At 37.2% G+C, this 230,686-nt stretch carries 214 protein-coding genes and 2 riboswitches (2 of these 216 cut by a window edge); of the genes, 51 read left to right on the top strand and 163 right to left on the bottom strand.

What is annotated here, in order from left to right:
• Window positions 1-930 carry the 3' portion of a CDP-glycerol glycerophosphotransferase family protein gene (locus tag BN990_RS03010; protein WP_038242243.1) on the top strand. The gene continues 216 nt to the left of window position 1, outside the view, so only the last 930 of its 1,146 coding nucleotides appear in the window; the start codon falls outside the window, past its left edge; its stop codon occupies window positions 928-930.
• Between the two features lie 389 nt (window positions 931-1,319).
• On the opposite strand, the gene BN990_RS03005 is transcribed toward BN990_RS03010, so the two are convergent.
• From BN990_RS03005 to BN990_RS02945, 13 genes are all read right to left on the bottom strand, one after another.
• A complete protein-coding gene (locus tag BN990_RS03005) occupies window positions 1,320-2,783 on the bottom strand; it encodes an APC family permease (protein WP_021289772.1) in 1,464 nt (487 codons plus the stop codon).
• A 163-nt stretch (window positions 2,784-2,946) separates the two neighbouring features.
• Window positions 2,947-4,095 carry an acyltransferase gene (locus tag BN990_RS03000; protein WP_021289773.1) on the bottom strand — a complete coding sequence of 383 codons (1,149 nt, stop codon included), beginning with the start codon at window positions 4,093-4,095 and terminating at the stop codon, window positions 2,947-2,949.
• A gap of 230 nt (window positions 4,096-4,325) precedes the next feature.
• Window positions 4,326-4,856, bottom strand: a complete 531-nt coding sequence (locus BN990_RS02995; RefSeq protein ID WP_021289774.1) for a DUF1572 family protein — start codon at window positions 4,854-4,856, stop codon at window positions 4,326-4,328.
• Between the two features lie 89 nt (window positions 4,857-4,945).
• On the bottom strand, window positions 4,946-8,716 hold the full coding sequence (locus BN990_RS02990) for a S8 family serine peptidase (RefSeq protein ID WP_074436613.1): 3,771 nt from the start codon (window positions 8,714-8,716) through the stop codon (window positions 4,946-4,948).
• Between the two features lie 363 nt (window positions 8,717-9,079).
• A complete protein-coding gene (gene gndA / locus BN990_RS02985) occupies window positions 9,080-10,486 on the bottom strand; it encodes an NADP-dependent phosphogluconate dehydrogenase (RefSeq protein WP_031335187.1) in 1,407 nt (468 codons plus the stop codon).
• Between the two features lie 114 nt (window positions 10,487-10,600).
• Window positions 10,601-11,677, bottom strand: a complete 1,077-nt coding sequence (locus BN990_RS02980) for a glycosyltransferase family 4 protein (protein ID WP_038242238.1) — start codon at window positions 11,675-11,677, stop codon at window positions 10,601-10,603.
• 236 nt (window positions 11,678-11,913) lie between these two features.
• Entirely contained in the window at window positions 11,914-12,840 is a 927-nt protein-coding gene (gene hprK, locus BN990_RS02975; RefSeq protein WP_021289778.1) for an HPr(Ser) kinase/phosphatase, read from the bottom strand.
• 98 nt (window positions 12,841-12,938) lie between these two features.
• Window positions 12,939-13,883, bottom strand: a complete 945-nt coding sequence (gene lipA, locus BN990_RS02970) for a lipoyl synthase (RefSeq protein WP_021289779.1) — start codon at window positions 13,881-13,883, stop codon at window positions 12,939-12,941.
• Window positions 13,876-14,694 (bottom strand): lipoate--protein ligase family protein, encoded by an 819-nt coding sequence (locus BN990_RS02965; RefSeq protein ID WP_021289780.1) that lies wholly within the window; start codon window positions 14,692-14,694, stop codon window positions 13,876-13,878. The genes lipA and BN990_RS02965 overlap by 8 nt, the downstream gene beginning before the upstream one ends.
• 128 nt (window positions 14,695-14,822) lie before the next feature.
• Window positions 14,823-14,933: riboswitch (TPP riboswitch) on the bottom strand.
• A 103-nt stretch (window positions 14,934-15,036) separates the two neighbouring features.
• The gene (locus tag BN990_RS02960; RefSeq protein ID WP_021289781.1) at window positions 15,037-15,339 is read right to left on the bottom strand and encodes a PTS sugar transporter subunit IIB; all 303 of its coding nucleotides are present in this window, start codon (window positions 15,337-15,339) and stop codon (window positions 15,037-15,039) included.
• Window positions 15,336-15,674: a PTS lactose/cellobiose transporter subunit IIA gene (locus BN990_RS02955; protein ID WP_021289782.1), complete on the bottom strand. Its 339-nt coding sequence runs from the start codon at window positions 15,672-15,674 to the stop codon at window positions 15,336-15,338. Before BN990_RS02955 ends, BN990_RS02960 begins: the two co-directional genes overlap by 4 nt.
• 2 nt (window positions 15,675-15,676) lie before the next feature.
• Entirely contained in the window at window positions 15,677-16,966 is a 1,290-nt protein-coding gene (locus tag BN990_RS02950; RefSeq protein WP_021289783.1) for a PTS sugar transporter subunit IIC, read from the bottom strand.
• 1 nt (window position 16,967) lies between these two features.
• Window positions 16,968-18,284 (bottom strand): 6-phospho-beta-glucosidase, encoded by a 1,317-nt coding sequence (locus BN990_RS02945; RefSeq protein WP_021289784.1) that lies wholly within the window; start codon window positions 18,282-18,284, stop codon window positions 16,968-16,970.
• Window positions 18,285-18,549: 265 nt separating this feature from the next.
• Between BN990_RS02945 and BN990_RS02940 the strand changes: the two genes are divergently transcribed.
• From BN990_RS02940 to zwf, 5 genes are all read left to right on the top strand, one after another.
• Window positions 18,550-19,284 carry a GntR family transcriptional regulator gene (locus BN990_RS02940; protein ID WP_021289785.1) on the top strand — a complete coding sequence of 245 codons (735 nt, stop codon included), beginning with the start codon at window positions 18,550-18,552 and terminating at the stop codon, window positions 19,282-19,284.
• Window positions 19,285-19,307: 23 nt separating this feature from the next.
• Window positions 19,308-20,006 (top strand): chitin disaccharide deacetylase, encoded by a 699-nt coding sequence (chbG, locus tag BN990_RS02935; RefSeq protein WP_306465011.1) that lies wholly within the window; start codon window positions 19,308-19,310, stop codon window positions 20,004-20,006.
• Between the two features lie 27 nt (window positions 20,007-20,033).
• Complete coding sequence (locus BN990_RS02930; RefSeq protein ID WP_038242234.1) at window positions 20,034-20,777, top strand: threonine/serine exporter family protein; 744 nt, start codon at window positions 20,034-20,036, stop codon at window positions 20,775-20,777.
• An 18-nt stretch (window positions 20,778-20,795) separates the two neighbouring features.
• Complete coding sequence (locus BN990_RS02925) at window positions 20,796-21,239, top strand: threonine/serine exporter family protein (RefSeq protein WP_038242231.1); 444 nt, start codon at window positions 20,796-20,798, stop codon at window positions 21,237-21,239.
• A 98-nt stretch (window positions 21,240-21,337) separates the two neighbouring features.
• Window positions 21,338-22,804 (top strand): glucose-6-phosphate dehydrogenase, encoded by a 1,467-nt coding sequence (gene zwf, locus BN990_RS02920; protein WP_021289789.1) that lies wholly within the window; start codon window positions 21,338-21,340, stop codon window positions 22,802-22,804.
• Between the two features lie 53 nt (window positions 22,805-22,857).
• Here zwf and BN990_RS02915 read toward each other — a convergent pair whose 3' ends face one another.
• The 5 genes from BN990_RS02915 to BN990_RS02895 form a co-directional block, all read right to left on the bottom strand.
• Complete coding sequence (locus BN990_RS02915; protein WP_021289790.1) at window positions 22,858-23,160, bottom strand: hypothetical protein; 303 nt, start codon at window positions 23,158-23,160, stop codon at window positions 22,858-22,860.
• A gap of 378 nt (window positions 23,161-23,538) precedes the next feature.
• Window positions 23,539-26,631 (bottom strand): efflux RND transporter permease subunit, encoded by a 3,093-nt coding sequence (locus BN990_RS02910; RefSeq protein WP_038242229.1) that lies wholly within the window; start codon window positions 26,629-26,631, stop codon window positions 23,539-23,541.
• A gap of 3 nt (window positions 26,632-26,634) precedes the next feature.
• Window positions 26,635-27,495, bottom strand: coding sequence for an efflux RND transporter periplasmic adaptor subunit (locus tag BN990_RS02905; RefSeq protein WP_038242226.1), 861 nt, complete (start codon window positions 27,493-27,495; stop codon window positions 26,635-26,637).
• A 31-nt stretch (window positions 27,496-27,526) separates the two neighbouring features.
• Entirely contained in the window at window positions 27,527-28,417 is an 891-nt protein-coding gene (locus BN990_RS02900; protein WP_021289793.1) for a TetR/AcrR family transcriptional regulator, read from the bottom strand.
• A gap of 210 nt (window positions 28,418-28,627) precedes the next feature.
• On the bottom strand, window positions 28,628-29,128 hold the full coding sequence (locus BN990_RS02895; RefSeq protein ID WP_021289794.1) for a competence protein ComK: 501 nt from the start codon (window positions 29,126-29,128) through the stop codon (window positions 28,628-28,630).
• A 198-nt stretch (window positions 29,129-29,326) separates the two neighbouring features.
• On the opposite strand from BN990_RS02895, the gene BN990_RS02890 reads away from it, so the two are divergent.
• Window positions 29,327-29,704 (top strand): YtxH domain-containing protein, encoded by a 378-nt coding sequence (locus BN990_RS02890; protein WP_038242223.1) that lies wholly within the window; start codon window positions 29,327-29,329, stop codon window positions 29,702-29,704.
• A gap of 148 nt (window positions 29,705-29,852) precedes the next feature.
• Here BN990_RS02890 and BN990_RS02885 read toward each other — a convergent pair whose 3' ends face one another.
• The 65 genes from BN990_RS02885 to BN990_RS02575 form a co-directional block, all read right to left on the bottom strand.
• Window positions 29,853-30,128 carry a hypothetical protein gene (locus BN990_RS02885; RefSeq protein ID WP_021289796.1) on the bottom strand — a complete coding sequence of 92 codons (276 nt, stop codon included), beginning with the start codon at window positions 30,126-30,128 and terminating at the stop codon, window positions 29,853-29,855.
• Window positions 30,129-30,237: 109 nt separating this feature from the next.
• Entirely contained in the window at window positions 30,238-30,657 is a 420-nt protein-coding gene (fabZ, locus tag BN990_RS02880; RefSeq protein ID WP_021289797.1) for a 3-hydroxyacyl-ACP dehydratase FabZ, read from the bottom strand.
• Window positions 30,658-30,802: 145 nt separating this feature from the next.
• Complete coding sequence (locus BN990_RS02875; protein ID WP_021289798.1) at window positions 30,803-31,129, bottom strand: DNA-directed RNA polymerase subunit beta; 327 nt, start codon at window positions 31,127-31,129, stop codon at window positions 30,803-30,805.
• Window positions 31,130-31,194: 65 nt separating this feature from the next.
• Complete coding sequence (locus tag BN990_RS02870; RefSeq protein ID WP_021289799.1) at window positions 31,195-32,028, bottom strand: flagellar hook-basal body protein; 834 nt, start codon at window positions 32,026-32,028, stop codon at window positions 31,195-31,197.
• 12 nt (window positions 32,029-32,040) lie between these two features.
• A complete protein-coding gene (locus BN990_RS02865) occupies window positions 32,041-32,850 on the bottom strand; it encodes a flagellar hook-basal body protein (RefSeq protein WP_021289800.1) in 810 nt (269 codons plus the stop codon).
• A gap of 35 nt (window positions 32,851-32,885) precedes the next feature.
• Window positions 32,886-33,887 carry a rod shape-determining protein gene (gene mreB / locus BN990_RS02860; protein ID WP_021289801.1) on the bottom strand — a complete coding sequence of 334 codons (1,002 nt, stop codon included), beginning with the start codon at window positions 33,885-33,887 and terminating at the stop codon, window positions 32,886-32,888.
• Between the two features lie 208 nt (window positions 33,888-34,095).
• Window positions 34,096-34,377: a sporulation transcriptional regulator SpoIIID gene (spoIIID, locus tag BN990_RS02855; protein ID WP_021289802.1), complete on the bottom strand. Its 282-nt coding sequence runs from the start codon at window positions 34,375-34,377 to the stop codon at window positions 34,096-34,098.
• A gap of 527 nt (window positions 34,378-34,904) precedes the next feature.
• A complete protein-coding gene (locus BN990_RS22465) occupies window positions 34,905-35,057 on the bottom strand; it encodes a hypothetical protein (protein ID WP_021289803.1) in 153 nt (50 codons plus the stop codon).
• A 98-nt stretch (window positions 35,058-35,155) separates the two neighbouring features.
• Window positions 35,156-36,181: an AimR family lysis-lysogeny pheromone receptor gene (locus BN990_RS02850; RefSeq protein ID WP_021289804.1), complete on the bottom strand. Its 1,026-nt coding sequence runs from the start codon at window positions 36,179-36,181 to the stop codon at window positions 35,156-35,158.
• Window positions 36,182-36,373: 192 nt separating this feature from the next.
• On the bottom strand, window positions 36,374-37,288 hold the full coding sequence (locus BN990_RS02845) for a M23 family metallopeptidase (RefSeq protein WP_021289805.1): 915 nt from the start codon (window positions 37,286-37,288) through the stop codon (window positions 36,374-36,376).
• A gap of 149 nt (window positions 37,289-37,437) precedes the next feature.
• Complete coding sequence (spoIID, locus tag BN990_RS02840; protein WP_021289806.1) at window positions 37,438-38,652, bottom strand: stage II sporulation protein D; 1,215 nt, start codon at window positions 38,650-38,652, stop codon at window positions 37,438-37,440.
• A gap of 129 nt (window positions 38,653-38,781) precedes the next feature.
• On the bottom strand, window positions 38,782-39,792 hold the full coding sequence (locus BN990_RS02835) for an ABC transporter ATP-binding protein (RefSeq protein ID WP_038242207.1): 1,011 nt from the start codon (window positions 39,790-39,792) through the stop codon (window positions 38,782-38,784).
• Complete coding sequence (locus BN990_RS02830; protein WP_081856098.1) at window positions 39,758-40,744, bottom strand: C40 family peptidase; 987 nt, start codon at window positions 40,742-40,744, stop codon at window positions 39,758-39,760. The genes BN990_RS02835 and BN990_RS02830 overlap by 35 nt, the downstream gene beginning before the upstream one ends.
• Window positions 40,745-40,858: 114 nt before the next feature.
• Complete coding sequence (locus BN990_RS02825; RefSeq protein ID WP_038242205.1) at window positions 40,859-41,776, bottom strand: S66 peptidase family protein; 918 nt, start codon at window positions 41,774-41,776, stop codon at window positions 40,859-40,861.
• 90 nt (window positions 41,777-41,866) lie between these two features.
• The gene (locus tag BN990_RS02820) at window positions 41,867-43,513 is read right to left on the bottom strand and encodes a peptide ABC transporter substrate-binding protein (protein WP_038242202.1); all 1,647 of its coding nucleotides are present in this window, start codon (window positions 43,511-43,513) and stop codon (window positions 41,867-41,869) included.
• A 22-nt stretch (window positions 43,514-43,535) separates the two neighbouring features.
• Window positions 43,536-44,543 (bottom strand): ABC transporter ATP-binding protein, encoded by a 1,008-nt coding sequence (locus BN990_RS02815; RefSeq protein ID WP_021289811.1) that lies wholly within the window; start codon window positions 44,541-44,543, stop codon window positions 43,536-43,538.
• An 8-nt stretch (window positions 44,544-44,551) separates the two neighbouring features.
• Entirely contained in the window at window positions 44,552-45,511 is a 960-nt protein-coding gene (locus BN990_RS02810) for an ABC transporter permease (RefSeq protein WP_021289812.1), read from the bottom strand.
• 1 nt (window position 45,512) lies between these two features.
• Window positions 45,513-46,445, bottom strand: coding sequence for an ABC transporter permease (locus BN990_RS02805; protein WP_021289813.1), 933 nt, complete (start codon window positions 46,443-46,445; stop codon window positions 45,513-45,515).
• A gap of 19 nt (window positions 46,446-46,464) precedes the next feature.
• A complete protein-coding gene (locus BN990_RS02800) occupies window positions 46,465-47,289 on the bottom strand; it encodes a M55 family metallopeptidase (protein ID WP_021289814.1) in 825 nt (274 codons plus the stop codon).
• Between the two features lie 266 nt (window positions 47,290-47,555).
• Complete coding sequence (gene murA / locus BN990_RS02795) at window positions 47,556-48,887, bottom strand: UDP-N-acetylglucosamine 1-carboxyvinyltransferase (protein ID WP_021289815.1); 1,332 nt, start codon at window positions 48,885-48,887, stop codon at window positions 47,556-47,558.
• 34 nt (window positions 48,888-48,921) lie between these two features.
• Window positions 48,922-49,641: a YwmB family TATA-box binding protein gene (locus BN990_RS02790; RefSeq protein ID WP_021289816.1), complete on the bottom strand. Its 720-nt coding sequence runs from the start codon at window positions 49,639-49,641 to the stop codon at window positions 48,922-48,924.
• A 98-nt stretch (window positions 49,642-49,739) separates the two neighbouring features.
• A complete protein-coding gene (locus BN990_RS02785; RefSeq protein ID WP_021289817.1) occupies window positions 49,740-49,970 on the bottom strand; it encodes a DUF1146 family protein in 231 nt (76 codons plus the stop codon).
• A gap of 171 nt (window positions 49,971-50,141) precedes the next feature.
• Window positions 50,142-50,537, bottom strand: a complete 396-nt coding sequence (locus tag BN990_RS02780; protein WP_038242198.1) for a F0F1 ATP synthase subunit epsilon — start codon at window positions 50,535-50,537, stop codon at window positions 50,142-50,144.
• A gap of 94 nt (window positions 50,538-50,631) precedes the next feature.
• A complete protein-coding gene (gene atpD / locus BN990_RS02775) occupies window positions 50,632-52,041 on the bottom strand; it encodes a F0F1 ATP synthase subunit beta (RefSeq protein ID WP_021289819.1) in 1,410 nt (469 codons plus the stop codon).
• Between the two features lie 42 nt (window positions 52,042-52,083).
• Window positions 52,084-52,944 (bottom strand): ATP synthase F1 subunit gamma, encoded by an 861-nt coding sequence (gene atpG, locus BN990_RS02770; protein ID WP_038242197.1) that lies wholly within the window; start codon window positions 52,942-52,944, stop codon window positions 52,084-52,086.
• A 51-nt stretch (window positions 52,945-52,995) separates the two neighbouring features.
• On the bottom strand, window positions 52,996-54,507 hold the full coding sequence (gene atpA / locus BN990_RS02765) for a F0F1 ATP synthase subunit alpha (protein ID WP_021289821.1): 1,512 nt from the start codon (window positions 54,505-54,507) through the stop codon (window positions 52,996-52,998).
• Window positions 54,508-54,525: 18 nt separating this feature from the next.
• Window positions 54,526-55,071: a F0F1 ATP synthase subunit delta gene (locus tag BN990_RS02760; protein ID WP_021289822.1), complete on the bottom strand. Its 546-nt coding sequence runs from the start codon at window positions 55,069-55,071 to the stop codon at window positions 54,526-54,528.
• Complete coding sequence (atpF, locus tag BN990_RS02755; protein WP_021289823.1) at window positions 55,068-55,595, bottom strand: F0F1 ATP synthase subunit B; 528 nt, start codon at window positions 55,593-55,595, stop codon at window positions 55,068-55,070. The genes BN990_RS02760 and atpF overlap by 4 nt, the downstream gene beginning before the upstream one ends.
• Window positions 55,596-55,725: 130 nt before the next feature.
• Window positions 55,726-55,932 carry a F0F1 ATP synthase subunit C gene (atpE, locus tag BN990_RS02750; protein ID WP_021289824.1) on the bottom strand — a complete coding sequence of 69 codons (207 nt, stop codon included), beginning with the start codon at window positions 55,930-55,932 and terminating at the stop codon, window positions 55,726-55,728.
• An 88-nt stretch (window positions 55,933-56,020) separates the two neighbouring features.
• The gene (atpB, locus tag BN990_RS02745) at window positions 56,021-56,743 is read right to left on the bottom strand and encodes a F0F1 ATP synthase subunit A (protein ID WP_021289825.1); all 723 of its coding nucleotides are present in this window, start codon (window positions 56,741-56,743) and stop codon (window positions 56,021-56,023) included.
• A gap of 5 nt (window positions 56,744-56,748) precedes the next feature.
• The gene (locus BN990_RS02740) at window positions 56,749-57,132 is read right to left on the bottom strand and encodes an ATP synthase subunit I (RefSeq protein ID WP_021289826.1); all 384 of its coding nucleotides are present in this window, start codon (window positions 57,130-57,132) and stop codon (window positions 56,749-56,751) included.
• 460 nt (window positions 57,133-57,592) lie between these two features.
• A complete protein-coding gene (locus BN990_RS02735; protein ID WP_038242195.1) occupies window positions 57,593-59,773 on the bottom strand; it encodes a S8 family serine peptidase in 2,181 nt (726 codons plus the stop codon).
• Between the two features lie 370 nt (window positions 59,774-60,143).
• Window positions 60,144-61,259, bottom strand: coding sequence for a non-hydrolyzing UDP-N-acetylglucosamine 2-epimerase (gene wecB, locus BN990_RS02730; RefSeq protein ID WP_038242193.1), 1,116 nt, complete (start codon window positions 61,257-61,259; stop codon window positions 60,144-60,146).
• Between the two features lie 42 nt (window positions 61,260-61,301).
• On the bottom strand, window positions 61,302-61,931 hold the full coding sequence (gene upp / locus BN990_RS02725; protein ID WP_021289829.1) for a uracil phosphoribosyltransferase: 630 nt from the start codon (window positions 61,929-61,931) through the stop codon (window positions 61,302-61,304).
• A gap of 219 nt (window positions 61,932-62,150) precedes the next feature.
• Entirely contained in the window at window positions 62,151-63,395 is a 1,245-nt protein-coding gene (locus BN990_RS02720) for a serine hydroxymethyltransferase (protein ID WP_038242189.1), read from the bottom strand.
• A 45-nt stretch (window positions 63,396-63,440) separates the two neighbouring features.
• Window positions 63,441-63,989, bottom strand: coding sequence for a TIGR01440 family protein (locus tag BN990_RS02715; protein ID WP_231378664.1), 549 nt, complete (start codon window positions 63,987-63,989; stop codon window positions 63,441-63,443).
• An 80-nt stretch (window positions 63,990-64,069) separates the two neighbouring features.
• Window positions 64,070-64,510 (bottom strand): ribose 5-phosphate isomerase B, encoded by a 441-nt coding sequence (gene rpiB, locus BN990_RS02710; RefSeq protein ID WP_021289832.1) that lies wholly within the window; start codon window positions 64,508-64,510, stop codon window positions 64,070-64,072.
• Window positions 64,511-64,535: 25 nt separating this feature from the next.
• The gene (locus BN990_RS02705; RefSeq protein ID WP_021289833.1) at window positions 64,536-65,831 is read right to left on the bottom strand and encodes a methyl-accepting chemotaxis protein; all 1,296 of its coding nucleotides are present in this window, start codon (window positions 65,829-65,831) and stop codon (window positions 64,536-64,538) included.
• Window positions 65,832-65,846: 15 nt separating this feature from the next.
• Entirely contained in the window at window positions 65,847-66,452 is a 606-nt protein-coding gene (locus BN990_RS02700; protein ID WP_021289834.1) for a low molecular weight protein arginine phosphatase, read from the bottom strand.
• Window positions 66,453-66,547: 95 nt separating this feature from the next.
• Entirely contained in the window at window positions 66,548-67,027 is a 480-nt protein-coding gene (locus BN990_RS02695; RefSeq protein WP_021289835.1) for a GNAT family N-acetyltransferase, read from the bottom strand.
• Between the two features lie 106 nt (window positions 67,028-67,133).
• Entirely contained in the window at window positions 67,134-67,685 is a 552-nt protein-coding gene (locus BN990_RS02690; RefSeq protein WP_021289836.1) for a manganese efflux pump MntP, read from the bottom strand.
• 367 nt (window positions 67,686-68,052) lie between these two features.
• Window positions 68,053-69,081 (bottom strand): L-threonylcarbamoyladenylate synthase, encoded by a 1,029-nt coding sequence (locus BN990_RS02685; protein WP_021289837.1) that lies wholly within the window; start codon window positions 69,079-69,081, stop codon window positions 68,053-68,055.
• Between the two features lie 216 nt (window positions 69,082-69,297).
• The gene (locus BN990_RS02680; RefSeq protein WP_021289838.1) at window positions 69,298-69,699 is read right to left on the bottom strand and encodes a GNAT family N-acetyltransferase; all 402 of its coding nucleotides are present in this window, start codon (window positions 69,697-69,699) and stop codon (window positions 69,298-69,300) included.
• A 69-nt stretch (window positions 69,700-69,768) separates the two neighbouring features.
• Complete coding sequence (spoIIR, locus tag BN990_RS02675) at window positions 69,769-70,407, bottom strand: stage II sporulation protein R (RefSeq protein ID WP_038242185.1); 639 nt, start codon at window positions 70,405-70,407, stop codon at window positions 69,769-69,771.
• Between the two features lie 123 nt (window positions 70,408-70,530).
• Window positions 70,531-71,382, bottom strand: a complete 852-nt coding sequence (gene prmC / locus BN990_RS02670; RefSeq protein ID WP_238323665.1) for a peptide chain release factor N(5)-glutamine methyltransferase — start codon at window positions 71,380-71,382, stop codon at window positions 70,531-70,533.
• A 10-nt stretch (window positions 71,383-71,392) separates the two neighbouring features.
• Window positions 71,393-72,463, bottom strand: a complete 1,071-nt coding sequence (gene prfA / locus BN990_RS02665) for a peptide chain release factor 1 (protein WP_038242172.1) — start codon at window positions 72,461-72,463, stop codon at window positions 71,393-71,395.
• A gap of 176 nt (window positions 72,464-72,639) precedes the next feature.
• A complete protein-coding gene (locus BN990_RS02660) occupies window positions 72,640-73,260 on the bottom strand; it encodes a thymidine kinase (protein ID WP_021289842.1) in 621 nt (206 codons plus the stop codon).
• Between the two features lie 246 nt (window positions 73,261-73,506).
• Window positions 73,507-73,752 (bottom strand): type B 50S ribosomal protein L31, encoded by a 246-nt coding sequence (locus BN990_RS02655; RefSeq protein WP_021289843.1) that lies wholly within the window; start codon window positions 73,750-73,752, stop codon window positions 73,507-73,509.
• A 166-nt stretch (window positions 73,753-73,918) separates the two neighbouring features.
• Window positions 73,919-75,199, bottom strand: coding sequence for a transcription termination factor Rho (gene rho / locus BN990_RS02650; protein ID WP_021289844.1), 1,281 nt, complete (start codon window positions 75,197-75,199; stop codon window positions 73,919-73,921).
• Between the two features lie 471 nt (window positions 75,200-75,670).
• Entirely contained in the window at window positions 75,671-76,639 is a 969-nt protein-coding gene (gene glpX, locus BN990_RS02645) for a class II fructose-bisphosphatase (RefSeq protein ID WP_021289845.1), read from the bottom strand.
• Between the two features lie 78 nt (window positions 76,640-76,717).
• Window positions 76,718-78,004, bottom strand: coding sequence for a UDP-N-acetylglucosamine 1-carboxyvinyltransferase (locus tag BN990_RS02640; RefSeq protein WP_021289846.1), 1,287 nt, complete (start codon window positions 78,002-78,004; stop codon window positions 76,718-76,720).
• Window positions 78,005-78,139: 135 nt separating this feature from the next.
• Window positions 78,140-78,781, bottom strand: coding sequence for a fructose-6-phosphate aldolase (gene fsa / locus BN990_RS02635; RefSeq protein ID WP_021289847.1), 642 nt, complete (start codon window positions 78,779-78,781; stop codon window positions 78,140-78,142).
• 32 nt (window positions 78,782-78,813) lie between these two features.
• Window positions 78,814-79,671: a class II fructose-bisphosphate aldolase gene (locus BN990_RS02630; RefSeq protein ID WP_021289848.1), complete on the bottom strand. Its 858-nt coding sequence runs from the start codon at window positions 79,669-79,671 to the stop codon at window positions 78,814-78,816.
• Between the two features lie 102 nt (window positions 79,672-79,773).
• Window positions 79,774-80,133 carry a response regulator gene (locus BN990_RS02625; protein ID WP_031335201.1) on the bottom strand — a complete coding sequence of 120 codons (360 nt, stop codon included), beginning with the start codon at window positions 80,131-80,133 and terminating at the stop codon, window positions 79,774-79,776.
• Between the two features lie 194 nt (window positions 80,134-80,327).
• Window positions 80,328-81,938 carry a CTP synthase gene (locus tag BN990_RS02620; RefSeq protein ID WP_021289850.1) on the bottom strand — a complete coding sequence of 537 codons (1,611 nt, stop codon included), beginning with the start codon at window positions 81,936-81,938 and terminating at the stop codon, window positions 80,328-80,330.
• A 232-nt stretch (window positions 81,939-82,170) separates the two neighbouring features.
• A complete protein-coding gene (rpoE, locus tag BN990_RS02615) occupies window positions 82,171-82,665 on the bottom strand; it encodes a DNA-directed RNA polymerase subunit delta (protein WP_021289851.1) in 495 nt (164 codons plus the stop codon).
• A 246-nt stretch (window positions 82,666-82,911) separates the two neighbouring features.
• Window positions 82,912-83,520, bottom strand: a complete 609-nt coding sequence (locus BN990_RS02610; RefSeq protein ID WP_021289852.1) for a TetR/AcrR family transcriptional regulator — start codon at window positions 83,518-83,520, stop codon at window positions 82,912-82,914.
• 25 nt (window positions 83,521-83,545) lie between these two features.
• On the bottom strand, window positions 83,546-84,685 hold the full coding sequence (locus BN990_RS02605) for an acyl-CoA dehydrogenase (protein ID WP_021289853.1): 1,140 nt from the start codon (window positions 84,683-84,685) through the stop codon (window positions 83,546-83,548).
• A gap of 13 nt (window positions 84,686-84,698) precedes the next feature.
• The gene (locus tag BN990_RS02600) at window positions 84,699-85,832 is read right to left on the bottom strand and encodes an acyl-CoA dehydrogenase (RefSeq protein ID WP_038242169.1); all 1,134 of its coding nucleotides are present in this window, start codon (window positions 85,830-85,832) and stop codon (window positions 84,699-84,701) included.
• A gap of 29 nt (window positions 85,833-85,861) precedes the next feature.
• Window positions 85,862-86,707, bottom strand: coding sequence for a 3-hydroxybutyryl-CoA dehydrogenase (locus BN990_RS02595; protein WP_370459189.1), 846 nt, complete (start codon window positions 86,705-86,707; stop codon window positions 85,862-85,864).
• Between the two features lie 37 nt (window positions 86,708-86,744).
• Window positions 86,745-87,935 (bottom strand): acetyl-CoA C-acetyltransferase, encoded by a 1,191-nt coding sequence (locus BN990_RS02590; RefSeq protein ID WP_038242166.1) that lies wholly within the window; start codon window positions 87,933-87,935, stop codon window positions 86,745-86,747.
• Window positions 87,936-88,057: 122 nt separating this feature from the next.
• The gene (locus tag BN990_RS02585; RefSeq protein WP_038242152.1) at window positions 88,058-90,160 is read right to left on the bottom strand and encodes a (Fe-S)-binding protein; all 2,103 of its coding nucleotides are present in this window, start codon (window positions 90,158-90,160) and stop codon (window positions 88,058-88,060) included.
• Window positions 90,161-90,415: 255 nt separating this feature from the next.
• A complete protein-coding gene (locus BN990_RS22460) occupies window positions 90,416-90,559 on the bottom strand; it encodes a hypothetical protein (RefSeq protein ID WP_158295214.1) in 144 nt (47 codons plus the stop codon).
• Window positions 90,560-90,634: 75 nt separating this feature from the next.
• Window positions 90,635-92,299 carry an arginine--tRNA ligase gene (gene argS / locus BN990_RS02580; protein ID WP_038242149.1) on the bottom strand — a complete coding sequence of 555 codons (1,665 nt, stop codon included), beginning with the start codon at window positions 92,297-92,299 and terminating at the stop codon, window positions 90,635-90,637.
• On the bottom strand, window positions 92,296-92,733 hold the full coding sequence (locus BN990_RS02575) for a YwiB family protein (RefSeq protein ID WP_021289860.1): 438 nt from the start codon (window positions 92,731-92,733) through the stop codon (window positions 92,296-92,298). Before BN990_RS02575 ends, argS begins: the two co-directional genes overlap by 4 nt.
• 344 nt (window positions 92,734-93,077) lie before the next feature.
• Between BN990_RS02575 and BN990_RS02570 the strand changes: the two genes are divergently transcribed.
• The gene (locus BN990_RS02570) at window positions 93,078-95,126 is read left to right on the top strand and encodes a transglycosylase domain-containing protein (RefSeq protein ID WP_038242146.1); all 2,049 of its coding nucleotides are present in this window, start codon (window positions 93,078-93,080) and stop codon (window positions 95,124-95,126) included.
• 255 nt (window positions 95,127-95,381) lie between these two features.
• Here BN990_RS02570 and BN990_RS02565 read toward each other — a convergent pair whose 3' ends face one another.
• From BN990_RS02565 to BN990_RS02555, 3 genes are all read right to left on the bottom strand, one after another.
• Window positions 95,382-95,900 carry a YwhD family protein gene (locus BN990_RS02565; RefSeq protein WP_021289862.1) on the bottom strand — a complete coding sequence of 173 codons (519 nt, stop codon included), beginning with the start codon at window positions 95,898-95,900 and terminating at the stop codon, window positions 95,382-95,384.
• Window positions 95,901-95,973: 73 nt separating this feature from the next.
• Window positions 95,974-96,468 carry a YwgA family protein gene (locus BN990_RS02560; RefSeq protein WP_021289863.1) on the bottom strand — a complete coding sequence of 165 codons (495 nt, stop codon included), beginning with the start codon at window positions 96,466-96,468 and terminating at the stop codon, window positions 95,974-95,976.
• Window positions 96,458-97,777, bottom strand: coding sequence for an HD domain-containing protein (locus tag BN990_RS02555; protein WP_038244769.1), 1,320 nt, complete (start codon window positions 97,775-97,777; stop codon window positions 96,458-96,460). Before BN990_RS02555 ends, BN990_RS02560 begins: the two co-directional genes overlap by 11 nt.
• Window positions 97,778-98,158: 381 nt before the next feature.
• On the opposite strand from BN990_RS02555, the gene BN990_RS02550 reads away from it, so the two are divergent.
• Window positions 98,159-99,010 carry a lipoate--protein ligase family protein gene (locus BN990_RS02550; protein WP_021289865.1) on the top strand — a complete coding sequence of 284 codons (852 nt, stop codon included), beginning with the start codon at window positions 98,159-98,161 and terminating at the stop codon, window positions 99,008-99,010.
• A gap of 36 nt (window positions 99,011-99,046) precedes the next feature.
• Here the strand turns inward: BN990_RS02550 and pta are convergent, their stop codons facing one another.
• Window positions 99,047-100,018: a phosphate acetyltransferase gene (gene pta, locus BN990_RS02545; RefSeq protein ID WP_021289866.1), complete on the bottom strand. Its 972-nt coding sequence runs from the start codon at window positions 100,016-100,018 to the stop codon at window positions 99,047-99,049.
• A gap of 266 nt (window positions 100,019-100,284) precedes the next feature.
• Here pta and hemQ point away from each other — a divergent pair, with 266 nt between their 5' ends.
• Window positions 100,285-101,031 (top strand): hydrogen peroxide-dependent heme synthase, encoded by a 747-nt coding sequence (gene hemQ, locus BN990_RS02540; protein ID WP_021289867.1) that lies wholly within the window; start codon window positions 100,285-100,287, stop codon window positions 101,029-101,031.
• Between the two features lie 46 nt (window positions 101,032-101,077).
• Here hemQ and BN990_RS22865 read toward each other — a convergent pair whose 3' ends face one another.
• A complete protein-coding gene (locus BN990_RS22865; RefSeq protein ID WP_187370445.1) occupies window positions 101,078-101,242 on the bottom strand; it encodes a hypothetical protein in 165 nt (54 codons plus the stop codon).
• 191 nt (window positions 101,243-101,433) lie between these two features.
• Here BN990_RS22865 and BN990_RS02535 point away from each other — a divergent pair, with 191 nt between their 5' ends.
• The 4 genes from BN990_RS02535 (at window position 101,434) to BN990_RS02520 (ending at window position 103,790) form a co-directional block, all read left to right on the top strand.
• Window positions 101,434-102,375, top strand: coding sequence for an SDR family oxidoreductase (locus BN990_RS02535; RefSeq protein ID WP_369759835.1), 942 nt, complete (start codon window positions 101,434-101,436; stop codon window positions 102,373-102,375).
• 114 nt (window positions 102,376-102,489) lie between these two features.
• Complete coding sequence (locus BN990_RS02530; RefSeq protein ID WP_038242142.1) at window positions 102,490-102,915, top strand: cell wall hydrolase; 426 nt, start codon at window positions 102,490-102,492, stop codon at window positions 102,913-102,915.
• A 36-nt stretch (window positions 102,916-102,951) separates the two neighbouring features.
• Window positions 102,952-103,422: a spore coat protein GerQ gene (gene gerQ / locus BN990_RS02525; protein WP_021289871.1), complete on the top strand. Its 471-nt coding sequence runs from the start codon at window positions 102,952-102,954 to the stop codon at window positions 103,420-103,422.
• 116 nt (window positions 103,423-103,538) lie between these two features.
• The gene (locus tag BN990_RS02520) at window positions 103,539-103,790 is read left to right on the top strand and encodes a hypothetical protein (RefSeq protein WP_021289872.1); all 252 of its coding nucleotides are present in this window, start codon (window positions 103,539-103,541) and stop codon (window positions 103,788-103,790) included.
• A gap of 18 nt (window positions 103,791-103,808) precedes the next feature.
• On the opposite strand, the gene BN990_RS02515 is transcribed toward BN990_RS02520, so the two are convergent.
• The 8 genes from BN990_RS02515 to BN990_RS02485 all read right to left on the bottom strand — a co-directional run bounded on the left by BN990_RS02515 (window position 103,809) and on the right by BN990_RS02485 (window position 110,451).
• A complete protein-coding gene (locus BN990_RS02515; RefSeq protein WP_021289873.1) occupies window positions 103,809-104,177 on the bottom strand; it encodes a DUF423 domain-containing protein in 369 nt (122 codons plus the stop codon).
• Window positions 104,178-104,197: 20 nt separating this feature from the next.
• Window positions 104,198-104,503 (bottom strand): YwdI family protein, encoded by a 306-nt coding sequence (locus BN990_RS02510; protein ID WP_038242139.1) that lies wholly within the window; start codon window positions 104,501-104,503, stop codon window positions 104,198-104,200.
• Window positions 104,504-104,730: 227 nt separating this feature from the next.
• Window positions 104,731-104,874 (bottom strand): hypothetical protein, encoded by a 144-nt coding sequence (locus tag BN990_RS22860; protein ID WP_021289875.1) that lies wholly within the window; start codon window positions 104,872-104,874, stop codon window positions 104,731-104,733.
• Window positions 104,875-105,055: 181 nt separating this feature from the next.
• Window positions 105,056-105,628, bottom strand: a complete 573-nt coding sequence (locus tag BN990_RS02505) for a cytochrome c oxidase subunit 3 (RefSeq protein ID WP_021289876.1) — start codon at window positions 105,626-105,628, stop codon at window positions 105,056-105,058.
• A complete protein-coding gene (ctaD, locus tag BN990_RS02500) occupies window positions 105,621-107,417 on the bottom strand; it encodes a cytochrome c oxidase subunit I (RefSeq protein WP_370459191.1) in 1,797 nt (598 codons plus the stop codon). Before ctaD ends, BN990_RS02505 begins: the two co-directional genes overlap by 8 nt.
• A gap of 140 nt (window positions 107,418-107,557) precedes the next feature.
• On the bottom strand, window positions 107,558-108,250 hold the full coding sequence (gene coxB / locus BN990_RS02495) for a cytochrome c oxidase subunit II (RefSeq protein ID WP_158295213.1): 693 nt from the start codon (window positions 108,248-108,250) through the stop codon (window positions 107,558-107,560).
• Window positions 108,251-108,492: 242 nt separating this feature from the next.
• Window positions 108,493-108,792, bottom strand: a complete 300-nt coding sequence (locus BN990_RS02490; protein ID WP_021289879.1) for a phasin family protein — start codon at window positions 108,790-108,792, stop codon at window positions 108,493-108,495.
• Window positions 108,793-108,804: 12 nt separating this feature from the next.
• Entirely contained in the window at window positions 108,805-110,451 is a 1,647-nt protein-coding gene (locus BN990_RS02485; protein ID WP_051738999.1) for an ABC1 kinase family protein, read from the bottom strand.
• A 127-nt stretch (window positions 110,452-110,578) separates the two neighbouring features.
• Here BN990_RS02485 and BN990_RS02480 point away from each other — a divergent pair, with 127 nt between their 5' ends.
• Window positions 110,579-111,928, top strand: a complete 1,350-nt coding sequence (locus BN990_RS02480) for a YjiH family protein (protein ID WP_038242130.1) — start codon at window positions 110,579-110,581, stop codon at window positions 111,926-111,928.
• Window positions 111,929-112,166: 238 nt separating this feature from the next.
• On the opposite strand, the gene BN990_RS23555 is transcribed toward BN990_RS02480, so the two are convergent.
• The 4 genes from BN990_RS23555 to ku form a co-directional block, all read right to left on the bottom strand.
• The gene (locus BN990_RS23555) at window positions 112,167-112,289 is read right to left on the bottom strand and encodes an IS3 family transposase (RefSeq protein ID WP_148530707.1); all 123 of its coding nucleotides are present in this window, start codon (window positions 112,287-112,289) and stop codon (window positions 112,167-112,169) included.
• Window positions 112,290-112,340: 51 nt separating this feature from the next.
• Entirely contained in the window at window positions 112,341-113,168 is an 828-nt protein-coding gene (locus BN990_RS02475; protein ID WP_038242129.1) for a sugar nucleotide-binding protein, read from the bottom strand.
• A 30-nt stretch (window positions 113,169-113,198) separates the two neighbouring features.
• Window positions 113,199-114,215: an acyltransferase family protein gene (locus BN990_RS02470; protein WP_021289883.1), complete on the bottom strand. Its 1,017-nt coding sequence runs from the start codon at window positions 114,213-114,215 to the stop codon at window positions 113,199-113,201.
• Window positions 114,216-114,435: 220 nt separating this feature from the next.
• Window positions 114,436-115,287, bottom strand: coding sequence for a non-homologous end joining protein Ku (ku, locus tag BN990_RS02465; protein WP_021289884.1), 852 nt, complete (start codon window positions 115,285-115,287; stop codon window positions 114,436-114,438).
• A gap of 117 nt (window positions 115,288-115,404) precedes the next feature.
• On the opposite strand from ku, the gene BN990_RS02460 reads away from it, so the two are divergent.
• Entirely contained in the window at window positions 115,405-117,195 is a 1,791-nt protein-coding gene (locus BN990_RS02460) for a DNA ligase D (protein ID WP_306465012.1), read from the top strand.
• A gap of 217 nt (window positions 117,196-117,412) precedes the next feature.
• Here the strand turns inward: BN990_RS02460 and BN990_RS02455 are convergent, their stop codons facing one another.
• The 3 genes from BN990_RS02455 to BN990_RS02445 all read right to left on the bottom strand — a co-directional run bounded on the left by BN990_RS02455 (window position 117,413) and on the right by BN990_RS02445 (window position 120,655).
• Complete coding sequence (locus tag BN990_RS02455) at window positions 117,413-118,435, bottom strand: ion channel (RefSeq protein WP_038242128.1); 1,023 nt, start codon at window positions 118,433-118,435, stop codon at window positions 117,413-117,415.
• Window positions 118,436-118,617: 182 nt separating this feature from the next.
• Window positions 118,618-120,012, bottom strand: coding sequence for an L-cystine transporter (locus tag BN990_RS02450; protein WP_021289887.1), 1,395 nt, complete (start codon window positions 120,010-120,012; stop codon window positions 118,618-118,620).
• Window positions 120,013-120,214: 202 nt separating this feature from the next.
• On the bottom strand, window positions 120,215-120,655 hold the full coding sequence (locus BN990_RS02445) for an OsmC family protein (protein WP_021289888.1): 441 nt from the start codon (window positions 120,653-120,655) through the stop codon (window positions 120,215-120,217).
• A gap of 301 nt (window positions 120,656-120,956) precedes the next feature.
• On the opposite strand from BN990_RS02445, the gene BN990_RS02440 reads away from it, so the two are divergent.
• Together BN990_RS02440 and BN990_RS22450 are read left to right on the top strand one after the other, a co-directional pair.
• The gene (locus tag BN990_RS02440) at window positions 120,957-121,652 is read left to right on the top strand and encodes a Na-translocating system protein MpsC family protein (RefSeq protein ID WP_038242125.1); all 696 of its coding nucleotides are present in this window, start codon (window positions 120,957-120,959) and stop codon (window positions 121,650-121,652) included.
• Window positions 121,653-121,760: 108 nt separating this feature from the next.
• Window positions 121,761-121,928 (top strand): hypothetical protein, encoded by a 168-nt coding sequence (locus BN990_RS22450; protein ID WP_021289890.1) that lies wholly within the window; start codon window positions 121,761-121,763, stop codon window positions 121,926-121,928.
• 62 nt (window positions 121,929-121,990) lie between these two features.
• Here BN990_RS22450 and BN990_RS02435 read toward each other — a convergent pair whose 3' ends face one another.
• Both BN990_RS02435 and BN990_RS02430 read right to left on the bottom strand, forming a co-directional pair.
• Window positions 121,991-122,779, bottom strand: coding sequence for a TerC family protein (locus BN990_RS02435; RefSeq protein WP_021289891.1), 789 nt, complete (start codon window positions 122,777-122,779; stop codon window positions 121,991-121,993).
• Window positions 122,780-123,095: 316 nt separating this feature from the next.
• Window positions 123,096-124,835 (bottom strand): phospho-sugar mutase, encoded by a 1,740-nt coding sequence (locus BN990_RS02430; protein ID WP_021289892.1) that lies wholly within the window; start codon window positions 124,833-124,835, stop codon window positions 123,096-123,098.
• A gap of 232 nt (window positions 124,836-125,067) precedes the next feature.
• On the opposite strand from BN990_RS02430, the gene BN990_RS02425 reads away from it, so the two are divergent.
• Window positions 125,068-126,150, top strand: a complete 1,083-nt coding sequence (locus BN990_RS02425; protein ID WP_038242121.1) for an AI-2E family transporter — start codon at window positions 125,068-125,070, stop codon at window positions 126,148-126,150.
• A gap of 281 nt (window positions 126,151-126,431) precedes the next feature.
• Here BN990_RS02425 and BN990_RS02420 read toward each other — a convergent pair whose 3' ends face one another.
• The gene (locus tag BN990_RS02420) at window positions 126,432-127,274 is read right to left on the bottom strand and encodes a GNAT family N-acetyltransferase (RefSeq protein WP_038242118.1); all 843 of its coding nucleotides are present in this window, start codon (window positions 127,272-127,274) and stop codon (window positions 126,432-126,434) included.
• A gap of 101 nt (window positions 127,275-127,375) precedes the next feature.
• Between BN990_RS02420 and BN990_RS02415 the strand changes: the two genes are divergently transcribed.
• A complete protein-coding gene (locus tag BN990_RS02415) occupies window positions 127,376-127,558 on the top strand; it encodes an SE1832 family protein (RefSeq protein ID WP_021289896.1) in 183 nt (60 codons plus the stop codon).
• 384 nt (window positions 127,559-127,942) lie between these two features.
• Here the strand turns inward: BN990_RS02415 and BN990_RS02410 are convergent, their stop codons facing one another.
• Complete coding sequence (locus BN990_RS02410; RefSeq protein ID WP_038242116.1) at window positions 127,943-129,805, bottom strand: cation:proton antiporter; 1,863 nt, start codon at window positions 129,803-129,805, stop codon at window positions 127,943-127,945.
• 422 nt (window positions 129,806-130,227) lie between these two features.
• Here BN990_RS02410 and brnQ point away from each other — a divergent pair, with 422 nt between their 5' ends.
• A complete protein-coding gene (brnQ, locus tag BN990_RS02405) occupies window positions 130,228-131,526 on the top strand; it encodes a branched-chain amino acid transport system II carrier protein (protein ID WP_021289898.1) in 1,299 nt (432 codons plus the stop codon).
• A 124-nt stretch (window positions 131,527-131,650) separates the two neighbouring features.
• Complete coding sequence (gene recQ, locus BN990_RS02400; protein ID WP_038242113.1) at window positions 131,651-133,786, top strand: DNA helicase RecQ; 2,136 nt, start codon at window positions 131,651-131,653, stop codon at window positions 133,784-133,786.
• Window positions 133,787-133,933: 147 nt separating this feature from the next.
• Here recQ and BN990_RS02395 read toward each other — a convergent pair whose 3' ends face one another.
• Window positions 133,934-135,178 (bottom strand): aminopeptidase, encoded by a 1,245-nt coding sequence (locus BN990_RS02395; RefSeq protein ID WP_021289900.1) that lies wholly within the window; start codon window positions 135,176-135,178, stop codon window positions 133,934-133,936.
• Between the two features lie 289 nt (window positions 135,179-135,467).
• On the opposite strand from BN990_RS02395, the gene BN990_RS02390 reads away from it, so the two are divergent.
• Window positions 135,468-135,797 carry a winged helix-turn-helix transcriptional regulator gene (locus tag BN990_RS02390; RefSeq protein WP_021289901.1) on the top strand — a complete coding sequence of 110 codons (330 nt, stop codon included), beginning with the start codon at window positions 135,468-135,470 and terminating at the stop codon, window positions 135,795-135,797.
• A gap of 61 nt (window positions 135,798-135,858) precedes the next feature.
• Here BN990_RS02390 and BN990_RS02385 read toward each other — a convergent pair whose 3' ends face one another.
• The 6 genes from BN990_RS02385 to BN990_RS02360 all read right to left on the bottom strand — a co-directional run bounded on the left by BN990_RS02385 (window position 135,859) and on the right by BN990_RS02360 (window position 142,570).
• Window positions 135,859-137,280 (bottom strand): alanine/glycine:cation symporter family protein, encoded by a 1,422-nt coding sequence (locus BN990_RS02385; RefSeq protein ID WP_021289902.1) that lies wholly within the window; start codon window positions 137,278-137,280, stop codon window positions 135,859-135,861.
• A gap of 81 nt (window positions 137,281-137,361) precedes the next feature.
• Window positions 137,362-137,880 (bottom strand): acyl-CoA thioesterase, encoded by a 519-nt coding sequence (locus BN990_RS02380; protein ID WP_021289903.1) that lies wholly within the window; start codon window positions 137,878-137,880, stop codon window positions 137,362-137,364.
• A 26-nt stretch (window positions 137,881-137,906) separates the two neighbouring features.
• Window positions 137,907-139,349, bottom strand: a complete 1,443-nt coding sequence (gene cls, locus BN990_RS02375; protein ID WP_021289904.1) for a cardiolipin synthase — start codon at window positions 139,347-139,349, stop codon at window positions 137,907-137,909.
• Window positions 139,350-139,653: 304 nt separating this feature from the next.
• Window positions 139,654-140,838, bottom strand: a complete 1,185-nt coding sequence (megL, locus tag BN990_RS02370; protein ID WP_021289905.1) for a methionine gamma-lyase — start codon at window positions 140,836-140,838, stop codon at window positions 139,654-139,656.
• Window positions 140,839-140,942: 104 nt separating this feature from the next.
• Window positions 140,943-141,437, bottom strand: a complete 495-nt coding sequence (locus tag BN990_RS02365) for an SMI1/KNR4 family protein (protein ID WP_051738998.1) — start codon at window positions 141,435-141,437, stop codon at window positions 140,943-140,945.
• Between the two features lie 86 nt (window positions 141,438-141,523).
• Window positions 141,524-142,570, bottom strand: coding sequence for an HNH endonuclease signature motif containing protein (locus BN990_RS02360; protein ID WP_038242110.1), 1,047 nt, complete (start codon window positions 142,568-142,570; stop codon window positions 141,524-141,526).
• Window positions 142,571-142,826: 256 nt separating this feature from the next.
• Here BN990_RS02360 and rarD point away from each other — a divergent pair, with 256 nt between their 5' ends.
• The 4 genes from rarD to BN990_RS02340 all read left to right on the top strand — a co-directional run bounded on the left by rarD (window position 142,827) and on the right by BN990_RS02340 (window position 147,619).
• Entirely contained in the window at window positions 142,827-143,732 is a 906-nt protein-coding gene (rarD, locus tag BN990_RS02355; protein ID WP_021289908.1) for an EamA family transporter RarD, read from the top strand.
• Between the two features lie 77 nt (window positions 143,733-143,809).
• Window positions 143,810-143,931: riboswitch (SAM riboswitch) on the top strand.
• A 92-nt stretch (window positions 143,932-144,023) separates the two neighbouring features.
• Window positions 144,024-145,772, top strand: a complete 1,749-nt coding sequence (locus tag BN990_RS02350) for a PLP-dependent aspartate aminotransferase family protein (protein ID WP_038242107.1) — start codon at window positions 144,024-144,026, stop codon at window positions 145,770-145,772.
• A gap of 318 nt (window positions 145,773-146,090) precedes the next feature.
• Window positions 146,091-146,999, top strand: coding sequence for an SGNH/GDSL hydrolase family protein (locus tag BN990_RS02345; RefSeq protein ID WP_038242104.1), 909 nt, complete (start codon window positions 146,091-146,093; stop codon window positions 146,997-146,999).
• A gap of 2 nt (window positions 147,000-147,001) precedes the next feature.
• Entirely contained in the window at window positions 147,002-147,619 is a 618-nt protein-coding gene (locus tag BN990_RS02340; RefSeq protein WP_021289911.1) for a YpmS family protein, read from the top strand.
• An 83-nt stretch (window positions 147,620-147,702) separates the two neighbouring features.
• Here BN990_RS02340 and BN990_RS02335 read toward each other — a convergent pair whose 3' ends face one another.
• Window positions 147,703-148,326: a hypothetical protein gene (locus BN990_RS02335; RefSeq protein ID WP_021289912.1), complete on the bottom strand. Its 624-nt coding sequence runs from the start codon at window positions 148,324-148,326 to the stop codon at window positions 147,703-147,705.
• A gap of 259 nt (window positions 148,327-148,585) precedes the next feature.
• On the opposite strand from BN990_RS02335, the gene BN990_RS02330 reads away from it, so the two are divergent.
• Complete coding sequence (locus tag BN990_RS02330) at window positions 148,586-150,208, top strand: ABC-F family ATP-binding cassette domain-containing protein (RefSeq protein WP_038242102.1); 1,623 nt, start codon at window positions 148,586-148,588, stop codon at window positions 150,206-150,208.
• Between the two features lie 93 nt (window positions 150,209-150,301).
• Here BN990_RS02330 and BN990_RS02325 read toward each other — a convergent pair whose 3' ends face one another.
• From BN990_RS02325 to BN990_RS02315, 3 genes are all read right to left on the bottom strand, one after another.
• Window positions 150,302-150,544, bottom strand: coding sequence for a hypothetical protein (locus tag BN990_RS02325; RefSeq protein WP_021289914.1), 243 nt, complete (start codon window positions 150,542-150,544; stop codon window positions 150,302-150,304).
• 293 nt (window positions 150,545-150,837) lie between these two features.
• Window positions 150,838-151,785 (bottom strand): NAD-dependent epimerase/dehydratase family protein, encoded by a 948-nt coding sequence (locus BN990_RS02320; protein ID WP_038242099.1) that lies wholly within the window; start codon window positions 151,783-151,785, stop codon window positions 150,838-150,840.
• A 48-nt stretch (window positions 151,786-151,833) separates the two neighbouring features.
• Window positions 151,834-153,024, bottom strand: a complete 1,191-nt coding sequence (locus tag BN990_RS02315; RefSeq protein WP_021289916.1) for a glycine C-acetyltransferase — start codon at window positions 153,022-153,024, stop codon at window positions 151,834-151,836.
• Between the two features lie 272 nt (window positions 153,025-153,296).
• Between BN990_RS02315 and BN990_RS23330 the strand changes: the two genes are divergently transcribed.
• Window positions 153,297-153,428 carry a hypothetical protein gene (locus BN990_RS23330; protein ID WP_021289917.1) on the top strand — a complete coding sequence of 44 codons (132 nt, stop codon included), beginning with the start codon at window positions 153,297-153,299 and terminating at the stop codon, window positions 153,426-153,428.
• A 204-nt stretch (window positions 153,429-153,632) separates the two neighbouring features.
• On the opposite strand, the gene BN990_RS02310 is transcribed toward BN990_RS23330, so the two are convergent.
• Complete coding sequence (locus tag BN990_RS02310) at window positions 153,633-154,397, bottom strand: 3D domain-containing protein (RefSeq protein ID WP_038242097.1); 765 nt, start codon at window positions 154,395-154,397, stop codon at window positions 153,633-153,635.
• A gap of 271 nt (window positions 154,398-154,668) precedes the next feature.
• Window positions 154,669-155,583 carry a DUF1002 domain-containing protein gene (locus BN990_RS02305; RefSeq protein WP_038242094.1) on the bottom strand — a complete coding sequence of 305 codons (915 nt, stop codon included), beginning with the start codon at window positions 155,581-155,583 and terminating at the stop codon, window positions 154,669-154,671.
• A 252-nt stretch (window positions 155,584-155,835) separates the two neighbouring features.
• On the opposite strand from BN990_RS02305, the gene BN990_RS02300 reads away from it, so the two are divergent.
• Both BN990_RS02300 and BN990_RS02295 read left to right on the top strand, forming a co-directional pair.
• Complete coding sequence (locus BN990_RS02300; protein ID WP_038244755.1) at window positions 155,836-157,041, top strand: MFS transporter; 1,206 nt, start codon at window positions 155,836-155,838, stop codon at window positions 157,039-157,041.
• Window positions 157,042-157,232: 191 nt separating this feature from the next.
• On the top strand, window positions 157,233-157,478 hold the full coding sequence (locus BN990_RS02295; protein WP_021289926.1) for a YuzB family protein: 246 nt from the start codon (window positions 157,233-157,235) through the stop codon (window positions 157,476-157,478).
• 69 nt (window positions 157,479-157,547) lie between these two features.
• Here BN990_RS02295 and BN990_RS02290 read toward each other — a convergent pair whose 3' ends face one another.
• The 5 genes from BN990_RS02290 to BN990_RS02270 form a co-directional block, all read right to left on the bottom strand.
• Window positions 157,548-158,717: an iron-containing alcohol dehydrogenase gene (locus BN990_RS02290; RefSeq protein WP_038242091.1), complete on the bottom strand. Its 1,170-nt coding sequence runs from the start codon at window positions 158,715-158,717 to the stop codon at window positions 157,548-157,550.
• A gap of 12 nt (window positions 158,718-158,729) precedes the next feature.
• Window positions 158,730-159,110, bottom strand: a complete 381-nt coding sequence (locus BN990_RS02285; RefSeq protein WP_038242078.1) for a RidA family protein — start codon at window positions 159,108-159,110, stop codon at window positions 158,730-158,732.
• Between the two features lie 47 nt (window positions 159,111-159,157).
• Window positions 159,158-159,787, bottom strand: a complete 630-nt coding sequence (locus BN990_RS02280; protein WP_232620871.1) for a lysozyme family protein — start codon at window positions 159,785-159,787, stop codon at window positions 159,158-159,160.
• 3 nt (window positions 159,788-159,790) lie between these two features.
• The gene (locus BN990_RS02275; protein WP_038242076.1) at window positions 159,791-160,210 is read right to left on the bottom strand and encodes a hypothetical protein; all 420 of its coding nucleotides are present in this window, start codon (window positions 160,208-160,210) and stop codon (window positions 159,791-159,793) included.
• Between the two features lie 996 nt (window positions 160,211-161,206).
• Window positions 161,207-161,602: a hypothetical protein gene (locus BN990_RS02270; protein ID WP_038242074.1), complete on the bottom strand. Its 396-nt coding sequence runs from the start codon at window positions 161,600-161,602 to the stop codon at window positions 161,207-161,209.
• A gap of 1,078 nt (window positions 161,603-162,680) precedes the next feature.
• Between BN990_RS02270 and BN990_RS23550 the strand changes: the two genes are divergently transcribed.
• A complete protein-coding gene (locus tag BN990_RS23550; protein WP_038242068.1) occupies window positions 162,681-163,016 on the top strand; it encodes a DUF3899 domain-containing protein in 336 nt (111 codons plus the stop codon).
• A gap of 155 nt (window positions 163,017-163,171) precedes the next feature.
• On the opposite strand, the gene BN990_RS02255 is transcribed toward BN990_RS23550, so the two are convergent.
• The 9 genes from BN990_RS02255 to BN990_RS23325 all read right to left on the bottom strand — a co-directional run bounded on the left by BN990_RS02255 (window position 163,172) and on the right by BN990_RS23325 (window position 173,174).
• Entirely contained in the window at window positions 163,172-164,116 is a 945-nt protein-coding gene (locus tag BN990_RS02255) for an ABC transporter ATP-binding protein (RefSeq protein ID WP_232620872.1), read from the bottom strand.
• A 1-nt stretch (window position 164,117) separates the two neighbouring features.
• The gene (locus BN990_RS02250; RefSeq protein WP_038242062.1) at window positions 164,118-165,170 is read right to left on the bottom strand and encodes an ABC transporter ATP-binding protein; all 1,053 of its coding nucleotides are present in this window, start codon (window positions 165,168-165,170) and stop codon (window positions 164,118-164,120) included.
• 18 nt (window positions 165,171-165,188) lie between these two features.
• The gene (opp3C, locus tag BN990_RS02245; RefSeq protein ID WP_038242059.1) at window positions 165,189-166,208 is read right to left on the bottom strand and encodes an oligopeptide ABC transporter permease; all 1,020 of its coding nucleotides are present in this window, start codon (window positions 166,206-166,208) and stop codon (window positions 165,189-165,191) included.
• The gene (gene opp3b / locus BN990_RS02240; protein WP_038242056.1) at window positions 166,205-167,137 is read right to left on the bottom strand and encodes an oligopeptide ABC transporter permease; all 933 of its coding nucleotides are present in this window, start codon (window positions 167,135-167,137) and stop codon (window positions 166,205-166,207) included. The genes opp3C and opp3b overlap by 4 nt, the downstream gene beginning before the upstream one ends.
• Window positions 167,138-167,258: 121 nt before the next feature.
• Window positions 167,259-168,962 carry a peptide ABC transporter substrate-binding protein gene (locus BN990_RS02235; RefSeq protein WP_038242053.1) on the bottom strand — a complete coding sequence of 568 codons (1,704 nt, stop codon included), beginning with the start codon at window positions 168,960-168,962 and terminating at the stop codon, window positions 167,259-167,261.
• A gap of 386 nt (window positions 168,963-169,348) precedes the next feature.
• Entirely contained in the window at window positions 169,349-171,355 is a 2,007-nt protein-coding gene (locus BN990_RS02230; protein WP_021289931.1) for a TRAP transporter permease, read from the bottom strand.
• Window positions 171,348-171,884, bottom strand: coding sequence for a DUF1850 domain-containing protein (locus tag BN990_RS02225; RefSeq protein ID WP_038242050.1), 537 nt, complete (start codon window positions 171,882-171,884; stop codon window positions 171,348-171,350). The genes BN990_RS02230 and BN990_RS02225 overlap by 8 nt, the downstream gene beginning before the upstream one ends.
• A 113-nt stretch (window positions 171,885-171,997) precedes the next feature.
• On the bottom strand, window positions 171,998-172,990 hold the full coding sequence (locus BN990_RS02220; RefSeq protein ID WP_021289933.1) for a TAXI family TRAP transporter solute-binding subunit: 993 nt from the start codon (window positions 172,988-172,990) through the stop codon (window positions 171,998-172,000).
• A gap of 52 nt (window positions 172,991-173,042) precedes the next feature.
• Window positions 173,043-173,174 carry a hypothetical protein gene (locus BN990_RS23325; protein WP_255326112.1) on the bottom strand — a complete coding sequence of 44 codons (132 nt, stop codon included), beginning with the start codon at window positions 173,172-173,174 and terminating at the stop codon, window positions 173,043-173,045.
• 192 nt (window positions 173,175-173,366) lie between these two features.
• On the opposite strand from BN990_RS23325, the gene BN990_RS22195 reads away from it, so the two are divergent.
• Together BN990_RS22195 and BN990_RS02210 are read left to right on the top strand one after the other, a co-directional pair.
• Entirely contained in the window at window positions 173,367-174,161 is a 795-nt protein-coding gene (locus BN990_RS22195) for a serine hydrolase (RefSeq protein ID WP_021289934.1), read from the top strand.
• Window positions 174,162-174,188: 27 nt separating this feature from the next.
• A complete protein-coding gene (locus tag BN990_RS02210; RefSeq protein ID WP_021289935.1) occupies window positions 174,189-175,487 on the top strand; it encodes a hypothetical protein in 1,299 nt (432 codons plus the stop codon).
• A 224-nt stretch (window positions 175,488-175,711) separates the two neighbouring features.
• Here BN990_RS02210 and BN990_RS02205 read toward each other — a convergent pair whose 3' ends face one another.
• A complete protein-coding gene (locus BN990_RS02205) occupies window positions 175,712-178,879 on the bottom strand; it encodes a DEAD/DEAH box helicase (protein WP_038244749.1) in 3,168 nt (1,055 codons plus the stop codon).
• Window positions 178,880-179,086: 207 nt separating this feature from the next.
• Here BN990_RS02205 and BN990_RS02200 point away from each other — a divergent pair, with 207 nt between their 5' ends.
• A complete protein-coding gene (locus tag BN990_RS02200) occupies window positions 179,087-179,854 on the top strand; it encodes an ABC transporter ATP-binding protein (protein ID WP_021289937.1) in 768 nt (255 codons plus the stop codon).
• 15 nt (window positions 179,855-179,869) lie between these two features.
• Complete coding sequence (locus BN990_RS02195; protein ID WP_021289938.1) at window positions 179,870-181,726, top strand: ABC transporter permease; 1,857 nt, start codon at window positions 179,870-179,872, stop codon at window positions 181,724-181,726.
• Between the two features lie 235 nt (window positions 181,727-181,961).
• Here BN990_RS02195 and BN990_RS02190 read toward each other — a convergent pair whose 3' ends face one another.
• From BN990_RS02190 to BN990_RS02180, 3 genes are all read right to left on the bottom strand, one after another.
• On the bottom strand, window positions 181,962-183,164 hold the full coding sequence (locus BN990_RS02190) for an MFS transporter (RefSeq protein ID WP_021289939.1): 1,203 nt from the start codon (window positions 183,162-183,164) through the stop codon (window positions 181,962-181,964).
• Window positions 183,165-183,375: 211 nt separating this feature from the next.
• Entirely contained in the window at window positions 183,376-184,143 is a 768-nt protein-coding gene (locus BN990_RS02185) for an HAD-IIB family hydrolase (RefSeq protein WP_021289940.1), read from the bottom strand.
• An 11-nt stretch (window positions 184,144-184,154) separates the two neighbouring features.
• Window positions 184,155-185,009, bottom strand: a complete 855-nt coding sequence (locus BN990_RS02180; protein WP_021289941.1) for a MurR/RpiR family transcriptional regulator — start codon at window positions 185,007-185,009, stop codon at window positions 184,155-184,157.
• A gap of 138 nt (window positions 185,010-185,147) precedes the next feature.
• Between BN990_RS02180 and gnd the strand changes: the two genes are divergently transcribed.
• Complete coding sequence (gene gnd / locus BN990_RS02175; RefSeq protein ID WP_021289942.1) at window positions 185,148-186,044, top strand: phosphogluconate dehydrogenase (NAD(+)-dependent, decarboxylating); 897 nt, start codon at window positions 185,148-185,150, stop codon at window positions 186,042-186,044.
• A gap of 427 nt (window positions 186,045-186,471) precedes the next feature.
• The gene (gntK, locus tag BN990_RS02170; protein ID WP_021289943.1) at window positions 186,472-188,022 is read left to right on the top strand and encodes a gluconokinase; all 1,551 of its coding nucleotides are present in this window, start codon (window positions 186,472-186,474) and stop codon (window positions 188,020-188,022) included.
• Window positions 188,023-188,163: 141 nt separating this feature from the next.
• Here the strand turns inward: gntK and BN990_RS02165 are convergent, their stop codons facing one another.
• A complete protein-coding gene (locus BN990_RS02165) occupies window positions 188,164-188,910 on the bottom strand; it encodes a sulfite exporter TauE/SafE family protein (RefSeq protein WP_051738997.1) in 747 nt (248 codons plus the stop codon).
• Window positions 188,911-188,999: 89 nt separating this feature from the next.
• Window positions 189,000-189,614, bottom strand: coding sequence for a superoxide dismutase family protein (locus BN990_RS02160; protein ID WP_038242030.1), 615 nt, complete (start codon window positions 189,612-189,614; stop codon window positions 189,000-189,002).
• Window positions 189,615-189,770: 156 nt separating this feature from the next.
• Here BN990_RS02160 and BN990_RS02155 point away from each other — a divergent pair, with 156 nt between their 5' ends.
• Entirely contained in the window at window positions 189,771-190,148 is a 378-nt protein-coding gene (locus tag BN990_RS02155) for a PH domain-containing protein (RefSeq protein ID WP_021289946.1), read from the top strand.
• A 221-nt stretch (window positions 190,149-190,369) separates the two neighbouring features.
• On the opposite strand, the gene BN990_RS02150 is transcribed toward BN990_RS02155, so the two are convergent.
• The gene (locus tag BN990_RS02150) at window positions 190,370-190,693 is read right to left on the bottom strand and encodes a nucleoside triphosphate pyrophosphohydrolase (protein WP_038242027.1); all 324 of its coding nucleotides are present in this window, start codon (window positions 190,691-190,693) and stop codon (window positions 190,370-190,372) included.
• 129 nt (window positions 190,694-190,822) lie between these two features.
• Window positions 190,823-191,326, bottom strand: a complete 504-nt coding sequence (locus BN990_RS02145) for a DoxX family protein (protein WP_021289948.1) — start codon at window positions 191,324-191,326, stop codon at window positions 190,823-190,825.
• A gap of 238 nt (window positions 191,327-191,564) precedes the next feature.
• Between BN990_RS02145 and BN990_RS02140 the strand changes: the two genes are divergently transcribed.
• The 5 genes from BN990_RS02140 to BN990_RS02120 are packed head-to-tail and all read left to right on the top strand — an operon-like array spanning window position 191,565 to window position 195,734.
• Window positions 191,565-192,293 (top strand): hypothetical protein, encoded by a 729-nt coding sequence (locus tag BN990_RS02140; RefSeq protein WP_021289949.1) that lies wholly within the window; start codon window positions 191,565-191,567, stop codon window positions 192,291-192,293.
• Between the two features lie 20 nt (window positions 192,294-192,313).
• Window positions 192,314-192,709, top strand: a complete 396-nt coding sequence (locus BN990_RS02135) for a GntR family transcriptional regulator (protein ID WP_021289950.1) — start codon at window positions 192,314-192,316, stop codon at window positions 192,707-192,709.
• Window positions 192,710-192,714: 5 nt separating this feature from the next.
• Window positions 192,715-193,566, top strand: a complete 852-nt coding sequence (locus BN990_RS02130; RefSeq protein ID WP_038242022.1) for an ATP-binding cassette domain-containing protein — start codon at window positions 192,715-192,717, stop codon at window positions 193,564-193,566.
• Window positions 193,567-193,579: 13 nt separating this feature from the next.
• Window positions 193,580-194,512, top strand: a complete 933-nt coding sequence (locus tag BN990_RS02125) for an ABC transporter ATP-binding protein (protein WP_038242019.1) — start codon at window positions 193,580-193,582, stop codon at window positions 194,510-194,512.
• Window positions 194,505-195,734, top strand: a complete 1,230-nt coding sequence (locus tag BN990_RS02120) for an ABC transporter permease (protein ID WP_038242017.1) — start codon at window positions 194,505-194,507, stop codon at window positions 195,732-195,734. Before BN990_RS02125 ends, BN990_RS02120 begins: the two co-directional genes overlap by 8 nt.
• 45 nt (window positions 195,735-195,779) lie before the next feature.
• Here BN990_RS02120 and BN990_RS22445 read toward each other — a convergent pair whose 3' ends face one another.
• Both BN990_RS22445 and BN990_RS02115 read right to left on the bottom strand, forming a co-directional pair.
• Window positions 195,780-195,917, bottom strand: coding sequence for a hypothetical protein (locus tag BN990_RS22445; RefSeq protein WP_021289954.1), 138 nt, complete (start codon window positions 195,915-195,917; stop codon window positions 195,780-195,782).
• A gap of 18 nt (window positions 195,918-195,935) precedes the next feature.
• Window positions 195,936-196,235 (bottom strand): DUF4306 domain-containing protein, encoded by a 300-nt coding sequence (locus BN990_RS02115; RefSeq protein WP_051738996.1) that lies wholly within the window; start codon window positions 196,233-196,235, stop codon window positions 195,936-195,938.
• Between the two features lie 447 nt (window positions 196,236-196,682).
• Here BN990_RS02115 and BN990_RS02110 point away from each other — a divergent pair, with 447 nt between their 5' ends.
• Both BN990_RS02110 and BN990_RS02105 read left to right on the top strand, forming a co-directional pair.
• The gene (locus BN990_RS02110; RefSeq protein WP_021289956.1) at window positions 196,683-197,225 is read left to right on the top strand and encodes a flavodoxin family protein; all 543 of its coding nucleotides are present in this window, start codon (window positions 196,683-196,685) and stop codon (window positions 197,223-197,225) included.
• 316 nt (window positions 197,226-197,541) lie between these two features.
• Complete coding sequence (locus tag BN990_RS02105) at window positions 197,542-198,663, top strand: N-acetylmuramoyl-L-alanine amidase (protein ID WP_021289957.1); 1,122 nt, start codon at window positions 197,542-197,544, stop codon at window positions 198,661-198,663.
• A gap of 27 nt (window positions 198,664-198,690) precedes the next feature.
• Here the strand turns inward: BN990_RS02105 and BN990_RS02100 are convergent, their stop codons facing one another.
• Both BN990_RS02100 and BN990_RS02095 read right to left on the bottom strand, forming a co-directional pair.
• On the bottom strand, window positions 198,691-199,185 hold the full coding sequence (locus BN990_RS02100; protein WP_021289958.1) for a GNAT family N-acetyltransferase: 495 nt from the start codon (window positions 199,183-199,185) through the stop codon (window positions 198,691-198,693).
• A complete protein-coding gene (locus BN990_RS02095) occupies window positions 199,179-200,234 on the bottom strand; it encodes a MerR family transcriptional regulator (protein ID WP_038242003.1) in 1,056 nt (351 codons plus the stop codon). The genes BN990_RS02100 and BN990_RS02095 overlap by 7 nt, the downstream gene beginning before the upstream one ends.
• 156 nt (window positions 200,235-200,390) lie before the next feature.
• Between BN990_RS02095 and BN990_RS02090 the strand changes: the two genes are divergently transcribed.
• Window positions 200,391-201,662, top strand: coding sequence for a hypothetical protein (locus BN990_RS02090; RefSeq protein WP_021289960.1), 1,272 nt, complete (start codon window positions 200,391-200,393; stop codon window positions 201,660-201,662).
• Window positions 201,663-201,714: 52 nt separating this feature from the next.
• On the opposite strand, the gene BN990_RS02085 is transcribed toward BN990_RS02090, so the two are convergent.
• The 3 genes from BN990_RS02085 to BN990_RS02075 are packed head-to-tail and all read right to left on the bottom strand — an operon-like array spanning window position 201,715 to window position 205,407.
• Window positions 201,715-202,758 (bottom strand): ribonucleotide-diphosphate reductase subunit beta, encoded by a 1,044-nt coding sequence (locus BN990_RS02085; RefSeq protein ID WP_021289961.1) that lies wholly within the window; start codon window positions 202,756-202,758, stop codon window positions 201,715-201,717.
• Window positions 202,739-203,185: a flavodoxin gene (locus BN990_RS02080; RefSeq protein ID WP_021289962.1), complete on the bottom strand. Its 447-nt coding sequence runs from the start codon at window positions 203,183-203,185 to the stop codon at window positions 202,739-202,741. Before BN990_RS02080 ends, BN990_RS02085 begins: the two co-directional genes overlap by 20 nt.
• Window positions 203,170-205,407, bottom strand: a complete 2,238-nt coding sequence (locus BN990_RS02075) for a ribonucleoside-diphosphate reductase subunit alpha (protein ID WP_021289963.1) — start codon at window positions 205,405-205,407, stop codon at window positions 203,170-203,172. The genes BN990_RS02080 and BN990_RS02075 overlap by 16 nt, the downstream gene beginning before the upstream one ends.
• 541 nt (window positions 205,408-205,948) lie before the next feature.
• Here BN990_RS02075 and BN990_RS02070 point away from each other — a divergent pair.
• On the top strand, window positions 205,949-207,529 hold the full coding sequence (locus BN990_RS02070) for a BCCT family transporter (RefSeq protein ID WP_038242000.1): 1,581 nt from the start codon (window positions 205,949-205,951) through the stop codon (window positions 207,527-207,529).
• Between the two features lie 60 nt (window positions 207,530-207,589).
• On the opposite strand, the gene BN990_RS02065 is transcribed toward BN990_RS02070, so the two are convergent.
• The 5 genes from BN990_RS02065 to BN990_RS02045 form a co-directional block, all read right to left on the bottom strand.
• Window positions 207,590-208,216, bottom strand: coding sequence for a DUF421 domain-containing protein (locus tag BN990_RS02065; RefSeq protein ID WP_021289965.1), 627 nt, complete (start codon window positions 208,214-208,216; stop codon window positions 207,590-207,592).
• A gap of 130 nt (window positions 208,217-208,346) precedes the next feature.
• Entirely contained in the window at window positions 208,347-208,892 is a 546-nt protein-coding gene (locus tag BN990_RS02060; protein WP_021289966.1) for a hypothetical protein, read from the bottom strand.
• Between the two features lie 9 nt (window positions 208,893-208,901).
• Window positions 208,902-210,077: a ParM/StbA family protein gene (locus BN990_RS02055; RefSeq protein WP_021289967.1), complete on the bottom strand. Its 1,176-nt coding sequence runs from the start codon at window positions 210,075-210,077 to the stop codon at window positions 208,902-208,904.
• A 426-nt stretch (window positions 210,078-210,503) separates the two neighbouring features.
• Window positions 210,504-212,546: a catalase gene (locus BN990_RS02050; RefSeq protein ID WP_038241997.1), complete on the bottom strand. Its 2,043-nt coding sequence runs from the start codon at window positions 212,544-212,546 to the stop codon at window positions 210,504-210,506.
• A gap of 262 nt (window positions 212,547-212,808) precedes the next feature.
• The gene (locus tag BN990_RS02045; RefSeq protein WP_021289969.1) at window positions 212,809-214,854 is read right to left on the bottom strand and encodes a catalase; all 2,046 of its coding nucleotides are present in this window, start codon (window positions 214,852-214,854) and stop codon (window positions 212,809-212,811) included.
• Window positions 214,855-214,979: 125 nt separating this feature from the next.
• Here BN990_RS02045 and BN990_RS02040 point away from each other — a divergent pair, with 125 nt between their 5' ends.
• On the top strand, window positions 214,980-215,369 hold the full coding sequence (locus BN990_RS02040) for a thiol-disulfide oxidoreductase DCC family protein (RefSeq protein ID WP_021289970.1): 390 nt from the start codon (window positions 214,980-214,982) through the stop codon (window positions 215,367-215,369).
• A gap of 41 nt (window positions 215,370-215,410) precedes the next feature.
• Here BN990_RS02040 and rlmN read toward each other — a convergent pair whose 3' ends face one another.
• The 3 genes from rlmN to gltB all read right to left on the bottom strand — a co-directional run bounded on the left by rlmN (window position 215,411) and on the right by gltB (window position 222,853).
• Complete coding sequence (gene rlmN, locus BN990_RS02035) at window positions 215,411-216,478, bottom strand: 23S rRNA (adenine(2503)-C(2))-methyltransferase RlmN (protein ID WP_021289971.1); 1,068 nt, start codon at window positions 216,476-216,478, stop codon at window positions 215,411-215,413.
• A 210-nt stretch (window positions 216,479-216,688) separates the two neighbouring features.
• Window positions 216,689-218,176 (bottom strand): glutamate synthase subunit beta, encoded by a 1,488-nt coding sequence (locus BN990_RS02030; RefSeq protein WP_038241993.1) that lies wholly within the window; start codon window positions 218,174-218,176, stop codon window positions 216,689-216,691.
• 69 nt (window positions 218,177-218,245) lie between these two features.
• Window positions 218,246-222,853: a glutamate synthase large subunit gene (gltB, locus tag BN990_RS02025; protein WP_038241991.1), complete on the bottom strand. Its 4,608-nt coding sequence runs from the start codon at window positions 222,851-222,853 to the stop codon at window positions 218,246-218,248.
• Window positions 222,854-223,289: 436 nt separating this feature from the next.
• On the opposite strand from gltB, the gene BN990_RS02020 reads away from it, so the two are divergent.
• Window positions 223,290-224,303, top strand: a complete 1,014-nt coding sequence (locus BN990_RS02020) for an LLM class flavin-dependent oxidoreductase (RefSeq protein WP_021289974.1) — start codon at window positions 223,290-223,292, stop codon at window positions 224,301-224,303.
• Window positions 224,304-224,364: 61 nt separating this feature from the next.
• Here BN990_RS02020 and BN990_RS02015 read toward each other — a convergent pair whose 3' ends face one another.
• The 3 genes from BN990_RS02015 to wrbA all read right to left on the bottom strand — a co-directional run bounded on the left by BN990_RS02015 (window position 224,365) and on the right by wrbA (window position 227,400).
• Window positions 224,365-225,150: an ion transporter gene (locus BN990_RS02015; protein WP_038241988.1), complete on the bottom strand. Its 786-nt coding sequence runs from the start codon at window positions 225,148-225,150 to the stop codon at window positions 224,365-224,367.
• A 273-nt stretch (window positions 225,151-225,423) separates the two neighbouring features.
• The gene (locus BN990_RS02010; protein WP_021289976.1) at window positions 225,424-226,680 is read right to left on the bottom strand and encodes a cytochrome P450; all 1,257 of its coding nucleotides are present in this window, start codon (window positions 226,678-226,680) and stop codon (window positions 225,424-225,426) included.
• Between the two features lie 117 nt (window positions 226,681-226,797).
• Window positions 226,798-227,400, bottom strand: coding sequence for an NAD(P)H:quinone oxidoreductase (gene wrbA, locus BN990_RS02005; RefSeq protein ID WP_031335223.1), 603 nt, complete (start codon window positions 227,398-227,400; stop codon window positions 226,798-226,800).
• A 340-nt stretch (window positions 227,401-227,740) separates the two neighbouring features.
• Here wrbA and htpX point away from each other — a divergent pair, with 340 nt between their 5' ends.
• Window positions 227,741-228,616 carry a protease HtpX gene (htpX, locus tag BN990_RS02000; protein ID WP_021289978.1) on the top strand — a complete coding sequence of 292 codons (876 nt, stop codon included), beginning with the start codon at window positions 227,741-227,743 and terminating at the stop codon, window positions 228,614-228,616.
• Window positions 228,617-228,657: 41 nt separating this feature from the next.
• Here htpX and BN990_RS01995 read toward each other — a convergent pair whose 3' ends face one another.
• The 3 genes from BN990_RS01995 to desA form a co-directional block, all read right to left on the bottom strand.
• The gene (locus BN990_RS01995; protein ID WP_021289979.1) at window positions 228,658-229,257 is read right to left on the bottom strand and encodes a response regulator transcription factor; all 600 of its coding nucleotides are present in this window, start codon (window positions 229,255-229,257) and stop codon (window positions 228,658-228,660) included.
• Entirely contained in the window at window positions 229,258-230,388 is a 1,131-nt protein-coding gene (locus BN990_RS01990) for a sensor histidine kinase (protein ID WP_021289980.1), read from the bottom strand. It lies immediately after the preceding gene.
• A gap of 115 nt (window positions 230,389-230,503) precedes the next feature.
• Window positions 230,504-230,686 carry the end of a Delta(5) desaturase DesA gene (gene desA, locus BN990_RS01985; RefSeq protein WP_021289981.1) on the bottom strand. The gene runs 858 nt beyond the window's last position, so only the last 183 of its 1,041 coding nucleotides appear in the window; its start codon lies beyond the right edge, outside the window; its stop codon occupies window positions 230,504-230,506.

The raw sequence follows: 230,686 nt of genomic DNA, 5'->3' as shown, positions 1-230,686 counted from the left end.
CGTACCATTATTCCGTTCAATGCTAATCACCCATTTGATTGGCTGCGCTCTATTTACCATTTAGCAACCTCGCACGTTATCTTTGCTGATAATTATTATGGGATATTGGCTGTTACCAACTTCCGGCATCGTGTACGTGTTGTTCAACTGTGGCATGCCGCTGGGGCAATTAAAAAGTTCGGACTTCAAGATCCATCCAACAAATACCGCTCTAAAAAAGCGATTGCACGATTCCAAAAAGTGTATCAGCGTTTTACAGACGTTGTGATTGGATCTGAAAAAATGGCATCCATATTCAAAAGAAGCTTCCATATTTCGGATAATCGGTTACGACGTACTGGAATTCCAAGAACAGATTTCTTTTATCAAACAGATCATATACGTCAAGTCAAAAATGAGCTTCAGCATTCCATCGGTTACGATCAAACAAAAAAGATTATCCTATATGCTCCGACTTTTCGAAACATGCCGAAAGCAGATGTTCAATTAAATATAAAGCAGCTATATGACCATTTAAAACATGAATATCTTCTTTTCTTAAGCATTCATCCGTCGGAACAGATTACAGCTACCAATCGCTATCCAGATTTTGTGTTTGATGTTTCTCATTTTTCGATGAATCATATATTAACCATCACCGAAATACTAATTACAGATTACTCTTCCATTCCATTTGAATTTGCTTTTTTTCAACGTCCAATGATCTTTTTCGCTTATGATTTAGAGGATTATAAACAAGAAAGAGGAATGTGGCAGGAATATGAGAATCTTGTTCCAGGTCCAATTGTAAAGACAACCGAAGCGATTATACATTTAATAAGGGCAAATCGATTTAACCTGAATCACATGCCAGATTTCCATAAAGAATGGAATACCTATTCTGATGGTCACGCTTCAAACCGATTGATTAAAACAATTTATCACCTTTAGCATACCGGTCAAAAAAATCTGGAGTAATGTCCACCAGGTTTTTTTCAAGCTGTCGAGAAAATGTTCGACAGCTATTTCCGTGCTTGGAAAGCAGACACCTATGCATAAAAAGATAAAATTCATGCAGTTCACCCATCATTGTTGATCTGCATGACTTCTTTAGATGCCCAGTCTATCTTAAGGAACTCCAAGGATAGAAGGTCCTTTCACCTCTACGGAAGAACGATTGAGCCGAGATCACCGAGCGTGAGCTTCAGAAGAAGCTCGGGCGCTCGTTCGTGGAATGGGAGGAACCTTCGTTACTAACAGCAAAAAAGCTTGCGGAAAACCAACGGTTTCTCCGCAAGCTAATGAATTTGGAGTATGGTACTAAAAATTTGTTTCGTTCATTACGAATCTCGATGCTTTGCTTCAATCTGTTTGGAACCTAATATTAAATAATTTAATTCTTCTTTTGGGATCTTATTAAACTCCGTTCGTTTCACAAGGTAGAAAATTCCACCTAACACAATCCAAGCTAATAAAGCGATCCTTGATTCAATTCCTAAAAAGGCTGGTGATCCCGGAATAAGCAGCAATGCTAGGAACACAATACTTGCAATCATCCCTAATGCTGAGAGTGTTTTCTTAAACGGTGAAATCACATGTTTTTTTGGATTAAATTTCTCATCCTTCTTTGTCTTGAATAGTGTAAAGGCTGTGTAACACGTATAAAAATAAGCGATGGTTACACCAATGGAAGACATGTCCACAACCCATAATAAAGCTTCTCTCCCGAACCATGGAGCAAGAGCGGAAACCACAACCGTAAAGATAATCCCCACATACGGCGTTTTGTGTTTAGGGTGAAGTCTAGCAAAAGCTTCTGGTAAGATCTTCGCACGAGCCATTGCAAACAATAAGCGACTGGAAGAAATAATAAAACCATTTAATCCTGTAAATACTCCCATCGTAAGAGCTGTAACTAATAGCACAAGTCCCATCGTACCAAGCAGTTCTTGAATGGCTGCACCTGTACCCCAAACATGGTTTTCATTTACAAGCCCCTGCCAAGGTTCGATCATCGCTGTGGCAAGTATCATAAGACTATATAAAATAGCTGCAAATAAAATAGCAAGAATAATTAATGAAAAAGCTTTTTTTGAAGAAAAATGAAATTCTTCAGCAGCTTGTGGTACATTATCAAAACCTACATAAGCCCAAGGGGCAATCGCTACAATTGATATAATTGCTGCAAAAGCCGTTGTATCCGTAGGGTATAATGGTTGAATATTTGCCAAACCAGAACCTGGATGCCCACCAACCATAAAGGTAATGGCTACAATACTAAGTATCATAATACTACAAAATATAAATTGCATACGACCGGATAAGCCAGTCCCTTTGATATTAAAATATCCAAATGCCCCTAGCAATACAGCAGCAATAATAATTTCCATGCCATAAACATCCCAGCCGGCTATTTGGTAAAGATGTAAATTCTCGATTAAGGCAGGGAATACGAACTTAATCATTAAAGCAAATGCAGACGCGTTCAAAGCTACAATACAAATATAACCTAATGTTAAAAACCAACCGCTTATAAACGCATGCGTACGTCCTAAACTAATAAAAGCATATGCGAATTCCCCCCCTGATACGGGGAAACTTTTTATAAGGAAACCATAGCTGACAGCGATAAGCATCATTAATAAAGCACCAATACCGAAGCCAAGAATTACTCCCATTGGTCCAGCTGTAGACATCCACGTAGTAGGTTGAACAAATGCTCCCCAACCAATTGATGAACCTAAAGCAATAGCCCATACCCAATGGGCTTTCAAAGATTTTTGCAGTGTCGTTCTCTCTTCCATGATTGATCTCCTTTTTTTGGTCAAATGGACCTAGTTGTTCCGTTCACACCTGTAAAATTTTATCACAGTAGTTGAACAGTAAACAAACTCCATTTCTCCTCACATATCAACTAGAAAAGGAACGTCCGGGCAGATGGTGGCATTTTTAATTGAACAGAATACATTATGACCGTATTTCTTGAGTATTCGGAACCTTCCTATCTTTACACGCTGGAACATTCATTGAAATTCTATTTTTCAATACTAATTTTCCCTTTTGCAATCCACTATACATAAGATATGCAAGGATAAATACCAGCGGTGTAAACAACAGATTCCACTCTAATGTTTCAAGCATATCTTGATAGCCATAACTTTTCATGAGCATGCGTACGCTTTCCATTACAAACACATGCGATACATAGATCCCGACTGCGTTTGATCCGATCTTTGATATAAGGGAACCTTTTCCTATCTGATCATATCTAAGAATGAATAAGAAGAGTGTTACTAGAAATGGAATTGTAGATAAATAATAATTCCCTTCTTCCCCGTCCATTAAACGTAAAGTAATAAACCCTTCACCAACTTGCGTAATAGCAAATAACAGGAGAAGACCTACATATATAAATACCGGTATTCTATCCGATAATTTCTTCCACTTCTCAACATATTGAGCAAAGATGCCACCTAGCGAAATGTAGAATAAAGCAAAGAACAAGGTATCTCGTGTATTTATCGGTACCTCAAAAAAGGAAGTATAGGATTGTCCAAACAGCCCAACAAGATTTAATCCTAAACTAATTAAAAATAGGATACGAAGTAACCTACATTTGGTAAACAAAAACAAAAGACTAACCGACCAGATAAGCGCTAATAGAAACCATAAATGATACTGTGTAAAACCAGCCCCATAATAGAACAGATCTAATGTAAAAACATCCTTTGTATAATTCCAAAACATCTCCTGTAAGGCTGGTATTGTTTTAGGCGTATCGATAAATTTAATACCCAAACTAAAGAGGTAATAAAAGAAAAACCAGGCTAGCCAAAGCTTAACTAACTTCCAAGTATATTTCTTGAAGTATGCCCACTGATAAACAAACGGTTTATCATGCTGTTGTTGGATGCTTTTCAATTTACTAATAAACAAATAGCCCGATACAACAAAGAAAAAAGGTACTGCAAACCGAGCTAATGTATCAATAACAAAATCGATATCATCACCTGCTATATTACCAAGCTTCGTATCACTTAACGTACCGGTATGGATACAGACAACAGCAAATATTGCATAGAATTTAAAATAATCAATACTATAATTGCGTCCCATGGTGTTTACCTTCCTTTCATATTGTTACCTATTATGTTTAATAAGTTAGTGTAAACGTAACACCATCTATTCATACTCTTTCGGACGTCGGCAGCAAGGTGTGCGGTATTTAATATATTTGTAAATGCTTATTAACTTTCGTTGCTAAAATTTAATATATTGCATAAAAAAAACCACAACTTTTGTGGTTTTCAACTTACAGAACTTAAATAAAAGATTAGAAGTTCTGTTTAACTATTTAAGCTATCTCCCCTCAAATATGCTTCTGATTTTCCTTTTGGGATACTTAAGGTTTGCCATGTATCACCCTTTAGCTGCTTGCTTATATAGAGAATCTGCCCAACATGAGAAGCATAATGGGCGAGTTGTCGCTCAATTGCATCAATGATGACAAGTGCTTCCCCGCGGATGCTGATATGCTTTTCTAAATCATGCTCATGTAGATGATTAAGAGCAGTAAACAAAACTTCCCACCCTTTCTCCCATAACTCGAACATTTCTTGGTTTGTAGCAATGGTATCGACAAACTCCTGATCGCGATTACGATCTGACTTCTCTCCATCAGTAGTTAGAAAGTCCTTCCATCTTGAATGCATATTTCCGCTCATATGTTTTACTATTACAGCAACACTGTTTGATACTTCGTTGGGTTTCCAGTGAATCTCATTATCATTCAGTTGAGCCATTGCTTTTTCACCTTGATCTTTTACTTGTTTGAACCGTTTTTGAATAACCTGAAGATAGATTATACCAATTGCCATATAAATCTCCTCCTCTATTATGTAGTTTCTACATACACACTATGACAGCTGTAATAAAGAACAGCTCCTTTAGGAAGCTGTTCTTTATTCTAGCCGAAGATCCCCCATAGCTTGCCGAAAATCAACCATAGTTGATTAAAAATAAACCCTAATGGATTGTCATTATCTTCTTCTTTATCATTATTTAATTGAGTTACCGTAACCGTTTCGACTGTCTCATGACCTGCTAGATCCACAACTTTAAATTCAAATTCATTCTCACCTTCTTCAAGATCTAGTTCAACTTCAATTTCATCCTTAAATTTATTCTTACCATAAGGTTTAGAGAGTTCATGTGTAAAGACATGGTCGCCATCAACAAATAAATTAATATCATCAAAGTTGTCCTTCACTTTGGCGGTTAGTGTGATCGAGTCTGATTTGGTTTTCTTTTTCCCTTTTACGTTTAATTTTGCTTTTGAACTATCAACGAAGTACCTGCGCCCAATTTCTGTTTCATTTCCAACATGATCGACTGCCTTAATATGTTTAAAGTAGTAGCCATCTTTTTTATGATCCATCGGTAATGAAAAGTCATAACGCTCTTCTGCTTCATTGTAAATAAGCTCGGCTTTTTCTCCATCAATGGTAACTTCTTTTACACCGGATTCATCTGTAACATATCCCTCAAAAATAACTTCCCTATCTGCATCAACGCCATTCATTTCAGGTGTAAGTAAATGTAAATCTGGAACGGTTGTGTCCGGTTCCACCATTTCCGCATCCACTTCCACTTCATTACCGGCGTAATCCGCTGTTACAACCGTAATGGTATCTTCCGGTTCAATTCCCGTTAATGGATGTTCCGTTTCCCCATCGACATAAGGTTCTTCTAAGACAGGTTCTCCATTAACAAATACATCCCAATAGGCGACGCCACTACCTTCTCCTTTATCTGTGGCATTGACCGTTAAAAGTTCGTTATCAAAGCTATAACTTGCTTCTACTTCTGGAGCCGTATTATCCAATATAACTGGTAATTGCAGGCTTTGCCATTCTGCTCCCTCAAAATCAATTACAGCTTCTACTTGAAGATAATAATTACCTTCAGGTGCCTGTTCCCCTTTTATTTTCCCGTCCCAAGCTCTTGCACCGGAAATAGAGTAATAGGCCGCTGCACCAGAATCATAATGATTTTTTGTTAATTCGGATTCTAAGCGAATCGTCCTTACCTTCTTCCCATCTTTATTAAGAACAGTAAACTTCGCATCCTTTGCATTTCTTAGGAATGACAGCATCATGAGTGCATCGTCCTGTACACCATCGCCATTTGGAGAGAATGCAATCTTTTCTGGATCTACTTCACCAGTAGCTAAATCTTCTCCTAAATAACCATATTGCATTTCTCCAGCATCGTCTTCTCCTAATGATGTGACAACAGATGTCATTCCATAGAATGAATCCTCATCCCAGATAGGTTCATCAAAAATTGGAGCATCGTCCCATTCTCCTTTAAATCCTACATAAGGAACAGCCAATTCGGGGTTAGTATCTGTCGGATCCGTTAATGTTACAAATCCCTCGAGCCAATATCCATTTGTAAAGATCTCTGATAGTGAATCATCTACGGAACTTATATCGATTGTAACGGTAAATGTCGTGGAATCATTTGCTGGAACTTCAATGGTTGTACTCGTTTCTCCATTAATTGTCGCCAACTCTCCAAGATCGTTTGCTGCAAAATCATTTGGGGCTGTCACCGTAACGCCTCCGCCATCTACGGGAGTATCCGTTTGGACATTAGCCTTGACATCATACGTTACCGCTTCATCACTTACATTCTCTGCAGTTAATTCAAACGATACTTGATCGCCTTCTATCTCTTTCAAAGCCACTTTGGCCTCATTTGTTTCTGCTTCTGTCACAACAACTGGCGTGGATAACGCTGCATGTAATTGCATGATTCCCGCCCCTTGTCGACGTGGAGATACTGGCTCACCTTCAAATTCAACTTGATCAGAAGTATTCATCATTAATTTTTTCGCTAGATTAACTCGATCTGCCTGCTCATATCCAAATTCTTCATCTACACGTTGCAATACAAGTGCGCTTCCCCCCGATACATGAGGAGCTGCCATGGATGTCCCGCTCATTAAACCATATTGGTTATCATTCAATGTCGAATAGATTTGCCCGCCTGGAGCCGTAATTTCTGGTTTAAAGTCTAGATTTGGCGTTAATCCCCAAGATGTGAAAGCACTCATCTTTCCAGCATCAGGATTATCAATTGTTGCTGTATCTCCTGAGAATCCAACGGTTACAGCTTGTCCATTGTTAAGTGCCTCAGCCAATTGATCTCCATCACTTTTTAGCATAAATAACTGCGGTATCGTAATTGCTGCGTCTGTTGCCATATTAACAATACCATCTGTATTATTGTAGATAATTACACCAGCAGCACCATTTTCTTGTGCATTCAATGCTTTTTCAGTAAATGCAAGTTCTCCTCTTTGGATTAACGCATACTTTCCTTCTACTTCTTTTCCTTCAAAATCTTCAGGATATCCTAAGCCCGCCTCAATGACCTCAAAGGCTGAACCATCAGTCGGAGGACTTGTCTGACCAGCCGATAAAAATGCTGCCGTTCCTGAATCCCCATCAATCGTGTAATCAAGTTCATCTACTTCCATGAATGTATTTTCATAAGAAGCTACCTGTAAAGAATCATCAGCTACTCCAGGTGAACCTACTAGCCCGTAATCTGGATTGGAAGAGTATGGGTAAAAATAGCCATCAGCAAACAATGCAGAGTTCCCGGCGGATATTGACATTAGTACACCATTGTCTACCGCACGCGTTACCGCTTGTTGTTCAGGTGAATCTGCGTCCACAAAACCTGATGGCGAACCAAGGCTCATATTTAGAGCATCCACACCTAACTTAATCGCATCATCAATTGCTTTTATATAGATATCACCAAACGTATATTGCATCTCTGGATCATTCCCAAATACTTTAAGTGCAAGTAATTGAGCCTCTGGAGCTATCCCTAGCACTCCCCCATTTTCTTCATCACCATTAGCGGCAACCGTACCAGCTACATGCATCCCATGATAGTTTGCCTCTGCATGTATTTCTCTTATTTCGTCATTCTCATCCATATAGTTATATCCATATGGTACTTTATTGGTATAATAACCGCCTGGAAGGTCCTCCTCTTCAATAATCCCATTCACGGTATCTTCTGTGAGAGCTGCTGACTCATTGTCAGAAAGCACCATATCCTGGTGAGTAGGATCAATTCCAGTATCAATAATTCCAACAACCATTCCTTCACCCTTGAAACCATAATCTCTCCATGCTTGTTGTGCCTCTACGAGCTCTTTGCTGTATTTCATATTAGGCTTTGCAATTGGACGTTCATACTTATTCACTACATGAACCTCTTTGACGCTAGGAATCGAACTAACTTTTTCTATGTCACCTTGCTTTATTTCTGCACTAAAACCATTTACGACCGTCGTAAACTCTTGTAAGTATTCTGCTTCTACTTTCTGTTGTGTCATTTCTGATTTAATTGTTTTTTGTTTCTTTTTCGCATCTACTTCTAATTTCTTTTTCTCACTTTCAGCCATACTATTAAAGGTTATCCCTCGTTTTGTGGCTACTTCAATAGCAGGCTGATCATCTACTTCAACAATGACACGTACCTCTTTATCAGGATCTTCTGTTGCATTCAGTTTATCCTTGGATAATTCCGTTTTCTTTAACGCTTGTCCAGATAATTGACTGATAGCATTTACTGTAGAAAAATTACTGAACGTGAGTAAGAATACAAATAAAATAAGAATAGTCCGTCTTATTCTCGGTTTTCCCTTCATTGACTTCTCCCCCTCTTCATAGTTTACTAGACTAAAGTGAGCCTCCTCCCTCTGAATGTACTAAGACTTAATATTCAGATTATAACAATCATATTAAATTTCAGAAAATTACACCAGTATCTAAAGTCCTAGTCGATAAGTTACATAATAAGTTGTGGATCGGCAACTTATTCATTTGTTTTATTTTATTTTTGCCATACTTATCCAATATATGACAATTTAAGTCCTTACGATAATCGTGACTAAAGACCCGGAAGAGGGATTACTTTGGTAAAATAAAACTCTCTCTTTCATTTTCAAAATGAATCAAAGTAAAAAACTACCCCCCTAAGTGAGGTGTAGTTTTTAAAATCTACGATTCATTTATAACCAGTTCGTATGGAATACGCCTTCTTTGTCTTTTCGTTGGTACGTATGTGCACCAAAATAATCCCGTTGTGCTTGGAGTAAGTTAGCAGGTAAGTCTTCTGCACGGTAACTATCGTAATAAGCAATTGCACTTGAAAATGCCGGAACAGCTATTCCTTGTTTTATTGCAATTGCAACGACTTCACGTAATGCATCCTGATACCCTTCAACAATCTCTTTGAAGTAAGGATCTAACATTAGGTTAGCTAATCCTGGTTCACGATCATACGCATCTTTAATCTTTTGTAAGAAATGCGCACGTATAATGCAACCACCACGCCAGATCATTGCAATATCACCATATCGTAGATTCCAGCCATTTTCTTCTGATTGAGCACGCATTTGTGCAAATCCTTGAGCATAAGAACAAATTTTACTCATGTACAATGCTTTACGTACCGCTTCAATTAGTTCTTGTTTGTCCCCGGAATATGAAAGTACAGCTGGACCTTGCAATTGTTTACTTGCCTTCACGCGTTCCTCTTTCATTGCTGAAATAAACCTTGCAAAAACAGATTCCGTAATTAATGGAAGTGGTACCCCTAAGTCAAGGGCATTCTTGCTTGTCCATTTACCTGTTCCTTTTTGTCCTGCAGTATCTAAAATGACTTCGACTAATGGTTTTCCAGTTTCTTGGTCTTTTTTTGTAAAGATATCCGCCGTAATTTCGATTAAATAACTGTCTAATTCACCTTTATTCCATTCGGCAAAAACCTCATGTAATTCATCCGTGTCCAAACCTAACACATGTTTTAAAATATAATAAGCCTCGGAAATAAGCTGCATATCCCCGTATTCAATGCCATTATGAACCATTTTTACATAGTGTCCTGCTCCATCTGGACCTATGTATGTTGTACAAGCCTCTCCATCTACTTTTGCAGAAATCGCCTCAAAAATTGGCGCGACTAAGTCATACGCCTCTTTTTGGCCACCAGGCATAATGGAAGGTCCTTTTAATGCTCCTTCTTCTCCTCCAGATACACCTGTCCCAATAAAGTGAATTCCTTTATCTTCCAATAACTTATTCCTGCGAATCGTCTCTTCATATAATGTATTCCCACCATCAATAAGAATATCACCTTTATCTAAATGCGGAAGCAGCGACTCAATGGTCGCATCTGTTGGCCTCCCTGCTTTTACCATCAACATAATCTTTCTCGGCTTTTCAAGCGATTGAACAAATTCTTCAATCGTTTTCGACCCTTTAAAGTTCTTTCCTTTAGCTTCATTTTCTAAAAAAGCCTCTGTTTTATCGCCAGAACGGTTATAAACAGCAACGGAGTACCCTCGACTTTCAATGTTTAACGCTAGGTTTTTCCCCATTACCGCTAAACCGATAACACCAATTTGTTGTTCCATGAAAATATGCCATTCCTTTCTACTACGATACAAATCGTTTAAATTTGATGTGACGAACTCCTTAACCACCAAATCTACCTTCATTATAGTAAATTTCCGGTATTTATAAAACACTTATGATTTATCCCTGTTCTTTTTCAATATTCGCCTAATAAAGTCAAGCATTGGGCGTTTACCTCCCATGACGATTCCAGCCATTTCTGCAAATAGATGAATCAGGAGCAGCACTAAAATGGTAATAAGAAACGCTGTAGTCATACTTGCAAAGGAAAACAATATAGCCATCGTACCAAATAGGATACTGAATGCATAAATAATCAACACCGTTTTTCGATGGCTATACCCGGCTTGTAAGAGTTGATAGTGAACATGCTTATTATCTGCCATCATGATACTTTCTTTGTTGTAAGCTCTACGAATAACTGCAAATAATGTATCAAAGATTGGTACTGCGAGAACAATGATTGGGATGATAAAACTAAATAACGCAATGTTTTTGAAGAGACCTAACATGGATACAACGGCAATCATATACCCGAGAAAATTAGATCCTGTATCGCCCATATAGATTTTGGCAGGATAAAAGTTATGATATAAAAAGCCTAAATTACTTCCAATTAAAGCGATACAGAAATATGCAGCAACTACTTGCATATCAATAAAAGCCATCATACAAATACTAATTAATGCAATTGTTGAAACTCCTGTCGCTAACCCATCCAAACCATCAATTAGATTAATTGCATTGGTTACACCAACCACCCACAAAACCGTAATGAGTACACTAATAAACCCCAACTCTACGGTACCAAAGAAAGGTAACGTAAGTCTTTCAATAATTAAACCGGAAGATATTAAAAACGATGCAGCAATTAGTTGACCTGTTAACTTTACCACAGGTTGAATTGTAAATCGATCATCGATTGCACCTGTTAACACAATTACTACTGCACCTGCAGCAATTTCTGGTAGATGTGGATGCACTGGCTGCAAATAGAGCAAACCAGCTATTGTCCCCAAAAAGATAGCAATGCCACCTAGTCGAGGTGTTACCTTTGTATGTATTTTCCGGTGATTAGGAAAATCAACTGCACCGACAAGCGTTGCAAATTTCTTTACCGGGTAGGTTGTTAGAAAAGCAGTTAAGATTGCGATGACAAACGCTATTAGTAAATCCAAAACATTCAACATATCATTCTCCTAGCATCTTTGCTGTAATTCTTAGCTGCCTATATTGTCGGTTACATAATTGGTTAAATTATAGCGGATATTCGTTGGTTTTAGCAAATCATTGTCTATGAAGAAACGTTTGAACTTATAAAAAAGAGGCTGACGTACAAATCAGCCTTTCACCTATGCAACTGCAGTATAATGTTCCTATGGGATTCCTTTGTTAAAAATCAAGCTGAGCGAATGACAGCAATGATTTATCCTTGATTGTCTTCCATATCCAAATCTAATCGTTCCATAAATTCTTCAGCAGCACTATATCCTTGCTGTTGCAAATACCAATTATTAGCAGCAGCCTCAATCAACCCAACCACATCTCGACCTGGTTGCAGTTGAATTTCTATTTTAGGAACTGTCACATCCATATATTCACTCGATTCAGTTTCTACCTCTAACTCATTATTCAGTGCGTCCTTTTCCCATTCGGTTAATTTGATATCTAAGGCTATTCTCGTTTCTTCTTGAAATGCCTTCTGCCCATACACCCTTACTACATTTAATAAGCCAACACTTCGGAGAGCGAGAAACTCTTTATTCGTTTGATTATGTGTTCCGAGTAATGTATCTGGACCAAGCTTCTTCAAGACAACAATATCATCTGCTACTAATCGATGACCTCTGCCAATTAAAGCATGTGCAATCTCACTTTTGCCAATTCCTGACTTTCCTCTAATTAGAATACCTAACCCAAAAATATTGACACACACCGCATGGACTGCCGTTTCTGGCGCTAACGCCTTCACCATGTAGGCATCATATTTCTCGATAAATGTTGACGTAGGCTCTTTCGTTCGTAATAAAGGTATTCCCTCTTCTTTACAAAACTGCGTTAAATATGTCAGCCCAGCTTGCTCTGATGTAACGATAAAGCAAGGAGGGTGGTAATTTACAATATTACCAATTCGTAATCGTCGCTCCTCATGTGTCAGCTGATGTAAATACGTAATTTCTTTTCGTCCGAGCACTTGGACATGTTCCATCGGAAAAAAGTCAAAGTAGCCGATAAATTCTAACCCAGGGCGATGCGTTCTCGCCTTGGTAATGGATCGATCAAGTTGATCCTCTCCAGCCAATATTTCCAGATTGAATCTACCAGCTAGTTGTTTAATTGTTATTGACTTCATCTGTATACGCTCCATTTCTATTACAACTATAGCTTTTAACTATATTATGTTTCTATACGAAAAACAAGAAATGGAGGTTTCATAACGGATTGGAAATGTTAGAAAGTAAAATCTACTTCTTTTTTTTCCTGTTTTTCATAGCCTTTCATATAGTTAATTCGACGTTGCGCCGAGGCTTGGGTTACTTGTTCATCTGCATGATAAGAAGATCGAACCAATGGTCCAGCTTCACAATGTGAAAATCCTTTCTCAAGTGCAATTTGTTTTAACTCGGCAAACTCATCTGGATGGTAATAACGCTCAACATTCAAATGTTTTTTTGTTGGTTGTAAATACTGACCAATTGTCATAATATCGACTTTATGCGCTAAAAGATCATCCATTGCTTGAATGATTTCCGCTTTCTCCTCACCCAAACCAACCATAATACTAGATTTGGTCGGTGTTTTAGGAGCGATTTCCTTCACGCGTTCCAATAATTGAAGAGACCGATCATACATCGCTCTAGCTCTTACACGTTTTGTTAGCCTGCGTACCGTTTCAATATTATGATTAAAAATATCTGGTGCACTATCCATCAATGTATATAGACTCTCGTAGTCCCCTTTCATATCTGATGGTAGAATTTCAATCGTACATCCTGGGTTTTTTCTTCGAATTGCTCGTACCGTCTCAGCAAATACAGCCGCTCCCCCATCATTTAAATCATCACGTGCCACTGCTGTAACTACAACATGCCGTAGCCCCATAACGGTAACCGAATTAGCCACCCTTTCTGGCTCTCCCCAATCTAATTCATTTGGTAATCCAGTTTTTACAGCACAAAAGCGGCATCCTCTTGTACATGTATCTCCTAAGATCATAAACGTCGCAGTTTTACGTTCACTCCAACACTCATGTATATTTGGGCAGCGTGCTTCTTCACACACTGTATTCAGGCGATTTTCGCGCATTAATTTCTTTAATCCTCTGTAGGATTTATTCGTGTTTATTTTTGTTTTTAACCACTCCGGCTTTCGTATATATGTTTGATCTTTAGGCATGGGATACAACTCCTTTGATTGTATTATCTGTATATTTTCGTTCTGCTAGATCGTATACTTCATTCCATTGGCTTTTTGTTAATGTAAAAGGTTCAAGTTCAATATTCAATCCCTCTCCGAATCCTTCTAAAAAAGCTGTTTTAACCGTTTCATAGGAATGTTTCCTTTGCGTTACCTGATTAATCGTCGTAGCTTTTTTCCAAAATGCCTGTTTTTTTCTCTCCTTGACACGTTCAGAAGGAAATAAAAAAAGATCGAATAACATATCTACATTCATCGATATCGGAATCGAACCATGTTGGAGCAATACTCCTTTTTTTCTTGTCTGTGCATTACCAGATATCTTTTTGCCATCTGCAACCATTTCATAGAATGCGGGTCTCTCAAAACAAATACTACTCCGTTCTTTTGAAAACGATTCGGCATAATCAACTGGAATGTTTAAATTTTGATAGCCTCGTAGTATGCCTTTTGACAAATCATAGTACGCTTGACGAATCGATGAAGCAATTGCCGGATGTTGTTCAGATATTACAATACTATACGTTAGTTCATCATCATGCAGAACTGCACTGCCCCCAGTCATTCTCCGCACAAATTGACATTGATGGTTTTGAATACCTTCTACATCGATTTTTCCGTCTACTTTTTGAAAATGACCAATTGAAAGCGTGGGGGCTATCCATTGATAAAAACGTAATGTAGGCGGTATTTTTCCTTCATGATGCCAATTAAGTAATGCCTCATCTAATGCCATGTTAATGGCAGCATCATGAGGTACATTTTCTAAAAATCCCCATTTTTCTTGCACGAAAATCGCCTCCCATAAGAAGAATCTTTTCAACAAAGGCCTAACCGGAGGTGCACATGTATGAAAGAAAACCATGATACTTCCTCATAAAAAAGACTGCATTCGTCGTGAATGCAGTCAATAAAGTATCCCTATTGACCACACTTTCCCACGCAGGCATTATCCTGTTCGGGTACGAAGGGTCAAAACGATTCCTACGCTCTTCTCAGCTACTTTACATAGCTCCCCTAGTGTTGAAAAGATTCCATTTAGTTTTAATTTACCAACAAAATCAGCTTAACAAGCTTGCCATAAATTGTAAAGGCGCAATTTTTTTCGTACAACTTCATTTCTATTATTCTTCTATTTCTTTAAAGCGATGGCTTGATCTAAAACCTTATCTCCTTGGATCATGCCATAAGCTATTTGATCAATTACATCAACAGCGATTCCTTTTGGTTCCAACTGCTCTCTAATCTTCTTTTCTAAATAACGGACTTGTGGACCAATTAATACAACATCAAGATCATCCAGCTCGTTCTTTAATTGTGATTCTGCTACCGCATTAATCTCGGCCATTATATTTCTATCGTCAGCTGATTGTTTCATTTTTTTTACAAGCATGGAAGTCGACATCCCCGCAGAACAAACTAAAATAATCTTCATTTGTTTCCCTCCTCTAGGATTTGCATCTTTTCATACATATCAATCATTTCACTAGCTAAATCTTTTACTGTCATGGCGGTCATTAGATGGTCCTGTGCATGTATTAGAATGACGGAAACCTCTGTTTGGTTCCCTTCTGCTTCTTCCTGTAAAAATTTCGTTTGAATATGATGAGCTTCTGTAAATTCTTCATCCGCCTCTGCTATTTTTTGTCGTGCTTCAGCAAATTGATAAGATTTTGCTAAAGAAATAGCTTCCATTGCAGATGACCTTGCATTTCCAGCATGAAGTATAATCGAAAAGGATAGCATCTGTACATCTTCTTTTGTAGTCATGGTTATTCCCCCTTATTTCTCTTTAAGGTTCTTGCACCTGCTAAAATGAATGGAATATACATGATAACAGCCAGCACTAAATTAAATACTTGAAGCCCAATTCCACGCCAGCTACCGCCTGTTACTAGATAACCACTTAAAATTGGCGGTGTTGTCCATGGAAGAATTGCCACTGTTCTTGGCACTATACCAGTAGCTAATGCAATATAGGATGTAATCGTCAATGTTACAGGAATCAATATAAATGGAATTAACATCACAGGGTTTAATACAATTGGTAGTCCAAAAATAACCGGTTCATTAATGTTAAATAGCCCTGCTGGCGCTGATAACTTTGCAACTTGTCGATATGGATGGTTTCTCTCTCTACGTATTACAATAAAGACTGCAATTAACAATGCAATGGTCGTTCCTGATCCACCCATAAAAACAAATGAATCTAAGAATGGTTTTGTTACAATATTAGGTACGTCAAATGCTGACATACCGCTCTTAAATAAATCGAGATTTTGTTCAATCAGTGGCAAGTAGACCGGTTCAATTACTGATCCAATAATATTCGTCCCATGTAAACCAAAGAACCATAATAAGTGATTAAGAAAGGATACAACCATTGCTGCGGGCAAAGTATTCCCCAAACCTTGTAACGGTTCTTGAATTGCATTAAAGATAACTTCAAAAATACTTTGCTCTGCGAACACATTCATTAATGCCTGGAAAAAACCTAGAATAATTAAAATGATCACCGCAGGTACTAATGCTTTGAAGGAGCGTGTAACCCCGTCTGGAACACCTTCTGGCATTTTAATAGTCAAATTCGAATTTATCAATATTCTGAAAAGTTCTGTGACAAGAAGCGCTATAATAATTCCAACAAATAGTCCTTGCGTACCTAACCATGCTGCGGTTAAACCAGCGCCATCCTCTGTCCAAGGGACTAGCATAATAAAACCGGCAGCTGATATGAGACCAGCAGATAGCCCATCTACGTCATAAGACTTAGCTAAATTATAAGCTATAGAAAAGGATACTAAAAGACCTAATATAGCAAAAGTACCGTTCCAAATACTCCCCCCGACTGTTTGCCAATTGCCATCACCAAAGATTCCATTCATCCATTCAACAAAATTAAAGTTGCCAAATGGCGGAAAATTATTAATTAAAATAGCAAGTGACCCAACGATAATTAATGGCATGATCGCAACGAACCCGTCTCGGACAGCTACTAGATGTCGCTGTGATCCAATACGTCCAGCAATTTCAATGAACTTTTGCATAAATTTACTGTTCATCTTAAATCCCCCTTGAATTAAATTGTGGCAAATATGCTTGATGTGCTTCCAATAACTCATCCAGCACATCCTTGCTTCTCTTTTCATCAGCAAGTAATGGATTCATCACCATTGCTGTGTATGCATCGTTGTAGTTCCCAGTGATACTTGCTTGAATAACTAGTTCCTCAAAGGCCTTCATTTGATAAATATGACCTTTAACCGAAAGTGGTAAATGCCCAACAGCAATTGGTTTTGGTCCATTTTTAGTAATAATGCAATTAACTTCAATAACAGCATCTTCTGGCAAATCGGGTATTGCTCCATGGTTCCATGTGTTTACCGTCTGAATATCCTGTTTATTATTATAAATGGAGTCCATTAAACTACATGCTACATCGCTATAAAAAGCTCCACCACGTTCTTCAAGTTCCTTTGGCTTCTCATATAACGACGGGTTTTTATAAATCTCAAAAAGAGATCCTTCCAAATCCTGAACTACCTCGGCTCGTGTGCCATTTTCTTTAAACGCTTTCAAGTCTTTTTTTAGAACATCCGCCGTTTGAAAATAATATTGATGATATGGATTCGGAAGTAGACCCGTAGCTTCTATAAACGTCTTGGTCCAGCCTAAATTAACAATATTTGCTGGTGAATAGTCAAGGTCGTGGGTCACTTTTTCTAATACTTCATTCGTTCGATCTTCTCCATTAACAAGGACCTTACTACCAAATACAAAATGATTCATGCCAATAAATTCAATACTCACTTCATCTGGCTTTACATTTAAAATTTCTGCAGTCGAATGTCGCATATTAAATGGGATATTGCATACACCGATAACCTTCTTATGCGGAGAGTGTTTTAATAAAGCTTCTGTAACAATTCCAGCAGGGTTTGTGAAATTAATTATCCATGCATTCGGACAAATGTCATGCACGTCTTTCGCTAATTCTAAAAGGACTGGGATAGTACGAAATGCTTTGAAGATACCTCCAGCTCCGTTTGTTTCTTGCCCAATAAACCCATGGCTTAATGGAATACGTTCGTCTTTTGATCTGGCTTCTAACCCACCCACTCGTATTTGAGTAGAAACAAAGTCCGCATTTTCAAGTGCTTGCCGGCGATTTAAGGTCCATGTTAGATGAATTGCTTTATTTGATTTCTCTATCATTCGTAATGCTAATCGTCCAATTATTTCTAGTTTCTCTTTCCCCGCTTCAACATCTACAAGTACAATGTCTGTAACGGGAAATGAGTCATAGCGCCGAATAATTCCTTCAATTATTTCAGGTGTGTAACTAGACCCTCCACCTACTACTACAAGTTTTAATGTCATTTCCTTTAACTCCTTTGATGTTTTTTGAAACCGCTTTTATAATAGTGTATCGTTGTATTTTGTTGTTCATCTAAAATGTATCATACAAATTATTTAAAGTCCATACATTTCAAGAAATATGTTTCTTATTGTAATAACATTTATAAAATATTGTCATTATATGTGTAATCTTGTACACTTTAATTAAGTGAATTATTGCTTTTTTATGTCTTTAATTTTACCGTTAATATATATCCAAACTAGGATCGAGTAAGGAAGTGTGCAAATGGAAAAGAATCAATCATTACATGCTTATATTAAGGAAGAATTGTTGAATCGTATTAAAACAAACAAATATAAGAAAGGAGAGAAAATACCTACCGAATTAGAGTTATGTGAAGATTTTGGAGTGAGCAGAACAACCATCCGAACTGCTCTAAATCAACTAACACTAGAAGGGTATTTAAATCGCCACCAAGGACGAGGTACATTTGTAGCAGATCAAAAAGTGAAACAAACGCTTTCGCAAACGGTAAAACGCTACAGTGATCAAGTTGCTATTCAAGGCAAAGAAGCTGAGATAACTGTATTAGATATACAAGTTATTCCTGCAAATGAATATATCGAGCATTCCTTAGACGTTTCTTTAAACGATCCTATTCAGCGCGTGGAACGTGTGAGAAAGGCAAATATGGAACCAACGCAATATGAGATTTCCTATATTCCGTGGAATGTTGCTCCAGGCATCACAAAAACGCAAGCAGAATCATCGCTATATGCTGCTTTAAAAGAAGAGTTTCAAGTACATATAGCCAAAACGATTGAACATGTAGAAATTACGTTAGCAGATGAAAGAGCTTCCAGCCATCTAAATTGTGAACAAGGTGCGCCTTGCTTTTATATTGAAACCGTTGCAGAAAACGAAAAAGGAGAGAAAGTAGAGTATTCACGTGCTTTCTTTAGAGGGGATAAAACAAATTTTGTAATTGAACGTAATTATCCATTTGAAAATAATCTATAATTTTAGAATGTAGGGGGATATTTATGATGCATGTCTTATTCAATGCCGATGATTTCGGATTAACCAAGGGCGTAACAGACGGAATTATAATGGCCCATCAAAATGGAGTTGTCACTTCAACAACCTTAATGATGAATGGGAAAGCAGTGAATTATGCTGTCGCACGTGCTAAAGAGAATGATACATTACATGTCGGCATTCATCTTGTCTTAACATGGGGGAAACCTTTAAGTTCCGTACCGGAATTGGTTTGTGAAAATAACCGGTTTAAATATTCAAGCAGGTATCGACACATGGAAGCGCCAAACTTGCAGGCAGTTGAGAAAGAATGGCGTGCACAAATTGAAGCTTTTTTAGCTACTGGTCTCTCTCTACACCATATCGATAGTCACCATCATGTACATGGATGGGAACCGCTACAACAGTTAATCATTTCACTGGCAAAAGAATACCAAGTGCCCGTACGTATAACAGATAACTTAGCTGCAGAACAAGATATTTTATTAACGGAACAAATTTGGTTAGACTTTTATGGGGATGAAGTTTCTGCTGACATTTTTACACGGCTGAAGCAGACAAATGCCAAAAGTATCGAAGTAATGACACACCCTGCCATTGTCGATAAGGAATTACGTCAGATTAGCAGCTATACAGATAAACGGAAGCAAGAGTTAGATATTCTTTGCTCCTTACACGTCCCCGATTGGGCTATCATTGAGTAAAGACATCTTCCATATAGGGGGGATTTCATGCAACAAGATGATGTATCTGTAGCGAAAGTATGTTTATTAGCTGGGAAAATCATGTTACAAAGCGGTGCTGAAACGTATCGCGTAGAAGATACCATGAACAGGATCGCCGCTTCTTATGGATTAAAAAAGGCTGAAAGTTATGCTACTCCAACTGGAATTCAATTTTCTACGGAAGGAGAAGCAACCTATTTCCGGAGGATTTCTAATCGTTCAACAGACTTACATAAGATCGCCGAAGTAAATCATATCTCTCGGCAAATTTCTGCACAAACGATTGAACCAAAGGAAGCTCTCCTGCACCTGAAAGGTATTCAGCATGCAAGTGAATCTTTTCCTTATTGGATACAAATGATTGCTGCTGCCTTCGTTAGTGGAAGCTTTACGATTATGTTTGGTGGAGCATGGCCAGATTTTTTACCCTCCTTCTTTGCAGGCGGTATTGGTTTTTTTGCAATGATTTGGTTTGAAAAAGTAGTTGAAATTCGGTTTATTGCTGAATTCTTTGCTTCCTTTATGATTGCAATAGCTTCAGGAATCGCCATTCACATTGGATTTGGTATACAGATGGATAAAATAATTATTGGTGCGGTCATGCCTCTTGTTCCTGGTCTGCATATTACCAATGCAGTTCGTGATTTGATGGCTGGACATTTGGTAGCTGGTGTTTCCAAAGGTGTAGAGGCAATTCTCACAGCATTTGCAATTGGTGCAGGTGTTGCTGTTGTATTTGCAATCATATAGATGTAGGAGCTGATATGTATGATTATCGCCCAACTAGTTACTAGTTTTATTGCGGCTAGCGGTTTTGGTGTCCTATTTAATGCACCACGTCAAGCCTTAACCCAATGCGGGATGGTTGGTATGTTTGGCTGGATTCTTTATTATATTTTAGTTGATCAAGGTATAGATGCTGTTCCAGCTACGATCTTTGGATCGATGCTTGTAGCAATACTTAGTCACCTATGCGCAAGACTATATAAGACACCAATTATTATTTTTAACGTATCTGGCATTATTCCTCTTGTACCCGGAGGGATTGCGTATGATGCTATGAGACATTTTGTTGAGAATGATTATTTTACAGCCGTACAACTTTCAACTAAGGTAATGCTGCTTGCCGGTGCGATTGCTATCGGACTCATGTTTTCAGAGGTTGCTAACCAGATCATTAAAAAAACTTGGGGTTGGCTCCGTCCGGAATAGTTGATTTTAGGATTTTTTCCTTATAAGATAGGTTGTATTATAATAACTTACATTTAGCTCATAAGCTAATTCGTAAATAGAAAATGGAGAGGGTATTCATGAGTACAGATAAACCAAATGCAATTATTGTTATCTTTGGAGCAACAGGAGACTTATCTAAGCGAAAATTATTCCCTTCCATTTACCGGCTATATAAAAATGGTAAGATTGGTGAGGAATTTGCAGTGGTGGGTCTTGCACGACGTCCATGGACAAATGATGTGTTTAGAGAAAATGTCCGTAATTCTATCGAGCAGTCATCCTCAAAAGAAGAGGATTTAGAAGATTTTTCTTCCCACTTTTATTATCATTCCTTTGACGTGACAGACACATCTTCGTATGATGATTTAAATAATCTGTTAGAGGACTTGGAAGGGCATTACCAAACAGATGGAAATAGAATCTTTTATCTTGCAATGGCGCCTGAATATTTTGGTTCAATTGCCAATCAATTAGAGGAAAATGGTCTGAAGAATGGAAAAGGTTGGACAAGACTTGTTATTGAAAAGCCATTCGGACATGATTTAGATTCCGCCAAGGAATTAAACAATCAAATTCGACATGCATTTGATGAAGATCAAATTTACCGAATTGATCATTACCTAGGCAAAGAAATGGTACAAAATATTGAAGTAATCCGTTTTGCTAATGGCATATTTGAACATCTTTGGAATAATCGATTCATCTCGAATATTCAAATCACATCTAGTGAGAAATTAGGAGTTGAAGAGCGAGCGCGTTACTATGATCATTCAGGGGCGACTAGAGATATGGTACAAAATCATATGTTGCAAATGGTTGCTTTATTAGCCATGGAGCCACCAATTAAATTGACGCCAGAAGAGATTCGATCAGAAAAAGTAAAAGTACTTCGTGCGCTTCGTCTTGTAGATCCAGAGAAAGTAAATGAATTTTTCGTTCGCGGTCAATATGGCAGCAGTAACTCTATCAAGGGATATCGTGAAGAAGCAACAGATCTTGCCAACTCAACTACCGAAACATTTGTTGCTGGTAAAGTAATGATTGATAACTATCGTTGGGCTGGAGTTCCCTTTTATATTCGAACAGGTAAAAAGATGAAGGAAAAGTCAACAAAAATTGTGGTTGAATTCAATGATATACCAATGAATTTATACTACAAAAATGAGACCGAAAAACACCCAAATCTGTTAATAATTAATATTCAACCTAATGAAGGAATTACCTTATACTTAAATGCTAAAAAAGCTGGAATTGGCTCTATTGCTGAACCGATCAAGCTTTCTTACACAAATAATGGCGTTGATGATATAAATACACCAGAAGCGTATGAGAAATTACTATATGATTGTATCATTGGTGATACAACCAATTTTACACATTGGGATGAAGTGGCGCATTCGTGGGAATTTGTAGATTCGCTACTAGATGCATGGGCAGCAGTAACACCAGACTTTCCTAACTACCCTGCAGGATCGATGGGACCTGAAGCTGCGGATGATTTATTAGAAAAGGATGGCTTTCATTGGTGGCCAATTACAGACTAGTTCATGTGAACAAGATACCTTACTACAACGTGAGGTACCTTGTTTTTTACATGCTAATCACCAGATTGATTATCAGGCATCATACCAGTAATGATTAGTACCACCGCTGTAATAAGATGCATAATCATACCAATCCCTGGAATCCATCCAATTAAAGAAGTTAGAATTCCAATTATACTTCCTGCTGTTGCTCCACCATCTCTTCTTGATAAGATCAACGTTATAATATGAAGTACGAGCATAACAAATAGTGGTCCCCATAAATTCGATATAATAAAAGCTCCACCAAGTATTGGAAAACCTAATAACGCTTCAAATATTCCCGTAATCCATTTCATAATTCGTGATATTGACATAGCCTTACCTCCAATCTTACTACCGATTACTATTCCCAAAATGCTTCGTTGTAAACGAATCTCTAAGAAAAATTAGCAGCTCTCATTTTAATTAATTATCAATTTTTTCATCAGTGGGCACTGCTTCAGCTAACTCGCCAAGCACGCTTACCCGATTAGAACATCACAACCCACGCTATTTGACACCAGAATCATGTCTATGACATTTGCTAAGAGTTACGGAAAAATCTGTCTATCCCTTTTGATAATCATATACTCATGTAAAACGGTCTTCTAGCATCAGTGCATGTTCCTTTTCTCGACAAAAGGAACTCCCTCCAAGTAACAGATTTAGTTTCCAGTCTACTTTGAAGGGAGTGTATCAAATAACCGTTCGGATTATTCTCTATCTAGATTATCTTTACTCTTTTTATCTCTTTTAGTAATCTTAGCTGTTAAATCATCAAATAAGGTGTATATTACTGGAATTAACAATAAGGTAAATAAGCTAGATACACCGAGACCAAAAATAATGGTAACTGCCATTGGCTGTTGTGTCTCAGCACCCTCACCAAGAGCTAGCGCCAATGGTACCATTGCCAATATGGTTGTCAAAGTCGTCATAAGAATTGGACGTAATCTACTTGGGCCAGCTTCCAAGATAGCATCATGACGATCCATTCCTTGTCTTCGCAGAATATTTATATAATCTACCAATACGATCGAATTATTAACCACAATACCGGCAAGCATAATAATCCCGATAAACGCAGGAATACTTAATGGTATACCTACAACATATAAGCCGATCAATACCCCAATAACTGTTGTTGGCATAGCAAACATGATAATTAATGGGAATAAGAAATTCTCAAATTGCACTGCCATTACCGCATATACTAAAAGAATCGAGAAGACTAATGCAATTGCCAAATCCGTAAAGGACTCGGTCATATCCTCGGTTTGACCGCCCATTTCATAACTATATCCTTCCGGTAAGTTCATATCTGCCAATGCAGCCTCTACATCCGATGAAACGCTGCCCAGATCTCGATCAACAATATCACTGGTTACATTCATCTGCGGTTGCTGATTTTCTCGAAGTAAACTTACAGGACCACTCATTTGTTTAAATTCAGCGACTTCATCTAACGATATGGTAGAGCCTTGCGGCGTTTGAATTTTCATATCATGTAAATCCTCAATCGAACTACGCTGGTCTTCTGGATACATCATCGTGACATCCATATCTTGACCATCTTCCTTGAACTGTGTAGCTACCTGTCCAGTAAACTGCATTTGAATTTGGCCAAGAATTTGTTCCTGATTAAGACCATAAGTTGCCGCTTCTTCCTGATCAACTACTATATTCATTTGCGGTACACCTTCAGAAGCTGAAGTTTCCGGATTGTAGACACCATCAACTTGCGAAATTTCGTCAACCACTTGGTTTGATAATTCACTTAGCACTTCATGCTCTGGCCCATTTAGTTGAATCTGAATTGGACTACCCGTATTCATTCCAGAATCCATCGAACTAACCGTGATTTCCGCACCCGGTATATCTTTCAGGGCCTCATCTATCTCCTGTACCACGTCTGAAGTTGTTTTAACTCTTTCACCAGAAGGCACTAATTGCATTGTGTAGACGGCTTGGTTTCCACTACTACCACCACTGGCGGCAGCCATGCCGCCTCCGCCACCAACACTGACATAATTCGTTTCGATTACAGACTCGAATGGTTCTAACTCTTGATTTACTTTTTCTACGATATCTTCTGTATGACTAAGAGAACTTCCTGGAGCTGTTTCGACTCGAACTTCCATTTGACCTTGATCGGCCGATGGAATCAACTCTGCACCAATAAATGGGGTTAATGCTAAACTTCCTACAATCGCTAAAATGGTGACAAATACGGTAGTCTTCCTATGTCCAAGCACCCACTTTAACACACTGCGGTAACGATCATTTAGCCAACTTAACAAACGGTCAAACCAATAGCGGCGGCCTCCATCTGTCATTGCTTTTTTCAAGAGCTTGGATGATAACATCGGAACAAGTGTCACTGCTACAACGAGCGATGTGATAAGTGAAAACGATACGGCTAGTGCAAGTGGGGTAAATAGATCGGAAGCTATCCCCTCTACATAGATAATTGGTAAGAAAACCACCAATGTAGTTGTAGTTGATGCAATAACCGCAGGGGCTAATTCACTTGCACCCTTGATTGCAGAATCTTTTAAACTGTAACCCCGTTGACGATAAGAATAAATATGCTCGAGAATTACAATCGAACTATCAACCATCATCCCTAACCCAAGGGCTAAGCCGCCTAATGTTAAAATATTCAACGTTTCCCCTGTAAAATACATTAATATGAACGTGGTAATAATTGCAATTGGAATGGATAAACCAATAACAATCGTCGCCCGTACACTCTTAAGGAAGAGTAATAAGATAAAGATGGATATGATACCACCAATTAATATGTTTTGTATGACAGAATCAATCGACATCTCAATAAAATCTGAAGTATCGATAATTACATCCAAATTAACATCTGATGGAAGATCTTGTTTAATTTCCTCAATGCCATCTTCAATATTCGTGGCAACTTCTACTGTATTGCTATCCGTCTTCTTCAACACGGATAAAACTACAGATGGCTTACCATTAACAAGTGTCATACCTGATTGTTCTTTGTAATCGTCTTTTACTTCAGCAAGATCTTCAACATGAACGGTTGCACCTGCTTCTGTTTGAACAATCGTTTGTTCAATATCTTCTAGCGATTCAAATTCACCAGTCACCCGCAGCTGTAGATCTTTATTCCCTTTATCAATGGAGCCAACAGAAGCAGACTGATTGGTGCTATTCAATGATTGTATAATCATTTGTGTAGTTACACCATACTGTTGTAATTTTGCTTCATCTAGTATTAGTTGGATTTCTCTTTCTTTTCCGCCTTCAACCGAAACGGAGCCTACTCCTTCTTGTCTTTCAAAGAATGGGACGACTTGCTCATCAGCTGTTTGCGTTAATGATGCTGCATCATCACCAGTTAAACCGACCCACATAACAGGCATTTGATCTGGATTAAATCGCATAATATTTGGATCTCCAGCCTGCTCAGGCAAAGCTGCTTTCACCTGATCCACACTTTCTCGAACATCTAATAACGCTTGATCTAAGTCCGTTCCATTACTAAACATCAGTACTACTAAAGATGCCCCAGATTGTGACTGGGATTGTACAGTTTCTATCCCTTCTACCGTACTAACTGCTGATTCGATTGGTCTACTAATTAAATTCTCAACTTCTTGTGGTGCTGCATCGTCATATGATGTTGCTACTACTGCTACAGGAAGATCCATCTTAGGGAAAAGATCAATTGTCAAGCTTCGTAAAGAAACGGCACCAAGAGCCAGTAGAGCGAGAACGATCATAATTACGCCAACAGGGCGTTTAACAGATGTTTTAATTATCTTCAACGTCTATTCTCCTTTCACAACATTTACCTGGCTGCCGTCAGATAATGATAACTGACCATTTATAACAATTTGATCGCCTGCTTTAACCTCACCCTCAATGGCTGTTTTATCAGACTGCGTTTCTTTTGGAGTAACTACCGTTCGAATAGCTTCATTATCTTTGATAACATAAACAAAAGACTCATTATTAGCTTCTTCAATTGCTTCTGTCGGTACAATGATGGCAGAATTTATTCTCTCTTCCGGAATATGCAGTTTTGCAGTTAGTCCTGCTATCAAATCCTCTTCATCATTATTAACTGTTGCTTCTATTGGATATAAACCTGTATCATCTGGCATGGTTCCAACTGACGACACTTCTGCTTTATATTGGTTCCCATCAATATCCACGTTTAGCTTATCCTCTCTCTCTACTAAACCACGAACATCCGAGGTAACGGTAAAGTTTAATTGAATTGTTTGTAAATCTGTAATAATCGCTAATGGCTCTTCAGTGGATGCAATTCCTCCCTCACTTACCGATAATTGAGCAATCTCTCCAGCTTTAGAAGCCCTAATATTCTGCTTTCCAGCAGGGGTTTGTATCGTTGCAATGACATCATCTTCTTCTACTTGATCACCATTTTGGACTTCTAATGAATCTATTTCACCAGGATTTTGTACCATTACTGGAGTTGAAGCAGAAGGGGCGGTTCTCCCATATATTGTCTTCTCAATAACAATATCGCCTTCCGTTGCTTCTTCTGTTTCTACAGGTATTACTTTTTCTTCCTGCTCCTGCTCGTCATCATCAGCTTGCTGATTGCATGCACCAAGCAAGGTGATCAATAAAATGGCGGCTATACTAATTCCAATCTTTTTCATCTGTGAAGCTCCTCTCGTTTATCAACGTTATTCAAGATAATAATTCCACATCAAATAAGTCAGCCAATTGTTCAGTCTCTTCTTTTAACTCAGGAAATTGATAAAAATGAGCAAGTAAACCTTGAACAACAACGGATTGATATTCATCCTGGTCTACTTCTTTTTGTAATGCGCTTATTACTTCATGAAGTTGTGCTTTTTTTATTTCATCTAGTTGGATTGCTTCTACATTCATTTTTAACAATTTAAGGGCTATCTGAATCTCATTCCGTTTTTGGTCCATTTCAGCAAAGGAATATGCATTTGGGACTTGGTCTAAACCGATTAGCGGCTCTTCCTTTCTATGTAGCATACCTTTGACTAAATCATCAATTCTCCGAACTAAAAATGCTCCTGCTTCACCACTATCTATTTGTATATCCTCTATCATTAGCCATTTAAAATATCCGCTAAGCAGTCCCTCCGCTTGAATAATGATGTCAATCAAAATAGCATCCATTTCATCCATTTCTTCTTGGTAAATTGCCTTTAAATTGCTCTTCATCCAATTAAAGTTTTCTACTTTTAAGTTATAAATTAACTTATCAATATTTTCTCCTAAGGATATATTCTCACGTATAAACATAAAAATGTAATCCTTATGGCAATAGATATAATCTATTGAAACAGCGAGTTGATTTGCAAAATTCTCTCTTGGTGTGTTACTGTCTTGTTGCATTTGCTTCATTTCTTCAGAAATACGTTGATGGAAGTTATGAATAGCGGTGGCAATAAACGCTTCTTTTGAAGAAAAATAGATATAAAATGATCCTTTGGATACACCAGCTTCATTAGCAATTTCTTGAATAGAAGTATTATAATAGCCTTTTTCAGCTATTAACTTCATCCCAATTTCAATTAATTTTTGTTTCTTATCATTCATGATTAACCCCTCTTTGTAGTACGGATATGCCAGACTATTTGTTTCATTAAACGAATGACTGACCGGTTAGTCACATCACGTTTTACTAAGTGTAACAATGAAACTGTTTTCATTACAAGCACGAAAATAAAATGACATGAAATCTTCATAAATTGCTTCTCATAAAAACAAGGCACTCCTGATAAATGAGCACCTTATGAATCACAACAGCTATCTCAAAATTCGTTTAGAAGGGTTACCTCTACTAAATAGAAAGGAACGGTTCATATGTACAATAATTTGACTTGTACGCTTATATTGCATATCAAATGTATTTAACGATGTATGCGCTAGTAAGTTACTCCCATCATTAAATTGGATTGATGTACATTGGTCATGACTTTGATAGGAATGAATATGATGATATGCAACCCACACACAGGATTTGTTCTTAGTTGAAGCTGTTGGAATCATATATACACCCATTTCGGGAATAACAGGTATCGGAAGCTTACTTGAAGTTTTTAATATATCTCGTACAGCTCCCTTCCTCCCCTCTAGTGTAGACCCGTATACTAAGCAGCTATTGTCAATGATTTGTTCTGGTTTATGTAATGACTTTCTTTCTCTATTCTCTTCTATTATGAGTGATCGGTAATAGGTTAATTCTTTAAGGATAATTGCTTTTGTTCTTGGTGAAATAATATAAACAGATGTAATACAGTTTGTCATTGTCCTCCTCCTTTTTACTAAATTTTGTAATTCTATTTTACTATGATGGCTTTCTTTTTTCATTATTTTTTCAGATTATTTAAAAATATTGGTTTTTAAGGTTTATCTATATAAAGATTCGGGAAACGACTTCTAAATCAAGATTTACTAGTCATGCATTTCCATTGACTAAATTTGCTCATTCAAGGAGGAGAAATTATGGCAGAACAGAATCAAAATACCAATCAACAGAAAGAACTTCGTCTTCAGCACCTTATTACAGGGTCTTTAATCGGGGCAATTGTTGGAGCAATTACATCTTTATTATTTGCACCCAAAACCGGTAGAGAACTACGTGCTGATTTATCCAAACAAATGGTGAACACAAAGGATAATACAGTTGATATCACGAAAAGATTTGGCACTACAGCAAAGGATAAACTAACAAATATGAAAGAATCTGCTATTGAAAAATCAAGTAAACACAGCATGAAACAGAACGATACTTCAACAGAAGGAATAAATGAAACCAGTGCTTCTACATCTGAACCAACTGAAACAATTGAATCGGATAAGCAAACTGTCAAAGCTAAGTAAATATAAAATACCTAATTTATGTTCAGCTACTACTTATGGAGTTTAAAAGATGGATGTAACGTACATTCAACAAAAAGCAAACCTTCCTCTGTAAAAAAGGAAGGTTTGCTTTCTAATATAAGTATCCAATTATAGTCGATACTAAAACTTATTGGTTACCTTGACCACCATTATTATTTTCTTCTTGCATGTTGTTATCCTTATTTTCTTCCATACCATTATCTTCGTTTGTTTCGTCCTCTAGCGCTGGATCTTCTTCATTCATGCCACCATTGTCATCAGCTGGGTTCTCATTGTTTTCTTGTTCTTCTTGCATTGGAGCATCTTCCTCAGCTGGATCTTGTTGATCATCGGTTCCACAAGCAGCTATTAAAGACAACGCTAAAATGGGGGAACCAAATTTCACGAATAGTTTTTTCTTCATGTGCAAAACCTCCTTTTGAATTCGTTTTCGGTCTTAGCATAACCAAAACAAAAGAAGTCATACACATTTTTTCAATTATTTCCTATAAGTGAAAGATAAAGCAACTATATTATTTTATGGCAAACATAATTTCAGCTTCACAAGCAATTTCTCCATCAACTTTTGCAACAGCTTTGCCTTTGCCAATAGGCCCCTTTAACCTTAATATCTCAACTTCCATTTGTAACTGATCCCCAGGTTTCACTTGTTTTTTAAAGCGACAGTTGTCTACACCGGCTAGAAATCCAATTTTACCTTGATTTTCTTCTAATCCAAGCATGGCAATTGCCCCAACTTGAGCCAAGGCTTCTAAAATTAAAACTCCTGGCATCACTGCATAGCCTGGGAAATGTCCTTGGAAAAATGGTTCGTTTGCAGTAACATTTTTTATACCAGTCACTCGCTTCCCTGTTTCCATTTCCGTTACTCGATCTACCAATAAAAATGGATAACGATGTGGGATTGTTTCTTTAATTTGTTCAATATCCATGAATTACTCTCCTTTTATTATGCTACTATAATTAATATACCATTTGGACGTCATTTACTCATTTAATACATATATAATAACTCGCACCTTTATGCGCAACAAAGCTGAAAAAAGCATCTAGTCTAACGACCGGATGCTTTTTTACTTATTCTGTTTTTATAACGATATCAATTATATGCTGCCATGTTTCTTTTTTTAGTGCATCAACAGGAGCACCGTCACCTATTACACCATAACCAATCATTAGCCCAATAACTAATGCGATTAAACAAAGAAGAAGCACAACAATGATACGTAACCATATTGGGAATACTCGCAACCGGGGAAGCTTATTGTTATTCTTCTGCTTTCGCTTTTGCTCGCTTCTTGACCCTTCAGCTAAGCGCTCCGCTTTCTTTCTAAATGAAAAGCGTTTCTTCGGAGGCACTGCTTGTTTTTCTTCGATTGTTTGATCCTCTTGATTCATAGACATTGTTTTACCCCTTAATTCTTTAAAACTTGAAAAGAAGTTCTATCATTCTGATCACATATATACCGTTATGATCGTAATTGATTAACTAAACCGGACATTTGATCACTCATTGAAATTGTTCGCGAATTAAATTGATAAGCACGCTGCGTTCTTAAGAGATCAGACATTTCTTTTGAAATGTCAATATTCGAAGCCTCTAATGCCCCACTTTTAATCATCTGCTCTTCTGGATTCACCTGTTGGATTATTTCATTCGTATCAATTCCTAGATCAGCTATATTCGGTAATTGAAACATATTATTTCCATCAGACTCTAAAAGTCTAGGACGTACTGCCTCGATCACCGCTAATTGTTCAACGACCTCTGTCTGATTACCTCTTGTAATTTGAATCTGTCCATTAGATTGAATGGCGATATTATCAAACCCTTGTTCAAAAATAATTGGTCCATTTTCCCCTAATATTGGATTTCCATTGCTATTTGTAAGCATAACTTCTTGATTGTTATTTATTGGGCTTAAATAAAACGAGCCATCTCTTGTATATCGTGTTTGGGCTATTCCGTTCTCGATAACTTGAACCTGATAGAATAAATTCCCTTGAAGTAATGCTGTATCTAAAGCACGTTCCGTTTCTTTAATATTTCCTAAGCTTAAGTTAACATTTGTAGAACCTAGTTTAGCTCCTGCACCAATCCTAATTCCTTCTGGTGTTAATCTTGCCTGTGGATTAGCTGGTTCCGTCAAATTATTTATCTGTTGAAATAATAAAGAAGAAAATTCAGTTTGTCTCGCCTTATAACCTGTTGTTTGGCTATTTGCTAAATTGTTTCCAATCGTATCTAGTTGATTCTGTAACTGATTCATTGTAACAGCAGCCTGTATCATTGTTCTAGACATAAACTTCCCTCCCTAAACCAAACGACCAATTTCGCTTACTGCTTTACCCATGCTTTCGTCATACGCTTTTAATACACGCTGATTTGTTTCAAACATCCGATAAGATTCCATCATTTGTGTCATTGATTGCAACGAATCTACATTTGAACGTTCTAGGAACCCTTGTTTAATGGAAAACGTGACATCTGCTGGCATTTCATCAACTTCACCTGCAAATAAGTTATTCCCTTCTTTTACCATATTATTTGCGTCTGGTGTATAAGCAATATTCAATGCAGCGGTCTGCTCGGGTGTTCGTAACATTCCGTTTGCAGTAACGGTAAATTCCATTCCATTCGTTTGAATAGGTTGTCCTTCTTGATCTAAAACATAGTAACCTTGGTTTGTTACTAGATAACCTTGGCCATCTACAGTAAAGTTCCCATTTCTCGTATATCGAACTTCCCCGGCTTCATTTTGCACAGTAAAAAAAAGATTTGCCGACTGATTTGGTAATTCTCCATTAACCAATGCTAAATCAGTGGTACTACCTGTTTCTCTTATATCACCTTGTCTAAAGTTCGGAATTGTTTCCTGAACATAGACACCTGTGTTTAATGCACCGATCGATTGATGGATTGGAAATTGCATCGATGAATTAACTGAGATTTGATTCCCTTTTCCACCAATGCGATTCATTAACATTTCCGGAAATGCATGCAATGTTGTTTGATCTGCTTTATAACCTGGTGTGTTTGCATTGGAAATATTATTTGAAAAAGCTTCCTGTTGGCGTTGTTGGGCAATCATTCCACTAGCTGCCGTATAAAAGCCTCTTAACAAAATATTCCCTCCCGCTATCCATATTTAATGTATAGTTACACTACTTTTTTTCGTTCTACCTTATCAATATTCTCTAACATAATCCCTGTACCTTTAGCCACACAATTCATAGGTTCTTCTGCAATAAAGACTGGTACTTTCAACTCTTCAGCAAGTAGTTCGTCTATTCCATGTATTAATGCTCCACCACCCGTTAAAATAACTCCACGATCAATAATATCAGCAGACAATTCTGGTGGTGTACGTTCAAGTACAGACTTAGCAGCTTGTACAATAAGGGATACAGATTCACGTAATGCCTCTTCTATTTCAACTGAATTAACAGCAATCGTTCGAGGAAGACCAGAAACCATATCTCTACCGCGGATTTCCATTTCCTCTTTACGTCCATCCTTGAAAACTGTTGCTACATTAATCTTAATTTCTTCTGCTGTTCGTTCGCCGATTAACAGTTTATATTTTTTCTTTATGTATTGAAGTATCTCGATATCAAACTTGTCACCAGCCATTTTAATGGATTCAGAGGTAACAATATCCCCCATCGATAACACGGCAACATCTGTTGTTCCCCCGCCAATATCTACGACCATATTACCGCTTGGCTGGAATATTTCCATTCCTGCGCCGATAGCAGCTACTTTAGGCTCTTCTTCTAAATAAACTTTTTTACCGCCAGATTTTTCAGCTGCTTCTTTAATTGCTTTTTGCTCTACTTTCGTAATATTAGTAGGACAGCAAATAAGGATTCTTGGCTTTGAAAGAAAGCCCTTTACATTTATTTTATTTATAAAATGCTTTAGCATAGCCTCTGTCACATCGAAATCCGCAATTACTCCATCCTTTAGTGGGCGGATTGCTTCAATGTTTCCTGGTGTACGCCCAACCATCTTTCTAGCGGCCTCTCCAACTTCCAATACTTTACCAGTTTGTCGGTCCATAGCCACTACAGAAGGTTCGTTTAAAACAATACCTTTTCCTTTTACATGAATCAATACATTGGCTGTACCAAGATCAATTCCAATATCCCTAGAAAACATGGGTTTAGATCCTCCTAATTAAATTACTGATACTTTTTTTCCATACTGCTACTAATATAATATTTTACCACAAAAGTCTACAATTAACTGCAATTTAAATAAATTTTGTCTAGGAATTTAGACTTACATCAGTTTTTAGACTTCTAAACATACCAAAACCCAGCAGATAAATCACTGGGTTTTTGAATAAATGTAATATAACATACTTTTATCCTACTGGTTTAACTTCTTCTTCCTGCTCTGGTTCAATTCTATACTTTTTTCTAGTTGCTTCTCCCCCACGAAGATGACGAATAGCCTTGTGATGTTCTAATATTTTTTTAACCCGATTCGCTAGTTCTGGGTTAATCTCTGGCAATCGTTCTGTCAAGTCTTTGTGGACTGTGCTTTTGGAAACACCAAACTCTTTTGCTATCACTCGGACAGTTTTCTTCGTCTCCACGACATAATTTCCTATCCTGATAGTCCTCTCTTTGATGTAATCGTGCACACCGTTCGCCTCCCTGAGTTGTATATTTCCGAGGTGGTAAGTGAGACAAGGTGTTTGTAATAATAGGCCTGCATATCTGCTGAAAATTCGATAATCAAAGACGATGCTATATAACTTGCGATAGTTCACACCTGCATGCTTCCGTCAATAATTTTACTAAATATTCTGTCATTTATATTCATACCATTAAATTAGTGGGATGTAATTAGGTCTAAAGCTACACAAGTTCTCACCTCAGACATTTCAGTTTAAGTTGGTTTGTATAAGTTTATTAGCAAACGTTTGGGATTATGATTAAAAAAGCATCTTTATCAAGAAGGACAGGTTAATTTTACAAACAAAGGTGGATGTTTCAAATGAAATAGGAGGTTTTGTGGCAATAAAAAACGAAGAAATCATTATAATTTATAAAAAACGATTCAACTTTTCCTTCTTGCATTCATTTTACTTGTTTCTAATTCCTACTAGTAAATCGTTGACCTTGTTCATAGTATGGTATTTTTTATTTAGTATACCAAACGTGACTCTTAATCGATCCATCCTAGATCAGGATCAGCAGATTGAATACTAACTCCACCATCAATCCATCCTAAATCCGGATCAGCTGTCAGATTACCAGGAATAAAAGAAATCACCATCACTAAAGTAACCACACCAAGTAAAGATTTTAACTTTTTCATTTTATTACCTCCTAATAATTGGTAAGGTAAGAAAAAGTTGAATCGTTAATCCCTATTTAATTGTAAAAGACCAATGCTTAAATCCTACTTACTCCTTTTTATTTCATTGTTTTTAATACACTAAGTGGTAACCTACTGAAGAAGAAATCACTTCGCTTTTCAATAAATTCATTATAAGACTGCAGCAATATTTGCTTGTCATATTTTGCCTTCCCCATATAATACAGTTTAAAAGGGCTATCTAATTTTATTTTACTTAATATAGAAATGGCCTTTGCATTATTGCCTTTAGCTATTTCCATATGAGCTAATTCACTCGCATCCGTTGTTGTTATGTGTTCAAACTGATCAAGTTTCCTAAAGTGAGAAGTTAGAAAAGGTATATTATTATTATTAACACTGTGAATTATATTTTGGAGGCCATGATATTCTGCAATAGAAATTGCTTCATTTAAGTGATACATTCCTTGTAAATACGTATCAAATATATAACTAAGTCCCAATTTAATATGGACACCGGCTTTTGTGTTTGGATTTTGTGATAAATTGAGGACTCTGTAAGCACACTTTCTTGCCATAATTAGCTCATTTCGTAATAAATAATAAATCATCAAGAACTGATTAAGTCTGATATTAAAAAAGGCGATTAAAAAGCGATCATCAATTCGTTCAAAGAGCCGTTGTTGAATATCTAAAAAATTACCGATTTTATCATATTGTTGTAAATCATAATATAAGGTGACTTTGACAAACTCTATTAAACATTTTGTTTCGGGGTCATCTGCAGTCATACGCTTTACTTTCTGCAGTAATTCGTGAGGAGAGTATCGAGTTGTATTGCGATCAATCATTATTTGATAGATTGAGGCCCATTGTCTGTTTGAAGTATACGTAGATTTCTTGTTTTTCTCTACCAACTGTTGCAGTTCTTCAAAAAAGCCATTCATATATAAGAATTCCATGCCTTTTTTCTGAATATCTCTGGATGAGGATTGTAAACAATATTTCCTAATTAATTGCATAACTGTTTCGTTATCATGGTCACGCGACAAGAATTCTTTAAGCTGCTCCAAAGATAAAGTCAATTCATCTTCACCAGCTATAAACGTAGTAGGTAAGGACATGAATCAAAACTCCTTTCCAACAAGAAAACCAAGGAAAAAATATTAGTTATTTCGTCAAGCTTCAACATAATATTTTATTTATCTTTATATTAACACATTTTCCACAAATAAAAAGAGGGAATCGTTCGACAAATTCTGCAAACCATAAAAAACCCCTAACCTCTAAGTTAGGGGACATGCATGATATTTAGATTATGCACTTTTAGATGTTTCTGTTGATGCACCTGATTCCGTTTCACTTTGATCTGGATTCTCTGTTTCAGTTTGGTCATCAGTATCATCCGATTCAGACTCACCGTTTTCTTCATCTGCTTTTGGTTTTTCTTCAGAGCTATCTTCATCTTCTTGCTTCGCATCTTCTTCATTTGTTGAAGACTCTTCCGCTTCTTCACTCGTTTCTGATTCCTCAGCAGCTTCTTCTGTCACACTGTTCAGGCTGCTAACTGGCTGATTAAAGTATTCTTCAGGATTTACTTCTTTACCAGCTTTACGCAGTTCGAAGTGCACGTGAGTTCCATTATCTTTTCCAAATACATTTTTCCCAGCTGAACCAAGTTTATCTCCTTGTTTAACGTCAGCTCCTGCCTTAACACTAACATCATTAAGGCTGGCGTAATATGTCTTTACATCATCACCATGTGTTAGAACAACAACGTTACCAAGTAATGGATCTTCTTTAACTTCACTAATTGTTCCACTTATTGCTGCTACAACATCAAATGATTCGTCATTTGCTGAAGCAATATCTACCCCAGTACTTTGGTAATACTTGTTGTTGTAGAGAACTAAAGCTTGTTCTTGATCTTCTTGTTCTGCATTGTAATCATAAAATTTAGTTACGATTTCTGCTTCTTCTTGGTTTGTTACAGGCATTTGAATCATCTCTTGCTGGTCTAATACTGGTTCAGCATCTTCACCATGTTGTGCAGGAGTATATTCATTTGCCTCATCCTGTGCATCTGGTACTTGATTATCCATATTTTGATACCAAACGACGACAGATAACAATACAGCGGCGATTGTTAGATAGACAGCTGGAAAAAACCACTTCTTACGAAAAATTCGGGTCCACTTATTTTTTGAAGCCCCTTTGTTTTCCTCATTCATTAGATCATCACCTCAACAACCATTCTGATCAGAAAAAGGGATTTATATACATCTTTAAAAAAATATTTTGTAAATTTATGCATTTTTTCTTAAAAGTTGGGGAAAGTAAAGGGTTTTTCAATCTTTTATGGACAAAGAAAGACCCTCGCCTATTTGGAGACGAGAGTTGGAGCTGTTTCATTCACTGTACTTATTTTTACATCTTTATAATAATAATTCACGATATCTTTATAGTTTTTCCCTTCCTTAGCCATGCCGTTAGCACCATATTGACTCATTCCAATTCCGTGTCCAAAACCCTTTGTTGTAAAAATAAAGTGATCATTTTTTTGTTCAATTGTAAAGTCACTTGACCGCAATTCTAGCTTTTCCCGAACATCTCTTCCAGAGAAAGTCTTTCCATCTATTTGCAATTTGCCAACTCGTTTACTATCCGTTCTTGTTAGCTCAATGGGCAACGGCGTTTGATTAGGTAAATCAATTTCCAGCGCTGCTTCCAATTGACCAAACGTAAATGTCTTCTGATCTAAAAATTTTGGTGAGTTTTCATCCCACGGGCTTTCTACACTGCGTAGATAAGGAAGTTCATTTTCCCAATAATCCTCTGAATTTTCTGTGTATCCATTGCTTGTTGAAAAAAACGCGGGAGTTATTGGGGATTCCTTATACGTTAATATTTCTCCTTCCGTTTCTGCCACTGCTTCTTTTATCTTATTGATTTTCCAATCATAGTCGCTTCCCCACTGTTTTCTAAGTTGATAATTGTCTTTATAAACTTGGTGTTGAACCGTATCTGTTACATCTGACTTCTCCGTTGATTCCCCGTGCAGCTTATGATTAACAATGTAGGTTCTAGCAGCAAGTGATTGCGCTTTTAATGCTTCTTTTTCAAAATCAGCAGGCATTTCTGATGCTACTACTCCTACAACATATTCTTCTAAAGGTATACCCTCCACTTCATCAGACGCTGTTCTCATAACAGAGACAGAAAATGGGGATGACCCTAATTCAACTGATGATGCTGCTTCTTCATTTTCTATGGCGCCCGTACTTTGTTGTTCTTGATTATCTTTGCCGAAGGGAACAACAATTAACGTCGGAATAACAAGAATAATCGTTAACAGACTAGAGAGCAATATGACGGTTGGTAATCTCCATTTGGAAGGCGACTTTGGCTTTTTATTTAAATAGTACGGTTTTTTTGACTTGAAAATGGCGAGCGTATCATTTCGCGTTAATCGCTCTGTTGAATGCTGTTTCTTAAGAGATGACTGCTGCTTTGATTTAATTTTTTTCATTAGATTGGAATTGCGTTTCTTCCAAGCTTTGGCTCCATGTTTTTGCTGGAATTGCGTTTTTTTCATTACCTTCCCCCTTCCATTTCATTTAATCTAGCTTCCCTACTATTAAATTTATACAGTAACTGGAAACAATAGAACTGAAAAATAAAAAACTTGGGAAACCCCAAGTTACAATAATAACTAGTTAATAGATTATTTTAGTTTTGTTGCAAGTCCCCTCGCTTGTTCCGTATTTACTATTGTCTCATCATATAAATGACAAGCGACATAATGATCTTGTTCAATTTCTTGCCAGGTCGGTTTTTTTAATGCACAGACTTCCATTGCCATCGGGCAACGAGTACGAAAAACACAACCACTTGGAGGATGAATTGGACTCGGTAATTCTCCTTTTAGGATAATTCGTTCTCTTGTTTCTTCGATATCCGGATCAGGAATCGGAATAGCCGAAAGTAAAGCTTTTGTATAAGGATGAAGTGGATTATCATATAATTCTTCACTATTAGTGAGCTCGACTAAATTCCCTAGATACATAACTCCTATACGATCAGAAATTAGCTTAACCATGGATAAATCATGAGCAATAAATAAAAAAGTCAATCCTTTATCCATTTGCAAATCCTTTAATAAGTTCACCACTTGTGCTTGAACGGATACATCTAATGCTGAAATTGGCTCATCAGCAATAATAAAGTCTGGATTCAAAGCTAGTGCTCTGGCAATCCCTATACGCTGACGCTGTCCGCCACTAAATTCATGCGGGTAACGATTCGCATGATCTCGATTAAGGCCTACTTCTTCTAATAACTGATATACCCGATCAAGTTTCTCCTGTTTATTTTTATAAACCCCATGTACTTCCATGGGTTCTGAAATGACCTCTTTAATAGTCGACCTTGGATTTAAGGATGCATATGGGTCTTGGAAAATCATTTGCATGCGTCGATACATTTGGAATTTTTCTTTTGTCGTTAATGAATGAATATTATTGCCGTCGTACAAAACCTCTCCATCTGTTTTATCATATAATCCTAGTATGGTACGTCCGATTGTAGACTTTCCACAGCCTGACTCTCCAACTAAGCCAAATGTCTCTCCTTTATTAATACTAAATGAAACATCGTTAACAGCTAGAAGTACTTGGCCACCTCCAACAGTAAAATACTTCTTAAGTTGGTTGACCTCCAAAATTTTTTCGCCCATCTGAATTCACCTCATTTGTTAGCCAGTAGCGTCTTGCAGCACATAGCTCTTTCTCATAAACGGTATGCTTTAATTCAATTATTTCTACCCCTTTTCCAGTTTGTGGGGAATGAATCATTTTACCATCTCCATAATAAATGCCAACATGATGTAGCTTCCCCTTTCCTTCCTCATAGGCGAAGAACAGCAAATCTCCTGGCTGTAGATGGTTATAAGCCACCACTTTTCCAGATTTAGCTTGATCGCCAGCATCCCGTGCAATTTGATAACCATTTGCTTTATGAGCAGCATAAGCCAGCCCTGAACAATCATAACCAAAAGAACTCATTCCACCCCAAAAATAAGCTAAACCCACAAAATCTTCTACGGCTTTTACAATTGATCTACCAGTACCTTGTTTACATCCCTCTGAAATGTTGTTCAACTCAACATCTTCTCTCGCTATATACTGTAAACCATGCGGTGTCTGAATCTTTACAAGTTTATCCATTATGGAAATAACTGGTAGAATGCTTAAATAACTTAACTTTATCGTAGGTTTTCCATTTTCGTTTGTTAACCATGCCTTATCCTTTATAACCATTGCTTGGATAGGATAATTATTCGTTGAATAACCTACTTCGGCCAATTGGTAAATAGGAATCCAGCCTGGATATCCCCGTTCATCTTTATAAGATGGCTGCGAAGGGATAATAACCTTTGCCCAATCTCCTTCTTTGTTAATAAGCTCGACCAATTCACCATAAAGAACTTGCGTTTGCACCAGATTTTTATTACATAATTCTAATTTTGAATGGTAATCCAATAATTCTACCCACTGATCAATATCTGTTGGGGCTGTTAACCCTGGTGAATCTATCTTCCTAGCAGAATCTGGTGTTGTCCACACTGTTGCTACCTGCACAGCAGTTACCCAGTTAGTAACTTTTTGATCAAACATTTGTTTCGTCATGTTATACACCCCTAGCTATGCTCACTTTAGTTCAAACTAAACGGAGGAACAAGAAACGTATTCTTTAGCGTTGTTCCGTTCGATGGAGCCGCTCCCATATGCATCTTTACAAGTCTATTGCACACCAGGTTTAGCGATAAGTTTTTTATTTCCTGTTGACAAATAACCTTCTACACCTAATGGTATTGCTAGATTAGGCAGGCAATGCCCCATTTTAAATCCCGCAATAACCGGTTTATTGAGATTAGAAAAATAGCTTTGAAATACTGCATTCATAGATAGAGAGGGAGTTACCTTTGCTTTTGCATCAGCAAAGTCTCCTAGCATAAAACCAGCAGCACTGCTCAACTTCCCAGCCAGCTTTAATTGATTAAGCATACTATCAACCCTATATGGCTCTTCTCCTATATCTTCAAGTAAAATTAGCCGATTCGTTGTATCAATTTCAAAAGGTGTTCCTAACGAGCTTACTAATAACGATAAATTCCCCCCAACAATCATCCCGGTAGCCTCGCCTTCTGCGAATACATGTAAGGGGCCAAATTGTTCTGAATATGTATAAGTAATTGGTCGAAAAAGCTGTTCAAACATGCTTGCAGAAACATGATCAAAATTATCTTTCGCAATATCAGATGCCAGCATTGGACCGTGGAATGTGATTAGTCCTGTCTGTTGGCGAATAGCAGTATGCAGATACGTAATGTCACTATAACCCCAGTAAACCTTAGGATTACGCTTTATACATGTATAGTCTAGATATGAAGCTATTCGTGCAGTCCCATACCCCCCCCTAGCGAAAATGATTGCTTTTATCTCTGGATTTATAATCATATGATGTAAATCTTCGGTCCTTTCCTTATCCGTACCGGCTAAATATCCATTTACTTTTTCAATGTTTTTCCCTAACTGCACATTTAAGCCCATTTTTTCAAAAAAAGAAACAGCTTGATGTAAACATTCCTGATCTGGTGGTCCTGCAGGTGCTACCACACCAATTCTATCTCCTGTTTGCAATCTTGGCGGATGAATCATCTTATTCTCCTCCCCTTCAAGACGTGTGCATGGTGTAAAAAAGGAGGGCCCATTTACAAACGTAGATGAGCCTTCTCTTTGCCTATCCATTTACTGTTTATCTGTATGTTTCAACTCAAGGTAACCAACCGGATGCCGCACAAGGTTGGTAATACCTTCTTGCAATATCTCAACTTGATTGTAATAGCGAACCGGAAATGCTGGCATTTCTTCTGCTAACAGCTTCTCGGCTTCATACATGTATTCCCAACGCTTTTCTTCATCTGCTTCTGCTTTTATTTTGGTAATTAATTCATCATATGACTCATTAGACCAACCAGTACGGTTCATATAGGAGCCTGTAATAAAGCTTTCTAAAAAATTAACAGGATCTGCGTAATCATATAAGAATGAACTACGGGATAACTGATGCTCCAATGCTTTTTGATCTTCTTGGAAGACGTTCCATTCTGTGTTTTCTAACGTAACCTCTACTCCAAGATTTTCACTAAACATGCCTTGTAAAGCTTCGGCTACTGCCTTATTTACATCATCCGTATTATATGACAATGTAATTGCTGGCAGCTCATCGTACCCCTCTTCTTTCATCCCTTCTTCTAATAATTGCTTCGCTTTCTCTGGATTGAATTCTACTAATTCATCATTAACATCACGGAAATCCTCCCCAGATGGATTCTCAAACCCTGGTGATACAAATCCATATGCAGGTTCTACCTTATTCTTAACCACAAACTCAGCAATATTTTGACGATTCACTGCCAATGCAAACGCTTGACGGATTTTTTTATTTTGGAATGGCTCTTCTGTTACATTAAACCGATAGAAGTCTAAACCGCCTTGATCAACAATTTGTACATTCTCTCCATCAATGAGTTGATCTGACATCTCCGCTGGAATTTCAGTAGCGTCTAGATCTCCCCGTTCAAACATTTGATATTCTGTGTTAATTTCGTTCACCATTGCCCACTCTACACCATCTAATGGCACATTTTCTGCATCCCAGTATTCTTCATTTTTAGCAAATACCATCTCACTATCATGTTCCCATGACTCTAATTTGAATGGCCCATTGGCTACAAATGACGATGCTTCGGCATGCCATTCTGGATTTTCTTCGGCAACTTTATGATTAACTGGAAAGAAGGCTGGATTTGTTACAACATGTAAAAAATACCCAGTAGGACTTTCTAATTCTACCTTAAATGTTTTCTCATCAACTGCTGTTAATCCCAAATCCTCTACTGATCCTTCTCCATTATTAAAGGCTTCTCCACCTTTAATAAAGTAACCTAAGAACGCTGCCGACGAGCCGGTTTCTGGATCAAGCAACCTTTTCCACGCATAAACAAAGTCTTCTGCAACAACTGGATCTCCATTTGACCAATTTGCATTCTCTCTTAAATGAAAAGTATAGGTTTTTCCATCTTCGGATACCTCCCATTCTTCTGCCATCGCAGGCTGTGGTTGATGACTGCTATCTAATCGTGTCAGTCCTTCCAATAAATTATTCAATGGATTCCAAGATACAGAATCAAACCCAATTGCTGGATCAAACGAAGTTGGTTCCTGTTGATTATTCAATTTTAATATTTTCTCTTCTCCTCCAGCTTCCTCTGTTGTATCCCCTTCTGCATTACTCTCGGGCTGTTCTTCGCCAGCATTTTCATTGGCCGTACAAGCAGCCAAAACGAAAATGATAAAGCTAACCGCAATGAATAGAAGCCATTTTTTCTTCATACCTTTTCCTCCCCCTTTTATGTTATTGCTTTATGGCTGATGCAGCCAATAACTGCTTCGCCCGTTCATCCTGTAACCAGCAGTCTACCTTATGGGTATCGCTTTGTTCAGTAGTAACGGGATAAACTTTATCACACACCTCCATCGCGAATGGACATCGTGCAGTAAATGGACAACCCTTTGGAGGTGAGAATAAATCAGGTGGTGTTCCATCAATAGGTACTAACTTTTCTCCTGTTACATCTAATCGTGGAACAGATTTTAATAATCCCTTCGTATAGGGATGCTGTGGATCATAAAAAATCTCACGTTTCGTTCCAACTTCAATAATCTTTCCTGCATACATTACCGCAATTCGATCTGCTATCTTAGCCACTACACCTAGATCATGGGTAATAAGTATAATGGATACTCCTGTTGCTTCTTGTATTTCATCAAATAACTCAAGGATCTGTGCCTGTATCGTCACATCTAAAGCGGTGGTTGGTTCATCCGCAATAAGTAATTCCGGTTCACAGATTAAAGCCATTGCAATGACAATGCGCTGCCGCATTCCTCCACTGAATTGATGAGGATATTGTTTCAGTCTCTCCGTAGGATTTGGAATACCAACTAAATGCATCATTTCTAACGCCTTTGACTTTGCTTGATCGCTGGTAATACGATGATGTTGACGTACACCTTCCATAAGCTGCGTACCGATGGTCAATGTTGGATTAAGTGCCGTCATAGGATCTTGGAATATCATTGAAATGTCAACGCCTCGAATGGATCGCATTGTTTTCTCCGGTAATGCTGTAAGATCTTTATCCTTAAATACAATGGTACCGTTTGTAATTTTTCCTGGAGGATCAGGAATCAGGCGCATAATCGCATTCGATGTTACACTTTTTCCGCATCCGGATTCACCAACAATAGCCAACGTCTCTCCTTTATTTAAATGAAAATCCACGCCACGTACAGCTTTAATCGTACCCCCATAAGTAGAAAAGGTAACATGCAGGTTCTTAACTTCTAGTATTGTATCCATGTATACACCTACTTTCTAAGCTTCGGATCAAGTGCATCCTGAAGCCCATCACCTAAGACATTAAAAGCAAACATCGTGAACGAGATAAAAAACGCCGGGAAAAATAAGGTCCACCAATTGCCGGATAAAATAGCACCTAATGCATCATTTGCCATTACACCCCAACTTGCAAAAGGCGCTTGTATACCTAAACCAAGAAAGCTTAGAAATGCTTCCGCAAAAATCGCACTAGGTACTGTTAAAGTCATTTGGACAATGATTGGACCCATTGTATTCGGCAATAAATTCTTACGGATAATACGTGATGTAGTCGTGCCAAATGACTTTGAAGCCAGAATAAACTCGAAGTTTTTAATTTGTAATACTTGGCCTCGAACAATGCGAGCCATTCCAACCCATCCCGTAACAGTCAATGCAATAACAATCGTACTTAAACTGGGGCCTAGCACAACTAATAATAAGATAACTACTAGTAAGTAGGGAAGACCATAAAGTATTTCAATGATCCGCATCATCATATTATCGGTGCGTCCACCTTTATAACCAGAGATTCCACCATATATAATACCAATAGTAAAATCTATTAACGCGGCCATCAGGCCAACAAATAGCGAAATACGGGCACCATACCACGTTCTTGTAAATACATCGCGACCAGCACTATCCGTTCCAAACCAATGGTCTGCTGATGGAGGTTGGTATTGGTTTGGTAAGTCTTGTCTATTTACATCATACGGTGAAAAAATTGGTCCAAAGACAGCAAAAATTACAAGTAATATTAGAAATACCAGCCCCGCCATTGCAAGTTTGTTTTTCACTAATCTTCTCCATGCATCTTTCCAATAGGACAAAGACGGCCTTGATACTGCTTCCGATGCTGTCCTATCTTGCTCCTTCCATGTAAACCATTCATCAGGAACTTCACTAGGGGGAAGAGATGAATTGGGAGTCTTATTCGCTAGCTTCATATTATTCCCCTCCCTTTTTGTGGATTTTTATACGTGGATCAAGAATACCGTAGGCAATATCCACAAGGAATAACATAATGATTAAGAACGAACTGTAAAAGACCGTAGTTCCCATAATAACTGGATAATCCCGTTGATTAATGCTTTCGACAAAATATTTGCCCATACCTGGAACCGCAAAAATCTTTTCAATAACAAATGTTCCAGTCAAAATACTTGCCAGTAATGTTCCCATAATGGTTACAACTGGAAGTAACGCATTTTTTAACGCATGTTTGATAATGATTTTCCATGGAGAGAGCCCCTTCGCTCGTGCCATTTTTATATAATCTTGTGTTAAAACTTCTAACATCGTTGATCTTGTTAATCTAGCAATGATTGCCATAGGTCCTGTCGCTAAAGCTGTTATTGGTAAAATCATATGCGCTGGGCTTAGCCACCTTGCAACAGGGAAAATCTCAAGATTAACAGCTAACTGCTGAATAAGTAATGTCGCCAATACAAAGTTTGGAATAGAGATTCCTAACACTGCAAATCCCATTGCCAAGTAGTCAATTACATTATTATGCTTAAGCGCTGCAAAAACGCCTAGTGTTACTCCAGATATAACAGCAACAATAATCGTCATTATTCCTAACTCAAATGAAATGGGAAATCCCCGACCCAGCATATCATTTACTGTTTGTGATGGCTGTTTAATAGATGGGCCAAAATCAAAAGTAACAATGGACTTTAAATAAAGAAGGTACTGTATAATATATGGTTCATCTAAATTATAATGCGCTTCTAGATTAGCCTGTACAGCTTCATTCGTTCCACGTTCACTATTAAAGGGCGAACCCGGAATCGAAACCATTAATATAAAAGTAAGTGTGACAATAATCCATAACGTAACTAACATAATCATTAGCCGTTTTAATATGTATCGCAGCATGCTTATTCCCCCTATCCCCCTATGAAAATGTTGTATTCATAGCGAGCTCTGTCATTACCAGCATCGCTTGATACGCTTCTCTTATATCCTTTGCCTGAAAAACAACGGTTGTTGTACCTGGTTCTATCTCCGTTCCTGGCATTAAATTTGCCCACTCGGCTTGACCAAAATTATTGAATTCTATTCTAAGAACTGGATGCGAAGGAGGTGTTAACGGCTTTACCTGGTGACGATTATGAATTGCCCGTTCTACTTTGTTTGTTAAAAGTTCTCCTGCTTTTTTTGGAGTTAAACTTTTAACTGCAGACCTAGATATTGTTTCTTTCACAGCTGCTACCGTAACGTGAGGAATGAGCTCTTTTGCTTCCTTTACTGCTTGATCATCTCCTGCAACAAAAATAATTGGAACCTCATAATAACCAGCAAGATATGCATTAAGTCCCATTTCACCTATTTGATGGTCGTTTATATAAAAATTGCGTACAGCATGAATCATCGCATGTGACATAACACCAAACTGCCCTGCCCTTGCATGGTATCCAATGAACATGGCACCATTATATGTATCGTCCAAGCCTTGCATCATCGAAAATGGTTTGACGTCTCCGGTAATTAACTTAGCTTCTGATTCGAGCTGATCAATAAGTATATTATTCATTTTCGAATGACTATCATTAATTACAATATCCTTACAGCCATTTTGAAAAGCTGCTCTAATAACGTAGTTTGTTTCTTCTGTCATGACTTTTCTCGCACGATCATAATTATGTTTCCTAGCATCTACAAAGGTATGATCTGGTAGTCCTGTGATTCCTTCCATATCTACAGAGACATATAATTTCATGATGAGAACTCCTTTTGTATACTTTTCATTTTTACTAATTTTCTTAAATTTTAACATACGCATAATCAAAAGAAAAGTCGGAAAATAAAGTATACTATAGTATATCTGTCATGTATAATCAAAATTTCAACTTACCATAACCTTAGAATCTGTAGTTCCAATTTATTCAAGTCCATTCCAACAAACTTGCTTCAACCACAAAAAACAGATGCTCGGTTACCAGCATCTGTTTTTATCAAATTATACTATTATTTCATTTTCTATTACTAGGATAACTCAGCTGCTATTTGATCTTTCGTAGCAGAATCTACTTGTACAAACGGTACTACTGTATTACCGTTTCCGTCCACACGTTCTACATCGGCACCTAAAGCTGCAAGTTTCCCTGCAAAATCAACATACCCTCGATCTAAATGTTTTAACTCTGTTACCCTAGTTACCCCTTCAGCACACAAACCAGCTAATATTAAAGCTGCTGCAGCACGTAAATCAGTAGCTGCAACTTCTGCGCCTTGAAGATCACTTGGTCCTTCAATTATTACGCTATGACCCTCAATTTTCATCTTTGCATTCATTCTACGGAATTCTTCTACATGCATGAACCGATTCTCAAACACCGTTTCTGTAATTACACTTGTACCTTGCGCAGCAAGCATAAGAGACATCATTTGCGACTGCATATCTGTAGGAAAACCAGGGTGAGGCAAGGTTTTAATATCTGTCGCTTTTAATTGTTTCGGCCCAACAACACGCAAGCCAGTTGGTTCTTCTGTAACACGTACTCCCATTTCCTCAAGTTTAGAAATAACCGAACGAAGATGCTCAGGCTCAGCATTCTCTATTAATACATTACCTTGTGTGATAGCTGCTGCAACCATGAATGTGCCAGCTTCTACACGATCAGGAATGATCGTATGCTCTGTACCTTTTAATGTTTCTACCCCATCAATGCGAATTGTTTCCGTACCTGCTCCTACAACTTTAGCTCCCATCTTATTTAGATAATTAGCTAAGTCAACAATCTCCGGTTCTTTCGCACAATTTTCAATAATGGTTCTTCCATCTGCGAGTGCTGCAGCCATCATGATATTTTCAGTAGCACCAACACTTGGCATATCTAAATAAATTTTGGCACCCTTAAGGCGTCCATTAACTTTTAGTTCAACAAAACCATTACCTACATGGGTTTCTGCTCCCATGGCTTCAAATCCTTTTAAGTGTAAGTCAATTGGACGTGATCCAATGGCACATCCACCCGGCATTGCTACTTTTGCATGACCATAGCGCGCCAATAACGGTCCGATAACAAGGACAGAGGCACGCATTTTACGAACATATTCAAATGGAGCTTCAGTTGTTAATTTATTTGATGCATCAACGGTAACTGTATTATCTTTAAATTTTACATTTGCATTCATATTGCTTAGCACTTGATTAATTGTATATACATCTGCTAATTCTGGGACATCTGTAATAACACTTTTTCCTTCACTTGCGATAAGACTTGCTGCAATGACAGGAAGCACAGCATTCTTAGCACCTTCAACTTTCACAGTGCCGTTCAATTGGTGTCCGCCTCTTACGATGATTTTTTCCATATTTCAAATCTCCTTCAGATCCAATTTCATAATATTAATATTCATTTATTAGGATAGGTGTTCCTATCGTGTATGTAGGATAGTCCGATCCATTATCTGTTACTGCTACTTGTAAGTTCATTGGAAAATTATTTACAGAAATTTTATGAGCCCATAGTGGTGTATACCCATAAATTATTTTTTTATGCGTAGATTTTTTTACTGTATCGAATTGTGTCTTTGTTTGTTGTACTTTAAAATGTTCTGTCAACGTACTTAAAAAATAATCACCACTAATTATATCATTTCCCGCAGTTGTCAGACAAGCAAATTTTTTCATGGAATCCGAGAAATATAAATTCTCTATTGTAGTCACTGTATTCTTATAGAATTCTTCAATTTCCTGACTCCAAATACTTCCTTTTATCACAACTACAATTTCTGGCTCGTACTGTTTTTGTTTTGGAACAATCACATTATATAATACGTTAAATTGATCTGAAAAGCGAGTGTCCTGAAAGGAATATTTTAACTTTTTTTCATCCTCGGTCACCAATTTGTTGAAATGTCCCTCTAGATCGTCAACTAATTGCTCACTACGCTTTCTTGAGATACTTTCTTTCATCGTAGTCTGCCACTGTTGAACCTCTAATTGTTGTGTTGTTATAAAGTTGGCTATATCAGTTAATTGATCCTGCTTGAACTCTACATCTTTAGCCATTACATTATTAGCCAGAAACATTAATAAAATACATAGAATAATAGATTTCTTCATAAAAAAACCTCCCAATTCATACGATAGCTATCTACAGTATGAACCAGGAGGTTTATAGACATACAATACAAATTACGACATGGAATGGAACGCAATACCTAAAATAAATGATTTAAATCCCGTGACCATTGAAGGATTTCCAAAAAGAAACGACTAACACCTGCACCAATGACAATTGTTAAAAATAGGATGAATATCTGCGCTTCTTTTGCTCTTCCTTTTTTTATCATAGGTTCAAAATTAATCGCCATCATTAAACGCCAAGTAAGATAAATAAATAAAATATGTGAAATAATACTAATCATTGCCTGTTGTCCAATTGAAAACATAAGAACCACCTTTATATATTACTAATAGTAACTTTGCCATGGAACAATTAAAAAGTCAATTAAAATAAGACATGATAAGCTACGAACCATTTCCCGGGAAATATCGACAAGCTCCTGCTATATATCCCATAAAAAAATCTCTCATAACAGCTGTTACAAGAGATTTTTTTATTATTTTGCGACATGAAGTCGATTTATTGCCCTTTGGAGTGCTAATTCTGCCCTCTGGTAGTCAATATTGTCTTGTTTTGACTGCAGACGTTGCTCTGCACGAGTCTTTGCTGCTTCGGCTCGTTTCACATCAATGTCCGAAGGTGTTTCAGCAGATTGAGCTAGAATAGTTACCTTATCTGGTCTAACCTCCATGAAACCACCATTTACCGCTAAGCGTTCGGTGTCGTTTTCACCTTTAAGACGAACAGCACTAATGGACAAAGGTGCCACTAGTGGAATATGTCCGGGTAGAATACCAAGTTCTCCACTTTCAGCTTTACAGCTAACCATTTGGAAACTGTCTTCCAATATTGGGCCATCAGGAGTAACAACACTCACCGTTAGTGTTTTCAATGTAACCCCTCCTTTATTGACACGGAGTCGGTTTATCTACTTATATTAAAATAAGAGTAGACCTAAATCAAAACCAATCTCCTGCCAATATCTATTATTCCATTCCTTTAGCTTTTTCAACTACTTCTTCAATACGACCAACAAGACGGAAAGCATCTTCTGGTAAGTCATCATATTTACCATCTAAAATTTCTCTAAATCCTTTTACTGTTTCAGATACAGGCACATAAGAACCTTTTTGACCTGTAAACTGTTCAGCTACGTGGAAGTTTTGTGATAAGAAGAATTGAATTCGGCGTGCACGAGCAACTACTAATTTATCCTCATCGCTTAATTCATCCATACCAAGGATAGCGATAATATCTTGCAGCTCACGGTAACGTTGTAACGTCTGTTGAACTTCAGCTGCCACCTGGTAATGATCATTCCCCACAACTTCCGGGTCTAATGCACGAGAAGTTGATGCTAGTGGATCTACCGCTGGATAAATACCTTGCTCTGATAAACCACGATCCAAGTTTGTCGTTGCATCTAAGTGAGCAAAGGTTGTTGCTGGTGCGGGATCCGTATAGTCATCGGCAGGTACATAGATAGCCTGAATTGATGTTACGGAACCTTTGTTTGTTGATGTAATACGTTCCTGTAATTGACCCATCTCTGTAGCTAATGTTGGCTGGTAACCAACAGCAGATGGCATACGACCTAGAAGTGCAGAAACCTCTGAACCTGCCTGGGTAAAACGGAAAATATTATCAATAAATAATAGCACGTCTTGCCCTTGCTCATCACGGAAGTATTCAGCCATCGTTAAACCGGTAAGGGCGACACGCATACGCGCACCAGGTGGTTCATTCATTTGACCAAAAACCATGGCTGTCTTGGCAATTACGCCAGAATCTTTCATTTCAAAATAAAGGTCATTACCTTCACGGGTACGCTCACCAACACCAGCAAACACGGAAATACCGCCGTGTTCTTGAGCAATATTATTAATTAATTCTTGGATAAGTACCGTCTTCCCAACACCGGCACCACCAAATAAACCGATCTTACCACCTTTTACATATGGTGCTAATAAATCAACAACTTTTATGCCGGTTTCTAAAATTTCTGTTTCGGTAGTTAAGTCTTCAAACTCAGGAGCTTGTCTGTGTATCGGGTCACGGCGTACATCTTTAGCCAATGGTTCATCTAAGTCAATGTTTTCACCTAATACATTAAAAACTCTGCCTAATGTTACATCGCCAACTGGTACAGAAATTGGATTACCCTTATTTTCAACTTCTATGCCACGTTTTAATCCATCTGTAGACGACATGGCAATCGTACGAACACTATTATCGCCTAAATGAAGTGCTACTTCTAAAGCAAGATCAGTAGTTGTGCCTGCATCTTCATTGATTATTTGCACAGTCAAGGCGTTGTAGATATCTGGAAGCTGTCCGTCTTCGAATTTCACGTCAACAACAGGTCCCATAACTTGTGTTACAAATCCTTTGCTCATCGATTTCCCTCCTAACTTACTTTCCAGGAAATGGGGGAACAGCTACTCGAGTGCAGCTACTCCTCCGCTGATTTCCGTAATCTCTTGCGTTATTGCAGCCTGACGTACGCGGTTATAGGTTAGTGTTAGATCATCAATTAGTTCACCAGCATTATCGGTTGCACTCTTCATTGCTGTCATACTTGCCGCGTGTTCACTAGCTTTACTATCTAATAATGCACCATATATTAAACTTTCCGCGTATTGTGGTAAAAGTACATCAAGAATTTGCTGCTCATTTGGTTCGTATTCATAATCACTGTTCGAACCACCAGACTCTTGTAAATTAGTAATTGGCAATAGCTGCGCACTTGTAACCTGTTGAGATATCGCACTTACATAGTGATTATAGTACATGTGTAATTCATCTATTTCTTCATCCGTATACAATTGTACTGTTTCTGTTGCAAGCGCCTTTATATCCGCAAAGTCAGGTTGGTCAGCTATGCCTACAACACTTTTCGCAATGGGAAGTTCCATTTTTTTACAAAATTCATACCCCATACGTCCAATGGCAATAATTGTATACTCATCCTTTGATTGATGACGCTCTTGAATGGTTCTATAAAGTGCCTTTAGTACATTACTGTTATAAGCACCAACTAATCCCTTATCAGCTGTAATAACCAAATATCCACTCTTTTTAATTTCTCTATTCTCAAGCATCGGATGTGAAGCATCTGAAGTGGAATTAGCAATGTTCGCCATAACTTCTTGAATCTTTTTGCTATATGGTTCAAATGCTTTAGTGTTTTGCTCTGCTTTCGACATTTTTGAAGCAGATACCATTTGCATTGCAGATGTAATTTTTCTTGTCTTTTTTGTAGAATTAATCCTACCTTGGATATCTCTTAGTGATGCCAAGCTATTTCACCGCCCTTTCATAAAAGGTTACGCGTATACTTATCATGATACTTAACCTTCAGATGGCAAGAATGTTTTCTTAAATGTTTCGATTGCATCTTTCATGTCCGCTTCTTCTGGCAATTTACCAGTTTCACGAATGGAGTTGAGCAGTTCTTTGCGGTTTGTGTCCATCCATAGGTTCATTTCTTCTTCAAAGCGTAAGATGTCGTCAATTGCGATATCGTCAAGGAATCCTCTAGTTAGTGCGTAGAGACTCATGACCTGCTTTTCGACAACCATAGGTTTGTGAAGTCCTTGCTTCAAGATTTCCACTGTACGTTGACCTCTGTTCAACTTCGCCTGTGTCGACTTATCCAGATCAGACCCAAATTGCGAAAATGCTTCTAGTTCGCGGAAAGAAGCTAAATCCAGTCGTAACGTACCCGCAACTTTTTTCATTGCTTTAATTTGAGCAGATCCTCCAACACGTGACACAGAAAGACCTGCATTAATCGCTGGACGTACTCCTGAGAAGAATAAATCCGATTGCAAGAAGATCTGACCATCTGTAATAGAAATAACGTTTGTTGGAATATAAGCAGCGATGTCTCCAGCTTGTGTTTCAACAAATGGAAGCGCGGTTAATGATCCACCGCCTTTTGCATCGCTTAATTTAGCTGCTCGCTCAAGTAAACGTGAGTGAATATAGAAAACATCACCAGGGAAAGCTTCACGACCCGGTGGACGACGTAATAATAACGAAAGCTCACGGTAAGCTACAGCTTGTTTCGATAGATCATCATATACTACCAGAACATGCTTGCCGTTATACATGAATTCTTCACCCATTGCTACACCCGCATAAGGAGCTAAGTATAGTAATGGAGCAGGATCAGATGCACCTGCGGAAACAACAATTGTATAGTCTAGAGCACCGTGACGACGGAAAGTTTCAACGGTACTTCTCACTGTTGATTCTTTTTGTCCGATAGCAACATAAATACAAATCATATCTTGATCGGACTGATTAAGGATGGTATCAACAGCAACTGTTGTTTTTCCTGTTTGACGGTCTCCAATTATTAATTCACGTTGGCCTCGACCAATTGGTACGAGGGCATCAATTGCCTTTATCCCAGTTTGTAATGGTTCATCAACCGATTTACGGTCCATTACGCCTGGTGCAGGAGCTTCAATTGGTCTTGTGTTACTTGTTTCAATCGAACCTTTTCCGTCTAATGGCTGCCCAAGCGGGTTAACCACTCGCCCAATTAATTCCTCTCCTACAGGTACTTGCATAATTCGTCCGGTGCGGCGTACTTCGTCTCCTTCTTTAATGCCTGTGTACGGGCCAAGAATTACTATCCCAACATTGCTTTCCTCAAGGTTTTGTGCCAAGCCCATGACACCATTTGAGAATTCTAAAAGCTCTCCAGCCATTGCATTATCTAGGCCGTGAGCACGTGCGATACCGTCACCAATTTCAATAACTGTGCCGACATCACTTACTTCAATATCCGAATCAAATGTTTCGATTTGCTGTTTGATCAGATTACTGATTTCTTCTGCTTTGATGCTCATACCATTTCACCCCTATCTTCATTTGTTTGCAGTTACAATATCTCGTTCAATTCGTTTTAATTTACCACTGACTGTACCATCGTAAATGGTATTTCCTATACGAATCTTTAGTCCGCCAATCAATGAGGAATCGACCATATTTGTAAGTTGAATTTGTTTTTTATTAAAACGTGCTGCAAAGCGATTTTCTAGTTCTTTATGTTCCTCGTCTGTTAGCTCTCGAACGGAATAAACGGTTGCTTCTGCAATTCCATTAGCATCATTTACTAATTGGATAAAATGATCAATAATCGAAGATGTCATTTCAATACGATGCCTTTCAACGAGTAATTTCAACGTATGAATGACATTTGCTTGTAACCCTTGAAACACTTCGTCAATAAATTGTTTCTTCTTATCATTCGTAATCCGTGGATGCATAAGGAATCGATAAAGATCTTGATTGTGTTCCACTACTTTTTTGACCACACGAAGCTCATCTAATAGCTTATCTAATGTAGCTTTTTCTTTACCTAGTTGAAAAAGAGCTTCTGCATATCGTTTTGCAACTACTGCATCACTCATAGATCTTCTCCTACCTCTTTGATGTAGTCATTGATCAGTTTCTCCTGATCTTGTGTGCTTATTTCTTTTTCGATTACCTTACTTGCAATAAGAACAGATAAGGACGCCACTTTATCTTGTAATGCTTGCAGCGCTTTTTCTTTTTCATTTTGAATATCAGCTTGCGCTGCCTCTTTTATACGATCAGCTTCTGCCTTTGCAGCTGCTATAATTTCTTCCTGTTGTCTAGTTCCAGCATTTCTTGCTTCTTCTATCATCGATTGTGCTTCTTGTTTTGTTTGCTTTAATTGTTCCATTGCTTCTTTTGAAGCCTGTTCTGCATCTGCGCGACTTTTCTCTGCAGCTTCAATTTCGCCTGCAACATATTCTTCACGCTTCTGCATCATATTCATCACAGGACCCCAAGCAAATTTACGAACTAAAAGGAGCAATACAATAAAGAAGAACAATTGCATTAACATATCGCCGACATGGAAACCTCCCAGTGCCGCATAAATCATTGAATTATCCGTGAATGCTTGCACAGAATTCACTCCTTTCACTTCTATTCGTGAACCTATACTAACTTTAGACCACCAAAAAGTATCCTAGTACAAACAACGGCGAAGCACGATATAATGATGGTCTTCGCCATTTCAATAATAAAATCTATTACTACATAACCATTAATGCGATAACTACGGCGATGATCGGCATTGCCTCAACCAAACCTACACCAATAAACATAGTAGTTTGCAATTGACCTCTTAATTCTGGTTGACGAGCAATCCCCTCAACTGTACGACTAACGATTAAACCGTTACCTACACCAGCACCTAATGCACCTAATCCTACTGCGATTGCAGCTGCTAAAGCTCCCATAATATAAAATCCTCCTCAAAATGTGTTATAAGTTTTTAATCATTTCCTATCCTATTAAACTTTAATAGTGACAGGCTAATTAACAATATTAATGTTCTTCACTTACCTTGTGTGAAATATATACCATTGACAGCATTGTGAAGATAAAGGCTTGGATTCCTCCAATAAACACGCTGAACCCTTGCCATGCTAAGAATGGTATAGCACCACCTAAGAATCCAACTACGGACGAAGTGGTTAAGCCAACTAATAGAGATAATAATACTTCTCCAGCATATAGGTTACCAAATAGACGTAAGCCTAATGTTAAAGTATTAGAGAACTCTTCAATAACCTTTATTGGAAATAAAAACGGTAGTGGTCGAAAATAATCCTTTACATATTCCTTTCCACCACGTAGTTTAATGCCATAGAAATGTGATAATATAATGACCATGGCTGCTAAAGTTAAGGTGATTCCTGGGTCAGCCGTTGGCGATTTCCACCAAAGGTCATGACCATAAACGCCATTTGTAATAACCCCTAACATATTACCTACTAGAATATAAGTGAATAAAGTTAATGCTAGAGGAAGGAATAGCTTACCTGTTCTCCAATCCATGGCATCATTTACAATACCTTTGACAAAGTCGAGAACCCATTCCATTACATTTTGTGCACCTCTTGGTTTCATTTGTAGCTTTCTGGCACCTAGTACACATAGAACGAAAACAATTAAAGATGTAATAAACATCATTAATACATTAGACAAATTAAAATCAAGCCATGAAATACCAAATACATCATGTACTATTGGTGCAGTATGATCCATGTAATTCACCCCTCTTTCTTGCCCGAATGTTTAATATTAAGAGCAAAATCTATCATAATGACGAAATAAGATGTCATTAATCCCAAAATAACTGCGATTATGTGAAAATATGCTTCGAATCGAAGTGCGATGATGACTGCTAAAGCTGCGGCTGCGAATCGTGATACTGTCCCAAGCCCTTTTGCACGTTGTTGCTTTACTGCAGATTCTGCAAAATCATCAATCTTTTTTTGGAGTAAGTATAAGTTATAAAAACTTACTACACTCCCTAACAGCAGCCCGAGGAAAATACGTGGATAAGGTGTGAATCCAGCTCCTAATACTAGAATTGCAAGAAGATAGAACATCCATTTTCGTTGTCGTTCGATCATTTTTTTATATTGCGACATAATTCACTCTTCCTCATGTTCTTTGCAATGTTGTAAAGCTTGTTCGTATTATAGTACTTAGGAAGCTATAACCCTATTGTGTAATCCTTACTGCTTGTCATTCGAAGTTAAGATGTAGAAAATCCTATGTTTACAGCTGGGTTACAACTTTTTTATGTAACGGCTGTTTAATGAAGAAATATACGTTAACGCTGTGAAACCCCTACCATTCCACACTAAGCAAGTTTACATGAGCTACCCCTTAATGTCAATTGGTTTCGGCCATATTTTACGCGAAATTATAGAGCCAATTTGTAGAGATACATCTTCATTTTTCAACATCTTTTTAAAATGTTCCCATAAGCACTTAAATTCAACGGAAATAAAGGGAATTCCTACTACTATTATAGTGGATTCCCTTACCTCCATTCATGACATTTTTGTGAACAAAAAGGGGTGCTTGATGCAGTGATTCGATTACTTATGGTATGGCAATCATTGTCTCGTAACTTTCATATTTTCCATTGGCTAATTGTATGGTTATAATCGCCAAATAATGACCGGATTTTCCTACTTTCTTCTTATCTATTTGCCCCTCGTTCACTCCTGTATCTAATGCTTCCTTGGTCATCAAATTTCGCTCAAACATAAGGGTATCCGGATTATACAAATCAACTTCTACCCGTTTGGTCGGTTCCGTTAAATACAAGCGGTAAGTAAATTCCTCTTTAGAAAATGGTTTTAATGTAAATTCAAACCCCATTGCTTTTGGATTATCTGCAGATTGATTAACAAATAAATAAGGTAGCCGATATGTTTTTCCTTTCCTCTCAAGTGTAATCCACCCTTGGTGAACACCGGTTTTTAATTGAGGAGAGGTTACCTTTAATTCAATAGGAACTTTCTTTTTTTCCTTTGGTTCTAACGTAAATGAAGTTGGCAATTTCCAACTATAACCAGCCCGTTTATACGGAACATTAAAACGATAGGTTTGCGTTTCATTGGTTGTATTTTCAATCACTATGTTCTCTCTTTTTGATTGACTGTAATCGGTAATCTGCCCAAATGCCAATTGTGGATCGTATAAAATCGTTTCTGTTTCCATTGCTTCCTGTGGTTTTATCAACCCCATACCTTGTATAATAGGTTGAACTAGTTGTTTATTCCCATCTTTCATTTGTACTGCTGTTGTCTTTAATGCACCATATATTTGTTGATTCGTCCAATCAGGCTTTGCTTCTTTTAATAGAGCAATTGCTCCAGCTACATGTGGTGCTGCCATACTAGTTCCTTGTAGTACTTGATAACCTCCAGGCACAGTACTTAAAATCGAAGTACCTGGAGCTAATATATCAGGCTTAATATTCCAATTCACGGTAACTGGTCCCCTCGAACTAAATTCAGCTATCGATTGCTGTTTGGTTTGGTAATGTGTTTCTAGGGAAACTTTTTGTTTATCTTTAAGTTTATCTACCAACCATTCTCCATCTGCTTTAGATATGGATACAACCGGGATTTTAATATGTTGTTGCTTATTGTCAATCATTCCTTGAAATGCGCCCTCATCTTTATTATATATCACAACCGCCCTAGCACCTTTTTCCTGCGCTAGCCTTGCTTTCTCCGTAAAAGGGATACTCCCTCTTTGGAATAAGGCAATTTTCCCATCCAAATCTTTGGTTGTTTCTGCATCAACAAGATCATAAAACGTATTTAAATCCCAGGGAATAGAACCAGCCATTGGTGTAATTTCAATCTTTTTATCCTCCCATCTTTCATATAGAAAGGGAATTTCTTGCTTCGGACTAGATGCACCAACAGACATTGCTTTATTTGCAGTTGCTGGAGACCCTACTGTCCAATCACCAGGACCATTATTTCCATTTGCAATGACAACCGCTACTCCTAACTGAGCTGCCTTATTAACCGCAACACTTGTTGGGTAATCAGGTCCATTTACATTATTACCAAGCGAAAGATTCATCACGTCTACACCATCTTCTACTGCTTGTTCCATTGCTGCAATGACTTGAATGGATGTTCCTTGTCCACCTGGACCAAGGGCACGATAAGCGTAGATATCAGCATCCGGTGCCACTCCCTTCATGTCACCATCGGCTGCAATAATACCAGCAACATGAGAACCATGTAGGGTAGGAATCCCCTGCTGTGATGTTGTCTCCATTGGATCATCATCTAAATCCACAAGATCATATCCTTTTTGATAATTTTTTTGTAAATCTGGATGCTCATAATCTATGCCTGTATCAATAACTCCCACTTTCACCCCTTCTCCTGTATAACCTGTTGTATTAAGTTCAGCAGGAAAAACTGCATTTGGATCAGCTGCTGCCTCTAGAGTTGTTGTTTGCTCTGTTGCTTCATATGTTTGCACAGTATGTATGTTCTTAACAAAATCAAGTGATTGCATTCGGTCTAATGCTTGATCTTCCCCTTGAAGTGCTATCCCATTAAATAACTTTGTATACACAGCCACTACTTCTACGGATGGGTAGTGTGTTTGTACATATTCCTTATGTTCATTTGGATCACCTTCCACCTCAATAATGATCGATTGTATATGATCCTCCGGTTCCGCTGCGAAGGAAGAGGTTATCGGTATAATTGATAATAAGCACATCAAAACAAGAATTCGCCCCATGGTCTGCACTCCTTTTCTCCTTAGCTTTTGAAGCAAAGGGAAAAATATACATATACTAAGCCCTCCAAACATTTAACGTGCAGTACAAACCAGTGATTGTGATTTTAAGTTACTAAGAATCGTTGATTAATGGTAACTAAATTAGCTCATGCTTGTAGATGAGAGCAAATATTATTGCCTTAATAGGTTTTCGGACACGCCCTGTTCCATTGGAGTCAGACCTATTTTCAGCTGTTATGATCACCGTGGTAATCACATTATAAAAGCAAAACAAAAAATCCGAACTACCATCCGGATGTACCTTTTTATACTCGGATAGTAATTCGGAATATCTGTGTCTAAAAATGCTTTATCTCGCCTGATTCCATTATCATGTACTAAAATAATCTAGGATGGCATCAGTAATGCGACGAGATGCTTCACCGTCCCCATATGGATTTGCAGCTTTCGCCATGTCATCATATGCCTGTTGATCAGATAAAAGCTGATGAGCTAATTGGTATATCGTATCTTCATCCGTTCCAGCTAATTTTAAGGTTCCAGCATTAATTCCTTCCGGCCGTTCTGTCGTATCCCTAAGAACAAGCACAGGTACGCCTAATGAAGGAGCCTCCTCTTGTACACCACCTGAATCAGTCAAAATTAAATGGGAACGCGCTGCAAAATTATGAAAATCAACTACACCTAATGGTTTAATAAGTTGAATACGCTCATCATTACCCAAAATATCATTTGCTGTTTCCTGTACTACAGGATTTAAGTGAACTGGATAAACAACATGTATATCATCATGGGTTTCTACTAGACGCTTAATCGCTCGAAACATTTGCTTCATATTATTCCCTAGATTTTCTCTACGATGAGCGGTCATCAATACAAGACGCTTGTCTCCTAGTTCATCTAAAATAGGATGCTGATACGATTGATCCACCGTTGTTTTTAATGCGTCAATGGCTGTATTTCCTGTAACCACAATATGCTCTTTAGGTTTATTTTCTTGGATAAGATTCTGCTTGGATTTCTCTGTTGGAGAAAAATGCAAGTCCGCCATTACCCCGGTAAGCTGGCGATTAAGCTCTTCCGGATAAGGAGAGTATTTATTCCATGTTCTAAGGCCTGCCTCCACATGTCCAACCGCAATTTGATTGTAATATGCAGCAAGCGAAGCGGCAAATGTTGTTGTTGTATCGCCATGAACAAGTACAACATCCGGCTTTGTTTCTTTCATAACCTCATCTAATCCTTCTAAAGCACGCGTCGTAATCTGTGCTAATGTTTGCTGCTTCTTCATAATGTTCAAGTCGTAATCAGGGGTGATAGCAAAAATATCTAGCACTTGATCTAACATTTCCCTATGCTGTGCGGTTACCGTAACAATCGATTCAAACTGATCCTTACGTTTATTTAGTTCCAGTACGAGTGGGGCCATTTTTATAGCTTCCGGCCTTGTTCCAAATATAGTCATTACTTTAATCCGGTTTGTCATTATCTCTCACTCCAAAGACTATTCATTATCGAATCTCTCTATTTATTTCGTACCAAACAATCGGTCACCTGCGTCCCCTAGCCCTGGGATAATATAGCCTTTTTCGTCTAACTTTTCATCTAAAGCACCTAAATAGATATCAACATCGGGATGGTCTTTTTTAATAACTTCTACCCCTTCTGGAGCTGCAATGAGGCACATTAATCGTATATTCTGAGCACCTCGTTTTTTTAATGAATGAATCGCATCATTTGCTGATCCACCAGTTGCTAACATTGGGTCGATAACGATTAATTCTCGTTCCTCAATATCGGAAGGTAATTTAATGTAGTACTCCACAGGCTGTAACGTTTTAGGATCGCGGTATAAGCCAACATGCCCTACTTTTGCAGCTGGAATTAGTTTTAACATACCATCTACCATACCTAACCCAGCACGAAGAATAGGAACCAATCCAATTTTTTTACCTGCTAAAACACTTGATTCTGTCTCCACAACTGGTGTTTCAATTGTTTTTGGTTGCAGCGGTAAGTTTCTGGTAATTTCAAAGGCCATAAGCATCGCTACTTCGTCTACTAATTCACGAAATTCTTTCGTTCCTGTATGCTTATCTCTTATGTACGTTAATTTATGTTGTATTAATGGATGATCCAATACGAAAACCTGTCCCATTTTGCCGTTCACTCCTTTTTATTAGTTGCATCTTTAAAATTGTACTCAAAATTAGACGAGCTTTCAACCTGTGCAGGAACATTTACAGATTGCAAATCGCTTACAGGTTTGTAAACAATACGTTAACATGAACGATTTATAGAGATTAACTGCCCAATTTCATTACCTATATTTACTAACCCAAAGCAAAGAGATGCCCTAAAAGGGCATCTCTAACAATTATGCATACACGGTATACAATGGAAATCTTTCGGTTAAATCTTTTACACGTTGTTCTGCTGTCTTTAACACATTTTCATCTTCATGATTTTTCAGTGTGAGTGCAATAATTGCTGCTATCTCTTTCATTTCTTCTTTACCGAACCCACGAGAGGTGACGGCTGCGGTTCCAATTCGAACACCACTTGTTACAAACGGACTTTCTTTATCGAAAGGAATGGTATTTTTATTTGCAGTAATCCCAATATCGTCTAAAACCTTTTCTGAAACTTTCCCGGTTAAACCTAATGGCGTAACATCCAATAATAGCAAGTGGTTGTCTGTGCCACCAGATACAATTCGAATTCCTTCTTCTTGTAGCGCTTGCCCCAGCATGGTTGCATTCTCTATAATTTGTTTACTATATGTTTTAAATGAATCTGATAAAGCTTCTTTAAATGAAACTGCTTTTGCAGCAATAATATGCATTAAAGGTCCACCCTGCATTCCAGGAAAAACCGTTTTATCAATCTTTTTGGCAAATTCTTCTTTACATAGAATCATTCCACCACGTGGGCCACGCAATGTTTTGTGAGTTGTTGTAGTTACAAAGTCAGCATATGGTACTGGATTTGGATGAAGACCAGATGCTACTAAACCTGCAATATGAGCCATGTCGACCATTAAATATGCCCCTACATTATCTGCTATATCTCGAAATTTAGCAAAATCGATCATCCGAGAATAAGCACTCGCCCCCGCCACAATTAGTTTCGGTTGAACCTCTTGAGCTTTGCGCAGAACAGCATTGTAATCTAATTGTTCGGTCTTTTCGTCTACACCATATTCAACAAAATTATAGAGTGTTCCACTAAAGTTGACTGGACTACCATGGGTTAAATGACCTCCATGATTTAAATTCATCCCCAACACTGTATCTCCTGGCTCTAATACAGTAAAGTAAACTGCCATATTTGCTTGAGCCCCAGAATGCGGTTGTACGTTTGCATGATCAGCACCAAATAATTGTTTAGCACGATCTCTTGCTAGGTTTTCAACTACATCTACATGTTCACACCCACCATAATATCGTTTTCCAGGATATCCCTCAGCGTATTTATTAGTTAATACTGAACCCATTGCTTCCATAACTGCTTCCGAGACAAAATTTTCAGACGCAATAAGCTCAATTTTATCCTGCTGTCTTTTCTTTTCTGCTTCCATAGCTTCAAATAATTCAACGTCGGTTTGTTTTACATGTTCCATCGTAACCCCTCCTATGTATTTTATACTACTTAAGTTGTAAGCAAATTATTTACAGCTTTCTGTTACAGTTGAATTTGTATCGGGATATTTGGCACGATGCCCACCAATACGTTTTGGACGCGTGAATGCCGCATTAACACGAGCACCTCCCAGGTTTCTTTGTTGAAAACGAAGTGGGACAGCTACCGATTTCAAATGCATCCCTATCATGGTTTCTCCTATATCCATCCCAGCATGCGCAGAAATAGTCTCCACCACAACAGGATTTTTCAGATGTTTAAAAGCAAAAGAGGCCATTGAACCTCCCGCTTTTGGTACTGGTATAACGGAAACTTCTTGCAACTGATAGCGATTCATCGTTTCCCTTTCCACAACAAGCGCACGATTTAAATGCTCGCAACATTGAAAAACTAGATGGACACCCGTTTGCTCACGAAGTTTAAGTAATTGTTCAAAGATCACAGCAGCAATTTCTTCACTTCCAAGTGTGCCTATTCGATTCCCACTTATTTCACTTGTTGAACAGCCTAATACAAACAATTCCCCGTCGTGCAGATGCCCAGATCGGTCCCATTCTGACTGTAGTATTTTCATTTCTTGCCTGATACGATCGAGCAGTTGGGTCATTTTTGATCACCTGCCATCCTAAATTAGATCAGAACGTAGTTTATTCTCTACTTTTCCTCATACGTCTTAATCTTATCAATACGGTTTGCGTGACGCCCTCCATCAAATTCTGTCTCTAACCATACTTTAGCTATCTCACGTGCCAGCCCTGGTCCAATTACTCTTTCTCCCAAGGCTATAACATTTGAGTTATTATGTTGACGAGTCAATTTAGCACTATAAACATCATGTGTTAATGCACATCGTATCCCTTTCACTTTATTAGCTGCAATGGACATACCAATTCCTGTACCACATATAAAAATACCTCTATCAAACTCCCCATTAGCAATACGCTCTGCTGCAGGCAATGCATAATCAGGATAATCAACAGAAGATTCACAGCTACAGCCAACATCTTCGAATTCAATCTCCATCTCTTCCAGTAAATCTTTCACTTCGTTTCGTATCGTCATTCCTGCATGGTCTGCGGTAATAATTACCTTCATCTAAGCGCACTCCTTTCTAACTAAGCTAATTAACATTGAACTTATGAATTTGCTGTTTTAAATCATTCGTTTGTTCTTCTAATTCATATGCCAGACTATCCACCTGTTCAATCGTACTTGCTTGTTCATGGATAGCTGCATTTACTTCCTCAGCTCCAGCAGATGTTTCTTCAGCAATCGCAGCTACCTCCTGAGATTGCCTTACTGTATTTTGAATTGAAAGTAACTGGCTGTCTACTAAACCTGATATTCCCCCTATTTCTGCTGCAACATCTTCCACAGATTTAGACATGTTGGTAATCGACATGTTCACTGTTTCCCCATATGTCGCTTCCTTTATGGCATAAGATACATTTTCATTCAACTTATCAACGACAGCTGAAACATCTTCTTGGATTACAGTAATTAAGCCAGATATTCTTTGCACAGCTTGAGCACTTTGATCTGCCAACTTTCTTATTTCATCAGCAACTACTGCAAACCCCTTCCCATATTCTCCAGCACGTGCAGCTTCTATTGAGGCATTCAAGGCTAACAAATTCGTTTGATCCGCTATATCACCGACCAAGGTAATAATCGTCTCGACCTGCAATGCATTCTGCTTTAAATGGGCAACATCTTGTAAGGATAGCTCTTGTTCATTTGCCAACTTTTGAATTCCGTCTACTAATCGATTAACAGACTGTTTCCCCTGTTGCAGAATAAGAAGCATTTCATCCGATTTATCCTTTGACTGAGCTGCCTTTCCTTGAACTTTTTGGGCTAATTCGGTAGCTAACTCCACAGATTCTACTGTCTGTTGAATTGCCTCTGCTGAGCTTTCAGCGCCTTTAGAAATATCATCAATTGAAGTTTGAATAAAAGATGAATGCTCCGAAACTTGATTAGAGGCTCCTTTAATTTGAATTACTGATGTATTCGTACTTTCAAAATGCCTATCTATATTATGTACGATATTCGCCAAATTTTTAAGCATTTTATCAAAAGAAATTCCAAGTGCCCTAACTTCATCATCAGATTTAGAAATCTCAATGTGTTGATTTAAATTTCCTTTTGCAGCTTCGCCAGCAGCGTGTTCAAGCTTAGATAGTGGTTTGGTAATAACATGTGCAGCAAAAAACGCTAAAATTCCTGACCATAAAATACCAAGAATTAAAGTACTTATTGTAAATAGTTGTTCGGAAATCCCCCAAAATCCTTGTACATAATCATAGATGTAGTAAAGAAATATAGCACTTACGGAATATGTAACTAGTGCTAATAAGGTAGTGAATAAAACTAATTTCAAACGTAAACTAAATCGATATTTCTTCTTCTCCATTCTCTGTTCCCCTGCCTAATAATTTAATTTCTTTTGCAGCAGGTCAATATTTTCTTCCAATTCATTCAGCGTTTCCTGATAAATTTGCATATCTCCACCAAATGGATCTGAGATATCATAATTGATTAAATTTGCTTCTAGTCTACGAATTTGTTCAATATCATGCGCTAAATGATCTTGTATCTTTTTTGCGAGTAAGGAATTATCCAATTTATGTTGGTTTTCCTGAATAAATAATGACCTTTTTTCCTCGTACGCTGCATATAACTTTTTTAATTTTCCCCATATTTCTTTATCGGCTTCGGAAACATATTCTTTTAACGTATAATATTTATCTTGAAAGTTAGGGTACTCCATAATTAGCGACTGTTTATGTTGGGTTGTCATTGTTAAGACGACATCTGCCCAATTTAATAGTTTTGTGGTTATAGGCTGAGAAGAATGGTTCATATCGATTTGTTTTTGTTTCAAAGCTTCCATTGCTTTTGGACTTGCTTGTTGACCATTTACTGCAAAAATACCGGCAGACTGCACTTCTACTTCGGGGATTTTGTCTTTCACTAGTGCTTCCGCCATTGGGCTTCGACACGTATTTCCAGTACAGATAAATAAAATTCTCATATAGGGAACCTCCGATACTAAACGCTACTTCCAATATATCATATTCTGCTTCAGTTAAACCACCACATTTTATTCCTATTAAAAGAACCTCGTTCTTAGTTGAACGAGGCCGATACAAGATGAAGTTTCATTCCATCATGCGTATTCCTAAATCCAAGTTTCTGATAAAAAGCGTTAGCCAATGGTCTACGTTTATCCGTAGTTAATTGAACAACATGGCATCCTTTTTCCTTAGCTAATTTTATCGCCTGACGTATTAAATAACTACCAATTCCTTTTCCCCTAACCATTGAACTCGTTCGAACTCCTTCTATGGTAGCTCGCCACGACCCCTGGTACGTTAGGTACGGAGTAAAAGTCAATTGTAAAACCCCAACAATTTGATTACGAATAACCGCTACTAGTAATTGATTATTAGGATCTGCTGCAATTGCTTGAAATGCTTCTATATATGAACCCGGAAGCGGATTTACCTCATTTTCTCTATGTTTTCCTAACGGGTCATCTGCAAGTAATTTTACTATAGCTGGAAGATCTTGTTGATCAGCGCATCGATAGCTTAGAATATCCTTCATATTCTCCCTCTTTCCAGTACCATTTACAACTATTATCAGTTTACATAAATACAACTCAAATGAATAATACGAGGTTATTATTTCTACTGATAACTTTCTCTTATCGTTATCCAAATACTAACCGTAGACCGAATGCCACTAGAATACTTCCCCCTAAAATCTCACTATACACACCTAAAAACCCACGAACTTTTCGTCCCAAGAACATGCCAACCCAGGAGAGAATGGTGCTCATCACACCAAATAGTAAGAGCGCTACTAACGTCTTTACTCCTGACATGCCAAGACTTAAACCTACCGAAAAACTATCGATACTCAACCCAAAGGCTAGTAAAAACATCCCTACTCCGATTGGTTGGATGATTTTTTTTGCTTGGTGGTTAAAAGAGGAAAATACCATTTGACAACCAATACCAACAAGTAACAACCCACCTGCTAATGTTGTTAAATGGCCAATTTGGGAAGATATCAATTGTCCCAATACAATTCCGATAAAGGGCATCAGAAGGTGAAATACGCCTATAACAAGACCAATTAATGCAACACGTTTTAGTCGTAAACGCTGCATTCCTAGCCCAAGGCTTACGGAAAAAGCATCTAATCCTAATGCCAATGATAAAAATAATAGTGCTGTAAATTCGCCAATATATCCTGACATCCATAATCCCCCTTGGACATGCTTATAAACTATATGCACGTCCAAAAGAAATTATGATTCTCAAAAGATCTTATCCATCTGGCGTACGATCTCGATTCATTTTTTGGGAGGACAATTATGTCGACTAAGGCTATATACGAATAATGGCCCCTCTTATAGATATCGTAGTTGTAAGTTCGTACATTATAGAATTAAGATTTCCATACTGAGAGGTATTCAGCCTTGTCGCCCCCATTCCCATGTTGTTTGCTCATTAAAAAAGACACTCTTTCGCCTATCTTGATAGAGGAGGAGCGTCTTTTCGTTTTCAAACATGTTATTTTGCAGAGAGTTATATTCCATTTTCTTAAGGAAAACAACTCAAGCTTTAATCCCTATATATATAGTTACTTGCAGCCTTTTTCAACCGATTCATCACCGCTTGACCAATGCCCTTTTCCGGAAAAGCTTCACATATAATAATATCCACATTACTTTGTTTGAAGGTCCGTAATGCATGGTATAAATTCGCTGCGATCTCACTCAGATTTTCTCCTAAAGCGATCGCTTCATCTGCTACCAGTTTATCAACAATGTGATTACTAGCTATAAGTCCTACACGATTTCCGGTTTCCTTTTGTCCTGTAATTTCTTGCTGCATTCTTTTCAAGGAACCATCGATAATCCACAAAGGAACTTCTGGTGAATAATGACGATACTTCATTCCTGGTGACTTCGGTTTGTCTGATTGGTTTGCTAAAGCTGGATCTGTCATAACAACCCCAGTAACTTTTTCAATTTGCTCTTGGGTAATGCCCCCAGGACGTAAAATAACTGGAATCTCTTGTGTACAATCGATAACTGTAGATTCAAGTCCAACACCTGTTGGCCCTCCATCCACAATCCCAGAAATCCTACCATTTAAATCTGCAAAGACATGGTTTGCTGTTGTAGGGCTAGGTTTTCCAGATAAATTTGCACTAGGAGCTGCAATAGGTAACTGACACGCCTTTAGTAATTGTTGTGCAACAGGATGACTCGGAATACGAACTCCAATTGTGGATAATCCTGCAGTCACATTTGTGGCACAGATGCCATTACTGGGCAAAACAAATGTCAATGGACCTGGAGTAAAAGCTTCAATTAAGTTATCCACATAGCCTGGCCATGGTCCAACGAGTTTTTCCATCTGAACACGATCTGAAACATGAGCAATTAACGGATTGTCTTGTGGACGCCCTTTTGCTTGAAATATCTTATTAACTGCGTCATGATCGGTAGCATTTGCACCGAGTCCATAAACCGTTTCTGTTGGAAAAGCAACTACTTCTCCATTGATAAGCATGGTTGCAGCTTCATCAATTGCTTCACAATCTTTAAGTTGATTATTTGTAAGTTTCCAATAGTTTGTTTCCATCATGCTACCTCTTTTCTACCTTTTTATTTTAGTAGATAGAGGATGTTTTCGCAATCATTCATCTACCAAGTTATACACAGAATAGATTCAAAAGTTATCCACATATATAAATACGTATAAAGAGGATTTTTTGTTGTTTATATCTTTTTATACACAGTAATCCACAGCTTCACAGTTAATTATCAACAGAAACTGTGGATTTTTTGTGAATCATGCTTATGATACGTGATATAACCACCAATTTCCTTCACTTTTATCATATTTATCCACGAAAACCCTTTCTTTTTGTGGATGAAATTGCAACGCTTCCAATAATATATCAACGACAGGCTGATGACTATGCACATAGACACGTTGTGCATGCTGCTGTTTTGCCATCATTAAAATTGCTTCTAATAATACTGGAAGTATAGCTGCTTCTGATTGAGTAATATATAACTGCTTAAGCCAATATGTTCCTTCTTCCATTTCTTCAAGAATAAAACATCCCTCTATTTGTCCTTTTAATTCGACTACATAGCCCTTACACAACAAACTCTGTCTTTTTACATTAGGGTTATTTTCTAAAAACTTATCTATTTTTCCCTCTTCTGCTTTATCCGCCGGAATTAAATTCATACTTTCACCTCTCTATTTGATTTAATAGTTTTCAACCTTTTACCTTATCTTATGCACGTTTCACTAAAACTATGACAATCCTAGCCATTCAAATAGAAAAAATTTCACCTCTGCATCCTTTGTTTCCTCCGCTTCCTTATGTTCTTTAGAATCCGCTTCTTTTGATTCATTTTCTTCTGATTCCGCAGCCACCGCACTTGTACCATTAGAGAAATCTAGAAAACATAATGGTGGAAAAAGAACACACCACCAGTTCGCACCTTTTCCCTCACCAATAGTGATTAATACAGCTTCATATTCGCCTGCTGGGTAGATGTAAGATCCATATATCTTAGCAGGAAAACTTATATTTTTCCCATATTCCACTTTATAATCATTTTCTTCGCCTGATTCCTTTATAACCTCCGCAACTGTTTGGTTAATTTCTGGAATCCGCTTTTCTATCAATCGGCGAGCTTCCTTAATATCTGTAATATCTTCTACCCATTTCGTTATTTTTTCGTTTACACGATCACGAACTAACCGTTTCAATTGCTGATCCTCTTGCTGATCACTGTTTGCCAAAATCCGCAATCGAATTGCCTCATCTGGTATCACTTGATACTCCTGATTCTGGCTTGATTGTTCAGGGTGTTTTCCAATAATGTGCGTTGGAATACTTAATAATAATATGAAAATAATAAAAACAAAAAATACTAGTTTCTTCATTACCTATTTCCTCCCTTACTATAAAAAACAGTATGCTCGGAAGAAGATAATTTTAAACTAGTATTCTATAAATTATTTTAAGAGAATCGTGACAAAAGTTCTTAAGCTCTATTCTGCGAGATTCTAAAGCTGCGCTGTTACGATTCGATCTTTTCCATTAATATCTTTTATAATTGCAACATCACTATGTGGATAACTTTCTTTTAGAAGCTTCAAAACTTGAGGTCCTTGTTGATGACCAATTTCAAAAACAATTGTTCCGCGTTTACATAGCACCTGCTTTGATTGATCAATCAGTTTGATATAGGCAGCGAGTCCCTCATCCTCTGCAAATAAGGCGAGCTCAGGATCAAAATCCCTTACTGTATCAGCAAGCTCCATCTTCTCTTTTATCGAAATATAAGGAGGATTAGAGACAATCATATCAACATGAATTTGTTGATCAATCAAAGGCTGTAGAAAATCCCCATCATGAAAATGGATAGCTGCTTGATGATCATCTGCATTCTTTTTCGCTACTTTTAGCGCTTCTTTTGATAAATCAGTCGCATGGATCTTAGCATTTGTTAGCTCTAACGCAAGTGTAATGGCAATGACACCACTTCCAGTTCCAGCATCAACAATTACTGGTAACTTATCCACAGATTTACCTTCTGTGGATGAAATACTATGATAAACGAGTTCTTCCGTTTCTGGTCTGGGGATAAGCACATGATTAGTAACATAGAATTTACGTCCATAAAAATACGCATATCCCATTAGATGTTGTATAGGAATACCAATAGTAGCATGTTGTTTAATATCCTCTACATACTTAACTAACACATCTTCTGGAATCCAATCTCTCATCATGGTATAAAACCTCGATGACGACACATTTAAATGATATTGCAGAAGAAGTTCAGCTACTCTTTGTTCCCGATGATGCTGTTCTAAAAAAAGAGAAGCCCAATTTAGGACTTCATATTGCTTCATTGCCTTCATTTTATTCACCAATTTGTTCTAATTTTTTCGTTTGTTCTTCTAATAATAAAGCTTCAATAAACTCATCCAATTTTCCTTGCAGTATTTGATCTAACTTCTGTATCGTTAAACCAATTCGGTGATCTGTCACACGATTTTGCGGAAAATTATAAGTACGAATTCGCTCTGAACGATCTCCCGTACCAACAGCAGATTTTCGAGTTTCATCATATTCTGCCTGTGCCTCACGCTGGTACATATCATAAATTCGTGCACGCAATACTTTCATTGCTTTTTCTTTGTTTTTTATTTGTGATTTTTCATCTTGTATAGAAACAACTACCCCTGTAGGTTCATGCGTTAAACGGACAGCCGACATTGTCGTGTTAACACTTTGCCCTCCTGGACCACTAGATGCAAATGTGTCCACCCTTATATCTTTTTCATGGATATCAACTTCGACTTCTTCTGCTTCAGGAAGAACAGCCACAGTGGCAGTTGATGTGTGTATACGGCCACCAGATTCTGTTTCAGGTACTCGTTGAACACGATGCGCACCGTTCTCATATTTTAGTCGTGAATAGGCTCCTTTTCCATTAATCATAAAGATAATCTCTTTATAACCACCTACACCAGTAGTACTTGCTTCCATAACATCAATTTTCCAACCATATTGCTCTGCATAGCGAGAATACATTCGATATAAATCGCCAGCAAATAAAGCAGCCTCATCTCCGCCAGCTGCACCGCGAATTTCCATAAACACGTTCTTATCATCATTAGGATCTTTGGGGAGTAGAAGGATTTTCATTTTTTCCTCTAGATCGGTTTTATTTTCATTAAGCTCAGAGATTTCTAATTTTACCATCTCATGCATCTCTTCATCTAAATTATCTTCTAACATTTCTTTCGCATCATTTAACTGAGATGTTACATCTTTATATTCACGGTATGCTTGAACAACATCTTCTAGTCCTGCTTGTTCTTTAGAATATTCACGGAGTTTTGTTGAATCATTTACTATTTCCGGATCACTTAGCATTTCATTTAATTTATCATAACGATCTTCTAAAGATTGTAAACGTTCTAGCATCACGGTCACCTCTTTCTGATTAACAGTATAATTATAGTATACTCCTGATGAGAGGTCAAAATTATTCCTGCTTTTCTTTTATATATTGGTCGATGCTTGTGGATAAATACCTTTGCCTAGAACAAATACTATTGTTAATTGCTTCAAATAGGAAAAAAGACGTCTATGGACGCCTATTATTTAGATAACTTTGACAAACTATTTAAAATAGTATTATTTGGCTTATTGGGAACTTCATGGTGATGGCGGCATCTTGGTTCATACGATTCTGATGCTCCTACAAGAATCACTGGATCATCGTATGAAGCGGGTTTATCATTAATTAAACGCTGCGTTCTGCTTGCTGGTGATCCACATATTGGGCATATCGCATTTAATTTAGTTACTGATTCACTTAGTGCCATTAACTTAGGCATTGGCCCAAATGGTTCCCCACGAAAATCAGTATCTAATCCAGCGATAATTACGCGAATCCCACGGTTAGCTAATTCCTCAGCTGTCTCAACAATATTTTCATCAAAAAATTGAACTTCATCAATCCCTATAATGTCGACCTTCTCATCTATATGCTCTAATAGTTCGTCCGAACTTTTTACAGGTCGAGCAATGATCGAAGTACCGTTATGTGAAACAACTGCTTCTTCCTCGTAACGATTGTCAATTGCTGGTTTAAACACACGTACAGATAAATTTGCGTACGTAGCACGACGTACACGACGGATTAGTTCTTCTGATTTACCTGAAAACATACTCCCGCAGATTACCTCTACCCAGCCGCTCTGTTTCATCACATACATGATTCGTACCCTCTCTTTCTCATTCTATGTATTATATTCGTCTAACCTATACATTTATTGTAAAACTTAGATCGTTTCACGTCTAAGTTGTCCAAGAATTTTTATTTTATCAATAGTAAAAGTAAAAAAACAGGCAAAATTAGACGTTTTGCCTGTTTTTACAGTTATACTCAATGATTAACCTTGAGATTATTCTCAACGTTTTCTAGAAATTAACCTCGGCAACGATGCAGTTGCTTCAGTTGTTTATTTCATATTATATTTCTTCTTGAATCGGTCTACACGTCCGCCAACTTTGTCAGCTTTTTGTTTACCTGTGTAGAAAGGATGTGAATCTGAGCTAATCTCAACACGGATTAACGGGTATGTGTTACCATCTTCCCATTCGATCGTCTCTTCAGATGATTTCGTTGAGCCACTCAAAAATTTGAAATCAGAGCTAGTATCTAAAAATACTACTTTTCTGTACTCTGGATGAATATCCTTTTTCATGTCATTCCACTCCTTTTTGCCCTGAATCCTTTGGAAACAGAGTTATTGTAAGAGCCGTCATAGGTAGTAAACCTTATCTAAACTCACATAAAAAGATTATAACAGTATGCTATACTGAATGCAATAGTCTTGACTTAAATAATATCTTATACAGAACAAGCATTGATTAACGTTTGGTGCCACGTCGCTTCATTTCTTCATCCATTAATTGGAAGAAATCATCATTGGTCTCTGAGGACTTAAGTCTTCTCAAGAAGCGTTCAAGAAAATCATTTGAGTCTTGCATGGTTTTACGGATAGCCCACATTTTGTCAAGATGTGATTTTTCTACAAGAAGCTCTTCTTTTCTTGTTCCAGATCGTAGAATATCAATAGCAGGGAAAATACGACGTTGTGCCAAGTTACGATCTAAGTGCAATTCCATGTTTCCTGTTCCCTTAAATTCTTCATAAATCACGTCATCCATACGCGAACCGGTATCTACTAGCGCTGTTGCAAGTATAGTGAAGCTACCGCCTTCTTCGATGTTTCGGGCTGCACCAAAGAATCGTTTTGGACGATGGAATGCTGCTGGATCGATCCCTCCAGACAAGGTACGACCACTTGGTGGAATGACCAGATTGTATGCTCTTGCCAGTCTTGTAATACTATCCATCAAAACGATCACATCACGCTTGTGCTCTACTAATCGCATTGCACGCTCTAATACTAACTCCGAAACTTTAATGTGACTTTCTGGTACTTCATCGAATGTAGAGCTTACTACATCCACATCTGGGTGAACAGAACGTTCGATATCCGTTACTTCTTCAGGTCGTTCATCTACTAGCAATATAATCAATTTTGCATTCGGGTGGTTCTCCGAAATACTATTAGCAATTTCTTTTAATAGAATGGTTTTACCTGCTTTTGGCGGTGCTACTATTAATCCACGCTGCCCATAACCTACGGGTGTCATTAAATCAATAATTCGTGTAGATAATTTATTTGTTTTTGTTTCTAATTTCATTAAGCGATCCGGATACAACGCTGTTAATGCAGGAAAATGAACACGCTCTTTTGCTGTTTCAGGATCATCGCCATTTACAGCATCAACATGTAATAGCCCATAATATCTTTCATTTTCTTTTGGAGGGCGAACTTTCCCAGATACCTTGTCCCCATTCCGTAAGTCAAAACGGCGAATCTGAGATGCAGAAATATAAATGTCTTCTGCACTAGGCGAATAATTTATTGGTCTTAAAAAACCAAACCCCTCGGAAGGAATGATCTCTAATATCCCATCCATAAATAAATAACCATCTTTTTCAGCTTGTCCTTTTAAAATTGCAAAAATAAGTTCTTTTTTCGTTAGCTTTGCATAGTAAGAAACTTTATATTCTCGAGCTAACGCATAAATTTCTTTTAGTGTTAACGTCTCCAGATGGGAGATAGTTAATTCTGCCATAAAAATCACCACGCCTATTCATATTTAAAACGTAAAATTGTTTTTAAAAACCAGTAAAAAAGCTAAAGAGTTGTATGACACATTATTATAGTTATTTACGTTACCTTCCTTACAAACATTCATTTAATAATAAAAAATATAATTGCAAAACCCATTTCAATAAGAGTCCAGAGATTTTTTACTCCTTTTGGAAGGTTTATCCTTGTAGAAATGAAGAAAAGGTAGAAGCTAGATTAGAAGTCAGCAAAATAATCATGTATTAAACATATACCATAATACTCTTTTGATACATAATATTCAACACTATAATTATAATTATCTAAGAAATTCTTGAAAATTGAGGTGTTGGTCCTGAAGATGTCAAATGAATAGAAAAGGAAGCCACTTAACGCGGGCTCCCTTTTCCGTTAGATCTGAAAAAGAAAGTATTGTTACTTTCTATTTGTAACCAATTTTTAATCCATTCATACATTAGGATTTGATTACTAGATTTGGTTTTTTCTGCAGGCTGTGAGCCCCGTCAACGAAACGGACGGTACCACTCTTCGCACGCATTACGATCGTTTCTGTTTTTGCTTTCGATCCTTTAAATTGAACGCCTTTTAATAATTCGCCATCCGTAACTCCTGTAGCAGCGAATATAGCGTCATCTCCACTACAAAAATCTTCCATCATCAATACTTTATTTAGGTCAGCAATTCCCATCTTATTACAACGTTCTTCTTCCTCTTTATTCGATGCAACAAGCTTTCCTTGCATTTCACCACCTAAACATTTCAAAGCTACTGCTGCAATAACTCCCTCTGGAGCACCGCCAGTTCCTAATAAGATGTCTACTCCTGTTTCATCAAATGCAGTATTAATCGCACCGGCTACATCCCCATTGGATATTAATTTAATTCGTGCACCTGCTTGGCGGATTTCCTCAATCAATTCTTTATGGCGAGGTCGATCCAATACGGTTACAACAACATCTTCTACATCTTTATTTTTAGCTTTAGCTACAGCTTGAAGGTTCTCTAACGTAGAAGCATTAATATCAATTTTGCCAACAGCCTCTGGACCAACAGCAATCTTTTGCATATACATATCAGGTGCATGTAATAACGTTCCTTTATCCGCAATAGCAATAACTGCTAGAGCATTCCATGAACCATTTGCTACGATACTAGTACCTTCTAGAGGATCGACGGCAACATCGACACCTGGCCCATGGCCAGTACCAAGGTTTTCACCAATATAGAGCATTGGTGCTTCATCCATTTCGCCTTCACCTATTACCACGGTACCTTGCATTGGAATCGTATCAAACACATCACGCATAGCCGTTGTTGCTGCGTCATCTGCCTCATCTTTTTTACCTCTACCCATCCAACGGGCAGATTTTAAGGCGGCCGCTTCGGTCACCCTGACTAATTCCATTGTTAAGCTTCTTTCCATTATAATCTCTCCCTTTAGTAAAATATCCTCATCCCAAGAAGAATTTTTACAAAGGTTTGCAATCACCTTCATGCTACGTTAGGAATTCTGTAGTTGTATAATTTCTTGGTCTGTCATCTCTTCGCGCCATATATTAGCACCAAGGTTAGTTAACTTCTCTGTAATTTTCTCATAACCACGGTCAATATGATCAAGTCCAGTAATTTCTGTGACCCCGTTCGCCATAAGACCAGCAACAATCAATGCTGCACCTGCTCGTAAATCCGTAGCGTTTACTTTTGCACCTTGTAGTTGAACAGGACCTGAAACAATAGCCGAACCGCCCTCAACCTTAATAGAAGCATTCATTCTTCTCAATTCATCAATATGCTTCAGTCTAGCAGAATAGATTGTATCTGTAACTACACCTGTGTTAACTGCTTTTGTTAATAAGGAAGTGAACGGCTGTTGCAAGTCTGTCGGAAAACCTGGATAAACAAGTGTTTTGATATCTACACTTTTCAATGGATTATTCGGTGTAATTAATAGCTGTTCGCCACTTTCCTCTATGGATACCCCCATTTCACGTAACTTTGCCAATAACGATTCCAAATGGGGAGGGATCACATTATCAATTACAACCTCCTTTCCCATCGATGCTGCTGCAATAATGTAGGTACCAGCTTCAATTCGATCAGGGATTATCGTATGCCGACATCCACTCAAAGATGAGACACCTTCGATCCGAATAACATCTGTTCCTACACCTTTTATTTTCGCCCCCATATTCGTAAGTAATGTGGCTACATCGATAATTTCAGGCTCTTTGGCTGCATTTTCAATAATCGTTTTCCCTTTTGCTTTAACAGCAGCTAGCATAATATTTATGGTTGCTCCGACACTTACAACATCAAGGTAAATTCGTGCCCCTCTTAACTCATTTGCACGTAGATAAATTGCTCCCTGTTCATTGGTAACTTCTGCACCGAGTGCTTCAAAACCTTTAATATGTTGATCAATCGGACGTGGACCTAAGAAGCAACCGCCGGGAAGGCCGATGACTGCCTTATTAAATTTGCCAAGCATTGCTCCCATAAAATAATAGGAAGCTCGTAATTTTTTTACTTTGCCATTTGGTAATGGCATAGCAATCATCTTTTCAGGATTGATATGCACGGTCTGTCCATCCCAGGAAACAGTTCCGCCAATCTCTTCAAGTAGATCACCAAGTGTATAGACATCGGATATTTCTGGAAGTCCTTCGATAGTGACATCTGAATCTGCCAAAATAGCTGCCGGCAAGAGTGCTACAGCACTATTCTTAGCCCCGCTAATGCGTACTTTGCCATTCAAATAATGGCCGCCTTCAACTAACATTTTTTGCATGTAGAAAACCCCACTTAGGCAAGGAACATGTTAAGCACAAGTAAGAGGTGCTCACATAATACTTGCAGACTTTATTGCAGCTCGAAAACTGCATCTCTGTTCCTTAGGATGTGTAATTCTTCCATTATTATGCAATTAATTTTGCTTGTTCCAATCAGCTAGGAATTTTTCAATTCCTTGATCAGTTAATGGATGTTTCACCAATTGCCCTAGTACCTTATACGGTAGTGTTGCAATATGTGCTCCTCGTTTTGCAGCATCAATAACATGTAAAGGGTGACGAATAGATGCTGCGATAATTTGTGTTCCAATTTCATGCTTATCAAATATAGTGGATATCGTTTGAATTAGTTCCATTCCATCATGCCCAATGTCATCCAAACGGCCTAAAAATGGTGATACGTATGTTGCTCCAGCACGTGCAGCAAGTAAAGCTTGATTTGCGTTAAAAATTAATGTTACATTCGTTTTTATATTTAAATCACTGAATGCCTTTACTGCTTTCAGTCCTTCTAATGTCATTGGAACTTTAACAGTAATATTTGGAGCAATGGCAGCAAGCTCTTTTCCTTCGCGAATCATACCTTCTGCATCTTCAGAGATAACCTCTGCACTTACTGATCCAGATACTTCTTCTGTAATTTCTCGCAATCGATCATGAAACGAAACGCCTTCTTTGGATACTAAGCTTGGATTAGTAGTTACTCCATCCAATACACCAAGTGCATTTGCTTCACGAATTTCATTAATATTTGCCGTATCAATAAAAAATCTCATTGAACGTTGCCTCCTATGCCCTATTAATTTAATTATGCTTGTTGAGAAGAACCAAATTCACGCATTTTTCCGATTACCGTCTGCTTAATTGCTTCTGTACCTGGTCCTAAGTATTTACGTGGGTCATACAAATCAGGCTTTTCTTGTAACACTTCACGCACTGCTTTTGCTTGGGCTACTTGGTTTTCCGTATTTACATTGATTTTTGAAGTACCGAACGAAATAGCCCGCTTAATATCTTTTGTTGGGATACCAGTACCACCATGTAATACCAATGGAACCTTCACTGTAGCAAGGATTTCTTCCATTTCTTTAAATCCTAGGTTTGGTTCACCTTTATAAGGTCCATGCACGGAGCCGAGTGCTGGAGCTAAACAATCAATTCCAGTTTCATCAACTAAAACCTTGCACTCTTTTGGATCTGCGTAAATGACGCCATCAGCCACAACATCATCTTCCTGGCCTCCAACTGTTCCTAATTCAGCTTCAACGGAAACACCATGAAGATGAGCCAATTCAACAACTTTTTTGGTAATATCGATATTTTCTTCTAATGGATCATGAGATGCATCGATCATCACAGATGTGAAACCTGCATGTATTGCTTCTGCACATTTTGCGAAACTTGAACCATGATCTAAATGTATTGCAACTGGTACTGTTGTACCGTAAGAATCCATCAGTGCTTTTACCATTGATACAACAACATTAAAACCACCCATATATCTTGCCGCACCTTCAGATACTCCAAGGATTACAGGAGATTGCTCTTCTTCTGCTGCTTGAAGTATTGCCTGCGCGTATTCTAAGTTATTTAAGTTGAACTGGCCAACCGCATAACCATTGTCTTTACCTTTTTCCAGCATCTCTTTCATTGATACTAATGGCATGTATATATCCTCCTCTTAGATGAACAATGCACCTATATAAATATAAATTAATTACATTAATAGAATACCAACAACAACACAAAGTAGCAACAATCCTGCTAATTATCCAATAGTTGCTTTTACGAGTTTGCATACTTCATGTATATTAAAAGGTTTAGACAGTACGCTTTCAATTTTGCTGCAATCTTCTTTTTCTCGAATGTCATCTTCTGTCATTCCACTCATTAGAATCGTTGGTACGATTCGATTCTCAGCTTCCATTCTACGCAGCACTTCAAACGCATTAAATATTGGTAACTTATAATCAATCATAAGTAAATGAAAAGATGAATTGTTAATTTTGTCCAATCCCTCTTTTCCTGTTTTAGCAGTTTCAACATGATAACCCTCACTCGTAAGAATATCTGTTAGTAGCATACAAATACCCGGCTGGTCATCAACAACTAAAATTTCCTTTTTCATCAATTGCATATCCCCTTTCCAAAAAAGCATTTATCCCCCATCAGTTATATTCGATACATTTGAAGTAATATCCTGCCGTTAATGATAGTTTTACAACTTTAGGAGTTGATGATATAAGTAGGATCATTGATGAAAACGGATGAAATAGGAAAAAGGGAAGTCACATATGAAAGCAACTTCCCTTTACGGATTAATTATTTTCCTACTTGTTGTTCAACTGCAGCACCAATAAATCCTTTAAACAAAGATTGCGCTCTCGTTGGGCGAGATGTGAATTCTGGATGAAATTGACTTGCCACAAACCAAGGGTGATCTTTAATTTCAATTGTTTCAACAAGTCTTCCGTCAGGACTTGTACCTGAAAAGACAAAACCATTCTCAACCATTTGATCACGATACGCATTATTAAATTCATATCGATGGCGATGACGTTCTTCAATATAATCTGCTCCATCATAAGCAGCTTTTGTTTTTGTATTATCTTGCAGCTTACAAGGATATATCCCTAAACGTAAAGTTCCACCAAGATCAGAAATATCCTTTTGTTCAGGTAACAAATCAATGATTGGGTATGGAGTATTTGGATCAATTTCTGCAGAATGTGCACCTCTCAAACCAAGAACATTACGTGCAAATTCTACAGAAGCTAATTGCATTCCTAAACAAATGCCCAAGAATGGAATCTTATTTTCTCTAGCATACTGAATCGCAGCAATTTTTCCATCAATACCGCGATCTCCAAATCCACCTGGTACCAAGATACCATCCACATGTTCTAAATGTTGGTTTATCGTTTCCTGATCTAGCTTCTCTGAATTAATCCAATGAACTTGAATGTCGGCATCGTATACAAATCCAGCATGCTTTAATGCTTCCACTACAGAAATATATGCATCTGGTAATTCAACATATTTACCAACGAGTGCAATATCGATTTTTTTAGAGAGATTGCGCACTTTGGAAACCAATTCCTTCCACTCTTCCATGTCTGCATCTTGACAATCCAGACCGAAATGTTCGCAAGTTAAATGATCAAGCCGTTGTTCTTGTAGAGAAATAGGAACCTGATAAAGGGTATCTGCATCGCGCATTTCAATTACTGCATGTTCGTTAATATCACAGAACAATGCAATCTTTTCCTTCATTTCTTTGCTAATCGCTTGTTCCGTTCGTAATACGATAACATCAGGCTGTATACCTAATGAACGTAATTCTTTAACACTATGCTGAGTTGGTTTCGTCTTCATCTCGCCAGCGGCTTTAATGTAAGGGACAAGTGTACAATGCAAGTACATCACACTGTCTCTTCCTACCTCTTTTTTTATTTGTCGAATAGCTTCCAAGAATGGTAATGACTCGATATCACCAACTGTACCGCCAATCTCCGTTATAACGACATCTGCTCCTGTAGCTTCTCCTGCCCGAAATACCTGTTCTTTAATTTCGTTCGTAATATGGGGAATCACTTGCACAGTGCCTCCCAAATAATCCCCACGACGTTCTTTACGAATAACGCTTGAATATACTTTACCTGTAGTAATATTGCTATATTTATTTAAGTTAATATCTATAAACCGTTCATAGTGCCCCAAATCCAAATCCGTTTCCGCACCATCTTGTGTTACATATACTTCACCGTGTTGATAAGGACTCATTGTACCAGGGTCAACATTGATATAAGGATCAAATTTTTGAATAGTCACCTTCAATCCCCTGTTTTTCAACAAACGTCCCAAGGAAGCAGCAGTTATCCCTTTCCCTAAAGATGATACAACTCCTCCAGTCACAAAAATGTACTTGGTCATCGTCTTTCCCTCTTTCTCTGTGTATTCTTTTCTGTATCCAATATTAATGCATCAATTGGGTAGCGTAATAGTTTTAGCATGTACTAATCTGCTGAAAAAATAATAAAAGCGCCTCCCCAAATATAATGGGGAAACGCTTTGATAATTAAAATAAAAGAGCCCAATTTAAATTGTACTGATTCATTTTAAAAAAGTCAAGCATCCATTAAATTACCAATCACTACTTAAAAACTTACTTCTCTTCTTCCTCTTCTTCCTCGCTATCTTCAAACTCTTCATCGTCATCAAAGTCCTCATCGAAATCTTCATCTAGTTCATCAAGGTCTTCATCGATATCAAAGTCTTCATCAAAAATTTCCATTTCATCATCGGTGATATCAAGATTTTCTTCCTCTTCCGATTCATTCGCCTCTTCTTTTTTCTTTGCTTTCTTTTTCTTCTTCGGCGCATTGGTAACTTCTTCGTCCATTTGCTCTACTGGGTACCATCTCTTCAATCCCCACATATTTTCACCAATTGTAATGAAACGGCCGTCTACATTTAAATCGGTATAAAACTGAGCAATTGTCGCCTGTTTCTCTTCTTCCGAATACCCTCTTAAATCTGCAAGTTTATTAAATATATCTTTAAAATGAATGGCTTTTTTTTCATCCAAAAGAATTAAACTTGCCAATTCAATCATAGACATATTTTGAATTTGTTCGTGGCTAAAATCTTTTAAGCTCACGGCAACGCACTCCCTTTACTTTATATTAATTGCTTCTTCGCAATACACTATTAAATTAATTGTTTATTTGATCATGTATTTCTAGCAGTTCGCTTCATTAACCATACCATACATTATAAACAAATCTATAGGGTTTATGCTAGAGAAAAAGCAGAAAAAGTTATGTAGGGACAAAATATTTTATTATTTGATCATTCTTACGAACTGGTACGTACAGAAATCATCCAGTAAATCATTTGTTACGGTTTATTTCACCGTTAGACTATGCATTAAAAAATAAATCTGCCTATCGATATAGTCCTCTAAAGTAAATTGCTTCTGTAGCATCCATCTTCGGAAGCCCCACATTTGACCTTGAATAAAAATATTGTTCGCAAGAAGCTCTCTGTCCAAAAGAGAAATCGTTCCTGGAAAACAAGTATCAATTACTCGTTCAAGCATAGCCACCATGTCTCTTTCTTTCTGCAACACATATTCTTTTGTTTCCTTTTTTAAAGATTTGACTTCCTGGTACATGATAACAACTTCTTCTTGCATGTCATCCATCAAATAAAAATAGGACCTTATGACCTTTTCAAAATGTTCGACGGAAGAGTTGGTAAGATCAATTTGAGCTACTAAACGCTCTTGTACTTGTTGGTAAATTGCATCACACACTAAAAACAGGATATCTTCTTTCGTTCGAATATATTCATATAAGGTGCCAATACTGAATCCAGAAGCTTTAGCAATTTCTCTCGTAGTTGTGCGATGAAAGCCTTTCTCCTTGAAAAGCGTAATTGCCCCTTTGATCATTTGTCTTCTGCGTTTTTCAATTAATTGCTGATCCTTAATGGATGTTGAAATTGGATCCATCGTGATGTAGCACCTCCCTTTAAGTTTATTTTGTTACCATTTTACCAATTACTAATCGTTGAATTTCATTGGTGCCTTCGTATATCTGCGTTATTTTCGCATCACGCATATAACGCTCTACCGGATAGTCTTTGGTATACCCGTATCCTCCAAATACTTGTACTGCTTCTACTGTGATGCGCATAGCAGCATCTCCTGCAAATAATTTAGACATTGCTGACGCTTTCCCATAAGGTAATCCCTGTGATTCTAACCACGCTGCTTGGTACGTCAATAATCTTGCAGCCTCTATTTCCGTTGCCATATCTGCCAATTTAAAAGAAATTCCTTGATTACTAGCTAACGGCTTTCCAAATTGCTCTCGTTCTTTTGCGTAGGCTGTAGCTGCCTCAAATGCTCCTTGTGCAATTCCTAGCGCTTGAGCGGCTATTCCATTCCGACCACCATCTAATGTCATCATCGCAATTTTAAATCCCTCTCCTTCATCACCAAGCATATTTGCTTTAGGAATGCGACAATTTTCAAATATTAATTCCGTGGTGGGTGAAGAACGAATACCAAGTTTCTTTTCTTTTTTTCCAAATGTAAAACCGCTTGTTCCTTTTTCAACAATGAATGCACTAATCCCTTTATGACGCTTATCCAAATTTGTCTTTGCAAAAACAATATAAATATCAGCTACTCCACCATTCGTAATCCATACTTTATTTCCATTTAAAATGTAATGATCGCCATCTTCCTTTGCCGATGTTTTCATTGAAACGACATCACTTCCTGCACCAGGTTCTGATAATGCATAGGCCCCTAACGCCTCTCCGGACGCAAGTCGTTTTAGGAAAGACTTTTTTTGTGCTTCGTTTCCGTATTTATAAATTGGCCAGCTGGCAAGTGATACATGCGCTGATAATGTAACTCCAGTTGAAGCACATACCCGCGACAGTTCTTCCACTGCAATGATGTAACTCATATAATCAGCACCGATTCCACCATATTCCTCCGGCCAAGGTATCCCCGTTAACCCTAACTCTGCCATTTTATGAAATATTTCTCGATCAAATCGTTCTTCTTCATCACGTTCCGCTGCTGTCGGTTCAACATCATTGGTTGCAAAATCACGGACCATTTTCCGTAGCATGTCTTGTTCATCTGTTAATTGAAAATCCACAAATAAACCCTCCTTATTTCTTCAGTAAGTGCTTTGCAATCACCATATGTTGTATTTCACTCGTTCCTTCATAAATTTCGGTGATTTTAGCATCCCTAAATAGCCTTTCTACTGGATAATCTTCTGTATATCCATAACCACCAAGAACTTGTACTGCTTCAATTGCATTTTTCACGGCAGATTTCGAGGCATAAAGCTTAGCCATTGAAACTTCTTTCGCACAAGAAACGCCTTGTTCAACAAGTGATGCAGCTTGATAGACTAATAGTTTTGCGGCTTCCGAACGTGTTGCCATATCCGCCAATTTAAACGAGATGCCTTGATTATCGGCAATCGGACCAGTAAATTGCTTTCTTTCCTTTGCATAATTTATTGCATGTGTAACTGCTGCATCACTAATTCCTAAAGCCTGTGCAGCTATTCCAATCCTGCCTATATTCAAATTATGCATCGCAATTGCAAACCCTTCATGTTCCTTCCCTAGTAATTGATCACCAGATAGTTGACAATTATCAAATGTCAGCGATACGGTATTGGATCCATGGAGCCCCATTTTTCTTTCCTTTTTTCCAATAATAAATCCAGGCGTATCTTTCTCCACAATAAATGCACTAATATCCCGTTTGCCTTCCCCTGTACGAGCAAAAGTGATATAGGTATCAGCCTCACCACCATTCGTTATAAATACCTTTGACCCATTTAATAGATATGAATTACCAGATTTGACAGCTTTTGTTCTTATACCTCCAGCATCGGATCCAGCATTTGGTTCTGAAAGCGCAAATGCACCAATGTACTGTCCACTCGCAAGTTTTGGCAAATAGTGCTGCTTCTGCTGCTCAGTTCCAAAATAAACGATTGGATTTGTTCCTACGGACGTGTGTACCGACAAAATCACACCCACTGCAGCGCTGACTTTTGATATCTGATGAACAGCTTGAATATAGGACGTATAGTTCATCCCAGCCCCACCATATTCGACTGGAATGGGAATACCCATCAATCCTAAAGAACCCATTTTTTGAATTAATTCTCTAGGAAATCGATCTTCCCTTTCCATTCGCGGAACTTCTTGGGCAATCTCCGTTTCGGCAAATTCTTTTATCATTCGCACAAGCATCTCCTGCTCAGCTGTTACCTGCTTCATGTTTCCTTCCTCCTGTCGATTCTTGTGGATTACGAATAATTATAAAAACCTTTACCAGACTTTTTACCAAGCCATCCTGCTTTGACATATTGCCTTAAAAGTGGACATGGGCGATACTTGCTATCAGCGAACCCTTCATGAAGAACCTCCATAATATAAAGACATGTATCAAGTCCAATAAAATCCGCTAATGTCAATGGCCCCATCGGATGATTCATTCCTAATTTCATAGACGTATCAATATCTTCCACTGTTGCAATTCCCTCATAAAGGGTGTAAATTGCTTCATTGATCATTGGCATTAAGATACGATTGGACACAAATCCAGGAAAGTCATTTACTGCAATGGGTGTCTTTGCAAGATTCCTTGCCAGCTGTTCAATGGTTTGGAATGTCTCCTCACTTGTTTGCAGTCCGCGTATAATTTCCACTAGTTTCATAACAGGTACCGGATTCATAAAATGCATGCCAATTACTTGATCTGGCCGTTTTGTATGTGCTGCTAACTCGGTAATCGGTAAAGAGGATGTATTCGAAGCTAGGAGAGTATGGGTTGGAGCAATTTTATCCAACTCATGGAATATCGATGCTTTTACCTGCAAATTCTCAACCACTGCTTCAATAATTAAATCTGCCTGTTCAGCATCTTGTAGTCGGTTAGAAAGCGTTAGTCGTTTTAATGCATCCTCCTTCTCCTGAGCCGATATTCGTTGTTTCTGAACAGAGCGTTCTAGAAGTTTATCAATTGTATTTATTCCTTTTGTCCGTGCTTCATCGTTCTTATCATGAAGGTAGACAGTGTATCCTCCCTGTGCACAAACTTGTGCAATTCCTGCTCCCATTTGCCCTGCGCCAATGACCATGATATTTTCTATTGTTTTCACAGCATATCCTCCTCTACATTAAACCAATCTAACTGATTGGTACTTCAATCAATATGGCATCACCTTGCCCACCACCACTGCAAATTGCAGCTATACCTAAACCACCGCCTCGTCTCTTTAATTCATATATCAATGTTAATATGATTCGAGCCCCACTTGCTCCAATTGGATGACCCAGCGCAACTGCACCACCATTTACATTCACTTTTTCCTGAGCGATCCCAGCGATTTTTCCACTCGCTAATGAAACAGCAGCAAATGCTTCGTTAATTTCAAACAAATCAATATCATCTTTGCCGTAACCTGTTTTTTCAAGTAGTTGATTGATAACAAGACCAGGTGTTTTAGGGAAATCTTCTGCTGGTACAGCCAATTCTGTATGTCCTTTGATCACAGCCATCGGGGTTTTCCCAAGTGCTTCCGCTTTTTCATTAGACATAACTACTAACGCGCAAGCTCCATCATTAACACCTGGAGCATTTCCTGCTGTTATGGTTCCATCTGAATCAAAGGCTGATCTTAATTTTTCTAAACTTTCTAAACTTGTATCTTTTCGAGGTGCTTCATCTTGATTAATGATCTTGGAAGAACCTTTCCGTTGTTTTTGTTCCATTGGTATAATCTCTTCGGCAAATTTCCCATCTGCTATTGCTTGAATAGCTCTTTTATGACTTCGATAAGCCCATTGATCTTGTTCTTCCCTTGTTATTCCATATTCTTTAGCAGTAGCATTTCCATAACTTCCCATGTGGACATGCTGGAAAGAGCACGTCAAGCCATCATGAACCATCATATCGATAACCTTTTTGTCCCCCATCCGATTTCCCCAACGAGCATCTGGAAGGATATATGGAGCATTGCTCATACTTTCCATTCCACCGGCAACAATCACTTCCTCATCCCCAAGGCGAATTAATTGGTTAGCCAATGTGACACTACGTAACCCGGAAGCACAGACCTTATTAATGGTTTCTGTTTTTACATTCCATGGGATACCTGCTTCCCTTGCCGCCTGACGAGAAGGTAGTTGCCCTTGCCCGCCTTGTAATACATTGCCAATGATTACTTCATCAACCAACGCACGATCCAAGTTAGCACGTTGCAACGCGGCTTTAATTGCATGCCCACCTAGTTCCGATGCGGTAAACCCCTTTAATGCACCACCAAATTTCCCAAATGGGGTTCTTGCTCCAGATACAATTACAGCTTCTCTTACCATTCATACTCCTCCTTATTGTTAGCGCTTACTTTTGACTGAACGCTCGCTCACTTTATTTTAGAATGGAAAGTCTTGATTAACAATCAAGACTTTCAACGCTTAGTATTTTGTTACTCGCTGTTTTATGCAGTTTGCTGTTCTTGTTCCAATACCACCGATAATGCTAGTATTTCAGCGACATCCATTGTGCCTATATCTTCTTCAACCTCTTTGGCTTTCGTACCATCACTAATCATGGTTAAACAATACGGACAAGCACTAGTGATCATATTTGGTTGAACTGCCATTGCCTGTTCTGTACGGGCAACATTAATCCTATTCCCTGTTGTTTCTTCTGACCACATTAGTCCACCACCGGCTCCACAGCACATTCCATTTTCTTTACTTCGTTTCATTTCTACTAATTCTAATCCTGGAATAGATTTGAGAATCTCTCTAGGCGGATCATAGACACCATTGTATCTGCCCAAATAACATGAATCATGATATGTCAATCGCTGATTAATTGATTTTTTCGGTTTCAACTTGCCATCCATCACTAAATCATACATAAGTTGCGTATGGTGATACACCTCTGCTTCAAAACCAAAATCAAGATATTCATTTTTAAAAATGTTATATGCATGCGGATCGATGGTAACGATTTTCTTTACATCATGTTTGTTAAACTCTTTTATGTTCTTCTCAGCAATTTCTTGGAATAGAAATTCATTTCCAATTCGACGTGCAGTATCGCCTGAATTCGCTTCTTTATTTCCTAAAATAGCAAAGTCTACACCAGCTTGATTCATTAGTTTTGCAAAAGCTATCGCGATCTTTTGACTTCTGCTATCATAGGATCCCATCGAACTTACCCAAAACAAATATTCAAAATCCTTCTCTTCCTTTTTCAATTCCTTCACGGTAGGGATATATACCGATTCATCTTGTTCGCGCCATTTGATACGATCTTTTTTTGACAAGCCCCAAGGATTACCCTGACGCTCAATATTCATGACGGCACGCTGTACATCTTGATCCATTTTCCCCTCTGTCATTACTAAATACCTACGCATATCAATAATTGTACCAACATGTTCATTGTTAACAGGGCAAGCATCTTCACAGTTACGACAAGTCGTACAGCCAGCTAACTCTTCTTCTGTAATGACATCACCAATCAGACTAGCACTTTGTACAGTCGCCGCTGCTTCATTTTTTGCAGTTGCTTGATTTCCCTGGGTATTTGCAAATGCATATGCAGGCACCCAGGGGGACTTGCCGGTAATTGCGGCTCCTTTTTCAGTAAGGTGATCCCTTACTTTAATCATAATATCCATTGGAGAAAGCATCTTCCCTGTTCCTGACGCTGGGCATACATCGGTACATCTCCCACATTCAACACATGCATAGAAGTCAATCATTTGATATTGTTCAAAATCTTCTACCTTACCAACGCCAAATGATATCTCTTCTTCATTGACATCTTCATCCATATCAAAGTTAATTTTCTTTAATTTACCGGGGACACGTTTACTTAGGAACACATTAATTGGAGCTGCAATTAAGTGTGCATGCTTCGATTGTGGTACATAAACAAGGAAAGTTAATATGGTAATCGTATGTACCCACCAAGCTATATAAAACCATATCATTGCTGCAGTAGGTGATATCCAACTAAACAAAAATGCGATGGAGCTAGCAATTGGCTCTGTCCATGTTAATTCATGCCCATGCCACAACATGGCCATTCCATTGCCGACTAACACGGATATCATTAATGTACCAATAAATAAAAGTACTAACCCTGCTTTAAAACCACGCTTCAGACGTACAAGTTTTTCCATATACCGTCGATAAAAAGCCCAGACAACAGCAACAAGGATCATTAATGTTACTAATTCTTGGAAAAAGACAAAACCAGGGTAAAAGATTCCAAATGGCAAATGATTACCTGGTGAAAGACCTTTCACAAACATATCAATTGCTCCAAATTGAACGAGAATAAACCCATAGAACATCATGACATGAATAGTACCAGATTTTTTATCCTTTAATAGTTTTGATTGACCAAACACAATCTTCCCAATTCTTCGAAGCCTCTCTTTAAAATCACGGTCAAATTCTGATTTCTTACCAAGACGAATGTAAGCAACTCGAGTCGCAACAACTTTAGCAAATAAATATAGACCATAAATCGTAATTGCTGCAAATGCTACGGCATTAATAAGCAGAAATGCATCCATGTCTTTGCTCCCCCTAATCATGTAGTAATAATCTATTATAATGAGAACCTTTCATTGTATATTCCAATGAAAGATAAAAAAACGAAATGATAGCGATTCCATTTTTCTGAAAAATAATATCTTTTGAAATCTTATAACCTTACTATAAATATGAATGATCATTCAGTCAACCTTTTTCCGTGTTTTTCTCTACATTTTCCTTAATTTGTAAATTGTTTTAAACAGTTCTTAACCGGTGTACCAACAAATAGGATATTAGACAAGAACACCTTCTTGCTCAGTTGCTCCCCCTCTTTCTCGTTTTGCTACGGAAAATCTACTTATTTCATTAGAAAGTTGGTTCAAACGAACCAGCTCTTTATTTTCTCGGATAAATAATGAAAAGGATACGTGACCCAAAAATAAAGCTACCCCTATTATTATAGGAATAGCTTTTGTCTGTTATTTAAGTAAGCCGCATCGTACTGCTTCAGCTTACATTTTTTCTGGCGCTGTTACACCGATTAATTGCAGGGCATTAGATAATGTAATTCGTACAGCTTTCATTAAAGCGATTCGAGCTTTCGTTCGATCTAGATGGTCAGCATCGATCACTTTTTCTGCATTGTAGAAACTGTGTAATAAGGTTGCTAAATCATATAGATATTGCGTTACTTTATGGGGAGTATGCTTCCCTGCAGCATCAGCAACTACCTGCGGAAATTCACCTAGTTTTTTTAGCAGGTCAATCTCTTTTTCTGCCGTCAATAAAGAAGCATCAAAGCTGTTATCGACAGAAATACCTTTACTTTCAGCTTGCTTTAACATCGTACAAATTCGTGCATACGCATATTGCACATAAAACACAGGGTTATCATTCGATTGCGAACGTGCTAGATCCATATCGAAATCCAGTTGTGAATCATTTGATCTTGCAACGAAGTAATAACGTACTGCATCTACACCTACTTCTTCCATCAATTCTCGAAGTGCAACAGCTTTGCCTGTACGTTTACTCATCCGCAACTTTTCTCCATTTTCAAACAAGTTAACCATTTGAATTATTTTCACGTCAAATTTTTCAACTGGGTAGCCTAATCCTTGAATGGCTGCACGCATCCGAGGAATATAGCCATGGTGGTCAGATCCCCATACATTTACAATTTGGTCAAAACCTCGATCTAGCTTATTCTTATGATAAGCAATATCTGGAGTTAAATAAGTATAGGATCCATCTTGTTTTATGAGCACTCGATCTTTATCATCACCAAAGTCTGTCGTACGGAACCAAGTTGCCCCATCCTTTTCATACATATATGGATCTAATACCTTTAAAGCATCGGTAATCTTATTTTCCTTATACAACGAACGTTCAGAGAACCATGAATCAAAGTGGACACGAAATTCAGCAAGGTCTTGCTCAATCTTACCAAGCTCATATTTCAAACCATATTCTTTAAAGAATTTTAATCGTTCTTCTCGTTCTGTGACTGCCCATTGATCTCCATACTCCACACCAAGTTGTTTCCCAATTTCTATAATATCTTCGCCATGATAACCATCTTCTGGCATGTCCACGTCATTTCCAAGTGCCTGTAAATAACGAGCTTCTACAGAAAGTGCAAGATTATCAATCTGATTCCCAGCATCATTAATATAATATTCACGTTCTACTTGATAGCCTGCCGCATCTAGTACATTACATAAAACATCTCCAAAGGCAGCGCCACGTGCATGACCCAAGTGAAGGTCTCCAGTTGGGTTCACCGATACAAACTCGACTTGAATGCGTTTCCTATCTCCAGCATTGGTTTTACCATATTCCGTATCTTCTTTTAAAATGGTTGGAATAATTTCTCCAAGAAAGTCATCTTTCATAAAGAAATTAATAAACCCTGGGCCAGCAATCTCTATTTTCTCTACCGATGCTTCTGATTGATTTAGTTGGTTTACAATGTCATCAGCAATTTGTCTTGGTGCCTTTCTAGCGATTCTTGCCAACTGCATCGCAATATTTGTTGCAAAGTCACCGTGTGATTTATCTTTCGGTTTTTCTAAAATAATATCTGGAATTTCTTCCTTTGTAGCAAGCTCTGCTTGAATAACTGCTGATTCAATCGTTTGCTTTAATTTGTCCTCTGTCTGTGCCAAGACATTCATGACATGTCCTCCTTCATCATTAAATCGATTTTTTGATGTCTTTCTTCTTGTCCATTTAACCTTACTGTGTAAGCAATTGTCAGGCTTCCACTTTTGGCTTTTTGTAATGGATGATAAGAAATGGATTGTGTGAAGGTTTCCATATGGATACTACCATAAGGATGCTTTACCACATTTTCTGTTGTTTGCTTTTCTTGAAATTGTTGATTCATCGAAATATTACCAGAGCGCTTTATATTCACCCGATTTGATTGAATGGTGATTAGGTTCTTAATCATCGTTTGGTCATCTGCTATTTCCTCAAATGTGAGAACATCCAAATTTCCTTTTTTATATAAAAATCCAGTCTCTTGAATTTTATTATATTCCATTTGACCATTATCATCGATTATTGTAGAAAGTTCAATAACAACTTGTGTCGTTGGAGTATTCATTCTATCGCCTCAGTCTTTAAAATCATATTTTACTATTATAGCGATAAATAAGGTGGATTAGCAATACTAATAATAAAAATCACCTAGTTAAGCTATATCCAAAAAGCCCTCGCATGAAACGGTTATTATTTCCAAGCATTATTTCAATGAGGGGTCCTGTAGCTGTAAGCTAAATTACATATGGTTTTCGGTAAACAACATGCTCCAATGAATACTTCCATTACATGTAACAGTAAATTTATCGTGAGTGATGTCAGAAAGCCAAGCAATTTCTCTAAATAGGTTTATTTGGCTATCGGTTATCCCATAATGCTAATAATGCAGACTTTAATGAGGGAAAACATATGTCGAAATTTCGAAACGTACGTAAACATAAATTCATTCTAACTGTTATAGGAGCGACCACACTTTTTTTTGCTACTTTTATAGTTGGTATCTATCTCATTAGCTTTCTACTCGGTCCACCAGAATTAGCAAACGAACAAAATACCATCTTGTATAGTAATTCAGGGGAAATCATAGGAGAAGAAAGTGGATTAGAAAACCGGCAATGGGTCGATTTAAATGATATGTCGAACGATCTCATACAAGCGACGTTAGCAATTGAAGATCGTAATTTTTATGAACATCATGGATTTGATTTTAAACGGATATTTGCTGCTATATTAAAAGATATACAAACACTATCCCTTAAGGAAGGTGCAAGTACATTATCACAACAATACGCACGTAATTTGTACTTAACGCACGAAAAAACGTGGCTGCGCAAAATAAAAGAAGCTTTTTATACGGTTCGTCTAGAAATGTTCTATTCCAAGGATGAAATATTAGAAGGATACTTGAATACGATCTATTACGGACATGGTGCTTACGGTATCGAGTACGCTAGTAATTTATTCTTTAATCAGACATCTAGTCAAATTTCTTTGGCACAGGCTGCGATGTTAGCAGGTATACCTAAAGGACCAACATATTACTCACCTTTGAATGATAAAAAACGTGCAGAGCAGCGTCAACAACAAATACTCAAAGCAATGCGGGCACAAAATAGAATTAGTGAAGAAGCTTATCATAATGCTATTCAAGAAAAATTAGTATATCAAAAGCCCAAAAAAGAAGATAAAAAAGCAATCGGCCCCTATTTTCAGGATTATGCTATTAAAGAAGCTGCTAACCTTCTAGATGTCGATGTAGAGGCAATACGATCTGGGGGATATGAAATTCATACCACATTAAATAAAGATTCACAGGTTCAGTTAGAGCAGCAAATATCAGATAAAATTTCTGATTCAAGTGAAGTTCAAGCAGGCGGCTTAGCAATGAATCCGAAAACTGGTGGAATAATTGCAATGGTAGGTGGCCGTAACTACGGAGAGAGTACATTCAATCGAACTGTACAAGCGAAACGGATGCCAGGATCTTCATTTAAACCATTTGTCTATTATACTGCGCTGGAAAATGGCTATACGCCTAACACCATGTTGATGAGCAAACCTACGTCTTTTGAATTAGCAAACGGTGAAGTCTATCAGCCCAGTAATTTTAATGGTTACTATGCAAATAAAAAGATATCATTAGCACAAGCTTTAGCACTCTCTGATAATATTTATGCTGTGAAAACAAATATGTATGTTGGTCCCAAGAATGTTGTAGAAACGGTAAAAGAAATGGGCTTTACAAGTAAGCTTCAAGCTGTTCCATCGCTTGCCCTTGGGACGGCAGCTGTATCTATGCAAGAAATGGTTACCGGTTATAGTATATTGGCAAATGGTGGACATGACATTCAGCCCCATGCAGTAACAGAAATTAATGACCATACAGGAAAAGCAGTATATAAAAATACACAAGAACAAGGAAAACAAATCCTTGATTCGAAAAGCACCTTCATCCTTACACATTTAATGACTGGGATGTTTGACCATGAATTGGACGGTTATATGCAAGTTACCGGTTCTTCGATAGCAGATGAACTGGATCGATTGTATGCAGGAAAATCAGGAACAACCAATTCAGATAGTTGGATGATGGGCTATAGTCCATCTATCACAGCTGGGATTTGGATCGGATACGATGATAACCGCAAAATGGAGGTCGTAGAGGAAGCAAGTTACGCAAAAGAAATATGGGCTGGATTTATGAATAATGCCCATAAAGATTTGCCACAAGAAACTTTCGCTAACCCTTCAGATGTTGTAGGAGTACCGATAGACCCCACCACTGGGAAACGAGCAACTCCTTATTGTGAATCAAGTCGTGTCATGTATTTTGAAAAAGGTACAGAGCCAGATGAACACTGCATGGTACATTTTCATCAAAATGAAGAAAAGCAACAACCAAAGACAGAACAAGAAGACAAAAGCATGATGGAAAAAATATTTGATTTATTTAATTAGAATAGTTAAATACTCAGATTAAAAAAGCAGCCGAACCCAGCAATCACTGATTTCGGCTGCTTTTTTGTCCTAGTAATACATGAGTAGCCCATGTACACCTATATTTTACAAATTTCTAAAAAAAAGTACAAGATAAAACTGAATGGTTTATCATGACGTCACAAAATGTTCACTATTTTAGCAAATAACGTAAATAAACTCGAAAAAGGTGTACTACCTTAGTATCATTTACCAGATTTGTACACCTTTTCTTTCTTATTCTGGAAGAGACGACTTTAACTCTTCCGTTGAATTATTCCACATGTCTGGATTAAACTCGACTAAAAAGTCTTTTAGTAATTTTTTCGAAGGCGCATCCATATGGTCTACAATGATTTTACCTTTGAGAGACTTTTCCATATGCGTTACATGCTCAGGCATCGATTTGTAGGCACGTTTTATTGATCGATCGACGCGCAATTCGCTACCTGCTACACCAGAATAAAAAGGACCTTTCTCTCCTTGATCAACATTTACCCAGACAATCCAATATAATTTACCATTTGGTACTTCACTTTTATCGTTTAGATATTTGACTCTTCGTTCAATATCGCTTCTTGCATGCATGGCTGCCATATCAACGTAAGCTTTATTCTCGTTCGGATCCACAATCACAGAAGACATGTTTTCTAAACTAATCGAGCCGTACCCGTATCCACCATGTCCATCCGTGGAGTCATCCTTAATGATCGTAAAGTTATTTTTTTTCTTATTCGAAGATTGATCGGAACTCATCCCAAAATCCTCCTTCTATTTCTACTGTCTTATATTTTAGCATAGGTACAGGTATGATGACACATATCTGACTTTAATGCCTCAACCACTTAATAAAAAATTGTGCCTCTTGTATTTCCTCATCCGTATATTTTTGCTTCGGTTTCACCGTATGTACTTTCGCGACGTTCTCTTCCGGAGACAAACCATCAAAATATAGCATCGTAGCTACGAGCTCTAAAAACCTTGAGCTTTTCCCTTTCATTGCTTCTACTTGTCCTGAAAATTCGGGCATGTCCATTGCAAATTGATGCAAGAACTCCTCTCCATCATTCGTAATCGTATAATGATATTGAAAATAGTTACTTTTATCTTCTTTTTTTTCTTGGATAAACCCTAAATTACATAATTCTTCTACTCGCAATGTTAACTCTTCCGAATAAGGACCGTAAAAATGAAATTCATATTTCTCCTCAAATGGCAACCCACACTTTTGTAGAATATAAATCATTTTTTGTAGTTTTTTTCTGCCAGTCACTTCATTAGCTACTGAAAAAAACTGCATTAGCTTTGCGTGATTAGTTAGCATTCTTGACATCTCCCTGACCATTCAGAATTTCTTCTACACGTTCCTTCATCGCACTATTTTCCATCTTTTCTACCAAATCATTAGGAAAATACAATTTATGATCTGTCCGTTTTTTTCCAGAAATAGATTCAACGATTTCCGATTGCCTTGACAATTCTCTAAGCTCACCATTCGGCATTAGCAAGTGAATAGGTAAGCGTTCTTCCTCTTCTCCTGGCCGGTAAAAGTCATACGGTAAATCAGAAGAAGAATCAACAACTAGATAGTAATCTGGATCAATTCCCGCTTGCATGAATAACCGGTGAAGTTCCATCCATTCATTCATTTGTAAATTCGGGTTAAACTCAATATATTTAAATAACCTTCTGTTTGTAAATCTTTCACATAAATCACTTAATATTGCATCCTCTTCTTCTTGCCAAAGCTGAAAATAATAAGAGACGATTCCCTCATCCAACTTTAAATAATCCTTTAAATCAACATTACCATTAAAGAAAGAAAGGAAATGTGTAGGCTCTAATTTAAACGTATAATGTGTATCTTCATACAGAACCTTCGCTCGATGAAGGATTTTGGATAATATTACTTCTGCACTTCGGGTTACTGGATGAAAATAAACTTGCCAATACATTTGATATCGGCTCATAATATAATCTTCAACGGCGTGCATTCCAGTATACTTAATAACTACTTGATCCTCCATGGGGCGCATCACACGGAGGATTCTTTCCATATCAAAATGCCCATAGCTTACCCCTGTAAAATAAGCATCTCGTTGTAAATAATCCATGCGATCCGCATCGATCTGACTGGAAATCAAACTAACGACTAATTTGTCTTTATAGGTTTTGGCAATGACATCTGAAACATTCTGTGCAAATCCTTTATCCACACGCTCTAAGATTTTATTTACCGTCGTATCTCCTAAAATAATTTGCTGTGTGAAATATTCATGATCTAACTTAAATACTTTTTCAAACGAATGAGAAAACGGGCCATGTCCCAAATCGTGCAACAATGCAGCACATAAGCAAAGAAGACGTTCCTCACTGTTCCAATGAGGGCGTCCTTCAAAGTTAGATATGATTCTACGAACAATCTCATAAACACCAAGCGAATGATTAAATCTGCTATGTTCTGCACCATGAAAGGTCAAATTTGTGGTACCTAATTGTTTAATTCTACGAAGCCGTTGAAATTCTGGAGCTGCAATTAAATCCCAGATAACTCTATCTTTTACATGCACGTATCGATGTACAGGATCCTTGAACACTTTTTCTTCATGTAGTTGTTCGTCTTTATATGCCATGTATGTATACCCATCCGTTTCTTTTCGACGATTTCTTTTTATTATATAATAGATAAAGTGAACCTTCAATCTGGTTTTTTCTGATTGATAGGTGAACCAATCGGACATTTACTGGCAGTTTCCTTTCTCCCCTTTCTTGATGATATTCACTAGCAATTAATGAAAGGTTTACTGCCAGTTAGATGCGGGATAAAGTGAACCTTCAATTTGGTTTTTTCTGATAAAATAGTCCCAAAGACTAACTTCGCCACCTCCTGTGGCAATGTCTTTGTAACCTACACTCATGCCGGCCAATACTATCAGTCATTTAGAAACATAATTCTAAGAAAAAAGCTAAAAATACACTTACAATTTCATTGCAAGTAAATCAAGGAGTTAACTATGAAAAATTGGGAAGACATCATTCAACAAGATACATTTCGATACATCGACCATTCCGCGATATCCACCTTTCATAATGAATCGTTTACAGCTCTTCATTCTTTTGCTATTGATGATGCTCTGGCATTATCAATAAGTAATAAATTTTCACCATCAACCTTACGCCTATGGGTGCATGAAAATACGATTGTCCTCGGCATCCCCGATGCCAAGCTTCCCTACATCGATGAAGGGATTCAATTGCTTAAAAAGGCAGGATTCCAAGTGATTATTCGCAATTCGGGCGGCTTAGCTGTGGCTTTAGATGATGGTGTACTCAATATTTCCTTAATTCTTCCTGGGGTGAAAGATCTATCCATTCATGAAGGATATGAAGCAATGGTTAGTTTTGTTAAACACATACTGAAAGACTTAACAGATCAAATTGAAGCATACGAAATTATAAACTCCTATTGTCCTGGAGAGTATGATCTAAGCATTAACGGAAAGAAATTTGCTGGAATTTCACAACGTAGAGTTAAAAATGGAGTAGCTGTACAAATATACTTGGATATAGAAGGCAATAGTTATAAACGAGCAACTCTGATTAAAAATTTTTACGAGACGAGCAAAAAAGGCGAATCCACAAAATTCAGCTATCCTTCTGTAGATCCAAATGTAATGGCGTCTTTATCTGACTTATTACGGACAAAATTAACCGTTAAGGATATCAAAGAACGGATCACTCAGGCATTAGCAGATTTTAATAATCAAATTATTGAATCTCCCTTTTCTGAACCAGAGCTAGCAGATTATCAAAAACGCCTCGAACAAATGAAAAAACGTAATGAACGAATACGAAATGAAGGCTAAAAAAGCTTGCATGGGCGACCCCATAGCAAGCTTTATTTATTCTGCCTGAGCAGCAGTAATTAATGCTAAATTATATACATCTTCCGCGCTACAGCCACGTGATAAGTCATTTACTGGTTTATTCAAACCTTGGAGAATTGGTCCAACTGCCTCAAACTCACCTAAACGTTGGGCAATTTTATAGCCGATATTCCCTGCTTCCAAACTTGGAAATACAAAGACATTCGCATCTCCTTGTAGTTCAGCATCCGGGGCTTTTTTCTTTGCTACACTTGGTACAAAGGCAGCATCGAATTGAAATTCTCCATCAATTGTTAGTGAAGGATTCTTTTCTTTTGCAATGGATAGGGCTTCTACTACACGTTCTGTTTCCTCTGATTTTGCTGAACCCTTTGTAGAAAAACTGAGCATTGCTACACGTGGATTCACATCAAACAGTTCTGCGGTTGTCGCACTTTCCACAGCAATTTCAGCAAGATCTTGACTATTCGGGGCAATGTTAATCGCACAATCTGCGAACACATACTTCTCTTCACCACGAACCATAATGAACACACCAGACGTTTTTTGAACCCCTTCTTTCGTTTTGATAATTTGCAATGCAGGCCTAACTGTATCAGCTGTCGAATGAGTAGCACCACTTACTAGGCCATCTGCTTGATTCATATAGACAAGCATGGTACCAAAATAATTTTCATCAAGTAGAATTTTTTTTGCATCTTCTTTTGAAACTTTACCTTTACGGCGTTCTACAAACGTCTCAACCATAAGGTCAAATTCCGGAAATTCAGCTGGATCCATTAGTTTACAACGGGATACATCCACACCGACTTCTTCTCCTTTTTGTTTAATAGCCGTTTTATCGCCAATTAGGATTGGTGTTAAAATCCCTGCTGCAGCTAATTGACTTGCAGCTGTTAATATACGTTCATCTGTCCCTTCCGGAAACACGATCGATTTATTTTGGTTAGAAACCTTTTCTTTCACTTGATCGAATAGTTCACTCACTTTTATAAAACCTCCTAAATGGATATAGTTAAATAGTAGATGATTCTTAGCATAAATGAAAGCAATTGTTACTGCATGGACGTTTTTTGACAGTCCAATGACAATTCTAACATGGCGTGTCAATTACAAGTCTACATCATGAATATCCTTCCCCAAATATGCTATAGTAAAAATGGAAATAAATAAATTATTGATAGAGATAGTTAGAGGTCTATACTAGATCTTTTGGCCACCTCTACTAGTTGATATAAAAAGGAGAGATAGTGATGGTAGAAGCAGTAGAAACCATGGATGGTTGGTATAGCCTGCATGATTTCCGCACTGTGGATTGGACTTCTTGGAAGTTAGCTACAGAAGAAGAAAGAAAAGAGGCTATTGAAAGCCTTCAACAATTGTTGGCAGCATGGGAGAAAGTAGAAGAAGAAAATAATGGAAGTCACGTGCTTTATAATATTGTTGGGCAAAAAGCAGACCTGATGTTTATGTTCTTACGACCAACAACAAACGAGTTGTCTGAAATTGAAACAGAGCTTAATAAATCTAAAATGGGAGAATTTTTAATTCCTGCACACTCTTATGTATCTGTTGTAGAGTTATCTAAGTACCGTCCATATAAAGTGGAAAAACCAGAGGAGCTTCCCGAGATAGCAAAACGGCTAAAACCAATACTACCTAAATGGGAGCATGTGTGTTTCTATCCAATGGACAGACGACGTCAAGGGGAAGAAAATTGGTATACACTGGAAAAAGACGTCAGAGGGCAATTGCTTTATGAACATAGTAAGACAGGTCGTAAATATGCAGGCAAAGTTAGCCAAATTATTACCGGCTCGATTGGATTAGACGATTGGGAATGGGGCGTTACTTTATTTGCACACGATCCATTACAGTTCAAAAAAATTGTTTATGAAATGCGTTTTGACGAAGTAAGTTCGAAATACGGAGAGTTCGGTGAATTCTTTGTTGGAAATCACCTTCCAAATGATGCCATCGCAGCTTACTTAAATATCTAATAAGTAATTAGGAATGCCCCTGTTCAGGCGGCATTCCTTTTTTTGATTAAATAAGTGGAAAATACGGTTTATACTGTGGATTTGTGTAATAAGGTGGCCGCTCACCAATAACTGGCATGGACCAGCTTTCATCAAGGTAATGCATTCTGACCCGTTCCTCTGAATGTCCAATTAACAACCACGTTACCTTTGGGTGAAATGTAATTAACAATAAACTTCCCTCCCCTTTCTATAGTCTATGATATAACTTTCCGGTTGAAACAAGTCTAGCTAATAAATCAATCTAACTAGCACATAGACAGCAGCCCATTCATACAGTATTACATAAATGAAAAAGGAGGGTTTAAGTTGAAAGAAGGTCATTCTCGTAACCAATTTCCATCTGAAGAGGAATTACGTGATATACGAGCGTATCAGAAATGGTTTGAGGAAAACAAACAAACAGACCCCTATCCGCTCTATCCTAATTATGGAAAAATCACTCGCTATGAAGACATACCTTTAAGTAATCCAGAACAACGCCAATTAAGTCAGCCAGGGCATGAAGACTTCATGGTACCAAAACCAATCATTGAAAATCCACATTATCAAGGGAGTAATAAATTAAAGGATAAAGTTGCTTTAATTACTGGTGGAGATAGTGGTATAGGGGCTTCGGCTGCAATTGCCTTTGCAAAAGAGGGAGCAAATGTAGCAATTGCTTACTTAGATGAACAGAAAGATGCAGAACGAACGAAAAAACGAATTGAAGCTCATGATCAGAAATGTTTGTTAATACCAGGTGATTTAACAGAAAGACAACATTGTAAATTAATCGTAGATAAAACCATCGATGCTTTTGGGAGATTAGACATACTTTGTAATAATGTTGGTATTCAATTTCAGCAAAATGATTTATTAGATATTACAGATGAACAATTTGATACAACATTTAAGATAAATATTTACTCGCATTTCTATACAACAAAAGCAGCCTTACCCTATTTAAAACCAGGAAGCTCAATTATTGGGACTACATCCGTAGTTACATATGCAGGGGAACCGTTATTAATTGATTACACTGCCACCAAAGGCGCTATTGTAGGCTGGACTAGATCCCTTGCAAAAAATGTGGCAAGCCAAGGTATTCGTGTGAATGCTGTAGCTCCGGGAAGAATTTGGACGCCACTAATACCAGCAAGCTTTTCATCTGACATGAATGCCCTGCATGGCACAAACTTATTTAATCGGATTGGTCAGCCATTTGAACTAGCACCTACTTATGTTTACCTTGCATCAGATGACTCAAGACTAGTTACAGGGCAGGTCCTGCATGTGGATGGTGGGGAATCTACAAATTCATAACCATTTTTCTAGGGTGTTTTTTGTCCTCATTTTTTCAATCATTTAAACATATTTCCCTTCGTCATTACATACATATACTAGTGCAACCAGATTGGACAGAAATGAGGAATGCTAATGGCCGTTGTCAAACATACAGATAAAGATGTAGCACTCCTTGCAAGATTAATGCGTGCAGAGGCAGAAGGGGACGGAGACTTAGGTATGCTAATGGTTGGAAATACCGGAATTAATCGTGTCATTTCCGACTGCCTTGATTTCACTGATATTCGCACCATTAATGATATGGTATATCAAAGTCCTGGCGGATTTGAGGCAACCCAAAAAGGGTATTTTTATCAACGCGCTCGAGAGTCTGAGAAACGTTTGGCAAGAAGGGTGATTCAAGGAGAACGGCAGCACCCTGCTACCAACTCCTTATGGTTTTTCATGCCAGCAGGGGCATGCCCTGCTCAATGGTATGGTCAATCAAATGTTGGTAGATTCAAGTCTCACTGTTTTTTTGCACCAACAGCGGAAGAATGCCCAAGTGTCTTCCGTTAGTTCAAAAATTCAAAAAGATGTACAGGAGGTTTTTAAATGAGTGATAACCAGGAAAACAACAACCAGCAGGCAAATGCCTATCAACAACCTTATCCATATTACTATTACCCAGCGACATCTCCAGCCTATTACCCTGTTTACAATATGAGGCAATCAACCCAACCACCAATGCAACAATCTATGCAACAGGCACAGCCATACCCAACAAGTGGTGGTAACGGTCAAGGAATGATGCTACCTGAACAAGAATCGTATATTGAAAACATCCTTCGATTAAACAGAGGAAAAGAAGCGACGGTCTACATGACATTTGAGAATAATGAGCAGTGGAATGCCAAAGTTTTTAGAGGAATTATCGAAGCTGCTGGAAGAGACCATATCGTTTTAAGTGACCCTCAAACAGGAAAGCGATATTTACTATTAATGGTGTACTTAGATTATGTAACCTTTGATGAAGAATTAAATTACTCCTATCCTTATGGAAATACATCCTATTCTCCAAGATAATTATAGCTAAGAAAGTAATTGGAATGATATTTCTTCTAAGAAAGAGGGATGACACTTCATTCTATTGTGTCATCCCTCTATTTGTACCATTAGAAAGGTGTAGAGAGGTTGATTATATGAAACGACCTTATGAAAAATTTATCTTAATAGAGCTCATCTCTCTAATTGGTGCTGCAGTTATTGGGTTAATCGCGATGATTAAAGCATACACTGTACTTATTTTCTTCTGTATCTTACTTGTTATTGTAAGTCTTGCTTGTGATGCGTGGATAGATTGGAATACCTACAAATCACAACATGCATTAAAACAAGCTGCACGTGCATTATTGATATTGCTGTTTTCAATATTTTTTGTTTTCCAACTATAAGGATTGCTTTCTATAATACTATAAGTGTTTTACCACGAAGGTTCCCAAAAGTATCCAACCTATTAAAAACGCAACTCCTCCAATTGGTGTAATCATAGCAAATGTTTTAATAGCCGTTGTTGAATAAATATACAAACTTCCCGAGAATAAAATTATCCCAAAGAAAAACATCCACCCAGCCCACATGATACCTGCTGAATTTGCTTTCATCATTAAAATACCTGTTACTAATAAAGCCATCGTGTGGAACATTTGATAGTTCACAGCTTTTTCCCAGGTTGCGATCGCACTTTTAGAGATTTTACCTTCCAATCCATGAGCTCCGAATGCGCCTAATGCCACAGCTAAAAACCCATTGATAATACCCAATAATAAGAATAGCTTCATGTTATTTTACACCTCTTTATTTAAAATTCAAATAGTGATTCACCATTCGCTCCATCATGATCGGCGGTAGATTTGTAAGTTGATTCGGCATGCGTTTTTGCTTTCATCTCGCCAAGCATAGCCTTCATCTCCGCAGCAGAGATATCATTTATAGCTGTTTTAGTTGGTTTAGAATTTTCTTCTATATCTTCTTCAAGGAATAAATCACATAATAAACGAACATTACTAATATGTTTATACATTTCCTTTGAATGTTCCTCTACCTGCTTTGCAGATTGTAGTTCATTTATCATTTTTTGAATGATAGTGGAGTTTGCTACTGCCATCTTTTTATGTACCCCTTCCTTGTTTTTCTTCTTCTATTATAAAAGGATTTATATCTATAAACAAACAGTTTACTTCCTATTGTTTCTGTCCGTTAATTCCATGAATAACCCCTGGTACAATTTATACTTTTAGGCAATAAAAAAGCCCTGTTCGACAGGACCTTGTTACTGGTTTTCATTTTTATCAACTCGATACCTATCATATGAGACCCTATTATCCATATCCATTACCCTAAGTATTCCAATACACTTTTAGGTTGTTCCTCTATATAGCGTTTATACACCCATTGCAAAAACTGTATTTCCTTCTCCTGCAATTTCCTGCCAAGCTTCTTCTCTGTATCATCACATACCTGTAAAAAGCTAACCATACGCTTAAGATTCCCCCTACTAATACCGAGTTAATATGCTATTACATTGTACCGCTGTTTATGGCTATAATCAACTACAATATAAAAAATAGGCAGAATTTACAGATAACTACTGTTTTTGACAAAATGGAAGAAATATAACCTGACACCATTCCTTGTAAGTATACTTTTTTCACCCTAATTAGAGATATGGTAAATATACCAACAAAATGATGAAAACCCAAACGACATCAACAAAATGCCAGTAATACGAGAAAATGATTTGTTTTTCCATATACAAGGAATAGGATACCTTAGGTCGATAGTAATGAAGGAATAATACAATCATCCAGCCAATGCCAAAGGCAACATGCGCAGCATGCAGACCTACGAGAACATAGAAAGATGCTAAGAATATGCTGGTAGTTATACCATACCCTTCCTGTACAAATGTATAAAACTCATGAATTTCTAATCCAAGAAAAGCGAAAGCGCATAATAAGGTAGCACCTAGCCCGACGATCACCTTTGTTTGATTCTTCTTTTCTATTCCCTTTTCAGCTATAAGCAACGTCCCACTACTAGATAAAAGAAAAAACGATGAAAGCAAAACCGTCCTCGCTTCAAACACTTCCGTAGGATAGGGTCCTTTAGCTGCTGGTGTAAAAATAAAATATGTCGCAAACAAAACAGCAAACATAATTGCTTCCACACCCAAATATATAAAGAAGCCAATCTTCTTATCTTGAAATAACGCTGCTTCTTGACTATTCATACGGATCTTCCTTCCCATAGAAACTTTCTCGTTCATCTGTAAAGGATCGTACAATGAGTAGCGAAAATAATAGTACTGCCCCAGCTATCGTCAACCAATACCATGTAAATGTTAGTCCTGTACATATTACTAGCAATGCCATGGCAATGAAAAATGGTTGAATCGTTTCTTGCTCCAATGGCTTTATTCTAACTGCTAAAGTAGTTGCTAGCGATCTGTTTTCAATTTTCGCAAACCAGAAAGCGTCTATTTCATCGACAATTGGCATTGGTTCAAATGTATGTTCCGGGGCAGGTGAAGCTTCGGTCCATTCTAATGTACGACCATTCCATGGATCATTCCCAACTTTTTCACCTTTTTTATGTGTTATATACACATTCCAAACAGCAAATAGCATGCTTATTCCCATTAAAAAAGCACCCACTGTACTTGCAGCGTTTAGAAGAAAAATACCGTCTGCTTGGGTATATGTGTAGACACGACGTGGCATTCCCTCCAATCCCGTAATATGCATGGGGAAAAAAGTTAAATGAAATCCAATGAGAAATGTCCAAAAATGCCATTTGCCTAACTTTTCGTCTAAAATATAGCCAGTGATCTTAGGGTACCAATAATACAATCCAGCAAATACACCTAATATCGTAGAAGCAATAATCACATAGTGAAAATGAGCGACCACAAAGTGTGTATCGTGGAATTGAAAATCTGCAGCAGATACAGAAAGCATTACCCCTGTTACTCCACCCATTACAAAGGAAGGAATAAAACCTAACGCAAATAGCATTGGTGTTGTAAAATGAATAACCCCACCACGCATTGTAAATAGCCAATTAAAAACCTTGATTCCTGTAGGGACAGCAATTGCCATGGTGGTAATCGCAAAAAATGTATTTGCCATTGGTCCAAGTCCTACCGTAAACATGTGATGCGACCAAACCATAAACCCTAAAAATCCAATTAAAGTAATAGATACGACCATAACTGGATAGCCAAAAATACGCTTTCGAGAAAACGTAGCAATAATATCAGAGAAGATGCCAAAAGCTGGCAATGCCAGAATATACACTTCAGGATGTCCAAAAATCCAGAATAAATGCTGCCAAAAAATTGGATCGCCTTCTTCTCCAGAGAAGAACCCCGTTCCAAATAATCTGTCAAACATGAGAAGATATAGGGCAATTGCCAATACCGTAAAAGCGATTAAAATTAGAAAGGAAGTGATTAAGGTTGCCCAAGCAAACAAGGGCATTCTTGTATACTTCATTCCTGGTGCTCGATGACGCATAATCGTAACAATTAAGTTAAGTGCTGTAAAAATGGTACCTAACCCGGATATTTGCAAACCAAAAACATAAAACTCTGTTCCTGCACCAGGTGTATATTCAGCCCTTGATAACGGTGTATAGCCTGTCCAACCAACTTCTGGAGTCATATTTATAAAAAATGCTATATTAAAGAAAAGGGAACCAGCGAAAAACAGCCAAAACCCTAGTGCATTTAAAAATGGAAATGCTAAATCTCTTGCACCAATTTGCAAAGGAACCGCAATATTCATGAGTCCCAACAATAGTGGCATGGCAACAAAAAAGATCATTAATGTACCATGTGTTGTAAATACTTCGTTATATTTTTCGCCTTGGAAGACCCAAAAATCATTATTTGGTATTGCTAATTGAGCTCGAATAAACAATGCATCTAATCCAGCCCTAAAAAAGTAGATAATACCAAACAATATATACATGATTCCTATTCTTCGATGATTCGTCGTTCTTAGATACTTCCAAATCATGCTAAACTTCCGCTTCTTTATGATGAAGAATCCAATGATAATAGCTAATAGGATAGAAGTAATCCATGCAGCTATAACATCAGAAGGAATCATTACATTTTGTCCAAATAAGGATAGCTTCATAAACGTTCACCTCATACTTATTGCGATTCCTGTATTAGATATTCCTGATAATCTTCTTTAGCTACTACCTTTGTTTTAAAGGTCATATTAGCATGAGCAAGTCCACAATATTCCGCACACTTCCCTTGATAAGATCCTTTTTCTGGTTTTTTTATTTCATAAGTTATTTCTTTTCCAGGCATAACATCGACTTTGCCACCTAATTTAGGAACCCAAAAGGAGTGAATGACATCTTCAGAGGTCAAATGAAAAATAATTGGTTCTCCTTCTGGGATCACCAGTCGATTCATTTCTTTTTTGCCATTTTCATGTTGAAATGTCCAACTGAACTGCTTACCTATTACATCAATATGTACTCCGTTCTTCTTTCTATCTTGCGGTGCTTTGGCTGATTGTTCATAAGTAATGGCAATTGTTGGTACAGCTAAAACAATGAGTAATAGAATAGGCAACACAATCCATGTAATTTCTAACTTCCGATTTCCTTTTACATCTTCTGGTAGATCGTCCTTCCTTTTTTCCGTAAATCGATATTTATATACAAAACGAATAAATAAAGTAAAAACCGTAACCACAACAATCATCATGAGCCAAAAACTAAAATTAATTAAGAATGCTTGTTCACTAGCTGTCTCACTTTTGGGCTGCAGTACGGTAATATTACATCCAGCTAAGAAAATCAACATAAAAAGCCATACTATTTTTTTCATGATACATCCAACCTTTTCAGGGAATGAATACTTCATGTACCGTTACCCCAAAGATACGACATCAAAACTTTATCTTCACCCGCCCATTGCAAATGGCGCGAGCGCTGATCAATAATGTTGGCTTTCATCACGAAGCGATGAAGTTTCTTTTCCATAATATAAGTATTTCTTATCGTAAAAAATTCTCATTTCTTATAAAAAACGAGCGACACCAATGTATGGCCGCTCGCTTTTGTCCTTGCTTATTCTTCTTCTAATTTACTTTCCAATTCTGTAATTCTTGCTCTTAGTTCGTTGATATCTTCCTTCGTAGCTAATCCAAATTCTTTAGCTAATTTTTGTGTTTGCTCGTATTGTTGAGAGTTCCATTCGTCCTTCTTCATTTCACCTTTATCCACGAAGTTTTGCAGCACTGTTCTCGCTTGTTCTTGAGTAAGTTCATTTTTATCAACCAGCTGTTTTACTTTACTTTCAAACTTTTCTTTACTTGTTACAGCTGCACCTAACCCTAATAGAAATCCTTTTTTTAGAACATCATTCACGTTAACACCCCCTTACATTTTATCTCGAATGACGTTGTAATGTTTATATAATAATCCCACTAGCAGAATGGAGAATAACCCGATTCCCCAAAGTGCTATATGGGTAACGAGTTGCAGCTGAACATAATAGCCTACAAAACTACAACCGATACTCACAAGCAGCAGGATAAAATGAATGATTTCTAAAAAAATAAAATAGTGATGCTTTAAGTTTTTTTGCTGTTTTTGATTATCCCACTGTCTATCTTTTTCCCCATTTTCCAACCAGTTTAACATTGCTTTTGGATAAGATAAAACTGGTTTGACTGTATCTTTCACATATTGTTTATAAATGGATTCGGCTAAGTTCCGTCCGCCGAACCATTTTTTTATTTTTGGTTTTGCCCATTTTTGAATATCCACATCAGGATAAATAGCTAATAATATACCAAGTACAATGGAAATAGCTCTTCCTAAATAAGCATATTCAGCGGATAACTGAATTGGTTGATCCTTAATAAGTAACCGAATATCTTCTTTTAATTGTTCCATTGTATTCATATCAACCATATGAAATGCGCCATTTTGATAAAGCTCAATCGTATCTCGGATCAGCCGTTTCAATTTTCTGCGATCCGCGTTTGGAAGAAGGAAATCCATTTCATCTAGAATTTCAATTACTCGATCATAATCATCCATGATAATATTTTGAATGAGGCGCTTAAAATAGTGTGTGTCTTGTTTACGCACTTCACCAACCATACCAAAGTCAATGATAACAACAGTTCCATTTGGCTGGATTAATAAATTCCCTGCATGCGGATCAGCGTGGAATTTACCAGGATTGAGAAACTGCTCTAAATAAAAGTCAAATATGGTTCTTGCAATATGCTCCGTTGATAGTTGATGTCGATACATATAATTAGTATCTGTAATTTTAGCTCCATCTACCCACTCTATAACAAGCACTTTTTTTGTACAAAGATTTTCCATATAGTATGGGATATGGATAGCTTCATTATCCTTAAATCGATCTTGAAAATAATGAGCGTGATTCAATTCCTGATCAAAATCAAGTTCCTTATTCATGACGGTAACTAGTTCACGATATAATGCTGGTAAATCTGCTTTCTTACCAAAAGAAGTAAATACAGAAATCAACCAAAAAACGATTCGCAAGGCTTTGAAATCTTTATGAAATATTTCTCTAACACGATAACGCTGCACTTTAATTGCTACTTCTGTGCCGCTATCTTTTAATTTGGCATGATAAACTTCCCCAATCGACGCAGATGCTACCGATGCAAATTGAATTTCATCTAAATAATGATATATATCTTCGCCCCATTCTTCCTCTAATAGCTTTCTTGCATATGTAAACGGCATAGGTGGAACCCGGTCGACCAATCCGCTTAATTCTTTGATAAACGCATCTGGCATAAAATCTGTTCTAGTACTAAGGAATTGTCCTACTTTAATTAGCACGCCGCCCAGATGTATTGCCTTCTCCCGATATTCTTTAGCCATAGTAGTAACTAAAGCATTCCACTTTTGTAACGTCCGCTCATCCCATACACGGTTTTTAAAATAAAAGAAATAAATTTTAAAAATAAATTTAATTGTCATCCATACCATTACACTAGAGCGATAGCTCAACTTATATTTTAAACCCTTATTCACCCAGAACACCTCATTATTATTTACCCTAACCTGAATCTCCTCTAAACATCGTCTCCGTTAATTTTTAGTTGGACATCAGCTATATTTCCCTTATAATAAAGAAGAATACGGAACGCTGGGGGTTCTTATGAAAAACAATAATTATTCCATAACAGATCACTTGAAATTTATTATACCATCCCTTATCGGTGTCTTCTTATTTATGTCTCCAATGCAGACGGACGAAGGATTAACGATTCCTATAGCGATCCTTGCTGGTTATGTCCAAGATTTGTTAGCCGATCAATTATCAGCTATTATGATGATTATTATCGTTATTACTGCAGTCATGAGTGTGCTCGCTAAAATAATAGGACGGGATCGATTAAATCGTACACCTTTCTTTCAACAGCTATTTCATGTTAGTAGCTTTTGGACAATTACGCGTGTACTAGCGGCTATTTTTGCGATTATGGTCTATTTTCGACTAGGGCCAGCATTCATTCATGGTGAAGCAACAGGACAATTATTACTTGATGATCTTTTACATGTGCTGTTTGCTGTGTTTCTTTTCGCTGGCCTATTCCTCCCTTTACTTATGAACTTCGGATTACTTGAGTTATTTGGGACGTTAATGACAAAAATTATGCGTCCGCTCTTTCGTTTACCAGGACGTGGGTCCATCGATTCCTTAGCCTCTTGGGTTGGAGATGGCACAATTGGTGTCTTACTTACTAGTAAACAGTATGAAGAAGGTTATTATACGAAAAGAGAAGCAGCAGTAATCGGAACAACCTTTTCGGTCGTATCCATTACCTTCTCACTCGTTATCATTTCTGAAGTGAATCTTGGCGATATGTTCCTCCCATTTTATGGAACAGTATTAGTTGCTGGATTCGTAGCTGCTCTAATTATGCCGCGTATTCCACCACTTTCTCGAAAAGCAGATACATATGTTAACGAGAACGCTGATGGAATAACAGAAGAAATACCCGATGGAGACAATGTTCTAACTTTTGGTTATAAAAAAGCCTTAACTCGTGCACAAAAAGAAAAAAGCATCTATCAATTCATAAAAGAGGGCGGCCAAAATATCCTCGACATGTGGATGGGTGTTGCTCCAGTTGTCATGGCATTTGGACTTATTGCTTTAATAATTGCTGAAAACACACCTGTATTTCAGTGGTTAGGTGTGCCATTCATTCCATTATTGGAACTTCTACAAATCCCATCTGCCCAAGCTGCCTCTGAAACAATATTAATTGGATTTGCGGATATGTTCTTACCAGCAATTTTTGCCTCCTCTATTGAAGAGGAAATCACTAGATTTATTATTGCAGCTTTATCTGTTACTCAGTTAATTTATATGTCAGAAGTAGGTGGTTTATTATTAGGTTCCAAAGTACCAGTTTCGTTTAAAGACCTAGTTATAATCTTCCTATTACGTACAATTATTACACTACCAATTATTACATTAATCGCTCATATTATTTTCTAATGAAAAAACAGTTTTGTGATGAAATAACCCAACCGTAGCTTGTAGAGAAACCCCGTGTTTTTCTACAAGCTTTTTTGATAAGTAGCGCCTTTTCTCTGTTCCACTTAGGATCTAAATGGTTCCCTTTTCCCTGATCGAAACCAAATCATCATCGTCTCTAGAAATTCAATCTTAAGAATAAGGCTGTCGAGTAAAATGTGGAAATAAGCCTCAAGCATTTTGTTCTATACTCAAAGTGCTATGGCCGTTTTTTCCTTTTTGAATCTTCGTAGATATATTCATCTATGGCTTTTGAAAGATTCTCACATGTGCCATATTTTTGCGTATAGAAAAACTCCCCTTTAGATAAAACAGATTGTATTTTTTATCTGTTTACCTTAAGGGGAGATACCACGTTCTCAACCATCTTATATTACGTTTTTTGTTGTTTCATTAATTCTTTTATTTTTTCGGTGTGCAAGGAAGTGTTTTTAGGGATTTCTTGATCAACCTCTTCTTCTTCACTAGCTTTTTCCACAAAACCAGGGTCAAACCCTAATTGTTCTGCTGTTAACCCCATAAATTCATAAAAGCTTTTTGGTTCTGTAGATCCGGCATTAAACACTCCTACTATATCATTACTCACCATTTCTACAATCACTTCTGCAAGATCTTCTACATGACAAAATGTCCGAAACAAATCATCTCGAAAATGAATGGCCTTTCCCGCCCGTAAATGATAGGATAATCGATCAGTTCGTTCATCCATTTTCCCGATTTGATTTTCACCAAAAACCGGACCAACTCGCACTATTACATAATTGGTTAACTCATTTGCAATAAACCGCTCTGCTTTTACTTTGCCATTGGCATAGTTACTTAATTTATGTTCATCAGGTAATGTCGTAACCGGATCTGTCTCTGAATAAGGACCTTTACCCGCACTGTAGACATAGTCAGATGATATATAGACAAGTTTCGTTTCAGGGGTAATGTGTGTTAATAAATGCATTAACCCTTGTTCGGTTAACTGTTGTTCTTGTGGACCGCTCATTACAGACCATACAATTACATCTGGCTGTTCCGCTTTATAAAAGTCCGAGAATGATTCTGGTTCATTTATATCTAACCTAGTTAAATCGTCAAATAACGGTGGCTCATCCAAATAGGTACCACTTACACTTACTTTGGGGATTTCTTTTAATCGTTTGTAGACAGAACTTCCAACATAACCACTCGCTCCAAACACAAAAACTTTCATGAATATCTTTCCCCTTTCCTAGCCGTTTTTTTAGGATTCCGTTTTTGGATGATGCTTAAACTTATGATTAAATGCTTGCTTCATTATCGATGCCTTTCCTTCGATAAAAGGCTGCCAAATACCCAATACAGGACGACTTGACAAGACAAGAACAATCAATAATGATAGTGCGGCAAGACCGATAAAGTCAATGACGCCATTAATTTCGAATAACTCTGCTTGACGGAAAAACTGGATAAAAAATCCGTGTAATAAATAAACATACAGTGTCCGAGCTCCTAATGCTGTCCACCTAAACTTCCTTGTCGGTATCCATGCTAGAACACTAATTACCATTAATCCAGCAGTTAAATAAACGAGTAATCGGGCAAGCCCCCCAAATTCGGCCAAACCTAGATCTCCATAGGATTTTGAAGCTAGCAGCCAACCTGAATTAAAGTCCGGTAAATAATAAATAGCTGCTGCAATTCCAATCATGACGATTAAGGATGCAAGCTTCACTCCTTTATTTTTCAAGAGCATCATTTGTTTTTCTGTAACCAAATATCCAATCAAGAAAAACGGGAAGAATACGAACGTACGAGATAAGCTGAATGTGTGTCCTATTTCGCCGAAGTACCCCACAATAAGACCTAATTGAACAGCAATTACAACGCTCAATACAGGTGGAAGCTTTTTAAACCAATATAAGAGCATATGCCAACAGAATAAACTAAATAAAAACCACAATGCCCAATGTGGACTAAATAAATCCGTTTGCCACCCTGATTTTCCAATTAAATAGTAATAACCAGAGTATAAAATTTGAAAAATCACATATGGAATTAATAATTTTTTTATTAAGTTAAAGATATATTTTATATTCCCGGATCCTTTTGCAAAAAAACCTGAGAGCAAAATAAACGCAGGCATATGGAAGGTATATATCCACATATAAAGTGTGTTAATGGTTGTAGATTGGTCTGTGAATGGTTGAATCATATGTCCAAAGACAACCAGAACAATTAATATTACTTTCGCATTATCAAAAAAGGCGTTTCTTTCCATCCATGCTCATCCTTTTTTAAATGAAATCATTCAATTAAATAAAATTATTGTGCACTATCCACTTTACCCTTTTTTTATGAGAAGTATATAGGTTCATTGACGATTTCATAGACTTGTTAGAAGTTTGTAAACTAGTTGCAAAATTACCACCAAAATTACCATTTGTGTTTATGAAAAATCTGAAAACAAAAAGTGCCTCCATTCATAGGAGGCAACCCTTTTAAGAACCAGTCTTTTTCTTTTTGGTTGTCTTTGTTTTTTGTTTCGGTTTCGTTGGTTGTTTAGGTTTAGGCTTATCTTGCTTGGCACGATCTAATGACGCTTGTAGTGCATCCATTAAATTTGTAGCTGCTTCAGGTGAAGGTTTATCCGCAGCTGTAGCCGTTTGGTCATCATTCTTTTTCTGCTCGATTAATTCCAGCAATGCATTCCTGTATTCATCTTCATATTTTGTTGGGTCAAACTCACTTGTAAGTTGATCAATAAGCATTTTAGCTGTATCAAGTTCACTCTTGTCTGTTTCTACTTCATCAGGAACATTTGGAACATCTTGTACGTTTCTTACTTCATCTGGAAAATGTATCGTTTCAACTACTAGTGTATTCTTGTAAACACGAATAACGGCAAGTTGTTCTTTGGAGCGAATAATCATTTTAGCAATACCGATCTTTTTCGTATCTTTTAATGCATTACGGAGTAAACCATATGCTTTGGAACCACCTTCATTTGGTGATAAATAATAACTCTTCTCGAAATAAATTGGATCGATCTCCTCTAGTTGAACAAAATCAACGATTTCTACAGCTTTGTCTTCCTGCTCTTTTTTTAAAGCTTCCAAATCTTCTTCGTCTAGTACAACAAACTTGTTTTTTGCATATTCATAAGCCTTAACAATTTCATTATTTTCAACTGGCCGATCGCATACTGGACACGTCCGTTCGTATTTTATTGGCGATTGGCACTCCTTATGGAGCTGTCGTAGCTTTACATCTTTATTCTCCGTTGCAGCATGCATTTTCACTGGTATATTTACTAAGCCGAAGCTGATTGTTCCTTTCCACATTGTATGCATGAAAAAACCTCCCTTTTTTATAGTTTGTCGGGAAAATAAAAATTTATCCCATTGTTTAAGAACCACGTACGGAGTTAAAACTACGGGTAGCAATATCAGGAGGGAGGGAACAAACAAATGATGAAACCTATTGCCAGCAAAGCTATCCCAAAAGGGAAAGAATGGCTCTATGAAGTGAAATATGATGGATTCCGCTGTACATTACAGTGGGATCAGGCGTCGATCCAATTAATAAGTAAAAACAATAAAGATTTAACAAATAAATTCCCTGAAATTATAGCAGACTGTCGCTCACAACAAGAGGGGTTGATAAAGTACCTACCTCTTCAACTAGACGGTGAATTGGTAATAATGAACAACAACATACAAGCAAACTTCGGTTGGGTACAAAAACGAGGAAGGATGAAAACAAAAGAAGTGATTGAAGAAGCAGCACGAAACCGACCAGCAAGCTTGCAACTATTCGATATCACAAAAATACAAGGAAAACCTTTAGAACAACAGACGTTAACTCAAAGAAAACGATTTCTTACGCAGCTATTTAAAGAAGTGAAATTCTCAAGGCTGCATAATGTTCCATGCGAGGAAAACTCCCACTTTCTCTGGGATCGTGTCTTTATGAATAAGGGCGAAGGTATTATTGCAAAGCGAAAGAGTAGTGCATATAAATCAGGAAAAAATCATCAAGACTGGTTCAAAATTAAAAATTGGAGAAAGCTACACGGATTTTTAACAGCTTTTCATACAGCTAATAGTTACTTTACGGTGGGTGTGTTTGATGGAAATAAAGTCCTTGAGATCGGTAAATGCAAACACGGCTTAGAATCAAAAACATTTCAAACCTTAACAGACATATTCCGATCAAAAGGAGAGAAGCAAGGAGACAAGTATATACTGCCACCGGCTATTTGTGCAGAAATTCATAGTTTAGATTTATATGAACAAGAGCTGCGTGAACCTGAATTCGTCTCTATACTACCCGATATGAATGCACAAGACGTTACGTTAGAGCAGTTACGCATAGATATGGCAATGTTGCCTGAGAAGATTGATTTGACTAACACAACGAAAACGTTTTGGCCAGAACCTGATTACACGAAAGGCGATTTACTAACTTACATACGTGAAATTACGCCATATCTGCTTCCTCATGTTCGTAATCGCGCATTAACCGTTATTCGTGCACCAGATGGAGTTGAAGCTGAGCACTTCTTTCAAAAACATTTGCCAAATTACGCTCCAGCCTTTATTCCCAGACAAATGAATAAGGAAAGCAGCCTCATTTTATGTAATACATTGGATTCGCTCATTTGGTTTGCTAACCATGGAGCAGTTGAATTTCACGTTCCCTTTCAAACAATCAACCGCGCAATGCCGCAAGAAATTGTATTTGATTTGGATCCACCTCATCGAGATAGTTTTCCGCTTGCAGTGAAGGCGGCACAAATTATGAAACCACTACTAGATGATTTAGATTTAATCAGCTTTGTAAAGACGTCAGGTAATAAAGGATTGCAGATCTATATTCCAATTCCTCCAAACAGTATGACTTATGAACAAACAGCCTTATTTACACAATCGATTGCTTGGACAATGGAAAATGCTTATCCTGATCTATTCACAACCGAACGAATGAAAAATAAACGGAAGAACCGTTTGTATATTGACTATGTGCAACATGGAAAGAACAAAACTATTATTGCTCCCTACTCACCTAGATTAGCACCCGAAGGAACGGTTGCCACGCCATTATTTTGGGAAGAAATAAACGCTGAACTAACACCTTCATTATTTACAATTAGCAATGTGGTTGATCGTGTTAAATCTTTAGGCTGCCCGTTTTCTTCCTATGAGGATGCCAAAAAGAAACAAAACCTGGAAAAAATCTTACAATTATTAACAAGATAGAACGTGACTGGGACATAAGTAAGTATAACTTCCGTGCTTCTCGAACATGCTTATCTGTTTGGATTTTCAGCCATAACTGTCACCAAAGAAGACTTCATTTCTCTGTTTGAATAACTTGATTTAATTATTATATAAACAACAAAACCCGAATCTGTCTGGTATTCGGGTTTATTTAAATGGTTTAGCTAAATAACTCTTATTGCACGTATTATGGAACTTAAGCGATAATATTCTTGTAAGACGATTCATCACAAATAATAAATAAGGTTGCATTATCTGGAATGGATTGTTTTAGCTGATGAATCACAGATAAATCGCTTCCGTTTGAAAGTAGCATTGCTCCATGATTAGCTAAATCTTTCCGAGCATCTTCATAGGTTTGCCATGTAGTCTTTTTATCAATTGAGTAAAGGTCATACCCTGTATTACTTGTTAACTGCCTAATTATTTCACTGGAGCCGTTATATAAAATGGACCGAGCAGCCAAGTGAGCTGTTGTATCATTAGCAGTTATAAATTCCTCGACGGAAACATGTTGGAAAGCTTGAATATGTCTAGACTCTAACACCTCACAAATGGTATATATATTCTTATCATACGCTTTGCCAATCCCCTCAATAATCGTTGCAATTAATAGGGTTTGCCCGTCAGCCTGCGAAGTTGCCACTGTATCTTCTGATGAAAACACCATTACCGATTGACTTTCTATCAGATTTGCTTGCAAGAGTACCTCTTTATTTGCAGGATTTCCATGAACAAACTCAACCTGTTCGTGTAACAGAGGTGTTTTAGTCAGTTTCTCATCAATAATAACAATCGCTATATCATCAAAAGTCTTCAGCAATTCTTCAAGTGTAATACTTGCTTTCTTCGTCCAATTTACTAAGATTATATGGTCTTTTGTTGCTATCTTCAATTTACCTTCCTCCTTTAACCGTTTGCGAACACTTAAGAAATCAACTGCCTTTCCAATGAAGATGGTCATTATACCAATACCAATAATATATAAAAACATGGCAAATATTTTCCCAAGCACAGTTGTTGGTGAGACATCCCCATACCCCACAGTAGTGACCGTTGTCATTGTCCACCAAAGTCCTTCAAACGGACTTTCAAACGTTGCAGGCTCTAAAAAGTAAATAAAATAGCTACTCACTAACACCAATGTTATTGTCGAAAGCAGAAGAAACCAATTATTTAAGCGAATAACTTTTACAAATAATTGTTTAAAGAAAATCACTCTATCCCCCCTTTTTACCTATTAAGATAGTAACATAAATTCCGAAGAAAGGCTTGGAATGTTTGGATCAGATTAACTTACAAACGACTAAGCTTACCTTCAAATAATATCAGAACTGCTTTCCCTTTACGTCCATGTAAAAAAGCCGCCCTATACCTTAGGACGACTCTCTATTTTCACCTTTATAAAGATGTAGTTTCTTCAATAGCGGTTTTATCGTTATACGTTTTTACATTCATTTTATTTAGTATTCGAGATGTTAATGTACCACTAACCATAGATCCATTAACATTTAAGGCTGTGCGCCCCATATCAATAAACGCTTCAATTGAAATTAACAACCCAGCTAAGGCAACTGGTAAATTCATGGAAGATAATACAATCAATGCAGCAAATGTTGCTCCTCCACCTACCCCAGCTATTCCAAATGAACTAATTCCTATAATGAGCACAAGTTGTATGATAAATGCAGGTGATAATGGATCAATTCCAACTGTCGGTGCAATCATAACTGCTAACATTGCAGGGTATATTCCTGCACACCCATTCTGCCCCATCGTTGCCCCAAATGAAGCAGACATATTTGCTACACCTTGATCAACACCTAGAGAATTTCGCTGTGCTTGAATATTCAATGGAATGGTACCAGCACTGGAACGTGACGTAAAAGCAAATCCTAATACCGGAATTACTTTACGTAAATAAGTAAATGGATTGAGCCCAAATAAACTCACCAATATCAAGTGAATAACAAACATTACCAACAAGGCTGCATACGAGGCAAGCACAAATTTTCCTAATTCCAGAATACCTGCAAAATCAGTGGTTGCGACCGTATTTGCCATTAGCGCTAGTATTCCATAAGGGGTAAGACGTAGAATTAATGTTACAATCCGCATAACGACAGCATAGAAAGAATTTACAATTTTTGTAAACATTTCGGCCTGCTCTGGATTTTTTCGCCGTACACCTAACACAGCTATTCCAACGATAACGGAGAATATAACAACAGCAATGACAGACGTTGACCGTTCCCCTGTCATATCTAAGAAAATGTTAGATGGAATAAAGTTAAGGATTTTCTGCGGTGCAGATTGTTCCTCCACTTCCCCTAACGTTGTTTCAAGCATGTTCCCTCGCTCATCTTCCGCTTGCCCTGCTTCTATCTGCTCTGCACTCAAATCAAATACAGTTGCAGAGACAATACCAATTAGAGCTGCAATCATTGTTGTTGAGATTAAAATCCCGATAATCCATGCAGACATCTTTCCTAATTCCGCTGTCTTCTCTAAATTGATAATGGATTGAATGATGGACACCATCACAAGCGGAACAACAATCATCATTAGAAAACGAATATATCCACTCCCAACAATACTATACCATTCGGCTGTTTCTGCTAGGACATTGGAACCTGCTCCGTAAATCAGCTGTAAGATAGCTCCTAGAACAATCCCAGCCCCTAGTCCAGTAAAAACACGTTTAGTAAACGAAAAATGTTTTTTCTGCATCCAAATAAGTAAACCAATTAAAATTAATAAGACCGCAATATTTATAACCGTATAAAGTATATCCATGATTCGAACCTCCCTTTTATTATTACAGATATGTTGTGCATATAAAGCTGAATTTATCATATGCGTATCTATTTTTATCGTTCCTGCTAATAAACAATTAATCCGATAAAAATAGTAAGACTTATTTAAAATACAATGGTTTAGCTATTGTGTCAAGGAAATGATTTACACTAAAAAAACTACTGTACAATATGTACAGTAGTTAACCAATGATTGGAATTAATTCAATTTCTACATTCCCTTTGATCGCACGGGAAATCATACAGCTCTGTTCTGCTTTTTCTACTAATTTACGAAGTCGACTATACTGTTGATGCAAAGCTTGCTCTTCCAATTTTACTTTCGGCCGATGGATAATCTTTTTATAAGTAAATACACCTCTAGTTACATCCACAATTCCTTCTGAATCTAAAGACATCTCTTTTAATGGTAAATCTGCTCGTTCAATCATCGCAGCTAGCGTAATAATATAACAGGTTGCAGCTGCCCCTAGCAACATTTCATCGGGGTTTGTACCTATTCCTGGACCATCCATTTCAGGTGGGATAGATATCGCGGTTTTCAAGTTTTCTGCTTCAATATAACCTTGACTATCTCTGCCGCCAGGCCACTCTGCTCGTAAATGAAATTGATGTTCTGCCATATTTAATCACCTCTACTTTAGCGTATCAAATCGTTTAATATTATTAGAATATTTATGCCTGAATTATATAACATTTTCAGATACAAAGGGAACGTTTTTTCATTAAGGCTAACCATTCACATAACAAAGCCTTATACATAAATGATAAGTGCCACCGCTTCCCTCTTTATGATATCATGTTGACTAATTCAAAAGAAATTGTTAGAGGTTAGGTTTCTTGTCACTCGTTAGGTGGTAATGTATACTATTAATGGGAATGCAATATGATGTGGATTCCTCTATATAAAGGATGATTGAACTAGTGGAAACAAGAACAATGGAGTCATCAATAGCCAGTGCAGCTGGCAAACTATTACGTGATCATTTTGGTAAGGGTCCTGGATCTTTATTTGTTACGGTAGAGAAGCCCTTTATTACGATATATTTAAAGAATTTTCTCGCTCCGATGGAGAACGTCTTATTAGAGCAAAATAATGCACTAAAGGTTCAGGAAACAAGAGATCTATTAATGAGTAAAATAAAACCCGATTTACAAGTATTACTTTCAGCGGAGACGAATCACTCCGTAGGGACTATTCGCTATGATTGGAATTTAGAAAAAAGGACAGGGATTCTTTTTGCCGAATTACAAACCAATCCAAACGAATTTGAAACGGATCAGCTTGACTACAAAGCCAAAAAAGAAATACATGAGGAAATTGAACGATTTACGAAGAAGGCGCAAAAATCTCCTCGCAATATCAAATCATTTAAGCTAAATGATCGTACAATTATTTCAAAGCGAGAGGATATTCTTGTATGTATTGAAAATGAATTAATCAATACTGGGTTTGAAGAGCAATTAAGGCTGTCGAAACGGAAATTAGAGAAGCACTTAATTCAAACAACTTATCTTGAAACTGTTTTAGAACAAGCTATTGAAGATGTATTTGTAGATTGGGATTTTGATAGTGATACAGGTTATGTAATATTCATATTACATGCTCCAAATAAATAAGGTGGGAATGTCTAGACAATAGCGCTAAGACATAAGCCGAAAAGGATAATTATCCTTTTCGGCTTTTTTTATTGAATTGTAGCAACAGATAAGGAGTGGAGAGATACGATGTATAAAATAATAGCAATTGGAACAAACAATGTACGTGCTAAACTTGCCATCGATGAAGAAGAAATGATATTTGAAACGTATGAAGAAGCTGAACAATTTCTCCAAGAAACGGATAAAGCGAATATTTTACCTGATAATTATCAACTAGTAATTGAAGAGCAATAATTCGATCTTAAAAAAATCGCCCCCTATTAATTTATAAGGAGGCGATAGGTATGAAATGAAATTTAATCCTGCATCTGTGCTTTAGAACCTTTATCAGAATTACCCGATTTAAACCAGCCAATAACAGCGATAGCCACTAATACGACATAGAAAATGGTTTTCCATAGCGTAGAATGTGGAAAGTCATGTGGGATGAGAGCAATATCTTCATGCGCAAGTACGATTAAAGCAAGCTTAACACCAACCCAGCCGACAATAACAAACGCTGCAATTTCTAAACCTGGACGCTTGTTTAACAATCCGACAAAAATGTTTGCCGCAAAACGCATGATGATTAAACCTATCATTCCTCCAGCAAAAACAACGAAGAATTGCCCAGTATCCAGACTTCCAATTTCACCTAGACCTGTCGGCGGTAACGCCACTGCCAAGGCAACTGCAGCCAATATAGAGTCCACTGCAAAGGCAAGGTCTGCGAATTCAACTTTGAGAACAGTCATCCAAAAACTACTGCCCTTTGACTCTTGGGCTTTTTCTTCTAGTTCGTCTCCTTCATCCTTAGATGACTTAAACTTATCATATAAATTCTTAAACGCGATAAATAATAAGTAAATTGCTCCTAATGCTTGCACCTGCCAAACATCTACTAGAAACGAAATAATAAATAATGATCCAAATCGAAGTATAAAAGCTCCAGCTAATCCATAAAACAATGCTTTTTTTCGTTGTTCCTCCGGAAGGTGCTTAACCATGATGGCTAATACGAGCGCATTGTCTGCTGCCAATAATCCTTCAAGACCAATAAGAACGACTAATACCCAAAGGTATTCGATTAATAAATCGGCACCCATCTCGATTCTCTCCTTTCAACGTCACCAATAACGATGACTTCTGCTGCAGGTGTGATTACCCTACTATTACCTTTAGTAACTTAGTGAAAACAAAAAAGTTCCTACCAATAGGTAAGAACCAATAAAAAAGACCCTTACCTTATATTGGTAAAGGTCTCGCTAACAACGATCGTTGCCAATTCAGCCGGAGAATGTTCTCGTAATGACGACTAAAATTGTACAGCTACTCCCCTTTAAACAGGAATATTTCATTACTTCTTATTAAACCGTTAAAAGCAATAAATGTCAAATGAATCAATTGCCATCATTCACAGTTTCATCGCTTGGTAGATAAGTTCAACTGCTCATCCATTTCTTTCTGTAAAGCTGTCAGCTTATCTTTACTATCTTGTACATTTTTACCGCAAACCCCATAATAGCATTTGATTTTCGGTTCTGTACCAGATGGACGTAAGCAAACCCAGCTATCCTGTTCTAAAATGAATTTCATCATGTTTTCATTTGGCAGTTCGATTTCTTCTACTTTTTCTTTTTCATCTACGATTATACGTTCTCCAGTCAAATAATCTTCTATTTTTTCTACTTGAAAATCAGCGATAGACTCCATAGGATGTTGACGAATCGAATCCATAATGGCAGAAATTTGTTCCGATCCTTCTTTCCCTTTAAATGTCAGGGAAGTCATCCCTTCTAGATAAAAACCATGCTTCTCATACAGACCATGGAGCACATCCAGTAACGTCTTATCTTGCTTTTTCCAATAATATGCCATTTCACATGCCATCATTGCTGCTTGTACTGCATCTTTGTCTCGAGCGAAACTACTAATTAAATAACCATAACTCTCTTCATAACCAAATACAAACGATTCCCCAGTGGCATCAAATTCGTGTATTTTTTCACCGATATACTTAAAACCTGTTAATGTATTAATTGTCTTAATGCCATAACTATCTGCGATTGCTCTTCCTAGTTCAGATGTGACTACTGTTTTTAACATTCTTCCACTTTTTAAGAGTGCCTTATCGCTATGGGATAAAATATAATCTAATAGTAATGCTCCAAGTTGGTTTCCAGTTAATACTTGGTAATCACCTGTATGTTTCTTCACAGCGACACCTAATCGATCAGCATCTGGATCTGTTGCTAATAAGATTTCTGCATCTATGGTTTTCCCTAACTCCATTGCCATACTAAACGCCTGATGTTCCTCGGGATTTGGTGATGTTACCGTGGAAAATTCTGGATCTGGCAGAGCCTGTTCCCCTACAATATGAACATTGTTGAAATTCAGCTGTTTTAATCCACTTGTAACCAACTCATAAGCGGTTCCATGTAATGGTGTAAAGACGAATGGCATCTGCTTTGCCTCAGCTATCTCATCTGAGTGTAATTTAGAGATTTGTACAAGACGCTCTAAATAAGCATTGTCAATTTCGTCTTTAACCCAATTTAGCAGCTCTTTTTCCTCCAATTGGTCCTGCTCTAAATAAGGTACCAATAACTCATCCTGCGTTTCCCCAATATAGGATATTATCTTAGAGGCTTGATCTGGTGTAATTTGTCCACCATCCTCATTATATACTTTAAATCCGTTATATTCCGGTGGATTATGACTAGCAGTAATCATTACCCCAGATACAGCACCTAAATAACGAACTGCAAATGATAATAGCGGAGTAGGTCGTAAAGATGTGAATACGTAAGCAGTAATTCCATAGGCACCGAGCACTTTCGCTGTTTCTAAAGCAAACTCTCTTGACATATGTCTAGAATCATAGGAAATAACCACTCCTCGATCTTTCACATTGACCGTATGCTCTAATAAGTAGTTTGCTAGACCGTTGACAGCTTTTCGAATCGTATATACGTTCATACGGTTTATCCCAGCCCCTATTACACCACGCATTCCACCTGTACCAAAAGATAATTCTTTATAGAAAGCATCTTCCAATGCTGTTTGATCTCCTTCCAACTGATCCAATTCTTCTTTCAGACTTGGTTCAAGTTGTTGAAATGAATTCCACTTCTCATAAACACGTTCCCAACTGGTCATTACTTTGTCCTCCAACTAGTTTAATCTATACGAATTTTAGCATATTTTGTTGAATTATTCTATGTTTCCACAAACTTCGTTTACACCCTCCTAAAAACGGTTATCATGAAATCATAGAGAAGCTTCATTAAGTACTGCGATGTATATTAATTAATCATGAAGGATTTACTTTCTATTATTCTTGGAACAAGGTAAAATAAAGCATATATGAATTGGGAAAGTTGGGATACGATTGGTAAATAAACGATGGTTTCAATTTTTAGTGTTTTTTATATTAGTATTTTCTTTAATCTTGCTTATTTCCGTGACGGATTTTATCTTTAGCCCTTTTGTTAAAATTATTGGTGCAGTTGCTGTTCCAATAATTGGTGCCGGTATTCTGTACTACCTAACGAAGCCGATTATGTACTTTCTTGAACGATTGAAAATAAATCGAATCCTATCCATTGTTCTTGTATTTCTTTTGTTAATCCTTATTGGTTTCTTTGTATATATGTACATCGCACCAATTGCACAGCAGCAATTTAGAAATTTAATTGACAATATACCAACAATGGTTAATTGGGCACAAGACATGATTTCATTATGGCAGTCTAATCAAACTGCGATACCAAAAGAAATAGACAAGGCGATTAACGACTTCACCAATAATTTGCAATCTCATATTGATAGCACGTTAAACTATCTCTTCGGATTCATTGGGCAACTAATTGGTTTTATTACAGCACTTGTACTTGTTCCATTCTTTTTATTTTTTATGTTAAAGGACGGAGAAAAACTAGTACCATTTATTACGCAAATCTTCTCTCAGAAAAAGGCAGCAAACATTCGGTCACTGCTTTCTAAAATAGATAGTACGTTAACTTCTTTTATTCAAGGTCAATTAATCGTTAGTTTTGCAGTAGGTGTGCTTCTTTTTATTGGTTATTTAATTATCGATCTCAAATATGCCCTTACATTGGCTTTATTCGCTATGGTGATGAATGTCATTCCATTTGCTGGTCCATTTATTGCTGTTATTCCAGCCTTGATTGTGGGAGCATTCCAGGATCCTATGAATCTTATCTGGGTTTCTATTGTTATGATTGTTGCCCAGCAAATTGAGAGTAATTTAATTTCTCCAAATGTGATGGGGCATGCTTTGGATTTGCATCCATTAACTGTTATTACCGTAATTCTTGCTGCAGGCAGTATCGCCGGATTCCTAGGTATATTATTCGCCGTACCGTTTTATTCGGTCGTCAAAACCATTATTATACATTTCTACCAAACCTATGTAGATTCTAAGAAAAATAGAGAAGATGCATTGATTTGATTAGGGATAATCCTAACGTAAACAGTAACCGATAGCATAAAAATCCATTTTTTACATCGTAATCTGAAATAGATTAGAATGCTTTCAACTAATTCGACTAAGCGAAATCCGCTTAGTCGAATTAGTCTATGGACTTGAGTAGTTTTTGTAGAACCCCTGCCTATGGTAATTAACGAGGCCAGCTAAGAAACGATAAAAAAACGGAATCCTAGCTGTATATAATATTTGCATAATCGGTTCATCGTTCGGATATTTTTTTATATGTTCCTGTTGCTTATACCTCATCCTGTTTCACATTCATAAACGATAGCTGAGCCAATTTCCTTATAACCGATCCTCTTGTAGATGCGATTGGATGTTGGATTACGCTTATCTGTAAATAGACAACAGAACTGAAAGCCTTGATCGAGGAACTTATAGCTAAGTGCGGTGACAATACTCGTTGCGAAACCGTTTCGTTTAAACTCGTCTGGTGTGTAGACAGCATTTATTGTCGCACCATGTTTGGTTTGCCTTGATTTATTCGCCATGGATACTTTTTGATTATCGACTTGCCAAAAGTATGCAGATTGATTGCGAATGAACTCTGTCGCTAATGTCTTGGCTCGGGATTGGGTGATTTTCTCATTTGCTTCTTTTCCAAAGGCAACCAACCAATGATAAAGCAGTGTATAATCATCTTCTTTTGCCAGAATAAGCTGTCCACTTGTTGGAAGTGGTAGTTGCACTTGATCCAATTGATAAATTAATTCTTTCATATGGATGACAACTCTATCGCCTGTTCGTTTTTCCCATTCCTTTGCAAACGCTGTAGCATACTTATCAGGTCCCAATACTCCTGGTACATCCAAATTACGCTTATCCAATTCACCAACAATTAAATGAATAACATCTAAGTCGATCGATGCTACAGCTGGTAATATCCAATTATGTGGCGGTGTACGTAAATATGCATAGATTGCTTCACCGTCTTCTTCCACCCAACCCAGCTGGCATTCCGTTCGATAAGTCTTCAAACGATGTAAAATACCAAGCATTAAATTATTGCATGCTTCCTGCTTTAACAATAATCTTTGTGTTTTTTGGATAAATAATTCTATTGAAGCAGTCATTACATTCTTCATCTAATCACCCCTATCATTCTTTTAATTATTCGATATAAATCAAGGTTTTCCCTGTTTTATAAGTAGAAAATTCGCTACACTGGAATTAGAGGTGATATGCGATGTCAAAAAAACAATTACAAGCCAAGCTAGATGAACTAAAATCCGATTATGTCCGGATTCAAGGAGATCTAGATAAGCTAGAATACGTACGTGGAAGAGTATCGTCGGCAGAAGAACAACTCATTCGTTTAGAAAAGGAAATTGCTGAAGTGAATAGACAGCTTCGTGAATGGAATGATTGAATGATATAAATAGGAATATAAGAGTGAAGCAATGTTGCTTCACTCTCAGCTTGTAGAGAATTTTTCTACAGGCTTTATTTCTGCCACCAGGAGCAAAGCCTGCGCTCAGTGATCTTGGCTCACTCATTCTTCCCCAGGAGTGGAATGGGTCTTCTCTCCTCGGAAGGTGAAGGGCATTTTCTTCATGTTCTGGCAGACAGCTGTTACCAACATTTGTTCCTTGCTTTCTTTTTACTCAAGCGCATCAATGGTTACCATTTTTCGACCTTTAAATCATAAAACAACAGTCGAGAATAACAATTGAGTAGATTGAATTTCGGAAAAATGTCAAAAAACAAGACTGTCGAGAACTTCTCGACAGTCTTAAGAATGTGAAATGTTGCTTCACTCAACTTTCATGTTGGTGCCATTATTACGTTGGTTATCTAATTTTGCTTTAATTTTTGCCTTCTCCTTATTTGGTGGGGTAAGACTTACAATGGTATCGCCAACAGCTGGAACTGTACGCATTTCTTCAGAATAAAATTTCAGTTGGCCAGAAGGCTTAATCAAATAAAGAAATACGGTAGATTCATCTTTATCTGCCATATACTGTTTATAATTGTATTGTGATGTTAATGTCGTTTGTCTGAATACATAATGATTATCTAATTTATCCATTAAATCTTCCAACGTAAACTTCTTATCAAATAGTATCCTTCCACCCACTTTTGAAACGACATCTGTCGTATCTCCGCTCATGTGATCAATTGGACTAATTTTAAAGACATTTGTTCTGCCATACTCAGGCATAAACGTTGTACATACTAAGGAATTAAAAGCGTGATTTTCTGTTATAGTTAACAAATATTCATACGGAATCGTATCTAAATTATACTCCGTTTGTTCTGATAAAATATTCCCATGATAGAAATTAATGCCTGCTTCACGTACAGGTCGTAGCCTTTCCCAAGATGAATCCACAATAATAACCGGGAAGTTTGCCTTTGACAATGATTTTGCTAATTCGATCGTAAAGCGATTGGCACCGTTTATCAATGCGCCTGGTTTTCCTTCCATCGACAAATGTAATTTCTTCGAGAGCCAACCAATTGAAAAACCATGTGCCACAACCGTAAAAATCACAAGTCCGAATGTTAAAGTGGTTAATATCTGCGCATCTTCAAATCCTTGTTCGGTTAGCACCGAAGCAAAATAACCAGATACTGTTAACGCCACAATTCCTCTTGGTGCTATCCAACCAACAAGGGCTTTTTCATTAAAGGTTAGACTTGTACCAATCGTTGATAGGAAAATGGATAACGGACGAACGACAAACATCATTAATAATACATAACCAATAATATTGGGACTAAAGATGTGAAGTAAGGTTTCTAATTGTAAAGATGCGGTTAACATGATGAAAATGGTTGATATGAGTAAGATGGAAATATTTTCTTTAAAATGGCGCATGTCGGAAATAGAACTAATTCCCATATTGGCTAAAGTAATACCCATTGCAGTTACTGAAAGCAGTCCTGTTTCATGCATGATTTCATCTGCACCAGTGAAGCAAAGAATAACCACAATAACGACGGCAGGAGATTTCAAAAACTCAGGAATATGTCCTGTTTCAAACATCCAGCCAATTCCTTTACCACATGCCCAACCAAAAACAGCGGCAAAGAAGGAAGCTGCAAAGAAGAGCATTAATTTTGCCCCATCCGGTTCAGTTGCTGTCAAAAACGTAATAATTTCAAAGGCAAAGACAGCTAGCAGTGCACCTATCGGATCAACAATAATACCTTCCCACTTTAAGATTTTTGCAGGCCTTGGTTTCAATTTTGATTGTCGCAATAAAGGCATAATAACAGTAGGACCAGTAACAATAAATAATCCACCGATCACAAAAGCAACGGTCCAAGACAAGCCTGCAATATAGTGTGCAGTTAGAGATCCTAAGATCCAAGCGATAAAAGCCCCTACGGTTGATATTCGAAAGATCGGCTTACCTAGACCACGTAATTCTTTAAAACTTAGATTAAGACTCCCTTCAAATAAAATGATAGCTACTGCTACCGATATAATCGGGCTATATAAACTGCCAAAGTCTTCCTCCGGATTAATTAATCCTAAAATTGGTCCTGCTAGTAAACCAGTAATGGACATGACCACAATCGCTGGCATGCGATAACGCCACGCAATCCATTGTGAACCAATTCCCAAAAGACCGATTAGCATGATTTCAAATAATAAAGACGGAACCATGTCGTACCCCCCTATTTCAATATACATATGAGAAATAAATCTAACATATTTTTTCTTTCTAATCACTTTTTTTATACTACGTATTACAAGCGGGATAGAAAGTGTAACATACACATAGCCACAGGGCGCGGCAATATGTTTCGTCTAATATACGTTTTCGTGAGATAAAAACATTTTAAATGTGTATCGTAAGAATGTAAACAATTTTAATTTATTCCTTCGTGAAGTAATATTATTGAAAACATTTCCATTTTTATAACTTGTCATTGACATTTTAAAGAACAACCTGTTAATATTATGTCTGCTTTGCTGTATTTTCAGAAAACAAACTGAAAAATTACGTCAGTTATTGTCAGACTATATTGAAAATGGAGTTTATACAACTCCCTCTATTTATTTTCAATAATAGAAGGGATTCCTATATGATGAGTAAAGATATGTTTATCATTGGATTTATGTTATTTGCTTTATTTTTTGGAGCAGGAAATTTAATATACCCTCCTGTACTCGGAGCTGAGGCAGGCACTTCGTTTGTTGCTGCAATGACAGGGTTTATTATAACTGGAATTGGATTACCGATTATAGCGGTTACTGCTATTTCGTATGTAAAGAATGATGCAAGAGAATTAGGTAACCATGTACATCCACTATTTGGACTCTTATTTACTTGCCTTGTTTACCTTGCTATTGGACCATTTTTTGGTATTCCTAGGGCAGCTACCGTTGGATATGAAATGAGCGTAAAACCATTCCTTACGGATACCTCTACACAAGGGTTATGGCTATTTACTACCATTTTCTTTTTAGCTACTTTTCTTGTAAGTTTAAACCCTTCAAAATTAGTAGATCGAATTGGACAATATTTAACACCCATTCTTTTTCTAGCTATAACTATATTAGTAATTGGAGGATTCGCCTTCTTCGATCAACCATTAGCGAATCCGACAGGCGGCTACCAAGATACCCCATTTTTCACTGGTTTTATTGAGGGATATTTAACAATGGATGCTATTGCAGCACTAGCCTTCGGTATTATAGTGGTAAATACGTTTAAGGAAAAAGGCATTACCTCAAGAAATGCGGTTATCCTGTCCACATTAAAAGCTGGATTAGTTGCTGGTATTGGATTAATCGCTGTTTATGCCTCCATCGGTTGGCTGGGCGCAAAATTCACCGAAGGAGAAGCATATACCAATGGTGGCGAGATTCTAGCCCAAGCTGCATCAACCTTGTTTGGCACAACAGGAACATTATTACTGGGCGTCATTGTTACGTTGGCTTGTTTTACAACTTCAGTTGGGTTAGTTGTAGCTACTGCTCAATTTTTTTCAAAAATCATTCCATTGGCTTATCCATGGATCGCTAGTATAATCACATTAATCAGTTACCTAATAGCCAATCAAGGACTAGATTCGATTATTCGCTTTTCCGTTCCTGTATTAATTTTCCTTTACCCAATAGCTATTGTTCTCATTTTATTGACCTTTATACACCCTTTGTTCAAAGGTAGAAAAGCCGTATATAGAGGAGCAATCATTTTTACATCTATATTCAGTTTAAATGATGGATTAAATGAACTAAGTGTATCGCTCCCGTATATCTCAAACTATATAACCCTTCTACCTTTATTCGATCATGGTTTAGGCTGGGTACTTCCAGCCTGTGTTGGTGGGTGCATTGGTTATTTGGTATCTATTACTTTCTCGCGTTCCTATTCGTAATTCCCATTATCCATTTAAAAATAAAGCTGTGTAACATAGACCATTAAACGAACGAGCCTTATTTTCTAAAACTTTTTTCTATGTTTATATGTTAGGATTAAAAATGGAAGAGGAGGATATACGAATGGGAATACGCGAAGAAGAATTATTACAGACATACTTTGGTTATGAAACCTTCCGTCCAGGCCAGGCAGAAGCAATCGATGCGATCATAAAAGGACAAAATATTCTTGCCGTTATGCCCACAGGTGGCGGGAAATCATTATGCTACCAAATCCCTGGGTTGGCTTTAGAAGGAACAGCAATCATAGTATCCCCACTTATATCACTTATGAAAGATCAAGTTGATGCCCTGCAGTCACTTGGGATTGTAGCAACTTATATAAATAGCTCATTATCCACAATGGAGCAACAAGATAGACTACGAGATATTGGTAAAGGTCGGTATACCTTTGTATATGTAGCACCGGAAAGATTTGAATCAACTATGTTTATGCGTGCTCTCAAGGGAATGAACATATCATTAATTGCATTTGACGAGGCCCATTGTATTTCTCAATGGGGACATGATTTTAGACCAAGCTATCGTTCCATTATTCCATATTTAAGACAATTAAATGATTTACCAACCGTTATGGCTTTAACTGCGACGGCTACGGAAGAGGTCATTGAAGATATTCAGCAACAACTACATATTCATCATGTTGTTAATACAGGGTTCAAACGGGAGAATTTATCGTTTCATGTCATTAAAGGGAAAAATAAATCCACTTATATCCAGTCTTTCTTGAAGGAAAGGAAGCATGAATCCGGAATTATATATACAGCGACGCGCAAACAGGCTGATGCTCTCCATGATCAACTAGAGAAGCGTGGTTACCAAGTTGGTAAATACCATGCTGGACTATCAGAGCAGGAACGGAAAGCTACACAGGCAGCATTTATCCACGATGAAAAATCACTAATGATTGCTACAAACGCATTTGGAATGGGAATTGATAAATCTAATGTACGCTTTGTGATTCATTATGCGATGCCAATGAATATTGAATCTTATTATCAGGAAGCTGGCAGGGCAGGAAGAGATGGTGAACCTAGTGATTGTATCTTATTGTTTTCACCACAGGATATACAACTCCAAAAGTTTTTAATTGAACAGTCTATGATGGATGATGTTACCAAGCAGGGAGAATACCGCAAGTTACAAGCAATGATTAATTACTGCCATACACATAGTTGTTTAACGACGTTCATCTTAAATTATTTTGAAGATATAAACCAACAAGAGATATGCGGCCGTTGCAGCAATTGTATGGAACGTCAAGAAAAGGTGGACATTACAGAAGAAGCCCAAAAAATCTTATCCTGTATAAAACGTATGGGAGAACGATTTGGTGTAGGGATGACGGCCAAAGTATTGAAAGGATCAAAGGACAAAAAAATTAGAGAAATGCAACTTACCAGCTTATCCACATATGGGATTCTTTCCGCTTATACAGAAAAAGAGTTAACGGAATACATTCATTTCTTAATTGCTGAACAAATCATTGCAACAGAGGAAGGAAAATATCCGATTTTAAAATTAAATCATCAATCGGTAGAAGTATTAAAAGGGAAAAAAACCGTTTGGATGTATACGGCGCCGATTCCCAACACAGAACCGACAGATTTCCAGGAAGACTTGTTTGCAGAACTACGTGAGTTACGTAAACAAATGGCAGATGAAAAAGATGTACCTCCCTATATATTATTTTCGGATGCAACGTTAAAAGAATTAAGCAGATACTTTCCAGTAACGAAAGAAGAAATGCTTGAAATTAAGGGTATCGGAGGAAAAAAATACGATCAATATGGAGAACCTTTTCTTACTTTAATTCAAAACTGGAGACATCGTCATCCCGATACGAAACAAGTAATTCGAATCAGTGATGGCCCAAAACCAAAGAAGCGGCAGGAGACCGACGATCAACCAAGTCACCTAGTTAGTTATCAGATGTTCCAAAATGGGAAGTCCTTAAAAGATATTGCTGTAATTCGCGATGTTTCTCAACAAACGGTAGAAGCGCATCTTTTCAAAGCTTTTAAAGATGGATACCCCATCTCATGGGAGATATTTTTTAACGAAGATGATGAAAGAACCGTTCTTGCAGCTCGCGCAACACTTGACGAAGTGAAATTGAAGCCATTAAAAGAAACGCTTCCAGATACCTATGACTATACGAAAATAAAAGCGGTACTCACAAAACATGGATATATGTAACAAGACCGAGTCAGAAGTAGCTTATTCTATAATAAACCGAACGGGTTCGAATGAACCTGTTCGGTTTATTTGTTTACCTATTTCAGTTGTGTCCCGGCCCTTTTTCACTGTGATTTACAAGGACGCGTATTACTTGTAACTATGTTATTATTCCCCTTTTACATTTAGTGCCCAGGTACCATTTCGAAATACTGCTTCTGTTGTGCCATCCGAGAACACACCATCGATATCCAGCTTTTCAGACCCAATCATAAAATCAACATGGCTTAAGCTATCATTTACTCCATGCTTATCCAATTGATCTTCATCCATCGCGGCTCCACCTTCTAAATTTGTAGGATAGGCTTTGCCAAGTGCAATATGGCAAGAAGCATTTTCATCAAATAATGTATTATAAAAAATCAATCCGGATTGAGACACTGGAGATTCATGTGGAACTAGTGCTACCTCCCCCAGTCGTTTCGAGCCTTCATCCGTCTTAAGTAATTGTTCTAATGTCCCTTCCCCTTGCTCCGCTTTATAATCCACTACTTTTCCGTCTTTAAACGTTAAAGAGAAATTATCAATCAGACTGCCTCCATAGTTAAGTGGTTTTGTGCTTGATACCGTGCCATTCACCCCATACTTATGTGGTAAGGAAAATACCTCTTCTGTTGGCATATTGGGATTGAAAGTAGTACCTCCTTCCGTTTTAGCTGACCCCCCTTTCCAAATATGTCCTTCTGGAAGCTCCATTTCCAACGCTGTTCCTGGTGCTTTAAAAATTAATTTTTTATAGTTTTTCCTATTCAATATCTCTCGAGCAGTTCGTAATGTATCATTATGCGCTTCCCATGCTGTAATCGGGTCCTCTTGATCCACGCGGACAATCTTCACAATTGCATCCCATAGGCTTTCAATAGCGTCTTCACGAGATTTCTCAGGAAAAACCTTTTGTGCCCAATCACCAGTTGGAATGGAGATAATTGACCATGCAATAATATCGTTCATGGTATATTTTCGGAAATTCTTCATTGCTTCGGCAGATGCTTTATTCGCTTTGGCCACTTTCGATGGATCAATATCCTTTAGTAAATCTGGATTCGTAGAACGAATATTTAACACAGCTGCACCATCTTCTGCAAATTCATCATGTAGTTGTACCTTCCAATCTGGGTAACTAGCGATTACCTCATCTGGAGCATATTCGTACTTCAATAAGGTTAATTCGTCATCAACCCAATTTATATGTACATTCTTTGCTCCTAACTCATATGCCTTACGCGCCACCTTTCGTGTGAAATCAGCACCTTCAATTGGCGCATTAATCATTAAAGCCTGTCCTTTTTGTAAATTTACACCTGTACGTAAAGCTAACGCTGCATACTTCTCTTGTACTCCTTGACTAACCATAGATTAACCTCCACATTAAATGTTTTCGTATATCTTATTATTTCATAAATTCAATTAAATTACCAAATAAAGTTGGACTATACAGTGCTCCTACATAATCCTACCAATGATTGGCATTTACACTTGTTAATCGCCAAAATTATGGTAATGATTGGATAGTTGAATACTCCCTACCCCTTACCTATTTACGCCATATCAAGAATATGTTATTCTAATAATAGGTTACTTTTCGTAATAACTGTTATTGTATGTAACGATAAATATAATCCTACCAACTGAGGTGATGATCATGGAGAACCTTTGTCCTCGCTTCGAAAAAGCTATGGGTCTTCTCAGCACTCGCTGGGTAGGACTTATTCTATTTGAATTATTAAAAGGTACAAAACGTTTCTCTGAAATGGAAGCAGATTTGCCTATCAGCGGGCGGTTGCTCTCTGATCGACTAAAAATGTTAGAAAAAGAAGGAATTGTAACACGTGATATTTATTCTGAATTTCCCGTACGAATTGAATACTCCCTTTCTGAAAAAGGGAAAGCATTAGAACCAGTTATTAAAGAAATTCAGTGTTGGGCAGATCATCATGTGACACTAGAGGAAACGCAACAAGATAATGCTTAATATGTTCACTATCTATAAACAAAAGACCAAATCGTCATAGCGATTTGGTCTTTTGTTTGGTTTATTCTTTGTCTGTTGTTTGCTCTCTTCCCCAGAATTCAATTCCATTCTGATTATCAAGTGTATCACGATAAAAGATTGGATCCTTTCCCTGTTTTCGTTGATATCGATAATCCTGCAACACTTTATTAGCAATCTTAAACAGCCTTGTAATAGCGTAAAGGTTAATAAGCGCCATGATTGCCATGGTCAAGTCTGCCAATGCCCAAACAAAATCAAAGGAGGCAACAGCTCCAAAGAATACCATAGCTAAGGCTGCTAAACGATAAATAAACAATCCTGTTTTACTATCACGAATATATGAAATATTATTTTCCCCATAATAGTAATTGCCTAAAATAGAGCTGTATGCAAATAGGAGGATAGCTATTGCAATAAATCCACTTGCCCAATCTCCAATATGGAAGGCAAATGCATCTTGCGTTAGCTGGATGCCATCTGCTTCACTTCCTTCGTAACCACCAGCAGTAATTAGAATAAATGCGGTTGCACTACAAATTAATAACGTATCAAAAAATACTCCTAAAGCCTGGATAAAGCCCTGCTTTGCTGGATGAGAAACTTCAGCAGTTGCCGCTGCATTGGGAGCACTACCCATCCCTGCTTCATTGGAGAATAAGCCACGCTTAATCCCCATCATAATGGCTGCACCAAACCCTCCACCAGCTACTTCACGAATACCAAAAGCATTTGCGAAGATAATTGAAAACATATCTGGAATCGCCGTAAAATTCGTAATTAAAATGAATAATGATATAACAATATACAATATCGCCATAATTGGAACAATAACTTGGGTAACATTTGCAATACTCCGTAATCCACCAAAAATTACAATCGCTGTGAGAATAAATAAGATAATACCAATTATGTTTTGATTTAAATCAAATTGACCTTCAAATGCAAGACTAATTGTGTTTGATTGTACCGAATTAAACACAAGACCATATGTAAATGTAATGGTAATCGCGAATAAAACAGCGAGCCAACGACTATTCAACCCTTTTTCCATATAATAGGCTGGACCACCACGATATTGTTTATTATCCGGTACTTTGTATACTTGCGCCAAGGTGCTTTCAACAAATGCTGATGCAGAACCAAGTAATGCGATCAACCACATCCAAAATACTGCCCCTGGCCCACCAGCAGCAACTGCTGTAGCTACACCAGCCATATTCCCTGTACCTACTCGTGAAGCAGCACTAATTGCAAAAGCTTGGAACGATGAGGTCCCTTTTTTACCTGAAGCACTAATCGTTCGTTTATCAAATAGTACACGGAACATCTCCGGTATGTTTCTGAATTGAACAAACCCTGTCCTAATTGTAAACCAAAGTCCTAATCCAATTAATACAATAATTAATACATACGTCCATAACACATCGTTGACGGAACCAACGATACCCTCTATAATCCCCATATTACTTCCTCCTTATCTTTCATCATGTTGGTTTCAGGATGTACATTTACTGGAAAAGCATAACTATTTCAGTAAATCAGATTATCCTCTGTTCCAAGGATAATCTGTTCCGAAGATATGGGCAAATTCCTTTGATTGCTCTCGACGCTGTTTTCGCTGCTCCGCCCGATCTGCAGCTAAATGATGCAGTTTTTTCTCATGTTCCGATTCTGGGATAACCCCAGGCACAGGAGTAGGCTTTCCATTCTCATCAATTGCTACAAAGGTTAAAAAGGCTGTAGTACAAACGCTTCGTTCACCAGTCAGTAAATCCTCTGTCACCGCTTTAACAAATACTTCCATCGATGTATGATGCGTCCATGTAACAAACGCCTCCACACAAATGGAATGACCTTCTTTTACTGGAGCAAGAAAATCAACAGAATCAGTAGAAGCAGTTACTACCGGCTTCCTCGCATGTCTAGATGCGGAAATCGCTGCCACATCATCGATGTGAGCCATTAATTTCCCACCAAATAATGTCCCGAAGGAATTGGTATCTGGAGGCAGTACATGCGATGTTTTGACAGCTAATGAATTAGAACAGGCTTTTTTTTCCATCTTATCCTTCCTTTCTATGTTGCATATTATAATACCGGGGAGATCAACCTTGAAATCGACTCTTTAAATCGTATTCCCAAGGAACGTTGCTGATATAACTTTTTGGTCATCTGCGTTGAATGCTGGATATCATCTTCATATTCTGCGACTAATCGTTGAGTTAGATCCTTATCATATAAAAATGCATTAATCTCAAAGTTTAACCGGAAACTACGGACATCAATATTAGCAGTTCCTACGGAAGCGATTTTCCCATCTACGATAATGGTCTTCGCATGAAGGAAACCATTTTGGTAGATATAAACCTCTGCGCCAGCATCCAACAAATCGCCAATATAGGATAGTGTTGCCCAGTAAACAAATGGATGATCCGGTTTGTTTGGTATCATGATCTTGACATCAACTCCCGATAAAGCTGCAATCCGCAAAACATCACGCAGACTCTCATCAGGTATAAAATACGGTGTTTGAATATATATATAATCTTTTGCAGACATGATCATTTTTATATATCCATTTTTAATTTGCTCCCAATCAGAGTCGGGACCACTGGTGACAATTTGAACCCCCACATCACCATGTGGCAATGCATTATAATAACGGTCCTCATATAAAATATCATTCCTAGAAGCTTGATTCCAGTCCAGAATAAATCTGGTTTGCATATGTAGCACAGCATCTCCATAAATCCGTAAATGCGTATCACGCCAGTTTCCAAATTTTTTATTTTGACCAAGATATTCATCACCAATGTTAAATCCACCAATATAACCTACTTTACCATCAATAATCGCTATTTTTCGATGGTTTCGGTAATTTATTTTAAAATTTATTTTGGGAATCTTTGGCGGAAAGAATGCTTCCACTTGAACACCGGACCTACGTAGCCGTTTAATATACTTACGCTTTAATGAACGTGACCCCATATCATCATATAAAACCCTTACTTCAAGACCCTCATTTGCTTTTTTAATCAAGATATCCGCAATGCGATCACCTAAATGATCACTACGGATAATATAGTAGAGCAAGTGGATATGATCCTTTGCTTTCTCTAAATCTTGAATAAGTGATTCGAATTTCTCTTTCCCATCTGTAAATATCTTCACACTGTTATCTTGCGTAAAAATGGCATCGTCATTACGTAAATGGAGATAAAACAAATCCTCATATTCGGCAATCTCTCGGTGCTTATATTCAAAATTACCTTCTTCGATTGCTCGTAACTGCGATTGTACAGCCGTCTTAACTCCTAGTCTGCTTTTAGTATCCCATGTGAAAATCCGCCGCTTACTGATCGGTTTTCCAAAAATCAAATATAAAAAGAACCCAGCAATCGGAATAAATAATAACACCATTAACCAAGCCCAGGTAGAACTTGCGTCTTTACGCTCCAAGAAGATAATAGATACACCTAAAGCAATATTAAATAAAAATATAAATCCTATAAAATATGACCATAATTCCAATGGTAAAATAACCTCCCTTACTCAAACGAGAGCGCCATCAACCTTTTTAGGAATAAACTAAAAAGGTTCAAAAATGAAATAGCACATGAATGAAATAATTATATATTATTTTCTCTTCCAACAATAATATAGCACAGAAAGATATTCCTCGTTAGTTTGAATGTTTATGCAATCGTTTCCTTTACTATTTTCTATTATAATAAATTATTGTACTGAATAATCCCCTTTTTATGTAAAATGAAAACATATAAAAACACGTCTATACCAATCTATTGTTGGAACAGACGTGATTATTCCTAATTACTTATAAGTTATCCAGCGCTTTCTGCAAGTCATCCCAAATGTCTATCCAAGATTCTAACCCAACAGATAATCGTACAAGTTGATCCGTAATTCCCATTTTCAGCCGTTCTTCTACGGGAATAACTGCATGTGTCATTGTAGCAGGATGTTGAATTAATGACTCCGCATCCCCTAGACTTACCGCAAGTTTTATAAAAGAAAGCTCATTTAAAAACCGCTGCACATCCTGCTTATCTCCATCAATTTCAAAAGATATTACACCGCCGCCCCGTTCCATTTGCTGTTGGTATATGGAATAATCTGGATGGTCGAAATGGTTTGGATAATAAACGCTAACAACTTTTGGATGCCTCCTTAACTGATCAACAATTCTTTCTGCATTATCGGCATGACGATCAAGTCGTATTGGCAACGTTTTTAATCCTCTTAATAATAACCAGGCATCAAAAGGAGAAAGCACTCCCCCAATATCTTTTTGTGTAGACATGGCAACACTATCTAAGAATTCCTTGCTGCCAACTACTAATCCACCAATAACATCGCCATGACCTCCAATATATTTTGTGGCACTATGGATAACAACATCACAGCCCAATTCCAGCGGTCGTTGGATATATGGGGAGCAAAACGTGTTATCGACAACCACGGGAATATTATATGCCTTAGCAACTTTTACAACTGTACGTAAGTTAATTAACTTCATCGTTGGATTAATTGGCGTCTCAATATAAATACAACTTGTCTCTGGCTTTATTTGAGCTTTGATTGCTAGTTCATTCTCCATTTGTGAAAAATCATGTTGAATATTGTATTTCTCCTTAAGCATGCTTAATAAACCATACGTACATCCATAGAGACCGGAAGAACATAAGATATGATCATTCGCTTTGGTTAAAGCAATTAAAACCGAAGATACTGCGGCCATTCCAGAAGCGAATGCCAGCCCTCGCTCGCCATTTTCTAATGCAGCGATACGTTCCTCTAATAATTGGACTGTTGGATTTGCAATTCGGGAATAGATAAATCCCTCTTCATCTCCAGCAAAACGTCGTTCACCTTGTTCCGCAGTGTCAAATGTAAACGTAGATGTTTGAAATAGAGGTGCTGTTAAGCTTCCTAACATATCCTTTGAGTCATACCCACCGTGAATTACCTTTGTCTCTAATTGCTTATCTGTGCTTTTCATCGTCATCCCCCTATCTAATTCTTGTAAACTGTTTACCTACTATCCATCATATTCGAAGGACAACATGAATGAAAGCGTTTTCTAGAAAGTTCTGTAAGAAGATATTATTTCTCCCAAAATTTAGAACCCTTGGTAACGATAAATTGGTAGAGCCAATAACTAAAATTCATTTGCAAATCTTTGGTATCCGATTCAATACTAGAATCCCACCAAAGCAGGTAGTGATCATCCTTCGTTTTTTTAACATCAATAAGTAAATATTCGCCATTCCAGTCGCCAATCGGATAGCAATTCTCAGGAAACAATCCTGCCCTTTTCGTTTTACTAACGTTAATTAAACGATATAATTCAAATTGCCCTCCATACCATGGTTCAAACAGGGTCGCCCCATTATGTAAAGATAAGAAATAGAGGTAATCTGACGGTAATGTTATTTCCTCAAACTGCTCCACTTGATTTATTTCTTCTTTCGAAATTGGTTCATTGAATTGAAAATGCATTTTAACTGGTTGGCCATTTGAATTCGGAACGAGTAATATATTATCCTTTAACGCTTGCTTTAAATTAGAAATGGTTCGATATATTAGGCCCTCATTCATTTCAAACCCTCCTTTTTAGACAACTTGGATTCTGGGTTAAAAAGACCATTTATGTAGATTAACATAAATGGTCTTTTTCTTTTTGTCTAATAATTTGTCCACCAAGGCGTCACATTTTGTGAATGAAACTCCCTTTTCAGTGGAATTAAGTTATTAAAATAATTTGATCCTCCATATTCTCTCGGAATGATGTGATGTATATCATAATCTTTCCAAGCGAAGTCAGGGTCTTTTTTTGTAGGGTCACCATATCTATCAATATATTCTGCAATGTATTCTCCTCTTAATTCATTGTTCCATGGTACGCGATCTTCCGGAGGAACCTGACTCATCGTCGTCGTATCCGGTGTAAACATTACCTTATCAGAATATGGATCAGCGTATAATAATTGGGTAGTAAAGTCGCCGCCATGGCATTGACCAGGCACGTTTACTTCCCTAGGATCGAAATACCTGCATGGATATTCAAATGCTTTTTTATTCGCTAAAATAGGACCCACTGTTTCTGTTACGCTGTCTTGATCAGTTAAAAACTCCACATTTAAGTTCGTTTCTATTTCATAAAACTTTGTTTTTTCAACAGGCGTGAACGCAAATTCATATTCATATTCGTCAAACATTTCAAGGTAGTTCCAGTCTGCCTCCACATTGGCAAAATCCTCTGTGAAAGAACCTGTTTTATTATTCGAAGTATTAACATCTATATCCCCTTCGATACTCAAAGGACCAATTGGCCCATCCGTATCTGTTAACATTAAAAATGTTTGTACATGACCTTGTCCTGGGTAACTGTTATTTTGGCGCTCTGGAGGGATGAATACGATACCATGCGCGATAGTTGCTCCTTCTAAACGAATTCGTTGATTCGTTATCGGCTTCTCTTCATGAAGAGTAACAGATTTCTTATCCCTATCAACCTGAATATAGTCCTGATCAATATGAACAGTCATTCCATTAATTTCGACTTTTCCTTCTTTTCCTTCTGCAGTTACATCTTTTATTGCTTCTGTTACTTTTCCATTCAATTCGTTAGATGGTTTGACAACCTCTTCAGCGGCTAATACATTTTCAATATGCAAAGGAGTAAGCAACAGTACAAATGCGAAAATCGAAATAGACAATTTTCGTTTCATTTTTTACCTCCTACAATATTGTTTGCCGGCATATATTTATCTTATCACTTGAATTTTCAGAAATAAATAGGAAATTTGTAATTTTTTGTTATTTTGTAACAGATAAATGCTCCTATGGTAGTGAGAATGAAGTAATAGATATTTCCAACTATTGCTACAGTAAAAATCTTCGCGAGAGCATTGTTATTGCTTTTTTCCATAAGTAATTCTAAACTTGCTTACTATATAGATAACATTCTTGGAAAGAAGGGAACATATGAATACAAAACAGGATAAGTCTGGGATGATTTATACTGCTGGAGCCTACATCCTCTGGGGGTTCTTGCCGATTTACTGGAAACTCTTGGACGATGTATCTCCAGGAGAAACGTTGGCTCATCGCATTCTATGGTCATTTATTTTTATGTTTTTAATCGTTTTATTTATGAGACGATGGCCGGACTTTATTCATGAGTGGAAACAATTGCTACACAATAAAAAGAAATTATTCGGAATATCTTTAGCGACTATTGTTATTAGCATTAATTGGCTTACATTTATTTGGGCTGTAAATAGCAATCATGTTGTTCAAGCTAGCTTAGGATATTATATTAATCCGCTTATTAGTATTTTACTTGGTATTATTGTGTTAAAGGAATCTTTCAGTTCACGTCAGGTTCTCTCTATTATACTAGCAGCTATAGGAGTCATTTATTTAACATTTAGCTATGGAGTATTCCCTTGGGTATCATTGTTACTTGCAGTTAGTTTTGGACTCTATGGGTTGCTCAAAAAAAAGGTGGATATTGGTCCCATGATTGGGTTAACGATAGAAACAATGCTTATCGTACCAATTGCTGTTTTATATTTGGTGTTACTTCCGAATAACACTTTTCAATTTGTTTCATTCCTTTCAACTACGAATCTATTATTAATGGGTGCAGGAATTATGACTGCTGTACCTTTATTACTTTTTGCTAATGGTGCGAAACGAATATCCCTAGCAATGGTTGGCTTTTTGCAGTATATTGCACCAACGCTTATGTTATTTTTAGGTGTATTTTTATATAATGAAACATTTACTTCCGCACATCTGATTGCTTTCTTATTTATCTGGATTGCTTTAATCAACTTTATGTTGGCTAGTTATCAACGACCGATTAGAAGAAATGCGAAAATCTAAGATAGAAATTTCTCAAAACGAGTTGACAAGTAGAAGCGAATGCTTATATAATATTCAGTAATTTACTAATAAAACATCTCTTATCAAGAGTGGTGGAGGGAATAGGCCCTGTGAAGCCCGGCAACCTGGAAGTGATTCAAAAGATTACTCTTTCGGTGCTAAATCCTACAGATCAAATCTGTGATCTGGAAGATAAGAGGAGGAACGGATAAACCCAAGCCCTCTTCTTAAGAAGAGGGCTTTTTCATTCTTCCTCTTCCTCCAGACCCAAATTTCAAGGAGGATTATTACATGGTAAAATTTAATCAACAAAATCCAGAAACAATATTATTGCATGGCGGGCAGGTGCCTGACCCTAGCACTGGTTCTAGAGCAGTACCAATCTATCAAACAACTTCTTATGTGTTCCGAGATACCGAACATGCGCAAAACCTGTTTGGTTTAACAGAACCTGGTAACATCTATACACGAATAGGAAACCCCACTGTAGATGCATTCGAACAGCGAATTGCAGCACTTGAAGATGGTGTCGCAGCTGTAGCCACTGCTTCCGGGATGGCAGCCATTACCTTTGCAATACTTAATGTTGCTAGTGCAGGTGACGAAATTGTAGCAGATAGTAATCTTTATGGAGGGACCTATAACTTATTTGCAAATACGCTTCCTCGATATGGCATAACCGTAAAATTTGTTGATGGCACAAATAAATCTGAAGTTGAAGCTGCCATTACAGAAAGGACAAAGGCTGTATTTGGAGAAATCATTACCAATCCAAGCTTACAGGTGTTTGATATAGAAGAAGTGGCCGGAATTGCACATGCAAATGATATTCCATTAATCATTGATAATACGTTTGCACCATATATTGCTAAACCCTTAGCTTGGGGTGCAGATATTGTAGTTCACTCTGCAACGAAGTGGATTGGAGGTCACGGAACCGCAATTGGTGGTGTAGTTGTTGATGGCGGGAGGTTTAATTGGAATAACTCAAAATTCCCTGGTTTCATCGAACCAGATGAAAGCTACAATGGACTTAAGTTTGTTGATGTTGGTCCCGCTGCATTCGCAACCAAGTTAAGAGTGCAATTACTACGCGATATAGGGGCGTGCATTAGTCCGCAGAACGCATTTTTATTGCTACAAGGATTAGAAACATTACATTTGCGGATTAGTCAGCACAATAAGAATGCGAAAGAGATTGCAGCTTTTTTAGAAGACCACCCTTCCATTGAATGGGTAAATTATCCGGGATTAGAAAAACACCCTTCCTATAGATTGACGAAAAAATATTTTAGCGAGGGAGCCGGATCAATTATTACCTTTGGTATCAAAGGTGGGCGGGAAGCTGGAAGAAAACTGATTGATTCCATTGAATTGTGGTCTCATGTAGCTAATGTAGGGGATGCAAAATCATTAATAATCCACCCTGCATCAACTACCCATCAACAGTTAACTGCTGAAGAATTAAAGGATAGTGGTGTCACAGAAGAGACGATCCGATTATCCATTGGTTTAGAGTCGATTCATGATTTACTCGCTACTTTAGATCAGGCAATCGCCACAGCCACTGGTCAAGAAGCAAGCCTTGTCACTAAGGAGGCAGATGCAATAAATTGGTTATTATCTTCCCCGTTTGAACGAACAGATGGTGACATACGCAAAAAGACAATTGCGGTGTATGGATTGGAGCAAGCTAATCAAGAGAAGTTAAATCAAATAAAACAGTTACAATCGCTTGGTTTTGAATTAATTGGGATTGGCTCATCTCATTCATTAGAATTTTCTACTTATACTGACTTAACCAAAGCACCCGACATAGATGCTGTTTGGTTTTTGACCAGTGATCTTCCATCTGATGTGCTAGAACAATTTATCAATAAACAAGGGAAAATTCTGTGGATTGAACACCCAAGTAAAAAGGATGAAATATTAGAATACGCAATTGCTGCCGGAATTGCAGTCGTCACGAATAAAAACCCATTCAATGAACTAGAAGCAATTCGAAATCCGAACAGTCAATCAGAGGCCATTCAAGTATGATCAAATGAAATCCCAAAAGCATGGAAGCACAGGAACTTAACAATTCGATTTCAATTTAAGAAATCAGGTTTACTTTTCTATTGATTTGGAAAAATTATAAATAACCTTCCCTTACCGATCGCCTTATACCAGAAGGCGATCTTTATTTTTTGTGATACAGAAAACAGGGAATCAAGAAATATATTTGTTAGGATCATCTTCCTTTTTCATAGATCAAGTTATGATCTACATATATATAGGAAATACTTTCGAATATATTAATAGCAGAGACAATTTTAGAAATACACGAATATCATAACAGCATAGGTGTGGGTAAACATGAAGAAAAATGTGTATTATTTAGGAGCGATCTGTTTGCTTCTTCTAGGTATTACGCTTATTTTTATCGTAACCAGTCAATCTAAAGCAAAGCTTGATCATGTTACTATACCTGAAGAAAAAGAAGATGAGCAACAGAAACAACCGGATACCTCCTTACAGAATGATGAACAGACAAATAAAGAAACGACAAACGAAGACCAGCAGCACTTTTCCGAAATGGTAGTAAATGCAGTAGAGGAAACGATCAATTATTTTTCAAATAAAACACATATCACAGCTATTGGAGATTCTCTGACACAGGGCGTTGGTGACACAACGCAAACAGGTGGTTATCTTGGCGTACTAGATCGTGCAATAAATCAGGATGAGGAGCTTGTGTCAATTGATAATTATGGCATTCGAGGTAATCGTTCCGATCAATTATTAAAACGATTGGATAACCCAGATATCGTTTCCTCAATAAAAGATTCGAATATTGTACTAATTACGATTGGTGCGAATGATATTATGCAAGTGCTAAAGGATAATATTACGAATCTAAAACTAGAAGATTTTGTAAAAGAACGGGCAGATTACGAGCAACGATTACGAAATATCTTTGCTAAGATACATGATATAAACCCTCGAACTGAAATTTATTTATTAGGGTTTTACAATCCATTTGGTAAGTATTTCAAAGATATTAAAGAACTCGGACTTATCGTTAAGAATTGGAATGATACTGGGGAAAAAATTGCAGCTGAACAATCAAATGGATCCTTTATACCAACAATTGACTTATTTAATAACACCAATGAAGATTTATTCGCTGAAGATAATTTCCATCCAAATAATCTAGGATACAAGCGAATGGCCCAGCGTGTTTTAGATTTTATAACGAATGAAGATAAGAAAGAGGATGAATAGAAATGCCTGAACGAAGCGAGAGGAGAAAAGGAAAATGGAAGCGTTGGTTTATCGCCCTCCTTTCATTTAATATTTTTATCGTTATTGTATTATTAGCGCTTATTTTTTGGCCTGTTTCCAGTGCTGATTACCCTGAGCAAACGAATGAGCAGACAGATGATAGCTCCGAATTTATCGTACGTACAACGAAAGAAAACTTAAATGAATTGGTGAATGCGTATATTGATCAAGTTTTAAATGATACCAACCACCATTACCGGATTGAACTTGGGGAGGATGTACATTTAATTGGGGAATTGCCTGTATTTTCTTCCACTGTTCCTTTATCTGTTCATTTGGAACCATTTGTCCAAGAAAATGGAGATATTATTCTTGAGCAAAAATCAATATCAATTGGCTTATTAGAATTACCTAACCAGAAAATCATGGAGTATATTGATAAATATCTTCCGATGCCCGAATGGGTAACTGTTAATCCTGAAGATGAAGCCATTTATGTTGCTGTAACGGATATGGAATTAAAAAGTAACTTCCAAGTTGCGGTTGAGCACATTGACTTAGAGGCTAATAACTTAGCATTTAAATTCCGTGTACCCTATCAAACATTAGGAATTGAATAATAAGAATAAAAAAGCTTCGTCATCGTTGAAAACATCATCTCCCTTACAGGAGATGATTATGATGACGAAGTTTTTTTATGGATTTAACGAATAACAAATTGCTTTACTTTCGATGATATTATAAATAAAAATGATTGCTTCTGTTGCTTCATGCTATGCACACCTTGTTCAGACACTTGTTCAACCGCTGGATAGTTCTTTAATAGCCCCTCATACACTAGTTCCATTCCCGTATGATCTCTAATATCTGCAGGAGTAACAAAACAAGTCGGCTTATTTGGTTTAAAAGATGGTACATCCTTTAATACTGTTGCAACAAATTGTGAACAAAACAACGCACATTTTCGATTTATTTCAATTTGTAATAAGATACCTAGCAGCCCAATGAAATTATATCTATATTTATGTTTTTGGCTTTTTATAAGCTTTATATTTTCGATTATTTTCTCACATTCTGTCTCCGATATGGTAAAACGATAGATCGCACAATTTGCATCTCTTAAAAAATCACTTCGTATATCCTCTTCTACAAAACCACCTATAAACGGATTTTTCGGCCGCTTGCGACCAAAGCTATATACTTCAGTCAATGCTTCATCGAAACCAATGGATACATGATTTAAGGATTGTTTAGTAAAATAGTTGATGGCCTTAGACAAATTTGTCCCTGTATCTGTAAAGAGAAAATAAATCACTTTCTTTCCCAATAGACCCCCTCCCCCCAATTGATAAAGAAGCATTTTAGGTAATCCCCTTATCTATTCTACTATTACAAATAATTGCTAATTATACAAGTTCTTTTTTTATTTCTTGTGATAATATACCTATTCCTGTATAGATAGATGCTGCCCGATGTAAAATGAAATCGCAATGACAGCTAAATTAATATGTAAAGATTGACGAAAACCTTTAAATAACGTAAGCTAACCATGATTACATTTATTTTATTGGAGGAAATTAACAAGCATGATTAATGTATCTAATGTTAGTTTACGATATGGCGATAAAAAGTTGTTTGAAGATGTAAATTTAAAATTCACACCCGGCAACTGTTACGGATTAATTGGAGCTAACGGAGCTGGAAAATCAACCTTTTTAAAGATATTATCTGGTGAAATTGAACCACAGACTGGTAATGTATCCCTTTCCCCCGGAGAAAGGCTTGCTGTGTTAAAACAAGATCACTTTGCTTATGAAGAAAACCAAGTGCTTGAGACAGTTCTGATGGGTCATGAAAAACTATATGCTGTCAAACAAGAAAAAGACGCAATTTATATGAAAGGCGACTTCTCTGAAGAGGATGGTATGCGTGCTGCAGAACTAGAAGGAGAATTCGCGGAAATGAATGGTTGGGAAGCCGAGTCTGATGCTGCTGTACTTTTGAAAGGGCTAGGAATTCCAGAATCTTTACACGATAAGCAAATGGCTGAACTATCAGCAGATCAAAAAGTAAAAGTATTACTTGCACAAGCGTTATTCGGTAATCCCGATATTTTACTACTAGATGAGCCTACTAACGGGTTAGATATACACGCTATTCAATGGTTGGAAGAATTCCTTATTCATTTTGAAAATACCGTGATTGTTGTATCTCACGACCGACATTTCTTAAATAAAGTATGTACCCATATTGCAGATGTAGATTATGGAAAAATTGAAATTTATATCGGAAATTATGATTTCTGGTATGAATCAAGTCAATTAGCAAATAAAATGGCTCAAGAAGCAAATAAAAAGAAAGAGGAAAAAATAAAGGAATTACAGTCTTTCATCGCACGTTTCAGCGCCAATGCTTCTAAGTCAAAGCAAGCAACTTCCAGGAAGAAATTACTGGACAATATCACACTGGATGATATCAAACCTTCATCTAGAAAGTATCCATATATCTCTTTTACACCTGGGCGTGAAATCGGAAATGATTTATTACGAGTGGAAGGATTAACTAAAACCATTAATGGCGAAAAAGTACTTGATAATGTCAGCTTTACCATGAATAAAGATGATAAGATTGCCCTTGTTGGCAAAGATGATATTGCCAAAACAACCTTATTTAAAATCTTAATGGGAGAAATGGAACCTGATGCGGGAACATATAAATGGGGCGTGACTACGTCTCAATCGTACTTCCCTAAAGATAATGCTGCTTATTTCGAAAATAGCGACCTATCTCTAGTTGATTGGTTACGCCAATATTCACCTGAAGATGAAACAGAAACATTTCTACGTGGATTTCTCGGTAGAATGCTTTTCTCCGGTGATCAAGCATTGAAAAAAGCAAATGTATTATCAGGTGGAGAGAAAGTCCGCTGTATGCTATCTAAAATGATGTTGAGCAATGCAAATGTTCTTCTATTAGATGAGCCGACAAATCACCTTGATTTAGAATCGATTCAATCACTAAATAATGGTTTAATTAAATTTAACGGCTCCATACTATTTACGTCACACGATCATCAATTCATTCAAAGTATTGCAAACCGGCTGATTGAGATCACCCCTAACGGAATAATTGATAAAGAAATGAGTTATGATGAATACGTGCAGGATAAAGAATTACAAGACAAAATAGCAACGATGTATGCTAGCTAATTAACATAGCAAATAACTTCTGCAAAAGGGATTATTTACCCTCTGTAATAACAAAGACCCGTGTCAATCCGTGATGATGACGCGGGTCTTTTCTTACTTCATTACCCATGTATAGAGAAACATAATTGCAGCAATAGCTGTACCAATATAACAAATTAACTTGGATAGTTTTTGATATCTAACTGTGGTCATTTGGTGAGGTAATTTGGTAGAAAGATAGGTACCGATGATCCCAGCTAGACAACCAATGAGGGTTAATACTTTTGGAAAAACTGGGATAAAGGCTGAGACAATAGCTACGAGACCTAATAACAAAGGGGTGTGTTTCTTATCCAATGGAGAAACCTCCTCCTGATTTATATCCAGTATATTTGTGTTCGTGACAAAATATGTTTAGAAAACAAGTAGGACCCTCTTATGAGGAGCCGCTTTCTGCTGTAAACTCATGTGGAATCGCCCAAAGCGCGTATCCAACAACACACACAAATGCTCTGCCTTGTGCTTGGAGGTTAAGTATAAGCATGAGATAAAGGTATATTCCTCTGCTAAACACCCACTAGCTCTCTGCCCTCTTGTGAATACTTTTTAACTTTAAAAAAGAGGGTGCTCCTTTGGCACCCTCTCCTATATTACTTTACAAATTTATGACTCACTTTTTCTAGCATCTCGGCTGTCATTTTATCAATATCATACGTAGCTTTAAAATCCCATTCCTCTGCAGCTGCTGAGGAGTCAATACTATTTGGCCAGCTATCCGCAATTTTTTGTTTAAACGGATCTACTTGAAAATCCAGCTTAAATTCAGGAATATGTTTCTGGATAGCCTTCGCAAAATCCTCTGGTGCCGCTGAAATAGCAGAAATATTAAAAGCATTTCGATGCTTTAATCGGTTCGGGTCTGCTTCCATCAATTGAATAATTGCATTTAGAGCATCTGGCATATACATCATATCCATATACGTACCTGAAGCAATACAAGAAGTATATGCTTTCTTTTTGATCGCTTCATAATAGATTTCTACAGCATAATCGGTGGTACCTCCACCAGGTAAGGTTACATGAGATATTAATCCTGGATAACGAACACCACGTGTATCCACACCAAAACGATGGTAGTAGTAATCAGATAATAATTCACCTGAGACTTTGTTCACTCCATACATCGTCGTCGGGCGTTGTAGCGTATCCTGCGGCGTATGATCTTTCGGCGTAGAAGGACCAAATGCACCTATGGAACTAGGTGTAAAGAATTGCAAGTTCAATTCACGAGCTATTTCTAATGCATTCACTAATCCTCCCATATTAATATGCCAAGCCAATTTTGGATTTTCTTCTGCTTTGGCAGATAATAATGCTGCTAAATGCATGATTGTGTCGACATCATATTTATTAGCTACTTGATATAGCTGGCTTGCGTCTGTTACATCGACCACTTCAAATGGTCCTTCAGCAATGATCCCATCTGCTTCTCGGATATCTGTTCCGATTACCTGATTAACCCCGTAAATCTCTCTTAATTTCACAACAAGCTCTGAACCAATTTGTCCTAAAGCTCCTGTAACTAATATTTTCTTCATTTCTCAATATTCCTCTCTCATTCAACATACAAATTTCTAAAGTTGTGTTTAAATTACACCCAATTCTTTTCCAACTTTTTCATATACATCAAGCGCCTTATCTAACATTTCTTTTGTATGAGCGGCACTTGGCATATTGCGAACTCGGCCTGTTCCCCTTGGTACTGTAGGAAATACGATTGACTTTGCATAAACACCCTCTTCATTTAACCGTTTACTGAACGCTTGGGTGGCATTTTCATCTCCAATTACACATGGAGTAATTGGTGTTTCACTATCGCCAATATCAAAACCTAGATTTTTCAATCCTGCTTTTAAGTAATTCGCATTTTCCCATAGTTTTTCATTTAGCTCCGTGCTTTCCATTAGGATTTCTACTGCTTTCGTACTTGCAACTGCATCCGCTGGTGATACTGCTGTTGAGAATAAGAATGGGCGTGATCGCACTTTTAACCAATCGATAAGGTTAGCCTTACCTGCTACATAACCTCCAATAACTCCAATCGCTTTCGATAACGTTCCCATCTGAAAGTCAACTTTGTCTTGCAAACCAAAATGTTTAACGGTTCCTGCGCCCTTCCCAAGCACACCAGATCCATGTGCATCATCAACGTACGTGATTAGATCAAATTCCTCTGCGATTTCTACAATTTCAGGAAGCTTAGCAATATCCCCATCCATTGAAAATACACCATCTGTAATAATCATAATTTTATTATATTGGCCAGATTCAACCGCTTCTTTTGCTTTTGTTCGTAAATCCTCCATATCGGAGTGATTAAAACGGATAATCTTCGCTTTCGATAGACGGCATCCGTCAATTATGGAAGCATGGTTTAATTCATCCGATAGAATAGCATCATGCTTATCCATGACAGCCGAAATAGCTGCCATATTACAATTAAAACCAGATTGATAGGAAATTACAGCTTCTGTATCTTTAAATTCAGCAAGTCTTTTCTCTAACTCTAGATGCAGATCTAAAGTCCCATTAATGGTTCGAACTGCTCCAGCCCCTACTCCATGAGAATCGACTGCTTGCTTAGCAACTTCTTTTAAGCGCTCATCTGTAGCAAGTCCAAGATAGTTATTGGAAGAAAGGTTTACCAATGTTTTTCCACCAATATTAATTTCTGGCCCATTAGGCCCTTGGACTGGATCAATCTCATTATATAAACCACGTTCTTTTAAGTCAGCAATATTTTTATTTAACAAAGAATCTAGTGCTTTACTCGTCATTTTCGTACGTCCTCCTTCTACTATATGCAAGTTTTGTATCATGAGAAAATAAACCCTTCATTGTTATAACATATATAAACGTTCAATCCTTTTTTAGTTTAACATAAAGCATTAGAAATGTTTAATAAGAGAAGATCGCTTTGATTGTCATATTTTGGAGAAGAACTTACGAATTTGTAAGATTTCCCTTGAAAAATGTCACCAAAAACTATGGTTATTGAAAGAAATTTCTAATATACTGAGGATAGCAATAAGAGATGGAGGAATAAAAAATGAAGAAAGTACTTGTCGCCATTTTCGCTATGCTTATTATTACTTTCGGAATTTTCGGATATGTCGAAATGAATGACGATTCGAATGAAATTGTAGATGAAAACCCAAATTCGATAAAAGTCAATTCTTAATACCTTTCAACACATACTAAAACAACATGATCAACCACTTAATTATCATGTTAATAAATGTTTCAATTAAATATGTATATGTATTCCATCTTATGATTCAATCTTTTCATGGAGATGTTATATAGTTGTTCAAATATATAATGGAACGAGAGAAAAGATCTCTCGTTCCATTCTCTTCAACTATCTTTTATCATGTTTATTCAGTTATTCCACAATTGTTACATCAACTGATTTAACGCCCCAGTTCGTTGCTTCTTCTTCTGATTGAACATGAACGTCAATTTTATTTCCTTTAATTGCACTGCCGATATCAGCAGCAGTAGCATAACCATATCCCTCAACATGTACTTTTGACCCTAGCGGGATGACATTTGGATCAACAGCAATTACTTTTGCATCTGGATTCTTATTTAAATCCACGCCTGTTGAAGTAACTCCAGAGCAACCTTCACAATCAGCAGTATAAGCAGTAGCTTCTACTGAAATTGTTTTCCCCTCTGGATTCTCTTCTTTTGGTTCTTTTGAAGAAGTGTTCTGTGTATTCTTAGCTGTTTCTTTTGGTTCTTCAGCTTTAGCTTTCTTTTCTACTTTTGCAGCTGGCTTGTCATCTTGTGAGACATTAACTCCTTCGATCGTTAATTCCTGACCAATGACAATGATATCTGATTCTAAGTTGTTCCAATCTTTAAGATTATCAACCGATACATCATATTCATTTGAAATACTAGTTAATGTATCTCCTTCTTGGACTTTATATTTATCATTTATAAATAATGTTTGTTTTGGTTGAATCATAGTTGATTTTAATTCATTTATGTCTACTAGATTTTCAACAGTCGTGTTGTATTCGTTGGCAATATCCCAAAGGTTATCCCCTTTTTTCACTTCGTACTCTTCTGCTGATACAGTGGAAGCAGCAGTGCCAGCAATGATAATTCCTGTTGCGAATGAAGCTACTAATTTTTTCATTCGTACTCCCTCCTTAAATTTCTGACATTGCCTATCGTACCACAAGGGGAAGGGCAATGCAGTTACAGAAGGTTTAAGAGTCAATTACAACAATTACTAAACTACCGACTTATGTTACAAATGTAATCTTTTTGTGATAAAAGTACTAGAGTTAATTGATTTTTCATTACATTTAAGTGAGATTGACATATTAAATGGTAAATATTAACCTTTAAAAAAAGCAGTAACTCTTTATGTCTAATAGAAATAAAGAGTTACTGCTAAAACTTCATTAATTAAATAATCCTTTAAAAAAGTTACTTAATGCCTGGAACATATCGCTAAAGAAATTAGCTACTTTTTCCCAGAAGCCTTCATCTAATCCTAGTTCGTCTGCTTTATCTTTGATCGTTGATGCTATATCCTCTAATTGGTTTTTCACTTGGTCGAAATTAATATTCAAATCTCGCATTTTATCAATTAAGTCAATGAGCATTTGACGATCTGCTTCACTTAAAGAGATTTCTAATTGATCTAACTGCTCCTGAACGATTTGCTCTACTTCTTCTTTGGTTGCTGGATTTTGCTCAGCAATTGTTTTTTTGATATCCGTCAATAATTGACTTACCTTTTCCTGACTCATTCCCTCTTTTTCTGCTAATTGCGTAGCGACATCAAGCTCTTCATTCGCTAATTCCATTCGTTCCTTATCAAGTTGTTCCCCTTCAACATCATACGCTTTATAAATTCCAGTTAATGCAGAATGGCCACTTACTTTAACGGGTGAGGCAACATCTACCGTAGCATTTTCAACACCTGCAGTTAACAGGGCATTAGCATACATTTCCTTTGTTACTTCCGTTATGTTCTCTGGTGTGACAATATTAATAGTGAGTCCATTCCCGGCTTCTTGCCGAGTAATCTTCGCACTTGAATACATATTGGAATTTGGGTTTCCATTGATATAGGTCGCTGCATCTTGTCCTGAAACATCATGTTCTTCAACCATACCTCCATCTTGTACATTTAATAGTTCGCGAACCTTCGTACGTTGATCAGTAGACAACTGGGCACCATATACAACAATGGGGGAACCTAATTTCTCATTAATACTATCTGTATCACTTGCTCCACTATCTGCTTGTACAGATAAACTTATCCCAATGGTTAATAAAACAATTATCAGGCTCAGTAAGAATTTCTTCATTTTTGTTCTCCTTTTATTTGTTCTTGCTCTATCCTATGATTCATTTAAAGCAATTATCAATCATCATCATTATACCTGTTTTTGTGGCATATGAATATATTTCTTTAAAAAAATAAGCCCTCAGATGTATAAGCAAATTAGTTTCTTTTATTAAATAACTCCTATATTATTTAGGGTAGCGAAATAATTTCAAGAAGGAAGGTCTTTATCATCATTGACAATCATCCTATCGTGAAGCGGAATTTAGCAATCATGTGGTTTGCTAACTTTTTTATTGCTGGAAGTATGACGATGGTACTTCCCTTTATTTCTTTATATATTGAATCGATGGGGAATTTCTCTGATTCATATGTACAAAATTGGTCAGGGTGGATTTTTGCAATTACCTTTGTAACTGCTTTTATTTTTTCACCTATATGGGGGCGCATTGGTGATAAATACGGGCGTAAGAAGATATTAATCTTTTCTGCAGCAGGGATTGGTATTTCTATCTTATTAATGGGATTTGCTACAACCGTATGGCAATTATTCCTACTCCGATTAGTTATGGGAGTAGCTACTGGGTTTATCCCAATGTCACAAGCATTTATCTCCACCCAAACACCAAAGCATATAGCAGGAAGAGTATTAGGGACATTGCAAACCGGAAGTATTACTGGGACGTTAATGGGACCTCTATTAGGGGGAACACTTGCTGATGCATTCGGATATTCCAACACATTTAAGTGGGTTTCAATAACTGTTTTCATATCAGCTATTATCGTAATTTTAGGTGTAAAAGAATTACATTTGAAGCTCTCTGAAGATGAGCAAGATGAGCAGTCCTATACAAGAAAGCAAGTCATTCAGCATATCATAACAAACCCTGTACTATTAGTGGTCATGCTGATTTCAACATTAGTTCAAGTTGCACATTTCAGTATCCAGCCGATCTTGTCTCTTTTTGTTGCAGATATACATGGTCCAGAAAATATTGCTTTCTTTGCAGGTATCGCCTTTTCTGCAGCCGGACTAGGTAATCTTTTGATGACTAGAAAATGGGGACGTATTGGAGATAAAACAGGCTATATAAAAGTACTTATCTTTTTATTATTTATGGCAGGAATCGTTTACTTCCCAGGTGCGTTTGTCACAAACATTTGGCAGCTTGTTGTTTTGCGATTTTTACTTGGAATTTCGATCGGAGGAATTATTCCTGTACGAATTGCTTATATAAGACAAACAGCGCCTCTTTCCATGCAAGGAGAAGTACTCGGCTATAACACAAGCCTTCGTTTCCTAGGAAATATTATTGGTCCGGCACTAGGGGGAATGCTATCTGGCTTTTTCGGATTTTCAGCTGTTTTTTTCGTCACAAGTGCTTTACTAATTTTAAGTGGCTTAATTATGTTATTTTGTTGGTATAAGTACGAATACAGACCAATAAACAATCGCTCCTTAACTGCAAATAGAGGATAAGTACTTATCAAGTAAATCCAAAAGTTCGTTTCATCATTTTCTAAGTTATCGTTAGCCTATCTATCGTACCCATTGTAAGTGGTAATCAAGGGTAACAAAGTTGAGATAATTGATTATTTTTAAAGATTATGCTAAAACTAACGGAGTCACCCTTAATAGGGATTACCTTCTAAAGAAAGAAAGTGATAGCAATGGGAATAGTCGTAGTAGAGGTCTGTGACGGAAATGCAATCACTTCTGTTAATATAGAAGAAATTCTTGAAGAAGAATTTCCTGAAGTTGCTGTACTCATGAACGAATGTTTATCCTTCTGTGGCTTATGTAGGGTTAAACCTTATGCGCTCGTGAATAATAAACGCATTTTCGGTAACACGCCTGAAGAATGTTTGGATAAAATCAGAACTGCAATAAAAGAAGAACTGGCTATTTATCAATGATAGCCAGTTCTTCTTTTTATATTTATGAACATTTCCCGGGAAATATGTCGTTATTTGTTGGGTATATCTTTACAAACTAGCTCGAAAAATCTCGACCGAATCTTGTCTCGTCAATTGTTTGAAGTTACCATACGCTGGCCGAGCAATCACCGTCTTATCTGCCATCTCCTCAATACTACTTTCATCAATGGCGTAGTCAGCAAATTTGGATGGTGCTCCAATTGAGTTCCAAAATTCTCTTAATTTGTCAATTCCTTCTAAAGCTATTTCTCTTTCAGTTTTTCCGATAGGGTCTACATTAAATACTCGAACAGCTAGTTGTTTAAATCGAGATGCATTATCATCATCAAGTACATGTTTCATCCAGTTCGGAAAGATAATTGCTAATCCTCCACCATGCGGAATATCATGCACTGCTGATACCGCATGCTCTAAATTATGCGTAGCCCAATCACCTCGGAATCCCATACTTAACATGTCATTTAATGCAAGTGTACCACTCAACATAATCGTCTCGCGATAGTCATAATTCTCCAAATCCTGAAGTAGTTTTGGCGCAGTTTCCATTACAGTTAGCAAAACAGATTCACAGAAGCGATCTTGAATTGGGGTATTATCCGCTTGGTGGAAATAGTGTTCTAACACATGTGACATCATATCAACCATACCATAAATGGTTTGGTCACGCGGCACAGAAAAAGTATGCGTAGGGTCAAGAATCGAGAATTTAGGACTAGTATATGGAGATCCCCACCCATGCTTTTCATTTGTTTCCCAATTCGTAATAACAGAACCACGATTCATTTCTGAACCAGTCGCTGCCAATGTAAGTACAGTACCAAATGGAAGCGCATCTGTAGCATGTGCTTTTTTCGTCACAATATCCCACATATCAATATCTGTTTTGGCTCCTGCAGCAATGGCCTTTGTACAATCGATTGTACTTCCTCCACCAATTGCAAGTAAAAACTCAATACCTTCCTGTTTACAGATTTCTATCCCTTTACGTACTGTAGAAATACGAGGGTTTGGCTCAACTCCTCCTAATTCAAATATATTTGCATCGATCTCTTTTAGTTTTTCAACGACATTATCAAAAATTCCGTTTCGCTTAATGCTTCCTCCACCATAGACAAGCAGAACTTTTCTTCCATATTGGTCCACTTCTTTAGGAAGCTTATCTAATTGGCCTTTTCCAAAGATAAGTTTCGTAGGATTATAATACGTAAAGTTTTCCATTTGATAAACCTCCTAGGCGTTCGTATATACCGTTACATCCATTTCTACAAGTGCATGCTTTGGCAATTGACTAACCTCAATTGTAGCTCTTGCTGGATATGGTTCCGATAAATAGCTGCCATATATTTCATTTATTGTTGCAAAGTCTTCCATCGATTTCAAATAAATTGTAAATTTAACTGCTTTTGAAAAATCCGTACCCGCTTCTGTTAGGATAGCTTGAATATTTGTTAGTACTTGTTTCGTTTGCGCTTCGATCCCTTCCACAATTTCTCCAGTGTTCGGGTCAATTCCCACTTGGCCAGATACATAAAGAAAATCACCTGCTTGAATTGCTTGTGAGTATGGCCCCAACGCTGCCGGAGCTTTATCTGTATGAATTGCTTTTGTCATACGTATTCCTCCTCTTTATTTATAATTAATCATAACATGTTTGAACTTTACTCTTCTGCTAATTTGTTTCTATATGTAATAACTGATTTTACATAATAGATATCCCCATAGCATGCATCTATTTCTTTGGCTTCATCACGAAGACATCGATACTTCTCTTTATCTGGGTCATTTGCATACATTTCTTGAGAAAAAGTTATGGCAGCTTCTTGTGAATAGTCTTTTTCCTTATCGTGTATATATTGAATAAACCCTTTACCGAAATTATAAGATTGAACAGCAAGCTTTATATCCCCATTTGCTTCCTCTAGCGTTTGAGAAAAATAAGAGACTCCTTGTTTTATAGAAAGCTCCGGATCTTTAATACATTCACGCTCCCCACAATAGCTTTCAGAAGCTTGCATTGGATCCTTCCCACGTCCACCTGATTCCTGCATCATCATCCCGAGGATGGTATCAACATGTTCTGTTACACCATAATCTGCAGCATACTTTTCCACTAGCGGACGGTAATCTCTTACTTCTTCACTAATCACTGGTTCAGCTATTTGCCTCGTAGATTCCTTGTGTCCTTGTGTGTTTAGCAAGGAGATTCCAATAAAAAGAACGGAGAACAGGAATGCTATAAATAGAGTTTGCTTGATAGCTCTATAAAACTTCTTTTTGTATGTCATCATCATCTATTCCCTTAACATAATAATAATTAAACCGCCGACAATAACGCCGTATATCATATGGGCACCAACCCAGTATAGAAACGCTTCTCCATCAAATAGATTTGGCGTACGTGGAGAGAATACGGTAGTCGTATACAATACTGTTCCTATGAAACTACTACAAAAGAAATAAGCAAGGATATTTCGAGATTGATTCATTTGTAGTAATCCGATATACAGCATTGGTACTAATAAGATGGAGACAAGTAAATGAAGGATCACTTCCCCTAATTCATCAAAAGACAAGTCTTTTAAAACTGGGATATAATCAACATTTAAAAGTAATGTATATACTTGTTTCTCAGTAAAAGCTTGGATGAGTTTTACAGCAGCTATACCTAGTCCTGCAGCCGCTCCAATAATAGTTAATGTTATCCATCTCATCTTCCTATCTCCTTAACCACTAGTTTAAAATGAATTATTCCTGAATTAAAGTTTTATTACTTAATAAGATGTACAACATTTGAACTTGTCCATTTATTTGACTACTATCAATTTCAATAGATGTTTGTTATTATTTTATTTGAACATCTCGAAATACTTCGGTAATAAAATTGACTACTCTGTTAAATGTCGTGTAAAACATTTAAATATAAATTCGACTCTTCTATTAATTCAAATCTTTGACCACAGCTGAGGAAATTAAACTATAAAGTAATACACTTACTCTTTTAGTCGTTATCAGCTTTTAAATCAATTAAACCAATAAGGAAGAAATAATAAAACTGTTTTAACTGAAAAAGATGATATAAACACAAATTACGAGAGTATATTGGTATTTTATTAAAAACCTACCTCTAATAATACTACTTGATAAAGGGTTAAGAATAGTTGAGCATTCTAATGGTAATAATTTCCATATTATAAATGATATGTTAATCAAATATTAGCGTGTAGAGAATATTGTGTAGAGTAAAAGTTACTTTTTATTCCTTTAAGAGGGACAGGAATAAACCAAAATTTTGGGCTTTAAATTCCTGAATCCCAGATATAAAAAGGACGTTCAATTAACGTCCTCTTCTGGCGCTTAATTAAACACATTCCTAAAAAGATAAAACAGTTAAATTGTTTTAACAAAACATATTTTAAAGTTCCATTTATTAAGACGAAAACTATTTTCGGTAAATTCTTAGCGTTCACAAAACAAACAATTTCCATATTTTTATTTGCCTACCATACAAAACTTCCGAAAAGTTGGCCATACACCTTTAGTAGCATAGGGGGAAGAGGAAAAGAATACTCTAAAAAGGAGTACACCAGCATTTTGACAATTTACAATTAACTATATAAATTGCTATCAGCCTTTCAAAATTTCACTAAAAAATAGAAAAAGGTAGCTAAAAGCTACCTTTTTCTATGGACATTAACTTCAATTACCAATTAGTTAAATCTATATCCAGGTAAATGTGAGCTTGATGAATACATAACATTTTCCTCCGAGGCCACGTACGTAAAATGCCCTCCCGCTCCAAAATCTGGTGTTGGATCGGTGACATATGTACCTAACGCTCCCCCTGAATAAGGTCTACCATTATATACAATAGAGGCTCCACACACACACTTAGCCATAGTTCCAAGTGTTATTGCATTTATATTTGTACCTTCATATTTTACTGTGGCAGTATTTTTCGGATACATTTGATGGATCCCGTATACAGCACACGGAGCGACTTCAGCATGTGTTTCTTTTACAAAATTAGGCATTAAAAAAAACACACCAAAAGTAAAAGAAATAACTATCAATAATTTAAAAATACTACTCTTAGTTTCTCTCAAATTACCACACTCCTTTATTTTGCTAAACTGATTCTATCTTAATACAATAGGTGTTCTTTATCAAAATAAACCCAATATTTAAATAAATTATAAAAGGATATTAATAATCCTATTTTCATATTTTTAGAATACTTTCATGATAACCATAGACGAGGTAGCAACGCGAAATGAACATAGAAGAATCAGGGAATTTTGCCAAGGATGTTTTAAATGATATTTGGAGTTACAATCTCTATATTGCGGATTTTGAACGAAAGGCAAACGCAATTTAACCCGTTGAGTAAGTTGAAAATTAGTATGGTAAGTTGTAAGGCTATCTGGTATTATTTAAAAGTAAATAAAATTCAAAAAAATTAAGGGGTGTCAACAATCGGCAAAAAAGTTTTAAGTATTATAATTACCTTATTGGTGTTAATAAGTTTAAGTTTGGGATTGTCGTATTATACCAATTCAAATTTCTTCGATTATGCATTTTTTGTTGGATTAATTGTTACGATTATTATTTGGTTTTTTACTTCAAAAGGTGGTGTCACATCACAAAATATGGATGGTACTGTTCAAGGAACAACGGGCGTTAAAGCTACTGAACATCATAAATTTGAATTTTCACTAAGCCCATCTTTTGTTACGTCTCTTATATATACTTTTATTACTTTTGCTATAATGCTTTATCAGTATAGAGACTATATATAAAATAAATTTTGTTCTTATGGTGCTCAATCATGATTTCTTAGTAATTTCATGTTAAATTATGTCCGAATTTATTGCCAAAATAATGGCAGTTTCCATGCCATGTAATCCTTGAATTCTAAATAAGCTAAATTTGTCGTATATTGGTTATAGGGATTAACCTCCTCCAGTCCTTCGTATGTTTTAGTCAAGTCAATTTCTTTTCAAAATGGATAACCTTTTAATTTCATCAACTACAATTTATAATTTATTTTTGATCTTTAAGTGAAACAATAAATTTTTTACTATTCTAGTGATATAATGACTATAACTCATGAAGTTATTAAAATGATTCTTCAAATATTCTTGTTAATATTTCATATTTTTGAATAAAAGGAAGTCGATAGAAATGCTTAAAAATATCTTGATTTGGATAAGTGTAACTCAATTATTAATCATCTTATTTGCTTTTATTTTTTTTAATCAAATTGATCTTTTATCATATATAAATGTTGCTTTTATCATAGGTTTATTTCTTATTTTAACTTCATTAACCGGCTATGTAATAAAAGGCCGATTTTTTGATGTTGTTTTTTACAGTTTTCAACATGTATTCAGCAAAATAAATGATAAAGAAAGACGTCCCTTATCCAAACTAGTCCCCCAAAATTATTCAGCTATGTTTATAGCGGGGTTAATTACAATATTACTGATGCTCTATTCCCTATTTTTGTACAAAAATTAAGATTATCCCAAATCACCTTACTCTTTCTTTACTTCAAATTATTCTTCTTGGTAAATTCACTGTTTCACACATATTAACTAGTGAACGTTTAAAACGGGCAACACGTAATGCATTGCCCGTTTTAGACTTATAACCAATAGTTTTATAAATCCTTATCAATTATATTTATATTCTAACTTGTACTGTTTAAATTCCTCTTCTGAACAATAAATAAAATGCCCTGGGGCTATTTCTCGCATAACTACTTCATCATTCTCTTCATAATGATGCATATCAGCGTCATACGAAATACGAGTACGTGATCGTTCATAATCAGGATCAGGAAGAGGGATTGCAGAAAGTAAAGATTTAGTATAAGGGTGCATTGGATTGCGATACAAATCTTCAGCTGGTGCCAGTTCAACTAACTTCCCAAAATACATAACACCTATGCGATCACTTATATACTTTACCATGGATAAATCATGAGCAATAAATAAAAAGGTTAACTGTTTTTCCTTTTGCAACTTTCTTAATAAATTGACCACTTGAGCTTGAATTGATACATCCAAGGCAGATATCGGTTCATCTGCTATAATAAACTCAGGTTCTACTGCTAAAGCTCGTGCAATACCAATTCTTTGTCTTTGTCCACCAGAAAATTCATGTGGAAATCGAGTAGCGTGTTCACGATTTAGACCCACCGTTTCTAAGAGAGCATAAACTTTTTCCATTCGTTCTTTTTGAGAATTTGCAAGTCCATGAATATCAATACCTTCTGCAATAATCTCCGATACTTTCATTCTAGGATTTAATGAAGCATACGGATCCTGAAATATCATTTGCATTTTTCGGTTAAATTGTTTCAATTGTGTCTTTGATTTTTTTCCGTGGACATTTTCTCCCTTATAAAGCACTTCACCATCCGTAGCATTATATAGACGAATCATAGTCCTTCCTGTAGTTGATTTACCACACCCTGATTCACCAACCAGACCTAAGGTCTCTCCTTTGTAAATATCAAACGTTATACCATCTACGGCTCGGACTTCTTTAGGTTTTCCAACATTAAAATACTGCTTCAGGTCTTTTACTTCAATTAGCTTTTCTGTTTCAACCACATCATTTCCCCCCATTTAAAGATCCGACTTGTTTTTGGAATTTATTCCATCTTTCCTTAACAGCCAACGGCGGATCTACTTTTGGTGCATTTGGGTGAAGTAACCAAGTAGCAGCATAATGAGTGTCTGATACTTTTAACATAGGTGGCTCCTCTTCTAAATCTATTTTCATTGCATATGGGTTCCTGGGTGCAAACGCATCACCTTTAGGTGGATGCAACAAGTCTGGTGGAGTACCTGGAATTACATACAATTCTTCTTCAGTGGTATCTAGACTAGGCATGGAACTAATTAACCCCCATGTATAGGGATGTTGAGGATTATAAAATATCTCATCAACTGTACCGACCTCAATTATTTTTCCGCCATACATTACTGCAACACGATCAGCAACATTAGCAACTACACCTAAATCATGTGTGATAAAAATAATAGACGTCTCAATTCGTTTCTGTAAATCTTTCATTAAATCTAATATTTGTCCCTGAATTGTAACATCCAAAGCCGTTGTTGGTTCATCGGCAATCAATACCTTCGGTGCACATGCAAGGGCAATAGCTATAACAACACGTTGCCGCATACCTCCCGAAAATTGGTGCGGATATTGTTTTATACGAAGCTGTGGTTTAGGTATTCCCACTAAATTTAATAGCTCTATTGCACGATGTTTTGCTTCTGTTTTATTTAGCTTACGGTGTTTTAGCAAGGGCTCCATAATCTGATTTCCAATTGTCATTGTTGGATTAAGAGAAGTCATCGGGTCTTGAAAAATCATTGATATGTCTTTTCCACGGATTTTTTGCATTTCCTTCTCTGGAGCCTTTACGATATCTCTGTCATTAAAAAGAATTTCTCCTGATTTTATTTCTGAGTTAGCAGATAATAACTGCATAATTGACTTAGTAGTTACTGATTTGCCTGATCCAGATTCACCTACTATTGCAAGTGTCTCCCCCTCATATAAATCAAAATTCACACCTCTAATCGCCTGCACTTCCCCAGCGAATGTATGAAAAGATATATTGAGATCTTTTACTTCCAATAATTTATTCAAGTTGATTCACCTCAATTATTAATCGCGCATTTTAGGATCAAATGCGTCACGTAATCCATCACCAATTAAATTACATGTTATTAAAATAATACAAATTACAATACATGGAATGATCATCAAATGAGGTAAAAATTGGAATGTCTTATAGCCATCCTCAATTAGTGTACCTAAAGATGCTTCCGGTGCTTGTAACCCGATTCCAATAAAACTTAGAAATGCTTCAAAGAAAATAGCGCTTGGAATTGTAAACATCGTATTTATAATGATTACACCTGATAGATTAGGTAATAAGTGTTTAAACAATAATCTACCATTCTTTGCCCCTAACGTTCGTGAGGCGAGTATATATTCTTGATCTTTCAATTTAAGTACCTGCCCTCTTACTACCCGGGCCATCCCAATCCAACCTGTTATTACCATGGCTAATGTTATAGACAGTATTCCTGGTTTTAAAATTAACAACATAAGAATTACAACAATTAGGTTTGGGATACCGGACATAACCTCCAGTATTCTCTGCATAATGTTATCTACTCTGCCACCTTTAAAACCTGAAATTAGCCCATAGATAACACCAATTAGCATATCAATAACAGCTGCTAAAAGCGCTATATAAAGAGATATCCTTGTACCTAACCAAGTACGAGTGAATAAGTCACGACCAAGGCTGTCTGTTCCAAACCAGTAATACTCTTCAATATTAAGATCCTCATATTTATTCGTTTCTGTGCCACCAATTTCTTGACTACCGTCAAATATACCCCAATTCTCTAATACCGGAATTCTAGGTGGTAGATTAGCCCTGGTTACGTCCTGCGCGTAACCATCATGTGGTGATAGATAGGGTCCAATAATAGCCATTATGACTACAAATAGTAAAATCACAAAACTAATTACTGCCCCTTTATTTTTTCTAACACGTAACCATGCGTCTTTAGTGAATGAAAGTTGTGGTTTAGCAATTTTCTCATTGTCATAGCTATTTTTTGGAGCGGGCTCAAATTGATGCTTTGGTATATCTTCGATGGTTTTGCTCATGACTTATCCCCTCCATCTAATCGAATTCTTGGATCAATTATTCCGTATAAAATATCGATTATTAGAATAATCACCGTTAATAAAAATGCGAAAAATAAAGTTGTTCCCATAATAATTGGAAAATCATTTGTTTGTATCGATTTTACAAACTGCTCACCAATCCCAGGAATAGCAAATATTTGTTCGACTACCATGGAACCAGTCATTAATCCAACCGCCATAGGGCCCAATACTGTAATTAAAGGAATTAACGCATTTCGAATGGCATGTTTAAATGAAACTTCCATTCTTGAATTTCCTTTAGCCTTGGCTAAAGTAATATAGTCGGAACCTAAAACTTCTATTAGTTCAGTTCTCATGAAGCGCGCAGCAGTTGCAATTGGAAAAATCGCTAATGCGAGGGTTGGCATAATTGATGAAGCAAAGCCATTCCAAGAAGCAACCGGTAGTAATTCAAGCTTAACACCGATTATATATTGCAATAAAGCTGCAAAGACAAAAGAGGGAATCGATTTACCTAATACCGACAAAAAGGTACTTCCATAATCAATCCATGTATTTTGAAACATAGCAGCGAGTACACCAAGCAAAATACCTATTATTGTTCCTATAAACATCGCTTGAAAACCAAGCTGTAGTGACGGGCCAATACGATTTGCTAATAAATCTGTTACTGGCTGATTATCGAATTGAAAGGAAACACCTAGATCCCCTTTAACAATGTTAAACATATAATTTGCATATTGAACTGGAATTGGCTCGTCCAACCCATACTTCTCATTTAATAATTCACGCTGTTCAATTGATAATTTCTCTTCATTTTGAAATGGGGTACCAGGCAAAAATTTCATTAAGAAAAATGTCACAGAAGATATAATAAATAACGTAATAATTAGAAAAATTATACGTTTCCCGATGTACTTTAACATCCTGTTTTTCCTCCTAAATACAAATAAATAAAAAGATTCTAATAAATCTATCAAAACGGGAAAGAGAGTATTTTTCTAAATACTCTCTTTCTAGATTTTTTATTTTTATTTGTTTAAATTACTACTTTTCAATTGTTACGTTTTTCAGAGTGTAATCAGGTCCAAACAAGTGTTCCTCTAAACCTTTTACATGTGGTTTAATCAGTGTAATTCTACCACGCTGATAAATAGGAGCAACTACAGTGTCTTCTTGTACCAATAATTTTTCAGCTTCCAACATTGCTTCCCAGCGTTTAACAGGGTCATCTGCATATTTAACTTTCGCATCATTTATTAACTCATCATATTTTTCACTTGAGTACCCGGTATTATTATTACCTCCATCGGTAACGTACAAGTCAAGAAAGGTCATTGGATCCAAGTAATCTGGGCCCCAGCCATGCATAACAATATCATAATCTTGTTTAGTCACAGTGTCTAAACGAACTTTAAATGGAACATTTGTTAACTCCACCGTTAATCCCTCTAGGTTTGTTTCCAACTGATTCTTGAAATACTCGGCTGTTGTTTTGGCGTTCTCGGTATCATCACTAAGGTAATCTAGCTGAAGTTCCTCAACGCCTAATTCTTCTAAACCTTTTTCCCAGTATTCCTGTGCTTTCTCTACATCATATGATATTAAACTTCCACTTTCTTCTCTGAAATCCTCACCAGTTTCAGGGTTATTTGCCAGCCCCGTTGGTACATAACCATCCGTTGGCACAGAACCATTAGCTAGTACGGTTTCTGTAAATGACTCTTTATCATATGCCATTGCTATTGCTTTACGGATATTCTTATTTGCTAACGGAGTTTCTTCTCCATTACGAACCTGATTAAATTTAAGGTACCATGAACTTCCTTCTTTAAAGGTAGCAGCATATTCACTATCTTTGTATTGTCTAGCGTACTCAGCGCTTAGAGCCGCTGTACGGTCTACTTTGTCTGTCTCAAACAAATTAACTGCTGTACTTGGTTCTTTAGACACTTGGACATTTACCTCATCTAAACTTACATTTTCATTGTCCCAATAATTTTCATTTTTCACGTATTTCCAAGTTAAGCCTGAACCATTCCACTCAGTTAATTCAAATGGACCATTTGCCAGCATATTGTCGCTATTAGTACCAAAATCATTCCCTTTTTCTTCTACAAACTTTTCATTTAACGGGAGATAAGTACCGAATGCAAGTAAAGATTTTAAGTATTCCACCGGTTGTTCTAAAGTTAACTTTAATGTAGAATCATCTACTGCTTCCACACTTAATTCCTCTGGGTCTTTTTCTCCATTCATAATTTCTGTTGCATTTTCAATAATTCCAGAAAACATATAAGCATATTGTGATCCAGTATCAGGATTTACTGCTCTTTGCCAAGCATACACAAAATCATTTGCTGTTACTGGGTCTCCATTAGACCACTTTGCGTCCTCACGCAATTTAAACGTATAAACTGTTCCATCTTCGCTTACTTCTGGCTCTCCATCTGCCATGGCAGGAATTGGCTTATCATCCTTATTCAAAACATAAAGCCCTTCCATTGTTTGCCCAAAAACTATGAAACTGGCAGCATCCGTTGCCAGTGCAGGATCACCAGTTGGAATTTCTTGCGTTTCTATCATATTAAAGACTTGTTTACTAGAAGAATTATTATTATCCTCACTATTACTGCTATTGTCCCCTTCTTCGTTACTACTACTTGAGTCTGATCCTCCACTACAAGCAGATAGTACCATTGCTGCAATTAGGAAGAAGGCAACAATGAAAAAATATTGTGACTTTTTCATGTAATACCACCCTTTTAATTTTTTGTACCTTTTTAATTATACAACAATTTTTTAAATTGTAAATCAGAACCAATGTTCTCTAATTTAATAATTATCGAAAAACTAATTACCTGAATATAAAAATTTTGAGACTATTTTCCGTAATTCCTACTGTTGTTAATCCTTATTACATAGGTATATAGTAGCTTTGAAGTAATCGTTTTATTATAAAAACTTATTAGTAAAAAGGATCTATTCTACCGAAATTTTATTTAACTTGATTTCTTTATTTTTTAAAGATTATTCAATATAGGTGCCAAACTGCTTCCTCTTGACAGGTTGGTATTCCTAAGCTTCTAAAAAAGATGATCCCACTAGGGGATCACCTTTTTTACTTCGTTGGTTTTTTACTGTCCACTTGCGGATTTTTGAACTTCACCTTTGTTGCCAGGATTGGAACGATTAATAAACAGTTGTACAGCAATCATGACAACAAAAGCCCCTACACCATATAAATCAGAGTTTCCTTCTGGATAAATGAGTAGTAACCCAATGGCAACAGAAAGTATTCTCCCAACCCAATTCAGCTTTAAATACCAGAAGCCAATTAAACCAGCTCCTATTGCAATCATACCAGCAATCGCTGTTATTAAAATCCAGCTTATCTCCAACAAATTAGTATCGATCATAAGCAATTGCGGCTGCAATACAAACATGTATGGAATGATAAATGCTGCAATAGCTAACTTTGCTGCATTGACACCTGTACGAATCGGTTCACCACCAGATATCCCAGTCGCTGCAAACGCTGCAAGTGCGACAGGAGGCGTAATATCAGCTACAATTCCAAAATAAAATACAAACATATGCCCTGCTAGCACGGGTATAGCAACCTCTAATTGATCATTTAAAGCTAAAATTGCTGGTAAAGCAATGGTGGATGTGATTATATAATTCGCTGTGGTTGGAGATCCCATCCCCAGTATAATTGATGTTATCATCGTAAATAGTAATGTCAGTAAAAGTTGCATATCTGCAGAACTTGCAAGTGAACCCGCCATACTTACTAAACTATTACCAAGTTTCAATCCAAGTCCAGTTTTTGTTACAACACCAACAATAATCCCTGCACAAGCAGTAGCTGATGCCACACCTAGTGCTGTACGTGCACCCGAAGTAAGCGCAGTGACAAATCTAGCTGGAGTAATACGCGTATCTTTCCTAAATAAACTTACTAAAATAGTGATACCGATTCCATAAAGCGCTGTTCGTTCAATACTGAAGCCTTCAAATAACAACCAGACAATAGCGACAATCGGCAAAAGTAAATGAACCTTTTTGAAAACTTCCTTTTTAGGAGGAATTTGTTCTTTCGGTAAGCCGTGTAAACCTGTTCGTTTTGCTTCCAAATGTGTCATAATCCAGATGCCAGAGAAGAATAAAATTGCTGGAATTGTAGCGGCTTTGGCAATTTCCCAGTAGCCAACACCTGCAAACTCAATCATTAAAAAAGCAGCTGCCCCCATAATTGGCGGCATAATTTGTCCTCCTGTCGAAGAAGCAGCCTCAACTGCCCCCGCAAAATTAGGACGGTACCCTAACTTTTTCATCATTGGAATAGTGTAGGAACCGGTTGTTACGGTATTGGCGACGGAACTCCCACTGATGGTTCCATTCAATGCACTTGAGAAAATAGCTACCTTAGCAGGTCCACCAGTCCGACGACCGGCTAACGAGATTGCTAAATCATTGAAATAATTCCCTACACCAGTTTGTACGAGAAACGCCCCGAATAACAGAAAGAGAAATATATATGTGGATGAAACCTGCAAAGGGGTTCCCAATATCCCCTCTGTCGTAAAGAACATCGTTTCGATTAGCTGCTGTAAGCTTAAGCCACGATGTGCAAACATACCTGGCATTTGCGGTCCAAACAAAGCATAAATTAAGAAGACAATAGCAATAATGGTTATTGGTAGTCCTACTGCCCTTCGAGTAGCTTCCAAGACAAGCACTATAGCAAGGCCACCAATGATCGTTTGCACCTGGGTAATGCTTCCAATTTGCTGAACAAGAGAATCATAAAAAAACGGCCAATAGCTACATACAATAATGGATAATAGTACAAGTATGTAATCATACCATGCTATCTTCTTCTTATTCCCCTTTTTCCTCGCTGGAAATAACAAAAATATTAATGAAAGCGCAAATCCTAAGTGTACTGTCCGTTGTATATAAGCGGTTTTTTGGCCAAAGGCGCCAGTGTATAATTGAAAAAGAGAAAATGCTAATAATCCAATAAAGACAATAGCAGCAGCAACGCCTACTAGTTTTCGAGTATTTGATTCCGTATCGTATTTCTGTAGCAATTCCTCTTGTTGTTGTTGACTTAATTGATCTTTTGAATCACTCATGGATCCTCACTCCTTTCCAATATTCCCATAACGTTATATTTTCAATCTTTAACGTAAACCAGGCGCCCGGGTTAAAATATTTATTCAGGTATATCTCTTTATCCGCATTTTCACCCCAAACTAATCGATTTTTTGAAACCGTCTTTCCATTTCGCAGATTAATCTTGGGGAATACATTGGACAAATTTTTAATATGATACTTCCCATTTTCATAAGTGAATTTTTCATTCCCATGCGCGTTCGATGGCATGCCAATACCAAACTCCTCATACACAATCTCTGTCTGTTTAATTGTTTGATCATCATTTACAACATACTTTTCTACGACATCGGTTAAATGAATAGAATGTTTAAAAATTAATTGGAAATGCTCCCCTTTATTGATAGGGAGATATGCTGCAATATGATCGGTGTTCTCTTTATAAAACACGAGCGAACTTCGAAACGGAAAAAACAGGATAAAGACTAAACTGATAACTATCACGAGTAGCATAATCACGAATATGTTGTATTTCTGCAATAATTTCATTACTGTTCACCTTATTTGATAACAAACTTTTCATCTATACACATGGAAGAGCCGGCAGCAAATTCCTGAGACACAGGATTACAGCCGGCCCTATGACTTTCCTAACGTTGTCATTACTCAGATGCTGAAATGCCCTCTTCATCAAAGTACTTCTTCGCACCTGGATGCAAGTCAATACCAATACCGTCAAGCGCAGAATCTTTGGTGATGAACTCTGCTTTATCATGAGAAATCTTATCCGTATTCTCATAAATCGCTTTCGTTATATCATACACGACTTCTTCTGAAAGTTGATCAGATACAGCAAGCATTGCTAATACTGCGACAGTCGGTACATCTTCTTCAACTCCATACGTACCTGCAGATACAGTATCTCCTGCATAATAAGGGTATTCCTCTACTAATGCATCTACTTTATCCTGTGCTATTGGTACGATACCTACATCAACTTGTGCAGATAAACCTTCGACAGCACCAGTTGGCGTACCCGCTGTAATAAATGCTGCATCAATATTTCCATCTTGAATACCACCAGTAGACTCGCCAAAGTCAAGGTTTTGAGCTTCAATATCATCCATAGACATGCCATGAACTTCTAATATCTGCTCTGCATTCACATATGTACCTGAGCCAGGTGCACCAACGGATACAGTTTTTCCAGCTAGGTCTTCAACGGAAGTAATGCCAGAATCTTTTGTCGTTACAATTTGAATGGTCTCTGGATACAAAGAACCAATTGCTTGCACATTATCTACTGGATTATCTTCAAAGGAATTAATCCCTTCAATCGCATTTGCTACAACATCAGTTTGAACAAATGCTAATTCCGCTTCCTCTTCTTGCAAAGCAACTACATTATCAGCAGAAGCATTTGATGATTGAGCTGTTGTTTCAATTCCAGTTTCATCAGAAATAATTTTTGCCATTGCCCCACCAAGCGGATAATAAGTGCCACTAGTTCCGCCAGTAAGCATGCTTAGAAACTCAGGAGCTTCGCTATCTCCTTCATTTGCACTACCTTCTTCATTATTGCCACCACATGCGGCTAAAAATAAAGCCAACACTAGTAACAAAGCCATAGAAAATATAAGATTTCTCTTTTTCATACAAACTCCCCCTTGTACATCCTAACGTATGAAATATATTTTACCTGTAATTCTATAATATTGTCAAACTATTGCTAACAGAACTAATTTGATTAATTTTTAAATCTGTAAGCGCAGACATGCTATTCGCTACTTCATTGGAGATTGCGTTAATTAAATGGGTAGGTAAAAATAACCATATCATGATGATATATCCAATAAAGATCTAACGAAAACATGAAACGTTCCTATTTAACTTTATTTACTAACTATATATTGTTTTTCATTGACAATTATTAGAAAATTCAGGTACTATATTGCTATTACCAAAAGTTATTGATCGTTGGACAAATAATTATTCCCTCATCATCCTTGCCAAGAAAAAGGTGGCCTAGCCATGGATTTTAACGAATTAGAATGGAACATAAAGCAAAAATTAAAACCTTCGATGAAGTATTTTTCAATTTACATTGAAACCCCTGATGGAATTATTGCTATTAATGAAGATAAACAAATGACTGCAGCTAGTCTAGTAAAACTACCAATTTTACTAGAAGGTTTCAGGCAGCTAGAAAACAACCATTTATTAGAAGATAAATTAGTTTATATAGATAAAGATGAGATGGTTGGCGGTGCGGGAGTAATCAATTATGTGTCTAAATCACATATCTATAGTTACAAAAATCTAATGGAACTAATGATTATCGTTTCTGATAACACTGCCGCTAACCTATTACTGAAATTATTTGGGATGGCTGCTATAAACCAATTTATAAAATCAATAGACTGTGAACAAACATTGATATCAAGAAAGTTTATGGATGTAGAGGCTAGCGAGAATGGAAAAGAGAACTATACAAGTGCAAAAGACATGATAAAACTATTTAAGCTAGTATCGAAAACAAACCACCATTTAACTGATTCTAGTAGAAGAATGATTCTAAAAATCCTTGAAAACCAGCAATTTACTCATAAACTTCCTAGCTATTTAGATAAAGATAAATCAATTAGGTTTTTTCATAAGACGGGTGAAATGCCTGGTGTTTCTCACGATGCAGGTATTATCAAGTACGAAACAAAGACCATTCATGTGGCAATATTATCAGAAGGGGTGGCACATAATACTGTAAGTGAAAGAATAATTGCTGACATTGGTCACTTATTGAGCAAATACATAAAAGAAATTGAATAGTTTACAGTTATGGGGGAGCGCTTGATCATGAAATATAAAATTGCCATTTTTGGAAGCCAGCCTTTTATTGAAAGAATTAAATTTTTTATTGAGATTAAAAAAGATGTAGAATTCGTTTATTTCCCTTATTCAAAAGCTGAGGACGTCAAAGATTTAATCGAACAAGCCTTCTTATGTGACATCTATGTATTCTCTGAATTACCGGCTTATATTTATGTTAAACATAAACTAAATAAAAAAAGGTTGCCTAGTCTTTTAATGTCTATAGATGCTTATACGATCGTAACCTCCTTATTTCGTTTATACCAAAATCGAGTATATGAGCTGGATCGCATCTCCATAGATATGTTGAATGATCAGCAAGTTATGAATGCTATGTCAGAATTCACTTTATCCGATAAGGAAGTATATATCTATTCGTTTGAAGAACAAGATATAACTATGTTAGATAAGATTGTTAACCATCATGAACAATTATGGAAACAGGGGAAGATAGATTATGTACTGACATCTATCAAAGAAGTTGCAGCTTGTCTCAATGATAAAGGTATCCCAGCAAGTTGCATGGTTATCCCCAAATTAAATATTGAAAATACATTAAAAGAGGCAAAGAAGATTGTACAACTAAATCCGTACCAATCAAATACGGCACAAATTGTAGTAGGATTTATAAGGCTAAAAAATAAATGTGATTTAGAAACGGAGCATGATAGTCGCTTTATTGCTAAGCCCCTTCAACAGTTGCATCAATTAGTAGAGGAATTCGGAAAGCAGACAAGTGCAACCGTAATCCAAAACCATGAGAACCAAATTATTCTTATTGGTACGAAGTCCGTCCTAGAAAACATTCAAAACCATTATAGGGATTTTCCATTATTACATACTGTGGAAAGGGAATTGCAAAGACCTGTCGATATTGGTTTCGGACTTGCTTTAACAGCCATGGAGGCAGAACAAAATGCAAAATTAGCATTAGAGATATGTGATTCGACACTCGATAGCAGATGTTATATTGTAAATGAGCGACAAGATATTATTGGCCCAATTGGAATCGAAAAAGCCTTTGATAAATCGAAATTATATCAATCCCTGATACACAAAGCACGGCTAAATAATGAGCTTTCCTACAATTTTATAAACTTTATAAGCAAGCGAAATAATGAACCTTTCTCTTCCCATGATATTGCTTCTCACTATAAAGTTACAAAAAGAAGTGCAGAACGCACCATTAATAAATTACTATCTGGGGAAGTAATTAAAGTTGCCGGAGAGGAAAAGCCCTATCTAAAAGGGAGACCGAGGAAGCTATTTAAATTAAATCAATAAACCCAATGAGGGAGCTCTAACTCGTTATATTCGATGCATTCCGAAATATGAAAGGGGCCATGCTTTCCAAAAGCACGGCCCTTTCATTTGCATTGACTTTAGAGTAAACAATTCCATTTCTTAAGGTAGTTATTACCCTTTTTCAAATCAAAGGTTTAACAATCTCAACTACTTTTCGAATATAACTTCGATATGCACAGGAACAGGTCTATATGGCAGCTTTTTTAAATACTTAGTAACTCTCGCACATCCTCTTCTGTCAAACTCGATAGCATTGTTTCTCCAGGTTGAATTACTTGATCAATTAATTCCCTTTTCTTTTGTTGAAGTTCATATATTTTCTCCTCAATGGTACCTTCTGTTACTAGACGGATCACTTGCACTACATTTTTTTGACCAAACCGATGTGCCCGGCCTGTAGCTTGATCTTCTACTGCAGGATTCCACCATAGGTCATACAAAATAACTGTATCTGCACCCGTTAAATTAAGACCCGTTCCCCCTGCTTTTAGTGAAATTAAAAATATATCATTTTCTCCATTGTTAAACCGTTCACTCATCTCCACTCTTTCTTGAGACGGGGTTTGACCATGTAAATAAAAATAGCCAATGTCTTCTTTCACTAATTGGGAGATAATAATCTCATGCATCGAAGTAAATTGGGAGAAGATTAACATTCGTTTTCCATTACGCAAGGCATGATGGATCGTATCCATCAACTGTTCCAGTTTTCCGGAATCTCCTTCGTAGTTTTCAATAAATAGGGAAGGATGACAGCAAATTTGCCGCAATCTAGTTAAACCAGCTAAAATCTTCATCCGATTCTTTTGAAAACCATTTTCCTTCATAGATTGAGCTGCTTCCTCTTGTAATTGACGATGATACCCAATATATAAGTCTTTCTGCTCTTTTGTTAACGCTGAGACAGAGACCGTCTCAATCTTATCAGGTAGTTCACTTAACACTTCTTGTTTTAAACGTCGCAAAATAAACGGCTTTGTCATCATCGCTATCTTTTCATATGACATTTGTTTAAATGCTTGATGATTCGGCATCAATCCTGGAAGAATAACCTGGAAGATAGCCCAGAGCTCATCAATGGAATTCTCAATTGGCGTACCGCTTAACGCAAATTTCCTTCCAGCATGTATTCTTCGAATGGCTTTTGATGTTTTCGTTGCATAATTTTTTATATATTGCGCCTCATCAAGAATTAAAGTTTGAAAGAACAGGTTCTCATATAATTCAATATCCTGTCGCAGTGTCGCATAAGAGGTTATCCAAACATCCATGCCATTTGATTCTTCTAATTTGAGCTTTCTCTCCTGTGGTGCACCTGTTAAAACAGCAATGTTCAGCGATGGAACAAACTTCCCAAATTCATTTTTCCAATTATATACCACTGACGACGGTGCCACGATTAAATGTGGATGATCCCCTAACTCTGATGCGATAAATGCAATACTCTGTAACGTTTTACCTAATCCCATATCATCTGCTAAAATACCACCTAAATAATAATGGCTCAACGATTTGAACCACTGATAACCTGTTTGCTGGTAGTTTCGAAGTGACGCCTGTAATGTATCTGGAAGTGGATAGACTTGTTCTTCTGGATACTTTAGTTGATGTAGAAGCTTTCGAAACGATATATCATAATTTTTATTTGTTTGTAAGAGTTCATCAACCTGTGTCCCACGATATACTGGAACTTGGATGGTTCCTTCCTCCATATGGTTTGCATCCAAATCCATGCCATCAAAGAATTGCTTAATCGAAGAAAATCCATCTGATTCTAAAGATAGCAATGCTCCACTATCCAGACGATAATACCTTTTCTTTTCGATGACTGCCTCGAGTATTTTGTTTACTTCGGTATCATTAATTCCATCAATGTCAAACCCGATATCTAAGAGGTTTGACGCGTTTTCCAATTGTACGCTTGTATGCGTTGCAGGTTCTTGTTCCACAATTAGATTTCGTATCTCAGATGTTAGAAGAAGCTCCACATATTCTTCTAATTTCGGAAGCATATAGTAAATAAAATCATACATTTCTTCCTCATTATCCATATCAATATAAAGTTCTTTCCCATTATAATGAAAATCAGCATGTTCAATTAACCGCATGATTTGCAGTTCTTTTTCTACATCTCGAATAATGATAACATCATTTTTTTCTCTCCCACTGAAGGGATCAATTTGCTCCTCACCATAATAGTATGTTAATTTACCGACGATCCAAGCCGCTTTCACTTCCAAATAGAGTTTGGCTCTTAAGGGAACCTGAATAATGTCTTTAGCTACCTCTTCAGCAATCGTGACATCTCCTACTTTTTTTAAAGATGGGACAACCGTTGATACAAATTCATCTGCCTGATTTTTGGCAATAGGTAGGCGAAAGTTTTCATTGCCGAAGCGACTGAGCTCTTGGATAATAGGGACTTGATTATTGTTAGGGAAATAAAAAGTTCCATCAGCAAATAAACATTCATAAGCATCTAAGTAGACGAAGTCTCTTATCTGCTCCATTTCCAGCAGTAAATCATCTTTCATACTAGTTGATAAAGAGAATTGAAAAGGCAAATCGCCTACTTTGATCGCAACCGCCGGATAGCTTCGATCAGATGTATCGACTGTTAAGGACCGTTCAACCATTTTTTCCAGTAAGTCCTTTGCCTCCAACGGGGGAATGATAATAGCACGTTTATCCGATGTATCACCTTGATAAAATGGGTTGGCATGGTATACGCGCTCATTTTTAATAACTGCGGACAAATTTTCAAGTATCTCCAAATCCTGTGCATCAAGACGATGCATATCAGGGTTATATGCGAATTTCTTCGTTATTTGGTACTCCGATCCTTGAAGAACATGATTTAAAAAATCAGCAACATCCTTAATAACAAAGCATCTTTTTTCGCCAACTTTTAATTCCGCCTTCAACTGCCTATCTGAGTCAATATGACAAACGTACTCCACCAATAATTCGGATTGCGTTGGCAATGGACTTAGATCATTTTCCATATGTGAGATGTTAGCCACTGCATCCATGAATTTACTTGTTATTTTATAATCATAAGGAGCAAAGGCCGGGACACGATCATTGTCCTTATTTACAACACTGATCAATACCGCAGCAATATGCTTGCAGGAGCCAAATGCATCGAATGCTGGACAATCGCAATACGTATCAATGGTACCTTTAGAAAAGTCCTTCATATTAATCTCAACAAAATAATTTTCCGATCCTCGTACACTGGCCGTCCATACTTGATAGTTCTTATCATAGGAGAGATCACTTACTTTATCGTGTAAATAATAATCTAATCCCCGCTTATAAATAACCGGGGGGAATAACTTTTCCACATTGATGTTACGGACACTTTTCAAAATAACAAATACCATCCTTTACCAATTCTTATTTCTATTGTATACGAGTTTTTCCTGTTTTTAAACTGTAGATACTTGTAGAGCACAAGCTGTCTGAACGAGTTTTCAAATACTTACAAATCTGTAAGCTTGCTGAAAGGAAAATCCATACCTACCTTCTCTCATTAACGATAAACTATCGATAGAAAATAAGATGGAGGTAGGATAATGAATCAACCAGTATTACATGTAAGTCATTTAGATAAAGTGTATGGAAAGAAAAACGAGAACCAATACCATGCTTTAAAAGATGTTAATTTTGATATTCAGAGCGGAGAGTTTGTCGGAATTATGGGACCTTCTGGTGCAGGGAAAACGACATTATTAAATGTTATCTCCACGTTAGATCAATCTACTAGTGGTACGATTGAAATTGCCGGCACCAATATAACTGCGATGAAGCAAAATCAATTAGCAGATTTTCGTTCGGAACAGTTAGGGTTTATCTTCCAAGATTTTAATCTTTTAGAAAATCTGACCGTCTACGAAAATATAGCGCTTCCTTTGTCCTTAAAAGGAGTTCCTTCAAAAGACATTAAGCCAAATGTATTAAAAGTAGCCAGCAAACTTGGTATTCAAGAAATCATCGATAAATACCCAGTAACCATATCTGGTGGTCAAAAACAGCGAGTGGCTGCAGCTCGAGCACTTGTGCATGAACCAGCAATGGTTCTAGCTGATGAACCAACTGGGGCATTAGATTCAAAAAACGCCAAAAGCTTAATGGAAACCTTGGTACACTTAAATGAAAACCATCATACGTCCATAATGCTTGTAACGCATGATCCGTTGAGTGCAAGTTATTGCCAGCGAATTTTGTTTATTCAAGATGGTCAATTATATAAGGAAATTCATCGAGATACAACAAGAAATAGCTTCCATCAAGAAATACTTGATGTACTTGCTGAATTTGCAACTCCGAATGAATTGGATTAGAAAGTAGGTGATAAGATGTTAGTAAAATTGACTATTTCTAGTATGCGAAAGATGTTTAAAGATTATTTAGTATTATTATTTGGACTTACGATATCCATTGCGATTTTCTATATGTTTCAGACACTTGCACAGAATAAAGCCTTTATCGAATCGAATGCAATGATTAGTTCGGTTGTGTTTATCTTTCATGTAGGGTCGGTGATCTTAGGGTTTATCACGATATTCTATATTTTCTACGCAACTTCTTTTATTCAAACATTGAGACAAAAAGAAATGGCTATGTATATGACCTTAGGTGCAAAAAAAGGAAAAATTACGCAATTAATGTTTTTTGAAACATTTTTTATTGGTGTTATTTCCCTTGTTGTAGGAATTTTCCTAGGCATTGGATTGGCCGTTGGAATTGCTGAATTGTTTATGTGGCAATTAGATTTTCAAGGGGAGGGATTTAAAGCAATCTATCCTTCTTCTATTCTTACAACAGTTATTTTCTATATTGTATTATTCTTGCTTACCTCACTTGTCAATGCATGGCAAATTGGTAGAAAAAATGTATTAGATTTATTAAAAGCTGAACAAAAACAAGATATTGTAAAAACAAACGGTATCAAGACGTTCATCGGTGCACTCTTAGCCATCATTCTAATCGGAATCGGCTACTACGCCATGACGGAAATAGAAAAACTGCAACAATTTGGGGTGATCCTGGCAACCGTTACGATTATACCCGGCACCTATTTTATATTCATTTCTCTTCTGCCGTACGTTGTGAAAAAGCTAAAGCAAAACCGTCGCTTAAATGAAACAGGAATAAATTCATTTACGCTTGGTCAATTACGTTTCCGAATGCTTCATTTAACCCAGGTGCTTGGTACAGTAGCAATGTTAATTGCTCTTGGATTAGGTGCAATGACTGCCGGGATTTCCTTTTACCATAATATTGAAACCCAATCCTCCATGTACCATGCAAATGATGTAGTTATTCATCAGCCTACGGAGGAAGATTTGCAGACTCTAAAAGAAATGACGATAACCGAACAACACGCTTATTCGTATAAAATAAATGACAATGGCATCTATTATTTAAAACAAGATTTAGTGGAAAATGCCCCAGAAGTAAAAGCATATGATGCAGAATTTGAATTACCTAAAACCAAACGAGTGAATGAACCATTGCCTGCAGCTCGTTATTCCTTAAATGGGGAAGAAGGAACAGAAGAATTACCAGAAAATTGGTGGACAGCAATTTCGACAGAGCTTAATACCAGTTATAATATGTTTGGGTCTCTGCCAGTATATGTATTAAATGCAGAAGAATACCAAAAAGTTGAAGCCGATGAGCAATCCGTTATCTTAGTGCAAGTGGATGACTTTATGAATTATTTGTCGCAATTTGAAACCATTAATGACAACCAGACGGAACTAGCCGAAACCTATTTAAGAAAACCCGTTGAAAACAATGGGGGTAAATACGGCAATTATTTGGCTTTTAAAGGCATTGCAAGTGGTACTATCTTTATGGGACTTTTCTTAGGTGTAGCTTTCTTAATGATGATGGCAAGTGTATTGATGTTTAAATTACTTTCAAGCGCTGGCGCCGACGTTCATCGTTATCATATGTTACGGAAAATCGGTGTGCGAAGATCATTATTAAAACGATCCATTTACCGTGAGCTATTCTTATTGTTCCTGTTCCCTGCATTAGTAGGTTTAGTACATGTTATTGTCGGCATGCAAATGTTCTCTTTCATCATTATCGAACCGTATACAAAAATTTGGATACCCATCAGCATCTTTTTTGTCATCTATGGAATATATTACTTGATTACCGTTCATCTATATAAACGAATTGTACTACCAAAAGAAGTGTAATCCAGTAGACCAAGTAAAACCTTTGGTAATAAATGGCGCTGTCAAGATTTGTTTTTCAAGATCTTTGTTAATAACACTGCTCATGCTCTCTGAGCTTTCAAAAAAGCTGCCTAGTAAACCGTTGTTACCTGACAGCCCAAGAGTCTCTTCCTCGTCTAGCTGGGATAGCCAATTAGATGGAGGAGGAGTCTTTTTATTCTGCTTTAATAGGAAAGAACAATCGCCACAAGTCGTATTAAATATTATGTGATTGTTTGGATCTACGGATCGCCATAAATAATAAATATAAATATAAGAGAACTGATAATAATACGGAACCACCAGCAGTTAGATAAATAACAGCATAGTTGAATACTGAAGCTATCTGCCCAAAGATGATTGCACCTAAACCAACACCTAAATCAAAAAACGAGAAAAAGGTGGCATTTGCCATCCCTTTTCGATTTCCTGGTGCTTTCTCAACTGCCCAAGCTTGCAGAGCTGGTTGTACTGATCCAAAACCAAGCCCATACATACCTGCAGCTATCAGCATTACGAACGTATTTGGCAGCCATGCAAGTAATAACATTGCTCCAAAGATGAATACCGTTCCAGGGAGAAAGACATAAATATGGCCTTTCTGATCATAAATCTTCCCTGCAAATGTACGAGAAATCATGAGAAAAACAGCATAGACTAGAAAATAAGATTCAATACCGGCAATACTTTTCTCAGCTGCGTGTAATGGCAAAAAAGTTGCAATGCCACCAAAAGTAAATGTAATAAAAAATAAGAGCAGTGCTGGTTGTATAGCAGTCTTCTCAAAGATATCAAATTTCATTGTCACGGTTTTATCTTTTGACTCCTCTACTTGCTTATACCGGATGCGGCTAGAAAGGATAAATGCAACCAATCCCCCAGAAGCGCAAATTAGGAATAGCTGCGGGAAGGTAATTACATCAACCAATGTTAATCCAAGGGAAGGTCCGAATGCTAAAGCTATATTTCCAGATAACCCAAAATAGCCCATTCCTTCTCCACGACGCTTTTCCGGAATGATATCTGTGGCAATTGTCCCTGTTGCTGTTGTCGAAAATCCCCAACCAATTCCTTGTAAAATACGGATTAACAATAAAAATACAATACTTGTTACAAAAGCAAAAGAACCAACTGAAATTACAAATACAGCAAGACCGAACATATAAACAAAACGTCTTCCTTTTGACTCCAGTGCATGACCAGCATAAGGCCGCATCAGGAGTGCAGAAAACGTAAAAATCCCTACGATAATTCCCACAAGTTGGTCACTTCCGCCCAACTCTTTCACAAACAAAGGCAGGGTGGGCAATGTCATTTGGAAACCAAGGAAAATGAAGAAATTTGCTAAACAGATCAAGACGAAATCGCGTGTCCAAATCTTTTCAGGTTGTTTCTTCGTAACAGCTTGTGGTGCATCCATGATATCCCTCCTTTTTCTTCGATACCCGAAATATATTATACAGAAAAGGAAAGAGAAAGCAATGATAAGATATTACTAAAATCATCCAAACTCCTTTTATCTCGATCTCCTTTTTTAATTGTTTTTCTCCCACCCTCTTCATTTTTAAAACAACAAAAAAGCTTATAGAAAATCATCTACAAGCTAGGATTCTTGAACTGTAGCTACACACCTAAACGACAACATGTTGTTCAGCAAGTTCATTCAGTTTCTGAACAATCTTTTGTTCAATAGAGGAACAAAATGGTATGGTTTCTTTTGCAAAAGGTGCCAATTGGTGATGATGGCCAATCATAATTGAATGGCTGGCATGTTGAAACATAGTGACGTCATTAGCATCATTACCAAATGCGACATACGCTTGTTCCTTTATTTCTAATTGTTGGAGACCACTCCATTTATCTACTCCTTTTGGACTTATATCTAATACCCGCTCCCCTTCATGTCTATGTATAACTACATCTAATTTTTTTAATTGCCTCTCTACATCATTCATGTTGGATGATTCCAGTAATACTACTTTGATAACCGTCTCTATCTCCATCTTAGGAAGGTTACGTGCTAATCCGTTTGGGTCCACCTTCCCTCTGATTGGATGATCAATTGCCCCTGTATAGGAATAATTCCACAAACCATCTATTAAATATTGGCTTGAGAAATGTTCAATAATTTCTTCGATACGTTGAAATGTATTTCTATCAAAGCAGGCTGTCGATGTGACTTTTCCATTATCTTGAACGATCGCACCATTTCCACCTATCAGTTGATGGTGATGAAAACGACTAGGAAGTACTGGGAGTAAATCTCTTATTGGTCTTGCAGATGCAAAGATTAATTCATGCCCTTTCCTTTCTAATTGCTCTAAACCTTGAATAATAGGTTCTGATATATACTCTCCGTTAAAACAGATTGTTCCATCTAAATCAAATACAAACTTCACTATAATCCCCCCTATAACCGTTTTAACGATATAGCTTTTCGCATATCTTGCAAAGCCAATTTTGCGTCTTCTCCCTTAGCAATCATGACGTTCGTATAAAGAACATCAATCAAGCTTAATTCCGCAATTCTAGATGACAGTGCTTCCGACCGGAATTCTGTTTCTTCTGCTGCTGTATACAGTAAGATGTCCGCTTCCTTGGTTAGTGGAGATTTAGCAAAATTAGTAATTGCAATGGTGGTTACTTGCTTCTCTTTTAAAACATGTAATAAATCCATCATATCCTTGGTAGAACCAGAATGTGAAATTAATACAGCAACATCTGCACTACTCAGTTGAGATGCTGACATTAGTTGCATATGTGCATCGAAATTTGAGTTTACATGAATGCCACTTCGAATGAATTTATGATAAGCATCCAACGAAACGATGGCCGATCCACCGATTCCAAAAAACTCTACCTTATTTGCTTGAACCAGTGTCTGTACAGCTCTATCCATCGCATGTACATCTATGATTTGCAGTGTGTCTTCTAATGTTTTTATATTGGAACGAAATACTTTTTCCCCAACCGTTGCAATGTTATCTCCATCGCTTATCTTTTCGTGAATATCTTTCATCGGCGTAACTATCTCTGCAGCCAATGCTATTTTTAAGGCTTGATAACCCTTAAAACCAATCCGCTGACAAAATCGAAACACGGTAGATTCTGCAACTTCGAGGTCTTCTGCCACCTGATTAATCGTATGGTGAATGATATCTTGGGGATGTTGCAAAATATAATCAGCGATTCTTTTTTCTTTATCACTAAATTTACCATAATGACTGCGGATCCTCGCCAACCCATGCTGTTTTTTCTTATCCATCTAGGAGTACTCCTTCTTCTCAATCTATCTGGTATCTATTATATACGAAAAAAATTTCTTTTAAAATAATTGATTACGGAAAAATTTTTGATATAATGAATCCGTTACACACTAAAATGTACATCATGAGGTGAAAATATGGAAATCGGTATCATTGGACTTGGAAAAATGGGGTTAAACTTAGCCCTTAACTTATTAGATCATCATCACCATGTCTTTGGATATGATGCGAACCCGGAAAGTGCTACAGCAATTTCCCATAAAAACTTTCAGCAGCACCATTCTGTTCGGGACATGATCCAAGATATGGAAACACCCCGTACCATTTGGCTAATGGTGCCTGCTGGCGATATTACAGAGAGAGTAATTGCGGAGATTACACCATTATTAGATAAAGGAGATACCATTATCGATGGTGGTAATTCTAACTACAAAGATACAGTGAAACGTCATCAACAACTATCTGAAAAAGGCATTTATCTATTCGATTGTGGTACAAGCGGCGGAACTGATGGAGCCCGTAACGGTGTATGTATTATGATCGGCGGTGATGCTGATAAATTTAAAGAGATTGAACCGTTATTTAGCGATATCGCTGTTGAAAACGGCTATCTTTATACGGGAAAATCAGGAAGCGGTCACTTTTTAAAGATGGTTCACAATGGTATGGAATACGGCATGATGCAATCTATTGCTGAAGGATTTGATATTCTTCATAAAAGTGATTTTGATTATGATTATGAAAAAGTTGCTAAAGTATTCAACCATGGTTCTGTCATCCGTTCATGGCTTATGGAATTAATGGAAAATGCCTTTTCAAAAGATGCTAACCTGGATGAAATTCGTGGTATCATGCATTCATCTGGAGAAGGGAAATGGACAGTAGAAACAGCACTAGACTATCAAGTTGCTGCACCTGTTATCGCATTATCCCTTATGATGCGCTACCGTTCATTAGAAGATGATACGTTCACCGGCAAAGTCGTCGCTGCACTCAGAAATGAGTTTGGCGGACATGCTGTAGTTAAAAGTTAATATAAATAGAAATAATTGGACTGGACATTACGATAGCTGCAAACTTAAAAGACGATATATAGGATTAAACGCCTGATCTATCGTAAATAAAAGAAATCGTTGTTGACATCTCGAAATGTCCACCCCGTGCTTAATCACATTAGCCTTGGCATACCCGTGCGTGAAAAACAAATTTTAAACAGTAATCGGGTCTATGAGGGTCTGAATTTTATAAGATACTGGTTTAAATTCGAGCATTGTTTTACTTATGCTAATACCGAATCCCTATTTGTAAGCGTTTTGTAAAATAGGATGGATGGCTACGAGTAGAATATCGTGATTGGTCATTGATACAATAAAACTATTCCATTTGTTAAAACCAATCGTAATAAACATAAAGAGGGAACATATTGTTCCTTTTCTTTTAGAGGTAGAAGGAGGAACAGCAATGAGTCAGGCAACTTATTATCTTGGTGTAGATATTGGCACGACAAGTACGAAAGCCGTACTTTTCAATAAACAAGGGGAAGTTATTACCAATCATACAATTAATTACCCATTACACACACCCAATCCTTTAGTTGCGGAACAAGATCCAGACGAAATATTTAATGCTGTCTCTACGTGCATTCGCGAAACAGTCAGAAATAGTGAAATCAATCCTGGACATCTCCAATTTGTCTCCTTTAGTTCTGCTATGCATAGCTTTATCGCAGTAGACAAAGAAGGCAAACTCTTAACGAATAGCATTACTTGGGCTGACACCAGAAGTGCGACACATGCTGAACAGATTAAGCAAAGTGAATACGGCCATCTTATTTATCGCCGTACAGGGACACCGATACACCCAATGTCCCCACTATCTAAATTAGTATGGCTAAAAGATGAGAAACCCGAACTATTTAATCAAGCTGCAAAGTTTATCTCAATTAAAGAATATGTTTTTTATCGTTTATTTGGGAAATACGTCGTTGATCATTCCATTGCATCTGCCACTGGACTATTGAATCTAGAGAAGTTAGATTGGGATACAGAAGCTTTAGAAGTTGCAGGAATTACTTCAAAACAATTGTCCACCCTTGTACCAACTACAGAAGCATTTAGCGGGTTAGACGAAGAGTTAAGCAATTATATGGGAATTCATAGCACAACTAAATTCATCATTGGTGCTAGTGACGGCGTGCTTTCTAATCTCGGAGTGAACGCTATTGAACCTGGCGTAATTGCGGTAACAATTGGTACAAGCGGTGCTATCCGTACCGTATCTGACAAACCACGCACGGATCCTAAAGGCAGGATCTTTTGTTATGCCTTAACGGAAGATCATTGGGTTATTGGTGGACCAGTTAATAATGGAGGGATGATTTTACGTTGGCTCCGCGATGAGTTTGCAGCAGCGGAAGTAGAAACTGCGAAACGTCTAGGTATTGATCCTTATGATGTGTTAACTAAAATTGCATCCGGTGTAAATCCAGGTTCTGATGGTTTAATTTTCCATCCATATATGACTGGTGAACGCGCACCATTATGGAATGCGAATGCAAGAGCTTCTTTCTTCGGTTTAAGTATTCATCATGAAAAGCAGCATATGATCCGTGCTGTCTTAGAAGGTGTTATCTATAACTTATACACCGTATTGCTTGCGTTAGAAGAACTAACCGGGGAACCGAAACGAATTCAAGCGACTGGTGGGTTTGCTCGTTCAGAAATGTGGCGACAACTTATGGCAGATATTTTTGATAAACCGGTCGTTGTACCAGAGAGTTATGAAAGCTCTTGTCTTGGTGCAGTAGTTCTTGGAATGTATGGTACAGGGGAAATTAGTGATTTCCGTATTGTTTCAGAGATGATCGGACACACACATACACATCATCCAAATGACGATACAACGACGATCTACCGTGAGTTATTACCTATCTTTATAAGGTTGTCTCGGATTCTAGATGATGAATACAAAAGCATTGCTGATTTTCAACGTAAGTATTTAAGCGATAAATAAAAAATTAAAACGAGACCGGTGATTGTGACCAGGTCTCGTTTTTCAATATAATTGATATTAGGACCTGTTTCAGGTAAGATTCAAGCTCGTTAAATAGAGTAAAAACCTAACTAAAAAGGGATGGGGTAAAAGGTTTATTACCTATAATTGCTCAATTAACAAATAGATACCGGTGAATAGTAATAGCACATAGGTTAGCTTTTGAAATAAGGCTTGGTTTATTCGCTTAAATAAAAGCTGACCTAATAGTAAACCAATAGCAACTAATGGAAGTGCAGATATACTTGATAACCATATTAATTTCGAAGTACCAGCAGCAACGACCTGGATGGCTAGGCTAACAAAGTAGATAAATAAGTAAAAAGCCAATGTTGTTGCGCGAAGCTTCTCTTTTTTTGTGTGTGTTCCTGAAAAATATAATAGAATTGGCGGTCCAGGCATTCCAATACTTGTCGTAAACGCACCAGAAAAACCACCTGCTATATAGTCACGTTGCTCCGTTTGGTTCATTTTAAAGCGGAGTAGTAATAATGCCGTTAACAATAAAATAATAATACTAATGATTAACTTAAGAACATTCACTTCCATATACAAAAATACGGCAAGACCAAGTGGCAGACCTAGAACACTTCCCCACGCAAACCTTCTCACAATGCCAACATCAACATCTTTTTTGATGTTATTTATTAAAGCAAAAGAAATGACGAGCGAAATAATTAAATTGATTTGAATCGCTTCTCTCGGTTCAAAAATTAATAGCAATAGCGGAGTTGCAATAATTGAAAAACCAAAACCAGTACTTGTTTGTAAAATAGATGCAGCTAATATAATTATGGAGAAGAGTAAAATTGATGCCAAAGGTCCCACCTGCTTTATTATAATATACATTATATATGCATTATTGTATCAGAGATACGGTGCAGATGTCCTTTAACAAAACAAATCCGAGTCATATTGACACGGATTTGTTTTGAGTCCTATTCTTCTATAACTCCACAGGCAACACGGTCTCCCGCATCACCAGATGGTTGTGATTGATAGTCATCTTCACCAGCATGAATAACTAATGCCGTACCACCATCTTTATAAAGGGAGTTGTCTTTTCCTTTTTCTAACGTGACCATCTCTGCAGTTGCTTCTGTATTGACAGTACCATCTTCTGCCACTTCTATATTAGGGAGATCTCCAGCATGGGGGCCTTCCGGATCGTCTTTACCATGATTCGTGTTGGTTGGATTAAAATGCCCACCTGCTGATTTGAAATCAGGTGCTTCACACGAACCTGCCTCATGAATATGGAAACCGTGCATGCCTGGAGAGAGATTTTCTCCTTCTAGATGGATATTGACGCCATTTTCACCTTCAGTTAACGTCGCTGTCCCAACTACTTTGTTATCTGCATCCTTCAACGAAACAAGTACTTCTTCTTCTTTTGTAGCATTATCTGGATCGCCTGTTGTATCTCCATTCGTTTCTTCCTCACTTGTATTATTATCTGTTGCACTATTCTGTTGTTCATCATTCGTTGACCCACAAGCTGCTAACACCAATACAAGGACTCCAATAATTAGATAAAGGTACCAACGCTTCATACCTTAAACGCTCCCTTCGACGATGTTTATAAACATCATTCACGTTTACATAGGAGGTTAAACATAAATGAGACAGATTGCTTCCAAAGCCCTATTCCATTTTCGGGTTTCTTTACTAGATTAATTGGGTACATCTTAATTAGGAGGGATTTATATATGGGAATATTTGATAGCATGATGGGGAATGCCTCAGAACTTGATACGGCAAAAGCAGAACAGGAAGTAGCAGAACTATTAGCAACGTCTGAACAAGTAGAACATGCCTATAAGCTTATTCGAGATATGATGATTTTTACCAATAAGCGACTGATTCTGTTAGATAAACAAGGTGTGACCGGAAAGAAGATGGAATACCATTCACTTCCATATAAGAGCATTACCCATTTTTCCGTAGAAACAGCCGGGACTTTTGATCTAGAGGCAGAATTAAAAATTTGGATATCAGGCAATGCTGAGCCGATTCAGAAAACATTTAATAAACAATTGAACATTTATAAGGTGCAATCGGTGTTAGCTAATTATGTATGCGGTTAATGAATGTGATTAAACGATGACAGTTTGATCGTTTCCCTTTTTGAGGATACGACCGACTCAGCCGATGATGTAACTATTTTACCTGCTTCACCATTTTAATCGGATAAAAATAGCAAAGTACCCGAATCTGATTGTAAGGATTTGGGTTTAATTTTGGAGTTTATTTAGCAGTACTCTCTACTGTATGCATTGCTTTTACAATAACTGCATATCTAATCCATTTATTCTTTAACATCAATGAGATAAATTTTATCTTCAAAGGCGCCTCGTTCTTCTGCTTTTGCCTTGCGGATATTATCCAGCTCTTCAAAAGATGCTCCATGTACTTGTGAAAGAGCTCGAATCAATTCAAGGATATCAGCCAGTTCTTCAAGCGATTGTTCATCTTCCGTTGTGTTTAAGTATTCTTCCAGTTCTTCTACTATTTTTTCACGTAATTGGTGAGCAAAGGCTTCATCTGACAGGGTGATTGTGTTTGCTTCTTTTCCAGTTATCGCTATTATAGCAGGCATTTTATCACGAATTAACTTTCGATAGGTTGGCATAGGCTCCTCCTCTTTCCACTAATTAATCATTATATACTTCTTCATGGTAACGTATTTGTACTCTTTTTACGAACAAAAAACAGCCAAGATATCGCTTAGAAGTCTTGGCTGGAATAGTAATCTCCAAACTCACGCTAATTTCATGGTATGTTTCCTTTTTGTTGTTTTGCGTTTTAGAAATGGAATTATCCATCTGTCGAGACCATATCTACCGGCATTGTAGCCAGCAATTAATAAGAAGATGGTTAATAGAACCATTTGCGCATTAGTACTTACTGTACCACTAAAAAGAAAGGCAAAGTTCATCGTTATTCCCATTAGAGCTGCAAAATTAGTAAAGATACCTAAAATCAGTGCAATCCCTACAAGTAGTTCACCCCACATCACAAGAACCGTAAATAAATCTGCATTTGGTAAGGCTACTTTTTCAAGAAATAGAGGCCACCAACCTTGGACAGCGGGGTGATCACCTCCGGCACTAGCAATTGCACCTTGTAAGAAACCGGTGGCATCAAATTGACCACCCGTTAATTTTCCATACCCCGCTGTAAGCCACTCGTAACCAATATACAAACGAATAAAAACTAAAATACCTGCTGCTACATAATGTTTGCGAATGAAATTCATCAACATCTTCTACCAACTCCTTCAAATTTGAATGCTCAACATTTCACAAGTTAGTATAACTCTCTTACACTTTTAGTTTACAACAGAAATATAAAACATCTACAGATATGTGCACTATTTCACAATTAATCCATAAATTTTCGTCTAATTCATGAAATATAAGAAAGCGTCTTGACATTTACACCCATTCACTTATACTGTGTATATAGATATACACAGTATAACAGTAGGAGGAGGTTTAATCATGAAGGATTGGAAGGAAGCGTATCAACTGGCAAAGCTCGAATTAAGTCAGTCTTGGCAGGGTTTTGTTTTTACCTTTTGTTTTTACATGTTCGTGCTGTCTTATCTTGCCGTTTCATTGGAATCTTACTTAGAAAACGATTTTATGGGCTATGATTTCTTTTTTCTTCTTCTATTTTCGATAGCGGGCATGTGGATGAAGCCAAAACAGTTTCAAGTGCAAAAACAAACGGAGGGTTTTTTAGCAGCTCCAATACTCTTAATGCAATTACAATTGCCAATAAGACAGGAAATTCTTATAAAAAGTCGATTTATCATTTATTTCTTTTACTCTTTTCCTTGGCAAATTATTTTATTGGGAGTGTATTATTTCATCACTCCAATCCAAGACGTGTTATCTTTAGTCTCTTATATCGCATTTTGTCTCATTTGGTTGTCTGCCAATGTTTATATTGGCACTGTTTTTCCCATAAGTGATGCAGGTGAAAAAGGATTTACTACTACAAAACTAGGCACAGCTTTAACTGTAGTGATAAGCTTATTCGCAGTATTTCTTCTATTTTTGATAATCTATGCGCTCTCGGATCATGGTGTTGTCTATTGGACAATTGTATTCGCAGAAAAATGGCCGTTAGTATCTTCCATTATATCTATTATTATTGCATATTTCGCCTTGCAAGCACACCAAATTTATATGAAAAAAGTAATCAACAAAGTGGATTATGTATAGGTTAGAGAGGAGGTATAATCATGGAACTACCGATACGTCTTTCTAAATCATCTCGAGAACCTATCTATCATCAGATAGAAAATCAGTTGAAGGCATTAATTGCTGGTGGTCAACTACCTGAGGGAACACCTTTGCCATCTATACGAGCACTATCTAAAGATCTTGAAACAAGTGCGATTACCATTCGACGAGCTTATCAAGACCTAGAATATCAAGGATTTATCCAAACAACACAAGGTAAAGGTACGTTTGTAGCCCAAGTTGAGGATTCGATGAAACAGCAAGTAAAGGTCTCAGAGGTGTATCAAACAATTGAAAATGCTGTAGAAACTGCACTGAGCTATGATTATACCATTGAACAAATTAAAGAAATCTTTACAGAAGTCATTGACTCGCATAGAAAAGGAGGTTCTTAAACACAATGAAACCCATCATGGAATTCACAAATATTGAAAAACGACTCGATTCGCTCCATATTGGACCAATTAACTTATCGGTTGAACCTGGAACAATCACTACAATAGTTGGTACAAACGGAGCTGGCAAAAGTACTTTATTGAAGCTTATGATGAATCTTGTAAAACCTGACCAAGGGAATATCAAGTTATTGAATTCATTTGTTCATGGTCCGGATGAGAACTGGAAAAAAAATATAAGCTACCAGCCACAAACTGCTGTAGGATGGAATGCATTTACAGGAAAGTCACTGAGGGATTTTATTGCGCCTTTGTATCCGAACTGGGATGAAGTGTTATTTAAACGAATAGTAGAAGCTTTCAATATTCCACTAAATAAAAGTTTTGTAGCATTATCACAGGGTATTCAGCAAAAGTTAAAACTCGCCCTAACTTTACCCAGAAATACATCCTTACTCCTATTGGATGAACCGACTGCTTATATGGATATTCCTGCTAAAGAACAACTGATGAATTTTATCGTAGAGTGGATGGAGCATGGCCACCGCGCGATCGTGATGGCAAGTCACCAATCTGCAGATATAATGAAACTTTCTGATTATCTCGTCGTATTAAAACAAGGAAAACTAATAGATATCTTTGAAAAAGAGACATTAATCGATACGCACAAGCAATATTGGTTTAATGAAGCCCTTCCAGTTGAGAAAGTACCAGGGGAGTTGTTTCGGAAAGCAACGCAGCTGATTTCTAATAACCCAGAACGAACAGAAGCCTATCTCCATCAACATGGTATCGCTTGGACAGCTTTAGAATCATTAAACCTAGAAGAAATTATTACTTTAATATTAACCAAGTAAAGGGGAGGATTTTATGGGGACCGTTCTAACAGTAAAGGATTTAGGCAAGGCATTTAAGGAACGGAAAATTATTTCTAATATCTCTTTCGAAGTCAATCAAGGAGAGATTATGGCAATACTCGGCCCAAATGGGGCTGGGAAATCAACCACAATTCGTAATATCATGGGGATCATGTATCCAGACGAAGGTACAATTACATTTCACCATCGTCAAGGAGAGACAATACCAAGGAATAAAATTGGGTATTTGCCTGAGGAAAGAGGGCTATATAAAAACGTGAATGTAATGGATATCCTCTTGTATTTAGCTGAATTAAAAGATTACCCTTTAGACAGAGCAAAACAAAGGGCGTTAACGTATTTAAAGAAATTCGACCTGGAAGGGAAAGAAAAAGTAAATGTTGAAGAACTTTCAAAGGGAATGGGGCAAAAAGTCCAATTTATTGCTCCCATCATCCATGAACCAGAGCTGTTAATACTCGATGAACCATTTTCCGGACTAGACCCTGTAAGTCAAGAATTATTCAAACAAGAGATCTATCAATTAGCCAAAAATGGCACATCTATCCTTTTATCTTCCCATCAAATGAACCTAGTTGAAGAAATGGCAGATCGACTATTTATGATTCATCGTGGCCAAAAAGTGATATATGGAAAAATGGAAGATGTTAAAACAGAATATGCCAACTTTAAATGTACCATTAGGGGCTTTAATAATAAGGCAGCCCTAGAGCAGCTGCCAGATATCAACCGTTTGGAGCAAGAAGGAGATCAAAGTATTCTCTATCTCAATAAAGATGTACATCCAGCTAAATGGTTACAACAACTACCAGCTGATCTGCAGATTCAAGAACTGACCATAGATCGGGTCTCCCTTCATGAAATCTTTATTGATATTGCCACAGATCGCAATTTATTACAGGAAGAAGGTGACGTATATGCATAATACGAAGAAAGTTGCCAAATGGGAAATAAAACGGAATTTAAAAAATAAAACGTTTATTATTGGAATGTTCTTAACCCCTATTCTTATCGTTGGATTTATGCTATTAGGAGATTTATTTGGAGGGTCAGATGATGATAACCAAGAGACAACAAACGTATTCATTAATGATCAACTAGCCATCTTTTCAGAATTAAAACAAACCGTTGAATCGGCGAATATACCTTGGGATTTACAACAAACTGACTTGACAGAGGAAGAAGTGAGCAATGCCTTAGCGGATACAGAAGATACTGCTTATTTATTTTTAAATGAACAGAATTTAAATCAAGGAGTAGTCCCAGCATATACTTCAGAAGATATCGCCCCCTACTTTATGGATCAAGTACAAGTAGTTACTGGGCCACTTCAAGCTTTGCAAATACAAGAATTAGGTTTAACTGAAGACGAAAAAAATACACTTACACAAGGAATTCAAATTAAAGAAATTACAACAGAAGAACTACAAGCACAGAATCAAACAACAAGTGAAACAAATCCAATGGAACGAATTGTACCTGGGGCATTTGCTGGTTTTATCATGTTATCCATTGTATTTACAGGAATGGCAATCTTTCAAAGTGCATCACAGGAAAAGAAAGATAAAATTGCTGAAATTATTTTATCTTCCGTAACCCCAGCTGATTTAATGCAAGGTAAGATTCTTGGATATTTCGTGTTAGGTCTTTTGCAAGCTGTCCTATCTATAGCCATTGTATTACCAGTGGTTGCATGGAAATTCGATCTCACGATTCTTGAATATTTACTCGTCCCTGAACTATTCTTGTATATAGGGATCGCTATCTTAGGTTACTTACTTTTTGCTTCTATATTTGTAGGTGTAGGAGCAACGATGGCAGATGTTTCAACAGCTGGAAACTTTCAAGGTATGGTCATGATGCTACCATTTTTACCATTCATTTTTATCGGACCAGTTTTGTCTGATCCTAATGGCTTAATGGCACAGATTGGAACCTATATCCCGTTTACCTCACCTGGAGTATTGTTATTACGACTTACAAACTTAGAGCAATGGCCATGGATGGAGATCGGTATTTCTCTCATCATTTTACTGCTTAGCGTGTGGTTCTTTATGAAACTAGCTGGGAAAATTTTCAAAATAGGAATCTTGATGTATGGTAAAAATGCTACTCCAGCAGAAATTTGGAAATGGATTAGAGCATAATGAACAGGAAAACGCGGAGAGATATGATACTTCCTCCGCGTTCCTTTAATACCATGATTTCAAGATTAAAATCACAAATCTTCCTATAAACTTCACTGCTGAAACGAATAAATTAGCTGCTTCAATAATAAATCCTTCTAACCAATCCCTGTCTGTTTTCTCTTGCTTCCGCTTTATAAACACTCCCCCTTATTTTGATTATTATATGTCTTTTTTTGCCTTTTGCTTCCTTTTCCTCTTTCTTAAATAATAAATACTGATACTAATTACAAGGAATAAAGATACAATGAATGTATAACTTGGAACAGGTCGAACGTTAAATGCATATATCCATTGATCAAGCAGATAAATGTCGTTCCGATCGGTAACAGATTGTGGTGTAAAAACCACGAATTCCTTCCAATTCTCTTCCAGCATTAGATAAGATCCAATCCAAGAAGTCAAAAAGAAAGTGTAAATCATGATCAATACTAGAATCAAAAAGGGAATTATTTTTTTCATAAGTCATACTCCTAGGACGCTATTTTCACGAAAAGGCTTGATTAATACAACCATCATGCCTGGGAACTTTCGTACCCATATTATTATGCCATACCAACTGTACCTCTCTCTAGTAGGAAGACAAATTGTATGAAAGGATACGAGGCAAGAGTGAGTGTATCTGAAGTACTCTTCAGACCGTCATTCCAGTTAATGAAGACAATTGCAAAATACACCGCTTAATTATTATAAAAATCATAACTTGTAAAGTCATATCGAACACACTATTTCCCCGGAAATAATCTTGTAGATCGTTTATTACTAATCCCTTTATATTTAATAAGATTCTTGTCTTACTTCTAAATCCCCTGCAAAAGAATACAATTTAAGAAAGAAATCTTTCCATATTCTCTATGGATTACAGGCCATGTAATTCATTCTAGTACATGTCACGAGGGAGGAAGAAACATGAAGATTGCCGTATTTCATGGATCCACTAGGTTCAATGGAAATACCGAATACTTAGCCCATCATGTCGTACCAAAAGAAAAAGGATCACATATTTATCTTCGCGATTACAACGTACAACCAATCGTTGATAAACGTCATTCTAAAGAAGGATTTCCTCATGTAGAAGACGATCATACTCAACTTATTGATCAAGTACTTGAGCATGACATTCTTGTATTCGCCACACCAATTTACTGGTACGGAATGTCAGGACCAATGAAAACATTTATTGATCGTTGGTCGCAAATTCTAAGAGACCCTGATTATACGCATTTTCGCGGCGCCTTAGAGGGAAAGAAAGTTTACCTTGTACTTGTCGGAGGGGATCATCCGCATGTAAAAGGGCTGCCACTTGTCCAGCAATTTAATTATATTTGCCAATTTTTTAAAATGTCCTTGGAAGGATATGTAATTGGGCAGGCTAGAAAACCTGGGGATATGGCTGAGAACAAACATGCACTTGAGGAAGCCTCTCGATTAATTAAAGAGGACTACCACTAAAATGTAAAAAAACCAACTGCAAAAATAGCAGTTGGTTTTTTAGTACGTTTTTTAACTAACAGATAAGTTTCTTTAAATTACTAAAGTTAAACGCAATGAAATCCGATATTAGAAGAGGTTAGCAATAAAGCAAAAAGGGTATGTTAATCGCTTGTCTTTATATTTTTTTGCTTATGCTGTATATCTATCAATCTTCCTGGACCATTTTTTTATTCTAGTACTTCTGATTGATTTTTAAGTTTTATAGTTTACTTGTAGAAAATCTTGGTAAATACTGTTTATTAAATACAGTTATTTTTAAGGAGGCAAGCTTACATTGAAATTTATCTATACTATTATTACGAGTATCGCGTTATTACTTGCTTCTACGTTCTTTTTTCCAAGCGAAGGTTATGCAGCCAATGGCGATGTATATCAAGTAGGAGGTATGGTTCTAAACGTTCGGAGTGATGCATCGACTGAAGCACCAGTTGTCGGGAAACTTCAAGCAGGTGACCAAGTAGTCGAATTCCAAGAAAAATATGGATGGATCCAAACCTACTATGACGGAAAAGAAGCTTGGGTTGCAAAACATCATTTGCGAAAGATTGGGCAGATGAAAAGGGTACAAGCTAATGAAGAAAACGTAACTGTAAAAGCAAATAGCACCAACATTCGATCAGGTCCAGGAACGAGTTATCCAGCTATTGGTTCGTCATCATCAGGAGATACATATCGTTTACAAAAAACAGAAGGCGACTGGCATCAAATCGTTCTTGCTAATGGGGAATATGGATGGGTGGCATCTTGGTTAACCGACACAAAGGGGGAACCAATCCCGGCTTCTAACGAGTCAGCAGCTACGGTTCAAGCACCAGAGCAGCAAGCATCCAGCACATCCTCAGATTTAACCTCACTTGATGGGTATAATATTATGCTTGACCCAGGTCATGGCGGAAGGGACTCTGGAGCTGTAGGAATTAATGGTGTACAAGAAAAGATGGTAACACTGGCTACAGCTCATGAGGTTGCTGAACACATACGTGATGCTGGGGCAAATGTAATCATGACAAGAACAAATGACAACTATATTTCTTTGGAAGAACGTGTGGAGATGAGTGACGATTACTTTACCCATGCATTTGTTAGCATTCACTATAATGCATTCCCAGATCCAAGTGCAAATGGAATGAATACCTTTTACTATTCACAGACTACGGATCAACAATTGGCTGAAAATGTCCATGGCTCCCTCGCATCTAAAGTTGATTTACAAGATCGCGGAATCCTTCGCGAAGGGTTCCGAGTGATACGAACGAATAATGCACCTTCGATTCTATTAGAATTAGGTTTTATTACAAATGCGAATGATCTAGCAATCATTCAAACAGATACATTTAAACAACAGGTTGGAGAAGCGATTACTACTGGATTACAGAACTATTTCCAAGCTAAATAACATAAAAGAAAATAAAGAGAGCTATCCTCATCTCTGGATAGCTCTCTTTATTTTCTTTTCAAATACATACTGTTCTCCTTTTCTACCAAACACTCTTTTTCTATTATCCTTGAAGCCCGCACATTTATAAACATATTGTGCTGCTGTATTCTTATGATTGACCCCAAGAACGATTTCATCTATTCCCAAAAAGTTCTGCCGTATAAAAGCATCTAGTATTTTAAGTGCCTGTTGAGCAATACCTTTTCCTTGCAGGCTATAATGAATAGAAAAAGCTCTGAGAGCGAAGGCATTCTGATTTGTGCTATACGCAGCTTCCGAGTCCCTTTCCAAAGTAAAAAATCCTGCTACTTGCTGTTGATATATAATAACAATAGGATATACTTCTTTACCTTGTTCGCAACTTTTTAATGCATCTTTTGGAATTGCCGTATACTGCAACTGATCTTCTGATAAATAATAAGACTCAATATCTTTTTCGTAGTTCTGTTGGTAGAACGCTAACAAAACGGTTGCTAACAATTGGAGCCACCCTCAATTTGCTTCTTAGCATAAATCATACTTAATATTGGATTAAACGTATAGGTTTCTACTTGATAATCATTTGTTTTAAACCAATCTATCAGAACAGATCGATCGGCATAGTACTCATCTTCTATTGAGTAAACAGCTACTTTATTGCCTGTGTTCGTAAAATGATCGATAACTGCTTTCCGATGACTCTTGTTTTGAAACATGAGATCCACCATACAAATTTCACCTTCCGGCTTTAAAACACGATCCATTTCTTCAAAAGCCATCAACTTTTGTTCGTCTTCAATATGATGTAATGCATAACTAGAAACAATACCATCAATTTGATGATCCATAACTGGTAATGCTAGAAAATGACCATTACGTGTGTCAATTTCTGGATGCTTCTTCTTACATTCATGTAACATATTTTTAGATTGATCAATACCAATTACATTCACTCCATGGGCTATAAATTTGGAGCCTAAGTTTCCTGTTCCAATACCAATATCTAAGCACGTATCCCCTTTTTTCAACTGAATGGTTTCTACTACTCTTTTTAAGGCTCTTGTATAGTCCTGATGAACATTAAAATGATACCCGTGCATTTTTAAGTTTTGATCATAATCGACTGCTTGACTATCAAAATTCCATTTATCTTCCCAGCTTTTTCGAATCGATTTTAGATTTTTTAAATGCTCGGACAATTCGAGTATCTCAGACATTTCGGTTTGGCCATCGTTTGAGCGTTCTAACATTTGATCAATCGTTGCAATCATGTCTTTCAATTCTAACCATTTTTCAAATAGTGCCGATCGTTGAATGTTTAAGTATGAGTTTATACTTCTACTCCCGTCATTTAATAATTGTTTAATCTCGTTAATCGTGATACCGATCTCACGCAATGCTAATATTGTGCTTATACGAACAAGATCTTCCTCTGTAAATATACGGTATTCATTTTCTTGTTTAATCGGATGAATTAATCCTTTTTCTTCATAAAATCGAATGGTTCTTGTCGTTGTATTTAACTGTCTTGCCACTTCTTTAATTTGCATATAGTACCCCCCTCTGCCTTTAACAATAAACGTTTACGTTGCGTTAATGTAAAGGAGATAATTTGAGCATTTCCTATGTTTTTATCTATTATAAATGAAAACTTTCGATAACAGATGATATACTGAAGGAAATTAGGCAAAAGTGAGGTTCTATCCATGCATGAAAGTATACAACAACTTATTAGTCATACAGCCGAGCGGCTTGGGCTTCATACTTATTACTTGAAGCATCATTATTTCACGAAACAAAAAAATGCTATAGGTGAAATACAATATGAATTAACAATGGAATGGTTTCCAAATGACCATACAGATCACCAAGAAGACGAATTAAATCCACCGGGGACTGCTGTTGTTGATGTGGATATCCATACTGGAAAGATCCAAACGATTATCTTCGTTGAAGGTACTTCCTACTCCACGTCAGAATCGTTAGCAAACATAGCATCGAACAGCGAAGCCACAATTGAATGGATTGAAGAAATGACGGATTTGGAGTTTGGCAGACAATTCCAACTTATATCTGAATCAGAAAGAGAAATGCAGTTTCGAGCAGCTGTAGACAATATTCCAGTTTATCCAGGAGGGGTTATTCAGGTTGAATTCAATCAAGAGGGCCAACTCGTTTTATTCTCTATTAATGGTTCGTTTCCATCTGAACATCAGATTCATTGGGAACCATTTGCTTTAACACCTAGTATTGTTGAACCAATTGCAAGCAACCAATGTAAACTGTTTGAAATTCCAGTAGAATCAGCACAAGAATGGAAATCCATCTATGGTACAACTACTTTTTTCCTTACGAATAATGGAAAGACAGCATTAGCATATGAATCGGTGGAAGCATCTTCCTTCCAGTACCATATAGACCAAATCATTACATGGGAAGGCACTACCAATCAAAGTATCCCACTAAAAGAAATTGATTTATCTACAGAAGTAACGGAAGAACAAGCATTAACAAATCTTGCCGATACAGAGATATCTACCTTATCAAGTGCTAAGAAAACAAAGGCACGCGAGGCTGTACAGCGACTGCTTCAACAGGAATTTTCAGAGGATAGTGGTAAATGGAGATTAGCAACGATTTACCGTGAACATACCTATCTTTTTGCTGAACTACGTCCTGTCGAACCCGGTCACCGTATCATTGAACCAAAGCTTACAATGATACTTGATGCTTCCACTTTAGAACCATTAAATTATACGGATAACCGTATACTAATGGAGATTTTTCAAGACTTTAAAGTTGCAGATACACCTGTGATTACGAAAAAAGAAGCGTTTGAGAAGCTTCATAACCACCTGGAAATCACACCAGTCTATGTATATCAACCGCATCAAAAAAGCTACATATTATGTGGAAAAATTGAATGCGCTAATGGTGTGGACGCAGTTACTGGTGAAGTAGTCAATTTAGATGAATAACCCTAAGGCCACGTGCATAAATAAAAAGAAATCGGCTGCGGCCGATTCCTTTTTATAAATCATCAAATCCGTTCAAGTCACTTGTTTTTGTATATTGGCGGGATTTCTGCTCAAAAAAGTCCGTTTTTGTACCATCGAAGTTATCCACATAGGCACGTATCCATTTCAATGGGTTATCCAAATGTTCTGGATAGATATCATGCAATCCCATCATTCGTAACATCTTATTCGCCCGATATTTAATATACCCTGCCATTTCATCTAAATCTATTCCTTCTACATTCCCAAGTACATAATTAGACCATTCTATCTCCAATTCTACCGACTCTTCAAAATGGTCATATATCCATTTTGTGAATTCTTCTGTATTATACTCTGGATTCTCTGCTAATGTGGCTCGGAACAATTCCGAGATAAATCGTCCATGCTCCAGTTCATCACGGTTAATATAGCTTATCATCGTGGAGGTTCCAACCATCTTGTTATGACGAGCTAAATTATAGAAGAAGGCAAATCCAGAATAGAAGAACATCCCTTCTAATAAGGAGGTGTAAACCATTGTTTTTAAAATATTCTCTATAGACGGATCGTCAACAAATGCATTATATTGCTTGGTTATATTTTCATTCCGCTTAAGCAAAATTGGATCTGTTCTGCCTAATTGGAAAGACTTATTTTGTTCATCTAACGATACAACAGATGACAATACATATGAATAACTTTCATTATGGACAGCTTCCTGTTGAGCAATGACTGCCATAATGGATTGAACCGATGGATCCGTGGCATATAACGATAGTAACAGTGCCGTACGGGTTTGCGGTGCATCTAGTGTGGACAATAGACCAATTATTTTTAAATAAGCATCCTGTTCCTCTTCCGTTAGAGAAGGGAATTGTTTTATGTCACTTTGCATATTTACTTCATCTGCTTGCCAATAATTACCGACAAGTCGCTTATACATTTTGTACCAATGTGGATAAGCAATATCATTCCAATTTAATATACCACTTGACTTTCCTCCAAATACCCCAGTGGACTTATTCGGATTTAATGGCTCTAATGTTTTTGCTTTTTCAAGCATAACTTTCGACATGTTGCAGTACTCCTTCCAGCCAGTCTTTCACTTTCTGTTCTTGACTACCTCTTGGGGACTGTTCTATTTTCAGTCCACTCCAGTTACTTTCATAAAATTTAGCGAGCTTATCAACTGCTTTACAGAACAGATCATCTCCACCAAATTGTGTATCACCAGTTCCAAATACTGCCACATTATCTGGCTTGTATCCTATTTCCAGAACAAATTCTTTTACCTCATCGGGGGTGCTCCCCTTTTCCCAAGTAAACAAGCCTATAAATACGATATCATAGTTAGAGGGATTTACTGGAGGGTCAATCCCTATGCGGTGCATCCCAGTTTCAATCCCTCTATATCGTAATTGACCTTCAATGAGCCTTGCTACCTCTTGCGTGTTGCCACTATAAGTTAGATAAGCAACTAATGCCCTCAACTTTGACACCATTCACATTCTTCCACCTCATTAGAAGTAGAACGAACATAATACGTTGTTTTCAAGCCTTCCTTCCATGCTTGTAAATGTAGGTCTAATAAAACAGATGCTCGAATTGTATTTGGAACATAGAAGTTAAACGATAAACTTTGATCAACATGCTTTTGTCTAGCCGCGTTTTGTCTTACAGACCAGCGCTGATCTACAATATAGGCAGAGCGACGGTAGACATCATACGTTTTGTAGGTTAAATCTGGTGCAGTCACTGGTATTTTAAAGTCTTTCTTTTCTTCATTATAGAAAGGTTTGAAAATCGGGTCGATACTTGCTGTTGATCCAGCAATCATTGCCGTTGTTGAATTTGGTGCTACGGCCATAAGGTAACCATTACGCATTCCATGTTCTTTCACATCTTCTTTTAAGGTTTGCCACTCGCCTTGATGATAGCCTTTAAGGTCGAAATAGTCGCCTGTACTCCATTTACTACCTTCATAAGCTGGATAGCTGCCTTTTTCTTTACTTAATTCCATACTTGACTTAATCGTTAGGTATGCAATTTTCTCATACAGTTCATCGGCAAACTTAACAGCTTCCTCTGTTTCCCATTTGACATTCTTTCTAGCTAATAAATGATGCCACCCAAATGTCCCAAGACCAATTGCACGATATTTTTTATTGGTTAGTTGAGCCTGCATGATTGGTAAATTATTAATATCAATCACATTGTCTAACATCCGTACTTGTATCTTAATCAAACGTTCAAGGATTTCATCAGGCACTGCTTTTCCAAGATTAATTGAACTTAGGTTACAAACAACATAATCACCGGACTGATATTTCTTAACAATCATGTTTTCGTTTTCTAGGAACTCTTCAATGAATTCAGATGGTGATTGATTCTGTGTGATTTCTGTACATAGGTTGGAACAATATATCATTCCATTATGACTATTGCTATTTTGGCGATTGACTTCATCACGATAAAACATGAATGGAGTTCCTGATTCTAGCTGTGATTTCATAATTCGTTTCATTATATCAATAGCAGGGATCTTTGTTTTTGTAAGGAGATCAGACTGTACACATTCCTCGTATTTCGTACGCCATGTGCCATTGCCCTTGGTCTCGTCATAAAAGTCCTCTAAGGAATAACCCATTACTTGGCGTACTTCATGTGGATCAAAAAGATACCAGTCTCCGCGTTTTTCTACTTGTTCCATGAATAGATCAGGTAACGTAACCCCTGTAAAAATATCATGTGCCCGCATTCGTTCATCACCATTATTCAATTTCAGGTCTAAGAACGATTCAATATCACGATGCCAAACATCTAAATAAACAGCAATTGCTCCTTTTCTTGTTCCAAGTTGATCAACGTTTACTGCTGTATTATTCAGCTGTTTAATCCAAGGAACAACACCACTAGACATGCCCTTAAATCCTTTTATTGAGCTACCTCGGCTACGAATTTTGCCCATATAAACACCAATACCACCGCCGTTTTTCGATAGCTTGGCGATATCTGTATTACTATCATAGATCGATTGTAAACTGTCATCTACAGTATCAATAAAGCAACTAGAAAGCTGTCCATGCGTTTTCCCCGCATTTGCAAGTGTTGGGGTAGCAACAGTCATATAGAGATTACTCAATGCCCAATATGCCTCTAGAACATGCTCAGAGCGTCGTGACTTATCTTCGTGTTGCATTAATGTCATTGCAATAACCATCCAACGTTCCTGTGGTAATTCAAAGACTTTTTTATCATGGTCTGTAGCTAGGTACCTTGTCGCTAGCGTGTATAGACCAAGGTATGTAAATGATAAATCTCTCGATGTATCTATTTGTTTCGCAAAATAATCAATTTCCGCTTTCGAATACTTTTGCAGAAGGGTTTCTTTATATATCTTTTCCTCCGTTAGTAATTGAATTAATGTATAGAAATCACCGTAATATTGTTCTTCACCATAATAATTCCGGTTTACACTAGCTTGACGATATAGCTCTTGTAAATAAATACGACTAGCTAAAAACGTCCAGTCAGGTGCTGATTCATCAATGTTTTCTAACGCATTCTTGGTGAGTATATCAATCGCTTTTTCAATCGGTGTATCTTCTTGGATGGTTTTAAATGCCTTTTGCTTGTACGCGTCTGTGTGGATATTCAGACCGTTCGCAGCCTTATCAATTAGTTCTAGAAGCTTGTCTTTTGTAGATGTCATCTCAATGATCATCAATAGTCCTCCCTTTATATACTTAAAACATTTATGCCTATCATTATTGAAGGAAACATGGAATCCGATTTTCCCCTACTAAATGATTCTACTAAAATCATCCCATAAACAAAAATAAAAAAACCGCTTCTTTTGATGTGGTCAATTCTTGATACCAAACGGGCTCTCAACAATCTAAATTTTCTAATAAGAAATCGGTTGTGTAATTGTCACAAAACACTATATATAGTATTTATGTTGTTTTTTATTTACGATATATTGTGTTAAAAGCTTAGCATATAACATCATGTAATGCAATTAATTTTTAATAAAAATAGCTTGCTTACCATTTGAAAATGATTGGAAATAGAGATATAACAATGGAGGAAGCAATCAAAAAAATTTAGTAGAATTAATTAGATTCGATAGACTCCATTTTATCAAATTATTATGTATGAACCTAGCCCTATTTGTGTACTTTAAAAATAGTGGATTTACGATTATCCATGAGGGATATTAATTAAATACACCACTACATGTAGGTGAAAGGAAGGTTATTCTATTGAAGTCACATTTAATTGATTGGCGAACATTTGTCAGCTCCTTAATTCTTCTACTGCTCGTTTGTATCCCCCTTATTATCTATCCTGAAACTGGCGCAACAGTTATTAATGCAGCCAACGACTTTATGACAAGTAACTTTGGTTTTCTTTATTTAGCACTTGGTATCATCTCATTTATTTTCTTGATTTTTGTCGCATTTAGTAAATTTGGAAATATTAAACTAGGAAGTAAAACCGATGATAAAGAATTTGGAACGTTTTCATGGGCAGCAATGCTATTTGCTGCGGGTATTGGTTCAAGTATTCTTTACTGGGGAATGATTGAATGGGCATTTTATTACCAAGGTCCTCCTTTTGGTATTACACCAGAATCTGATGCTGCAATACCATGGGCTTCCTCCTACGGTATATTTCATTGGGGGCCAATTGCTTGGGCCATATATACATTACCTGCTTTACCTATTGCCTATTTCTATTATGTTCGAAGAACCTCTGTACTAAAAATTAGTGAAGCAGTAAGACCTGTGCTTGGCCGTTGGGTGGACACTCCACTAGGAGTCATTATTGATGTGCTGTTTATTTTTGGCTTATTAGGTGGGGCCGGTACCACTCTCGCTTTAGGAACTCCGATGATCGCAGAAGGAATAAATAATCTTACAGGCATTCCAGTTACACTAGGGCTAAAAGCTGTTGTCATGCTGATTTGTACATTGATATTTGCTATAAGTGCGTATTCAGGATTAGCAAAAGGAATTAAAGTACTAAGTGACGTTAACCTGTGGCTAGCTATCTTTGTGCTTATCTTTATATTCATATTTGGCCCTACATTGTTTATCATGGAAACTACTTTCACCAGTATCGGTCAGGTAGCAGATAATTTCTTTCGAATGGCGACTTGGCTTGAACCTCTTGCAAATTTATCAGGATTTGAAGAAACAAAATTTCCAGAGACATGGACCGTGTTTTATTGGGCTTGGTGGGTTGTTTACGCTCCCTTTGTTGGTTTGTTTGTAGCCCGTATTTCAAGAGGAAGAACAATCAGGGAAATGATACTGGGAACAATGATATACGGAACATTCGGTTCTATCTTGTTTTTTGGTATATTAGGTAACTTTGGTCTTTATTTACAACTTACTGGACAATTCGACGTATTAGGATTCATGAGTGATAATGGTGCTCCAGCAGCTATTATAGCCATTTTAGAGCAGTTACCCATGGCAAATATCATGATCGGCTTGTTCACCATTCTGGCGATAATTTTCTTGGCAACAACATTCGACTCTTCTTCGTTTATTTTAGCAGCGGTCGTTCAAAAGAAAATCCAGTCTGAACCGCTACGCTGGAATCGATTATTCTGGGCATTCACGCTATGCTTATTGCCATTAGTATTGATGTTTGTAGGGGATCTGCAGACATTACAAACAGCTAGCATTGTTGCCGCATTCCCAGTAATCTTTATCATGGCATTACTTGGATGGTCATTTATTAGAGCAGCTAACCAAGATATAAGATCATCAAAACAATACCGTGGAGAAACGATTCACCTTACGAAAACCGACCGCTCTGATGATAATGAATAACATGACTTCATCATTAAAATTGACCATAGGAAAGCACGCTCTAGATAAAGCGTGCTTTTATTAGTCTAATTGCTTTGGCGGCTGATTTCCTTGCCCATGCTTTCGATTCTCTACTTCCTTAAATAATTTATTCTGCTCTGGTGGCTGATTACTATACGTGATATGTTCTGCTGATACAAGCAATTGTCTTAAATTATCTATTTCTGTTTGTAATTGCTGGAACTCACGTTTCGTTACTGGTTGTGCTTCTTGTTTTAATATAAACCCAACTTGTCCATTCGGCTCTAATGTCGCCCATTCAATATCATTAATGTTACTTACATTTTTTTGTCTTAAGTTCATTTCTAATTGATCGACGGTCAATCTTAATTTTTTAATTTCCTGTTCTTGAATAACCCCATTATGTATTAGAATTTTTGATTTCCCAGTTACAATATTCTCAAAGAAATCCGATTTTATCTGTAAAAACTCCATGATGATTAACGTAACAACTAGAATCGCACCGACTCCTAAAGTGACCCAAATATTCTTTCCTGCTAACGGCTGAATAAGTAATGAACCAATTCCTACCATAATCACTGTTTGGGTTAATGTCATTTGCGATATTGACTTTCTTCCTGCGATACGTAAAAGAAGTGTACCTCCTAGAACAATTAATACTGATTTCCAAATCCATGCAATTTCCATCTCTTTCCCTCCTTATTCCTGCACTTAGTTTAACTAAGAGCTACAAATTTATTCTTTCTGTATATATTTGTTATTCCCCATTAAAAATAGAGCTGCTCAACAAATGAACAGCTCTATTTCAGCGAATATCTTATTTATTCATACTTGAAAAGAAATCCTTTAATGGGTCTTCTTCCTCCTCTTCCTCTACTTCCACTGGCTCATCATGAGTCTCAAGTGCATCCATACTTAGATTTTCTAAATCTATCTCGTGGTTTGCGATTGGAGTCTCCAATTCTTCCTGAGAATCTTCTGTAACGGAGACAGCCTCTTGTAAGTACAATGCTTCATCAATATTTGTACTATTACTATTTAGGGAAGCCAGTAAAGTCGTAGCCCGCATTGGATCACTCAGCAAATGGTACAAAATCGAACCAATTAATGCTTCAGAGTGCTCATGCTTTAACCAACTTTTTTGTTCTTTTGTTAATCGTTTAGGAAGAGGAACCGTTATGGTTTCACGTTCTTTTGCAAAACTTTCACTTAAGCCTTTTAATACAAATTGAGCAATCTGACTGGAGAAATTCCTTCTTTCTGTTTCCTTCAACCGTTGCATCTGTTTTAACAGGTAATCAGGTGTATCCGAAGGGACACGAAATGTGATTGATTGCCCGCGTTCAATTGTGTTTTTGGCCATGATATCACCTTATTTTGCCTTCGCTTTTACTTCTTCCTTTTCCGCCTTTTCACTCTTTGTCTGTTTAGAAACAAATTCCGAAATTAGCTTGTAATATGCATTTGCCATCATCCAAATACTTTCCTGTTCATCTTCGAAGAAATCGATGTTAAATCCATCAAGTTTGTTATTAAGTGCCTTTATATAGTCTTTTAATACTGCTGAACCACCGCCTACAAAATAGCAGATTTCCGATTGTGAATTCTTTGCCCAAACATTACGTAAGAAACGATACTCTTTCTTTGCTAACTCAAGCAGGATATGGTCTGTGATATCATGAACACTTGTCCGACTTCCTTTTACCATTATATGGTGACGATCATTTTTTCTCGTAATGATATCAACTACATCCCGACGACTGTCTAATTCAACACCGTGTTTTGTCCTTATTTCTTCTCTAATTTGTTCCAAAGATTCCGATACACCTAGATTAAACCCTTGAGCTTTATCGTCGTCAACATTACGGTTACGGATTACAGCAATATCTGTAGATAATCCGCCAATGTCTTGAATAAGTATTTGTTTATCAATTAAGTCTTTATTAATGACTTTTAAGTCATTATCCATAATTAGGTTCACATAGGCTGCGAATCCCTCTGGATAAACTTTGACTTCATCAAATTTAATATTTATTTTTTTGCCTTGGTGATTAGGTGTTACAAGAAACTCGACCTGATGGACAGATCCTAGCAACTGCGAGCGATAGCCCACATCTTTTCCTTCTTTCACTTCACGAAGCGGTAATCCTGTGCCAAGTGTGTAATTTGCGTCAATGACTTTATTTTTTTCTGTAAACGCTCCATTTTCCACGGCATCTAGTGCCAGAGAAGCAAAAAGCATGATTAACGTTTGATCTTCTTCTGCTTTACTGCTGCCTGGATCCAATTCGGTAGAATTTGTTGTTTTTGTTGCTAGATTTCCAACACGATAGATTACATTATTTTCTTCTAACGCAGGAGAGTGTACGCGAATATGAATATTATCTAATACCTCTTTTTTATCTAGTTCTTCAATTCCAATCACAGGACGATCCTCGAAATCTTGTGCTACTACATTAGGTATATAAAGCTCATTTTCCATTTTACCGAAATTTGCTTTCAATGCATCATTACCAACATCTACTGCAGCAATTCTAGTTTTTGTCATTTCAAAAACTCCTCTCATAAATAATCCTTTCTACTTAAGGATACGTTTTTCCTATTAAATACGCAATCCTACTTTTTTCGTATTCTTATTTGTAAACATGCATACATTTTCGAACACGTTAATATAATAGTATTCACACATATTTGTATACATGTTTACTTTTTTGAATACACTTGTTTACTATTTTGTTTACATGTAAACAAAATAGTAAACAAGACTTAAAATGTAATAATTTGTTAATTAATAGTGTCAAGATAGTTAACAATCCCCCCTTGATTAATGTAACTATGTATGAGTAGATTACCAATATACTTAAAAAAATTACTGAATCAACTTTGAGATCCAGCAGATGATAGGAGTGAGAGAATAGACCCTCCAAAAAAACGAAGGGAGAGTTTCCCTTCGCTTCAAGTTATCTTTAGTAGATTAACTGACTTCCCTATCCCAGAATCGATGTGCAGCAACTGCTTGTGAAAAACGGCCTATGAATCTATTAATCGCTGCTTCTAGAATAACTCCTGGCTTATTTGCAATTGCACTATTTTCAATTAATCTCATCCCTTGATTTGTAGCCCCAATTGGCTTGTAATGAGCACAAGCTTCTTTTACAAAATCCATCGCTTTTTGTTGAAAGTCAAGGTCTTGATCTTCCCCACCAACGACATAAACTGCGTCATATAAAACAGAATCGACAGTTAAGAAGCTATGATCAGCATTAATCGAATTTCCACTATTACTAGTAATTTCACCACGTTTTTTTCCGACAAATTCTAAATGTATCCCTTTATCTTGAAGTCCCCTCACAGCCAACATCACATCCTCACTATGAAACTTCTCATCTACTAATATCGCAACTGTTCTTGTCTTTGCTTTTTTTATTGTATTTTCCTGACTAAGAGCAGGAGAAGACTTAGTAACATCTGAACCGCCCGATTGTGGTGGTGCTACACCAATGTTCTCTGCAACTTCCTGCGCCATTTTCAGATTAACATTTGCAAACATATCTACAACCTGCTGTCTGACCGCTTCACTTTCTACTTTACCTAATTCAAAACTAAACGCGTCTTTAATATGCTGCTTCTCAATATCACTCATGCTATTCCAAAAAAGCGTTGCCTGAGTAAAATGGTCTTTGAAGCTTTCACTTCTTGCTTGTACTTTTCTACCCTCTACCTTCTCTTGATAGTGCTGGTATCCTCCATTAGCTGGAGCTACAGGCTTAGGTGTGTTATTTGCTAGAGAATTGTTATGGTAGCTAACCTGACCCGTATTTAATGTGTGTCGACTATATCCGTCTCGCTGATTATTGTGAAACGGACAAACAGGGCGATTAATTGGTAATTCATGAAAATTAGGCCCACCCAAGCGAATTAACTGGGTATCTGTATAAGAGAACAAACGCCCTTGCAATAATGGATCATTCGTAAAATCAATTCCTGGTACCACATGACCAGGGTGAAATGCTACTTGCTCTGTTTCTGCAAAAACATTATCAACATTACGATTTAAGGTCATTTTACCAATAATTTTAACTGGTACATCCTCTTCTGGCCAAATTTTTGTAGGATCTAATACATCAAAATCAAATGTATGTGCATCTTCCTCTGCAATTAATTGGACACCAAACTCGAATTCTGGATAATCGCCATTCTCTATCGATTCATATAAATCAGCACGATGAAAATCAGGATTCTTACCATTTATTTTTTGTGCCTCATCCCATACGGTAGAATGAACTCCCAGTTTTGGCTTCCAATGAAACTTCACAAAATGAGCCTTTCCTTCTTCATTTACAAATCGGAACGTATGAACACCAAAGCCCTCCATCATTCGAAAGCTACGTGGTATTGCACGATCAGACATCTGCCACATGACCATATGAGCCGTCTCTTGATTATTAGCAACAAAATCCCAAAAAGTATCATGTGCGGAGGCTGCCTGTGGAATCCCATTATGTGGTTCCGGTTTAACAGCATGTATTAAATCTGGGAATTTCATTGCATCTTGAATAAAGAATACAGGAATATTATTTCCTACGAGGTCATAATTCCCTTCTTCCGTATAAAATTTCGTGGCAAATCCCCTCACATCACGAGCAAGCTCTCCAGATCCTTTTGAACCAGCTACTGTTGAAAAGCGGACAAATACAGGGGTTTTCCTTCCTGGTTCCTGTAAAAAATCAGCTTTTGTATAGGGCTTCATTGATTCATATAATTCAAACTCTCCATGAGCAGCGTAACCACGAGCATGCACAATCCTTTCTGGGATGCGTTCGTGATCAAAATGCGTCATTTTCTCTCGAAATTGAAAGTCTTCCATTAACGTCGGACCACGCTCACCTGCTTTTAAAGAAAACTCATCTTCCGATACCTTAAGACCCTGATTGGTAGACATTTCTTTGCCACTATCATCTACGCGGAACTTATCTAATTGTTCTTGTTTACGATTTTCATTATGCTTTTTAGACATAAATATCGCTCCTCCTTATCGAAGTAATTATAGATAACACGCCTTAGGCTTTGACCGCATGGATAACTTTCCTAAAACTGTTCCCTGGGTAATGAATGATTAAACAAACAAGGGGCTTGGACACACCGAAATAGGTAACCCAAAAGCATGCATTAAACATACAGGGGGGTGATAGAACATGTTTTTAGTAAACAAAAAATCCGAACAGATTCGACTGAAATCGTTCGGATTATGCTAGGTATAAGCTGCTTTTGTCTTCGTCTCAATTAATGACTCGATCCCAATGACGATGGGCAGCAACAGCCTCTATAAAACGTGCTGCAAATTGTTTTGCGCCTTTTTCCTCAATTACTCCTGCTCCAACTTGGATATTACTTGCCTTCAGCCATTCCTTTCCTTCTTGTGTAGCCCCTAAGGCCTTATAGTGACGAAAAGCTTCCTCTAAATATTCCGTTGTGGAACGATCAAATGCCTGATTGGTTTCTTTCCCACCGCCAGCATAAATAGCATCATAAAGAACAGCGTTTGTTGTTGTAAAAGTGTGATTGACCATCAAATCTGTCCCATTTTCACCTGTCACCTTGCCTTGATGATCACTAATAATTTCATATTGAATGTTACTGGCAGTTAACTGATCAAGTATTTCTACAATCTCTTGATCGGAAAACCCATTCGCTAGTATAACTCCAACTTTTCTAGTTGCAGGGGAAAACGCAAAATGGGTTTGACTCAATGCTTGGGAGGATTTTTGATTATCTACTGCATGCTTATTCGGAACGGTTACTCCAACTTTTTCAGCAATATATGCAGCCAGTTCGTGTTCAATATTAGCAAACATATCAACTACTTGCTGCCGTACATTCCTATCCTTCACTTTCCCAACTTCAAAGCTAAACGCGTCTTTAATATGTTGCTGCTCAGGAGGAGTCATACTATTCCAAAATAATTTTGGTTGTGTGAAATGATCGTTGAAGCTCTCACTTCTTGACCGTATTACGCGGCCTTCCACCTTTTCCTGATAATGTGCAAAGCCCCCTTGTTGCTCAGTGGCTGGCATTGGCGTATTTGCTATCAATGAATTGTTGTGATAAGCCACTTTTCCCTTATTAATCGTTTGTCGGTGGTAGCCGTCTCTCTGGTTATTAAAAAATGGACATACAGGGCGATTGATAGGGATTTCGTGGAAGTTCGGCCCCCCCAAACGAATCAGCTGGGTATCTGTATAAGAAAATAATCTTCCTTGTAAAAGTGGGTCATTCGTAAAGTCAATACCTGGTACGACATGGCCTGGATGAAATGCGACTTGTTCCGTCTCTGCAAAAAAGTTATCTACGTTTTTATTAAGGGTCATTTTCCCAATAACTTGGATAGGAACATCTTCCTCAGGCCAGATTTTCGTCGGATCTAAAATGTCAAAGTCAAATGCAAACTCATCTTTTTCTTCAATCACTTGAACTCCTAGTTCATATTCTGGAAAGTCCCCGTTCTCAATTGCGTCGTATAGGTCCTGTCTGTTAAAATCTGGATTTTTACCGGCGATTTTTTGTGCTTCATCCCATACTAGGGAGTGTACTCCTAGCTTTGGAATCCAATGAAATTTCACAAAATGGGTTTTCCCTTGATCATTTACAAAACGAAATGTATGGATACCAAACCCCTGCATCATTCGAAAACTCCGTGGTATAGCTCGATCGGACATTAACCACATTACCTGATGTGCGGACTCCTGATTATTCGCAACAAAGTCCCAAAAAGTATCATGGGCAGAAGAAGCTTGAGGGATTTCATTGTTTGGTTCCGGTTTTAGAGCATGAATAACATCAGGGAACTTAATACCGTCCTGTATAAAAAATACAGGCATATTATTTGCAACAAGATCATAGTTTCCTTCTTCTGTATAGAATTTCGTCGCGAATCCCCGAACATCTCTAACAGTATCTGCAGAGCCACGGAATCCGACCACCGTTGAAAAACGGACAAATACTGGTGTTTTTTGCCCTGCTTTTTGTAAAAATCCTGCCTTCGTAATATCCTTCATCGATTCATACGTTTCAAAGTGACCATGTGCAGCAAATCCTCTAGCATGAACAACTCGTTCGGGGATACGCTCATGGTCAAAATGTGTCATCTTCTCTCTGAAATGAAAATCTTCCATCAAAGTCGGTCCACGTTCACCAGCAGTTAAGGACAATTCATCATTAGTTACTTTTAGACCTTGATTCGTCGTCAAATGCTTCTTTGCATCATCAACTTTAAATGGTTCTAATTGTTCTTGCTTTTTATTTTCGTTTTTCCTTTCATCACCCATGTACAAACACCCTCTCATTGTATTTGTACTTACTATTTCCAACTCCTTCAAAACTATGAATAACCAGAAACAGCATGTTATAATTTAATTAAGGAACAGCTTTATTCCATAAGGAGTGAGCGAATATGAGCAAGATTATCCTATTTGACGGTGTTTGTAACTTTTGTGATCAAAGTGTTCAGTTTATTTTGAAACGCGATAAGCAAGAACAATTTAACTTCGCCTCCATTCAGGGAGACGCTGGACAGGAACTACTAAAAATAAATCATGTGCCAACTGATATAAATAGTTTCATCCTAATTGACGGGCATCATACGTATTTTAAATCAACTGCAGCTCTGAAGATATGTAAAGAATTAAAAGGTGCTTGGAAGCTGCTATATGGATTTATTATCGTTCCTAGGCCAATACGGGACTTCCTATATGGGATTATTGCCAATCACCGATATAAATGGTTCGGACATAAACAAAGCTGTACGTTACCTTCTCCTGAGACGAGGAAACGATTTTTATAATGAATAAACCCGAAGTGTCACGTGACACTTCGGGTTTATTTCTAACCTACGTTCTTTTTCTTTATTTGTTTACTACGTAACTGCCCGCAGGCTGCATCAATATCTGCACCGTTCTCCCAACGCACACCACAATTAATCCCTTGTTCCTTCAAGGTCTCAAAAAAAGCTTGGATAGAAGTCGATTCACTACGCTGATATTGGTTATGTTCATCAACGGAATTATAAGGAATCAAATTCACATAGGCTAAATGCCGATGATCATATAACAGCTTCGCTAATTGCAAAGCCTCTTCTTTATGATCATTTACATCTCTTAGCATAATATATTCATACGTAATTCGACGATTGGTTTTCTCTAAGTAATAATCTACAGCCTTCATCAATTTTTCAATTGGAAATGCTTTATTGATCTTCATAATCTGCGTACGCAGCTCATTATTTGGAGCGTGAATAGAGATAGCAAGGTTTACTTGAATACCGGTATCAGCAAATTCATAAATCTTATGAGCTAATCCACTTGTTGAAACTGTAATATGTCTAGCACCAATATTTAGCCCACGATCATCATTTACAACATATAAGAAGTCCATCAAGTTTGTAAAATTATCAAAAGGCTCACCAATACCCATAACAACAATATGACTTACCCTCTCATCTTCTCCACGAGAATCCAAATGCTTTTGTACATTCATAATTTGTTCTACGATCTCACCACTTGACAAGTCTCGATTCTTCTTCAATAATCCACTAGCACAGAATGTACAACCAATATTACAGCCAACTTGTGTGGTCACACATACAGACAATCCATAATTAAACCGCATCAACACCGTTTCAATTAAATTGCCATCAGCTAGCCGAAACAAATACTTAATTGTACCATCTTTAGATTCTTGTTTAATTTCCTCTTCTAACGTTCCTAATATAAAATGATCCTCGAGTAAAGCGATCGTTTCTTTGTTCACATTGTTCATGTCAGAAAAATGATTGACACGTTTCTTATATAGCCAATTCCAAACTTGATCCACGCGAAAACGCTGCTGGCCATGCTCTATCAACCAATCTGTAAGCTGTTCGTATGTCAGTCCATAAATGGATGGTTTACTCATTATCTACCCTCATTTCTAGAAAATCTAGTCTTCTTAACAACGCAAAGACATTGATTTACCGTTCAACCGTAAAAAGTTTTCATTCACCTTACTATCTTACTGCATCTATGATCTTGTTGCAAACACAGGTTGGCTAATCATGCAGCTATTCAAAAAGAAAAAGGTGCCAATATCCTTTAGAAAAGAAAATTGATACACCTTTTACACTTGTTATGGTAACATCGTTTCTCCCATAAGATATCGATCACATTCTCTTGCAACGCCACGACCTTCATTAATCGCCCAGACGATCAGGCTTTGGCCTCGGCGCATATCACCGGCTGCAAACACACCTTCTACATTGGTTCTAAAATCATCATAATCAGCAGCAACCGTTGATTTTGCGGTTGTTTCTACTTGCAGCTGATCCAGTAGATCTTGTTCCGGTCCACTAAACCCAATCGCTATTAGCACAAGATCAGCAGGCCAAACCTTTTCTGTTCCCGGTATTTCATCACGCACTTTATTTCCTTCTTCATCATAACGAAGTTTTACATTAACTGTATGCACTTCTTTAACATCGCCATGCTCATCACCTACGAATTTCTTCGTCATTACAGCATAGGCACGAGGGTCTTCGCCTAATACACTCGCTGCTTCTTTGTGTCCATATTCCACACGATGAATGGTAGGGTATTGTGGCCATGGATTGGTTTCCATATCACGAACCAATCCTTTTTTATCATAAATATCAAATTGCGTCAGACTCTTACAATTATGCCTTACAGACGTAGCTAAGCAATCTGTTCCAGTATCGCCCCCACCAATTACAATAACATCTTTATCAGCAGCAGAAATATAATTTCCATCTTGCAAGTCTGAATCTAATAAGCTTTTCGTATTAAGGTGTAGAAAATCCATCGCACGATGAATACCTTTTAAATTACTACCTTCTACTTGGATATCTCGGTGTACAGTAGCACCTCCACATAAAATAGTTGCATCAAAGTTTTGCTTTAATTCTTCCTCGGTTATATCCTTACCAACCTCTGTATTCGTGATAAATGTAATTCCTTCTTTCTCAAGAATTTCCACTCGTCGTGTTACTACTTCATAGGATAATTTCATTTCAGGAATCCCGTATGTGAGAAGTCCTCCAACACGATCTTCACGTTCATAAACCGTAACCAAATGTCCAGCTTTGTTCAATTGTGCAGCAGCAGCAAGTCCAGCTGGGCCTGATCCAACAACAGCCACTTTTTTACCTGTACGCTTCGGTGGTAGTTTCGGAACAACCCATCCTTCTTCAAACCCTTTTTCAATTATCGAACGCTCGACCGTACGAATTGCAACCGGAGGTTCATTGATACCTAGTACACAAGCCCCTTCACAAGGAGCCGGGCAAGCAATACCTGTGAATTCTGGAAAATTATTTTGCTCATGTTCCCGATCTAGCGCTTCTTTCCATTTCCCTTCATAAACAAGTTGATTCCATTCAGGGATGAGATGATAAACCGGGCAGCCGGAGGTTACCCCATTTATTTCCATTCCCACATGACAAGTAGGTACGCCGCAATCCATGCAACGTGCCCCTTGTGTTTGTACTTCTTGATCTGTTAATGGCACCGTGTAGTCGTACCAATCCTTCGTACGAATCGAAGGTTCTCGTTCTCTTCTTACTTGTCTGCTGTATTCCATAAACCCTGTCTGTTTCCCCATCAAAGGCCTCCCTTTCCAAACACCAATACAATCAATTATTTTGATTGATTCTCTCGTTAGGCAAACAAATTATTGCAAGGCACCTACTTCTTTTTTCTCTTCTTTCACTGGTTGTTTACTCTCTTCAAAAGCTGTCATTTCAGCGTCAAACTTGCTCATACCTCCAGCTCTTAAGGTAGTAATTCGTTCATTTATCGCAACAAATGCTTTTGGAATAATCTTTACAAATTGACTTACATATTTATCCCAATACGTTAAGATACGTTCTGCATGCGTACTATTCGTTTCGTTCACATGCTGTTGAATAATTCGATAAAGTCGTTGTATTTCTTCTTCATCTGCTAATGATTCTACATTTACCAATTCCTTATTAACGTTGTCACGGAAGGAATTCTCTTCATCGAATACATAAGCAACGCCACCAGACATACCAGCAGCAAAGTTTCTCCCAGTACTACCTAGTACAACCACTGTACCGCCAGTCATGTATTCACAGCCATGATCACCTACACCTTCAACAACGATGGTTGCACCACTATTCCTAACAGCAAAACGTTCACCTGCAAGCCCGCGGATATATGCTTCTCCCCTTGAGGCTCCATAGAATGCAACATTCCCTATGATCGTATTTTTTTCCGGAGGGAAGGTAACAATCGGATCTGGATGTACAATGATTTTCCCTCCAGAAAGTCCTTTACCAACAAAGTCATTTGCGTCTCCAATCAGCCTTAGAGTCATTCCAGGCGGAATAAATGCCCCAAAGCTTTGACCGGCAGATCCATTAAAATTGAGTTTAATCGTATCCTCAGGTAATCCTTGTTCTCCATAACGACTTGTTATTTCGCTACCAAGTAGGGCACCTGTTACACGGTTGATATTACGGATTGCTGTTGTAAATTCGACTGCTTTCTTCTTTTCAATTGCCTGTTTACAGTTTGGAATCAGCTCCTGATAATCAAGGGTCTTTTCAATTCCATGGTCTTGGCTAATCGTTGCATAACGTCCGACTTCAGCGGGAACATCTGGTTGATATAATAGGGCAGTTAAATCAACACCCTTTGCCTTCCAATGATCAATGGCTTCATTAAACTGCAATACATCCGTACGTCCTATCATTTCATTAATTGACCTAAACCCTAACTCAGCCATTAATTCACGAGCTTCTTGTGCAATAAACTTCATGAAGTTAACCACGTGATCTGGATCTCCCATGAATTTTTTTCGAAGTTCTGGGTTTTGCGTAGCAATCCCAACCGGACACGTATCTACATGACAGACGCGCATCATTACACAACCTAGTACCACGAGTGGCGCAGTAGAAAAACCATATTCCTCTGCCCCTAGTAAACTAGCAACAATAACATCTCTTCCTGTCATCATCTTACCGTCTGTTTCTACAACAATTCGATCCCTTAAACCATTTAATAATAGGGTTTGATGTGTTTCTGCAAGACCTATTTCCCAAGGCAATCCAGTATGTTTTAAACTAGTACGAGGAGCAGCACCTGTACCACCATCATACCCACTAATTAATACTAGGTCGGCACGCCCTTTTGCTACGCCAGCAGCAATTGTACCAACACCTACTGCAGAAACGAGCTTGACACTTATACGAGCTTTTGGATTCGTATTTTTTAAGTTATGGATTAATTCTGCCAAATCCTCAATCGAATAAATATCATGGTGTGGCGGTGGAGAAATAAGTTCAACCCCTGGAGTAGAACCACGCACTTCAGCTACCCATGGATATACTTTCTTCCCTGGCAAGTGCCCACCTTCTCCAGGTTTTGCTCCTTGTGCAATTTTGATTTGAATTTCGTCCGCATTCACTAAATAATGACTATTCACACCGAATCTACCTGACGCAACCTGTTTAATAGCACTTCTTCTTAATTCGCCATTTTCATCCCTGGTAAATCGGTCGGTTGATTCGCCGCCTTCTCCACTATTGCTTCGACCGCCAATCCGATTCATCGCAATTGCTAACGATTCATGTGCTTCTTTACTAATAGATCCGAAAGACATTGCACCTGTCTTAAACCTATGACAAATCGATTCTACTGATTCTACCTCCTCAATAGGTACAGGTTTTCTGTCTTTAAATGAAAGTAGACCACGAAGGGATTGCAGGTTTTCTTTTTCATCTGTTAATAGCTGAGAGTATTCTTTAAACAATTCATAATTTCCTGTTCGACAAGCATGTTGCAGTTTGTGAATTGTTTTTGGATTATACTGATGATCTTCTCCGTCTTTGCGGTATTGATAATCGTCACCTGCTTGCAAGGTGTTATTTCCTCCACGATTTTCAACAAATCCAGCTTGGTGACGCATACGTATTTCTTGTTCTATTAAATCTAACCCGATACCACCAAGTCTTGATGCTGTATTTGTAAAATACGTATCTATTACATTTTGTTGAATGCCAATCGCTTCAAAAATTTGTGCCCCACGATAACTCTGAATCGTCGATATACCCATTTTAGACAAAATCTTAATAATACCATCGGTAACCGATTTAATATACTTTTCAATGGCTTGCTTCTCTGATAAGCCTTCAATTTCTTGGCGCTCTACTAAATCTTCAATTGAGTGGTAGGCCAAATAAGGATTAATGCCTTCCGCACCATAGCCAATCAATGTTGCAAAATGATGTACTTCCCTCGGTTCTCCTGATTCGAGTAGTAGGCTAACTTTCGTACGCAATCCTTTCCGAATTAAATGATGGTGTAGTCCTGAAACAGCTAATAATGCTGGTATAGCAGCTTTGTCTTTGGTAATGCCTCTATCAGACAAGATAAGAATAATAGCACCTTCGTCAATCGCAGCATCTGCTTCGGTAAATAGACGATCTAATGCTTTTTCCAATGCATTTTCACCATCATTTATATCAAAATGCATAAATAATGTACTTGCCTTAAATCCTTCTAATTGCTGGATTCGTAACTTTTCTAACTCTCCATTTTTCAAGACCGGTGTTTTTAGCCGTATATGTCTACAGCTTTCTGCAGTTGGTTGTACTAAATTCCCTTCGGCGCCTATCGTTGTTTCTACCATCGTGATAATCTTCTCTCTAATTGCATCAATCGGGGGATTCGTTACTTGCGCAAACAACTGCTTAAAATAGTTATAGAGCAATTGCGGCTTCTTTGATAGTACTGCTAATGGCGAATCATATCCCATTGAACCAATTGGGTCCTTCCCATCCGTTACAAGCGGCTTAATAACTTTATTTAATTCCTCTCTTGTATAACCAAAGGCAAGTTGCTGCGTAATTAATTTTTCTTCACCAAATACAGGCTGTCGGTACATAACCTCTGGAATGTCGTCTAAATCGACTTTATTATTCAGCCAATCTTTATATGGCTGCTCAGATGCGATCTGCATCTTAATATCTTCGTCTGGTACAATTACTCCTTTTTCCAAATCTACTAATAGCATTCTACCTGGTTCTAGTCTTCGCTTATATAAAATGTCATCAGCAAATATATCTAAGGCGCCAACTTCTGAACCAAGCACAATCATGCCGCTTTTTGTTACATAGTACCTGGCTGGGCGAAGCCCATTACGGTCAAGACAAGCACCAATTTGTGTACCGTCAGAAAAAACAAGTGCTGCTGGACCATCCCAAGGTTCCATTAATGTACTATGGTATTCATAGAAATCACGTTTTTCTTCTTTTATCGCGTCATCATTCGCCCACGGTTCTGGTACCATCATCATCGCTGTATGTGCCAATGAACGACCTGATAAGTGAAGAAATTCAAAAGTATTATCAAATATTGATGAATCACTGCCTTCGTAATCAATCACAGGTAGGATTTTTTCCATATCTTCATCTGTAAAGTATTCTGATGAACAAAGCTGCTCTCTTGCACGCATCCAATTCACATTTCCTCGTAACGTATTAAATTCTCCATTATGAATGGTATAACGGTTTGGATGAGATCTTTTCCAACTCGGGAAGGTATTTGTACTAAAGCGAGAATGAACTAACGCAAGAGCAGATTTAAAATCAGGATGGTTTAAATCGATATAAAAGGCGTCCAGTTGTTCAGGAACTAACATCCCTTTATATACGATTGTACTTGAGGATAAGCTACTAATATAGACATCCTCATATTCAGGGGATTTTGCAGCTTCTTGTTCGATTCGTTTACGAATGACATATAACTTTCGTTCAAAAGCTTTTTGATCCTTAACATCCTCGGGTTTCTTGATAAAGATCTGGCGAATCGTCGGCATGCTTTTCGCTGCAACCTTCCCAATAAAAGATTCATTTATTGGAACTGGTCTCCATCCCAGTAACTGTTGTCCTTCCTCGCGAATAATCCGTTCGAACATCCTTTTGCATTCCATTCGTATGTCATGACTTCGTGGAAGAAATACCATTCCAACTCCATATTCACCTTTATCCGGGAGATGAATTCCTTCCTTCGCACACTGTTTTTGGAAGAATCGGTTTGGAATTTGGGTTAGTATTCCAGCACCATCACCTGTACTAGTATCAGCTGACTGACCCCCGCGATGTTCCAGGTTACAAAGAATATTAATCGCATTCTGTACGATATTGTGGGTTTTCTTGCCATTTATATTTGCTATCATCCCGATTCCACATGCTTCATGCTCGAAATCAGGATGATAAAGACCCTGTTGTTCAGGAAATCCGTTCTTCGGCATCCCAACATCCCCTTTCTTGACATTAAAATATGCCTTTAAATTTTAAATTGTCGAATAATTTACCGCAATCTAAAATACTCCCATAAAAGTTTTCAAACTGTTCTACGCATTCGGAAAAAGGTATAGTAGGATTATAATATCATAAAACTAATTTTACCTCAAAATTCAGATAAGTTATTTTAATACAAAATTATTAAAATTTAATAAATGAAAACGCTGTCTTTTTCCTATTTTAAAAAATTTTATTCATCTAAACTGCATGCAATGCCAAGGTTTTTGGGGAGTTTACAAAATATTTCACAAAAATTTCATTTTTTATCGAAAAATTTCTTTTAATTCCTTTTTTGAAAACGCTTAAATAAATGAGCTGATTATTGGACGGTTATATGAAATACTCGTATCATTTCTTCATAAGAAATGATTAGGAGTGAATAAAATGGCAAAGCATTCAAGAACATTTCAAAATATACCCCTCTCTGTCTTGGATTTGGCTCCTGTAAATGAAGGAAGCACCCCAAGAGAGTCCTTCAAAAACAGTGTAGACCTCGCCAAGCATGTAGAAAAACTTGGTTTCCATCGCTATTGGTTAGCGGAACATCATAATATGCCTGGTATTGCAAGCTCTGCAACATCTGTTATTATTGGCCATATAGCCGAAAATACGAATCACATACGAGTTGGTGCTGGTGGAATAATGTTGCCAAATCATGCAACATTAGTAATTGCCGAACAATTCGGAACACTTGAATCCCTTTATCCTGGACGCATTGATCTTGGATTAGGTAGGGCACCAGGTAGTGATCAAGCTACCGCTTATGCATTACGACGGACATTAAACATGCGTGTAGAAGATTTTCCGATGCAAGTGAACGAATTACAGGATTACTTTTCGGATCATCCGGTTTCAAACGTCAAATCAGTTCCAGGTCAAGGTTTAGATATCCCAATTTGGTTACTTGGTTCTAGTGACTTTAGTGCAAGATTAGCTGCACAAAAAGGGCTCAGCTTCTCCTTTGCAAGTCATTTTGCACCAGCATATACAATTCCAGCATTAAATCTATATCGAGAACAATTCCAGCCTTCAGAAGTAATGGAAAACCCGTATGCGATGGTAGGAGTGAATGTGATTGCTGCCGACACAGATGAGAAAGCACATTATCTGGCTACCTCCCTTCAGCAGCAATTCTTGAATATGCGGAGAGGGCAACCTACCAAACTAAAACCGCCAATCAAAGATATTGAAGCCCATTTTTCAGCAATGGAGCTTGAAGCAATTAAGCAATCACTTGATCCACGAACAACCATCATCGGAAGTAAAGAAACCGTCCGAAAAGGGCTGGAGAACTTCTTAACGGAAACACAAGCGGATGAAATGATTATTAGTGCCCAAATATATAATCAAGAAGACAGAGAACGTTCCTTTGAGATCATATCTGAATTGATGGATTAACATCTAATTATAAGAGCAAACATAAGCCCCCAATGTATTAACACATTGGGGGCTTATGTAATTATTTTTTCTCTTTTAATAGTTCTTTGACTTCCTGTAATTCCGCTTGTAATTCTGTTAATTTAATATCAGTCGGTGATGGTGTATCCTCGCGATTCGCTTCCTCTACATTATTTACTACAACACCGACAAACAGATTGACGATGACAAACGCCCCAATCAAAATAAAAGTCACAAAATACCACCAAGAAGATGGATCTTCTGCTAAAATTGGACGCATCACGCCACTTGCCCAAGACTCTAACGTAATAACTTGGAAAAGTGTTAATAAGGATTGGTGAAGTGTTCCGAAATATTCTGGTGCTATGGACTGATACAGCATTGTACCAATGACACCGTATATATAGAAGAATATGCCAAGCAACAACATAATGGTACCCATCGATGGGATCGTTAATAATAATGCATTAACCATTTTTCGTAATGAAGGAATAATAGATATAGCTCGAAGCACACGAAGGACACGTAAGATTCTTAAAACCATTACATAATGTGACCCAACTAATAAGTGACCACTTAATACAATCACAAAATCAAAAACGCTCCATGGATCTTTGAAAAAAGCCTTCACAGATGAACTACCTATTAAACGGATAACAATCTCTATCGTAAATATCCACAACAGGATACGATCTGCAATGAAAATCCAATTCAAATAATTTTCCGCAATGTAATTATATGTTTCTAAACCTACCAAAATGGCATTCAAAATAATTAATATAATAATTGTGTTATAAAAAGCAGGATGATCAGCAAGCACTGCACATTTTTTACGAATCGTACGCATATGGAAGTGTTCCTCCTTTTCTCTCTGTAGTAATTTTACTGATTTCACCGTGGTTTGTCACCTATTCAAACACTTCATTATGTTAATTTTTAGTGAACAACTACAGCGAATTTATATATGTCTTATAGAGAATAGGAGTGGTTGCTGCCTGCTAATTATAGTCTAATAACATATTTTCTAAAGTAGCTGGGTACTTACTTACAAGATCAATTTAGGGTAACGATGACAAAAGCGAGAGCTATCCCAACGATAGCTAACTTAGAGGAGCATAATCTAGTACGAACATCTTCGAACATGATTTATGATCAATCTATTAGCTGGGATTGCTGGCATACGTTTCAAACTATATCTTAAATCTTGTTCTGGAATCTCGTAACTCATACGCTCCGTTAGAAAATGTAAGCTCGACTTCATTAATTCAATCGTGATCCATTCTCCTGCACAACGATGCCCCAAATCATACTCCCCACCTCCTTGTGGGATAAAGTTAAAAGGATTTCCTTCCCATTTCAAAAAGCGTTTAGGGTTAAACGTATATGGGTTTTCCCATAGTGTACTATCGTGATTGGTTCCGTAAATATCCAGTAAAACTAACGTATTCTTTTTAAACAAAACATGATTCCAGGTAAAGTCTCTATTCACTCGTGCACCTGTAAACGGAGCAAATGGATAATATCTCCGAACTTCTTGTACAAACATTTCCTTATTCTGATCACGATTGTCTCCAGACATTATTTCCTGTTTTGCTTCTGGAAATTCGTATAGAGCCAAAGTAGAAAACGTAATAAAACGACCGATTGCCGTAATAGGACGTAATAAATTTAGAACTTCTACTGCCGCTGTATGCACATCTAGCAACTCTCCCGATAAATCACGATGCCACGTTATCTTGTAAAGCGGTGTATTCGAATCAATGATGATATTACTATGCCTAACTTCTTCAACGATATAAGTAATCCATTTTTCTGCCCGTTTTCGTGCGATGCGTCCTCGCCAGTGTCTCGGTCCAGCTGCACCAAAAGCATCAATCATTGCCGATAAGTCAGACGTTCTTGTGTGAAGATTGATTGCACGAATCGGCACCCCTGTCCATTGACAAGCGGTAATACACATGAGCTTCTCTAACTCATGAAACAATTCTACTTCTTCTATAGCCTCCCATCGCTTTATTGCAATCTCCCATTGTTTTTCTGCAATTTGCTTTATTTTCTTTAAACTATCACAAGTCATTAGGTCCATAAATAATGCTTTCCTATGTTTATGTGCTTGTTCATCCAATCCCTGAACACCACCTTTACCAAATAAACTCTTTAAAATCCGGCGGGGAGCCGCTCCTTGACGCTTAAATAAATCTTGATTATAAAAAAGTTCCGCTGCTTCCTGTCCACGAATACAAATGACTTTTTGTCCCAGCAATCTCGTTTGAATAACAGAAGTGTTGGAAGCACGCATTCGATTAGGAATAAAGCAATACCCCTCTTTTAAAAGGTTGACGCTATGATCCAACCCCGACTCTTTCGGTAATACCACTGTCAGACAACTCCTTTATTTCATATTGTTTGTAGTAGCATTCCCTATCGAAAACAACATCCATTCACTGATAGATAAAAAAACTGAATCGAAATCATCGATTCAGCTTTTTCCTATTTATTGATTTACTTTTTCTGCAACTTCAATTGTACGTTTTGTTTGATGCTTGACTGCTGCTTCTACGTCTTCCACCATGTTACCATCTTGACCCTGCGTGACACTTGTACCATATGGATTACCACCAGCTGCATAAGCAACATCATCCGTATAGCCTGGTGGTACAATAATTGCACCCCAATGCATCATCGATGTATATAGTGATAAAATCGTTGCTTCTTGTCCACCATGTGGATTTGATGCGGATGACATCCCACTTACTACTTTATTTACTGTTTTGCCAGAAGCCCATAGACCACCCTGCAAATCTAGAAATTGCTTCATTTGTGAAGCTACGTTTCCAAAGCGTGTTGGCGTTGAGAAGATGATTGCATCTGCCCACTCAATATCGTCAGAAGTGGCTTCTTTTACATCTTTTGTTGCATCATAGTGTGCCTTCCAAGCTGGATTAGATTCAATTGCCGCCTCTGGTGCAAGTTCAGGAACCTTCACTAACCGTACTTCCGCGCCTGCAGCCTTGCCAGCTTCTTCTGCCCATTTTGCTAATTGATAATTGATACCAGTTGAACTGTAATAAATAATAGCTAATTTAACATTACTCATCTGTTTCTTCTCCTTTATAAAAAATATTTTATCAAGAAATCCCATATTGCTTACTGTCTCCTTGCTGTAAATAATTATTCGATAAAGTAACTAACAACTGTTAATCACATACTGCTTTTTAACAACCTAATTACTTTATGTAACTATAGTAAACCAGTATATAACTTATGTCAAGTAAATTTGTTATCAAAAGTAATTTTAGTGATATATAGATTCATACCCTATTTTGTAACAAATCCTACAAAAATACAGTGAATTATTGGTTGTACGTGTTGTTTTAGCATAATATAATTAATGTGTGAAAGATTCACAAAAAAGACTATTGGTAAAGGGTGAGATTGTGGGAAAACGAATTTTTTACTTTCTGTTAACAAATGTTCTTGTTCTAGCAACCATCACGATTATCTTTACACTCATTCCCGGAACATGGAACTACATTGGGCAGGACGGTCAGCTTCATTTAGGTACATTACTCTTATTTAGTGCTGTCATCGGTTTTACAGGTTCCTTTATTTCCTTAGCGATGTCACGTTGGATGGCGAAACGAATGATGGGTGTTCGCGTCATTGACCCAAATAAGGAAATGTCGCAGCGTGAAAGAGAAGTTGTTGAGAAAGTTCATCGCTTATCTCGTGCAGCAGGGCTTATGCACATGCCGGAAGTAGGGATCTATGATTCGCGAGAAGTAAATGCATTTGCCACCGGTGCGACAAAGAAGCGTTCTTTAGTAGCAGTATCTACTGGATTATTGTATGAAATGGATGATGACGCTGTTGAAGGGGTAATTGCTCATGAAGTTGCACATATTTCAAATGGAGATATGGTTACCATGACTTTATTACAAGGAGTTGTAAATACATTTGTTGTCTTTTTAGCTCGTATTGCAGCGTTTGTTGTGAGTCGCTTTGTAAAGGAAGAGTTAGCTCCAATCGTACATTTTATTGCGATTATCCTGTTCCAGCTTGTTTTTTCCATCCTTGGTAGCTTAGTGGTATTTGCTTATTCTAGACATAGGGAATTCCACGCTGACCGTGGTGGGGCAGACTTAGCTGGTAAAGATAAGATGAGACATGCTTTAGAATCGTTACGTGTATATTCAAACCGCGTACGAGGAGAAGAAACTTCAATTGCTACGCTAAAAATTAATGGGACGAAAAAGACATCGATCTTTTCAACGCATCCTAGCCTAGATGAGCGCATTGACCGATTAGTATAAACAAACCCTCCTTAAATAAGGAGGGTTTTTGGTTCAGCTAATTACTCAAACCAACCGGATTCCTTGTATTTAGCTATTGCTTCAATGCGATTTCCAACTTCTAATTTATCAAGAATAACAGATATATAATTACGGACTGTACCTGTAGTAATGTATAATCTCTTGGCAATCTCCTTTGTACTCGCTCCAACAGCTAACAGGCGCAGGACCTGCTCTTCTCGTTCTGTTAACGGATTTTCGTTATTATACGCTAAATCAATAAGCTCTGGAGAATAAACCTTACGACCACTAACGATAACTCTGATCGAATTTGCCAATTCTTCACTCGGACTATCCTTAAGTAAATAGCCACTTACCTGTGCTTTCCTAGCACGCTCAAAATAACCAGATCTTGCAAAGGTTGTTAAGATAATTACTTTACATTGCTCATCTTTTATTGCTTCTGCAGCATCTAGCCCACTCTTTAGCGGCATTTCAATATCCATCATACAAACGTCCGGTTGCTGTTCCTTAACTAACCGAATAGCTTCTTCACCATTACTCGCTTTACCAACTACTTTCATGTCCTCCTCTAAATTAAGCAAGGAACCAAGCGCGCCCAACAACATTGTCTGATCTTCAGCAAGTACAATTCGAATCATCTAAGCCCTCCCTTCTGATTGTTTGATTACGGTTGGAATACGAATTGTTATTTGAGTACCCTCTGAACCAGTTATTTTCATACGGCCATTTACAAACTCCAAACGCTCCTTTATACCACGAAGACCGTTGCCTTCATTTTGCTGCAAAAGATTAGAATTGCCGATCCCGTTATCTTTCACCTCCATCACCCAATCACTTGCAGTTTGTTGTATACTAATAAAACACTCCGTAGCATAACTATGTTTTACCACATTAGTTACAGCTTCTCGTAAACACATACTTAATACATTTTCTAACAGAACTGGTGCCTTTATGAAATCTTCATCAATGTCTGTGTATAATTGCATTTGCGCAGCATCAATCATCTGCTTTGCATGAATAATTTCTTCCTTTAATTTTACATTTTTCATTTCGGATACCATATCTCTCACTTCTTTTAATGCGGTTCTAGCTGTTTGGTTAATATCACCTAATTCATTCCTTGCCGATTCTGGATCAATATGAACTAATTTCCCTGCTAAATCACTCTTCAACCCAATAAGCGATAATTTTTGTCCTAAGGTATCATGCAAATCACGTGCAATTCGCTGTCGCTCTTTAATAACCATTAGTTGTGCTATCTTCTTATTCGCGTCCTCCAACTGATGTTCTAGTTTGTCCTGTTTATTGCGGTTATAGCGTGTAAAAGGCAGAAGAATGACTCCGAAAACCGTGATGGCAATAAACGGTAATTGTGGTAAAAAGAGTTGCCCATGCATATAAAAACCAAAACTAACCGCTGAAAGCGTTGTGACTAAGTGAATGACATACAAAGTAATAAAGCCTTTTTTATTATCCATATTACCAATGAAAAAAGCTAAAAACAGAGAAAAATATACATACCCAAAGTATAGTGTCATTCCGATACTAATGGCTATTTGAATACTAACAGAAAAATATACCGTCCATCCTTTTTTAATAAAAGCAAGTCGATATGTGGTAAAGAAAAGCACAATGAGCGCTATTCCAATAGCTATTTCTATAAAATTTGACGAACGGACAATAAAATAAAAGGGCAATAAACAAAAAACAACCCACGCAAAAGCACTTAATCCTGTATTTTTTGGAAAAATATGATACCAGTTTTGCATTATTCGCCCTCCTTTATCCGATGTGTAAAGTATAGCAAAATATTTACCTGACAACTTCCCTTTTTTGAAATAAAAAAAGACTGACGTAAAAGTCAGTCCATTGAAGCCCCATACATTACTTTTCTTGAATACTCGTTTTCATCGATACATTTGTCGTTTTTTTCTGTAACGCTTTGATATCTTTAAAACTCATAAATGTTTTTGAAGCTTCATCATAGACACGAAAACGAATCGATTGCAAACTCGTTCGTAATGTTATCGTTGTTGCTTTCTGAAGTGGCGGTGTTGACTCGTGTGC

The sequence above is a fragment of the Virgibacillus salexigens genome, from assembly GCF_000723585.1.
Lineage (GTDB): Bacteria > Bacillota > Bacilli > Bacillales > Amphibacillaceae > Virgibacillus > Virgibacillus salexigens.
This window is presented reverse-complemented; position numbering and strand designations above follow the sequence as displayed.

Bases quoted from the DNA above. Each gene is read 5' to 3' on its own strand.
- BN990_RS02300 (WP_038244755.1), top strand. From the start codon at position 155,836: ATGTGGTTTGCTAACTTTTTTATTGCTGGAAGTATGACGATGGTACTT.
- BN990_RS02475 (WP_038242129.1), bottom strand. From the start codon at position 113,168: ATGAAAGTTTTTGTGTTTGGAGCGAGTGGTTATGTTGGAAGTTCTGTC.
- BN990_RS22465 (WP_021289803.1), bottom strand. From the start codon at position 35,057: ATGAAAAAGTTAAAATCTTTACTTGGTGTGGTTACTTTAGTGATGGTG.
- BN990_RS02925 (WP_038242231.1), top strand. From the start codon at position 20,796: ATGATTATCGCCCAACTAGTTACTAGTTTTATTGCGGCTAGCGGTTTT.
- mreB (WP_021289801.1), bottom strand. From the start codon at position 33,887: ATGTTTTCTAGGGATATTGGAATTGATCTTGGTACAGCCAATGTATTG.
- BN990_RS02420 (WP_038242118.1), bottom strand. From the start codon at position 127,274: ATGAAGAATGTAATGACTGCTTCAATAGAATTATTTATCCAAAAAACA.
- BN990_RS02080 (WP_021289962.1), bottom strand. From the start codon at position 203,185: ATGGTGTCAAAGTTGAGGGCATTAGTTGCTTATCTAACTTATAGTGGC.
- BN990_RS02945 (WP_021289784.1), bottom strand. From the start codon at position 18,284: ATGACATTAAAACTTGTAGTAGTAGGTGGAGGGTCTAGTTACACACCT.
- BN990_RS02620 (WP_021289850.1), bottom strand. From the start codon at position 81,938: ATGACCAAGTACATTTTTGTGACTGGAGGAGTTGTATCATCTTTAGGG.
- BN990_RS02640 (WP_021289846.1), bottom strand. From the start codon at position 78,004: ATGCAAAAAATGTTAGTTGAAGGCGGCCATTATTTGAATGGCAAAGTA.
- glpX (WP_021289845.1), bottom strand. From the start codon at position 76,639: ATGGAAAGAAGCTTAACAATGGAATTAGTCAGGGTGACCGAAGCGGCC.
- BN990_RS02660 (WP_021289842.1), bottom strand. From the start codon at position 73,260: ATGTATGTGATGAAACAGAGCGGCTGGGTAGAGGTAATCTGCGGGAGT.
- opp3C (WP_038242059.1), bottom strand. From the start codon at position 166,208: ATGAGCAAAACCATCGAAGATATACCAAAGCATCAATTTGAGCCCGCT.
- BN990_RS02180 (WP_021289941.1), bottom strand. From the start codon at position 185,009: ATGGATAAGAAAAAACAGCATGGGTTGGCGAGGATCCGCAGTCATTAT.
- BN990_RS02510 (WP_038242139.1), bottom strand. From the start codon at position 104,503: ATGGCAGTAGCAAACTCCACTATCATTCAAAAAATGATAAATGAACTA.
- BN990_RS02110 (WP_021289956.1), top strand. From the start codon at position 196,683: ATGAAGATTGCCGTATTTCATGGATCCACTAGGTTCAATGGAAATACC.
- spoIID (WP_021289806.1), bottom strand. From the start codon at position 38,652: ATGAAAAAAACGCAATTCCAGCAAAAACATGGAGCCAAAGCTTGGAAG.
- BN990_RS02225 (WP_038242050.1), bottom strand. From the start codon at position 171,884: ATGAAATTATTGCAGAAATACAACATATTCGTGATTATGCTACTCGTG.
- BN990_RS02285 (WP_038242078.1), bottom strand. From the start codon at position 159,110: ATGACAAAAGCAATTCATACAGATAAAGCTCCGGCAGCGTTGGGGCCA.
- BN990_RS02895 (WP_021289794.1), bottom strand. From the start codon at position 29,128: ATGACAAACTGTATTACATCTGTTTATATTATTTCACCAAGAACAAAA.
- BN990_RS22860 (WP_021289875.1), bottom strand. From the start codon at position 104,874: ATGGTTAGCTTTTTACAGGTATGTGATGATACAGAGAAGAAGCTTGGC.
- BN990_RS02530 (WP_038242142.1), top strand. From the start codon at position 102,490: ATGGCCGTTGTCAAACATACAGATAAAGATGTAGCACTCCTTGCAAGA.
- BN990_RS02950 (WP_021289783.1), bottom strand. From the start codon at position 16,966: ATGAACAGTAAATTTATGCAAAAGTTCATTGAAATTGCTGGACGTATT.
- atpB (WP_021289825.1), bottom strand. From the start codon at position 56,743: ATGGATCATACTGCACCAATAGTACATGATGTATTTGGTATTTCATGG.
- BN990_RS02280 (WP_232620871.1), bottom strand. From the start codon at position 159,787: ATGATGACATACAAAAAGAAGTTTTATAGAGCTATCAAGCAAACTCTA.
- BN990_RS02330 (WP_038242102.1), top strand. From the start codon at position 148,586: ATGATTAATGTATCTAATGTTAGTTTACGATATGGCGATAAAAAGTTG.
- BN990_RS02695 (WP_021289835.1), bottom strand. From the start codon at position 67,027: ATGAAGGATATTCTAAGCTATCGATGCGCTGATCAACAAGATCTTCCA.
- BN990_RS23550 (WP_038242068.1), top strand. From the start codon at position 162,681: ATGCTTAAAAATATCTTGATTTGGATAAGTGTAACTCAATTATTAATC.
- BN990_RS02845 (WP_021289805.1), bottom strand. From the start codon at position 37,288: ATGAATGAGGAAAACAAAGGGGCTTCAAAAAATAAGTGGACCCGAATT.
- BN990_RS02515 (WP_021289873.1), bottom strand. From the start codon at position 104,177: ATGAAGCTATTCTTATTATTGGGTATTATCAATGGGTTTTTAGCTGTG.
- BN990_RS02955 (WP_021289782.1), bottom strand. From the start codon at position 15,674: ATGACTACAAAAGAAGATGTACAGATGCTATCCTTTTCGATTATACTT.
- BN990_RS02305 (WP_038242094.1), bottom strand. From the start codon at position 155,583: ATGAAGAAATTCTTACTGAGCCTGATAATTGTTTTATTAACCATTGGG.
- prfA (WP_038242172.1), bottom strand. From the start codon at position 72,463: ATGCTAGAACGTTTACAATCTTTAGAAGATCGTTATGATAAATTAAAT.
- BN990_RS02295 (WP_021289926.1), top strand. From the start codon at position 157,233: ATGGGAATAGTCGTAGTAGAGGTCTGTGACGGAAATGCAATCACTTCT.
- rho (WP_021289844.1), bottom strand. From the start codon at position 75,199: ATGGCAGAATTAACTATCTCCCATCTGGAGACGTTAACACTAAAAGAA.
- BN990_RS02680 (WP_021289838.1), bottom strand. From the start codon at position 69,699: ATGAATTTAATTCCGGCGGATAAAGCAGAAGAGGGAAAAATAGATAAG.
- BN990_RS02575 (WP_021289860.1), bottom strand. From the start codon at position 92,733: ATGAATACTCCAACGACACAAGTTGTTATTGAACTTTCTACAATAATC.
- BN990_RS02015 (WP_038241988.1), bottom strand. From the start codon at position 225,150: ATGCGTACGATTCGTAAAAAATGTGCAGTGCTTGCTGATCATCCTGCT.
- ctaD (WP_370459191.1), bottom strand. From the start codon at position 107,417: ATGATTTGGAAGTATCTAAGAACGACGAATCATCGAAGAATAGGAATC.
- BN990_RS02445 (WP_021289888.1), bottom strand. From the start codon at position 120,655: ATGGCAGAACATCAATTTCATTTACGAGCAGAGTGGCCTGGCGGCAGA.
- atpA (WP_021289821.1), bottom strand. From the start codon at position 54,507: ATGAGCATCAAAGCAGAAGAAATCAGTAATCTGATCAAACAGCAAATC.
- BN990_RS02590 (WP_038242166.1), bottom strand. From the start codon at position 87,935: ATGGTAAGAGAAGCTGTAATTGTATCTGGAGCAAGAACCCCATTTGGG.
- BN990_RS02160 (WP_038242030.1), bottom strand. From the start codon at position 189,614: ATGAAGCGTTGGTACCTTTATCTAATTATTGGAGTCCTTGTATTGGTG.
- BN990_RS02435 (WP_021289891.1), bottom strand. From the start codon at position 122,779: ATGGGTGCCGATTTATTAATCGAATACCTTTGGGTATTAGTCGTTCTT.
- BN990_RS02555 (WP_038244769.1), bottom strand. From the start codon at position 97,777: ATGGCATATAAAGACGAACAACTACATGAAGAAAAAGTGTTCAAGGAT.
- BN990_RS02020 (WP_021289974.1), top strand. From the start codon at position 223,290: ATGGCAAAGCATTCAAGAACATTTCAAAATATACCCCTCTCTGTCTTG.
- BN990_RS02320 (WP_038242099.1), bottom strand. From the start codon at position 151,785: ATGAAGAAAATATTAGTTACAGGAGCTTTAGGACAAATTGGTTCAGAG.
- BN990_RS02055 (WP_021289967.1), bottom strand. From the start codon at position 210,077: ATGACAAAAACTAGAATTGCTGCAGTAGATGTTGGTAATGATGCATTG.
- BN990_RS02125 (WP_038242019.1), top strand. From the start codon at position 193,580: ATGGGGACCGTTCTAACAGTAAAGGATTTAGGCAAGGCATTTAAGGAA.
- BN990_RS02990 (WP_074436613.1), bottom strand. From the start codon at position 8,716: ATGAAGGGAAAACCGAGAATAAGACGGACTATTCTTATTTTATTTGTA.
- BN990_RS02625 (WP_031335201.1), bottom strand. From the start codon at position 80,133: ATGAAAAAGGAAATTTTAGTTGTTGATGACCAGCCGGGTATTTGTATG.
- BN990_RS02570 (WP_038242146.1), top strand. From the start codon at position 93,078: ATGTCGAAATTTCGAAACGTACGTAAACATAAATTCATTCTAACTGTT.
- BN990_RS02135 (WP_021289950.1), top strand. From the start codon at position 192,314: ATGGAACTACCGATACGTCTTTCTAAATCATCTCGAGAACCTATCTAT.
- BN990_RS02940 (WP_021289785.1), top strand. From the start codon at position 18,550: ATGGAAAAGAATCAATCATTACATGCTTATATTAAGGAAGAATTGTTG.
- chbG (WP_306465011.1), top strand. From the start codon at position 19,308: ATGATGCATGTCTTATTCAATGCCGATGATTTCGGATTAACCAAGGGC.
- coxB (WP_158295213.1), bottom strand. From the start codon at position 108,250: ATGAAAAAAATAGTATGGCTTTTTATGTTGATTTTCTTAGCTGGATGT.
- BN990_RS02960 (WP_021289781.1), bottom strand. From the start codon at position 15,339: ATGAAGATTATTTTAGTTTGTTCTGCGGGGATGTCGACTTCCATGCTT.
- BN990_RS02430 (WP_021289892.1), bottom strand. From the start codon at position 124,835: ATGACCAGTTGGGAACGTGTTTATGAGAAGTGGAATTCATTTCAACAA.
- BN990_RS02220 (WP_021289933.1), bottom strand. From the start codon at position 172,990: ATGAAAAAGAGAAATCTTATATTTTCTATGGCTTTGTTACTAGTGTTG.
- BN990_RS02805 (WP_021289813.1), bottom strand. From the start codon at position 46,445: ATGCTGCGATACATATTAAAACGGCTAATGATTATGTTAGTTACGTTA.
- BN990_RS02380 (WP_021289903.1), bottom strand. From the start codon at position 137,880: ATGGAAAAAAAAGCCTGTTCTAATTCATTAGCTGTCAAAACATCGCAT.
- BN990_RS02610 (WP_021289852.1), bottom strand. From the start codon at position 83,520: ATGGATCCAATTTCAACATCCATTAAGGATCAGCAATTAATTGAAAAA.
- BN990_RS02980 (WP_038242238.1), bottom strand. From the start codon at position 11,677: ATGTTGAATGTTTTGGATTTACTAATAGCGTTTGTCATCGCAATCTTA.
- BN990_RS02200 (WP_021289937.1), top strand. From the start codon at position 179,087: ATGAATCAACCAGTATTACATGTAAGTCATTTAGATAAAGTGTATGGA.
- BN990_RS02830 (WP_081856098.1), bottom strand. From the start codon at position 40,744: ATGACGAAACAAATGTTTGATCAAAAAGTTACTAACTGGGTAACTGCT.
- BN990_RS02290 (WP_038242091.1), bottom strand. From the start codon at position 158,717: ATGGAAAACTTTACGTATTATAATCCTACGAAACTTATCTTTGGAAAA.
- BN990_RS02995 (WP_021289774.1), bottom strand. From the start codon at position 4,856: ATGGCAATTGGTATAATCTATCTTCAGGTTATTCAAAAACGGTTCAAA.
- BN990_RS23325 (WP_255326112.1), bottom strand. From the start codon at position 173,174: ATGATATGGTTATTTTTACCTACCCATTTAATTAACGCAATCTCCAAT.
- zwf (WP_021289789.1), top strand. From the start codon at position 21,338: ATGAGTACAGATAAACCAAATGCAATTATTGTTATCTTTGGAGCAACA.
- BN990_RS02850 (WP_021289804.1), bottom strand. From the start codon at position 36,181: ATGTCCTTACCTACTACGTTTATAGCTGGTGAAGATGAATTGACTTTA.
- BN990_RS02800 (WP_021289814.1), bottom strand. From the start codon at position 47,289: ATGAAATTATATGTCTCTGTAGATATGGAAGGAATCACAGGACTACCA.
- spoIIR (WP_038242185.1), bottom strand. From the start codon at position 70,407: ATGAAGAAACTAGTATTTTTTGTTTTTATTATTTTCATATTATTATTA.
- BN990_RS02460 (WP_306465012.1), top strand. From the start codon at position 115,405: ATGATGAAACCTATTGCCAGCAAAGCTATCCCAAAAGGGAAAGAATGG.
- BN990_RS02030 (WP_038241993.1), bottom strand. From the start codon at position 218,176: ATGGGGAAACAGACAGGGTTTATGGAATACAGCAGACAAGTAAGAAGA.
- BN990_RS02275 (WP_038242076.1), bottom strand. From the start codon at position 160,210: ATGAGATGGATAACATTAACTATTATTGGAGCGGCTGCAGGACTAGGT.
- prmC (WP_238323665.1), bottom strand. From the start codon at position 71,382: ATGAAGCAATATGAAGTCCTAAATTGGGCTTCTCTTTTTTTAGAACAG.
- BN990_RS02505 (WP_021289876.1), bottom strand. From the start codon at position 105,628: ATGAATAGTCAAGAAGCAGCGTTATTTCAAGATAAGAAGATTGGCTTC.
- BN990_RS02345 (WP_038242104.1), top strand. From the start codon at position 146,091: ATGAAGAAAAATGTGTATTATTTAGGAGCGATCTGTTTGCTTCTTCTA.
- BN990_RS02790 (WP_021289816.1), bottom strand. From the start codon at position 49,641: ATGAAGAAATCTATTATTCTATGTATTTTATTAATGTTTCTGGCTAAT.
- BN990_RS02365 (WP_051738998.1), bottom strand. From the start codon at position 141,437: ATGAATGAGGGCCTAATATATCGAACCATTTCTAATTTAAAGCAAGCG.
- BN990_RS02390 (WP_021289901.1), top strand. From the start codon at position 135,468: ATGGAGAACCTTTGTCCTCGCTTCGAAAAAGCTATGGGTCTTCTCAGC.
- BN990_RS02565 (WP_021289862.1), bottom strand. From the start codon at position 95,900: ATGAGTTCCGATCAATCTTCGAATAAGAAAAAAAATAACTTTACGATC.
- BN990_RS22195 (WP_021289934.1), top strand. From the start codon at position 173,367: ATGGATTTTAACGAATTAGAATGGAACATAAAGCAAAAATTAAAACCT.
- BN990_RS02040 (WP_021289970.1), top strand. From the start codon at position 214,980: ATGAGCAAGATTATCCTATTTGACGGTGTTTGTAACTTTTGTGATCAA.
- BN990_RS02520 (WP_021289872.1), top strand. From the start codon at position 103,539: ATGAAACGACCTTATGAAAAATTTATCTTAATAGAGCTCATCTCTCTA.
- BN990_RS02415 (WP_021289896.1), top strand. From the start codon at position 127,376: ATGTCAAAAAAACAATTACAAGCCAAGCTAGATGAACTAAAATCCGAT.
- atpD (WP_021289819.1), bottom strand. From the start codon at position 52,041: ATGAGCAAAGGATTTGTAACACAAGTTATGGGACCTGTTGTTGACGTG.
- hemQ (WP_021289867.1), top strand. From the start codon at position 100,285: ATGGTAGAAGCAGTAGAAACCATGGATGGTTGGTATAGCCTGCATGAT.
- BN990_RS02235 (WP_038242053.1), bottom strand. From the start codon at position 168,962: ATGAAAAAGTCACAATATTTTTTCATTGTTGCCTTCTTCCTAATTGCA.
- BN990_RS02720 (WP_038242189.1), bottom strand. From the start codon at position 63,395: ATGGAACATGTAAAACAAACCGACGTTGAATTATTTGAAGCTATGGAA.
- BN990_RS02885 (WP_021289796.1), bottom strand. From the start codon at position 30,128: ATGAAGAAAAAACTATTCGTGAAATTTGGTTCCCCCATTTTAGCGTTG.
- BN990_RS02875 (WP_021289798.1), bottom strand. From the start codon at position 31,129: ATGTCTATGAATCAAGAGGATCAAACAATCGAAGAAAAACAAGCAGTG.
- BN990_RS02870 (WP_021289799.1), bottom strand. From the start codon at position 32,028: ATGTCTAGAACAATGATACAGGCTGCTGTTACAATGAATCAGTTACAG.
- gerQ (WP_021289871.1), top strand. From the start codon at position 102,952: ATGAGTGATAACCAGGAAAACAACAACCAGCAGGCAAATGCCTATCAA.
- BN990_RS02090 (WP_021289960.1), top strand. From the start codon at position 200,391: ATGCATGAAAGTATACAACAACTTATTAGTCATACAGCCGAGCGGCTT.
- BN990_RS02835 (WP_038242207.1), bottom strand. From the start codon at position 39,792: ATGGGCGAAAAAATTTTGGAGGTCAACCAACTTAAGAAGTATTTTACT.
- BN990_RS02785 (WP_021289817.1), bottom strand. From the start codon at position 49,970: ATGTTTTCAATTGGACAACAGGCAATGATTAGTATTATTTCACATATT.
- BN990_RS02735 (WP_038242195.1), bottom strand. From the start codon at position 59,773: ATGGGGCGAATTCTTGTTTTGATGTGCTTATTATCAATTATACCGATA.
- upp (WP_021289829.1), bottom strand. From the start codon at position 61,931: ATGGGACAGGTTTTCGTATTGGATCATCCATTAATACAACATAAATTA.
- BN990_RS02820 (WP_038242202.1), bottom strand. From the start codon at position 43,513: ATGAAGAAAAAATGGCTTCTATTCATTGCGGTTAGCTTTATCATTTTC.
- BN990_RS02210 (WP_021289935.1), top strand. From the start codon at position 174,189: ATGAAATATAAAATTGCCATTTTTGGAAGCCAGCCTTTTATTGAAAGA.
- BN990_RS02360 (WP_038242110.1), bottom strand. From the start codon at position 142,570: ATGAAACGAAAATTGTCTATTTCGATTTTCGCATTTGTACTGTTGCTT.
- BN990_RS02310 (WP_038242097.1), bottom strand. From the start codon at position 154,397: ATGAAAAAATTAGTAGCTTCATTCGCAACAGGAATTATCATTGCTGGC.
- BN990_RS02550 (WP_021289865.1), top strand. From the start codon at position 98,159: ATGAAAAATTGGGAAGACATCATTCAACAAGATACATTTCGATACATC.
- rarD (WP_021289908.1), top strand. From the start codon at position 142,827: ATGAATACAAAACAGGATAAGTCTGGGATGATTTATACTGCTGGAGCC.
- BN990_RS02165 (WP_051738997.1), bottom strand. From the start codon at position 188,910: ATGTATATTATAATAAAGCAGGTGGGACCTTTGGCATCAATTTTACTC.
- gntK (WP_021289943.1), top strand. From the start codon at position 186,472: ATGAGTCAGGCAACTTATTATCTTGGTGTAGATATTGGCACGACAAGT.
- BN990_RS02060 (WP_021289966.1), bottom strand. From the start codon at position 208,892: ATGGCCAAAAACACAATTGAACGCGGGCAATCAATCACATTTCGTGTC.
- BN990_RS02315 (WP_021289916.1), bottom strand. From the start codon at position 153,024: ATGACGAGTAAAGCACTAGATTCTTTGTTAAATAAAAATATTGCTGAC.
- BN990_RS02705 (WP_021289833.1), bottom strand. From the start codon at position 65,831: ATGGAGAAGAAGAAATATCGATTTAGTTTACGTTTGAAATTAGTTTTA.
- BN990_RS02350 (WP_038242107.1), top strand. From the start codon at position 144,024: ATGGTAAAATTTAATCAACAAAATCCAGAAACAATATTATTGCATGGC.
- gndA (WP_031335187.1), bottom strand. From the start codon at position 10,486: ATGGAACAACAAATTGGTGTTATCGGTTTAGCGGTAATGGGGAAAAAC.
- BN990_RS02630 (WP_021289848.1), bottom strand. From the start codon at position 79,671: ATGCCATTAGTATCAATGAAAGAGATGCTGGAAAAAGGTAAAGACAAT.
- BN990_RS02095 (WP_038242003.1), bottom strand. From the start codon at position 200,234: ATGCAAATTAAAGAAGTGGCAAGACAGTTAAATACAACGACAAGAACC.
- BN990_RS02585 (WP_038242152.1), bottom strand. From the start codon at position 90,160: ATGGATGCATTTCTGCTTATTAATGCCGTAGCATTTGCAGCAATTACG.
- BN990_RS02560 (WP_021289863.1), bottom strand. From the start codon at position 96,468: ATGCTAACTAATCACGCAAAGCTAATGCAGTTTTTTTCAGTAGCTAAT.
- BN990_RS01990 (WP_021289980.1), bottom strand. From the start codon at position 230,388: ATGCAAAACTGGTATCATATTTTTCCAAAAAATACAGGATTAAGTGCT.
- BN990_RS02130 (WP_038242022.1), top strand. From the start codon at position 192,715: ATGAAACCCATCATGGAATTCACAAATATTGAAAAACGACTCGATTCG.
- BN990_RS02685 (WP_021289837.1), bottom strand. From the start codon at position 69,081: ATGGAAACAAACTATTGGAAACTTACAAATAATCAACTTAAAGATTGT.
- rpiB (WP_021289832.1), bottom strand. From the start codon at position 64,510: ATGAAGGTAATTATTACCGCAGACCATGCAGGAATGACGATACGAAAC.
- BN990_RS02740 (WP_021289826.1), bottom strand. From the start codon at position 57,132: ATGTCGCAATATAAAAAAATGATCGAACGACAACGAAAATGGATGTTC.
- BN990_RS02470 (WP_021289883.1), bottom strand. From the start codon at position 114,215: ATGGAAAGAAACGCCTTTTTTGATAATGCGAAAGTAATATTAATTGTT.
- BN990_RS02140 (WP_021289949.1), top strand. From the start codon at position 191,565: ATGAAGGATTGGAAGGAAGCGTATCAACTGGCAAAGCTCGAATTAAGT.
- BN990_RS02045 (WP_021289969.1), bottom strand. From the start codon at position 214,854: ATGGGTGATGAAAGGAAAAACGAAAATAAAAAGCAAGAACAATTAGAA.
- BN990_RS02385 (WP_021289902.1), bottom strand. From the start codon at position 137,280: ATGGGGATTATAGAGGGTATCGTTGGTTCCGTCAACGATGTGTTATGG.
- BN990_RS02190 (WP_021289939.1), bottom strand. From the start codon at position 183,164: ATGGATGCACCACAAGCTGTTACGAAGAAACAACCTGAAAAGATTTGG.
- argS (WP_038242149.1), bottom strand. From the start codon at position 92,299: ATGAATGTCTTGGCACAGACAGAGGACAAATTAAAGCAAACGATTGAA.
- wecB (WP_038242193.1), bottom strand. From the start codon at position 61,259: ATGACAAACCGGATTAAAGTAATGACTATATTTGGAACAAGGCCGGAA.
- atpE (WP_021289824.1), bottom strand. From the start codon at position 55,932: ATGGGAGCTTTAGCAGCTGCAATCGCAGTAGGATTAGGTGCATTAGGT.
- BN990_RS02195 (WP_021289938.1), top strand. From the start codon at position 179,870: ATGTTAGTAAAATTGACTATTTCTAGTATGCGAAAGATGTTTAAAGAT.
- BN990_RS02900 (WP_021289793.1), bottom strand. From the start codon at position 28,417: ATGAATGATAAGAAACAAAAATTAATTGAAATTGGGATGAAGTTAATA.
- murA (WP_021289815.1), bottom strand. From the start codon at position 48,887: ATGGAAAAAATCATCGTAAGAGGCGGACACCAATTGAACGGCACTGTG.
- BN990_RS02890 (WP_038242223.1), top strand. From the start codon at position 29,327: ATGGCAGAACAGAATCAAAATACCAATCAACAGAAAGAACTTCGTCTT.
- BN990_RS02155 (WP_021289946.1), top strand. From the start codon at position 189,771: ATGGGAATATTTGATAGCATGATGGGGAATGCCTCAGAACTTGATACG.
- lipA (WP_021289779.1), bottom strand. From the start codon at position 13,883: ATGCCTAAAGATCAAACATATATACGAAAGCCGGAGTGGTTAAAAACA.
- BN990_RS02810 (WP_021289812.1), bottom strand. From the start codon at position 45,511: ATGAAGCTAGCGAATAAGACTCCCAATTCATCTCTTCCCCCTAGTGAA.
- BN990_RS02450 (WP_021289887.1), bottom strand. From the start codon at position 120,012: ATGGATATACTTTATACGGTTATAAATATTGCGGTCTTATTAATTTTA.
- rlmN (WP_021289971.1), bottom strand. From the start codon at position 216,478: ATGAGTAAACCATCCATTTATGGACTGACATACGAACAGCTTACAGAT.
- BN990_RS02075 (WP_021289963.1), bottom strand. From the start codon at position 205,407: ATGATCATTGAGATGACATCTACAAAAGACAAGCTTCTAGAACTAATT.
- BN990_RS02715 (WP_231378664.1), bottom strand. From the start codon at position 63,989: ATGAAAATACTACAGTCAGAATGGGACCGATCTGGGCATCTGCACGAC.
- BN990_RS02905 (WP_038242226.1), bottom strand. From the start codon at position 27,495: ATGAAAAAGATTGGAATTAGTATAGCCGCCATTTTATTGATCACCTTG.
- gltB (WP_038241991.1), bottom strand. From the start codon at position 222,853: ATGCCGAAGAACGGATTTCCTGAACAACAGGGTCTTTATCATCCTGAT.
- BN990_RS02410 (WP_038242116.1), bottom strand. From the start codon at position 129,805: ATGGTTCCGTCTTTATTATTTGAAATCATGCTAATCGGTCTTTTGGGA.
- BN990_RS02065 (WP_021289965.1), bottom strand. From the start codon at position 208,216: ATGGAAATTGCATGGATTTGGAAATCAGTATTAATTGTTCTAGGAGGT.
- BN990_RS02930 (WP_038242234.1), top strand. From the start codon at position 20,034: ATGCAACAAGATGATGTATCTGTAGCGAAAGTATGTTTATTAGCTGGG.
- gnd (WP_021289942.1), top strand. From the start codon at position 185,148: ATGGAAATCGGTATCATTGGACTTGGAAAAATGGGGTTAAACTTAGCC.
- BN990_RS02690 (WP_021289836.1), bottom strand. From the start codon at position 67,685: ATGTCAGGATATATTGGCGAATTTACAGCACTATTATTTTTATCATTG.
- wrbA (WP_031335223.1), bottom strand. From the start codon at position 227,400: ATGAGTAATGTTAAATTAGCTATTATTTATTACAGTTCAACTGGTATC.
- BN990_RS02700 (WP_021289834.1), bottom strand. From the start codon at position 66,452: ATGAGAATTTTATTTATCTGTACTGGAAATACGTGTCGAAGCCCAATG.
- recQ (WP_038242113.1), top strand. From the start codon at position 131,651: ATGGGAATACGCGAAGAAGAATTATTACAGACATACTTTGGTTATGAA.
- BN990_RS02085 (WP_021289961.1), bottom strand. From the start codon at position 202,758: ATGTCGAAAGTTATGCTTGAAAAAGCAAAAACATTAGAGCCATTAAAT.
- ku (WP_021289884.1), bottom strand. From the start codon at position 115,287: ATGCATACAATGTGGAAAGGAACAATCAGCTTCGGCTTAGTAAATATA.
- BN990_RS02825 (WP_038242205.1), bottom strand. From the start codon at position 41,776: ATGATTCATCCGCCAAGATTGCAAACAGGAGATAGAATTGGTGTGGTA.
- BN990_RS02150 (WP_038242027.1), bottom strand. From the start codon at position 190,693: ATGCCAACCTATCGAAAGTTAATTCGTGATAAAATGCCTGCTATAATA.
- BN990_RS02480 (WP_038242130.1), top strand. From the start codon at position 110,579: ATGAAAAACAATAATTATTCCATAACAGATCACTTGAAATTTATTATA.
- BN990_RS02600 (WP_038242169.1), bottom strand. From the start codon at position 85,832: ATGAAGCAGGTAACAGCTGAGCAGGAGATGCTTGTGCGAATGATAAAA.
- BN990_RS03005 (WP_021289772.1), bottom strand. From the start codon at position 2,783: ATGGAAGAGAGAACGACACTGCAAAAATCTTTGAAAGCCCATTGGGTA.
- fabZ (WP_021289797.1), bottom strand. From the start codon at position 30,657: ATGGATATTGAACAAATTAAAGAAACAATCCCACATCGTTATCCATTT.
- hprK (WP_021289778.1), bottom strand. From the start codon at position 12,840: ATGAAGTCAATAACAATTAAACAACTAGCTGGTAGATTCAATCTGGAA.
- BN990_RS02230 (WP_021289931.1), bottom strand. From the start codon at position 171,355: ATGAGTGATTCAAAAGATCAATTAAGTCAACAACAACAAGAGGAATTG.
- opp3b (WP_038242056.1), bottom strand. From the start codon at position 167,137: ATGTTAAAGTACATCGGGAAACGTATAATTTTTCTAATTATTACGTTA.
- BN990_RS02655 (WP_021289843.1), bottom strand. From the start codon at position 73,752: ATGAAAAAGGATATTCATCCAGAGTACAGAAAAGTAGTATTTTTAGAT.
- brnQ (WP_021289898.1), top strand. From the start codon at position 130,228: ATGATGAGTAAAGATATGTTTATCATTGGATTTATGTTATTTGCTTTA.
- BN990_RS03000 (WP_021289773.1), bottom strand. From the start codon at position 4,095: ATGGGACGCAATTATAGTATTGATTATTTTAAATTCTATGCAATATTT.
- megL (WP_021289905.1), bottom strand. From the start codon at position 140,838: ATGAAAAGCACAGATAAGCAATTAGAGACAAAGGTAATTCACGGTGGG.
- BN990_RS23330 (WP_021289917.1), top strand. From the start codon at position 153,297: ATGAAGAAAGTACTTGTCGCCATTTTCGCTATGCTTATTATTACTTTC.
- BN990_RS02395 (WP_021289900.1), bottom strand. From the start codon at position 135,178: ATGGTTAGTCAAGGAGTACAAGAGAAGTATGCAGCGTTAGCTTTACGT.
- BN990_RS02115 (WP_051738996.1), bottom strand. From the start codon at position 196,235: ATGAAAAAAATAATTCCCTTTTTGATTCTAGTATTGATCATGATTTAC.
- BN990_RS02050 (WP_038241997.1), bottom strand. From the start codon at position 212,546: ATGTCTAAAAAGCATAATGAAAATCGTAAACAAGAACAATTAGATAAG.
- BN990_RS02120 (WP_038242017.1), top strand. From the start codon at position 194,505: ATGCATAATACGAAGAAAGTTGCCAAATGGGAAATAAAACGGAATTTA.
- fsa (WP_021289847.1), bottom strand. From the start codon at position 78,781: ATGAGATTTTTTATTGATACGGCAAATATTAATGAAATTCGTGAAGCA.
- BN990_RS02915 (WP_021289790.1), bottom strand. From the start codon at position 23,160: ATGTCAATATCACGAATTATGAAATGGATTACGGGAATATTTGAAGCG.
- BN990_RS02760 (WP_021289822.1), bottom strand. From the start codon at position 55,071: ATGAGTGATGCAGTAGTTGCAAAACGATATGCAGAAGCTCTTTTTCAA.
- BN990_RS22450 (WP_021289890.1), top strand. From the start codon at position 121,761: ATGTATAAAATAATAGCAATTGGAACAAACAATGTACGTGCTAAACTT.
- BN990_RS02815 (WP_021289811.1), bottom strand. From the start codon at position 44,543: ATGGATACAATACTAGAAGTTAAGAACCTGCATGTTACCTTTTCTACT.
- BN990_RS02145 (WP_021289948.1), bottom strand. From the start codon at position 191,326: ATGTTGATGAATTTCATTCGCAAACATTATGTAGCAGCAGGTATTTTA.
- BN990_RS01995 (WP_021289979.1), bottom strand. From the start codon at position 229,257: ATGATTCGAATTGTACTTGCTGAAGATCAGACAATGTTGTTGGGCGCG.
- BN990_RS02340 (WP_021289911.1), top strand. From the start codon at position 147,002: ATGCCTGAACGAAGCGAGAGGAGAAAAGGAAAATGGAAGCGTTGGTTT.